180 protein-coding genes and 8 tRNA genes (1 of these 188 running past the window's edge) are annotated in these 230,686 nt (G+C 35.7%); 109 read left to right on the top strand and 79 right to left on the bottom strand.

Annotated elements, in window-relative coordinates; translation table 11 throughout:
• Positions 1-755 carry the 3' portion of an OmpA family protein gene (locus tag ACKPCA_RS17130; RefSeq protein ID WP_321280166.1) on the top strand. It extends 637 nt beyond the left edge of the window, so only the last 755 of its 1,392 coding nucleotides appear in the window; its start codon lies off the left edge, out of view; it ends in the stop codon at positions 753-755.
• 115 nt (positions 756-870) lie between these two features.
• Positions 871-2,781, top strand: a complete 1,911-nt coding sequence (locus ACKPCA_RS17125; protein WP_321280165.1) for a hypothetical protein — start codon at positions 871-873, stop codon at positions 2,779-2,781.
• Positions 2,782-2,901: 120 nt separating this feature from the next.
• Here the strand turns inward: ACKPCA_RS17125 and ACKPCA_RS17120 are convergent, their stop codons facing one another.
• The 7 genes from ACKPCA_RS17120 to ACKPCA_RS17090 are packed head-to-tail and all read right to left on the bottom strand — an operon-like array spanning position 2,902 to position 11,857.
• Positions 2,902-3,534: an HNH endonuclease gene (locus ACKPCA_RS17120; protein WP_321280164.1), complete on the bottom strand. Its 633-nt coding sequence runs from the start codon at positions 3,532-3,534 to the stop codon at positions 2,902-2,904.
• Positions 3,509-4,483 (bottom strand): HNH endonuclease family protein, encoded by a 975-nt coding sequence (locus tag ACKPCA_RS17115; protein ID WP_321280163.1) that lies wholly within the window; start codon positions 4,481-4,483, stop codon positions 3,509-3,511. The genes ACKPCA_RS17120 and ACKPCA_RS17115 overlap by 26 nt, the downstream gene beginning before the upstream one ends.
• Positions 4,476-6,602, bottom strand: coding sequence for an AAA family ATPase (locus ACKPCA_RS17110; protein WP_321280162.1), 2,127 nt, complete (start codon positions 6,600-6,602; stop codon positions 4,476-4,478). The genes ACKPCA_RS17115 and ACKPCA_RS17110 overlap by 8 nt, the downstream gene beginning before the upstream one ends.
• The gene (locus ACKPCA_RS17105) at positions 6,599-8,029 is read right to left on the bottom strand and encodes a PHD finger domain-containing protein (RefSeq protein WP_321280161.1); all 1,431 of its coding nucleotides are present in this window, start codon (positions 8,027-8,029) and stop codon (positions 6,599-6,601) included. Before ACKPCA_RS17105 ends, ACKPCA_RS17110 begins: the two co-directional genes overlap by 4 nt.
• Before the next feature lie 11 nt (positions 8,030-8,040).
• Complete coding sequence (locus tag ACKPCA_RS17100; RefSeq protein WP_321280160.1) at positions 8,041-10,077, bottom strand: ATP-binding protein; 2,037 nt, start codon at positions 10,075-10,077, stop codon at positions 8,041-8,043.
• A 6-nt stretch (positions 10,078-10,083) separates the two neighbouring features.
• Positions 10,084-11,064: a DNA-methyltransferase gene (locus ACKPCA_RS17095; RefSeq protein WP_321280159.1), complete on the bottom strand. Its 981-nt coding sequence runs from the start codon at positions 11,062-11,064 to the stop codon at positions 10,084-10,086.
• A 28-nt stretch (positions 11,065-11,092) separates the two neighbouring features.
• Complete coding sequence (locus ACKPCA_RS17090; protein ID WP_321280158.1) at positions 11,093-11,857, bottom strand: HNH endonuclease; 765 nt, start codon at positions 11,855-11,857, stop codon at positions 11,093-11,095.
• Positions 11,858-12,820: 963 nt separating this feature from the next.
• Here ACKPCA_RS17090 and ACKPCA_RS17085 point away from each other — a divergent pair.
• Positions 12,821-13,546: a hypothetical protein gene (locus ACKPCA_RS17085; RefSeq protein ID WP_321280157.1), complete on the top strand. Its 726-nt coding sequence runs from the start codon at positions 12,821-12,823 to the stop codon at positions 13,544-13,546.
• Between the two features lie 940 nt (positions 13,547-14,486).
• Positions 14,487-15,452: a zinc metalloprotease gene (locus ACKPCA_RS17080; RefSeq protein ID WP_321280156.1), complete on the top strand. Its 966-nt coding sequence runs from the start codon at positions 14,487-14,489 to the stop codon at positions 15,450-15,452.
• 113 nt (positions 15,453-15,565) lie between these two features.
• On the opposite strand, the gene ACKPCA_RS17075 is transcribed toward ACKPCA_RS17080, so the two are convergent.
• The 5 genes from ACKPCA_RS17075 to ACKPCA_RS17055 form a co-directional block, all read right to left on the bottom strand.
• Positions 15,566-16,480 (bottom strand): DUF6263 family protein, encoded by a 915-nt coding sequence (locus ACKPCA_RS17075; protein ID WP_321280155.1) that lies wholly within the window; start codon positions 16,478-16,480, stop codon positions 15,566-15,568.
• 78 nt (positions 16,481-16,558) lie between these two features.
• Positions 16,559-16,966 carry a nuclear transport factor 2 family protein gene (locus ACKPCA_RS17070; protein WP_321280154.1) on the bottom strand — a complete coding sequence of 136 codons (408 nt, stop codon included), beginning with the start codon at positions 16,964-16,966 and terminating at the stop codon, positions 16,559-16,561.
• Positions 16,967-17,096: 130 nt separating this feature from the next.
• Positions 17,097-17,369 carry a hypothetical protein gene (locus tag ACKPCA_RS17065; protein WP_321280153.1) on the bottom strand — a complete coding sequence of 91 codons (273 nt, stop codon included), beginning with the start codon at positions 17,367-17,369 and terminating at the stop codon, positions 17,097-17,099.
• Positions 17,370-17,597: 228 nt separating this feature from the next.
• Positions 17,598-18,941: a sensor histidine kinase gene (locus tag ACKPCA_RS17060; RefSeq protein ID WP_321280152.1), complete on the bottom strand. Its 1,344-nt coding sequence runs from the start codon at positions 18,939-18,941 to the stop codon at positions 17,598-17,600.
• Positions 18,931-20,292, bottom strand: a complete 1,362-nt coding sequence (locus tag ACKPCA_RS17055) for a sigma-54-dependent transcriptional regulator (protein WP_321280151.1) — start codon at positions 20,290-20,292, stop codon at positions 18,931-18,933. Before ACKPCA_RS17055 ends, ACKPCA_RS17060 begins: the two co-directional genes overlap by 11 nt.
• 267 nt (positions 20,293-20,559) lie before the next feature.
• Here ACKPCA_RS17055 and ACKPCA_RS17050 point away from each other — a divergent pair, with 267 nt between their 5' ends.
• From ACKPCA_RS17050 to ACKPCA_RS17010, 9 genes are all read left to right on the top strand, one after another.
• Positions 20,560-21,252, top strand: a complete 693-nt coding sequence (locus tag ACKPCA_RS17050) for an ABC transporter ATP-binding protein (RefSeq protein WP_054716649.1) — start codon at positions 20,560-20,562, stop codon at positions 21,250-21,252.
• An 89-nt stretch (positions 21,253-21,341) separates the two neighbouring features.
• Positions 21,342-23,708 carry an ABC transporter permease gene (locus ACKPCA_RS17045; protein ID WP_321280150.1) on the top strand — a complete coding sequence of 789 codons (2,367 nt, stop codon included), beginning with the start codon at positions 21,342-21,344 and terminating at the stop codon, positions 23,706-23,708.
• 17 nt (positions 23,709-23,725) lie between these two features.
• Positions 23,726-26,113 (top strand): ABC transporter permease, encoded by a 2,388-nt coding sequence (locus ACKPCA_RS17040; protein ID WP_321280149.1) that lies wholly within the window; start codon positions 23,726-23,728, stop codon positions 26,111-26,113.
• Between the two features lie 18 nt (positions 26,114-26,131).
• Positions 26,132-28,498 (top strand): ABC transporter permease, encoded by a 2,367-nt coding sequence (locus ACKPCA_RS17035; RefSeq protein ID WP_321280148.1) that lies wholly within the window; start codon positions 26,132-26,134, stop codon positions 28,496-28,498.
• Between the two features lie 43 nt (positions 28,499-28,541).
• Entirely contained in the window at positions 28,542-30,893 is a 2,352-nt protein-coding gene (locus tag ACKPCA_RS17030; protein WP_321280147.1) for an ABC transporter permease, read from the top strand.
• 82 nt (positions 30,894-30,975) lie between these two features.
• Entirely contained in the window at positions 30,976-32,451 is a 1,476-nt protein-coding gene (locus ACKPCA_RS17025) for a DUF4933 domain-containing protein (RefSeq protein WP_321280146.1), read from the top strand.
• Positions 32,452-32,472: 21 nt separating this feature from the next.
• Entirely contained in the window at positions 32,473-34,851 is a 2,379-nt protein-coding gene (locus ACKPCA_RS17020; RefSeq protein ID WP_321280145.1) for an ABC transporter permease, read from the top strand.
• A gap of 39 nt (positions 34,852-34,890) precedes the next feature.
• Positions 34,891-37,299, top strand: coding sequence for an ABC transporter permease (locus ACKPCA_RS17015; RefSeq protein ID WP_321280144.1), 2,409 nt, complete (start codon positions 34,891-34,893; stop codon positions 37,297-37,299).
• Between the two features lie 68 nt (positions 37,300-37,367).
• Positions 37,368-37,715, top strand: coding sequence for a four helix bundle protein (locus tag ACKPCA_RS17010; protein ID WP_321280143.1), 348 nt, complete (start codon positions 37,368-37,370; stop codon positions 37,713-37,715).
• A gap of 29 nt (positions 37,716-37,744) precedes the next feature.
• Here ACKPCA_RS17010 and ACKPCA_RS17005 read toward each other — a convergent pair whose 3' ends face one another.
• From ACKPCA_RS17005 to lpcA, 4 genes are all read right to left on the bottom strand, one after another.
• A complete protein-coding gene (locus tag ACKPCA_RS17005) occupies positions 37,745-38,263 on the bottom strand; it encodes a GNAT family N-acetyltransferase (RefSeq protein ID WP_321280142.1) in 519 nt (172 codons plus the stop codon).
• A gap of 341 nt (positions 38,264-38,604) precedes the next feature.
• A complete protein-coding gene (locus ACKPCA_RS17000) occupies positions 38,605-39,276 on the bottom strand; it encodes an inorganic pyrophosphatase (RefSeq protein ID WP_054716614.1) in 672 nt (223 codons plus the stop codon).
• 336 nt (positions 39,277-39,612) lie between these two features.
• A complete protein-coding gene (locus ACKPCA_RS16995; RefSeq protein ID WP_321280141.1) occupies positions 39,613-41,151 on the bottom strand; it encodes a YifB family Mg chelatase-like AAA ATPase in 1,539 nt (512 codons plus the stop codon).
• A gap of 249 nt (positions 41,152-41,400) precedes the next feature.
• Positions 41,401-41,976 carry a D-sedoheptulose 7-phosphate isomerase gene (gene lpcA / locus ACKPCA_RS16990; RefSeq protein ID WP_321280140.1) on the bottom strand — a complete coding sequence of 192 codons (576 nt, stop codon included), beginning with the start codon at positions 41,974-41,976 and terminating at the stop codon, positions 41,401-41,403.
• A 142-nt stretch (positions 41,977-42,118) separates the two neighbouring features.
• On the opposite strand from lpcA, the gene ACKPCA_RS16985 reads away from it, so the two are divergent.
• The 6 genes from ACKPCA_RS16985 to ACKPCA_RS16960 all read left to right on the top strand — a co-directional run bounded on the left by ACKPCA_RS16985 (position 42,119) and on the right by ACKPCA_RS16960 (position 48,475).
• Positions 42,119-42,922 carry an ion transporter gene (locus tag ACKPCA_RS16985; protein ID WP_321280139.1) on the top strand — a complete coding sequence of 268 codons (804 nt, stop codon included), beginning with the start codon at positions 42,119-42,121 and terminating at the stop codon, positions 42,920-42,922.
• Between the two features lie 184 nt (positions 42,923-43,106).
• Entirely contained in the window at positions 43,107-43,457 is a 351-nt protein-coding gene (locus tag ACKPCA_RS16980; RefSeq protein WP_054716604.1) for a hypothetical protein, read from the top strand.
• 21 nt (positions 43,458-43,478) lie between these two features.
• A complete protein-coding gene (gene mutL / locus ACKPCA_RS16975; protein WP_321280138.1) occupies positions 43,479-45,458 on the top strand; it encodes a DNA mismatch repair endonuclease MutL in 1,980 nt (659 codons plus the stop codon).
• 125 nt (positions 45,459-45,583) lie between these two features.
• Positions 45,584-46,405 carry a rhomboid family intramembrane serine protease gene (locus tag ACKPCA_RS16970; RefSeq protein WP_321280137.1) on the top strand — a complete coding sequence of 274 codons (822 nt, stop codon included), beginning with the start codon at positions 45,584-45,586 and terminating at the stop codon, positions 46,403-46,405.
• A gap of 55 nt (positions 46,406-46,460) precedes the next feature.
• Positions 46,461-47,393, top strand: a complete 933-nt coding sequence (locus ACKPCA_RS16965; RefSeq protein ID WP_321280136.1) for a rhomboid family intramembrane serine protease — start codon at positions 46,461-46,463, stop codon at positions 47,391-47,393.
• A gap of 8 nt (positions 47,394-47,401) precedes the next feature.
• On the top strand, positions 47,402-48,475 hold the full coding sequence (locus tag ACKPCA_RS16960; RefSeq protein WP_321280135.1) for an endonuclease/exonuclease/phosphatase family protein: 1,074 nt from the start codon (positions 47,402-47,404) through the stop codon (positions 48,473-48,475).
• Position 48,476: 1 nt separating this feature from the next.
• Here ACKPCA_RS16960 and ACKPCA_RS16955 read toward each other — a convergent pair whose 3' ends face one another.
• From ACKPCA_RS16955 to dnaE, 4 genes are all read right to left on the bottom strand, one after another.
• Complete coding sequence (locus ACKPCA_RS16955) at positions 48,477-49,196, bottom strand: toxin-antitoxin system YwqK family antitoxin (protein ID WP_321280134.1); 720 nt, start codon at positions 49,194-49,196, stop codon at positions 48,477-48,479.
• Positions 49,197-49,297: 101 nt separating this feature from the next.
• A complete protein-coding gene (locus tag ACKPCA_RS16950; RefSeq protein WP_321280133.1) occupies positions 49,298-50,221 on the bottom strand; it encodes a DUF58 domain-containing protein in 924 nt (307 codons plus the stop codon).
• A 66-nt stretch (positions 50,222-50,287) separates the two neighbouring features.
• Positions 50,288-50,605 carry a thioredoxin gene (trxA, locus tag ACKPCA_RS16945; protein WP_054716587.1) on the bottom strand — a complete coding sequence of 106 codons (318 nt, stop codon included), beginning with the start codon at positions 50,603-50,605 and terminating at the stop codon, positions 50,288-50,290.
• Between the two features lie 49 nt (positions 50,606-50,654).
• Positions 50,655-55,034 carry a DNA polymerase III subunit alpha gene (dnaE, locus tag ACKPCA_RS16940; RefSeq protein ID WP_321280132.1) on the bottom strand — a complete coding sequence of 1,460 codons (4,380 nt, stop codon included), beginning with the start codon at positions 55,032-55,034 and terminating at the stop codon, positions 50,655-50,657.
• A gap of 282 nt (positions 55,035-55,316) precedes the next feature.
• Here dnaE and ACKPCA_RS16935 point away from each other — a divergent pair, with 282 nt between their 5' ends.
• Together ACKPCA_RS16935 and rimM are read left to right on the top strand one after the other, a co-directional pair.
• Positions 55,317-55,859 (top strand): 30S ribosomal protein S16, encoded by a 543-nt coding sequence (locus tag ACKPCA_RS16935; protein WP_054716584.1) that lies wholly within the window; start codon positions 55,317-55,319, stop codon positions 55,857-55,859.
• A 10-nt stretch (positions 55,860-55,869) separates the two neighbouring features.
• Positions 55,870-56,409 (top strand): ribosome maturation factor RimM, encoded by a 540-nt coding sequence (gene rimM / locus ACKPCA_RS16930; protein ID WP_321280131.1) that lies wholly within the window; start codon positions 55,870-55,872, stop codon positions 56,407-56,409.
• 62 nt (positions 56,410-56,471) lie between these two features.
• Here rimM and ACKPCA_RS16925 read toward each other — a convergent pair whose 3' ends face one another.
• Positions 56,472-56,891 (bottom strand): acyl-CoA thioesterase, encoded by a 420-nt coding sequence (locus tag ACKPCA_RS16925; protein ID WP_321280130.1) that lies wholly within the window; start codon positions 56,889-56,891, stop codon positions 56,472-56,474.
• A gap of 168 nt (positions 56,892-57,059) precedes the next feature.
• Here ACKPCA_RS16925 and ACKPCA_RS16920 point away from each other — a divergent pair, with 168 nt between their 5' ends.
• Positions 57,060-57,782 carry a head GIN domain-containing protein gene (locus tag ACKPCA_RS16920; protein ID WP_321280129.1) on the top strand — a complete coding sequence of 241 codons (723 nt, stop codon included), beginning with the start codon at positions 57,060-57,062 and terminating at the stop codon, positions 57,780-57,782.
• Between the two features lie 269 nt (positions 57,783-58,051).
• Here ACKPCA_RS16920 and ACKPCA_RS16915 read toward each other — a convergent pair whose 3' ends face one another.
• Both ACKPCA_RS16915 and ACKPCA_RS16910 read right to left on the bottom strand, forming a co-directional pair.
• Positions 58,052-58,615 carry an L-threonylcarbamoyladenylate synthase gene (locus ACKPCA_RS16915; RefSeq protein ID WP_321280128.1) on the bottom strand — a complete coding sequence of 188 codons (564 nt, stop codon included), beginning with the start codon at positions 58,613-58,615 and terminating at the stop codon, positions 58,052-58,054.
• 60 nt (positions 58,616-58,675) lie between these two features.
• Entirely contained in the window at positions 58,676-59,494 is an 819-nt protein-coding gene (locus tag ACKPCA_RS16910; RefSeq protein ID WP_321280127.1) for a 2,3,4,5-tetrahydropyridine-2,6-dicarboxylate N-succinyltransferase, read from the bottom strand.
• Between the two features lie 220 nt (positions 59,495-59,714).
• Here ACKPCA_RS16910 and ACKPCA_RS16905 point away from each other — a divergent pair, with 220 nt between their 5' ends.
• From ACKPCA_RS16905 to ACKPCA_RS16890, 4 genes are all read left to right on the top strand, one after another.
• Positions 59,715-60,461, top strand: coding sequence for a uracil-DNA glycosylase (locus tag ACKPCA_RS16905; protein WP_321280126.1), 747 nt, complete (start codon positions 59,715-59,717; stop codon positions 60,459-60,461).
• Positions 60,462-60,567: 106 nt separating this feature from the next.
• A complete protein-coding gene (locus ACKPCA_RS16900; protein ID WP_321280125.1) occupies positions 60,568-61,389 on the top strand; it encodes a carboxypeptidase-like regulatory domain-containing protein in 822 nt (273 codons plus the stop codon).
• 19 nt (positions 61,390-61,408) lie between these two features.
• A complete protein-coding gene (locus tag ACKPCA_RS16895; RefSeq protein ID WP_321280124.1) occupies positions 61,409-62,260 on the top strand; it encodes a carboxypeptidase-like regulatory domain-containing protein in 852 nt (283 codons plus the stop codon).
• A gap of 97 nt (positions 62,261-62,357) precedes the next feature.
• Complete coding sequence (locus ACKPCA_RS16890; RefSeq protein ID WP_172677363.1) at positions 62,358-63,089, top strand: carboxypeptidase-like regulatory domain-containing protein; 732 nt, start codon at positions 62,358-62,360, stop codon at positions 63,087-63,089.
• Here the strand turns inward: ACKPCA_RS16890 and cls are convergent.
• Positions 63,073-64,545, bottom strand: a complete 1,473-nt coding sequence (cls, locus tag ACKPCA_RS16885; protein ID WP_321280123.1) for a cardiolipin synthase — start codon at positions 64,543-64,545, stop codon at positions 63,073-63,075. The genes ACKPCA_RS16890 and cls overlap by 17 nt on opposite strands.
• 176 nt (positions 64,546-64,721) lie before the next feature.
• Here cls and prmC point away from each other — a divergent pair, with 176 nt between their 5' ends.
• From prmC to ACKPCA_RS16865, 4 genes are all read left to right on the top strand, one after another.
• Entirely contained in the window at positions 64,722-65,579 is an 858-nt protein-coding gene (gene prmC, locus ACKPCA_RS16880) for a peptide chain release factor N(5)-glutamine methyltransferase (RefSeq protein ID WP_321280122.1), read from the top strand.
• A 55-nt stretch (positions 65,580-65,634) separates the two neighbouring features.
• On the top strand, positions 65,635-66,120 hold the full coding sequence (locus ACKPCA_RS16875) for a regulatory protein RecX (protein WP_321280121.1): 486 nt from the start codon (positions 65,635-65,637) through the stop codon (positions 66,118-66,120).
• Between the two features lie 86 nt (positions 66,121-66,206).
• Positions 66,207-67,616: an LPP20 family lipoprotein gene (locus ACKPCA_RS16870; protein ID WP_321280120.1), complete on the top strand. Its 1,410-nt coding sequence runs from the start codon at positions 66,207-66,209 to the stop codon at positions 67,614-67,616.
• A gap of 55 nt (positions 67,617-67,671) precedes the next feature.
• The gene (locus ACKPCA_RS16865) at positions 67,672-68,268 is read left to right on the top strand and encodes an LPP20 family lipoprotein (protein ID WP_054716548.1); all 597 of its coding nucleotides are present in this window, start codon (positions 67,672-67,674) and stop codon (positions 68,266-68,268) included.
• Between the two features lie 178 nt (positions 68,269-68,446).
• On the opposite strand, the gene ACKPCA_RS16860 is transcribed toward ACKPCA_RS16865, so the two are convergent.
• A complete protein-coding gene (locus ACKPCA_RS16860; protein WP_321280119.1) occupies positions 68,447-69,187 on the bottom strand; it encodes a LytR/AlgR family response regulator transcription factor in 741 nt (246 codons plus the stop codon).
• A 252-nt stretch (positions 69,188-69,439) separates the two neighbouring features.
• Between ACKPCA_RS16860 and ACKPCA_RS16855 the strand changes: the two genes are divergently transcribed.
• On the top strand, positions 69,440-70,102 hold the full coding sequence (locus tag ACKPCA_RS16855) for a DNA-binding response regulator (RefSeq protein WP_321280118.1): 663 nt from the start codon (positions 69,440-69,442) through the stop codon (positions 70,100-70,102).
• Here the strand turns inward: ACKPCA_RS16855 and ACKPCA_RS16850 are convergent.
• Both ACKPCA_RS16850 and ACKPCA_RS16845 read right to left on the bottom strand, forming a co-directional pair.
• On the bottom strand, positions 70,099-71,928 hold the full coding sequence (locus ACKPCA_RS16850; protein ID WP_321280117.1) for a tetratricopeptide repeat-containing sensor histidine kinase: 1,830 nt from the start codon (positions 71,926-71,928) through the stop codon (positions 70,099-70,101). The two genes, ACKPCA_RS16855 and ACKPCA_RS16850, sit on opposite strands and share 4 nt — an antisense overlap.
• Positions 71,929-72,006: 78 nt before the next feature.
• On the bottom strand, positions 72,007-72,507 hold the full coding sequence (locus ACKPCA_RS16845) for a hypothetical protein (RefSeq protein WP_321280116.1): 501 nt from the start codon (positions 72,505-72,507) through the stop codon (positions 72,007-72,009).
• 294 nt (positions 72,508-72,801) lie between these two features.
• Between ACKPCA_RS16845 and ACKPCA_RS16840 the strand changes: the two genes are divergently transcribed.
• Positions 72,802-76,515, top strand: coding sequence for an NACHT domain-containing protein (locus tag ACKPCA_RS16840; RefSeq protein ID WP_321280115.1), 3,714 nt, complete (start codon positions 72,802-72,804; stop codon positions 76,513-76,515).
• Positions 76,516-76,594: 79 nt separating this feature from the next.
• On the opposite strand, the gene ACKPCA_RS16835 is transcribed toward ACKPCA_RS16840, so the two are convergent.
• From ACKPCA_RS16835 to ACKPCA_RS16795, 9 genes are all read right to left on the bottom strand, one after another.
• On the bottom strand, positions 76,595-77,332 hold the full coding sequence (locus ACKPCA_RS16835) for a DUF6261 family protein (protein WP_321280114.1): 738 nt from the start codon (positions 77,330-77,332) through the stop codon (positions 76,595-76,597).
• Positions 77,333-77,828: 496 nt separating this feature from the next.
• The gene (locus ACKPCA_RS16830; RefSeq protein ID WP_321280113.1) at positions 77,829-78,284 is read right to left on the bottom strand and encodes a YccF domain-containing protein; all 456 of its coding nucleotides are present in this window, start codon (positions 78,282-78,284) and stop codon (positions 77,829-77,831) included.
• A gap of 127 nt (positions 78,285-78,411) precedes the next feature.
• On the bottom strand, positions 78,412-79,080 hold the full coding sequence (locus tag ACKPCA_RS16825) for a hypothetical protein (protein WP_321280112.1): 669 nt from the start codon (positions 79,078-79,080) through the stop codon (positions 78,412-78,414).
• Between the two features lie 89 nt (positions 79,081-79,169).
• The gene (locus ACKPCA_RS16820; RefSeq protein WP_321280111.1) at positions 79,170-80,237 is read right to left on the bottom strand and encodes a M23 family metallopeptidase; all 1,068 of its coding nucleotides are present in this window, start codon (positions 80,235-80,237) and stop codon (positions 79,170-79,172) included.
• Positions 80,238-80,251: 14 nt separating this feature from the next.
• Positions 80,252-81,106, bottom strand: coding sequence for a hypothetical protein (locus tag ACKPCA_RS16815; protein WP_321280110.1), 855 nt, complete (start codon positions 81,104-81,106; stop codon positions 80,252-80,254).
• A gap of 133 nt (positions 81,107-81,239) precedes the next feature.
• Positions 81,240-81,809, bottom strand: coding sequence for a hypothetical protein (locus tag ACKPCA_RS16810; protein ID WP_306742984.1), 570 nt, complete (start codon positions 81,807-81,809; stop codon positions 81,240-81,242).
• A 46-nt stretch (positions 81,810-81,855) separates the two neighbouring features.
• A complete protein-coding gene (locus ACKPCA_RS16805; protein ID WP_321280109.1) occupies positions 81,856-83,958 on the bottom strand; it encodes a LamG-like jellyroll fold domain-containing protein in 2,103 nt (700 codons plus the stop codon).
• A gap of 25 nt (positions 83,959-83,983) precedes the next feature.
• Positions 83,984-84,868 carry a DUF6175 family protein gene (locus ACKPCA_RS16800; protein WP_306742986.1) on the bottom strand — a complete coding sequence of 295 codons (885 nt, stop codon included), beginning with the start codon at positions 84,866-84,868 and terminating at the stop codon, positions 83,984-83,986.
• A 53-nt stretch (positions 84,869-84,921) separates the two neighbouring features.
• Positions 84,922-85,785: a hypothetical protein gene (locus tag ACKPCA_RS16795; RefSeq protein WP_321280108.1), complete on the bottom strand. Its 864-nt coding sequence runs from the start codon at positions 85,783-85,785 to the stop codon at positions 84,922-84,924.
• Between the two features lie 279 nt (positions 85,786-86,064).
• On the opposite strand from ACKPCA_RS16795, the gene prfB reads away from it, so the two are divergent.
• A protein-coding gene (gene prfB, locus ACKPCA_RS16790) for a peptide chain release factor 2 (RefSeq protein WP_157471338.1) occupies positions 86,065-87,163 on the top strand; the annotation gives its coding sequence in 2 pieces (ribosomal slippage) (positions 86,065-86,127 and positions 86,129-87,163; 1,098 coding nt in all).
• Positions 87,164-87,215: 52 nt separating this feature from the next.
• On the opposite strand, the gene ACKPCA_RS16785 is transcribed toward prfB, so the two are convergent.
• Entirely contained in the window at positions 87,216-87,689 is a 474-nt protein-coding gene (locus tag ACKPCA_RS16785) for an OsmC family protein (RefSeq protein WP_321280107.1), read from the bottom strand.
• Between the two features lie 98 nt (positions 87,690-87,787).
• On the opposite strand from ACKPCA_RS16785, the gene ACKPCA_RS16780 reads away from it, so the two are divergent.
• Positions 87,788-88,453 (top strand): Crp/Fnr family transcriptional regulator, encoded by a 666-nt coding sequence (locus ACKPCA_RS16780; RefSeq protein WP_321280106.1) that lies wholly within the window; start codon positions 87,788-87,790, stop codon positions 88,451-88,453.
• A gap of 7 nt (positions 88,454-88,460) precedes the next feature.
• On the opposite strand, the gene ACKPCA_RS16775 is transcribed toward ACKPCA_RS16780, so the two are convergent.
• Positions 88,461-88,673, bottom strand: a complete 213-nt coding sequence (locus tag ACKPCA_RS16775; protein ID WP_321280105.1) for a hypothetical protein — start codon at positions 88,671-88,673, stop codon at positions 88,461-88,463.
• Positions 88,674-88,835: 162 nt separating this feature from the next.
• Here ACKPCA_RS16775 and arsC point away from each other — a divergent pair, with 162 nt between their 5' ends.
• The 8 genes from arsC to ACKPCA_RS16735 all read left to right on the top strand — a co-directional run bounded on the left by arsC (position 88,836) and on the right by ACKPCA_RS16735 (position 96,504).
• Positions 88,836-89,177 carry an arsenate reductase (glutaredoxin) gene (gene arsC, locus ACKPCA_RS16770; RefSeq protein ID WP_306742992.1) on the top strand — a complete coding sequence of 114 codons (342 nt, stop codon included), beginning with the start codon at positions 88,836-88,838 and terminating at the stop codon, positions 89,175-89,177.
• A 106-nt stretch (positions 89,178-89,283) separates the two neighbouring features.
• Positions 89,284-90,357 carry an endonuclease/exonuclease/phosphatase family protein gene (locus ACKPCA_RS16765; RefSeq protein ID WP_321280104.1) on the top strand — a complete coding sequence of 358 codons (1,074 nt, stop codon included), beginning with the start codon at positions 89,284-89,286 and terminating at the stop codon, positions 90,355-90,357.
• Positions 90,358-90,536: 179 nt separating this feature from the next.
• On the top strand, positions 90,537-92,399 hold the full coding sequence (locus tag ACKPCA_RS16760; protein WP_321280103.1) for a methylmalonyl-CoA mutase family protein: 1,863 nt from the start codon (positions 90,537-90,539) through the stop codon (positions 92,397-92,399).
• A gap of 62 nt (positions 92,400-92,461) precedes the next feature.
• Positions 92,462-94,618: a methylmalonyl-CoA mutase gene (scpA, locus tag ACKPCA_RS16755; RefSeq protein ID WP_321280102.1), complete on the top strand. Its 2,157-nt coding sequence runs from the start codon at positions 92,462-92,464 to the stop codon at positions 94,616-94,618.
• Positions 94,619-94,690: 72 nt separating this feature from the next.
• Positions 94,691-95,200, top strand: a complete 510-nt coding sequence (locus tag ACKPCA_RS16750) for a thioredoxin family protein (protein ID WP_321280101.1) — start codon at positions 94,691-94,693, stop codon at positions 95,198-95,200.
• A 37-nt stretch (positions 95,201-95,237) separates the two neighbouring features.
• Entirely contained in the window at positions 95,238-95,714 is a 477-nt protein-coding gene (locus ACKPCA_RS16745) for a DUF4190 domain-containing protein (RefSeq protein WP_321280100.1), read from the top strand.
• A gap of 121 nt (positions 95,715-95,835) precedes the next feature.
• Positions 95,836-96,129, top strand: coding sequence for a hypothetical protein (locus ACKPCA_RS16740; RefSeq protein ID WP_407660182.1), 294 nt, complete (start codon positions 95,836-95,838; stop codon positions 96,127-96,129).
• A gap of 33 nt (positions 96,130-96,162) precedes the next feature.
• Positions 96,163-96,504: a hypothetical protein gene (locus tag ACKPCA_RS16735; protein ID WP_321280099.1), complete on the top strand. Its 342-nt coding sequence runs from the start codon at positions 96,163-96,165 to the stop codon at positions 96,502-96,504.
• A 27-nt stretch (positions 96,505-96,531) separates the two neighbouring features.
• On the opposite strand, the gene ACKPCA_RS16730 is transcribed toward ACKPCA_RS16735, so the two are convergent.
• Complete coding sequence (locus ACKPCA_RS16730) at positions 96,532-97,374, bottom strand: MBL fold metallo-hydrolase (RefSeq protein ID WP_321280098.1); 843 nt, start codon at positions 97,372-97,374, stop codon at positions 96,532-96,534.
• Positions 97,375-97,488: 114 nt separating this feature from the next.
• Here ACKPCA_RS16730 and ACKPCA_RS16725 point away from each other — a divergent pair, with 114 nt between their 5' ends.
• Positions 97,489-98,853 (top strand): UDP-N-acetylmuramate--L-alanine ligase, encoded by a 1,365-nt coding sequence (locus ACKPCA_RS16725; RefSeq protein WP_321280097.1) that lies wholly within the window; start codon positions 97,489-97,491, stop codon positions 98,851-98,853.
• Positions 98,854-98,934: 81 nt separating this feature from the next.
• On the top strand, positions 98,935-101,241 hold the full coding sequence (locus ACKPCA_RS16720) for a tetratricopeptide repeat-containing sensor histidine kinase (protein ID WP_321280096.1): 2,307 nt from the start codon (positions 98,935-98,937) through the stop codon (positions 101,239-101,241).
• 50 nt (positions 101,242-101,291) lie between these two features.
• Here ACKPCA_RS16720 and ACKPCA_RS16715 read toward each other — a convergent pair whose 3' ends face one another.
• Positions 101,292-102,611: an acetyl-CoA hydrolase/transferase family protein gene (locus tag ACKPCA_RS16715; RefSeq protein ID WP_054716457.1), complete on the bottom strand. Its 1,320-nt coding sequence runs from the start codon at positions 102,609-102,611 to the stop codon at positions 101,292-101,294.
• Between the two features lie 484 nt (positions 102,612-103,095).
• Here ACKPCA_RS16715 and ACKPCA_RS16710 point away from each other — a divergent pair, with 484 nt between their 5' ends.
• From ACKPCA_RS16710 to upp, 6 genes are all read left to right on the top strand, one after another.
• On the top strand, positions 103,096-104,037 hold the full coding sequence (locus ACKPCA_RS16710) for a hydrogen peroxide-inducible genes activator (RefSeq protein WP_054716453.1): 942 nt from the start codon (positions 103,096-103,098) through the stop codon (positions 104,035-104,037).
• A gap of 230 nt (positions 104,038-104,267) precedes the next feature.
• Positions 104,268-104,339: transfer RNA gene (locus tag ACKPCA_RS16705), tRNA-Glu, on the top strand.
• Between the two features lie 59 nt (positions 104,340-104,398).
• Positions 104,399-104,473 (top strand) — tRNA-Glu (locus ACKPCA_RS16700).
• 27 nt (positions 104,474-104,500) lie between these two features.
• The gene (gene rpsT / locus ACKPCA_RS16695; protein WP_054716451.1) at positions 104,501-104,752 is read left to right on the top strand and encodes a 30S ribosomal protein S20; all 252 of its coding nucleotides are present in this window, start codon (positions 104,501-104,503) and stop codon (positions 104,750-104,752) included.
• A gap of 120 nt (positions 104,753-104,872) precedes the next feature.
• Entirely contained in the window at positions 104,873-105,568 is a 696-nt protein-coding gene (gene radC, locus ACKPCA_RS16690; protein WP_054716447.1) for a RadC family protein, read from the top strand.
• Positions 105,569-105,663: 95 nt separating this feature from the next.
• Entirely contained in the window at positions 105,664-106,320 is a 657-nt protein-coding gene (gene upp, locus ACKPCA_RS16685; RefSeq protein ID WP_054716445.1) for a uracil phosphoribosyltransferase, read from the top strand.
• Positions 106,321-106,533: 213 nt separating this feature from the next.
• Here the strand turns inward: upp and folK are convergent, their stop codons facing one another.
• The gene (folK, locus tag ACKPCA_RS16680; RefSeq protein ID WP_321280095.1) at positions 106,534-107,022 is read right to left on the bottom strand and encodes a 2-amino-4-hydroxy-6-hydroxymethyldihydropteridine diphosphokinase; all 489 of its coding nucleotides are present in this window, start codon (positions 107,020-107,022) and stop codon (positions 106,534-106,536) included.
• A 171-nt stretch (positions 107,023-107,193) separates the two neighbouring features.
• On the opposite strand from folK, the gene sppA reads away from it, so the two are divergent.
• A complete protein-coding gene (gene sppA / locus ACKPCA_RS16675; RefSeq protein WP_321280094.1) occupies positions 107,194-108,990 on the top strand; it encodes a signal peptide peptidase SppA in 1,797 nt (598 codons plus the stop codon).
• A 222-nt stretch (positions 108,991-109,212) separates the two neighbouring features.
• Positions 109,213-110,340 carry a tetraacyldisaccharide 4'-kinase gene (gene lpxK / locus ACKPCA_RS16670; RefSeq protein WP_321280093.1) on the top strand — a complete coding sequence of 376 codons (1,128 nt, stop codon included), beginning with the start codon at positions 109,213-109,215 and terminating at the stop codon, positions 110,338-110,340.
• 202 nt (positions 110,341-110,542) lie between these two features.
• On the opposite strand, the gene ACKPCA_RS16665 is transcribed toward lpxK, so the two are convergent.
• Positions 110,543-117,640, bottom strand: coding sequence for a lamin tail domain-containing protein (locus ACKPCA_RS16665; RefSeq protein ID WP_321280092.1), 7,098 nt, complete (start codon positions 117,638-117,640; stop codon positions 110,543-110,545).
• 95 nt (positions 117,641-117,735) lie between these two features.
• Here ACKPCA_RS16665 and ACKPCA_RS16660 point away from each other — a divergent pair, with 95 nt between their 5' ends.
• The gene (locus tag ACKPCA_RS16660; RefSeq protein WP_321280091.1) at positions 117,736-118,725 is read left to right on the top strand and encodes an aspartate-semialdehyde dehydrogenase; all 990 of its coding nucleotides are present in this window, start codon (positions 117,736-117,738) and stop codon (positions 118,723-118,725) included.
• Positions 118,726-118,782: 57 nt separating this feature from the next.
• Here the strand turns inward: ACKPCA_RS16660 and hflX are convergent, their stop codons facing one another.
• Complete coding sequence (gene hflX / locus ACKPCA_RS16655) at positions 118,783-120,009, bottom strand: GTPase HflX (RefSeq protein WP_321280090.1); 1,227 nt, start codon at positions 120,007-120,009, stop codon at positions 118,783-118,785.
• A 189-nt stretch (positions 120,010-120,198) separates the two neighbouring features.
• Positions 120,199-120,882, bottom strand: coding sequence for an energy transducer TonB (locus ACKPCA_RS16650; RefSeq protein WP_054722992.1), 684 nt, complete (start codon positions 120,880-120,882; stop codon positions 120,199-120,201).
• Between the two features lie 556 nt (positions 120,883-121,438).
• Here ACKPCA_RS16650 and ACKPCA_RS16645 point away from each other — a divergent pair.
• A tRNA-Ala gene (locus ACKPCA_RS16645) sits at positions 121,439-121,512 on the top strand.
• A 315-nt stretch (positions 121,513-121,827) separates the two neighbouring features.
• Here ACKPCA_RS16645 and ACKPCA_RS16640 read toward each other — a convergent pair.
• Positions 121,828-124,050: an APC family permease gene (locus tag ACKPCA_RS16640; RefSeq protein WP_321280089.1), complete on the bottom strand. Its 2,223-nt coding sequence runs from the start codon at positions 124,048-124,050 to the stop codon at positions 121,828-121,830.
• A 150-nt stretch (positions 124,051-124,200) separates the two neighbouring features.
• Between ACKPCA_RS16640 and ACKPCA_RS16635 the strand changes: the two genes are divergently transcribed.
• Both ACKPCA_RS16635 and ACKPCA_RS16630 read left to right on the top strand, forming a co-directional pair.
• Positions 124,201-125,283, top strand: a complete 1,083-nt coding sequence (locus ACKPCA_RS16635) for a lysylphosphatidylglycerol synthase transmembrane domain-containing protein (protein ID WP_321280088.1) — start codon at positions 124,201-124,203, stop codon at positions 125,281-125,283.
• A gap of 156 nt (positions 125,284-125,439) precedes the next feature.
• Complete coding sequence (locus ACKPCA_RS16630; RefSeq protein WP_321280087.1) at positions 125,440-127,314, top strand: DUF4114 domain-containing protein; 1,875 nt, start codon at positions 125,440-125,442, stop codon at positions 127,312-127,314.
• Between the two features lie 49 nt (positions 127,315-127,363).
• On the opposite strand, the gene ACKPCA_RS16625 is transcribed toward ACKPCA_RS16630, so the two are convergent.
• The 5 genes from ACKPCA_RS16625 to ACKPCA_RS16605 form a co-directional block, all read right to left on the bottom strand.
• Positions 127,364-128,338 carry a hypothetical protein gene (locus ACKPCA_RS16625; RefSeq protein ID WP_321280086.1) on the bottom strand — a complete coding sequence of 325 codons (975 nt, stop codon included), beginning with the start codon at positions 128,336-128,338 and terminating at the stop codon, positions 127,364-127,366.
• Positions 128,339-128,394: 56 nt separating this feature from the next.
• A complete protein-coding gene (gene purD / locus ACKPCA_RS16620; RefSeq protein WP_321280085.1) occupies positions 128,395-129,663 on the bottom strand; it encodes a phosphoribosylamine--glycine ligase in 1,269 nt (422 codons plus the stop codon).
• A gap of 148 nt (positions 129,664-129,811) precedes the next feature.
• Positions 129,812-130,429, bottom strand: a complete 618-nt coding sequence (locus tag ACKPCA_RS16615; RefSeq protein ID WP_321280084.1) for a polysaccharide deacetylase family protein — start codon at positions 130,427-130,429, stop codon at positions 129,812-129,814.
• Positions 130,429-133,491: a DUF2723 domain-containing protein gene (locus tag ACKPCA_RS16610; protein WP_321280083.1), complete on the bottom strand. Its 3,063-nt coding sequence runs from the start codon at positions 133,489-133,491 to the stop codon at positions 130,429-130,431. Before ACKPCA_RS16610 ends, ACKPCA_RS16615 begins: the two co-directional genes overlap by 1 nt.
• Positions 133,492-133,728: 237 nt before the next feature.
• Complete coding sequence (locus ACKPCA_RS16605) at positions 133,729-136,782, bottom strand: glycosyltransferase family 117 protein (protein WP_321280082.1); 3,054 nt, start codon at positions 136,780-136,782, stop codon at positions 133,729-133,731.
• Between the two features lie 170 nt (positions 136,783-136,952).
• On the opposite strand from ACKPCA_RS16605, the gene ACKPCA_RS16600 reads away from it, so the two are divergent.
• Positions 136,953-137,023, top strand: a tRNA-Gln gene (locus tag ACKPCA_RS16600).
• A 295-nt stretch (positions 137,024-137,318) separates the two neighbouring features.
• On the opposite strand, the gene ACKPCA_RS16595 is transcribed toward ACKPCA_RS16600, so the two are convergent.
• Positions 137,319-137,684 carry a hypothetical protein gene (locus tag ACKPCA_RS16595; RefSeq protein WP_054722886.1) on the bottom strand — a complete coding sequence of 122 codons (366 nt, stop codon included), beginning with the start codon at positions 137,682-137,684 and terminating at the stop codon, positions 137,319-137,321.
• Positions 137,685-137,839: 155 nt separating this feature from the next.
• On the opposite strand from ACKPCA_RS16595, the gene ACKPCA_RS16590 reads away from it, so the two are divergent.
• A tRNA-Gln gene (locus ACKPCA_RS16590) sits at positions 137,840-137,910 on the top strand.
• A gap of 47 nt (positions 137,911-137,957) precedes the next feature.
• Here the strand turns inward: ACKPCA_RS16590 and ACKPCA_RS16585 are convergent.
• Positions 137,958-138,230, bottom strand: coding sequence for an acylphosphatase (locus tag ACKPCA_RS16585; RefSeq protein WP_321280081.1), 273 nt, complete (start codon positions 138,228-138,230; stop codon positions 137,958-137,960).
• 323 nt (positions 138,231-138,553) lie between these two features.
• Here ACKPCA_RS16585 and ACKPCA_RS16580 point away from each other — a divergent pair, with 323 nt between their 5' ends.
• Positions 138,554-139,432 carry a radical SAM protein gene (locus ACKPCA_RS16580; RefSeq protein ID WP_321280080.1) on the top strand — a complete coding sequence of 293 codons (879 nt, stop codon included), beginning with the start codon at positions 138,554-138,556 and terminating at the stop codon, positions 139,430-139,432.
• A 97-nt stretch (positions 139,433-139,529) separates the two neighbouring features.
• On the opposite strand, the gene ACKPCA_RS16575 is transcribed toward ACKPCA_RS16580, so the two are convergent.
• The 4 genes from ACKPCA_RS16575 to ACKPCA_RS16560 all read right to left on the bottom strand — a co-directional run bounded on the left by ACKPCA_RS16575 (position 139,530) and on the right by ACKPCA_RS16560 (position 144,246).
• Positions 139,530-139,727, bottom strand: a complete 198-nt coding sequence (locus ACKPCA_RS16575; protein ID WP_054722882.1) for a hypothetical protein — start codon at positions 139,725-139,727, stop codon at positions 139,530-139,532.
• 67 nt (positions 139,728-139,794) lie between these two features.
• Positions 139,795-141,312 carry a Do family serine endopeptidase gene (locus tag ACKPCA_RS16570; protein WP_321280079.1) on the bottom strand — a complete coding sequence of 506 codons (1,518 nt, stop codon included), beginning with the start codon at positions 141,310-141,312 and terminating at the stop codon, positions 139,795-139,797.
• Positions 141,313-141,739: 427 nt separating this feature from the next.
• Positions 141,740-142,183: an Hsp20/alpha crystallin family protein gene (locus tag ACKPCA_RS16565; protein ID WP_321280078.1), complete on the bottom strand. Its 444-nt coding sequence runs from the start codon at positions 142,181-142,183 to the stop codon at positions 141,740-141,742.
• 854 nt (positions 142,184-143,037) lie between these two features.
• Complete coding sequence (locus tag ACKPCA_RS16560) at positions 143,038-144,246, bottom strand: IS256 family transposase (RefSeq protein ID WP_321280077.1); 1,209 nt, start codon at positions 144,244-144,246, stop codon at positions 143,038-143,040.
• Positions 144,247-144,590: 344 nt separating this feature from the next.
• Here ACKPCA_RS16560 and ACKPCA_RS16555 point away from each other — a divergent pair, with 344 nt between their 5' ends.
• From ACKPCA_RS16555 to ACKPCA_RS16530, 6 genes are all read left to right on the top strand, one after another.
• On the top strand, positions 144,591-145,298 hold the full coding sequence (locus tag ACKPCA_RS16555; protein WP_321280076.1) for a hypothetical protein: 708 nt from the start codon (positions 144,591-144,593) through the stop codon (positions 145,296-145,298).
• Between the two features lie 121 nt (positions 145,299-145,419).
• On the top strand, positions 145,420-145,854 hold the full coding sequence (locus ACKPCA_RS16550) for a hypothetical protein (protein ID WP_321280075.1): 435 nt from the start codon (positions 145,420-145,422) through the stop codon (positions 145,852-145,854).
• 73 nt (positions 145,855-145,927) lie between these two features.
• On the top strand, positions 145,928-147,130 hold the full coding sequence (locus ACKPCA_RS16545) for a porin family protein (protein WP_321280074.1): 1,203 nt from the start codon (positions 145,928-145,930) through the stop codon (positions 147,128-147,130).
• Positions 147,131-147,142: 12 nt separating this feature from the next.
• A complete protein-coding gene (locus ACKPCA_RS16540) occupies positions 147,143-149,659 on the top strand; it encodes an IPT/TIG domain-containing protein (RefSeq protein WP_321280073.1) in 2,517 nt (838 codons plus the stop codon).
• Between the two features lie 249 nt (positions 149,660-149,908).
• On the top strand, positions 149,909-151,783 hold the full coding sequence (locus ACKPCA_RS16535; RefSeq protein ID WP_321280072.1) for a metallophosphoesterase: 1,875 nt from the start codon (positions 149,909-149,911) through the stop codon (positions 151,781-151,783).
• 26 nt (positions 151,784-151,809) lie between these two features.
• A complete protein-coding gene (locus tag ACKPCA_RS16530; RefSeq protein WP_321280071.1) occupies positions 151,810-152,913 on the top strand; it encodes a hypothetical protein in 1,104 nt (367 codons plus the stop codon).
• Positions 152,914-153,006: 93 nt separating this feature from the next.
• Here the strand turns inward: ACKPCA_RS16530 and ACKPCA_RS16525 are convergent, their stop codons facing one another.
• From ACKPCA_RS16525 to ACKPCA_RS16515, 3 genes are all read right to left on the bottom strand, one after another.
• The gene (locus ACKPCA_RS16525; protein ID WP_321280070.1) at positions 153,007-153,156 is read right to left on the bottom strand and encodes a hypothetical protein; all 150 of its coding nucleotides are present in this window, start codon (positions 153,154-153,156) and stop codon (positions 153,007-153,009) included.
• A 137-nt stretch (positions 153,157-153,293) separates the two neighbouring features.
• On the bottom strand, positions 153,294-153,815 hold the full coding sequence (locus ACKPCA_RS16520; RefSeq protein ID WP_321280069.1) for a hypothetical protein: 522 nt from the start codon (positions 153,813-153,815) through the stop codon (positions 153,294-153,296).
• Positions 153,816-153,819: 4 nt separating this feature from the next.
• Positions 153,820-155,163, bottom strand: a complete 1,344-nt coding sequence (locus tag ACKPCA_RS16515; RefSeq protein WP_321280068.1) for a deoxyguanosinetriphosphate triphosphohydrolase — start codon at positions 155,161-155,163, stop codon at positions 153,820-153,822.
• Between the two features lie 402 nt (positions 155,164-155,565).
• On the opposite strand from ACKPCA_RS16515, the gene ACKPCA_RS16510 reads away from it, so the two are divergent.
• The 9 genes from ACKPCA_RS16510 to ACKPCA_RS16470 all read left to right on the top strand — a co-directional run bounded on the left by ACKPCA_RS16510 (position 155,566) and on the right by ACKPCA_RS16470 (position 165,226).
• Entirely contained in the window at positions 155,566-156,285 is a 720-nt protein-coding gene (locus ACKPCA_RS16510; protein ID WP_054715643.1) for an ABC transporter ATP-binding protein, read from the top strand.
• Between the two features lie 21 nt (positions 156,286-156,306).
• Positions 156,307-157,560, top strand: coding sequence for an ABC transporter permease (locus ACKPCA_RS16505; protein ID WP_054715642.1), 1,254 nt, complete (start codon positions 156,307-156,309; stop codon positions 157,558-157,560).
• A 24-nt stretch (positions 157,561-157,584) separates the two neighbouring features.
• Positions 157,585-158,835 carry an ABC transporter permease gene (locus ACKPCA_RS16500; protein ID WP_054715637.1) on the top strand — a complete coding sequence of 417 codons (1,251 nt, stop codon included), beginning with the start codon at positions 157,585-157,587 and terminating at the stop codon, positions 158,833-158,835.
• A 29-nt stretch (positions 158,836-158,864) separates the two neighbouring features.
• The gene (locus tag ACKPCA_RS16495; protein WP_054715635.1) at positions 158,865-159,998 is read left to right on the top strand and encodes an efflux RND transporter periplasmic adaptor subunit; all 1,134 of its coding nucleotides are present in this window, start codon (positions 158,865-158,867) and stop codon (positions 159,996-159,998) included.
• A gap of 99 nt (positions 159,999-160,097) precedes the next feature.
• The gene (locus ACKPCA_RS16490) at positions 160,098-161,459 is read left to right on the top strand and encodes a TolC family protein (RefSeq protein ID WP_321280067.1); all 1,362 of its coding nucleotides are present in this window, start codon (positions 160,098-160,100) and stop codon (positions 161,457-161,459) included.
• A 206-nt stretch (positions 161,460-161,665) separates the two neighbouring features.
• Positions 161,666-162,379, top strand: a complete 714-nt coding sequence (gene tsaB / locus ACKPCA_RS16485; RefSeq protein WP_321280066.1) for a tRNA (adenosine(37)-N6)-threonylcarbamoyltransferase complex dimerization subunit type 1 TsaB — start codon at positions 161,666-161,668, stop codon at positions 162,377-162,379.
• Positions 162,380-162,396: 17 nt separating this feature from the next.
• The gene (locus ACKPCA_RS16480) at positions 162,397-163,161 is read left to right on the top strand and encodes a DUF3108 domain-containing protein (RefSeq protein WP_321280065.1); all 765 of its coding nucleotides are present in this window, start codon (positions 162,397-162,399) and stop codon (positions 163,159-163,161) included.
• 147 nt (positions 163,162-163,308) lie between these two features.
• Positions 163,309-163,878: an elongation factor P gene (gene efp, locus ACKPCA_RS16475; protein ID WP_054715621.1), complete on the top strand. Its 570-nt coding sequence runs from the start codon at positions 163,309-163,311 to the stop codon at positions 163,876-163,878.
• 127 nt (positions 163,879-164,005) lie between these two features.
• Positions 164,006-165,226 carry a GAF domain-containing SpoIIE family protein phosphatase gene (locus ACKPCA_RS16470; protein WP_321280064.1) on the top strand — a complete coding sequence of 407 codons (1,221 nt, stop codon included), beginning with the start codon at positions 164,006-164,008 and terminating at the stop codon, positions 165,224-165,226.
• A gap of 47 nt (positions 165,227-165,273) precedes the next feature.
• On the opposite strand, the gene ACKPCA_RS16465 is transcribed toward ACKPCA_RS16470, so the two are convergent.
• From ACKPCA_RS16465 to ACKPCA_RS16450, 4 genes are all read right to left on the bottom strand, one after another.
• Entirely contained in the window at positions 165,274-165,738 is a 465-nt protein-coding gene (locus ACKPCA_RS16465) for a DUF4625 domain-containing protein (RefSeq protein ID WP_054715615.1), read from the bottom strand.
• Positions 165,739-165,813: 75 nt separating this feature from the next.
• Positions 165,814-167,106: a tyrosine--tRNA ligase gene (gene tyrS / locus ACKPCA_RS16460; protein ID WP_321280063.1), complete on the bottom strand. Its 1,293-nt coding sequence runs from the start codon at positions 167,104-167,106 to the stop codon at positions 165,814-165,816.
• 101 nt (positions 167,107-167,207) lie between these two features.
• Positions 167,208-168,227: a DUF3667 domain-containing protein gene (locus ACKPCA_RS16455; RefSeq protein WP_321280062.1), complete on the bottom strand. Its 1,020-nt coding sequence runs from the start codon at positions 168,225-168,227 to the stop codon at positions 167,208-167,210.
• Positions 168,227-168,769: a CvpA family protein gene (locus ACKPCA_RS16450; protein WP_054715606.1), complete on the bottom strand. Its 543-nt coding sequence runs from the start codon at positions 168,767-168,769 to the stop codon at positions 168,227-168,229. Before ACKPCA_RS16450 ends, ACKPCA_RS16455 begins: the two co-directional genes overlap by 1 nt.
• A 132-nt stretch (positions 168,770-168,901) precedes the next feature.
• Here ACKPCA_RS16450 and ACKPCA_RS16445 point away from each other — a divergent pair, with 132 nt between their 5' ends.
• The 4 genes from ACKPCA_RS16445 to ACKPCA_RS16430 all read left to right on the top strand — a co-directional run bounded on the left by ACKPCA_RS16445 (position 168,902) and on the right by ACKPCA_RS16430 (position 172,540).
• The gene (locus ACKPCA_RS16445) at positions 168,902-170,413 is read left to right on the top strand and encodes a GH3 auxin-responsive promoter family protein (protein ID WP_321280061.1); all 1,512 of its coding nucleotides are present in this window, start codon (positions 168,902-168,904) and stop codon (positions 170,411-170,413) included.
• Between the two features lie 3 nt (positions 170,414-170,416).
• A complete protein-coding gene (locus tag ACKPCA_RS16440) occupies positions 170,417-171,187 on the top strand; it encodes a hypothetical protein (RefSeq protein WP_321280060.1) in 771 nt (256 codons plus the stop codon).
• Between the two features lie 100 nt (positions 171,188-171,287).
• Positions 171,288-171,902, top strand: a complete 615-nt coding sequence (locus ACKPCA_RS16435; RefSeq protein ID WP_054715597.1) for a deoxynucleoside kinase — start codon at positions 171,288-171,290, stop codon at positions 171,900-171,902.
• A gap of 23 nt (positions 171,903-171,925) precedes the next feature.
• Positions 171,926-172,540, top strand: a complete 615-nt coding sequence (locus ACKPCA_RS16430) for a deoxynucleoside kinase (RefSeq protein ID WP_054715594.1) — start codon at positions 171,926-171,928, stop codon at positions 172,538-172,540.
• On the opposite strand, the gene ACKPCA_RS16425 is transcribed toward ACKPCA_RS16430, so the two are convergent.
• Both ACKPCA_RS16425 and kbl read right to left on the bottom strand, forming a co-directional pair.
• Positions 172,537-173,193 (bottom strand): outer membrane beta-barrel protein, encoded by a 657-nt coding sequence (locus ACKPCA_RS16425; RefSeq protein ID WP_321280059.1) that lies wholly within the window; start codon positions 173,191-173,193, stop codon positions 172,537-172,539. The two genes, ACKPCA_RS16430 and ACKPCA_RS16425, sit on opposite strands and share 4 nt — an antisense overlap.
• A gap of 86 nt (positions 173,194-173,279) precedes the next feature.
• Positions 173,280-174,470 carry a glycine C-acetyltransferase gene (gene kbl, locus ACKPCA_RS16420; protein ID WP_054715589.1) on the bottom strand — a complete coding sequence of 397 codons (1,191 nt, stop codon included), beginning with the start codon at positions 174,468-174,470 and terminating at the stop codon, positions 173,280-173,282.
• Between the two features lie 380 nt (positions 174,471-174,850).
• On the opposite strand from kbl, the gene ACKPCA_RS16415 reads away from it, so the two are divergent.
• The 6 genes from ACKPCA_RS16415 (at position 174,851) to ACKPCA_RS16390 (ending at position 179,476) form a co-directional block, all read left to right on the top strand.
• Positions 174,851-174,924 (top strand) — tRNA-Asn (locus ACKPCA_RS16415).
• A 48-nt stretch (positions 174,925-174,972) separates the two neighbouring features.
• A tRNA-Asn gene (locus tag ACKPCA_RS16410) sits at positions 174,973-175,046 on the top strand.
• A gap of 48 nt (positions 175,047-175,094) precedes the next feature.
• A tRNA-Asn gene (locus tag ACKPCA_RS16405) sits at positions 175,095-175,168 on the top strand.
• Positions 175,169-175,264: 96 nt separating this feature from the next.
• Positions 175,265-176,008, top strand: a complete 744-nt coding sequence (locus ACKPCA_RS16400) for a phosphatase PAP2 family protein (RefSeq protein ID WP_321280058.1) — start codon at positions 175,265-175,267, stop codon at positions 176,006-176,008.
• A gap of 42 nt (positions 176,009-176,050) precedes the next feature.
• A complete protein-coding gene (locus tag ACKPCA_RS16395) occupies positions 176,051-177,490 on the top strand; it encodes an MFS transporter (protein WP_321280057.1) in 1,440 nt (479 codons plus the stop codon).
• A 234-nt stretch (positions 177,491-177,724) separates the two neighbouring features.
• Positions 177,725-179,476, top strand: coding sequence for an endonuclease (locus ACKPCA_RS16390; RefSeq protein WP_321280056.1), 1,752 nt, complete (start codon positions 177,725-177,727; stop codon positions 179,474-179,476).
• Positions 179,477-179,538: 62 nt separating this feature from the next.
• Here ACKPCA_RS16390 and ACKPCA_RS16385 read toward each other — a convergent pair whose 3' ends face one another.
• From ACKPCA_RS16385 to ACKPCA_RS16375, 3 genes are all read right to left on the bottom strand, one after another.
• The gene (locus tag ACKPCA_RS16385) at positions 179,539-180,483 is read right to left on the bottom strand and encodes an endonuclease I family protein (protein ID WP_321280055.1); all 945 of its coding nucleotides are present in this window, start codon (positions 180,481-180,483) and stop codon (positions 179,539-179,541) included.
• A gap of 71 nt (positions 180,484-180,554) precedes the next feature.
• A complete protein-coding gene (locus ACKPCA_RS16380) occupies positions 180,555-183,014 on the bottom strand; it encodes a DUF5689 domain-containing protein (RefSeq protein WP_321280054.1) in 2,460 nt (819 codons plus the stop codon).
• Positions 183,015-183,041: 27 nt separating this feature from the next.
• Positions 183,042-185,720, bottom strand: coding sequence for a carboxypeptidase-like regulatory domain-containing protein (locus ACKPCA_RS16375; protein WP_321280053.1), 2,679 nt, complete (start codon positions 185,718-185,720; stop codon positions 183,042-183,044).
• A 590-nt stretch (positions 185,721-186,310) separates the two neighbouring features.
• Between ACKPCA_RS16375 and ACKPCA_RS16370 the strand changes: the two genes are divergently transcribed.
• On the top strand, positions 186,311-187,351 hold the full coding sequence (locus ACKPCA_RS16370) for an endonuclease/exonuclease/phosphatase family protein (protein ID WP_321280052.1): 1,041 nt from the start codon (positions 186,311-186,313) through the stop codon (positions 187,349-187,351).
• A 323-nt stretch (positions 187,352-187,674) separates the two neighbouring features.
• On the opposite strand, the gene ACKPCA_RS16365 is transcribed toward ACKPCA_RS16370, so the two are convergent.
• Both ACKPCA_RS16365 and ACKPCA_RS16360 read right to left on the bottom strand, forming a co-directional pair.
• Positions 187,675-189,486, bottom strand: coding sequence for a choice-of-anchor J domain-containing protein (locus ACKPCA_RS16365; protein WP_321280051.1), 1,812 nt, complete (start codon positions 189,484-189,486; stop codon positions 187,675-187,677).
• 29 nt (positions 189,487-189,515) lie between these two features.
• Entirely contained in the window at positions 189,516-192,068 is a 2,553-nt protein-coding gene (locus ACKPCA_RS16360) for a TonB-dependent receptor (RefSeq protein WP_321280050.1), read from the bottom strand.
• A 747-nt stretch (positions 192,069-192,815) separates the two neighbouring features.
• Between ACKPCA_RS16360 and typA the strand changes: the two genes are divergently transcribed.
• Complete coding sequence (gene typA, locus ACKPCA_RS16355; RefSeq protein ID WP_321280049.1) at positions 192,816-194,615, top strand: translational GTPase TypA; 1,800 nt, start codon at positions 192,816-192,818, stop codon at positions 194,613-194,615.
• Between the two features lie 91 nt (positions 194,616-194,706).
• Here the strand turns inward: typA and ACKPCA_RS16350 are convergent, their stop codons facing one another.
• Positions 194,707-194,928 carry a ferredoxin gene (locus ACKPCA_RS16350; protein ID WP_407660181.1) on the bottom strand — a complete coding sequence of 74 codons (222 nt, stop codon included), beginning with the start codon at positions 194,926-194,928 and terminating at the stop codon, positions 194,707-194,709.
• Positions 194,929-195,136: 208 nt separating this feature from the next.
• Between ACKPCA_RS16350 and ACKPCA_RS16345 the strand changes: the two genes are divergently transcribed.
• The 5 genes from ACKPCA_RS16345 (at position 195,137) to ACKPCA_RS16325 (ending at position 198,295) form a co-directional block, all read left to right on the top strand.
• A complete protein-coding gene (locus ACKPCA_RS16345; RefSeq protein WP_321280048.1) occupies positions 195,137-195,553 on the top strand; it encodes a hypothetical protein in 417 nt (138 codons plus the stop codon).
• A 20-nt stretch (positions 195,554-195,573) separates the two neighbouring features.
• Positions 195,574-195,897, top strand: a complete 324-nt coding sequence (locus ACKPCA_RS16340) for a PadR family transcriptional regulator (protein ID WP_054715551.1) — start codon at positions 195,574-195,576, stop codon at positions 195,895-195,897.
• Positions 195,898-195,917: 20 nt separating this feature from the next.
• Complete coding sequence (locus ACKPCA_RS16335; RefSeq protein ID WP_321280047.1) at positions 195,918-197,495, top strand: PspC domain-containing protein; 1,578 nt, start codon at positions 195,918-195,920, stop codon at positions 197,493-197,495.
• 92 nt (positions 197,496-197,587) lie between these two features.
• Positions 197,588-198,082, top strand: a complete 495-nt coding sequence (locus ACKPCA_RS16330; RefSeq protein WP_054715545.1) for a DUF4252 domain-containing protein — start codon at positions 197,588-197,590, stop codon at positions 198,080-198,082.
• A gap of 15 nt (positions 198,083-198,097) precedes the next feature.
• A complete protein-coding gene (locus ACKPCA_RS16325) occupies positions 198,098-198,295 on the top strand; it encodes a PspC domain-containing protein (protein ID WP_054715542.1) in 198 nt (65 codons plus the stop codon).
• Between the two features lie 141 nt (positions 198,296-198,436).
• Here ACKPCA_RS16325 and ACKPCA_RS16320 read toward each other — a convergent pair whose 3' ends face one another.
• On the bottom strand, positions 198,437-201,373 hold the full coding sequence (locus ACKPCA_RS16320) for a M16 family metallopeptidase (protein ID WP_321280046.1): 2,937 nt from the start codon (positions 201,371-201,373) through the stop codon (positions 198,437-198,439).
• 308 nt (positions 201,374-201,681) lie between these two features.
• Between ACKPCA_RS16320 and ACKPCA_RS16315 the strand changes: the two genes are divergently transcribed.
• Positions 201,682-202,815, top strand: coding sequence for a hypothetical protein (locus ACKPCA_RS16315; RefSeq protein ID WP_321280045.1), 1,134 nt, complete (start codon positions 201,682-201,684; stop codon positions 202,813-202,815).
• Between the two features lie 6 nt (positions 202,816-202,821).
• Here ACKPCA_RS16315 and ACKPCA_RS16310 read toward each other — a convergent pair whose 3' ends face one another.
• A complete protein-coding gene (locus tag ACKPCA_RS16310) occupies positions 202,822-203,334 on the bottom strand; it encodes a DNA-3-methyladenine glycosylase (protein ID WP_321280044.1) in 513 nt (170 codons plus the stop codon).
• A 414-nt stretch (positions 203,335-203,748) separates the two neighbouring features.
• Between ACKPCA_RS16310 and rplM the strand changes: the two genes are divergently transcribed.
• The 6 genes from rplM (at position 203,749) to frr (ending at position 208,070) form a co-directional block, all read left to right on the top strand.
• Positions 203,749-204,204 carry a 50S ribosomal protein L13 gene (gene rplM / locus ACKPCA_RS16305; protein WP_321280043.1) on the top strand — a complete coding sequence of 152 codons (456 nt, stop codon included), beginning with the start codon at positions 203,749-203,751 and terminating at the stop codon, positions 204,202-204,204.
• A 5-nt stretch (positions 204,205-204,209) separates the two neighbouring features.
• A complete protein-coding gene (rpsI, locus tag ACKPCA_RS16300) occupies positions 204,210-204,596 on the top strand; it encodes a 30S ribosomal protein S9 (protein WP_054715526.1) in 387 nt (128 codons plus the stop codon).
• Between the two features lie 102 nt (positions 204,597-204,698).
• Positions 204,699-205,508, top strand: coding sequence for a 30S ribosomal protein S2 (rpsB, locus tag ACKPCA_RS16295; protein ID WP_321280042.1), 810 nt, complete (start codon positions 204,699-204,701; stop codon positions 205,506-205,508).
• Between the two features lie 29 nt (positions 205,509-205,537).
• Positions 205,538-206,362, top strand: a complete 825-nt coding sequence (gene tsf, locus ACKPCA_RS16290) for a translation elongation factor Ts (RefSeq protein ID WP_321280041.1) — start codon at positions 205,538-205,540, stop codon at positions 206,360-206,362.
• A 224-nt stretch (positions 206,363-206,586) separates the two neighbouring features.
• A complete protein-coding gene (gene pyrH, locus ACKPCA_RS16285; RefSeq protein WP_054715517.1) occupies positions 206,587-207,297 on the top strand; it encodes a UMP kinase in 711 nt (236 codons plus the stop codon).
• Between the two features lie 209 nt (positions 207,298-207,506).
• Positions 207,507-208,070 carry a ribosome recycling factor gene (gene frr, locus ACKPCA_RS16280; RefSeq protein ID WP_054715514.1) on the top strand — a complete coding sequence of 188 codons (564 nt, stop codon included), beginning with the start codon at positions 207,507-207,509 and terminating at the stop codon, positions 208,068-208,070.
• A 44-nt stretch (positions 208,071-208,114) separates the two neighbouring features.
• Here frr and ACKPCA_RS16275 read toward each other — a convergent pair whose 3' ends face one another.
• The 4 genes from ACKPCA_RS16275 to ACKPCA_RS16260 form a co-directional block, all read right to left on the bottom strand.
• Positions 208,115-209,389 carry a M56 family metallopeptidase gene (locus ACKPCA_RS16275; protein WP_321280040.1) on the bottom strand — a complete coding sequence of 425 codons (1,275 nt, stop codon included), beginning with the start codon at positions 209,387-209,389 and terminating at the stop codon, positions 208,115-208,117.
• A 12-nt stretch (positions 209,390-209,401) separates the two neighbouring features.
• Positions 209,402-209,776 carry a BlaI/MecI/CopY family transcriptional regulator gene (locus ACKPCA_RS16270; protein WP_321280039.1) on the bottom strand — a complete coding sequence of 125 codons (375 nt, stop codon included), beginning with the start codon at positions 209,774-209,776 and terminating at the stop codon, positions 209,402-209,404.
• 230 nt (positions 209,777-210,006) lie between these two features.
• Positions 210,007-210,795, bottom strand: coding sequence for a BtpA/SgcQ family protein (locus tag ACKPCA_RS16265; protein WP_321280038.1), 789 nt, complete (start codon positions 210,793-210,795; stop codon positions 210,007-210,009).
• A 72-nt stretch (positions 210,796-210,867) separates the two neighbouring features.
• Positions 210,868-211,878, bottom strand: a complete 1,011-nt coding sequence (locus ACKPCA_RS16260) for an OmpA/MotB family protein (RefSeq protein WP_321280037.1) — start codon at positions 211,876-211,878, stop codon at positions 210,868-210,870.
• A 152-nt stretch (positions 211,879-212,030) separates the two neighbouring features.
• On the opposite strand from ACKPCA_RS16260, the gene dxs reads away from it, so the two are divergent.
• The gene (gene dxs, locus ACKPCA_RS16255; protein ID WP_321280036.1) at positions 212,031-213,944 is read left to right on the top strand and encodes a 1-deoxy-D-xylulose-5-phosphate synthase; all 1,914 of its coding nucleotides are present in this window, start codon (positions 212,031-212,033) and stop codon (positions 213,942-213,944) included.
• Here dxs and ACKPCA_RS16250 read toward each other — a convergent pair.
• Positions 213,941-214,207 carry a hypothetical protein gene (locus ACKPCA_RS16250; protein ID WP_321280035.1) on the bottom strand — a complete coding sequence of 89 codons (267 nt, stop codon included), beginning with the start codon at positions 214,205-214,207 and terminating at the stop codon, positions 213,941-213,943. The genes dxs and ACKPCA_RS16250 overlap by 4 nt on opposite strands.
• Before the next feature lie 392 nt (positions 214,208-214,599).
• Between ACKPCA_RS16250 and ACKPCA_RS16245 the strand changes: the two genes are divergently transcribed.
• The 3 genes from ACKPCA_RS16245 to ACKPCA_RS16235 all read left to right on the top strand — a co-directional run bounded on the left by ACKPCA_RS16245 (position 214,600) and on the right by ACKPCA_RS16235 (position 218,235).
• Positions 214,600-216,210 carry a SulP family inorganic anion transporter gene (locus tag ACKPCA_RS16245; RefSeq protein WP_321280034.1) on the top strand — a complete coding sequence of 537 codons (1,611 nt, stop codon included), beginning with the start codon at positions 214,600-214,602 and terminating at the stop codon, positions 216,208-216,210.
• A gap of 402 nt (positions 216,211-216,612) precedes the next feature.
• Complete coding sequence (locus ACKPCA_RS16240) at positions 216,613-217,191, top strand: pentapeptide repeat-containing protein (protein WP_321280033.1); 579 nt, start codon at positions 216,613-216,615, stop codon at positions 217,189-217,191.
• Between the two features lie 117 nt (positions 217,192-217,308).
• Entirely contained in the window at positions 217,309-218,235 is a 927-nt protein-coding gene (locus tag ACKPCA_RS16235; RefSeq protein WP_321280032.1) for a DMT family transporter, read from the top strand.
• Positions 218,236-218,442: 207 nt separating this feature from the next.
• On the opposite strand, the gene ACKPCA_RS16230 is transcribed toward ACKPCA_RS16235, so the two are convergent.
• A complete protein-coding gene (locus ACKPCA_RS16230; RefSeq protein ID WP_321280031.1) occupies positions 218,443-219,636 on the bottom strand; it encodes a C1 family peptidase in 1,194 nt (397 codons plus the stop codon).
• 188 nt (positions 219,637-219,824) lie between these two features.
• On the opposite strand from ACKPCA_RS16230, the gene ACKPCA_RS16225 reads away from it, so the two are divergent.
• From ACKPCA_RS16225 to ACKPCA_RS16195, 7 genes are all read left to right on the top strand, one after another.
• Positions 219,825-221,459: a dipeptidyl-peptidase 3 family protein gene (locus ACKPCA_RS16225; protein ID WP_321280030.1), complete on the top strand. Its 1,635-nt coding sequence runs from the start codon at positions 219,825-219,827 to the stop codon at positions 221,457-221,459.
• A gap of 277 nt (positions 221,460-221,736) precedes the next feature.
• Entirely contained in the window at positions 221,737-224,403 is a 2,667-nt protein-coding gene (locus ACKPCA_RS16220; protein ID WP_321280029.1) for a sensor histidine kinase, read from the top strand.
• 7 nt (positions 224,404-224,410) lie between these two features.
• Complete coding sequence (locus ACKPCA_RS16215; RefSeq protein ID WP_054715478.1) at positions 224,411-225,055, top strand: response regulator transcription factor; 645 nt, start codon at positions 224,411-224,413, stop codon at positions 225,053-225,055.
• A gap of 499 nt (positions 225,056-225,554) precedes the next feature.
• The gene (locus ACKPCA_RS16210) at positions 225,555-228,008 is read left to right on the top strand and encodes a helix-turn-helix domain-containing protein (protein WP_321280028.1); all 2,454 of its coding nucleotides are present in this window, start codon (positions 225,555-225,557) and stop codon (positions 228,006-228,008) included.
• 56 nt (positions 228,009-228,064) lie between these two features.
• Positions 228,065-228,286 carry a hypothetical protein gene (locus ACKPCA_RS16205; protein ID WP_321280027.1) on the top strand — a complete coding sequence of 74 codons (222 nt, stop codon included), beginning with the start codon at positions 228,065-228,067 and terminating at the stop codon, positions 228,284-228,286.
• Positions 228,287-228,547: 261 nt separating this feature from the next.
• The gene (locus ACKPCA_RS16200) at positions 228,548-228,742 is read left to right on the top strand and encodes a DUF1289 domain-containing protein (protein ID WP_054715455.1); all 195 of its coding nucleotides are present in this window, start codon (positions 228,548-228,550) and stop codon (positions 228,740-228,742) included.
• A gap of 87 nt (positions 228,743-228,829) precedes the next feature.
• A complete protein-coding gene (locus ACKPCA_RS16195) occupies positions 228,830-230,563 on the top strand; it encodes a bifunctional metallophosphatase/5'-nucleotidase (RefSeq protein WP_321280026.1) in 1,734 nt (577 codons plus the stop codon).
• The last annotated feature ends 123 nt before the right edge of the window (positions 230,564-230,686 follow it).

The following is a 230,686-nucleotide window of genomic DNA, read 5'->3' as shown; positions in this document are numbered from 1 at the left end:
GTCGTGATACCAAAAATAAAAAAGGCAAATCCTACGCTTACTACTTTTTCGACGATTTTGAGATTCGTCCCCTGGTGGATTGCACCTCCTGCGCATGTGTTCCCAAAGGATTAGAAACGGTGGTGGTCGATTCCTCTTATACTGGAGGTAAAAATCCGGTTACAGGCCAAATCACCAAAATCATAAACGATGGTGTGATTAGTTTAGGAATATCTGGCGGACAGCCTCCTTACAACATCGATTGGAGCAATGGAATCAAAAACAGCACAAAATTGACCAATCTGGAAGCGGGCACCTATACTTACCAGGTAAGTGACCAAAACAATTGTCATTCGCAAGGAAGCATTACTTTCGTTGAGCCTGAATTGCCTGAAGATTTGTTTACCGAAGAGCTAAAACAAATTGAAGAAGGGGCTGCCCTGATTCTAGACAATATCTTCTTTGAATTCAACAAAAGTACACTTCTGCCCACTTCCTTTGAAGAGCTCGACAAGGTGGCCAATTTCTTAAACGAAGGAATGGTGAGCCAGATTCAGATCAGCGGACATACCGATAGCAAGGGATCTGATGAATTGAATAAGGGTTTAAGTCAGCGACGTGCCGAATCGGTGGTGAACTACCTTGTTGGCAAAGGAATAGCTGCCAGCAGAATGAAAGCGGTTGGCTACGGAGATTCAAGACCCATAGACACCAACCAAAGCGATGACGGACGCTCGAAGAATCGCCGTGTTGAATTTTTAGTATTAAAGAAATAAGCCCCTAGCTATGAACTCCAAAAAAATAAATATACTCATCCTATTCCTGCTCATCTCCTTGGTGAGCTTGGCGCAAAATCCCAAAAGGATCTACAACAATTCATTATTCAAAGGCATGGAAGCTCGGACAAAAGCCGATATCGATTCTGAGCTTGCCAAGGCCAAAGAAAGTTTTGAGAAAATATTGGCAAAAGAACCTGAATCGGCAATGGCAAATTTGGGTCTGGCTGCTCTTTATGCTGTCGATGAATATTCAGGCAAAGATTACTTTAATGCCTTGAAATATTTTCAGAAAGCCTATGATGCACAAGCTCAGTTTACGGGTGACGACAAGGAGATACTAAATGAATTGTTTACCAAACAAGACAAAAAGCGCAAGAACCGCCCCATCGATAAAAACATGGAATGGGAATATCTGCACCTCGAAGACAAGTTGATTAAATTCGTGAGGGAGGAGAACAATGCCGATCATGCCAAGAGGTTCCTGAAAGAATTTCCCGATTCGAAATACACCACCAATGTGGCTCACATTCTAAGCTACATTAAATTTCGTGAGGCCGAGAAGCAAAACACGGTAGATGCCTACAATCAATTCTTAAATGATTATCCTGAATCCGCTCAAGTGAATATCGCAACCAATTTGAGAAATGATTTGGCCTATAAAATTGCGATCCGTAAAGGGACCCTAAACGACTTGCGCGATTTTGTGACCAATTATCCAAAGGCACGACAAGTAATTGAGGTGAAGAGAAGCATGGCAGACATGGCCTTTAAAGAGGCAGCCGCTAAAAAGACATTGGAGGCCATCGACAATTATATCGCTGAGTTTCCCAATTCGTCCAAAATATCTGCGGCTAAGGTATTAAAGAAGCAATTGCTTTTCGAATGGGCCAAAAGTGTAAAAAGTCTGGAGGCTTACAACCAATTTGTGTCTTTATACCCCGAAGGAGAACAGTACATCGATATTTTTAATCTCAAAGCCAACATATTGGGCGATGAGATTTTGAAGGACTTTCCCGAGGAAAATTACCTCTTTGTAAAAGGATTCGACAATCAGGAGTTTAAGGATTTTGGAGGTGGAATTGCTACACGCCCCGATGGAGAACTTGTGGTGGTTTCGGCCACACCCAAAGCCGAAGGAGAAATGTATGATTCCTGGATTTTAGGTCTGGATGCCAATGGAGAAATGCTTTGGAATAAGATTTTGGGAAATCCTTTCGACGATCTTGTAAATAAGGTGAGCGTGAGTGCCCAGAATGAAATTTATGTGGCAGGCATTACCAATGCCATTGTGGATAGTGTGCCAGGTCAGGCATGGATTTACAAGCTAGCCGCCAACGGACAAAATGTATTCAACCAGAAAGTGAGCATGGCTGAGGCTCTCGATTTTGTAGTGTACCCCGACAATAAGATTCTAATCGCCGGCTATACCCAAAACCCCGAAGACTCCTTGTTCACGCCTGCCTTGGTGAAGCTAAATGCCAATGGTAAAAAACTATGGTCGCGCAAGTACACCAACAAGGGCAAAGTGTATGCTTTGGCTAGCGATGATGCTTCGAACACTGCTTTTGCTGCAGCCGGAAACTGGATTTTTGCCATAAATGAAGCAGGTTATTTGCAATGGGACATTCTATTGCCCGAGAATCAGCAGGCCACTGCCGTGGATATGAATACCAAGAAGCAAGTTCTCTTTGCAGGATCAACGCCTGATGGAGCCTTTGCAGCAGCTTACGACACCAATGGTAAAAAGCTTTGGGAATCGCCCCTAAACCTTACAGGCAATGGCATGCCCGAGCATCTTGTGGCTTTGCCCGATAAGAGTTTTGTAATTGCAGGTACTTACAACAACAAAATTAAGCTGGTACAGATTGATGATTCGGGTACTGTAAAAAGGGAAAAGGAATTTAGCCTTCCTCAAGGCGTGAAACTAAACGACATCACGCTATGCGATGATAATGCTATAGCCATTAGTGCTACCCGATTGGGGGATAAAGCGGATTTGATTGTGTTTAAATTGAGTTTTTAAAGGCATTAGGATATAGTTAAGGGCAAGCTTTTGGCTTGCCCTTTGTTTTTTTGTGGATATCACAATGAACTAATACATTTGCGTTTTAAATGAGCAATTGTATAAAAGGGGGAGAATATCTCACTGACATTTTGAAAAAATATTTTCATTGTGATATTCTATAAACTCCAAATCTATTTCGTGCTTAGAAAGTTTGAATCTGTCTATTTCTAAAGGTATCGCTCCTAAATCTAACATCACATGATGATTTGGACAAACACAAATTAGATTTCCCAATATATCAGGACCATTATGAGGTTTACCCAGCGGTTTTATATGATGTATCTCCGAATACTTAATATCACTTGTAATCTTTAACCCAACCCCACAAATCTGGCATGTGTTGTCGTATAACGATTTAATTTCTTGAACTATCTTTTTATCTCTTTGAATTGTATTTACCTGTCTAATTTTCCTGACTACCTCATCATTAATTTCTCCTGACTTTAAAGCAATAATTTTCCTATTGGCACGATCAAACTCAACATATTCTTCTAAAGATGATATTCCATTAATTACATGTAAATCTTTTCTTATTTGTAATTGAGAATTATTTAGATAATCTTCTTCTTTTCTGAAAATCACATATCCATTTTTATCAAAAAGAACACCTGGAAAATCTTTCAGATTATGATACCATAAACCATCCTCTCTGTACAAAGAATGTTTAGCGTTTAGCTTTAATATCTCATTCAGTTTCTTTCCATTTATCATCGACTGATTGCATAAATTTCTTTATAAAATACCTAGCTAACCCAGCAAATTCCTTTTCAGGAAGCATAAACTCTTTTAGTATTCTTAATTCTTTCCTTAATCGATTTTTGATCTTTTCAAACTTTACAAGATTCCTAGAATCTTCATCATTCAGATCTCCTATGATTTCAATTACTCTTTCTACTTGAACCTTTATATCAATAATTTTTTGTTCTCTTTTTTTTACTAATTCAGATCTTTGCAGAGCACATACCAAAATTGAAGTTTTTGCTCTCTTTAAGTCTATTCCTTCTAAACTTTTTTTAGACCGAATAAGTCCTTCCTCTGAATATTCAAAATAATCTTCAACATTATCTGTACATGGTTTTAAAAGTAGTCGAACTTCTTCTTCTTCTTTATGAAGATCTTCATAATCACCGTTAAAAAACAATCTTCCTGATTCACAAGTCAACCTTTTACTTTCATCATCCAAAGGAAATTGATTAAGTTTTCCAACAACTTTTTCTATCCATTTATCACCTTCAAAAATTAGATAAGTGTGAGTCTGATTACAATTAGGACAAGCCAATAACAAATTCTCCCAATCAGCAGCTAACCAATAATAACCTGGTTTAACAATGCTATCTTTAACATTGTATCCTCCTTTTGGCCTAAAATGCTCTATATCTCCTGGACATGCAGCTACAATTTCGGTTTCGCAGTACGCACATTTTCCCTTGAAAATTGCAACTAACTCCTTGCGGACGTCATCCTCTTTATAAGCGCTGTATGATTCTTGTGTATAACCTTCCCCTCTTTTCTTTTTTTTCTTAAACTTCTCTTTACGATTGGTTTTTATTTGATAAAAAGATATAGCTTCCTCTGTTTCTTTCTGCCCTTTACTTTTAGGAGTACCATTCTGACTTATTTGGATTGAAGAAGGACATTCTTTTCTATTGATTTTAATCATGCCCTTCTATTTTTAATTCATCCCAAATTTTCTTCACCTCAGAAACAACTTCACCTTTAAGTTCCATACGGTCTAGCGGATTTTCACTAAATAGTACTTTTTGAGCAAGAAGTTTATCTATTGTTTCATACATGAGTTCATCACGTAACGAATTCCCAAAATGCTTTTTCTCTTTTAGTTCTTCTTTTAACCGATTGTACTCCCCCTTATGCTCACCTTTCAAATCTGATTCAAAACTTAATAGTTGGTAATATCGATGAAACTTATTCTCCAAATCTGGATCAATCAAGCTACTTAAACCAAAAAACTCAGAAGTTAGCAGTTGATCTACCCTAAATTCTGAAGGGTCCGGTAACTCTGTAATTATATTGAGTTTTCCTTCTATCTCTTTTAAGAGTATCACTTCTCCTTTTTCCACACCTCTTAAACACAAAGGATGATGGCTAGATACAATAAATTGAATTCTCGGAAATATCTCTCTTAATTTTCTGACAATTTGCATTTGCCACCTAGGATGCAATTGATTTCCTATCTCATCAATTAAAACTACTCCTGATAACTTATCCATATCAGCGGTTATACCTTCTGACAAAGTCTTCATTATATCAAGAGCTAACGTAATCACTGACTTATAACCTTCACTAAAAGAGGAGATTGAAACCTCAGGAGAATTACTTAAAACAAGCTTACCACCTTTAATTGTCAACTCTTGTTCTTCTAAATTATCTGGTAGTAATTTTCTAACAGAATAAGCGATAGAATTAAATTTATTTAAGTCTTTTCTATGAACTGAAACTAACCATTTGGTGACATCATTTAAACAGATGGTCGGATCAAATAAATTCATGTATCTAACCCCATTCTTAGTTTTTTCTGGCACTAAGTTACCTTGCTTCATCAACCGACTAGAACTATATCCAATCAAATTTGATTTAAAATGTCCTGACTGTTTTATTGTTTTTTCTTTTCTATTAAGAACTGTTTTTATAATATTATCCGTACTTCTTTCTTTAATTGTAATTGTAGCAGTGTGTTTTCTCCTTTGTATTAATTCAGAAATAAGATCATCTCCATTGTTTAAATTAGAATATAGTCCAATTGCTATTGCCTGTAGAATTGAAGATTTACCAACCCCATTTTCACCTAGTAAGAATATCCATGGTTCATATTCTTTTTTTTCAGGAAAATCTATTTTTAGATTCGTAATACTTTTGAAATTTTTTATTTCTATATATTCTATGGGGAAATAGGTATTCTTATTTGTTATTTTTCTGGCAACCTCATACTTGATAAGCTTTTTCAACCTTAAGCTGCTCTTATATTTTTCAAATTCTGGTAATTTGGAATAACTATCTCTTTTTAGAAAGTTAAACAAATCTGGATGATGCTCTATTTGTGTATTTAAATAATAAGACTTAGCGAATAAAAATTCAATTTTGGGATTTTGATTAAATATATCTTGAAGGTACTTTAAAGTTTCCTCGTTCAGAACATATACCTCATCCTCGGTTATATCTGCAATTATACTTTTAATTCTTTCAATAGCACTTAACCGTTTTTCATTCAACCTACTTCTATTCAATCTTAATAGTTCAATGGTGTGATGAGCCTCTTCAGTGCCACCTGCAATAGTTCCTAAATTGCTTAAAAAAAAATGATCATTTGGATTATCAGTACATGGATTTAAAAGTAATTTTTCCTCTTGAGTTAAAAAATCACCTTTAAAAGAAGCTCTTACTCCTTTTACAGGAAAATAATTAGCCTTATACTGATGACATTCCTTGCAAGAGTATATTAAATTATCCCATTCATAAGTTAACCACCAATATAAATCCTTGTAATATTCCTTTTCATCTCGCACTCCATTGTGAGGTCTAAACCTATCCACAACTCCTGCCTGGGGTTCTGATATTTTTATTTCACAATATCCGCATTTACCATGAAACCTCTCATGTAGAATTTCTTTAAGTTTTCGATCAATTTCTTTTTTCAATGGAAAATCGTGCCTCTGTTGATCCCTATTCATCGATGAATAGAACTTTTCCATTTTCTCTATAGCTAAGGCTACTTCACGTGAATGTAAATAATCTGGCCCCCAACCTTTTTCTATTTTTATCATTTTACCAAGGATTTTGAAAAAGTCTCTAGAATATTTGAACTCGGATAGTTAGATAAAGAAATTAGTTTATTCACTAATGCAATTGGAATTATTGCATCCTGATAGATATCACATTTCAACAAATCAATATTCAATAATATCTCCTCAAGGTTTTTCAATTTATCTACTTCTGGTGTGATATAGTAATTATAATTATCCACAGGGACTGTTAATACATAAACTTTCTCCTCCTTTGATTTGTAAATAAATTTTGCACTGTAATACGAGGTTTTCGCATAAATATCTTTATCAATATTACCTGGCATTACATACGTATAGATATGCTCATTATCCAACAGAAACACCTGACCAGGTTTTAACTTGTTTTGAATTTCTTTTGCATGATCAACAAAAGCACCACTCTTTTCAATTCCTACCAAATTAATCTTGTTATCTTGAGATATGTAATTTAGTAATGCTCTCATTGGCTTATGCATATTAGCGGTCTGTCCAACAAAACTGAGAGGACCATCCTTTACCAGTAGGAACTTATTTATACACCCTTTCTTAATATTCAGTAGTATTTTTATAATATGGACAATCAACAAGTTTTCAACGGCAGAAATAATATATCCGATTATACCACCTGCTCCCAATTCATTATCAACTGCTTCAAATAACCTAAACACATCTGTGATGTAGATATCTTGCTTGCACTTTTCACATTGCCATTTATAGTTTTCTTTGTCCATTTTATCTTCTCTTAGCAAAACAGAAGGTTCTTCACAGTATGGACACTTTGATAACTTATATGCTTTAGTTTCACAATTATCACATTCCAACAAGAAATCATCGGATGCAACTGCTTTTTTAAAACTATTTCCTCCGCAATTACATTGCGGAACAGTATTACTACCTCGTTTATACTTCTGAAATAAAAGCCAATACAAGGTATGTAATAAAGAATCTTTACCCTTATCTTTTTTTAAAAAGAACTCATAAATAACTTTCCTCACTGCATCGGTAAGGTTATTTTGATCCTTTAGAATTAGATTCTTTGTTGGCAATACCAATTTTACAGGAGAAAGATTCTTTAATTCTGCCATATCTTTTGGAGAAATAAATGGCATAGCCTTTAAATTCTCCAAAAGGTGTCTTTCTAGTAAAAGCTCTCCAAACTGAAAATAGGTTAACAGGGATGATGGAAAATTCTTCTTTACTGCGACAGTTTGATACCCTCCATCAACTGCAATTATATTTTCAATTCTATTCTTAGAAGGATATTTAATATCATGAATTAATCTGGGATTCAAATTGACATCCTTACCATCAAATGGAATTACACAATTTTTTATATAATCTTGTACCTCTTCATCAACAACAAGATGTCTGTGAGAAATCTTACTTGCATACTCAAAGGGTTTACCACTAGATTTACTATATGCCATAATCTAATTAATTACTCGAATTTGTCTATTTGAACAGGAACAACAAAAGGATTAGAATAAGTTTTCATTCGAACGAATCCTTTATCATTTTTAGCACTAAATCGAATTAATGAATCTGTAAAATCACTGAAATCATAGAACTTTCGAAGTTCCCTTATTTCATCTTCATTGTTGAGGTGAGCAATAAACCAATTTTGTGTATTCTTTAGGATATTAGAACTTATCGAACTTACTTCTTGAGTCGCGTAAATCATACCAAGGTTCAACTTCGCTCCCTCTTTTGCTATTCGATTGTAGATTTGACTTAAATCTTTGTCATCTTTTTTAGGGAATAGATTATGTGCCTCTTCGAAGTAAAATTGAATAAAATTGTTTGGTCTTGCCTTCACAAACTCATCCATAGAATTTCTAAATATACTCTTACATATATCCGTTGAGAAAATTCTTTGAACCTTTGGGTTACCTTGAGATAAATCAATGATAACTATCCCTCCACCTCTTAAATGGCTAACAATATCTTGTTGAAATGAGGAATCTGTATCATTAGTATGCAATTCAAGTGCAACTTTAAATTTTGAATAACCACTAACCTGTTGACCTGTTTCTTTTTTTTGAAATAACATTACACACAATGATCTAATTTCTTCTGTCAACCAATCCTTTCCTTTGTTATTTTTCTTAATGGTTTGAAAAACTTTATGATCTTTATTTGTCCAAATCGTCTCCCAAAATAAGAATGCTTCTTGAATAGTTAACTTTTCGAGACTACCTGATTTTGAATTGTGTTTCTGTAATATCTCTGAACAGTCTACCTCATTCAGCAATTCAATAATTTGTTCATTAATTTTAATTTTCAAAGCAATTTTTTTGGATTCTTTGAATCCTGCTTTTTGAAGACAGCAAAAATAAATTGACTTTTTTAGGTTATATTTTCGCCAACCACTATAATCGTCTTGTTCAGGTCTTTTAAAATCAATTACCTTAAATCCGTTTAAATAATCACTCTTGTCATCATCCAAGTATTCTAAAAGGTACTCAAAGCCAGTGATGACATCAGCGTAAAAATTGACTTTCATTATTCGAAAATCCTCATCAACCTTTTTAAGTATGCTATATCTAATGGTTTTTGGTTTATATTTTTCAAAGATTGCAGTTCCATCTTGTAAATTCTTATTGGCATACTCACCATTAATATCAAAAATTATCTGTCCTGCTGGATAGTTAGGGATATCCTCCTCTGTAAAGGAATTTATGCTTTCATTGGTTGTTTTATCAAAACTCTTTAAATTCATTGGAGCTTGATCAGATAATTCTTCGGTTGCTTCAATAAGTTTTTTAACGGTATTAGACTTACCTGTTCGTGTCATCCCAAATAGTGCCGTTCTTTTGCCTAGAATATCTTTGGTATATAGTTTTACTTTTTCATACTCTTTATTTTCAGAACCTCCATTTCTCTTATCTCTTGAACTATATCTAACCTTTCCGATTTCAATATTTGTTTTAGGATCTAATGGTTTGTCATTATCCCTAATATTTACTACGTATTCAAGGTTTTCTCCAGTGAGTTTGTAAACTTTATAATAATGTGATGAATAAAAGTTATCTACATCTGCTCCAAACTCAATTTCAGAATTGTCATTTTTATAAAATGTTCCTAGTACCGTACATTCAATACCAGAAAAACTATACTCAAAACGAGTAAAATCGTCAAGTGCTTTCCCTTTCCCATTTGAAGTACTTATATCCACATCCTCTTTATAAAACTCTATCTTAGAGCTTATAATATCATCATCACTTGGTATAGAACATGGATTTAAAACCCTTAATAATATAGCCTCAGCACTATTAATTTCTTCAAAGGGATTTTTATAGAACGCTAATAAAAAACATCCTTTAGGTATACCTCCTACAACATGTTTCCAACTGTCACAAGTCAAAATCTTTGCTTTTTGGTAATCTAAATAAAAAGGGTATCCTACCAATAAGTTATCTTGCTGAGAAGTCTCTAATATATTATTTGCAAGTGCTTTTTCTAATATAGCTTTCATGATCTTTTAATAGACTTTTAATTTTACATTATCCACAGGATTTTGAAATCTTAATATTGACTGCTCGGCATAGCTCCCATCTAATTCAAAAGCAACCCATTTTCTATTATTTATTTCGGCACAATAACCTGTAGTATTACTCCCACCAAAAGGATCTAATACCAAATCATTTTCATCAGTTAAGAAATTGATAAAGAAATTAACCAATCCTTTATGCATTCTGGCAGGGTGAGGAGTATAGTTCATCTCCCTACATTTCTTCATAAAGAAATCATTGGAATTTGTATTCGAAAGACTCAGAACACTATGAGGTAGCCTCACCTCTCTGTCTCCATCAATAGGATCCATTTCAAAAAAGTTGTGAGCTATGCTTCCTCCATGGTCTGTTAAGAAACCTTTCTCACTAATTGTATGTGCAGATGGGCGCTTACCTGCATTAAAGGATTGTCTCTTTAACAAGGAACGCATACTCTTACTATAAGGTCTCAATACTTTAGAATTATCCGCTTTAGGAAAATCTGATTTCGCCATCCACCAAACATGGGTGTAACTATCAACAGTTCTGATTCTATTAACTGTCACCCATTGCGCAGGAGATGGTAAGCGCGAAGGATTATAGCATATAAATTCCTGAATTAATCTCAAATCAGAATTCTCAACAAATCCTAATAATGATTTTAAATGTAATAATGATTGTACTGGTCTTTCCGGTTCCCAAGCATTCCCTATTTCAATTACAATTGATCCTTCCTCAGAAAGCAAATCTGAGTATAAGGGAGCAAGGTTTATAAACCAATTATAATATTCATCTCCCTTCAGATTTCCATATTTCTTCTTTTGATTTAAAGGAAAAGGAGGAGAGGTTATTATAAGGTCAACCTTTCCTTTTAGCTTTTCATACAGCTTCCCTTTTAATAATTTTTCCGAATTCCCCACTAGGAACTCTCCGTTACTAGTACTGTATAGCGTTTCTTTTATTTTTCCCACTTTGGTATTTATATTTTTGTCAATATTTTCATTGTATTAAATCTCTATGCCACTCCAAAAACTCCTTCTTCGGCAACCATTTATCCGGCAAGATCATTTCTTGTCCTTCCAGTTTTCCGAAATGGGTTTGGTAATATGTTTTGGTGCAGTGTTCTTTCAGGTTGGTCGAGAGGATGAGTCGGTACTCCTCATCGAAACTAATTAGGTGTTGGTCGAAGGCCTTGTCGTAGAGTGCCGAAAGGCAAATGCCATTTTCGGGGTTCAGACGTTCGGCTTTGTTTTGTGCCCATGGCAAAATGTGGCTGGCTATTAATAGCTGTGGCAAGTCTATTCCTGTTACCGCACATTTGCTGTGGTAGTTGGTGAGAATCATTTGTCGGAAAAAGTTTTGATTTACCCGCGTTTTCACATATCGTTCCTTCGTTTCTCCCACCAAACTATTGGCTTCTGGCAATTCCGCTTCGTATTTATTTTCCAAACTTAGCCCTTCGCGTTCTGCCAGTATCTTTTCACTTTGGTATATTAGGCCTTCCCTGTCGTTCTGGAATTTCTCAAAAATCAATCGATCCTTCTTCCCTGCATTCTTCATTCCTTTAATTCCACGAGCTTGTAATTGAGGATCAAAACTCGCCAGGTTCGAAAGTTTCAAACCAACCGCACTTGGTGTTCTTCCAATCAATTCTGCCAATCGAATAATCTGAGAATTGTTCTTGTGTATCTTCCCAAAGGGAATCTTACAATAGAGGTTAAAAGCGAGAATGAGTTCTTCCTCACTCCAGTTCGGGTTACGCATAAGTAATAGTCATTGTGGTTCGGGTTATGTCAAAAGTAATAAAATTATACCAATGATTTAACATTCGTAATTACATTCTTGTTATCAGGCATTAATCTTTTTCCTGCCCTCACCCTTTGTTCGTAATCAGACAAATAAAAATATCCGATACTCTTTTTATGTTTGTCGCTATACCTTTACCCCTTTCCCCTTCCATTTTAAGCCCTGCACTCGCTAGTCTGTATCTTGTTGTTGCTCCTTTGTCTTATTCCGCTGCTTCCCAGTTGTTTGTCGGCGGTGGAATGCTTCAACCGAGCGACGACAAGCCTTTGGCTAAGGCCGACAAGACATTGGCTAAGGACGACAAGCCTTTGGCTAAGGGCGTCAAGAGATTGGCTAAGGCCGACAAGAGCTTGGCTAAGCACGACAATTGTTTGGCTTAGGGCGGAATGCTTCTGGCTAAGGCCAACAAATGATTGGCTAAGCTCGGAATGCCATTGGCTAAGGCCGACAAGAGTTTGGCTAAGCACAACAAGTCTTTGGCTTTTGACCTTTTGCATCTGGCTTGTGGCATTCATTCTTTAAGCTCAAATCTCCATTAACAGTATGGTACCACATAGTCTCAAAATTGCATGCTCTATGCTTTAATATGCTCTTTCCATCTCCAGGAATTTCAGTTTCGCCACAAAGGAGCTTCACCTCTGCTTTGGCTCAGCCTTTACAAAGCCATTCTCCTTCCTTTAAAAGCCTAAATAGCCCGTGTAATCAACACTTACAGCTCTTTCGTCCTGTTTTTCATAGTTTTTATTAATAAAATATTAATGTTTTATAAATAAAAACAATAACTCTCAAACAACTACTATTTACAAGTCTTCCAGAGAAATCGACGTTTGTTATCATATTTTTTATCCTCTAATTTATTGCATAATTCAAAGAAGACTTTTAATTTCCATATTGTAAACCCAAAATATAAAACTTATGAACATGGGACAAACCAGATCTTACAATGGCGGAGATGCCAATTTTATTATTTTCTCGAGCCAGAGTATTAACATCATCCGCGACAAGCATGATGAATTCATGGCTTTCACGCCTCATTTCACGGCAGAAACCCTAGCTGAATTGAACACTTTGTTTGAAACAGCCAGTAACATTCCTTCTGACAATACCTATATCGACATTCAGGCCAAAGCCACCGAGAATGTGAATACGGAATTGGCAGCATCGGGTAAATTTTTCCAAAGGTGCAAGTTCGATATCGAAATGGCATTCCCGAACGACAAGAAGGTATGGAATCAGTTTGGTTTTAACGACTACGACAATGCGCGAAGAAATGGCAAGTTGATGTATCTTTTCCTAACCGATTTCAACATGATTGCCAACAAGTACAAAGCCGAGCTAAGCGCAAAGGGCTGGACCGAGGAAACTTTTTCTGCGATTCTGGCACATCGCGATAAGCTAAAAGGCTTTATGGATGAGCAATCGGATTGCATCCTGAAACGTAATCGCGCCACCGAAGAGCGTACCATTGCTCTGAATGCTTTGTACGAAAAGCTGGCCATCTATTTTAAGGCCGCACGCATTATGTACGAAGAGGACGAGGATTTATTGAAGTGGTTTAAGTTTCCGGCAGCCAGTCCGAAAGCCACCAAGGAAGAGGAAGAAGGCACGGAAGTGAACGAAGAAGTTGTAAACGAAACGGAAGAATAGCTTCCGCTTATCCCTGATTAGCCAGGATGCATTTAATGGCAATTATTTAGCATCTGGTGTCCCCAAGACCTTTGGTTTTGGGGATTTTTATTATCCTCCCTGTTTTAAAAGGAAGCCAAGATTGCCCTGAAAGGGCGAAATCAATAGCGATGGGCAAAGCCCATCGGATGAGCCAATCCCAATACATGTAGCCCTGAAGGGGCGTGAGACTAATTCCGATATACCTATTTATGCTGACGCCCCTTCAGGGCTTGGTTATTATTGCATTTTATATTCATAGGGCGTTGCCCTATGCTAATGCTCTTAGCCTTTCAGGCTATTTTATTCTCCCCTGTTTTAAAAGGAAGCAACATTGCCCTGAAAGGGCCAGAGCAAATGCCATGCGCCAACCCAAAGGAGAAAGATGTAATGGGAGTTAACAAATTTTAAACGCATTTTTTCTTTATTTTTCTCGGTGAAATCAACCAATTTCCATTCTTTCTCCCCTATTAAATAGCCCATGCCCATCACATAATTTCAATGAAACAGGCTTTGGGGCAATCGCTCAGGTATACCCTGCCATTGACACTAGGCAAGCAGTTATTACCTCCGAATTTTATTTTAAGCAGTATCTTTTGAAAGAGGTATATACTGATAAACATCTTCCCCTTTTTTATACCTGTACATACACAAACATTGCTGCACCTCATCGCAACACCTCTCCATTAAGATAAACGACAGGTTCCTTATATCGACTTGCATATGAATGATTTGCACAGACAAAAAACTCCTGCTTATCTAAAACAAATCTTATTTGTAAATAGAAATCTTCCAAATTAAACTTTATTAAACAGTTATGGCCCACCTGGCGGTCGGTTCTAAATAATTGACTTCCTCCCCTGATATGAGTAACTTTTTGTGAATTCAAAAATGTCATTATTAACATAAACCGAAATCAGTTATGAAAAAATTAATTTTCGCCTTACTCTGTATGCTAGGAGTAATCGCATGTCAGCACGAAGAGGTATTAACACCCCAGGAATTGGAAGCTCCATCTCCAATGGAAGCTTATATGGGAGATACTGGAGTTAAATCAGCGGCTCAAGATTTAGCTTTAAGCTCTGATGTTCTGGATGAAATGAATGAAATTCTTTCAATGGAAGGCAAGGAATATAGAGTTTTGATGGCCGAATACATTACTGCGAATGGTAGCAATGAAGTGGGTAAAATTGTACTTGCCAAGCATGTAGGAAATAAACAGCTGGATGCTGATTTTGTTCCCAATGATGAAAGAAGAGAATGGAGCGGTCCTAATTTCAACGACATCACCTATGCCATTGATCAAACGATTGACGCAGTCCCTCCTTTTGGTAATGTTACTGCGGCAGAAACCGATGCTGCAATTGTACGCGCAAGCGATACATGGGATGCTTTAAAATGTTCCAATATTAACTTTACCCGAAATCCTGATTATGGCATTGACATAGGAGTTATAGCTGCATTATATGGCTTTGGTGGATCCTTAGCAATATTAGCAGATGTGCAACATGCAGGTTGGAGAGATATTGCTTTTACGCCTGGTGTGTTGGGTGTAACTTTCACCTTTATTTTTACTGATGCAAATGGCCCTACGGATATTGATGGCAATGAGAAGTATGATGTGGCCTTCCGCGAAATTTACTACGATCCATTCTGGTTGTGGAATGTTGATGGCACCAATATAGATGTTGAAACCATTGCTCTTCATGAGCTGGGACATGGACTAAGTCAGGCTCATTTTGGAAACTTATCGATTAAAAAGGATGGCACATTTAAGGCATCGCCACGAGCAGTTATGAATGCTTTGTATTTTGAGCCATTTACCGAACTGCAAGGAGCCGATATTGGAGGACATTGTAGCATTTGGGGAGAATGGCCTCATAATTAATACAACTCCACTTTCGGTGTGTTAGGTTTATAAGTGTTAGTTTTAATTGTTACCCCAAATCGCAATGATTTGGGGTATTTGATTTTACACCATCGGCATCAAGCCAAATTCCATTAGTTTGTGATTACTGATTTTGACTTTACGGTCATTGGGATGCTCATGCCTTCAGGCATTTGTTCGCCGGCTTTCAGCTCTGTGTTTCCACTCAGGTTCTGAACAATGGTAGCATCTATAATCCAACCGGTTTTTCGATCAATTTTAATGTCCGAAGTCAAATTACCGTCTAACAAAATCTTCATGTCCATACCATTTTGCTTCACAAATGGGGAATTAGGATTGCTAGACAAATCGCCTTCTCCATGAAGAAGGAAGTACTCGGTATTGGCTGCCTTTAGTTCGAAATTGGTAGTTACGTGAACCGACATTCCTGCCTCGATATTGGTTTCGGTGGTCCATTTCTTGCCCAATTTTACTTTTCCCTCAGGGTAAATGGCAGTGATCTGCTCAAAACTTCCTTTAAAAGCCTTTGCTCCATAGGATTGTTTTAGCTGAGCCAAAATCTGGTCTTTCTGTTGTTGGGTGATATCGAATCCTTCGAACATACCACCAAAAAGATTATCGATTCCTTTGATCTCGATTACTTTTCCGTTTTGACCCATGATCATTTTGAAGGGCTTATCAATCATGCGCGATAGCATGGTTGACATGATATCCTGCTCGCTAGCTTTGTTGGAGCTAAATGAGCTTTTTCCCTGTGCACTTTCCATTTCCATCTCTACGGTCCTGTACTTCACCTCCATATCGTACTGATCGTTTTCGGCACCAATCACCTTAAAGACATAATCCCCTTTAATATTCATACCAATTTCGATTGGCATGCCATTAAAGTTCTGGGTAATGGTCATTTTTGCATTCGACTTCTGAATGTATTCCTTCCCTACTTCCAGATTTAAAGCCAGTTTGTATTTTTTGGCTTGTACACAAAGTGTCGCACTTAGAATAAGAGCAAGTGTTAGTAGTTTCTTCATTGAATTGATTTTGGTATATAATTTAATTATTGTTTAAAAGTACATTCATTTCTCCACTTCTGGGTGATAATACCCGCTTTATTTTTGGGGAATGGACATATTGTGCATTCTTAGGAAGGAAAGCTTGTCCCAATAGCCGCGTTGAAACATGATTTTGCCATCGAGTATCTGAAAGAATCCACAACCTCGAAGTCCCAGCGGATCTTTCCATTCGAGTATGGCCCAATCGCCATCTTCGAAGATATTTTCTACAATGCAGGTCATTTCGGCCGCAGCCAGTTCTTCGGCAAACATTTTACGGATGGCCTCCTTGCCCTGTATGGGTTGATTGGCTACCTGATGGTTAATGGCATCCTGATGGTAAAATTCTGCAATCTGGTCGGCATCGCCTTGGTTAAAGGCCTCTACCCATTCTTGTATGATTTGTTTTGGTGTCATGATTTGTTTGTTTCTAAAATTTATTGATATGTTATTCTCGGGTTTCAACCCGAGAGAATTGATGAAGGTTGCAAGGAGATGTTTTGTATTCCGCAGGGACACGAGATCTCGTGTCCTATTCCATGATGATTGGATTGATATATGTTTTTAGGCCACGCCATGGCGTGGCCCTACGGTGTTATTTGAAAATTAAAATCAATGCCACAATCAAAATGATACTCACCACAATACTGGCAATGTAATACCTTCTTTTTTCGCGCCTTGCCTCGGTTCGAATATGCTCTTTCACCTCCTTCATTTCTTCTTTGGAGATCTTTTTGAAACGCACAAAGGTTCTTCGCTTTTCCTTGATTTCGATATGATCTCGGAATCCTTTTTTATGGGAATGGAGCATCTCCCGATTCGCTCTCATCCTTTTAATCATGTCTAAGACATGTCCTGCGTATGACATTTGGTAGGTTTTTGGGTTTGCATATAAAGATAAATTATATTAACAAACTATCCTACATAATTTTTGATTGAATTTTGTGTTTCTATTTGATCCTCGGATTGAAACCCGAGACAAATTGATGTAAAAACCGCACAAGGAGATCTCGTGTCCTATTCCATGATAAAATGAATTGTTGGATTGATATATGTTTTTAGGCCACGCCATGGCGTGGCCCTACGGATTATACAATTACCACCTCAATTTAAACACGGTTTGATTTGGTTTGGAGGTGCAATACAAAGAACCACCATGGGCGCGAATAATTTGTCGGGAATGGCTTAGGCCAACGCCGCTGCCATTGGTCTTGGTGGTGAAGAATGGAATAAAAATCTCGTCGGCAATTTCGGCAGGAATTCCCGGGCCATTGTCAATTACATTGATCTCGCAAATGGGTCCTTTCTTGTTGCAATTCACACTGATCTTTCCATGCTCGGCTTCTCCATTAAAGGCTTCCTTGGCATTCTTCACCAAATTGATAATCACCTGAACAATCATCTGTTCGTCGGCCACAAAATCGAAAGATCGTGTTGGAGTTTGAATCTGCAATTCACCGGCAAACTCTTCCTTAATCGGGGAAAGCAGAATGCTTAATCGATCGAAAAACTCAATGGAATTTACACTGCCCAGCATTGGCTTTGGTGGCTTGGACAACATGCGATAGGATTTCACGAAATGGATCAATGCCTCGCTCATTTCGGTAATCACACCCAAGCCATTCACGGTTTTCCCTACTTCTGTTGCCAGGTTTTCATCTACAATCATTTCTGATTTCTCTTCCCAAATTCGCTTGAGTGATTGTGCAATGGAAGTAACCGGAGCCAGGGAATTCATGATTTCGTGACTCAGTACTCGTATTAGTTTGATCCAGGCATCTACCTCTTTTCGTTCCAATTCTCCACGAATGTCCTGCAGGGTGATGAGCTTAATGTCTTCCTTATGGATTCGGATTACCGAACAGGCCGTATTGATCTGGACCCTTTCCTTAGGGGTAGACAGTTCCAAAACCCGCTTTTGCTTGTTCGAGATTTCGAGCAGTGAATTGGTGAATCGCGTATCAATTCTATTGAGCTGACTAATGTGTGTAAGAGCTGGCAAACCCAACAATTCGAGTGCGGCTGAATTTACATCTGTAATGTGCGTATTTTCAGATAACACGATCACTCCAGTGGATATGTTCTGTAAGATTTCGCCAAAGTACTTTTCCCTGATTCTCGATTTGGTTTGCACTTGCTGCAAAATGCCATTCAGCTCGTTTAAACTATGGTGCAATTCGTTAATAATGCTATTGCCTGATTTTTCAGGGAAACGAAGTGTTGTATCCTCGTTCTTTATGGCCTTGATAAAAAAGTCGATCTGTTTGTGGGTTTTGTTTAGGAATCGAATGAGTTCCCAAACTTCAATCAACATCATCAAACCAAAAAACGAAAGGGACATATAGGATTCTGTGGCAATTGCATAACCGCATGAAATGGCGGTAGCCAAAAGGATTAACATTCTAATCCATAGTGCCAGATTGTAATTCTTATAGCCCATATTTCTTGATTTTATTGTAGAGCGTTTGACGAGAAATGCCCAACTGTGTTGATACGGCTGAAAGGTTTCCTGCATGTTTTTCTATGGCCGAAGCAATCAGCTGCGCCTCCATATCCTCCAGGGTTCCGCCAAAGTTCGATACATTATTCATATCATCATTCTTGAATACAAAATCGGCTGCCGTTAATTGCTGAGAATCTGAAAGAATTACCGCTTTCTCGACCGAATGCTGCAACTCTCTAACATTTCCCGGCCAAGGGTAATCACTTAATTTGGCAATGGCCTGACTGCTTATTTTTAAATTTTTCCCATACTTATCGGCATACTTGTTCACAAAGAATTCTGCCAGTTCGGGGATATCATCTTTTCGGTCGCGCAAAGGTGGTACTTCGATGTGTATGGTATTGATTCTATACAGAAGATCCTCCCTAAAATTGCCATCGGATACCATTTGTTGCAGGTTTCCATTGGTGGCACATATCAGGCGTAAATCAAGCTTGGTTTGGGAATTGTCACCCACCCTGGTAAGCACCCTGTTCTGGAGCACCGACAACAATTTGGCCTGCATGGGCATGGTAAGGTTTCCGATTTCGTCGAGAAAGAGTGTTCCCTTATTGGCAGCTTCTATTTTCCCCATTCTATCGGAATGTGCATCGGTAAAGGCGCCTTTTTTATGCCCGAACAATTCACTTTCAAATAAGGATTCTGCCACAGCACCCATGTCTACACTCACCATTACTTTGTTCGATCGTTTCGAAAGTCGGTGAATTTCTCTTGCAATTAACTCCTTCCCTGTTCCATTTTCACCAGTGATCAGAACATTGGCATTGGTATCGGCCACTTTTCGAACCATTTTCATGGCACGTTCCCAGGTAGCCGATGAACCAATTAAATCTTTGTTCGATCCGTTGATTTCCTCGATGAACTGCTTTTCTTTCAACTGCATCTTTTTCAGCTCCCTCTTCGACTGACTTAGCTTACAGGCAGTATCAACGGTAGCAATCATTTTTTCGTTGTCCCACGGTTTCAGAACAAAATCGGTAGCTCCGGAACGAACTGCTTTTACCGCCAATTCCACATCTCCATAGGCAGTAATCATCACAACACTCACGCCTGGATATTGCTCCAGGATCTGGTTTAACCAATAGATGCCTTCGTTGCCATTATTGATACCAGTGGTAAAGTTCATGTCCAGCAAAACAACATCGTAGTCTTCAATTTGAAGCTCGGTAAATAAGGTTTTGGGCGAAGATAAACACTTCAGTTTGGCACAGTATGGCGATAACAGCAGATCCAATGCGCTTAAAACACTTCGGTTGTCATCAACAATAAGAATATTTGATTTTTTCATGTTTGGGTGAATGAGGGATGAGTTTATGTTTGTCCCGATAACTATCGGGAGAGTAATGCGTCTTTCTGTCTTGTTGTATAAAATAAGCTTTGCTCCTCTAAATTAATCAGCTTTTCAAAATATTAGACATACACTGTCTAAAAATTTTACACACCTAAAAACAAAACCCATCTTTTTGTATTTATATTTAGACACTTACAAATTACGGCACAAAGTTCGCAATGGTAAGCCATAATTTTACATGTGTATTATTTAAAAACAATGAATATGATTTCTATTAAAAATTTATCGAAAGTTTTCAGAACAGATGAAATTGAAACTTTAGCCTTAAACGATGTAAACCTAAACATTAGAGAAGGAGAATTTGTAGCCATTATGGGACCTTCGGGATGCGGTAAATCTACCCTTTTAAACATTCTGGGTTTATTGGATAATCCATCGGGAGGTGAATACAATTTTAACAAGACCGAAGTTGCTAATTTGAAAGAGGGACAGCGCACCGATTTGCGCAAAGGAAACATTGGTTTCGTATTTCAGTCGTTCAACTTGATTGATGAATTAAATGTTTTCGAAAATGTTGAAATGCCTTTGGTTTATCAGCGCATCAGCTCCAAAAAACGAAAAGAAATGGTAAGCAAGGTGCTTGACCGAATGAACATGAGCCATCGTGCAAAACATTACCCTCAACAATTATCAGGTGGTCAGCAACAACGTGTTGCCATTGCTCGTGCGGTAGTATCTAACCCAGGGTTAATTCTTGCCGATGAGCCTACGGGTAATCTCGATTCGAAAAACGGTCAGGAAGTTATGGAACTGCTTACCGAATTAAACCGCGAAGGAACTACCATTATCATGGTGACTCACTCCATGAAAGATGCAGGATATGCTCACCGAATTATCAACCTATTTGATGGTAAAGTTGTAACTGAAGAAAGTTTGGTGGCGGAGCAGGTATTTTAAGCATCGAAATACCGCTACTACCTTAACAATTTACACATCATATCTTTTAAAGCTTACTGTCTAAGCCATTAACATTTCTAAACTGATTTATGAATTTCTACAACATTAAAATATCATTCAAAAACTTATTAAAGAATAAGCTGGTATCATCGATTAACATTAGTGGTTTGGTTATAGGAATTACAATTAGTCTGCTTGTTTTCGCCTATGTAAACAAGGAGAAAAATATGGATCAGGAGATTGCGGATATCGAATATACCTACACGCTTTTAAACCAAAAAGATCCTGATATTTCTAGCGCTATGGTTAGACATGTTAGGTCTGAAGTTCCGGAAATAGAAGCTATAACATTTGCAAGGTATACCTGGTCGCCACAAGATTTTCTGAAAAAGGAGAATACAGATTATAAGTTACAAAATCTGCTAATTGCAGATTCATGTTTCTTTAAGGTTTTTCAGTTTAAAGCGGTTTATGGTAATCCTAAAAAAGCTTTAAATACAGCCGATAAAATTGTATTGACTCAATCGGTGGCTAAAAAGATATTTGGCGACGAAAATCCTATAGGGAAAGAGTTGCTATACAATGCCACCAACTTGCAAAATGTAATTGTTGAGGTAGGAGCAGTTATTCAAGATCTTTCTCATCATTGCTCATGGGAATTTGATGCAGTACTATCGCTTGACACCAATTATAAAATTCATTGGTTTAAAAGCAGCGAAGAATATTGGGGTACTCAAAACTACAGTGCTTTTGCAAAAATACCATCTAATATTGATGCTGGAGTTATCAATCGGAAACTTGCCAATATCTCAACCGACAACATCCCGGAAGGATACAAAGAAGATACCAAGTTTGAGATTAAACCGTTTACCGAAACTTATAATGATTTACCCGAAATTGAGATTTTAAAACATGGCAATCAACTTACCTTAAACATTATACAAATCATAGGATTTTTAATTCTTCTGCTTGCATGTATCAATTACATAAACCTGGTTACTGCACAAAAAATTAAGCGCCTTAAAAATATTGGCATCCTTAAAGTAATGGGAAGTAAAAAGGCCAAAGTAGTTGAGTTAATCGCTGCTGAATCCGCTTTGGTCCTATGCATTACATGTATACTGGTAATTGTATTGAGTAATTTCTTACTGATCGGATTAAATCAGATTACCAATTCGGAATTTACTTTGGCTGAGATTTTTTCAGGATCAAACCTGATAATATTTATTGCGCTGCTTGCTTTTACTTTTGTACTAACCGGAATTATTCCCGGAATAAGATTTAGCAGGACCCAAACTACGGCATTATTAAAAAACACTGTAAATAGCCGCTCACAAAACCATCTGAGAAATGCTTTGCTGATTTTCCAATTTAGCATTACAATCATTTTACTGTGCGGTATCCTCTTAATCAACAAACAAAACAATTACATGAGTGAGTTGGATCCTGGTTTTGATAAAGAACAAATTCTTTATGCTGCCACCAATCCGCAAATAGAGAAAAGTAGTAATGCCTTTAATTCTGAAATTAAAAGAATCCCTGAAATTTCCGATTATACTTATACATCTGGTCCGTTAGGTTACAATCAATCAAATTGGGGACTTAGCATGATCAACAAAGGAGAAAAACAGGAAATTGGTTTTGCCAATCTTTTCGTAAGCCCAAATTTCTTCGATTTTTTTGGAATCAAATTGATTCAGGGCAAACAGTTTAATCGTTATTCAGAGGAAAATGCAGACTGGATCTTTAATGCTACGGCCTTTAAACAATTCAATATCGAAAAACCAGAAGATGCAACAATTCGATACAATGGCAAAGTTGGAAAAGTAATTGCCGAAGTAGAAGATTTTAACCACGAATCCATGCATTCAGCTATTAGGCCAATTGCTTTTAGAAGTTGTGGAGAAACCGATGAGTACATTTATTTCAAAATCAACACCAGCAGTGTTGCCAGTACCAATAGGTGTATTCGTTCCATCAACAAGGTTTGGGAAAATATTTCTCCTAATTTCCCACTGGAAATAAAATACCTTGATGCAAGCTGGGAAGCTTTGTACAAGAAGGAAAAACAATTTCAGCGCATTCTAAATTATGCCACCATAATTTCCATACTCCTATCCTGCCTGGGATTAATCAGCTTGACCTATTTTATTGTTGAAACTCACACCAAAGAGATTGGAATACGAAAAACCAATGGTGCCAAAACTTTCGAGATTGTTAAAATGCTGAATACCGATTTGGTAAAGTGGGTGTTTATTGCATGTATAATTGCCTGCCCTATTGCTTGGTATGCTTTGCACACATGGCTTAGTGGTTTTGCTTATAAAACTGAACTCAGCTGGTGGATTTTTGCTTTGGCAGGAATTATTGCCATGGGCATTGCCTTGATAACTGTTTCGTGGCAATCGTGGAGGGCAGCAAAGAGAAATCCTGTGGAAAGTTTACGATATGAATAATTCTAAAAATTAGCAGTATGCTTTGGTATCATTTAAAATTATCGGTATTACGTCTTCTTCATAGCAAGGCCTTTTCTGTGACAAACATATTGGGACTAAGTGTAGGGCTTGCATCATTTTTTGTGCTGTTTGTTCATGTTCAAAATGAAAAAAGCTACGACAAGCACATCAATGATTATCAGGAGATTTACAGAGTGATCTCAACTCCATCACACATCGATGATTCTTGGGCCAGAAGTTTAGGATTTATTAAGGAAACCTCCTTAAACTTTCCTGAAGTTGAAAATGCATGCCAATTTTCACATGCTAAACTTGAAAACATTACAATACACGACCAAAATACCATTTCACAAAATGATGTTCTATCAGTAGATACCAATTTTATTCGCATGTTTGGTATTGAAAGTATAGTTGGAGATTTATCTGAAATATCAAATCCCGATGTCGCATTTGTATCAGAAAGATTTGCAAAAAAATATTATAAGAATGAGAACCCAATTGGTCAAACCATTGAAACCGAAAGTTTGCGAGCTAGAGATGGTTCAGGAAAATTTGAAATTGCAGGAATATTCAAAAACACACCAATAAAAACACACCTCAATTGCGAGATACTTCTCTCTCAAAAAGGAAACCTGGAAGAACGTTTTAAGGTTTTAAGCACAAGAAAAATACAATGGGTATACAATTATCTCAAGCTTAAAAAAGGAACCTCTCCAAACTTTATCGCCGATAAAATATTGAATGATTTTAACAAGAGTAGTTTCAGGCAAACCAGAGGGCCAAAGGATTACAAGTTCCAATTAGAGAAACTTACGGATATTCATTTAAAATCGAATCATAGGTTCGAACTTAAAGAAAGCAATACCAAAATAAACATCTACTTGTTCACAATTGTTGCTTTTGTGATTTTGTTTGTATCACTGGTTAATTTCATCAGCTTAATCACGGTCAATCTTTTCAAAAGAGCAAAAGAGTTTGGTTTGAAATCCTCCATTGGAGCTCATAAAAAGCATTTGTTGTACCAAATACTAATTGAAGTATTGCTACTTAGTTCAGTTGCTATTTTTATTTCCTTATTTGCAATAGAGTTGATAAAAACTATTATCAGCCAGTATTACGAAATTCAGTTTGATATTTTTTACAACGAACCAATCATTTATTGGGCCATATTCATCATTCTATTTTGCAGTGGAACACTATCGATATTGTTTGTACGATTCTTTATTCTGAAAAGAAATTCAATTAGTGAAATCATAAAAGGGCTACTTCCGTTAACAGGAAAGAAGCTTTTGCAACCATTAATGATCTTTCAGATCTTAATTGTAATGGTTCTAATATCCTCCACAATTTTTGTAAACAAACAGATTAACTTCATTTTGGATAAACCATTGGGCTTTACCCAAGAGAATGTTGTTGTTCTCCGGCAAAAGGATTTTAGAAAAGACCCAAATGTTTTTGCCAACGAATTGAGAAAGAACTCCCAAATAGAATTTGTTGGTTTTACAAGACAATATTTTGGATATCCAACACAGACATTTGCTCTTGAAGGATTTGGAATTGAAGGAACAGCTGAGGTGTCATTCTCAAATCTGGATTTCTTGCAAACCATGAATATTCCTCTCCTTCATGATTATATCAACAGATCTAAAGATACCATTGAAGGGTTTGTCATAAATAAGCATCTGTATGATAGACTAATGGAGAAACACAACAATATCGAAAATCTAAATTCTTTTCGATCGGGACAGCCATTGGAAGCAGATCAAAGAAGAGTAGATATCATCGGGGTAGTTGACGATTTCAACTACAATTCAGCACATCAACAAATTGGGGATTACATTTTTTATATAAATGAATCTCCAAGTAATGCCAGATTTACTCATATAAAAATTGCTTCTGGAGATATCAGGCCGGCTATGGATTACATCCAATCGGAGTGGGATAAGCATTATCCAGATCAGAAGATGGAGTATTTTTTTATGAATGATAAAATTACACAGCAATACAAATCGGAAAATATCCTTCGAAAAATCTTACTGAGCTTTTCAATTCTTGCTGTTGTAATTGGAATTATTGGCATTAGTGCCCTTTCCTATTTTACATCGGAACAGCGTACCAAAGAAATAGGGATTAGAAAAACCAATGGAGCTAAAACTTATGAAATCATCAGAATGCTAAACAAGGATTTCCTAAAGTGGGTAACTATTGCCTTTGTTTTGGCATTTCCTATTGCATGCTATGCCATGAATAAATGGCTTGAAAACTTTGCCTATAGAACCGAAATGAGTTGGTGGGTATTTGCCTTGTCGGGAGTCATGGTGATGGGTATTGCCTTGATAACTGTTTCTTGGCAATCCTGGAGGGCAGCGAGGAGAAATCCGGTAGAGAGCTTGAGATACGAATAAACAAAAATATATCCTTAAATGAAATTACCAATACTTCTTAAAATTTCGGTTCGTAGTATTCTAAAAAATAAAATACAATCCTTAATAAGCATTCTAGGCTTAGGTATAGGTCTGGGTTGTGTTTTTTTATTGCTTTTACTATTCATACACGAAAACTCTTTTGATCGATCTATTCCGCATAAAGAAAATATTTATAGAATTCTTCGTGGCAACGACTGCAGAACAACATATGAATTAGGAAATACCATTGAAGAGGAAATCCCTGCAATAAAGAGTTTCTTTAGAATTCATCAGCTCAATCAATTTCAATTGAAAGACAATCAAAATAAACTTTTTGAAGAGAAGAGTTTGGCTTGTGCAGATAGCAGCATTTATAAGTTTTTAGGAATTCAAATTCTAAAAGGGAAGGCATCCTTATCGAAGGATGAAATTTGTATTTCCTCATCGATTGCTACAAAGTACTTTGGCAAGGAAAATCCTATTAACCAGACATTAAAAATTAAATTTGACAAGGAGTTTTATGATTTAAATGTATGTGGGGTATATCGTAAAATGTCTACTTATTCAAGCCTGCAACCAAATTTTATTGGCCACATCGACTTGTTAAATAAATTACTGAACAAAAGCAGAAAACAACTTGGACATTACACTTCGGATGATAATAATTTTAAGGACTGGAATCATTTTGATTTACATACCTATATCAGCTTAAGTGACGGCATTAATCCAAAGGATATTGAACAAAAATTGCAGGTTTATAAGAACAGAACCAGCCACGACAAAAAGAAGGAACTAGATTATAAGTTACAGGCCATTTCTGATATATATCTATACTCAAACAATCTGGATGGAAATTTTTATACGCGCACAGGGAATCCTAGTGAACTAATCTATTTTTTGGTTATTTCAATATTGATTTTAACCATTGCAATTGTAAATTATATTTTCCTTACCAAGGCAAAAATTGAATTGCGATTAAAAGATCTCGGTGTGCAGAAAGCCATGGGGGCATCAAAAAATAATATTTTTAAACAAATATTGTTTGAATCGAACCTTCTGGCAATATTTAGTTTAATTCCTGCCTCTGTCGTTATGATGTTTGGTATACCGTTTATCAACCAAACTTTAAATCGAAATATTAACGTTGAGGTACTTTCAATATGGCAAAGCTACATTTCTCTTGTAGCAGTACTGGTTATTACAGGAAGTATTGCCGGAGTATTATTGGGGTATCGCATTTCTAAAATTTCGTCGGTTGAATTGATCAAAGGAAAACTAATTAAACGCATAGGCAAAAAGCAATGGAGCAACTCATTTCTCATTGTCCATTTCAGCATATTTATAATCCTAGTTGTTGGAATTTTAGCAATTAAAAAACAATTGAATTTTGCTCAATCAGGATCAAATAACATCAACACCGATAATGTAATCATTTGTGAACTCAACTCCGATGAATTGAGCAGTAAATTCCATATGATTGAAAATGAAGTGAAAAAAATCCCTGGAGTACTAAAAGTTGCCGGATCTTCTTTCATTCCTCCTTTCAAGGATTTTCTGCCTGTAAAACTACAGTACGAAAATGATATCATTCGATTCGATGGATTAATTATGGGGACTGGTATGTTGGATCTTCTGGATATCGAAATAAAAGAAGGGAAAGGCTTGGGTAATTTTCATGAAAGTCGAAGAGAAATGATTTTTAATGAAACCGCTGCAAAAGAATATAACATCAAAGTAGGATCCCTATTCAATGGATTTATGGTGAGAGGAATTGTTAAGGATTTTAATGCTCACTCCTTTCATGCTAAAATCCGACCGATGGTAATTCTGCAACAAGATCCCCAAAAGCTATATCTGTTAGCAGTTAAAACCAATAAAACCAGTCTGCAACAAGTACAAAAAAAGTTAAGTTCTTTTTTTAAAGAAATCGAACCATCTAAAATCATTAACATCTACACTTTACAGGATCAAATTGATAATTTTTATAAGAAAGAAGAACAACAAGTAACAATAATAAGTGCTTTCTCAATACTTGCCATTGCTTTATCCATTATGGGATTATTAGGAATGGTACTCAACTCTATTTCTTTTAAACGAAAAGAAATTGGAATTCGCAAAGCCAATGGAGCCAAAACCCATGAAATAATCAGGATGATAAACTTCAGTTTTATTAAATGGGTTCTATTCGCCTTTATAATAGCTTGTCCCATTTCGTGGTTTGCCATGAACCAATGGCTGCAAAACTTTGCCTATAAAACAGAGCTTAGCTGGTGGATTTTTGTTCTGGCAGGGATCATTGCCATGGGAATTGCCCTGCTTACCGTTTCATGGCAGTCGTGGAGAGCAGCCAGAAAAAATCCTGTGGAATCATTGAGGTACGAATAATTATACTTAGTTAAAAATGAACATCTAGTAATTATAAATTATCATGATCACATACTATATCAAATCAGCAGCAAAAAGTCTTTGGGCAAATAAAAAGTTTAGCTCTATAAACGTTTTGGGATTTTCTTTTGCGATCTCGGTTTGTTTGGCAATTGGCCTGTATATTATACATGAGTATTCGTATGATCGACATCACGAAAATGCAGATAGGATTTATAGACTGATTGATTCAAAATACAAATCAAGTAGTATTGATTATCGCACAAAGGATATTCTGTTGGAGAACTTTCCTGAGATAGAGAAAGCATGCATTATTCATTGTACATCTTTCCAACCTATGCTTAGCGTAGGAAAGGAATCTTACTATATGGATCAACTTTTATCCACAGATAAAGATATTTTTGAGGTATTCGATATTCCTTTGGTAATAGGGAACAATGAAAATCCCTTTACTGACCTTAACTCGGTTCTACTTTCTGAGACTACAGCCAAAATCCTTTTCGGAAACACCAATCCTATTGGAAAAGAAATTGTATACCAAAGAAATACAAATCTAACCGTGAGTGGTGTATTCAAAGATTTTCCTGAAGAATCAAGCATAAAAGCCAAGTTCATTGTAAATGCTCAAAAAGATGAGTTTCGGTTTTCATTTTCCTGTACTCAATACGATGACAAAAGTACTCACCGATATCCATTCAGAATTTACTTATTACTTAAAGAACAATGTGATATTCCTGCATTTAAAGACAAGCTTGCAAAAAAAACAGCTCTGCTAAAACCTTACGTTCAAGAGGCAGATCTATTGCCCCTAAAAGACATTTATCTTTTCGATAATACCAAAGGAAGTGTGAATAAAAGAGGAAATTATAAACTTTTGCAAATACTGAGTTCTATTGCTGTTATCATTCTCATATTGGCAGTAGTAAACTATATTAACCTTACACTGGCTCAGCAAAAAAAGAAAAACAGAATAAGTGGGATCAGAAAAAGTTATGGTGCAAGGGGTCAACATTTGTGGGGACAGTTTATCATGGAATCACTTCTTATTTCAATATTTGCCTTTTTAATAGCCCTGAGCCTGGTTTGGATACTTTCTCCTGTTTACTCCAAAGTGTTTAATATCCCATTCGACATGAATGCTTTCATCCAACCTTATCTGCTTATTGCCTTGTTTGGTAGCATCTTGTTTATTGGTATTTTAAGTGGTTTGGTTCCAGCATTAATTCTGGCAAAGGCTAGTCCTGTGAAGGCTATTCAAGATACACAAAGGTCGAGTAAATCCTACTCCAGGAATACACTTATCATTTTCCAATTTACCGTATCAATTGCACTGATAGCCTGTGTAATTGTTGTAGAAAAACAGATGTACTTTGTAAAGCACAAAAACCTTGGATTTGAACCTGAACATTTAATACGAATGCATTCGCCAATGCAAAGCCCAAAAGATATTCAACTATTAAGAAGCTTTGTTGATGAAATTAAAAGCAATCCCAATATAAAGAATGTAAGCTTAAGTAAAGGGAACCCAGGAGATGTAACTCTATGGATGGGAGTTGGCGAAAATTATTGGGATCAGGACACCTATATTCCAACTATTGAAATTGATACCTCTTTCATTTCAACTTTTAAAGTGAAGCTCGTAAAGGGAAGAAATGCATTACCAAGCGAATTGGGAAAAGCTTGTTTAGTAAATCAAACCTTTTACGATTATTTTAGGATGGATAATATCATAGACAAGAGATATGCGAACTATGATGATGTGCAAGGCTACAAAATAATTGGTGTTTTCGATGATTTTAACTATTCGTCATTACATAAAAAAATAGAGCCGATGGCAATGATTCTAAATGATGAAGCACCCAATGCGGTTTCTTTACGAATCTCATCAAATAACATTGGCGAAACCATTGACTATTTGAAAACAAGTTGGGATAAAATTCTGCCATACTATCCTGTTTCCTTAGATTTCTATAATGATAGATACAACAAAATGTACAAAAAAGAAGAGCGATTGGCCAATACAATTTCTCTATTTGCTTTGTTGGCAATAGCCATTTCTTGTTTTGGAATACTAGGTCTCTCGATTTTCTCAGCAGAGCAGCGCACAAAAGAGATTGGTATAAGAAAAACCAATGGAGCCAAGACCTATGAAATCATTCGAATGCTGAATCGAGATTTTTTAAAGTGGGTGGCCCTCTCATTTGCAATTGCAAGTCCGATAGCTTGGTATTGCATGGACAGTTGGCTTAAGAATTTCGCTTACAAAATAAACCTTAGCTGGTGGATTTTTGTCTTAGCAGGAATCATTGCCATGGGTATTGCCCTGCTTACCGTTTCATGGCAGTCGTGGAGAGCAGCAAAGAGAAATCCTGTGGAAAGTTTACGATATGAATAAAACCAAACGATTATATATTATGAAACTTAACCTCTTACTATCAATTTTGTTAGTTATTTGTTTTTCGTGTAAAAACAAAAGCATGAAGCTGAATGAAAAAGATTTGGCTCAAAAAATTTTAAGTGAAGAAGAAATCTTAGCTCAAAAAGAAGAACTGCGTCTAAAAAAAGAGCAAGAATTAGCCGACTCTTTGGCAAAGTTGCCGAAAGGTTTTCGCTTCGAATCCATTAGAAAAACAGATACATCTCAACCACCAATAGTAATTGATATTGAAAATCGATTGGATAGCATTAAAGAGTTCAAACTATCTGATGTAGCCCAAAGTATTGAATACATTAAAATGCAAAATCTGCCAGACTCTAGTATCGTAAATAAAATCAATTACAAATACTACATGACAGATAAAAATATCGTAGCCTCTAATCTTTATGGCATACATCTGTTTACAAAAAAAGGGGAGTTTAAAAATACCATCATAAAAAACCAACTAAGCGGAGTAAAGTACAAAGAGGATCAAAATCAGGTTCTAATTTATTATTCCGAATTTTCCAATATAGGTGGAAGTCCTAATGTTTGGTCAAGAGGAGATCAATTGTATTACAACTACAAAAATACAAATACTGGTCAAAACTATATTATGGAGGTAGATTGCTCCAAAGATTTAATCAATGCGCAGTATCAGTTCAACCCTGAAAATCCATTAGCTGTTTCAGGTGCTGGTAAAGTTTTGGTTGACTTAAACAGAGGACAAAACAAACCATTCAAGGCTCCTTATCCAAACGGTATGTCTTCATTCACTCCTCAATATAATTACGAGCAAATAGGTGTTTTCAGTCCTGACCGTAACACTTATTTTTCAAGAAGAAGCAGAAAGGGCAACATGTTGGAAATTTTCAATACCCAAGGAGACACTTTAGCTGAATTTACCAAATTTGAGCGTTTGGTAAATTTTAAACCACGTCTTATTCGAGGTTTTGATTATGGAACTCAATATGAAAAAGCTGGGAATTATTATTTCAGATCAGATTATAACGATACCATTTTTAAAGTAATTCCTCCCAACATTCTAAAACCTGTATATGTTATCAAGCTGGGGCAGCATAAAGTTAGCAAACAGGATGCCAGCCATCCTAAGTTTGATCTTAAAGGAAAAATTGTACCAAACCAATGGGCAGACGGTAACAATTATATTTTTATTGGCCTAATCATGGATGATAATTATTGTCCGAACGCAATTAAAAGAAAGAGCATTAAACTGCTTTATGCACTTTACTCCAAGAAAAATAAACAATTACACTTTGTAAAATCAGATCCTTACAATTACGACAACCCCATACTCGAAAATGACATTGATGGTGGATTTTCTGTTTGGCCTAGTTCCTACATGATAAATAGAGAGGGAAATATAATGGTTTCATTACTTGGAAAGGATATCAAGGAGAAAGTTGCTTCTGATGAATTTAAAAATTCAACAGCTCCTGCTGCCAACAAAGAAAAGCTGATACAGCTGGCAAAAAACTGCTCAGATACCGACCAAGTGCTAATGCTGGTTAAATAAGTTCGATTAACAACCATCTACATGAAATATAGCTTCAAAATCATACTCCGATTAATTCTAAAAAAACCTGTTTTAAGCATTATTAACTTCACAGGTTTTACCATAGGAATTTTAGCTTCATTGCTAATTTATTTATGGGTTTACGATCAAAGCACTTTTGAGAAATTTCATTCTGATTACAACAGAATTTATCGGGTTTTAACACTATCGAAACAAGGCGAGGATATTATTAAATCGGCCGCTTCATACCAACCAATTGCAGAGACCATTAAAAAGGATTATCCACAAATTGAGGCTGCCACATATTTATATGGATCATCAGAAGATTCCCCATTGCAGTTCGAGAATGGAAAAAAGATTGAAGCGAGAAAATTCTACACCAATACAGATTTCTTTAAAATCTTTAATGGCTTTAAATTTCTGGAAGGGAATGCCGAAAATGCATTCAAACATAAATCAAACATTGTACTTTCCGAAGAGGTTGCACGCAAACTTTTTGGCAACTCTTCGGCTTTGGGCAAAAAAATAGTAAGTGACAAATACAGTGAAAACATTTACACGGTTAGTGCAGTTTTAAAAATTCCAAGAAATACGCATATCGATTTTGGATACTTATTGTCTGAAGACAATCTAAGTATGTATCATACAACAAATTCATGGAAAGATTCCTATTGGATTAGAACCTATATCAAACTTTCAGCCAATGCTGAAATCGACAATTTGTTTTTGAATCGAATCAGCAATCATGTTAGCAGATACTCCAATAAAACAGACAAGCTATTGTTTCAGCCTATATCCGAAATTCATCTTCATTCTGATTACAGAACAAATATGCTTGATAATAATATCAGCAATTATAAATATGTCGTGATTTTTTCGGGCCTGGCTTTGCTAATCCTTATCATGGTGATTTTAAACTTTACCATTCTTTCTACGGTAAGTTATTCTGAACAAGCCAAAGAAATTGGGATTCAAAAAGTAAATGGTGCAAAACGACACAGCTTGCTGTTACAGTTCATGATGAATTCTTTCCTGCAGACCTTTGTGGCTGCATTTTTCGCCATTGGCTTGGCATTTGTAATGCTGCCAAAATTCAACCAACTAACAGGACAGCAATTGCAAATCAATCTGTCGATACAGCTGCTTACTTACTTGTGCATGCTAATTGTATTTACAGCCATAGCTGCAGGTTTGTATCCTTCCATTTACCTTTCGAAATTGAATCCTGTTCAGATTTTAAAAGCTAAAAACTACAACGGTGGAAATATTGGCTTGATGAACTTGCTTATTGTAATCCAATTTGCAATTGCTATTTTTTCCATTTCTGTTTCAGGAGTGTTTATGAAGCAATTTCACTTCATTACTACCAAAGATTTGGGAATCAACCATAGCAACATGCTGGTTGTTCCTACAGGCTTATGGTACGATAGCAATTCCTTCAAAAATGAACTCTTGCAAAATCCTAACATACTCTCAGCATCCGCAAGTACTTATGCTCCAATGTATGGAGGTTTTCGCTCCAGTTTTGTTATCGACAACAAAGGAGTAAAAGATAGTATTCAGGCAGTTATTCTTCATGTTGACGATGAATTTGCAAAAAATTACGAACTGAAACTCACAAAAGGTGAGTTCTTAAATATGAACTATTCTGCTTATTGGGAGGAGATAAAGAAAAAATCAGATGATCACACTTTTTCATTTCCTGTAGTCATAAATGAAAGTGCCGAAAAACTATTGGGCTTTGACAATCCAATTGGTCAACGAATTGGAAACAACGAAATTGTTGGTGTAGTTAAGGATTTTCATTTCAAATCATTGCACCACAAAATTGAACCTTTGGTGCTAATGAATTCTCCTGAAAACATCATGACAATGAACATCAGGGTTTCCAATCACAAGCGTAAAGAAAGTATTGCCTTTATTCGCGACACTTACAAAAAGCATCGTGAAGGAAGAGAATTTTCTTTTCAATTTTTCGATGATTTATTGGAAGCTGAATACCGCAATGAGAACCATTTGAAAAACACCACCAAAGCATTCACTATTCTTAGCATTATCATTAGCATACTTGGTATGCTTGGTATTGTTGGCTTTGTAGTGCGACAAAAAACCAAGGAAATTGGAATCAGAAAAGCCAATGGGGCCAAAACCTACGAAATCATTCAGATGCTTAATTTCAAATTCCTAAAGTGGGTAATCATTGCTTTTATTTTGGCATGTCCGATTGCCTGGTATGTGATGAACATCTGGCTTCAGAATTTCGCCTACAAAACAGAATTAAACTGGTGGATTTTTGCATTATCAGGAATCATTGCCATTGGCATTGCAATACTAACCGTTACGTGGCAATCTTGGAGAGCAGCGAAGAGAAATCCCGTGGAAAGTTTGAGATATGAGTAACGGAAACTCACTATTAATCATTTAAAAAATCCCTCAAATATGAAAAGTAACATACATTATGCATTTCGAAATATTCTAAAGAACAAATTAAATTCTATTATTTCGATAGTAGGTTTTACTGTTGCATCTACCTGTCTTCTCCTAATATACTTGTATTTAACGCAAGAATTTCATTACAATAATTTTCATGTAGAGGGAAATAAAATTTTCAAACTTAACTATACGCTTACCTTTGAAAATGGAATTAAAGAAGATGATGCACTACTCGATTACCAATTATCAAAAATTATAAAAGAGAAAATTCCTCAAGTAGATAAGTGCACCGCATTTAGAGGGTCACACGGACCTACTATCATATTTCAAAATCACAATTTAGAAGAAAATATTTACCTTACCGAACCAGATTTTTTTAAGATTTTTACATTCAAATTACTTCTGGGAAATCGTGATCGATTGTTCCAAAATCCGAATGAGATTGTGATCACCCAAAGCCTGGCAAATAAATTTCAAGCTATTCATTCGTGCCGTATTGATTCATTAATTGGATTACAGGTTCAATTTCCAAAAATTGAAAATCAGTCGTTTGTTATTTCAGGAATCATGGAGGATCCTCCAAAAAATTCGAGTATTCAGTTTAGTGGTTTGATACCTTATAAATATGCCAACGATAAACTTCCATGGTCAAATACTTTCTTCGGGAAATCATCAGTATTTTATAAAATAGACAGAACCGAAAATGCCAAAATAGCTGAAGAATTGGTAAGCAAAACAGTGGTAGATTTTTATCAAGAAGCGATCAAACTATATCAATCAAAAAAATACCTTGCTGAAACCAGTGATTGCTTTGTTCCTTTTTCATTACCTCTAAAAAAAATATACTTAAACGATAAGAAGAATGATTACGAAAAAACCAACAATAAAAATAGTTTGTACATTTTATCTGTTGTAGGCTTCTTTATACTATTTGTTGCCTGTAGTAATTTCATAATGCTCACTTTGGGGCAAACCTTAAGAAATGTGAGCAAAATTAGCATTAGAATGACTTTGGGAGCTAAGCCAAAGCATATATTTGCTCAATTCTTTTTCGAGAATATTATACTTACTCTTATCGCATTTGTACTGGGTTTACTTTTAACTTATGAGTTATTGCCTGTAATGAAAATATTAACTAAAAACGAGGTCTATCTTGAACTTATTAACATACCTGGTTTCCTTTTGTTTTTAGTAACAACAATTCTTCTAATTACTTTAATCACTAGTCTAATTCAAGTAGTTAAACTACAGAAAAAATATAAACAACAAATAATCTCCAAAGGGGATACTCAAAACAAAAAAATTGGCCCATTTCAATCTTTTGTCATGCTGCAATACACTTTATCCATTATTCTTATTGCATTAAGCATTGGAATAATAAAACAAACACAGTTCATGAAAAACAAAAAATTGGGATTTTCTTCTAATAATGTAATTAACCTTAGAGTATATCATTTGAGTGAAAAAGAAAAGCGAACCTTAAGTGATTACATATCTGCTTATCCTGGAATAACTTCTCATTCTTTTTCAGATCGAAATTATGTGAGTGGCAGATCAATGGGATATGTTCAAAATTCTAATGATGAAAATGTTGAAGCTCGATTGTTATATGTGGATCACAATTATATCTCAACATTAAATCTTAAAATTATACAAGGGGAAAACTTTAAACCTGAACTTCCGAATTTTGAATCGGTGATAGTTAATCAAAAACTAGCGTCTTTCATCAATCCGGAAGGTGAAATCGTAAATGAAACCATCTCTATAGATGGACAACAACGTAGAATTATAGGAGTCATTAACGATTTTCATTTCGATTCCACCAAAGAGACAATTAAACCTCTTGCGTTAATTTTAAGAGCCGATTTTGGCAAGAGAAGTAAATTTGCTTTCCTAAAATACAAAACAGATAAGAAGGCTGAGACCATTCAGTTTATAAAAAACACTTGGGATAAAGTTGCTCCTAACAAGGAACTGGATTACAAATTCTGGAATGAACAGTTAAACGCAAGATATCAAAACGAAGAAAGATGGAGTTTAATTATAACCTACTCGGCCATTATAGCCATTATCATATCATCTTTAGGACTATTTGGCTTAACCATTTTAATCATTAACAAGCGAATTAAAGAAATAGGGATACGCAAAGTTAACGGAGCTAAGACAAAAGAAATCTTAAGTATGTTGAATGGTGAGTTTATAAAATGGGTTGCATTTGCTTTTGTTATTGCCTGCCCCATTACCTATTATATCTTGAACAAATGGCTGAATAACTTTGCTTACAAAACAAATATTAGCTGGTGGATCTTTGTTTTAGCAGGAATCATTACGGTGGGAATTGCCTTACTAACAGTATCATGGCAATCGTGGAGAGCAGCAAAGAGAAATCCGGTGGAATCGCTTCGCTATGAATAGTGAAGCTCAATTATTAATTAATAATGTGTAATGGATAATAAAATTTAATTGCATCAATCCATTGATCTATGAAGGATAATATCATTCTTGAAAAATCATATGCATTTGCAATTAGAATTGTCAAATTGTATCAGTTTTTATCGCAAGAGAAAAAAGAATTTGTTTTATCAAAGCAAATTCTACGCAGTGGAACATCCATTGGAGCAAATGTAGAAGAAGCTGTTGGAGGTATTTCGAAAAAGGAGTTTCGAGCAAAAATGTCAATTGCCTATAAAGAATCTCGCGAAACAGATTACTGGTTGAGACTTTTAAAGGATACCGAAATCATTGAAGAAAAATTATTCAACTCACTGTATCAAGAAAACAAAGAGCTTTTAAAGATTCTTTACAAAATCATTGAAAGCTCTGAAAATTGAAGCAATTATTACTCATTATTAATTTCACATTACCTTGTTCTTTTGTACCAGGTAATCTCTTCGCCTTGATACATGAATTTATCTACCAATTTCAATCCTAGCTTATCAAGTACTTTTTGTGATTTTTTGTTGCTTACCAAAGTCATGCTGCAGATTTCTTTGATATCCAGCTTTTCGAAAGCATATTCAATGGCTGCCCTGCTTGCTTCGGAGATATAGCCTTTGCCCCAATATTTACGCAGCAAACGAAATCGCAAATCGTAATAATTGCTGTATCCGTTCAACTCTTCTTTTTCGAGTTTAAAACCTGTCCAACCCATAAAGTCGTGCGTTTTCTTATCGATAATTGCCCAGCGACCAATACCATTTTCTTTGTATTGGCAAATGATATTTTCAATCATCTTTCTACTTTGGTTGATGTCTCTAATAGGTTTTCTTCCCAAGAACTTATAAACCTCAGGATCGGAATCCATTTCAAACATTTTTTCATCATCTTCAGGAAGTATTTCGCGTAGGTAAAGTCGGTCGGTTTCAAGTATAATATTCATTTTTTTATTTTAAAATTTGATTGAATATTTAATCTCGTACAATTCTGCGAGTTGTGCAAGTTTTTCTCTATAATGATTCTAATTTAGAAACACCGACAGGTTTACCACCAAGAACTCCAAGGTTTTTCACAAAGGACTCAAAGTGATATTCCTAAAGAATATCTTATTATAATACAACACAAGGGAAACTGAACACAAAGATGCAGTGTATGATCTGCGAATTCACAAAGCTACCGGAAAATAAGCATCCTATAAAATAAGCGTTTAAAAATAAAAAAGCGACAGCTCTTACGAACCATCGCTTCAATATTATTAATTAATAATTACTCATTATTAATTGCTTAAACGTGTTTCAAAATATCCTCCAAATTCTCGAATCTGGTTTTGTAATCGTTCATCGATCTACTAATTACCTCATGTGCTTCTTCAACACCATAAGTATGTGTAATCTCAGCCTGACGATCCAATCCTGGCATATCCTTATAGGTTAAGAAGTAATGTTTCAAACGGTCAACAATTACATCAGGCATGCACTTGATATCAGTAAACTGGCCGTAAGTGGCATCGTTAATCAAAACTGCGATAATTTTATCATCCGCCTCGTTGCCATCAATCATTCTAAATCCACCAATCGGACGAACCTCTGCGATTATATCACCGTGAGAAATCGACTTTTCAGTAAGAATACAAATATCCAATGGATCAGCATCACCTTTTATATTTGGTTTGCCCGACTGTTCGCTACAATATTCTCCAACAGAATCACCACAATAGGTTTGTGGTAAAAATCCGTATAAGGCAGGAATTACATTTGAGTACTTCTGCGGACGATCAATTTTAAGATATCCGCTTACCTTATCTACCTCGTATTTAACTGTATCTGTTGGAACCATCTCGATAAATGCCATTACCGATTCTGGTGCATTATCTCCGATATCCAATCCATGCCATGGATGTGACTTGTATCGCAAGCCCATTAATCTTGCAATCGGATCATTTAATTTGTTTCCCATAGTAAGTGTTTCTTTGTAAGTTTCGTTTTGGCACAACGAACTTTATTCATTTGGTATAAACAAATGTAGTAAAACCATGTAAAAATCTACCCAGAAGTCTTTTTCTTTTCTGTTAAATCATGAAATTTGAGTGTTTTCCGTCAAAAGTTGGTTGCCATTTGTGTCAAAGTACTTCAGAATCTTTTAAATTTTCTGCAACCAAGTATTTAGAAATGTCCTCGCTTAGCATCGTGAGCTTGCTAAGCGAATTTTCTAATGCGAAACATTGAGAGCCTCACAACAAGTGAGACCCTCATTATTCATTACTAATTGATCATTGTTAATTGCCAATTGTCATCATCCTCCCCAACCATCTCGGTCCAAACTTCGGTACTGAATGGCTTCGGCCAAATGGTCGCTTTCTATATTTTCCGAGCCCGCCAAATCGGCTATGGTTCTCGAAACTTTCAGGATTCTGTCGTAGGCACGGGCGGATAGTCCTACTTTTTCCATGGCGGTTTTTAGCAGTTGGTTTCCTGCCTCATCGGGCTGGCAATATTTGCGCAACAGTTTGGAACTCATTTGAGCATTGCAGTGCATACCTTCCTCTTCTTTAAATCGTTCTTCCTGAATTTGTCGGGCTTGCTCTACCCTTGCTCTTATTACTTCACTTTTTTCTGACAATTGAGTATCCGATATCTTGTCGAAAGTAACCGGAACCACTTCGATATGAATGTCTATTCTGTCCAAAAGCGGACCACTAATTTTACTCAGGTATTTTTGTACCATTCCAGGTGCACACAAACAATCTTTCTCCGGATGATTGTAATATCCACAAGGACATGGATTCATGGAAGATATCAACATGGTACTTGCTGGATAATCTACCGTGAACTTGGCCCGGGATATGGTAATGGTTCTGTCTTCCAAAGGTTGTCGCATTACCTCCAAAACGGTTCGCTTAAATTCGGGCAACTCATCTAAAAACAACACGCCATTGTGCGATAAACTTATTTCTCCGGGTTGCGGATAAGTTCCACCTCCGACAAGCGCAACATCCGAGATTGTGTGGTGCGGAGCCCGAAACGGACGCTGTGTCATTAAGGAGCTGTCCTTCTCTAAAGTTCCTGCTACGGAATGTATCTTGGTTGTTTCCAAAGCTTCCTGCAAACTAAGCGGTGGCAGAATGCCTGGAATTCGTTTTGCCAGCATGGTTTTTCCTGCGCCCGGTGGGCCAATCATGATGATGTTGTGACCTCCGGCTGCAGCAATCTCCAAAGCTCTTTTCACATTCTCCTGCCCTTTTACATCTGCAAAATCGTGAGGAAACTTATTTAGGTGGGCGTAAAACTCTGCTCTTGTATCTACCTGGGTAGGTTGAATTTCTAGATCTCCTTTTAAGAATCCAATCACTTCGCTGATGTTATCAGCTCCATAAATTTTCAACTTGTTCACAACGGCTGCTTCCCGAGCATTTGCTTTGGGGAGAATCAAGCCTTCGAATCCTTCCTCTCTTGCCTGAATGGCCATGGGAAGCACACCTTTTATGGGCACCAAGCTACCATCGAGCGACAGTTCACCCATAATCACAAACTTTTCCAACTTGTCGCAAGCAATCTGCTCGGTTGCCGTTAAAATTCCAATGGCAAGGGGTAAATCGTAAGCCGATCCTTCTTTTCGAATATCGGCAGGAGCCATATTGATGATGATTTTTTTCCCTGGAATTTTGTAACCAACTTCGCGCAAAGCAGAATCAATTCGCTGCTGACTTTCCTTCACTGCATTATCGGGCAATCCTACAAGGGAAAAGCGTACGCCAGGAAAAACATTTACTTCAATGGTAATTGTGGTGGCATGAATACCGTATACGGCACTTCCATAAGTCTTAACAAGCATAGTTTGATAATATTATATAAAAAGAATGACTTTATGAATATAACAATAATCTACAACTCATCAAAACATAATTCAAATTACAATACTACAAATAGGCTTGAAAATGAATATTTTCACAATTGAGAAGTCAAATAGGTGTCTCCGCTACTAAGTTATCCAACTAAAATTACTCGTTCGACGATGAACTGTATAAATAAAAAAGCTGCAACAGAAATCTGCTACAGCTTTAAATATTTTTTGATTTTACTCTTACTTCATTTTGGCTTCAATGTACTGAATCATGCAATGGATTACTTTGATGTGAATTTCCTGCACTCTATCAGAGTATGCTTTCCAGGGAACTCTAATTTCTACATCACACATTTCTGCCATTTGGCCTCCTGTTTTTCCTGTTAATCCAACTACAGTCATCCCTTTTTCTTTGGCAGATTTAATCGCATTAATCACGTTAGCGGAATTTCCTGATGTGCTAATTCCAAGAAAAACATCCCCTTTTTGTCCCATACCTTCAACATATCTGGAAAAAATGTAATCGAAACCATAATCGTTACCAACACAGGTAATATGGCTAGGATCGGAGATTGCAACAGCCGCCATTCCCGGACGATCATTTCGAAATCGACCAGTTAATTCTTCAGCAAAATGCATGGCATCGCACATTGATCCACCATTTCCACAAGAAATTACTTTTCCTCCATTTTTAATTGATTCAGCCATGGCTTCACCTGCTTTTTCAATGGCTTTAAAGTTCTCTTCGTTTGCCAAAAACTCATTTAAAACGGCTTGAGCGTCAAGAAAACTTTGCTTTATATCGTTTATGATCATGTTTTTAAATTTTTACCAAAAATACGAAACGCAACGAATAATTAAGAATAATGGATTATAAATTAATCTCGGTTCGATCAATTCTAAATGGACTTTTCAAGTTTTATTTCTAAGTTTACTATTAAATCCAATAGTTCAATACATGATAACAATAAAACAGAAACTTTACGAAATAATTTTTGAGGCCGATACCAAAGCAGGAAAGTTTTTTGATCTTGCATTACTCATCATTATTCTGCTAAGTATTCTGCTTGTAATGCTGGAGAGCGTTCCTTCCATAGAAAACAAGTATCATGATTTTTTAAAAATTACAGAATGGGTTATTACGGCTATTTTTAGTTTGGAGTACATTCTCAGAGTCTGGATTGTAAGACATCCGCGAAAATATATTTTTAGCTTTTATGGAGTTATTGATCTATTAGCGGTACTACCAAGTTACTTGGCCCTCTTCTTTGCCGGCACACAAGGTTTAATGGTAATTAGAGCTCTTCGACTACTTCGGATTTTCAGAATTTTAAAGCTAAATCGATATTTGAAAGAAAGTGCTGTTATCATTCGTGCTTTAAGAGAAAGTCGCTATAAAATATCAGTGTTCCTATTTGGTGTATTAACACTAGTCATTATCATTGGTACTGTAATGTATTTGGTAGAGGGAGCCGAACATGGTTTTACCAGTATTCCCCGAGGCATCTACTGGGCAGTGGTAACATTAACCACAGTTGGCTATGGTGATATCTCGCCAAGTACTTCCCTGGGACAGTTATTGGCCAGTATGGTAATGATTATTGGTTACGCAATTATTGCTGTTCCTACAGGAATCGTAACTGCAGAATTAACCAAGCACAATACACAGAAAACCTCGACCCAGGTTTGCCCTGAATGTTTGTCGGAAGGGCATAACCATGATGCAAAATATTGCAGTGAATGTGGCTCAAAACTGAATTAGTTTAGAGACGCCTTTTTGCATTTTTTAACGTATGTATCCATGTGAATTATCGAAGCAAATTCAGATTTTATAGGTATATTTGTAGGTCTCATTTAACGACAAGAATAAGGATGCTTATTTTGTTGGGAGAAGAATAACAATCACCTATACCACTTATTAGCAACAAGGTATAAAACAACTTATTATGGGATTTACTAGCGGTTTCTTTAAAAGACCTCAACATAAGAGATTTAATTTACAGCCTCGTTATTGGGATCCTGCCAAGGAGGAAAGAGAAGAGCGTGAAAGAAGAATTAAGTCGGAACTTGGAATTAAGGATGAAAATGGACAGTATATTCCCAATATAAAAGGGAGAATGAAAAGTGAGTTGCGCCATAAATATTCCGATGCAAGAGGTACCAGACAAAAATCAAATTTTCGATTAATCATCATCTTTGTGATTCTTGCAGTTGCAGCCTATGTATATGTTTTTGGTTGGGATGAATTGATTGAAAAGATTATTGGTGCTATGAAGAGTTTAAAATCTAATCGCTAACATCAAATTTCAAACTTATATATGTCAGATTTGATACAGATACTACCTGACAGCGTTGCCAACCAAATTGCAGCGGGTGAGGTAGTACAAAGACCGGCTTCGGTGGTAAAAGAACTTGTTGAGAATGCGATAGATGCCGGTGCTGGTTCCATAAAAATAAATCTAAAAGACGCAGGTAAAACTCTGATTCAGGTTATTGATAATGGGTGCGGTATGTCGGTTACGGATGCTCGATTGGCATTTGAACGACATGCAACCTCGAAAATACGCAAAGCTGATGATTTGTTTGGTATTCGTACCATGGGATTTCGTGGAGAAGCTCTGGCTTCCATTGCGGCTATTGCCAATGTTGAATTAAAAACAAAACGAACCGAAGACGAACTAGGTACTCATATTGTAATTGATGGTTCTGAATTGGTTTCGCAAGAAGCATCAGCTTGTAGCGATGGCAGTAACTTTATCGTAAAAAACCTGTTTTTTAATGTTCCTGCTCGTCGTAAATTCCTGAAAGCAAATTCTACCGAGCTTCGAAATATTATTACAGAATTTCACAGGATCGTTTTATCTCATCCTGATATTGCATTTACATTAATTCACAACGAAAGTGAGATCTACAATCTTCCTGCATCGCATATTCGTCAACGAATTATTAATGTTTTTGGGAAAAGTATGAATTCCCGATTAATAAGCATCAATACCGATACAAGTATTGTGAACCTTACCGGATTTATCGGTAAACCTAAAAATGCTAAGAAAAATACTGGAGAACAGTTCTTTTTCGTGAACAATCGTTTCATGCGACACCCTTATTTTTACAAGGCTGTTATACAGGCATACGACAAAATTTTGCCTCCGGAAACCATTCCTCCGTATTTTATCTTTTTCGAGGTTGATCCTAAAATTATCGACATCAATATTCATCCTACCAAAACGGAAATTAAGTTTGAGGATGAAAGAGCGATATATCAAATCATTCAAGCTTCAATTCGTGAAGCATTGGGAAAATTCAATATTGTTCCTTCTATCGATTTTGATGAAGATACAAGTCTAGAAATTCCTGTTGCTGATGAAAGCACCGAGGTAGAAGCTCCAATGATTAAGGTTAATCCTGAGTTTAACCCATTTGAAGCAGAATCGAACTACAACCCTTTTGATTCCGAAAAGAGTTACAATCCTTTCGAACAATCGGCAAGTTCAATCGAGTCAAATCCATTTTTCCAGGAATTCAAAGCCAAAAGTCCCGAACCTTCTGCGAGCAGAGCTCCTAAAAAGCAAGTTCCAGGCGATTGGGAAAAATTGTACGAAAATCAAACTCCTAAAAAAGAAGTTGTTGAAAAGCAGCCGGTAATCGACAGGGAACATATTCCTGATTATTTCCAGGCTCCAGAAAAACCAATGCCTCAACAACCTAAGCTTCAGGCTGTAGATCAACCTCAAAAGTCTAAGAACTTTTTCCAGCTGAAAAACAAATATATTCTAACACCTATCAGATCTGGTTTAATGATTATCGATCAGAGAAAGGCACATGAGAGAATTTTGTTTGAGAAATTCATGAGTTCTTTGGAAAATCAGCAGGGAATTGCACAACAAACTTTGTTTCCACAAACCATTGAGTTAAACGCCTCTGATTATACTCTTTTACAAGTGATTTTAGAAGATGTAAAAGCTTTGGGTTTTGACATTAGAGAATTTGGGAAGAAAACTTTCGTGATCAATGGAACTCCTGCTGATATTCAGAATTGTGACCCAAAAGAATTATTGGAAAATCTGTTGGCAAACTATAAAACCAATCAGCTCGATGTAAAACTAAAAGTGCGAGAGAATTTGGCAAAATCATTAGCAAAAGCTTCAGCAGTAAACTATGGAAAATCGCTTACCAACGAAGAGATGAGTTCGATTATTGATCAGCTTTTTGCTTGCAATCTTCCCAACTATACACCTGATGGAAAGCCTGTAATTTCGGTTTTGGAAACTCAAGAATTGGAAAATCGCTTTAAATAATAGAATAAATTCTACAAACAAAGCTTTTAGCCTGACAAACTGTCTTGCAATTATGGGCCGAAGCCTGTAATTTTAAAATGGTCTGACTATTGTTAGACTTCAAATGAATTTTAAAAGCATATCGAATGACACAATACAGACCTCCACTGTTGAATTTACCTCCGGTGGTTAAAAATCTTTTGATAATAAATGTTATCATGCTTCTGGGAACTATGGTTATTGGAAGCAAATTTGGTTTTGATATTGATCGCCTATTGGCATTGCATTTCTTCAAGTCAGAATTCTTCAGACCTCACCAATTCATTACTCACATGTTTATGCATGGTGGAATTGGTCACTTATTTTTTAACATGTTCGCTCTTTTCATGTTCGGCCGTGTTTTAGAAAGTGTGTGGGGACCAAAAAGATTTTTATTGTATTACATGGTTACTGGAATTGGTGCGGCATTAATCCATACTTTGGTAAATTGGTTCGATTACATGTCGATGAAAAATGCCTTGGATGCTTTTATTAATACGCCAACTCCGGATTTGCTTTCTCAATTTGTTCGCGAACATGTTGGTCCAGTTAAACCTTGGGTTTATGACTTCATCAATCAATGGGCAGAATATCCAAACGATGCAAATACTACAAATCAAGCAATTGCTCTTGCAAATAGAATGTTGGAAGGCAGTATAAATACTCCTACAGTTGGAGCTTCAGGTGCGGTTTTTGGAATTCTTTTGGCCTTTGGAATGCTCTTTCCAAACACTGAATTGATGTTACTTTTTCCCCCAATTCCTATTAAAGCTAAGTATTTTGTAATTGGTTACGGAGTTTTAGAATTGTTCCTCGGCGTTCAAAATCAAGTAGGCGACAATGTCGCTCATTTTGCCCATTTGGGAGGTATGATATTCGGCTTTATTCTAATAAAGTATTGGCAAAAGAATTCGAACCGTTTTTATTAAATTACATACAATAAAAATTTAGTAAGGAAGTTTATATCGATAATAATGCTTGATTATGAACATGAACTTTAACAATCCATATCAGAGCTATTCCAATCAAAACATTTGGGAAGGAATTAAAAGTTCCTTCAAACAAGGAAGTAATCTTACCAAGTTGATTTACATCAATCTGGGCTTATTTCTTGTTATAAAACTTTTACAGATTGTTAGTATGCTAACGGGCTCTAATATTGATGATATTGTCGTTCGTCAATTGATGGTTCCTGCTTATCCTGAAACATTAATCAGACAACCATGGTCGGTATTCACCTATATGTTTTTGCATACCGAATTCATGCACATCCTAATGAATATGCTATGGTTTTTCTGGTTTGGTAAAATTTTCTTAACCTATCTCGATCAGAAAAAGCTTTTAAGCGTTTATTTAATTGGTGGATTGACAGGAGCAGCCATTTATCTTTTCTCCTATAATATTTTCCCTGCACTACATGATGCTAAGTTTATTGCCTATGCTTTAGGTGCATCAGCATCGGTTATGGCTGTTGTTTTTGCCGTTGTTGTTTATGCGCCAAATCATATTGTTCACTTGATATTTATTGGACCTGTAAAAATAAAATTCATCGCAATGTTCTTTATTGTCATGGATTTGCTTTACCTATCGGAAAGTGTGAATATAGGCGGTCATATTGCCCATTTGGGTGGAGCTTTTTATGGTTGGCTTTTTATTTCACAATTGCGAAAAGGCAAAGATATTTCAAGTGGTTTTAACTCCATAATGGACTCATTTTTTGGTTTATTCAAGCGCAAAAAGAAAATGAAGGTGAGTTATAAAAACACTCGCAACATGACTGATGAAGAATACAATAAGTCAAAGAAAGTAAATCAGGAAGAATTGAATCAAATCTTGGACAAGATTGCCAAATCGGGATACGACAGCTTGAGTAAAGAGGAGAAAGAAATTCTATTTAAATCAAGCAATCAAAAGTAAAGTCTACATTGAAAAATTTCCTCCATAAAGTTCTGGTTGCCTTTAGTCTGATTTTTTCAGGCTCATTACTCATTTCTTACATTGCACCTCATATTAGTCCTGAGGAATTTTGGTTACCAGCCTTTTGGGGCTTAGCATATCCTTATTTGCTTTTGGCAAATGTGATTTTTTCGGTGTACTGGATGTTAAGAAGACGATGGAGTTTCTTAATTCCATTAATCGTAATATTAATAGGATATGGTCACCTACAAGATTTTGTTCAAATCAACAGACCAAATAAGAACAAAAGTGAGGCTCCATCCATTAAACTTATGACCTATAATGTAAGAGCTTTCGATAAATATGAGTGGAGTAAAGACAAGAAAACACCAAACAAAATGGTGGAACTTTTAAAGCAAAATAAAGCAGATGTCTATTGCTTTCAGGAATTTCACAATACACGAAATGGATTGCTAAGCCTTTATAATCTGAAAAAAGCCACAGCTTGTAAATATTTGTTTTTGAGCAAAAAGACCAATGGAGTTGCCATATTTTCCAAGTATCCAATTGTACAAAAAGGAGAAATTAAATTCGAAAAAGACAATTGGTGCAATGCCATTTATGCTGATATCAAAAAGAATGGAAAAATAGTAAGAGTATACAATCTTCATCTGGAATCGAACCGATTGGGAGGAAGAAACTATGCTTTCATCAACAAGAAAGAATTTAAGGCTGACGAAGAGGAATTAAACGAAATTAAAGACATTTCATTCCGATTGCGACATGCATTTATTCGCAGAGCCAAACAAGCCGAAATCATCAGAGGACATGTAGTTAAATCTCCTCATCCAACAATTGTTTGTGGTGATTTTAATGATACGGCCCAATCTTATACCTACCACAAGATCAAAGATGGATTAATCGATTGTTTTAGGGAAAAAGGATTAGGAATTGGAACAACCTATTCTGGAGATTTTCCTTCCTTTAGAATTGATTTTGTCCTGCATGATAACAAAACAGTATGTCACAACTACAAGAGGATCAAAAAAAAGTATTCTGATCACTTTCCAATACTTACAGAGCTTAATATTGTAGAAAAATAAATTAGTTCTTTAGAACCAACTCGCGTGTAGAAACGTGAATATTATAATCTTTGGTTTGATATTTAGCAACAATATTCAGAGTTGTATCCAAATTTGATTGCGAATCCAACATGAATTCATAACGAGCCACTCCTCCTTCTGCGTAAATAGGTTTGGCAGCAGGTGGAATGTATTGGTTCTTCATTAATTCCGTAATGTAGAATACCACATTTTTCGAATAATTACTTAAAAATAACTTTAGTATTATACGATCTGATTTCTCCAGCATTTGAACTTCTATTTCAGGATATCTCTCACGCAAGCTACCATCACGCTTATACTCCTTTAATCCAATTCCTGGCTGACCTCTCATATAAGGTGTTTCTGCCCAAATTTTACCATTGGCATAATACTTTTTCTGGATCCCATCTTTTTCATCGTTGATGTATGGTGTTAAGCTGTAGATGTTTCCATTTTTGTGATATTTTTTTGCAACACCACTCTTTTCATCATCAACATACATAATTTCATCGCTTAACACGCCCGAAGAATAGTAATACCTGGTAACTCCATTACGCACTCCATTTTGGTAGGTAATCTCAGCCGACAATTTATTTTGCTCATCGTACTTCTTCACCACACCATTTTCTACAAAATCCTGATCTTTAACTGAACTACGATCAGTTTTTTGCTTACAGGCAAACAAAACAAAAGCAAAAAGGAATACAAATTTATATTTCATCAGGAGACTCTTAATTAGTGCTATCCAAAAAGGATATGAGTTATTCCCAATAAAAATATATTAAACATTGAAAACTTAAAAATTATTCCGTAAGAAATAAGCTACATAAACTTTTTTCTCTTCAAAAGATACGATTGCAGTACATTACCAAACTTCTTTCGAATATCAGCCTCAATTAAATCAATAGAAAACTGACTACACAGTAGTTCCAATTCGGTAAAAAACCTTTGCTGTTCCTTTTGATACATTTCTTTAATATCAGTTGGGTTTAGTTTTAAACTTTCACCGGTTTCCAAATCAACAAACTGACTAGGATGATTCTCAAAGTTGAAATTCAATTCCAATTCATGATCACGCACTGCGAATAGGATCACTTCGTGCTTGTTGAATCGCAAATGTTGCAAGGACTCCATAATTTCTTTTGGTGATTCTACTCCTGTAAAATCAGAAAAAACAATCACCAGCGATCGCTTGTGTAAACCTTCAGCCAAACGATGCAAAGTGTCGGCAATTTTGGTTTCTCTATCCTTGCCTATTTCTTCGGCATTATAAACCTTGTGCAAGTGAGAATACAATAATTGAGCATGGGTAAGAGATAGTTTAGATGGAGTTAAAAGATCAATCTTATCCGAAAATGTACAAAGACCTACAGCATCGCGTTGCTTGCGTAACAAGTGAATTAAGGCTGCAGCACACAAAACAGAATATCCCAATTTAGTTTGATGCTTGGTTTTGTAAGGAAACAGCATTGATGATGATGTATCGATAACAATATAGGCCCTAAGATTGGTTTCTTCTTCGAACTGTTTAACAAACATTTTGTCACTACGGGCATACAACTTCCAATCAATATGCTTGGTCGATTCTCCTTTGTTGTACAAACGATGCTCAGCAAATTCAACCGAAAAACCATGGTATGGGCTACGATGCAAACCAATAAGAAATCCCTCCACAATTTGATGTGCAAGTAATTCCAAATTATCGAATTGTTCGAACTGTATCAGGTCGGATAATTGCTTTACCATTTTAATTTTTCAAATAAAAAAAGGGCATAGATCAACCTCTATGCCCTACATATTTTTATACTCCTATTACAATAGAGCATCAATTTTTTCTGCCAAGCTTGATTTTGGAACTGCTCCAACTTGCTTATCAACAACTTCTCCTCCTTTAAAGAAAAGAACAGTAGGAATATTACGGATTCCAAATTTAGCTGAAGTTGCAGGGCTGCTGTCAACATCCAATTTGGTTACTACGATTTTTCCATCGTAATCAGTTGCCAATTCGTCTACAATTGGACCAACCATTCTACATGGACCACACCATTCTGCCCAAAAGTCCACCAATACTGGCTTATCTGATTTCAAAACAACTTCTTCAAAATTAGAATCGTTTACTTCAATTGTCATGGTAATCTATTTTTTAGCGTTTATGTATTTTATTTAAAACTAGTGCAATTTAGTTAATTTTGAATTTAATTTCCGAATTATTTTCAAAATATTCTATTAATTCATTGGTTAACTCAACTCTGTAACTCCTCGAAAACATCTTTAATGCTTTCTTTCCTTTATCAAAAATCTCAAAGTTAAGTTTCATACCTCCCTTGTTCTCATCAATACAGTTCACAATCTCAGTAACCAACTCATCGGTCAATGCCGATATAGGAATTTCCAATGTAAACTCTTTTGCCTTCTTTTCAAGAACTTCGGAAAGCATCATTATATTTTTCACTTTAAATTCTAACTCTGTAGAATCTTTTGGCCAAGATCGTGTTTGAACCCTTCCACTAATATAAATGGAAAGACCTTCAACAAAATAATTACCAAACTCAATAAAATCTTTACCAAAGAATGCCAACTCATAAGAATCTGAAAAATCTTCTATTCCAACAATGGCAAAAGGGTTTCCATTTTTGGTTGTTCCCCTTCTAATTGCCGTAATCATTCCCGCAATATTAACATCCTTGTTGGCAAAGCTTTCGAATTCAGATGACAACTCCGATAAGCTAGCATTACAGAAGTTATTAATGGTTGTCTTGAAATCATCCAAAGGATGCGCAGACAAATAAATCCCAATTAATTCTTTCTCTTTATTTAAGCGTTCCAATTTTCCCCACTCTGCACATTCCGGTGCTTTGGGAGGAGTAACTACATAATCCTCTACTCCGCCAAACAGAGTTTGCTGATTATTTATCTTTTCGGCCTGAAGTTTATTACCATACTTCACCAAATGTTCCATAAAGGTAACATCAGTTTCATCTATTTGGAAATATTGACTTCGTTTTAATCCAAAACTGTCAAATCCTCCCGACATGGCAAGATTTTCAAGTGTTCGTTTATTTACTGATCTTAAATTTACACGCTCTACAAAATCGAAAATATCCTTGAACGGCCCATTCTTACGTTCTTCAATAATATCATGTACAGCCTGCTCTCCAACTCCCTTAATACCAGCCATACCAAAACGAATCTCACCATTCTTATTTACGGTAAATGTTGAATAAGATTCATTCACATCTGGTCCAAGAACCGGCAATCCCATACGCTTACACTCATCCATAAAAATGGTCACTTTCGTGATATCGGATAAGTTACGACTCAGAACAGCTGCCATAAATTCAGCCGGATAATGAGCTTTTAGGAAACCTGTTTGATAAGCAATATAAGCATAACAAACCGAGTGAGATTTGTTAAACGCATACTTGGCAAATGCTTCCCAGTCCGACCAGATTTTTTCAATTAGCTTGTCGGCTTTGGTATTATCGCCACCAACACCTTCCATGAATTTTGGATTATCATGACATCCATTGATGAATTCAACTTTCAGTTTATCCATCATGGCAATGATCTTTTTCCCCATCGCTTTACGCAAGGAATCGGACATGCCACGAGTAAATTGCCCCAATGCTCTCGACTGGAGCATCACCTGCTCCTGGTAGACTGTAATCCCATAGGTATCTTTCAGGTAATCCTCCATGATTGGATGATCATATTCAATCTCCTCTTCTCCATTTTTTCTTCGGATAAAAGAAGGGATGTATTCCATTGGTCCCGGACGATACAAGGCATTCATGGCAACCAAATCTTCAAAACGGTTTGGCTTAAGCGCTCGCAAATGCTTCTTCATTCCAGGGGATTCAAACTGGAATATGGCAGTTGTTTCTCCGCGGCTGAATAACTGAAAGGTCTTTTCGTTTTCGAGATCAACATTGTTGATATCAACATCAATTCCTTTGGAAAGTTTTACATTGGAAAGAACCTCCTTAATAATGGATAGGGTTTTCAAACCCAAAAAGTCCATTTTAAGCAAACCGATATCCTCCACAAAACGTCCATCGTATTGGGTGGTTAACAGTTCCTCGCCTTTGGTTGGCATTACCGGCAAATGCTCGTCAAGCGGATTTTTTCCAATTAAAACCCCACAGGCATGCACACCAGTCTGTCTTACCGAACCTTCCAATGCCTCTGCAAACTTAATGGTTCTTGCAATCAATGGATTTGGCGAATCTTTTTCTTCCAAAAGCGCAGGCTCTTCCTCATAAGCCTTCTTAAAACTCATTTTTGGTGCTTCAGGAACTAATTTGGCAAGGCGATTGGCTTCAGCCAAATCCAAACGAAGAACACGCGCCACATCCTTAATGGAACTCTTGGTAGCCATTGTCCCAAAAGTACAAATGTGCGCTACTTTATCATGTCCGTATTTATCGGTAACATAGTCTAATACTTGCTGACGTCCATCGTCATCAAAGTCGATATCTACATCGGGCATGGAGATACGATCAGGATTCAGAAAACGCTCAAACAGCAAGTCATATTTAATTGGATCCACATCGGTAATGGAGATACAATACGCAACAGCAGAACCTGCAGCCGAACCACGACCTGGACCTACAATTACGCCATTGTCTTTTGCCCAGTTGATGAAATCCTGTGTAATCAAGAAATATCCAGGGAAACCCATGGTTTTAATGGTGTTCAGCTCAAACTCCAATCGCTCAACAATACCCTCTTCCAACTCTTCTCCATAGCGTTTTTTAGCTCCTTCGAATGCAAGATATTGCAAATAATCAGCTTCAAGTTTTATCTGTAGCACTTTATCGTAGCCTCCTAATTTCTCGAATCGCTCTTCTTCAAACTCCTCGATTAAAGCAGCCTCATCGTATTTTTCCTTATATTCCTCAAAAGTCCCAAACTCCTCGGGAATATTAAAAGGAGGCATAATTGGATTTGCATTCAATTCATAAGCTTCTACTTTTTCTGCTATTTCCAAGGTATTGGCAAGTGCATCCGGCACATCGGCAAAAAGCTCATTCATCTCTTCGGTGGTTTTAAACCACTCTTGTTTGGTATAACGCATACGTGTTGGATCATCGTAATCACGTCCTGTACTCAAACAAACCAAAACATCATGAGCTGCTGCATCTTCTGCATTCACAAAATGAGAATCATTGGTTGCAATGACTTTAACGCCCAATTCTGCTGCTAACTCACGAATTACTTTATTTACTCTTACCTGATTTTCCCAGACATCTCCTTTCAATCGAGGATCGTCATTTGGATGGCGTTGGATTTCCAGGTAATAATCTTCTCCAAATACATCTTTGTACCAAAGTATTGCTTCTTTTGCCTTAACGATACTCCCTGCCATGATATGCTGGGAAACTTCTCCTCCAAGACAAGCACTACTTACAATCAAGCCCTCGCTATACTCCTCAAGCAAATCTTTATCGATACGCGGTTTGTAGTACATTCCATCGGTATGTGCAATAGAGGTTAACTTTAGTAGACTTTGGTAACCTTTATAGTTTTTGGCCAGCAAAATAAGATGATTTCCAGATGCATCGATTTTATTTTCCTTCATCAAATGCCCACGTTTTGCAACATAAGCCTCCACTCCAATGATTGGTTTTACTCCAGCTTTGCTACATGCTACATGAAATTCCTTAATTCCAAACATGCTACCATGATCGGTTAAAGCAACAGCAGGCATTCCATCTTCTTTTGCTTTGGCTGCAATTGCTGCTGTTTTTGCGGCTCCATCGAGTATGGAATATTGCGAGTGAACATGCAAATGAACGAAAGGTTGTTGCGTTGTAATATTTTTTGCTGCTTCTCTTCTCTTGCGATCTTCCTTCTCAATTGATATTTCATCGAAAGCAGTATTTACCTTGAAAGATTCATACTCGATTCCAACCAATTCAATGGTATTCGGATTATTGATTTTAAAGGCCTGAATCTGCCCAGGAGACATTCTATGAATTTCCTGACTTAATCCATCAACTCTTAACAGTTCAAGAAAACAACGGGAAGTTGCCTCAACGTCGGCTGCCGCATTGTGTGCTTCAGCAAATGGAACTCCAAATAATTTGGTATGCAGTTCGGTAAGCGTAGGATTTTTAAGTTGTCCTCGTCTCTTTAAATCACAAAACTCCTTACTACCGGTCATGGTATCAATCATTGGAGCTTTTACAAGATCCTGCTCTTCCATTTCGCAGCGAAGCAGCTCGCAACCCACAATGTTGATATCAAAAGAAACATTGTGCCCAATGATAAATGTAGAATTTCTAACATCCTTCATAAAATCAAGAAGGGCATCTTGAAGAGGAATTCCTTTTTCGTGAGCGAGTTCTGTAGAGATACCATGTACTGCAACCACATCATCAGGAATAGTATATCCATCAGGAGTAATTACATGATTTTTGGCAAAAAGGAAATTCCCTTCCATATCATGACATTGCCAGGCAAGCTGAACCATTCTTGGCCAGTTGTCAAAATCATCTAAGGGTGCTTTCCATTTTTTTGGTAAGCCTGTGGTTTCGGTATCAAATATTAAAAACATCTCAGTATCAGGAATTTTATTTTTTTAAGCTCACAGATGGAGCCGAAATGCGAAGATAAGGAATAATAAAGTGATTCAATAAAGTAAAATTAGTAAATGTAAGTCAACAATCTAGACTAAATAAATGATCGTTCTACCAGCATGATTTTCAGCCATTAAATTATTTAAAGAGAAGTTATTTCTATTCAGAAAATAAGTTGTATCTTTGTCGCGCTTATAAATCGTGGTATGTATACCACAACTATAATGTAGGCAAATTATTAATCTTATTTTAAAAGAGTTATGCCAGTAAAAATTAGACTAGCAAGACACGGTCGTAAAAGACGTGCATTCTACCACATCGTGGTAGCAGATAGCAGAGCACCACGTGATGGTAAGTACATTGAGCGTATTGGATCATACAATCCAAACACCAATCCTGCTACAATTGACCTAAATTTTGACAAAGCCTTAACTTGGCTTGGTAATGGTGCTCAGCCTACCGACACTGCAAGAGCAATTTTATCTTACGAAGGTGTAATGATGAAAAAACACTTGTTAGAAGGTGTTAAGAAAGGTGCTTTTGATGAAGCAACTGCTGAAGAAAAATTCCAAGCTTGGAAGCAAGAAAAAGACGCTAAAATCAACGCTAAGAAAGATGGTCTTTCTAAAGCTGCTGAGGAAGCTAAAGCTGCACGTTTGGAAGCAGAAGCTAAAATTAGCGCTGACAGAGCAGAAGCTATCGCTAAGAAAGCTGCTGAAGCTGAAGCTGCTGCTAAAGCTGAAGAAGCTGGTGACGATGCTGAAGCTGCAAATGAAGAAGGAGCTGAAGAAACTGAAGCTTAATTTGAATTGCATGCTTAGAAAAGAAGATTGTTATTTAGCTGGAACCTTTACTAAAACTCATGGAGTTAAAGGTGAATTGGTTGCCAAAACAAACGGTGATCTTCTTGAAAGAAATAAATTGGAGTCAATCCTCGTCGATATCGATGGGGGATTGGTTCCTTTTTTTATTCCAAATAATGGAATTAGCTCGAGAAATCATTCGAGCGTAAGAATTTTATTGGAGGATATGTCAACCGAAGAAAAAGCCAAAAGGTTTATTGCTTGCGATATCTATGTTCCAATGAAAGATGTACCAGACTATATTGTCGAACAAGACGAATTGGATCCTAATGTTTTAATTGGTTTCACCTATGAGGATGAAGAAAGAGGTGAACTTGGTGAGATTGTAGACATTCAGGATTTTGCAGGCAATATTGTAATGGTAGTAGAGATTAATGACGAGGAAGTGATGATTCCTTTTGCCGACGAAAACTTTATCGACCTTGATGAAGAAAACAAAACCATTTGCATGGAAACGCCTGATGGTTTGCTTGACCTTTACCTTGATTAATACAGATTAAAATATTTCGAGTGCCTTAGTACTGATAACTGTTGACTGATCATTGTCCACTGTTATCCTACTATTTCGTTTTCGTACTCGCGAATTCTGATTTTTAAAGTTTCCGGTACAGAAATACTTTCTCCCAATTTTTGGCTGTACCCAACCATAACCTGTGAAGTTTTGGTTTTGATTTCGCCAGTTACAGAATCAACAATATTCTGATAAAGACCAACACTTTTATTGCCAAGTTTGTGAATTCTGGTATGCACTTCAATTTTATCGTGCAAAGTAATTGATGATAAGTAATCAATTTCGAGATGTGCAACAATAAGAGCTGAATCATTCCAATCGATCACCTGCCCATAAATTTGCTGAAAATAATCCATTCTGGCCAAATCTAAATAACTCAACTGTACTCCATTATTAACATGTCCCATTAAATCGATATCCCCAAAACGAATTTGTATTTTCTTGATGTGCTTGAATTCCATTGTAAAAATTTTTTGGCGAATTTAAGAAATATTGAATTAATATCTATGAAATGAGTAAAGAGGCAGCAATGCAACGTCTCTACAAAAATTATGCATGGGTGCAACTTTTCATGGACTTGTTCGTCCTTTATAAAGTACGAAATGATTATTTACCTAAAACCATAACATATGAAATCAAAACGTATTACTTCCCTTATTGCTATTTTCGCTTTGGTATTAAGCAGTACAATTGCTTTTGCTCAAAAAACCGAAGATCGAAAAGTAAGCTCTTTCGAATCAATCAGCCTTTCGATTGCTGCCAAAGTTTATGTGAGCCAAAATGAAAAAACATCTGTAAAAATTAATGGTTACGCCGATGATTTGGATGAAATTATTACTGAAGTTGAAGGATCAACTTTAAAGATAAAGCGTAAAAAGAACAAAGGCTGGAATTGGAACAATCGTTCTTTCAAAAAAGTTGAAATTTATATTTCAACTCCTAATGTTGAAGACCTTAAAATTTCAGGATCAGGAAATATTATTGCTAAAACTCCTATTCAATCAGGTAGCGTTAACTACGCAATCAGCGGAAGTGGAAACATTATTATCGATAAGTTGAAGGCTGATAATGTAGAGTGTCACATTTCAGGTTCAGGCGATATCCGTTTAAAAGGAGAATGTCAAGACGAATTGGAAATTCATATTAGCGGATCGGGTGATGTTGAAGCTGGATATTTTCAAGCTAAATCAGTTGACGTAAGAATTTCGGGTTCTGGCGACTGCAAAGTTTACGCATCAGAAAAGATAAATGCTCGTGTAGCTGGTAGTGGAGATATTTATTACCGAGGCAATCCTGAATATGTTGATAGTAAATCAGCAGGATCGGGTTCTATTAAATCTGTTAGGGAATAATTGTTGTGTTGCCACGCATAATGGAAGCGTTCCGATAGGCAAAGACAGCATTCTCACCCATAAAGGAAACGTTACCAAGCGTAGCGGCAGCGTTCTCTTCTGCAAAGGCAAGTTGATTATCCGTTGCAGCATGGTGCTCTGGGACAAAGGAAGCGTTCTTTAACCGAGAGGTATTGTTCTCGTTTCTAAAGACAATGTTATTTTGTAAAAAGATATAAAAGAAAACCTCTCAGAAACTGTAATATCTGAGAGGTTTTATATTATATTTCCTATTTTCTTAGGATTTGAATCTCCCCTCCTACTCCAATTTTGATAATGCTTGAAGCACTCGCTTTTTCAAAATCATCTTGTCGGTACTCCACCACATAATCAACCAATTCTTTCAATTCTTCATTGATTTCAGAAAAATTCGCAGGTGATGGATCTCCACTAATATTGGCCGAAGTTGATACAATTGGTTTCTTAAATCTTTGAATCAGATTTTGAGTAAACTCCTCATTTGTAATACGAATACCAATGGTTCCGTCAGAGTTGATTAAGTTTGGCGCCAAATTCTTTGCTCCTGGATAAATCAGGGTCATTGGTTTGTCGTTCGCCTCAATCAAATCCCAGGCAATTTCAGGCACCTCATCAACGTAAGAATTCAGTCTGTTAGGATTTTCCATTAACACCAACATTGCCTTACAATCTTCACGTTGTTTAATTTCATAAACCCTTTTTACTGCATCTGCATTTGTAGCATCACAGCCAATTCCCCAAATGGTATCGGTAGGATAAAGAATTACTCCACCTGATTTTAAAACCTCTAGTGCTTTGTTAATGTCGTTATTCATATTATTCGTATATGGTAGAGACGTAGCAATGCTACGTCTTTACATATGGCCAGTAATTTTTTATACTGCAACGTTATATTCACGCAGTGCATCATTCAAAGATGTTTTCAAGTCGGTTGATGGTTTGCGCTTACCAATAATAAGTGCACAAGGGACTTGATATTCTCCTGCAGGGAATTTTTTAGTTCTGGTTCCTGGAATCACAACTGAACGTGCTGGAACAAAACCTGTATATTCAACTGGTTCTTCTCCGGTTACATCAATAATTTTAGTCGATTTTGTAAGTACCACGTTAGCTCCAAGAACAACTTCTTTTTCAAGATGTACACCTTCTACTACGATACAACGAGATCCGATAAAACAATTGTCCTCCACAATTACCGGAGAAGCCTGAATTGGTTCCAATACACCTCCAATACCAACACCTCCGCTCAAATGAACATGTTTTCCAATTTGAGCACACGATCCAACAGTTGCCCAAGTATCAACCATAGTTCCCTCATCAACATATGCTCCAATATTTACATATGATGGCATCATTACCACATCTTTTGCCAGGAATGCACCGTAACGAGAAACCGCATGAGGTACAACACGAACTCCCAAATCAGCATAGTTGGTTTTCAATGCCATTTTATCGTGGAACTCAAATGGACCCACTTCTATGGTTTCCATTTTACGAATTGGGAAATAAAGAATTACTGCCTTTTTAACCCACTCGTTTACCTGCCAGCCACTTTCAATTGGTTCTGCTGTGCGCAATTTTCCTTTATCAAGAAGTTCAATTACTTCTTCTATATTTTTCTGCACTTCAGGTGAACTCAATAAAGATCTATCCTCCCAGGCAGACTCAATGCTTTCTTTAAGATTTTCGTACATATTCTTATTTACTTCTAAAATTTTGGTTAATGCTCACAAAACTAATTAAAAGTAGAATAGTGAAAAAGTGAAAATGCAAAAAAATGAAAGTACAAATGAGTGAATGAGTTAATAAGGTATTTTGGAGCTGATATTGGTAATTCTTCCTACGTAATTCGCAATTGCTAATTCGTAATTTACCAATCCATTTTTTACTTTTGGGCAAACAAATTATCAGAACATGCAAAATTCAATCTTCCTATCCAGTTTAAACATTCACGAATCTTGGAATTCTTTTCTTACTAATGAAATTATTGATTTGATTAAAAGCATCGAATCATCCATTCAAATAGAAAGTGCTACGCCAAAAAAAGAATTGGTTTTAAGATTTTTGGAAATGGATTTACACGCTATTCCTGTGGTGATTTTAGGACAAGATCCTTATCCGCAAGAAGGTGTTGCAACCGGTCGATCGTTTGAAGTAAATGGATTGAATTCGTGGTTCGATAAATTTAGAAATGTATCCTTAAAAAATATTCTTAGAAGCATTTACAAGGCTTATACTGCCGAGGAGTTGAAGTATTCTGAAATCTTAAAAAAATTAAATGAGGGAGATCGTTTGCCAATGGAAGGTGATTTTAAGGTACTGCCTCCAAACCAATTGTTCCGTTACTGGTGGGAAAAAGAAAATGTACTTCTATTAAATACAGCATTTACCTGTGAAATTGGCAATCCAAATTCTCACACCAAAATTTGGTCAAAATTCACTCAAAAATTATTGAGTCATATTGCCGACCAGAACAAAGATGCAGTTTGGTTCCTTTGGGGAAACAATGCTCAAAAAATTGTTGCTGACATTCAAATTGAGAATAAAATAGAAACCTCGCACCCAATGATGTGTTATCAAAGAGATAATGACATTTTATTTGGCAAAGTGAATCCATTTAACGAAACAAAAAACAAAGTAAATTGGTTAGGAGTTAACTAAAGTCGAAGCGCTTAAATTCGGTTAAAGTGTGTTAAAAAATGTAACAATCGGGTTTTAAGATAAATGAGTGAGCTATATTTATCATTCATTATTTAATCTAAAAATCTTGAAAACTACAATTAGCACCATATTTTTATTGCTTTTAACCATTAGCAATTCGTTTTCGCAGGACCATAAAGACCAAACCTTTGTTGTTTCAGGTAAGGTGATTAACTCTGAAACAAAGGAAGGAATTTCATTCGCTCACGTAAATTTGGACGACACCTATTGGGGAGTTATTTGTGATAGCTTAGGCTTTTTTAGAATACGAGTGAATCCCGATCAGAAATTGAAAGTTACTGCAATGGGATTTAAAGCTCAATTGGTAGATGTTCAAACTCCTGGTGTTGAAAAAGAGCTATTCCAGGAAATTATTATGGACCAAGAAAGCTACATGTTACAAGAAGTGCAGGTGCACTCTTTTGGCAGCTGGAATGACTTCAAAGAGCAATTTGTAAAAGCAAAAGTACCAGCAGATCCTGATGCTTCTTTGGCCATAAATTTTGGAGATTTCACCATGGACGAATACACCGGAAGAGCCATGAGGAGACAAGGTGCTGGTATCAGTTTGGGTTTCGGTAACAGGAAAAAGAAATTCAAAGGCATGAAAATTCCTACCAGGCTGGAGGAAATTCACGCTACTCTCTTGTCTGAAAAATTCAACCGCAATTTAGTAGCCGAAATCACAAAAGAAAATGGCAATCGTCTGGATATTCTGATGAAATACATCAACTCCAGAACCAGCTTTTCTTATCAAAGTAGCGATATGTACATTGTAAGAAGAATAAAAGAATTGCATAAGAAATTTCTTCAGGAAGATACTGATTTTCAAAACAACCTAAGCTTTACAGATACTCTTGGTACAATCGAGAACCATCTAAGACCTTGAGTATCCCAACCCACTAATGATGAAACCAATCCCTAAATCTCTTATTTTTATTTGCTTTATTCTAATATCACTAAATGCGTTGGCGCAAGAATATGCTCAAGATTCCACAATTAGTATCTCGGGCTTGATTCTGACAGATAAAGGCAAAGAACCCATTGAGGATGCAATTATTACCATAAAGCGAACAAGAAGAGGTGTTATTAGCGACAGTTCTGGAGTTTTTCATTTGCAAATTCTGCCGAAAGATACTTTGGTAATTAGTTCTATGGGTTTTGAAATGATACAATGGCCTGTTCCCGCCATTACAGATCCTAATTTTCCACCTTTTTTCAAAATTTATTTAAAAGATCAGGCAGTTCCCTTAAAAGAAGTAAATGTATATGCACTCGGAACTTATGATGATTTTAAGGAAGAATTCGTGAAGAAAAAACTTCCACCCCAAAAAAAGAAAGGAGAAGGCTTTAAGCTCAGCGAAGCACAAATGTTTGAGATTAAGCTAAAGGAACAGGCAAGAACTCCACCCAATGTAGTTGCTGGTTTAATTGGTCTTGGCAGTAAATTATTTAAAAAGAAAAAGAAACCTCAACCTGTATTCTCGAATGAGATAAACTACCTACACCAGCAAATGCTTGAAGAAAAGTTTAACAGGGAAATTGTTTCTAATTTAACTGGCGAATCCGGAAAAACATTGGAACAACTTTATGCTTTCATATGCAAGAATTCGGATTTTACTTACCAAGACAGTGAATTGGATATACAAACAAAAATTTTAGAACTTTACAAAGAATATAAACTAGATCCTGAAAAGGCAAATTCTAGCTTATTAGAACTTAAAAAGACAAACAAAATACCAAATCACCTGCGACCATAATCTCAACATGAAGATCTTTTTAAAATTCATAATCATCCTTTTTCTCTCTGCACATGCTTTTCAAAGCAATGCTCAATCTTTTTTACAAGATTCAATTGTGAGTATATCAGGTTTAATATATTCTTCGAAAACCAATGAAGCAATTTCTAATGCCACAGTAACCATTAAACGATCGAGAAAAGGAGTCATATGTGACAGTACGGGAGTTTTTCATTTGCAGATACAAGACCAAGATACATTAGTGATTAGTGCTTTAGGTTATGAAATGAAGGAATGGCCTGTTCCCGTTATTTTAAACCCTGATTTTCCACCATTCTTTCGAATAAAATTGCAAGATATATCCTATATGCTTAAAGAAGTTGATATTTATGCTTTGGGAACCTGGGACGAGTTTAAAGATGAGTTTGTAAAAGCCAAAGTAAAAGAGAAAAATCCAATTAATAAGGACATTGGAAAACAATTGGCTCCATACAATACCAAAAAACCTGATCCTGTTCCTGCTCAATATCGACCTAAAGTAGATAAAAAAATGGGAGTGGTCGATGCCATTTTCAGGCCAACGGATTTTCTGCACAACAAGTTGAGTAAAAAAGAAAAAACAAAGAAAAAAATCAGCAAAATCATTAAATCGGAAAGCAAAAACAAAAAGATTAGCGCAAAATATAATGCTGAAATTGTATCGAATGCAACTGGATTAGAAGGTGATGAACTGGTGGCATTTATGGAGTTTTGTGGAAAGAAAATTCACGTAACCGAAAATTCGAGCGATTACGATGTCATGAAACAAATTCTGGATCTGTATAAAGAGTACACTAAAGCAAAGGAGTAAACAAACGAGTAATGGATTCCTTCATTTTTTGCATTTTCGATCGCTGAATCCATTTCTCAAGTACGACCTCTTCACTTTGCTGCAAATCTTCTAAAAATCGTTCTCGCAATTTCAAAGTTACTTTTTCATCGTAAACCAAAGCATTTACTTCAAAATTCTGTTCAAAACTTCTCACGTCCATGTTGGCAGTTCCCACCGTTGACAGAATTCCATCAACGGTCATGATTTTGCTATGATTGAAACCTGCTTTGTAAAAATAAATTCTCACTCCAGCTTCAAGCAATTCTTCGATGTAGGATAAAGTTCCCCAATAAGTCATGAAAGAATCTGATTTATTTGGAATCAAAACCCGAACATCAACACCACTCATGGCTGATGTTTTTAAAGCCATCAAAATGCTACTGTTGGGCATAAAATAAGGCGATGAAATGTAAACATTTCGTTTTGCCGAAGTAATTGCCGAAAAATAAGCCTGCATAATACTCGCCCAATCGGAATCGGCACCTGAAGCTGTAATTTGTAGCAAACACTTCTCCTTGGCCTTTTTATTGGGCAGGTACTTTTCGTTAATCAACACCTCCTGACGCACAAAATACCAATCGATTAAAAACACAACTTGTAAACTTGAAGCCCCTTCACCTTTTACCTTGAGGTGAGTATCGCGCCAAATGCCAATTTCAGGAATGCCATGCAGATAACGGTCCGCAAAATTCAAACCTCCAACAAAAGCAGTAGTTCCATCAATCACAATAATTTTTCGGTGATTGCGGTAGTTTACCCTACTGGTTAATATTGGAAAACGAACGGGTAAAAATGCCTGAACTTTAACTCCCGCTTCCTTTAAAGTTTCAACATAGTGTTTGCTTAATTTCCAACTGCCAACATCATCGTAAATCACTCGCACCTCTACTCCATCTCTTGCTTTTTCGACCAATATTTCCAGCAATTCCGAAGCCAACTCACCATCTTCAATAATGTAATATTCCAGATGAATGTGATCTTTTGCCTTACGCAAGGATTTAAAAATCTCTGTAAAAGTTTCCTTGCCATCATTCAAAACATTCACCTTGTTGTAACCACTCAACAAAGCTTTGGAGTTATTCAGCAGCAAGGTCATGATATTTTTCTTCTCATGGATGCGCTCATCCTTCAAGAAACGACTTTTATTCAAACGAAGTTTCTGATCCTGGCTCATTACCTGAAGCCATTTTAAATCCCCCAACCCTTTCATGCTAAACATTTTTCGCTTGCGGAAACTTTGTCCAAACACCAGGTAAACCACAAAACCAAAAATCGGAAGGAAAATCAAAACCAAAATCCAGGATATGGTTTTTAAAGGACTTCTATTTTCAAGAAGAACAATTATAATGGTAGCAATAATGGTTAGAGCATAAAGAATACTCAGTGCACCAAACAACTGTATCCAAAAATCCGACCAATTAATTGATAGTAACATAAATCTATGAAAATAGAAGATTTGTATCTTTGTTTTTAAATTCGCTTTGCAAAGCCTAAATATAAAACCATTTAAATTTCAATGTGAGCATCAAGCGAAACAATGAAATATTAAATTGAAATGCCGATATATAATCTTTATAACTCAGCAATTCAAAGTAAAATCATTCAGAACCAATGAGCCAATTAAACAACATACAATCTACAATAAATTACATAAAAAAAGAACTTGAAAGTATTTATAGTTCGCGAGAAAGTGAAAGCATTGCATACATTCTGCTTGAAGAACTTCTGAATTATTCACGCACCCAAATACAACTAAATAAAAATGAGCCTATTCATGATGAGCAATTCTTTCAAATTAAAAAATACATTGCTGATTTAAAAGAGAACAAACCGATTCAATATGTTTTAGGAGAAGCCGATTTTTATGAACTGAAATTCAAAGTAAATCAGCATACATTAATTCCAAGACCAGAAACGGAAGAGTTGGTTCATGCCATCATAAATGAAAATAAAGACGAAAACTTGCATGTATTGGATATTGGAACCGGCAGTGGATGTATTCCCATTTGCCTGGCCAAGCATCTTTTAAATGCAGATGTAACAAGTGTTGACATATCGTCTGGCGCAATTAAAACTGCCAGAGAAAACGCAAAACTTAATTCAGTTCAAGTTAGATTTGAAGAAAGAGACATCCTAAATTGGGAAGCTTATGAATGGGAGCAATTGGATATCATCGTAAGTAATCCGCCATATGTAACCAATGCTGAAAAGGAAAAGATGGAGAAAAATGTATTGGATTTTGAACCGCATACAGCTCTTTTTGTGAGCGATCATGATCCTTTAATTTTTTACCAAAGAATTGCAGAATTGGCTCAGGAATATCTGAAAGAGGGAGGGAAACTGTACTTTGAAATCAACGAAAGTTTGGGAAAAGAAATGTCAGAATTGATGGAGCAGAAAGGATTTTACAACATACAAGTTCGAAAAGACATTAATGGCAAAGACCGAATGATGTCCGCGATAAAATAATTTTATAATGTAGAGACGTAGCAATGCTACGTCTCTACAAATCATTCAAAAATCAATGTATAAAAAAAACTCCAACATAAGCCCACAGGCAGCTCTTTCGAAAGTGCAATTTATTTGTAGCAAACAAGAGAAATGCTGCAGCGATATTCGAAAAAAACTACAAGATTGGAACATTTCTGCGGATGATCAGGATGAAATCATAACATCATTAATCGAAGACAAGTTTATTGATGAAAGTCGATTTACGAACTTTTATGTGCGCGATAAGTATCGCTTCAACAAATGGGGAAGAATAAAGATATCCTACCATTTAAAGCACAAACAAATTCCGGAAAGAATAATAAAAGAGGCTCTGGAACAAATTAATGATTCAGAATATAAAGAAAACCTCCAGGGTCTTTTACAATCGAAACTGCGAAGCTTAAAAGATGATGATCCGTATCAGTTGAAGACAAAATTATATCGCTTTGCTCAAAGCCGGGGATTTGAGTCGCAATTGTCATTAAATCTTATTGATGACCTCCTGTCAGAAATAAAATAAAACTTTAAATTTAGCTTTGGCAAGCTTATTGTTAAGGAATGTTTATCTTTAATTTTGCTATCGAATCATACACTAAACCTTTACAAATGATAAAAACTTTACGCACGACTCTCAGTTTTACATTGATAATATTCTTGCTTATTGGTTGTTCGGCACAACAAGGTATGGCAAAAAGAAGAGCTCCAAGGTGGGTTAAAGAGAGGCCTATTACTCCTGATTATTATGTAGGAATTTCGGTTGTGAAAAAAGATGATTCAAAAACCAATTACATCCAACTAGCCAAAAATCAGGCTTTACATGATTTGTGTTCCGAAATATCAGTGAACATTTCAGCAAACTCGGTTCTTCAACAATTCGAAGATGAAACCGCTTTTCGCGAGAATTTTCAATCGGAAATTCAAACTTCCTTAATGGAAGAGTTGGAAGGCTATGAAATTGTTGGATCATGGGATAACAAAAAAGGAAACGAATATTGGGTGTACTATCGTTTATCGAAATCGCAATACGAATTACAAAAGCGATTAAAATTGAACAAAGCCAAAAAATTGGCTCAAAACTTCTTCGAGCAAGGGAAAATCAGTGAAGAAAAACTAGATATTTTCCAAGCTTTAAATTACTATGCAAAAGTTCTTGATGCCATAAAGAAACACTTGGACGAAGACTTGTCGGTAATGACTTTTAAAGGAAGAATTAACCTAGGGACTGACATCTACAATTCCATTCAGAATATTTTTAAGAGAACGCAACTAACTCCCGATAGAAAGGCAATTAAAATTGAAATTTCAACATCGCAAAAAGAACCGATTTTGGTGAAGGCAGAATGGTTGGGAGAAAGTGGAAACAGTTTAATTCCAAACCTTCCTCTGGCTATCGATTTCTCGAAAGGAGAAGGTGTTTTAAACAACAAGGTTAGCACCGACGAGTTTGGTTATGCAGCTTCGAAACTTTCAAAAGTAACTTCAAAAATGAAATTACAGGAAATAGAAGTTGGATTGGATCTAAGCACTATTCTGAACGAAGAATCGGAAAATTATCAGCTAAACAAATTGTTCTTTACGCCAGAATCGGCGCCAAAAAGCAAAATCATTATCAATGTTGAGCGCTTAAAGGCTTATTTAAATTTTAGCGAAAAGATTTTTGGTAAGGATTCAAATCGTGAGATTTTAAAAAATAACGTAAAGAAAGAGCTATCGGAGAATTTCTTCTCTTTTACCAATGATAAAGAAAAGGCCAAAGTCTTTCTCGATATCAATACCAATGTAACCAAAGGAGAAATAAAGGAAGGTAGAAACTACAAAGTATATATCGTATATCTGGATTGTTTCTTCTCACTTACTGATGTCAACAGTGGCATGGAGATATTCAATGAAGCGATATATGAAGTGAAAGGAATGAAACCGATCAGCTACGATTATGCAGTGAAGGAAGCGTATGAACAAGCTGTTGAAGAAATTCACAACACCATTATTCCAAAATTAAATCAACTGGACTTATAAAAATTAGTAATGAATAATTGGTAATTAGTAATTAATTACCTCAAAACAAGAAAAGATGAAAACAAGAAAATTACAATCATTATTCCTTGGTTTAGGAGTTTTATTAGCTGCCGGATTAAGTTCATGTGGATCTGCTGAAAAAGCAGTTTCTACCAAATCTCAGGGCGAAGAGCTTATCGAAGTTTATTGTACCGGTCCTGATTACCAAAGCGACAAAAACCACTTTAGAGCTTCTGCAATTGGCGAGAGTTTAGATCAGATGGTTGCAAAGAAAAAAGCAGGAACCAATGCTCGTGCCGAATTGGCAACTTTAATTCAATCTACCGTTCAAGGAACAATCGACAACTATGTAAACTCAACTGAATTGAACAATGTTGAGCAAGTTGAAGAACGTTTTGAAGGCTTAACTCGCGAAGTGATCAACCAACAATTGAACAACATTAAGGTGATCTGCGAAAAGCAAACCAGAACTGCTCAAAACAAATACAAAACTTATATCGCTCTTGAAATGAGTGCTAAAGATTTGGAAGAAGCAATCAACCAAAAATTATCGCAAGACGACAAATTGAAAGTTGACTACGATTACGAAAAGTTCAAGAAAACTTTCGAAGAAGAAATGCAAAAATTACAAGCTCAACAAAGAGGTTTTTAAAACCTTTCAATCTTATAATTAAAAACAGCGCATAGAATCACTTATGCGCTGTTTTTTTTTGTAGTAGTAGAATGGTGATATTCACCTGTGATACCATTTTATACCTAAACTATTCGAGAGCTTAAAATAGCTCTCTGTTTTTTATATATGGTATTAAATACCTATCGATATGAATTAGTCAATTCAACACTCTTGATAATTCCTGAACCCGATTGGGAGACATAGGAAGTTTATAAACTTCATTATTACAGGACAGTAAACATTGTTTATCTTTTCTATTCACAGACTTTAAGTAGTCCAGGTTAATTACTGCCGAACGACCAATTCTGAAAAATACCTTACTGGTGAGTTGTTGCACTACACTTCCTAAGGTTGTGGAAGTAGTTAAGCTTGTACCATCAACCAACTTGATATCCGTGTAATTTCTATCGGCCTTACAAAACAGAATTTCCTCTGGTTTTATCACCTCGAAACCCACACGATTTTTAATGGTAACCCTTTTCTGAATTTTCAATTTTAAAAACAATTCGGTCATGCGCTGTTTCTCCATTTCTTCGTATTCCATGGTTTGAACACGGTTCAAACAAAACTGCAAATCTTCAATGGCAATTGGCTTTAGCAAATAATCAACTGCCGAAGATCGGATTGCTTTGATGGCAAAATTTTCGTTTTTAGTTGTAATGGCAAAGTTTGGGCGCTCTCCCAATTCCAACAATCCATGAATTAACTCAAAGCCATTTTCGTTTTTCAGATTTATCTCTAAAAACACCAATTGTGGCTTGTGCAATACGTAAAGCAATAAAGCATCTTCAACTGTAGTAGAATGATAAACCTTGCACTCCGGTTCAATTTTACTTAGTTTCGATTTTAAATCTGCAATTTCCTTTTTGCAGTGATCTACGATTAAATAAACATTCATGGTCAGGATATTTTAGTTTGATTTTCTTGTGAAACAAAACTCATCATTTGCTCAGCAAAAAAAAATAACCCGAAGTAGTAGGTTTTGCTCTCATGAAATGATCCAAGCCCAATTTTTAGATATCCAACATCCAATTTAAATGATTAAAGTACAAGTTCTGTCTTTTCATAAAAAGATCAATGTAAAAGAGTAAAGCGTAGCAAATTATTTATACTTTCAAGAATTATAATCCCTAAGCCATTACCTTCTGATATGAATATTGTCGTTATCGAAGATCATCATTTACTAAAAAAAGCAAGTGCCGAACTTTTAACCGAAATGTATCCCGATGCAAATATCGAAAGCTTTACTTATCCATCAAAAGCCAAAGCCTATATTCAAAATCGTGAAATCCATTTAATGTTGGTTGATTTTGATTACAATAGTATTAATGAGGATATTGTTTCGTTTGTAGCGGAACTTAAGCAAAGCAGAAAAGACCTGAAATGTATTGCTTATACCAATCACAAATTAAAAGTGATTTTAAAAGACCTTCTTAAAGCCAAGTTCAATTCTTATCTAAACAAGGATGCAAAAATAGAGGATATTGTTTCGACCATTGAAGCCGTGATGAATCAAGATTCGGATGATTTTTATGAGTCTCCATCCTACTTGAAACACAAACAGACCGTTGAAGAAGAAAAACAGAAATTCTTCATTTCTGATTTCGAAAAACAAAAATCGCTTACCAAAACCGAATTAAAAGTAACAAAAGCTACATCGGAAAACAGTAGCGATAGTAACGAACAATTGGCAAGTAAATTGGGAATTACACTCAATACCTTAAAAAAACACCTTAGCAATATCTATCGCAAATTGGATATAAAAAGTAAAGATGGTTTAAAGCACTTTCATGATAGAGTTAATAAGACTTAAATCACCAACTTAAAATAAAGTCCATTACCAGGCGAACTTTGTAAATTAACTTTACCAGAAAGAAGTTCCGCTCGTTCTTTTACGTTAAACCAGCCATTCCCTTTCTGGATTTTGTCTAAATCTATGCCTATTCCATCATCAGCATATTCGAATTGAATTCTTTTGCTCTCCTTTTTATATTTAATTACAATACTTGATGCCTGTGCATGTTTTAAGCTATTGTGTACCAATTCCTGGACGATTCTAATCAGGTTGATTTTCTTTTCGTAATCGTCTATTTCGAAGCCATCGGGAACATATATTTTCAGATCGATATTATCCGGAAAATTAGACAATTGCAAAGAATCGGACAATGCATCTCGAAATTCCTGGTTAGCAATGGCTGTCATGTTGAGTTGATGGGAAATGCCTCTCACCTCATCGCTTACCTGTCGCAATTGATCTACAAAACTTTCCTCCACACTTTCCCTTTCCATGCTTCTGCATAAATAGCTTAAGCTGCCAGAAATAGAATCGTGCAATTCCATGCCCAATTTTGTGCATTCTCTATTCGAAGCCGCTACCCTCTCCTTTAAAATTCTGGTTTTTTGGTGACTTCTTAGGAATAAACCCAAAGGTAAAAGAGAAAACAGAAACACCCCAAGTACAATTTTCATGTAGAAACTTTCCTTTGCTTTGGCTTCCTTTTCAATATTCAAGACCTCTATTTGCTGCTCTTTCTCACGAGTTTTATACTGAATATCCATCCGTTGCATTCTTTCAGTGTTTTCAGAATTAAAAATACTGTCCTTTATGCTGATGTATTTGTCGTAGTATGCTAAAGCTTCTTTTCCTTTGTTTTGAGCGGCGTAAAGATTTTTCAAACGCAACAGGGCCTCTTTTTGCAAATCCAAGGCTCCTATCAATTCAGCTTTTTCATGTGCTCGTTGCAAAAACAATTTCGATTGCAAAAAATTCTTTTTGTAAATGAACATCTCTCCCAATAAAAAACAACTCGTAATTTCCTGTTCTTTATTCTTAGAATCCTGACTGTAGTTCAATGCTTTCTTTAAGCTGTTTTCTGCATTTATGAAATCATCCAATTTCATTTGAACCTCACCCACATTAATGTAAGCAGATGCCAAATACTTTTTATCTCCCAATTCTAGTTTAAGATCTATGGTCTCATTAAAATACAATAGTGCTTTCGAAAAATTCTTTTGCTCCTTATATACGTTGCCAATATTGTTTAGTGCACCAACAATTCCTTTCTTATAATCTAAGGCTCTAGCAATCTGTAGTGATTTATGATAACAAGAAAGAGCTTCTTCATAATTCTTTTGTAACTTTTTTATAATCCCAAATTCAGTGTAACAAATTGCAAGCTCTTTATTTTTTCCTAAACTTTCTGCTGTATCCTTTGTTTTGTGCAAAAAACTTAATGCCGATTCATAATCCCCCATCTTGCGATAAGTCATACCAATATTTAAAAATGTATTTAATTTAGAGCTATTGATATTTGAATTATATTTCAATGATTTCTGGAAACATTCAATACTATTTTTATAATTTGCTCTTGATATTTCAAGCATTCCTATGTTATTCAAACTCACAACAATTAACTGAGTATCCTGAATTTGAATAGACCTTTTTTCAGCTGTCTGCAAATAAATATGAGCACTATCATACGAATGTTCCTTCCAATTTTCAATTCCTAAAGTAATCAGCTTGATTATTTCCTCTCGATCTGATTTATTTTCTGCTACAAGTAATTTGGATATGAATAAGATAAATACACAAAGAATCAACTTGCAGAATAAAAATTTAGGCAGTAAAACTTGTTTCATTGGGTTTAGCTGAAATTAACAAAAGAGAGCCATTTTCATGGCTCTCGTAATTTATTAAAATTAATTGAATATATTAATTTATTTCAGAGTTATAGCAAGCTCTTCGGTAAAACCATCCTGATAATTAGCAGTAATCAGATACTCCCCTGGTTTCTCCACCTCCAGATAAAAAATACCATCCGTATTTGATGTAGTTTCATCCAAAGTTTCAAAGCCTGGTACAGATTCCAATGTGACATCCGAACTACTCTTTGTTTTCCCTTCAATGGTTATTGGCCAATCTGGCAATGGCTCATTATCGTCACCATATTTTAAGTTAGTTCTAAGGATCTTGATTGAAATGGAACTTTGAGCTTCTTCCTGTCCAAAATCCTCAGATGAGTCATCGCAGCTATAAAGGCAAATTGTAAATAGGGCGATTAATAGCGTATAAAGAATTGTATTAGTTTTCATAGTTTTATATTTTTTGTTGTAAGAATTATTTTTAATTAACTGATGTACTGATAGTTTTACCGTAGAATCCTTGTTCGATAAAGGGTGTACCTTTCCCATTTCGAAACTTGGGCTTCGATTTTTCATACCTAGAAATTTTAAAGGTTAATAACTACCTCCTCGTTTGGAGGTCAATTCCTAATGGCTGGCCAGCACATTTTTTTTTGTTAGGAGTAAGAGGTCTTATGCCTTCTTAAAAACATTGATTTTTTTTCTCTTTCATAACTTATATTTTAGATCTTTAACAACGTTTTGTCTTATATTTATTACGAATGTATAGTATAATAAACTGAACAGGGAGGGAAATGAGGGAAACGGAAATTCATTTCCCTTTCCCTCATAGTAAATCAATATCAAAATGTACTTGAACTCTAAAAAACTATGAACAGATCTGAATTCAAACAGCATGTAATGGAATGTGAATGCTATAAAAGCATAAGAAAAGAATTAGGTAGTCATAATAGTACATTTAGCTATACCCAAAGTATTTTTAAAAATTATAATCGGTCAGACAGGGAAAAAAGACGCTTGAATATTGCCTGTAAAATATCTTCATTCGTTAACAGTTATGGATACTGTAAAAGAGATATTGAGAAGCAATTAAAAAATGTTTCTTTAATTGAAAAAACAATAAGAAGTAATAATCAAGATCTAATACTGGCAAGAAAACTACTTACAACTATAAAGCGATGGAGCTCTATAAAAAACATCAAGATCGATATTAGGAGTAAGCTACATCAACAAATCGAATTCTTTGAAGAAGAACTTTATTTAAAAGAAATTCTTGACCTGCTAGATGCATTACACAACTATAAATTAAAGAATGAAGAGGATATAAAATTTAATAATTTAAATGCTGGTAATTTTAAGTCAATATCTAATGTATTTAAATCAAATATAGGTACACCTTCCTGTGACTATGCCAATTTAGTAATAGCCTATTTAAAAATTGACATTCCCTATTTCAAAAAAGAAACAGTTACTTTTCAACCCTATGAGAAGACACTAATTTCAAAACTTAAGCATACCTACTCTTCCAATGAAGATTTCATCCAGATAAGAACCATTGGTAATTTTAACAATACTATCCCAGCTTTAAGTATGGATGAATACTATATGGATTTGGAATCAGTTGAAGAGCAAAGCAAGAGTCAACGCTACTCAAATAAAGAAGCATACGATTACATCTTTTCTAATAATAACCGTATTGTTATTACAGGAAATCCAGGATGTGGAAAGTCTACATTTGCAAAATGGCTTTGTTATTACTGGGCTAAACACGATAATGATAAATTAACTATTCCATTATACATTGATCTAAGTGAAATAAAAACTTACAATTTTTGCTTTGATGAATATTTTACTGCTACCTACAAAATAAAAAAAGAGAATCTGGAATCCATTCTACAAAGTGAGATAAATGTTAGATTCATTTTAGATGGATTAGATGAAATAAGTGAACTTGATAAAACAGAATTAAACATCAGACTTAGGAAAATAGATAATACAATCCATACTAACTATGTTCTTCTTTCACGATCTTATTCATTGGTATATTCCAAATTCCCCACTACTCCCAACTTGAATCTAATTGGATTTAATAACACATCCAGAGAAATATATCTGGAAAAAATCAGTAGATTATTCTCAAATAATGATATCTATTTTAAGAATTTCAATGAACAAATTAAAAAACAAGATACGCTTCAAGACCTTTTCAACAATCCGTTAATTCTTTCATTTGTTATTCAAATATTCCTTAATGATCCAAATTTTTATTCCAATTTTTCCACCAAATATCAAATTTATAATTGGATTCTAAATCGAAACGTAAAACATGAAATTGAAAATCATAGATTAGATAAAAAAGAATGGTACAATTTACATAGTAAAATTTGTAGGCTCTCATTTGAATTACTTCTTGACAATCAATCTTCATATACTAGCGATATGTTAAATGAATATCACGAATCGGTAATACTATTATCAAAAATTGGATTTGGCAACTTAATTGAACTGGAAGATAAAAAATGGAGATTTAAATTTCATTCTGTTACAACTCAAGAATTTTTAGCAGCAAAGCATTTAAGTGAGCATTTACAAATAAGAACTATCAAATATTTACTCAAGTTTAAGAAGTTTGAAGAACTTTTAAGCATGACAATTGAATGTGATGCAAGTTATCCTGAGGTAAAAAAATTTCTATCAAAAACTATTCAATTAATTGACGTCAATCCAAAAAAACAAAAAGCTTTCTTTTTAATAGTATCCTATTTGTCGGAACAAAACCTGAACCTATACTGGAATCATAAAAATTTACACAAATTATTTGTTAAGAGTTATTCTAATGAAGTTTCTAGATTTATATTTAGAATCTACCGAAAACTAAATAATTCAAATCGTGAATACATAACAAACCTAATACTAAATACATTAAAGTCCTATCTACAAGTAAGTCAAAACAATGAAAATAATACACAGCAAAAGAAAATAAGTTCACTAATGCATGGTATTGCTCGAAGTAAATTTTATAAAGACTCTATGTTTTTCTCTCAAGGATTACCTTTTGTGTTAGAAATATTAAACACCTACTTTAATAAACTGATCAATAATGAAATATTAAAAGAATTAATTTATGACTTCTCTCAGTATCATATTGAGAAAGACACTATGAAATTACCTACTGAAAAAATCAAACAAATTATTGGGAAAGATAGGTATGCATCAATGTATTATTCTGCAAAAATCAACACTGATTCAAACTGGGTTTATAATGAAATTGAGAGAATTAAAGCAGATGATTTTAGTCAACCACATATTTCAAGTGATTCAATAAGAAAGATACAGTCATTAGTATGGTCCTTGGCCAAAAGAAACATTGAATCTACTTATGAAGATAAAAAACACATTTACAACTATATATTTTCTATTTTTAAGCTTTTGAAATCTCTCAAAACTTCTAGAAAAACAATTGAAATAAATTTCGATTTAAGTGCATTTAGATTTGCTGCAAGAAAAGACCTAGAGTATATCGACACACAGATTGAATTAGAGTATATCTCATATAGTAACAAATTCAATATCCTTACTAAAGAGGAAGATATTGATGAAATATTAAACCTCTGTTACAATAAGAACAAAGTCAAATACATTCATATTATTCAATACTTCATCAATAATTATAAAGTTCGAAATATCCCACCCAAACATGCAGATCTATACATAGATAATATTGAACACGAAACTATAATTACCACAATAATGCACCGAGCCCCTCTTGATAAGAAGCTACACAAGAAAATGTTAGAGAAAGTTTCTATTAGTGAGTGTATCAGAGCAAAAAATATGCTACCAGATAGATACGATCACATTATAGAGTTTGAACCTAAATATTTCGATGAAATTATTGATGTATTATTCCATAAGGTATCAAACGAAGATGGCATATGGCAACTATTTAGATTTCTGGCCTGCATAAAACTTTCTTTTTTTTTAAGGAATAAAAATAAAGTCATGGACAGCTGGGAAAAATCTCTATCTCTTTTAACGAATCCAACAGGTGATATTTTAGATGCATTATTTAATTTCTTAACATTAATAATCGAGACAAAATCAAAACTACCTTATCCTTTTGTTGATAAAATTAACCAAACACTAGAAAAATATAAAAGAACCAATTATTTAACAAAGTATTTCTTTAAGGCAGAATTGAATATTACACATTTTCCATGCAATAATTGTAGAATTCAACCATGTGAATACTATAATAAAGATGGATTTGGTTGTGAATTATTCGAATATGAAGAAGCTTTTGAATACGAAGAATGTTATGGAGAGGTCAACCTCTATTTAGCTTGTGTGTTTTTAATGGATATTATACAAGAAAAAACTATTCAATCCTTGAAGATTGAAAACTTAACTTCGAATATTAGATATATAGACAGCCTGTTCAATATCCTGAGTTACACATATACAACTGCATCTACTAAAGATCTAGAGCAACTTCTAGGAGAAAGTTTCAAGTACTATGATAATTATAACAACCTCGAACATTTAGACTTTAACAAAGCCAAACTACTAAAAACCTTGAAGTAATATTATTCAATCAAAGCGCCACTCCCTAACAGAAGTGGCGCTTTTCATTAGCAACTATAAATATGTAAAACCTATATTTCTAAGCCTCTACATTTTCTTCTTCCTCTTTTTCGTTGCGGGTTTTACGAGCTTTAATGGCGCTCATAAACTCGGCAATTACCTCGTTTATTTTGCGCATAATTTGCTTGTATTCTTCGCTTGGAGTCATCTGATAGTTCAGCTCCAAGAACTGGAAAAGGAATTCCAACGTTTTGCGAAGTTCCAAACAAGCCTCATCGGTTTTAATTTCGCTGGTACTGGCTTTGGCATCAATTCTGGCCTTCTCAGCTGTTTCAAACTCAGCCTGTGCCTGCTTCAGCTCAGCTACCCATTCGGTCAATAGCAATAGGGTAATGGCTGCTTTTAGCTCTGGCTTGTTTTCAAAATCAGAAAGCAAATTGTTCAACCTTGCTGATTCAGCCGAATAAGATTCTTTGTGTAAATTCACACCATAAACTCTTATTTCATTCAATACCAAACGTGCCGCATTTTGCCATTCTGGTTTCAAACGCTTTACACATGCTCGCAAGTAGTTACGAAGGGCTATAAAACCATCATCACGTCGAATGTCTTTATTTACTACTTCGGTAGTTAAAGCAGCTGTACTGTTTTTTATCATCGCCTCATCAAGATTGGTGAGCGCTGCTACAACCCTATCGTAAGGTTGTTTTAAGTTAAGGGTTTCAAGCTCATAACCAGTAAAAATTTCTTTTACTCTTTTTCCAAAAGTAAAATACTCATCTCTGTGCAGAGCATGAAAAGACATGTTTTCTATCATCTCTTACTTTTTTTGGTTAGTATTATGGGTGAGTCCTGTCTAAACCAAGTGGTTCATATCAGGTAAAGTCACTCTTCCCTATTAATTGTATTTGTGCTATGCTATTTGTAATTTTAATGTACACTTTCTCATCTCGTTTGAAGACATTTTAAGCTTTCCTCTTATCCAATCAACTTGAGGGAAGCCAATTCACACTTTAATTTGTTTCGCTCATTTTGGGTGGAGCCAACTTAAGCTTCAATTGGGGCCAAACAAATTGCAGGGCTCTGCTTCACGCTTTAATTTTTATCAATCAAGTTGATTGAGTGCATCTCAAGCTTCAATTTTCATTTTTCCAATCCGTTTGAGCCTGTTAGAAGCTTTAATTTGTTTCAAACGAATTGATTTGAATATTATGAATGTTGAAGCTTGTAAAGCTAGAACCAACCAAAATGGCACCAGTAAATTGTTCCTACTAACAATTTTTTCCATGATGGTTGATTCTATTATAAAACGATTAACCTAACATAGCATCTACCTGTGCTTTTGCCTTTCTGTTTTCCAATTCTTTTGCAACAGCAACTGGCACACATTTCTTATTTACAGGGTTTAAATAAGTACTTAATGATTTAGCGAGAACCAATGCTACAGGAATACCTACAACTGAGACAAACAAGCCAACAATTTGGAATAAAGTGATTACGGTAAGGAGTAAGCCAAATGGGAAATAAATAATTCTAACGATTAAGCCGAAAGCTTCCCAAGCCTTGTTTGGTTCTGTGTTCAATTCCTTATTATCAACCATTGAACTCGAAAATGGTGACAGCAAGAATTTAGATAGTTGTATTAGTCCCAATCCTATTGGTGCTCCAACAACTGTGATTAACAACAAACTTCCAATTAAAAAGGTAAAGAATGCCGATACAAATCCAAAAAATGGGAAATGCCAAATAATGTTACCAAGAAATCTCATAATTAATAAGTTTTAGGTTTTCCTACTCGTATAGCTTTTCGGATCCGCTTCGTTTTTTTACATGGTTTCTGAACTCCATTTTGTTCCTAGATCATATTTAGATTTTAATTGATTTCTAATTCTATTATTATCCCTTTATCATATCCAATCCAATCATCACCAAGGCCTTTGCTATTTCATAAAGCTCAATGATATGATCGGTACTCATTTTCACAAAGCTGACCAGCATTGGTATTCTTCCAATTACGAAGGAAATGAGCAATCCCCAAATCAAGATTTGAAAAAACAGGATGATCAGGTAGGACCAGGTAATGCCGAATACATGTAAATCGGGCTGGTGAGGTTTGCCCTGACGAATGGCAATGGAAAATGAGAATCCAAGAGTTGCTCCCAATAATCCGAAATAGACTTCGGCTCCCGAACTGGCCAAAATAAAATAGATGGGGAAAATAAAAACGGTTAGCAGTGGGAAGAAATAAGGAGACAATACCGATAGAACATTCTGCTTTCCCTGGTAGGCGAAATATCCTCCGCTATTGGCTTCAACATTTAAAGCAATGGGCTTATTAAAGGTTAAAACGCCCAGCACATTGTGGGTTAATTCGTGGGCCAAAATGGCCAGATAGCCATGGGTTTTTATAAAAATTGTTGTGAATAGAAATCCTCCTCCCAGGGCGATAAAAAATATTTTCTGAAATACATCTGCAAATGATACCATTTGAAGGGTGGCAATGAATTCACGGCCAAAAGCGTAAATCAGCAGAGGAGTTAGTATTTTAAATAGTTTGGTTATCATGAGTAATTAAATTATGAGTTAGGAATTATGAATGATGAATTAGGGAGCAACATTCATAACTCATCATTTATAATGCATAATTGCTTTTTCTATCCGAAGAATCGCTCAGGATTCACACGTTTTTTGTTTTTGATGATTTCGTAATGCAAATGCGGTCCGGTTGAACGACCAGTACTACCTACCTTGCCAATTACATCTCCTTTATTCACCTTCTGGCCTTTCTTCACACTCACTTTCGACAAGTGTCCATAAATGGTCTCGTAGCCATTGCCATGCTTCACCTTGATGTAGTTGCCATATCCGCCGTTCCATCCCGATTTTACGATTACCCCATCGGCAGGAACATGAATATCGGTGCCTTTTGGACAAGCCATATCAACTCCTCCATGGAATCGCCAACGATACAAGGTTGGATGAAAGCGATTGCCAAATTTTGAGCTTAATCGGTATTTTGCAACAATAGGTTTAGTAGAGGGTATGCTTCGTTTTTCAACTTCTATTAAGCTTGCCTTGTGGCTGTCAATTGCTACTGCTTTTTCAGCTGTTGCATTTGGTTTACTGTTTACCATCTCATTTCCCTTGACCTTCACACCTGGATCAGCCATTTTCTGACTTGGTGTATGATTGACTTTGGAATTTGAAGCTGCTGGATTTGTCATCTGATTCGAACTCGAACTTTGCTTGGCTGCCAACGTAGGATTGGTCATTGCTTGTGGCTGCTCCTCTTCTGCTTGCACCTTTGCTTCCTGCTTAGGCTCTGCTTGTACTTCGGCAGACTTCATTGCTTCTGCAGGCACTTCCTCAATTGCGTTTTTTTCTACCTTACGCTTAATTTGCTTGATCTCGTCATCTAAACTTGCCGTTAGATTTACATAGCTTGGAACTGGCGGCTTGGCAATCAAATCCTTGTCTTTTGCCTCTACCTTTTCCGACACTGGGGTTTCAACCTCAATTCCTAATATCTCCTTGTTCCAATCGAGCTCATTCTTTTTAAAAGCCTCAAATTGTCGTTTGTATTCTTCCTTGTATTTTTGAAATCGAGCTTTCTCAGCCTTCTTGTAAGCTTCGAACGAATCGTACTCCTGTGCTCTAACTTGTCCGATATTTACTAGCAAAATAGTGGACAAAAACCCCAATATTAGTGCATAATTCTTCATAATCGTATTCTTGGTTAAAAATCGGTTTTCATATATAATCGGTTGCCTTCCACCTTTATATCAGTAATACTAAACTTCATTTTCTGATAATCGACAACCCGAAATAAATTCTTAAACATGGTGTTGTACTGATCTCCCACCGACTTTACTTTTCCACCCTCCTTGGTCATTAAAAGCAGGTTATTCAGAATCACATCGAGGTAGGCATTCCAAAATGAATAGTGCAGCGATGCATCTATCATTCCATTTTGGTAAGCTGTTGTATCAGACTTTTGAAATGGCTGATACCTAAATATCCCGGAAGGAAATTTGATTTCGAACTGGTTAATTTTTGAAACAATATCCTTTCCCGATTGGGTATTGTAGGAGTAGTATTTCAACTCCTTAATGGGATATTGCTTGGGTGTATTGATGTAAAGCTTGATAAAACTATAGCTCTCCTCTCTGGAGCCTTTGATTTCACTTTGCAGTAAATCTGCCGAAATTCGAATGGTATTTGTACTGTCGCATTCATTTGATAATTGCCTGATATTGGCTGAATTCACCAAAACAAATACCTCATCGAAACTTGAAGTGAAACTTTTTTCAATTGGCAAAGATTTTAAATCGACTTGAGCAGCCGACAAAACATTGGTTAAACTCACAAATTTTGAGCTGGCATACCTTTCCTTTTTATCGGAGGTATAATTGTCCACAATCGATCGATAGGCAAGATTCTTCTTTAAACAAGCCATGGCAACCGCTCTCAATTTGGCTTGTTCCAATGCCATATCCGAATCCATATAGGGATCCGAAACACCAATGCTAAATTCATCGGATGTTGCCAGCTGAATCCAAGCTGGAAACTTTCCGTTTTCAGAATCTTGCAAAAATTCAGTTTGTAGAGAATCCACAACCAAAGAGCAGGAATCCCGGACCTGCCCTTTTAGTTGTAGATTACCTAAGAAAACTACGAATAATATCAAAAGTGATTTGATATTCATTGTTATGAAAAACGATTGATTATGATCCTATTTTTGCCATTTCCTCTTTAAAATCTTTCTTGAATTTTTCGTATTCAAAATCGATTTTTAACTTATCATCCTGGCTAATTCTGTCTGCCATATTTTTAATGATTTCCTCTCCTGCAAGCTCCATCGCAACATAACAATGAAATTTACCATCTTTGGTTTTCTTCATTTTCTCACAAATCACACGGGTTCCATTAAGCACCTGGCTTACAATACTTCTTGAAAGATCCTGGAAACGCTGTTTTGCTTCCTGATTTCCGTTAAAATCGTGCTGTGAAGAATAGTTGTCAGTCACAACATTTACTTTTGCTTGAATTTCCGATGCCAAACCAGCACGAGCATCTGCATAAGCTATTTTCTTAGCAATACTCATATTTGGACTTAAACCATCAGCCGATGCTCTAAAATATTCTCCATTGGTAAAATATTCTGGTCCTGAACAAGGAACGTCAAAATCTACTTCATCAGCTTGTTGTACCTGTGCTACCTGTTTTGGTGCCGAACATGCAAACATTGCACCCATCATTGCAAATGCAAATAATTTTCCTAAACGTGTTTTCATTACTTGATAATTTTATAGTTTTTAATGTATTGTGTAATTTTTATTCTCACTGATGCTTGAAATAGAGTTGCTGAATTTCATTCTCACGCAACTGGCGATTGTAAATTCTCAGGTTATCAATCTCCCCTGTGAAATACCTTTTCGCACCGGGATCATAACCAATAAATCCTCCTTCACCACTCTTAATATTTCCTTGCATCCTGGTATTCTCAACCAAAACCATTTGGCCATCTACAAACAATTTTGAACGTGATTCATTCTTCAGAACCTCAACGGTTAAAGTGATCATGTGCCACTGGTTATCCAACAAAATTCGGTTGGCATCAAAATCAAATGTTAGGTATCCTCCGTCAGAATATCTTTTCTGATAGAACAACTGATTTTGAAGCGTAGTTCCTAAAATGGTACATCCTGCAGCTTTTCTGCCAAGAATGGCTCCTCCCGAACTTGTTTTTACCCATGCACTAATGGTATATGCACTCCAGTTTTCAATCGGATGCTGCGGAATTGCCAAATAAGAATCTCCATTAAATTGTGCCGATTTACCTGCCCCACTCAAAGTACTATTGATCACCATTGGAGCATGATCTCCTTGTACCAAAGCATTGTAATTGCTCAAGCCCATAATATTTTTTCCCGTTCCATCGTCGAATGTATAGTAGGCCAGTAATCCTGAAGGAACCAGCAGCTCCTGAGTTGGCTTGGTATTGTTTTGCTGAGCCCTCTCAGGCTGAACCGTTGGAGCAACAGCAGAATGATCGATGGTCATTTGCAATTTTTTCAACTCCTGAATGAGCTTTCGCTGCATTTTCTTTAAAACATTTCGACTCGCCGACATGCGTGCCGTTGATTCAGAAGTACTTTCCGGAGCTAAAGATCGCTGGTCGTTTACCGAATACTGAAAAACAGTTTCCTGTGTATTTCTTTTCACAATTTGTAAACTTACCGATGTGAAATACTCCTTCATGTTGTACATCTCACCAGGAACAGTTCCTCCTTTTCGAAAGTCTTCACTTAAATCCACAATAACATCTGCGGATGATTCATTGGGAACAAAATTGAAGTAGTTGTTACTCAAAATCCTTTTTACAGATTTGATTAAAGCTGAATTGCCATATTGCCCTTGTCTTAAAAAGGCTTTTAATGTTTGTGCCTCCAGATTAATGGTCACCTGTGCCTCTGGTATCGATTTAATGGTGCGAATTAAGCTTCGAACCATTTTATCATTGGCAGCACAAAGTTTTTCCATATCAGGTTTTATACGGACCACCTGCCTGCTTTGCTTACTGGTCACATTTAAAATCTGCAATTTTGCACTACCATGCTCATTGGTTAAAAGATTCGCATTCAACTCGCCCGAGCCCGATATGAACTCTGCTTTTAAAGGCAAGTTTGCAAGGGAATAGGCTCCTTGTTTTACTATTAAACTAATAGGTTCTTTAACTGCCTGAAAATTTTGTGCATTTACTGAACTCGGTATTGCCGATAACTGAACATCGTCGAACGCACCAAGTAAAGATTGATACAACTCATTCCCAAGATAAATGGTTTCACCATTTACCTGGTATGCCAGATTTTTATTCAGATCATTCTGAATCAGCTTTAAACCTTCAACGTAATTGAAAATAGCTCCTGATAGATTTCCAGAAATCTTTTGTCTCTTTGCTTTCTGCAAATTATCGTAAGCCTTTTGTTGAATTCTTTCAATTCGAATACGTTCCTTTTCTTTGTAATCGTATTTATTCAATTGATAGTACACCCAATATTCGGTCTCATTCTCCCAGGCTTCTACCAATTGATAATCTTCAATGGTACGTTGAGCCTCCACTTTAATATCTTCCTTGAAAGAAGTGGATACCTGTGCATTGTCTTCCAAAGTATTTAGCAAAGAGTTGCTGGCAACCTTTACCTCTATCTCGGAAACCAAATCACTAAGTGCTTTTTGCTTGGCAACTTTCATGTAGTCTTCCTGCGATTTTTCAGCATATCCAATACCCGTATAATACATGGTATTAATTGGTCGACTGCTCACCCACGAAGGCTTATTCTGTCCAATCAATTGAATTGGAATTAATAGTAAAAGGCACAGGGCCAGAGTCCACAAAGAACTCTGGCTGGCACCTTTCATATTTAAAACAAGAAAATTCATTGTTATTCTATTTGTTTGAAATCAACTATTCCTGAATGGTGATATAAACAGTATTGCCATCAACACGTTTTTTACAAGCAATGCCAATATCACTGCGTAAATAATCCCACAGATTGAAAGCAAAGTCGCTCACGCTAAAAGGATTTCCATTTCCATCTTTTGGTGGAACCTGAATCTGATCGAATATGATAGCTTCAGCTACAGATCCCTGCACATGGTAACTTCCGTTAAAGGCATTCTTTTTCACCCAAATACGTAATAGATCAGATAAAGGAATCATATCGTTTCCAAGTTCGGTATCCATATCTGTTGCTGAATCGCTGGCAATTGAAACATTCAACACAATGGTGTTTCCATTACTTGCCTTTTTCTGGAAATTTGCATTTACCTGATTCAAAAAGTCATCCAACATGATTTTGATGGCAAGGGATGTTAATTTATCCAGAGCATTGCTTCTAAATCGAGGCGACCATGTTTGTTTGCTGGCAATGATATTTCCTGATGCCGTTTCATAAGCTTTCAGAATTAAGGAAACCCTGTTTCCATTGGCTGCAAAATCTTTTTTGATATCAACCGAAACATAAATATCTGATCCTGAATTGCGGATCAACTGTTTATCTACAGTCTGGGCATCATTCATTTCAAAATTGGCAGCACGCATGGCCGCATTCATTTTTGCCTCAAAATCAATAGTAGTAACACCTCTCTGATTAAAACCTTCCTGAACTGCTGCAACGGCAATTCTTTTATCGAAATCATTCTGAAGAATATCCTTGTAGGATTCCCCTGTCTTTTTGTAAGGAATTACCATAATGGTTGGGAGTTGCATTTCATCTACAACTTCCATAGTGTGAGAATTTCCTACAGAGTAGGAATCAGCCTTTGAAACAAAGGCTGATAACAAAAACATACAAAAGATGATTATTGAAACTATTCTAACTTTCATTTTAAAGAATTAATCCATTACATTTTAATTGGAGGCCATGGTCCAGTTCTTGGAATCATCTCTGCAAAAATCTTTAACTCTCCATTAAAATTTGCCAAAATCTTATCTCCTCCTTTTACTACTTTACACTCTGCAAAATCTTCACCTTGTACATCTGTAACCTTAATTCTACCAATTTCGATAATACGCTTTTTGCCTCTAAACTCTTTCTCTTCACAGATTTTGAATTGATCGCCAGCCTGTACGCCAAGAGCTGAACCTGCCTCAATTAGTAAGCTTTTTGCAGCACCTTTTTTCTCTGCTGTAATTTCAACAATCTCAGCAGTAATTGGGAAAATCGCCTTAATCTCCTTGATTACCTTATCTTTTGCATTTTTCACAGCCTTCATTATAGCTGCATCTTTAGTCTTTTCACTTAATAGCGTAGAGCAAGCAATATCTGCCATTCCTTTTTGAGTTCCATCTTTCAGGTTGGTTACCTTGAAAACAAAATTCAATTTTCCACCAAATCCAGTTACCTGTCCTTTATCATTTTTCACTGGAACGGCATCATAATTCGATAAAGTTCCTGTAACTATATAGTCAGCACCCTTTTCTCCTGCTTCACTCAAGCGTTTCATATTATCTTCATTCAAGGCTGACTCTCCTGATTGACGATAGATTTCCTTTCCTCTAGCAGATAAAGTATTGATATCAATTACTTCGTGTAAGCCTTTTTCAACAAATGCTTGTACAATTACATCATGAACATTCTTAGCGTATTGCTCAGAATTTTCAAAGCTACATTTGATATCCCCAATCAAGACCACTTCTTTTTTTTCCTGAGCAAATAAGATGCTCACCATCATCATTAGAGTTAAGAGTACAGATAGTTTTTTCATGTTTTTTCTTTTTAAATTTATAATCAGCAATAATTATGGTGCTTTAATTCAAAACACCAACGAATCATAAAATAACAGAAAGAAAAGTGATTCTCTGTAATACAAAAACACCTATCTATCAAAGCGTTTTGTTTAATTATTAAACAATTGACCTAAAGAATCCAAGGCGAATAATCATTCTATCTAATTTAAATTCCAACTGTACCACGGCAAAAATCAGCTCATTGTTAATTGCTCTCGGTTCACTATCTTTACAGCTTAATAATTAATGTACCATACATGATCACAACAGACCAGCTAAAGAGTTTAGCGGAACGCACGGAAGCGTTGAGGAGGTATCTTTGACATTGATGCCAAACTAATTCAGATACAAGAGGAAGAAATGAGGACTCAGGCTCCTGGATTTTGGGATAATCCAAAGGAAGCAGAGGTTCAAATGAAAAAGGTTCGTAGTCTTAAGTCATGGGTAGAGTCCTACGATGAAGTAAAAGAATCATATGATGATTTGGCCGTTCTTTTTGATTTTGCCAAAGAAGGAGAAGCTTCACCAGAAGAGGTAGATGAGCAATTTTCATCAACGCAAAACCTTATCGAAGCTCTGGAATTGAAAAATATGCTTCGAAAGGAAGAAGATAAACTGGGCGCAATTCTTAAAATTAATGCCGGAGCAGGTGGAACCGAAAGTTGCGACTGGGCAAACATGCTGCACAGAATGTATCTTCGTTATGGAGAATCGCATGGGTACAAAGTCAAACAACTGGAATACCAGGAAGGTGACGAGGCCGGAATTAAATCGGCAACTTTAGAATTCGAGGGCGATTTTGCCTACGGATACCTGAAATCAGAAAATGGTGTACACCGTTTGGTTCGATTATCTCCTTTTAATGCAGCCAACAAACGCATGACTTCTTTTGCTTCGGTATATGTATATCCGGCAATTGATGACAGTATAGAGATTGAAATTAACCCTGCGGATATTTCCTGGGATACTTTCCGATCTGGTGGTGCTGGAGGACAGAATGTTAACAAAGTTGAAACCGGTGTTCGACTGCGACATGCTCCTACTGGAATTATCATTGAAAATACCGAAAGTAGATCTCAACTTGGAAACCGTGAGAATGCACTTCGTTTGTTAAAATCTCAATTGTACGAATTGGAATTGAGGAAACGACAGGAAGAAATCGATAAGATTGAAGGTGCTAAGATGAAAATTGAATGGGGATCCCAAATTCGTTCTTACGTAATGCAACCCTACAAATTGGTTAAAGATGTAAGAACCGGACATGAATCATCAAACGTTCAAGCTGTAATGGATGGTGATTTAGATGGATTCATTAAAGCATTCCTGATGGAATTTGCGGGAGAAGAAAAAAACTAAATACAGAAAGGACGTAATAGAATTACGTCCTTTTTATTTGATAATTACAAACTTATGCTAGTGTAACCGAAACTGGTGTAGGATTCAAAAGGTTATCCAACACCGGACTTCTCTCTTGCATTATTTCCAACCATTTTTCTTTTTGCTCTTCATTAGCTTCAAATATGGGTTTCAGCACAATTTCTATATTTTGATAGCCAGCCCTATCCTTGGTTGGCATACCAAATAACTTCTCTGGATTTAATTCTCCTTTTATCTCAATATCCAAATCTTTAAGCTCAATATCCATTTCATTGGCAACTTTAAAGGCCAATATATGAATACACCCACTTAATCCACAAAGAATATATTCCACCGGATTAGGAGCCAGATCGGTGCCTCCTAAAGGTGAAGGTTCATCAACCATCACTTTAAAATTTCTAACGCTAATTTCTGATCTTGAATTAGATTTTGTCTTTGATTCAATAAGAAAATCAATTTTCTGAATTTCCATCTGCTCCATACTTTTCTGATTTAAATTGTACATTTACAAAAGTAATTAGGTAGATGCAGGACAGTGACTTCAGCCCTGTGTACTTAAATATATCAGAGGGTGTAATTTTACACCTGTGTAAACAAATTAATATGGAGCAAATTCACGATTCGGGAAAAAGATGCCTTTCCATTCTATCAAGCGAGGAAAGTGAAGAACTGTATTCAAAAAGCAACAGTCTTAATTTCGAAGCCGGAGAACTGATTATTAAGAAGGGAACTCCTGTTAATAACATCTATTTCTTAAAATCAGGCATTGTGGAATTGTCATTGAATGAAGCTCCTCATCACCAAATTTTAAACTTACTTTTTGATGGTGAATTTATTGGAATCAATTGTGTTTTTTCCACTGCTCAATATCGGTTTTCAGCACGTGCATTAACCAACTGTTCCATAGAACTATTAGACAAAGAAACTTTTACCAAACTTTTGAAAGCAAACAGTACGCTTTCAATGGCATTTATTCAATACATCTCATGGGTAAATGAAGGTTTTCTCAACTGGCAAATGAAACTAAAAGAAAAAAATTCGGCTGGTGCACTCGCTTTCCTGCTCAGCGAATTCCAGCATAATTTAGATAGCAATACCTTTGAAATTCCTGTAACACGAAAAGAGATGGCCAGAATCATAGGCTTCTCCAAAGAGAGTGTTTTGAAAAACCTTGCCGATTTTAGGAAAGAAGGTTTAATCGATAGTAATGGTAAATCCATTACAATTATCGACGCCTTGCGTTTGGAGGAAATTGCCAAATATGGTTGACAGCTCTTTATTGCTCCGATTTTCTTTTCTCTTTTGGCTTTACAATTCCACCCAGCATGATACCAAATAATCCGCCATAAGGAACCATGGTGTACCAATTGGCCTTTATCGGGCAAGTTCCTGATACACAACCAACGTATCTCCAGTACAGATAGCCTCCAAGCAAACCAATCAATCCGCCAATAATTTCAAATTTTCTTTTATTCAAAAAGTTCTTCATTTTGTTTAAATTATTATTAGCTCAAACCTAATAAAGATTTTCCAAAAGTTTCGTCAATTACATGACAATTAACACTTCCGAATTTTATCATTAAGTATATCCACTAATATTCTCGAAAGCCGTATATTTGTATTCACAAAACCAAAGATACACAACAACACAATGTTAAAGATCTATCACAATCCAAGATGTGCCAAAAGCCGTGCTGGATTAAAATACCTTCAGGAGAAAGGTTTGGAACCTGAAATCAGATTGTATTTAAAAGAAGAATTTACCGAAGCAGAACTTGCTGATTTGCTGATGAGAATGAACAAAGAGCCCCAAGAAATCATTCGAACTCAGGAAAAAATATATAAAAGCGATTTTAAAGGGAAAAACTTTAATCGTGAAGAGTGGATCAAAATATTGATTGAATACCCTAAGCTAATCCAACGCCCGATAATCGTAAAGGATTGTAAAGCTGTATTTGCTGATCCTGTCGAAAACGCTGACGAGATTTTATAATCTCTATATAAATTTAAATCTTTCTTAATTACCTAATTGAGTTGCGCAACAAAATTCAACAGTAACATTTATTGCCTGTTTTCAGTTATTAAATCAATTGAGGAAAATGAAGATGTTTAGAAAATATTACCTGATCATGCTTTCGGTAATTTCAGCAGCCTGCGATCCTTTTAACACAAAGATCGGACCTGAAGTTTCTCTGTATCAAAGTACCGAAATCAAAGATTTTTCCTTTCCGGATACGCTTAAAGTAATGACCTGGAACATTAAATTTGGTGGAGGTCGTATCGATTTCTTTTTCGATTGTCATGGCGATCGCGTCATTATGGAAAAATCCGAGGTTTTAAATCATCTAAATGCTTTGTCTCAAAAAATCCAAGAGATCAACCCGGATATATTATTAATACAAGAAGCTGATATTAATGCCAAAAGAAGTGCCTTTGTTGATCAAGTTCAATATCTGCTTGATAATACTGATTTAAATTATGCAGCTTATGCATCACAATGGAAAGCTTCTAAAATTCCGAGTGATGGTATTGGCAAGATGGATTCCGGCAATGCAATTTTATCGAAATGGAAATTTACTGATGCGAAGAGAATTGCCCTGCCTTTAATTCAATCGCAGAATTTCATTGTTCGATATTTTTATTTAAAAAGAAACATTCTGGATGTTCAATTGGAACATGAAGGAAAAAAACTTCATATACTGAACACGCATGCATCGGCCTATGCAAAGGACGATACCAAGAAAAAACAATTGGATATTATTAAAGCTTACACTGATACAATCTCATTAAAGGGAGATCAATTAATACTGGGAGGTGATTTTAATTCTCTTCCCCCTTATACAAAACAAACCAGCAAGTTTGATGATTCGGTTTGTACCGATGAAGAATTTGAAGCAGACAATTATTCAGCCGAAACGGAATGGATGATGCCTTTCTATGAAAACTACCAGGCAGCCATCCCTTTGGATGAATATCAAAATAATAACAAGGATCATTTTACGCATACCACTGACAAGAATGGATTCTGGAATCGAAAATTGGACTATCTGTTTACAAACGGTAAGTTCATCGATAAAAGCGGAAAAACTTTACAAGAGTGGATGCAAATCTCTGATCATGCACCAGTGATAGTCAATTACGAATTTAGAATTACAAATTACGAGAAAAACTAAACCTATACATCTGTTTATCAACACAGAAAACATGTACTTAAAGATAAAATCGTAATTCGTAATTGGTAATTCCTAATTAATTTCCTGTTGTAAAAGTATGATGCAAAACATTTTTTAAACTTTTTCAAAGTGATAAAAAGGGCTTATTTTTAGACCCTAATTTTTAAACAGTTACAGTTATGGCAGATAATAAACTATTTAGTGAGTTTGCTCCACAATCTACACAAGAGTGGATCGACAAAATCACTAAAGACCTTAAAGGCGCTGACTTCGATAAAAAGTTAGTTTGGAGAACAAATGAAGGATTCAATGTTCAGCCTTTCTACAGACTGGAAAACATGGAAGATAAGATGTACATGAACACTTATCCTGGTGATTTTCCATATGTGCGCGGAAACAAGAAAGACAACAACAATTGGTTTATCCGTCAGGATATCATCGTTGAAGATGTGAAGGCTGCAAACGCAAAAGCTCTTGACGTTCTTAATAAAGGTATCGACTCATTAGGTTTCGTTTTAAATTGGAAAAGCCTTAGCAAAGATGAATTAGCTACTTTGTTAGAAGGTGTTTACATGGATTGTGTTGAAGTAAACTTCGAAAAAACTCACGGTTCTGTAGAATTAATTAAAAACTTACAGGCAATTGCAACTGAAAAAGGAATTGCTCTTGACAAAGTTCAAGGTGGTGTTGCTATCGACATTTTAGGTGGTTACAGTACTTGTGGTAAATTCTGTACTTCAGAAGAAAACTCATACAACTACTTGAAAGAAGCGGTTGAAGCTGCAAAAGAACTTCCAAACTTTAAAGTTGTTGCTGTTGGCGGTAGATTATTCAACAACTCGGGATCATCTATCGTTGAAGAATTAGGTTTCAGTTTAGCTGCCGGTGCTGAATATATAAGCAAGTTAATGGAAGCTGGTTTGTCAATTGAAGAAATTGCTCCAAAAATCCGTTTCAACTTCGCAACTAGCTCTAAATATTTCATGGAGATTGCTAAGCTAAGAGCAGGTCGTATGCTTTGGGCTTACATCTTGAAAGAATTTGGTGCTTCTGAAGAAATGTGTAAAATGTTCATCCACGGAGAAACTTCTGATTGGAACAAGACAATTTACGATCCATACGTAAATATGCTTCGTACTCAAACTGAGGCTATGTCTTCTGTTCTTGGTGGTTTGGATTCATACACAGTTAAGCCTTTCAACTCTGTTTACGAAAATACAACTGAATTCTCAGAGCGTATTGCACGTAACCAGCAGTTATTGTTGAAAGAAGAATCACACTTCGGAAAAATTGCTGACCCTGCTGCAGGATCATACTATATTGAATCTCTTACTGAATCTATCAGCGAAGAAGCTTGGAAACTATTCCTTGAAGTTCAAGAAAAAGGTGGTTACTTGGCAGCTTTCAAAGCTGGTTTCATTCAGGAAACAATCAAAGCTACTGCTCAGAAAAGAGATATGGCTGTTGCAACTCGTAAAGAAAACTTCCTAGGAACTAACCAGTTCCCTAACTTCGGTGAAGTTGCAGAAAAAGAATTGTCAGCAGAACTTTTCGCACCAGAAAACAAAGCTGACGAAAATGCTGAATGCGAAACATTGAAGCCATACCGTGGTGCTCAGGCTTTTGAAGCTATGCGTTACAAAACTGATGTTTACGCAAAAGAAAATGGTCGTCCTAAAGTAATGATGTTCCCAATTGGTAACCTGAACATGCGTAAAGCTCGTGCTCAGTTCGCTTGTAACTTCTTTGCTTGTGCAGGATTCGACGTTGAAGATCACAACGGATTCACTAATGTTGAAGAAGGAGTAAAATTCGTAACTGAAAAGAACGCAAAAATCGTTGTTGTTTGTTCATCTGACGAAGAGTACGAAACTATTGCTCCTGAAGTGTTTGAAGCATTAAAAGGAAAAGCTATTGTTGTTGTAGCTGGTGCTCCTGCTTGTGCTGAAGAATTAAAAGCAAAAGGTGTTGAAAACTTCATCAACGTGAAGTCGAATGTACTTGAAACCTTGAAAGCATATCAAGCTGAGCTTGGAATTTAATTAAAGTAGTTGCACGGTAAAGGCGTAGCATACTGCGTCTCTACAGGAAAAAAACAGAACAAATGAAACCAAATTTTAAAAATATAGATATCAAGTCATCTCAAAGAGCTGCCAAGAATTCTCAGGAATGGGAAAAAGAAAATGGCATTGAAAAATCTTGGATGACACCTGAGCAAATTCCTGTTAAAACAGCTTTTAACAAGGAAGATTTAGAAGGCATGGAACACCTAAACTACGTTTCTGGTTTACCTCCATTCCTTCGCGGACCTTATTCAGCTATGTATCCTTTGCGTCCATGGACAGTTCGTCAGTACGCAGGTTTCTCTACTGCTGAAGAATCAAATGCATTCTATCGTCGTAACCTTGCTGCTGGTCAGAAAGGTCTTTCTGTAGCATTCGACTTGGCTACTCACCGTGGATACGATTCAGATCACCCACGTGTAATTGGTGACGTGGGTAAAGCTGGTGTTGCTATCGACTCTATCTTGGATATGGAGATCCTTTTCGATCAGATTCCATTGAACAAGATGTCTGTATCGATGACAATGAACGGTGCTGTACTTCCTGTTTTGGCTTTCTACATTGTTGCAGGTTTGGAGCAAGGAGCTAAATTGGAAGAGCTTTCAGGTACTATTCAGAATGATATCTTGAAAGAATTCATGGTGCGTAACACTTACATCTACCCACCAGAGTTCTCAATGAAGATTATTGCTGATATTTTCGAATATACTTCGCAGAACATGCCTAAGTTTAACTCTATTTCTATCTCAGGTTACCACATGCAAGAAGCTGGTGCAACTGCAGATATCGAGTTGGCTTACACTCTTGCTGATGGTTTAGAATATTTGAAAAAAGGTGTTGCTGCTGGTATGGACGTTGACGCATTTGCTCCTCGTTTGTCATTCTTCTGGGCTATTGGTATGAACCAATTCATGGAGATTGCTAAGATGAGAGCTGGTCGTTTACTTTGGGCTAAGATTGTAAAACAATTTAATCCTAAGAACCCTAAGTCTATGGCTTTGCGTACTCACTCACAGACTTCAGGTTGGTCGTTAACTGAGCAGGATCCATTCAACAATGTTGGTCGTACTTGTATCGAAGCTATGGCTGCTGCATTGGGTCACACTCAGTCTCTTCACACCAATGCATTGGATGAAGCGATTGCGTTACCAACTGACTTCTCTGCACGTATTGCACGTAATACTCAGATCTATATTCAGGATGAATCAACTATCTGTAAAGCAGTTGATCCATGGGCAGGTTCTTACTATGTAGAATCATTAACTCAGGAATTGGTTGACAAAGCTTGGGCTCACATCGAAGAAGTTGAAAAATTAGGTGGTATGGCTAAAGCTATCGAGTCTGGTATTCCAAAACTTCGTATCGAGGAAGCTGCTGCTCGTACTCAAGCTAAAATTGATGCTGGTACTCAAACTATCGTTGGTACTAACAAATATCGTTTGGAGAAAGAAGATCCATTGGATATCCTTGAAGTTGATAACACTGCTGTACGTACTGCTCAGATTGAACGTTTGGCTAAGCTTCGTGCAAACCGTAATGAAGAAGAGGTACAGGCTGCTCTTGAAGCCATTACTGCTTGTGCTAACGGTGGTGAAGGTAACTTGTTGGATCTTGCTGTTAAAGCTGCACAAGTTCGTGCTTCTTTGGGTGAGATTTCAGATGCATGTGAAAAAATTTGTGGAAGATATAAAGCCGTTATTAGAACCGTGTCAGGAGTATATTCATCAGAATCAAAAGAAGATGCTGACTTCGCAAAAGCGAAAGAGTTGGCAGATCAATTTGCAGAACAAACTGGACGTCGTCCACGTATCATGATTGCAAAAATGGGTCAGGATGGTCACGACCGTGGTGGTAAAGTAGTTGCTACTGGTTTCGCTGATATGGGATTCGACGTGGATATGGGACCATTATTCCAAACTCCGGAAGAATCTGCTAAGCAAGCTGTAGAAAATGATGTACACATGGTTGGTGTATCTTCATTGGCTGCTGGTCACAAAACTTTGGTTCCTGCAATTATCGAGGAATTGAAGAAATTAGGACGTGAAGACATCATGGTTACTGCAGGTGGTGTAATCCCAGCTCAGGACTACGATTTCCTTTATGAAGCAGGTGTTGCAGGTGTATTTGGTCCTGGAACAAAAGTTTCTAAGTGTGCGATCCAAATGTTGGAAATCTTGATCGAGCAATACAAAGACTAATTAAGATTATCACTATATTTATAGACAGGGAGTTTATACTTCCTGTCTTTTTTTTATCCAGATATCAAAATCATGAATAAATCCCTTTTGTTTTTACTTTTTGTCTTAGTCAATTTGACTGTATCTGCTCAAAATAAAACCATAGAAGATACTCGCTTGAAAAAACATGTTTTGTATGGAAAAGTTACTCTTGAAGCTTTTGAGTTAGATATCTGTAAAGATTGGTATGGGCCAGAATACAAAAACTACAAAGCTAAAAACGGAATCATTAAAAAGCTTAGAAAACTATCATTCAAAAATGTAAGAATAGATTTGATTCTGGGATCATGGTGCCATGATTCACATCGCGAAGTACCTCGATTTATAAAAATTCTTGATGAAATTAGGTTCCCATTTGAAAATCTAAACATGAATGCCTTAGATACAAAGAAAGAATCGTCCGACTACAATGCACAGGCAAATAATGTTAGCAGAGTTCCAACGGCAATAGTCTATCGAAACAATGAAGAAATTGGAAGAATAATTGAAACACCCAATCAAAGTCTTGAAAAAGACCTTTTAAAAATCCTTTCTAAAAATTAGTATATTAGCAATATATTAATAACATCATCAATCTAAAATGGAACAAGTACGCTCTAACTCTGGACAAACATTGGGAATCATTGCTTTGGTTCTAGGTATTTTAACTCTTTTTATCGGATTTATTCCTTGCATTGGCTTCATAGCCTTTATACCAGGGGTTATTGCCATAATTCTAAGTATAATAGGATTGAGTCAGGCCAATAGAGATAATGGTGCAAGAGGCATAAACATTGGAGCTCTAGTTATTTCTGTTCTTGGTGTTTTGGTAGCATCAATTTGGCTATTCTTTATTGTTGGAGTTGCCAGTATGAACGAAGATGAGATTGAGGGATTTGTTGAAGAGGTGATTGAAGAAGTAATTGAGGAATCTGTTAATAATCCAGACTTACAAGAAGCTTTAGATGAATTGGAACAACAGCTTGAGGAAATTAATATCGACTCAATCACCAATGAGGTGGATAGCCTTGAAATGAAAATTAAGGTAGAAATTGAAACCAATAAAAAACAAGAATAGCCTAAGTAGCTATCAAATAATTAACCTCATTTTTGCATCAATAATAGCCGGAATATTTATTTATTCCGCCATTTACTCACATCCCAAAATAAATCATCCAATCCCATCTGTTTTTTCCCAGGTGACAGGTAAAGATAGTCCTTCATCTGGCCTATCTCGTAGCTTTTCGGCTCTTACTCAAGGTGATGTTAAATCAGCAAGAGATCTTAACCCTTACAGTATCCAAATCTTTTTATTTTTTACTTTTCAGTTGATTTTTAGATTATTAACGTTTTTATTGATGAAAAAATCATTTTCATGGATTAACATCTATATTTTAGCTGATATCACTTTGTCCATATTATTCTTTTTGTTGGTTTTCAAGCCTTTGATTATATTCACACTTGAACTATTTAAAAAATTTATCGTAAATTGAATGTAGATTAATATTTATTAAACTTTTTGCGATATGTCATTTTTACTAGTTAGTTTATGCTTGACTCTACTAACAGGTGTTATGGTCTTACATGTTCAGAACGAAAATAACCTATCAAAAAGAATAGTTAAGGCTGGTACAATTGTAGAGCAATTGTTAGATCAAAATGGAATAAAGCACATTGATCTAAAAAAGAAATTTGCGAGCTCAAGTCTCTCTACTCAACTTAGATTGGTTGAGTACTATATTAATTATCTAGATTCTAATTATACTGATTTCGGATCAAAGAAAACAGTATTTCAAAGAATTAATAATATTGAAAGTGCATTAAGTCTTTATAAAGACTACAATACAGAATTAAAGCTTGCATCATGATGCAAGCTTTAATTTTATAGCATAAATTTATTTTATATCTGCAAGAGAGAAACATTTATCAACCTTAACACCTCTCTCTGTTTTTATTAAACTACAACACTCCGTAGTAATATCATGTTGCAAAAATAATATTGCATTATTCTCAACTGCTTCAGCAAGAAACTCTTGTTTTTCAGCTAATGATGCTGTTGGATTTAGATCATAACTCGCCAGCCACTTTACAGGAACATTCGCTGCTGTAGGAATAAAGTCTCCAGCAAAAACAACTTCCTGACCATTAAAATTGATAACTGGAATCATTAATCCCGGTGTGTGTCCTTCAAAAATTTTCACTTTAAAATTTGGAAACAACTCACCCTCCTGTTCTACCAAATTCAACTTACCTGCTTCTTTTATTGGCATTATATTTTCATCAAAAAATGCATCGCTCTCACGAATATTAGGGTTCAAATAATTCTCCCAATGCTGCTTGCTAACCCAGTGCTGAGCATTTTTAAAAACCAATTCATAATCGCTTTTATCTGTATTCCATTTTACGGCTCCACCACAATGATCGAAATGCAAATGGGTAAATACAACATCTGTAATATCATCCGGTAAAAATCCTTCACTTTTTAAAGAATCCAGCATATTGGCATCTCCATTTAGATGTTGATGCTTGAAGAACTCTTCACTTTGCTTATCTCCTGTCCCGTTATCAATCAATATCTTTCTTTCACCATCAACAACAAGCATGCTTCTCATGGCACAATTACAATAATTATCTTCGTTCGAAGGATATTTTCTACTCCACATTACTTTAGGAACAACACTAAACATTGCTCCTCCATCGCACATAAAATTTCCTGTTTCTATATTGTATATTTCCATGATAATATTGTTTTATTCTAGTATCTTTAATTTTCGCAAAAGAAAAGCTTAAACCACAGTTAAAGTACTCGTACTTATTGCGGTTCAAAAATACAATTTTATAAAAGATTATCAATGAAAGTTCACTTTATAGCAATTGGCGGAAGCGCCATGCACAATTTAGCAATCGCACTACATAAGAAAGGATTTGAAATCACAGGTTCAGATGATGAAATTTTTGACCCCTCAAAATCAAGATTGGAGAAATATGGAATTCTGCCAAAAGAATGGGGTTGGTTTCCTGAAAAACTTACTACTGATATTGATGCGATAATTCTAGGTATGCATGCAAGAATTGACAATCCGGAATTGTTAAAAGCTCAGGAACTTGGTTTAAAAATTTATTCTTATCCTGAATACATTTACGAACAAACCAAAGATAAAACCAGAATTGTAATTGGTGGAAGCCATGGAAAAACGACCACCACCTCAATGGTAATGCATGTATTAAAAGATAACAATATCGACTTTGATTACATGGTAGGTGCACAAATTGAAGGATTTGGAACCATGGTTAAATTAAGCAAAGATGCTAAAATTGCTATTTTTGAAGGTGATGAATACCTTTCCTCTCCTATCGATCGTAGACCAAAATTTCATTTGTATCATCCTGACATCGCACTACTAACAGGAATCGCCTGGGACCATATTAATGTATTTCCAACTTTCGAAAATTATGTGGAGCAATTCGAAACTTTCACACAAATGATTCAAGAAAATGGTTCTTTAATCTACTTTGATGGTGATGAGCACATTGCTAAAATTGTCGAAAAGAAAAGAGAAGGTATCGAATACATTCCATACAATTCACATCCTTTTAAAGTGGTTGATAACCGCAGTATTCTTCAAACGAAAAACGGGGATGTTCCTTTGGAAATTTTTGGAGAACACAACCTTCAAAACCTTATGGGAGCCTATCTCATTTGTAAAAAAGCTGGACTAAGTAACGAACAGTTTTACAATTCAATTCAAAACTTTTCGGGAGCTGCCAAGCGATTACAAAAACTTGCCGAAAATAATTCATGCACAGTTTTTCAAGATTTTGCGCACTCTCCATCAAAATTAAAGGCTACTACCGAGGCTGTAAAAAAACAATTTACCAATCGTAAATTGATTGCTTGTATGGAATTACACACGTTTAGTAGTTTGAAAAAAGAATTTTTACCACACTATAAAAACACCATGAGTTTGGCTGATAAAGCAATTGTGTATTTCAATCCCAAAACTGTTGAGCACAAAAAGCTTGAGCCTATTTCAAAGGACCAGGTAGCGGAAGCTTTTGGAGGTAATAATGTAACTGTTTACACCGATTCAGATTTGGTTATTAGTGATTTATTAGAACAAGATTTCAAGAACACAAATGTTCTTTTAATGAGCTCTGGAAATTTTTCAGGAGTTAACTTATCTACACTTGCGGAAAAAATTGTCAACAAAAGCTGAATCAATACATCTATATTGTTTTGCCTGTCAGTAAAATAATACTACTTTTAGTATAAATCAGATTATAACAGCTTTAATACCATGTCTGCTTTACACAGGTTAACCATTCTATTTTTAGTTTTACTTTCATTTGTTTTTGTGAATTTGCATGCTCAAAATCAAATCCAGAAAGCTGAAGAATTATTGCCTAAAGCGGAAGGTGAGCAACGCATTGTGTTGCTGAGAGAGTTATCAAAGCTCTATTTGGATGTAAATATTGATAAAAGCATTGATTATCTAAAAGAAGTTGTTGTTTTATCCTCGGATGTTCCTGCAAATCACGCAACGGCTTTGTACGATTTGGGAAATCTGTATCGAAGAGTTAATAATTTCAGAAGGGCTTTAGATTGTCATTTGCAGGCATTGGAAATTCGAAAAAACACATCCGATGAGTTGGCTGTATCAGCTTCATACAATAATATTGGTGAGATTCATAAAATTTTAAACAAACACAAGGAAGCTCTTGAATATTTCAATCAATCACTAAAAATTCGGCAGAAGGAAGGATCAGAAAAGGAAGTTGCGTATACCTTAAACAATATTGGTAGTGTGTATTGGCTCGATAAAGACTATGCCAACGCTTTGGAGTATTATTTAAAATCTTTGGAAATCAGATCCAAACTTGGCGATAAATCGGATATTTCCTCATCACTGAATAATCTTGGTAATGTCTATAAAAACTTAAACAAGTACAACAAGGCATTAGATTATTACAAAAAGGCTCTAACCCTTCGTGAGGAACTTGGCGACAAATCTCTCATTGCCTATACCTTAAATGACATTGGTGGCATTTACTGGAGACTGAACAATTTTAATGAATCGCTTAACTTTTACAACCGCGCTCTAAAAATCAGAAGAGACCTTGGCAATAAGCGTTATACTGCAGCCACATTAAAAAACATAGGAACAGTTTACAAAGATTTAAATGAACTTGATTTTTCGTTAAAACACTATAATGAATCGCTTAAAATTTACAATGAAATAGGTGATCTGAAAGAACAAGCTAATGTATATTCATTAATTGGAAATTTATACAGCAGCTATAACAATTTCGATAAAAGTCAGGAATACCATAAAATTGCGCTCAACCTACATGAGAAATTAGGAAATGCTAAAGGAATTGCATATTCATCGAATAGCATAGGCGAAATTTTAATGGATTACTACAAAAGCGATGATGCTTTGCAGTATTTAGAATCTGCCTACGAAAATGCCAATTATTCTAAGGACAGAAACTTGCAAAAGACAACTTCCGAAAATCTGTTTGAATATTATTCGAATAAAGGCAACTACAAAAAAGCACTAGAGTATTATCGTAATTATTCAAACACCCAGTATGACAGCATTGTAGATCAATACGACAAGAATAGGATCAGTGAGTTTGAGGCGAAATACGAAATCTCTAAAAACAAAGAAGAAATTAAGGGTCTGAAGGAATATAACAGAATGCAAGCCATTCTGATTTACCTTTTTATTGTCCTGATTATTTTTGCAGGAATTATTGGCTACATTACCAATAAAAATATCAAATTAAGAAAAGAGACTACTGCTACCCTTACCGAGAAAAACCAAGAGTTAGAAGAAATTAATTCACGTTTGAAAGAATCGGATATTATTTTGCGTGATTTGAATCTAACCAAGGATAAGATTTTTAATATTATATCGACTGATTTGCGTGATCCATTTATTGATCTGAAAAATATCAGTACAAAACTCATCGAAAGCTTTAATGAGAATGATATAGAATACCAAAAGTCCTTAGCCATTGGAATTCGTGATTTATCTGATCACACCAATGATTTGGTAGAAAATATTTTACTGTGGTCTGCATCGCAGGCTGGTAAAGCCACATTTTCTCCAAAATATTTCAACATTCGAGAATCAATTAATGGAGTTCTTCAAAAACTATCGGGTCCAATTATTGAGAAGAATTTGAAATTCATTTTTAATATGGACAATACCTCAATGGTTTATGCCGACTCTGCTGCCATGTCAGAAGTTTTTAAAAATCTAATTTCAAATGCCATTAAATTTTCCTATTCCGAAGGAAAAATCACTCTCTCAGCACGAGAAAAAAAATATCTTGTGGAGCTGGAAATATCCGACGAAGGAGTTGGAATGAGCAAATCGAACCTTAATAAAATATTCAGACTGGATAATAATTACCTTGCTCTTGGCACTGCACAAGAAAAAGGAGCTGGTATTGGCCTATTGCTCTGTAAAGAGTACGTAGAAAAAAATGGAGGTAAAATCTGGGCCGAAAGTGAGGAAGGAAAAGGAAGTAGTTTTTATATCACAATTCCTAAGTCTGAAAAAATTATGGAGTCAATTCCAAAAACAAAGGCATAAAACAAAAGGCACCCAAATGGATGCCTTTTTTTATTACTTTCTGCTTCTAATTATTTAGCAGTAATTTTATTTACAAAGTGATAGTGACTTCCGAATCTTTCGAATGCTGCCTTATCAAGTTCTTCTCTAAAGTTTGGGTGAGCAACAGAGATAATTGCTTTAGCTCTTTGTTGAAGTGACTTACCAAACAAGTTCACAGCTCCATGCTCAGTTACAAACCATCTCATGTTGTTACGAGTAGTTACAACACCTGATCCTGTTAATAAGGTTGGAGTAATTTTAGAGATACCTTTACCAGTAACAGAAGGCATTGCGATAATAGGCACACCACCTTCAGAAGCTGCAGCACCACGAGTAAAGTCAATCTGACCACCTACACCTGAATAGTGTTTGGTTCCAATTGAGTCAGCACAAACCTGACCAGTAATATCAATAGATAATGCTGAGTTGATAGCACATACTTTTGGGTTTTGCTTGATAATACCAACACCATTGGTATAAGCAACATCCATCATCAAAACTCCTGGGTTATCATCCACAAAATCGTAAAGTTCTTTTGTTCCCATCAAGAAACCAGCAACAATCTTACCTGGATCTAACTTCTTATTTCTACCGTTAACAACACCGCTTTCTACCAATGGAAGAAGACCATCAGCAAACATTTCAGTGTGAACTCCAAGGTCCTTGTGATTTCCTAACTGTGCCAAAACAGCATTAGGAATACCACCAATACCCATTTGCAAACAAGCTCCATCAGGAATCAATTCTGCCACATTTTTACCAATTGCAATATCCATTTCTGATAACGGTGCATTGTGGTGCTCGATAAGTGGAGAGTTGTCTTCACAGAAAATATCAAAGTTCGATAGCGGCATCATTGCATCACCAAAAGCACGAGGTACATTAGGGTTGATGATTGCAACTACAGTATCAGCTTCTTCAACAGCTGCTTTACTAGCCTCAACAGAAGTTCCTAAAGAAACAAAACCATGCTTATCAGGAGTACTTACCTGTACAACTGCAACATTTACATTTAAAATACCCTCACGAATCAATTGCTGAGTTTCTCCTAAAAACACAGGAATATAATCTGCATAACCTGCTTGAGTTTGCTTTCTAACATTAGCCCCAACAAACAATGATTCAAGATTAAAAATTCCTTCAAATTCAGGATCAGCATAAGGAGCTGGTCCTTCTGTGTGAATATGCTGAATGGTTACATCGTAAATTTCACCATTACGACCGCGATCACACATTGCGTTAATGAATTTATGAGGTGTCAACGCTACGGAGTGCAAGTGTACTCTATCTCCAGACTTAATTACCTTTGCTGCTTCTTCAAAAGAAACTATTTTAATCTCTTTATGCATCTCTAATCGGTTTTATATTGATGTTTATAAATTTCTAATTCGCCGACTAAAGTAGTATATTTTTTAAGTCCAATTTCTGCTATTTAGCATGAGTGCTACAAAACATATCTTCACTATCAATTCATAATTAAGACTTTGTGTTTTAGATTGAAAGAAAATTGATTTTAACAAATCACTTATACAATCTGTCAATTGCAGGCAATTAAAAACAGAGCTATATAAAATAAAGAAGCCGGGAGACCCAAACTCCCGGCTGCAAAACCCAAACATCTAATAAAACTTAAATAACAAAAACTATCAAACTATTATTTTTACTAACCCTTTTAATAAGGTATACTATTTTTGTTGTAAGTACTTGTGAAAAATAGTTTTCCTTGTTTTCTATATCAAATATACGAAGCAATTACACATCAAGCAAATCAATATTGTTTATAGTGTTATAGATAATGTTTATATTTGAAAGAATTTAAAAAACAACAAACTAATGATCACGATCACTCAACTCGAATATATCGTGGCTGTTGATACTTATCGTCACTTTGCAACAGCTGCCGAAAAATGTTTTATTACTCAGCCAACCTTAAGTATGCAGATCAAAAAACTGGAGGAGTATTTGGATGTTACCATATTTGACAGAAGCAAACAACCAATTATTCCAACCGACGTTGGCCTTGATATTATTGAACAAGCAAGAATCATTCTTAGCGAAACCAAAAAAGTTGATGAGATCATTAAAGATCATAAGAACACCATAGAGGGAAATTTGAAAATTGGGATTATCCCAACATTAGCTCCTTTTCTTCTTCCGATGTTTATTGGTGATTATATCAGAAAATATCCTGCTATTAAAGTTGAGGTGGAAGAAATGGTTTCTGAAGAAATTGTAAAAAGCCTTAAAAAAGATAAAATTGATGTGGGTATTTTTGTTACGCCTGCAAAGGATGATAAAATTCGAGAAAGACATCTTTTCTATGAAGAAATGATGATTTACGCACACAAGGATCATCCACTACTAAAACAACCTATTGTTGAGGTAAAAGATATTGCTACTCCAGAAATTTGGATGCTTAGTGATGGACACTGTTTCAGAAACCAGGTAATCAATCTTTGTGAGATGCACGATTTGCAACATCAGGAATTGCCATTCGAATTTGAAAGTAATTCTCTTGAAACTTTAATGAAAATTGTGGATCGTGAAGGAGGTTTTACACTGATACCTGAATTAGCAACTCAATATTTGCCTGAAGAAAAGATGGCACAGGTAAAAAAATTCACAAACATTCATCCTTTAAGGGAGGTTAGTTTGGTATATTCTCGTCATTACACAAAAAATAAATTGTTGGATTTATTGGCTGATCAAATCAAAAATATAATCCCAAATAACTTTTTAAGTAGTGATAGAGGAACAATTGTTGAATGGCGCTAAATTTATTTTAAGCTTATAACGAAGTAGTTAGTTTCTTTACCGAAAAAAAGTGTAAGTTTTTTCAAAAAAAGTTTTGCAGGAATAAAGAATTATCTCTTTCTTTGCAGCGCAAAAGAAAAAAATAAGAGGCTAACTCTTCAACATTTCTGAAGCAATAAAAAAGAGTTTTTTCGCAAAGTGTTTGCAGTTTTAAAAAAATAAATTACCTTTGCAGCTCTGAAAAATTAGATGGTCCGTTCGTCTAGGGGTTAGGACGCCAGATTTTCATTCTGGTAACACGGGTTCGATTCCCGTACGGACTACTAAAAATTTTGCAGTAATTCGATTTTAATTTATCTTTGCTGCGCATTAATAAACCAATGGTCCGTTCGTCTAGGGGTTAGGACGCCAGATTTTCATTCTGGTAACACGGGTTCGATTCCCGTACGGACTACCAAGATAATAATTTAGATAACTTTAAGAGATGGCAAATCATCAATCTGCAATTAAAAGAATCAGACAGTCTGAAAAGAAAAGAGTACACAATAAGTATTATGCGAAGACTGCCAGAAATGCTGTAAGAAAGTTACGTGCTACTTCAGATAAGGAAGCTGCTAATGAATTACTTCCTAAAGTAACTGCAATGTTGGATAAACTTGCTAAGATTAATGTAATTCATAAGAACAAAGCTGCTAACTTGAAATCTAAATTAGCTTCACACGTTAACAAGCTGTAAGACACTATAACTCTGTTATAAAGGGTTCTCAATGAGAACCCTTTTTGTGTATGCACATATTCCATATTGGTTTTGTTTATGTAAATTTATAACTTTAGTTAAATATTTACACAACAAACTATGGATGAATATAATAAACTAAGCATTAAAGACTGGGCTCTTGAAGATCGCCCCAGAGAAAAATTAATGTACAAGGGAGTTAAAAGTTTATCTACCGCAGAACTTTTAGCAATTATTATTGGCAGTGGCAATCGCAATCAGTCCGCTGTCGAACTTTCCAAAACGATACTCTCCCATTGCAATAATGACCTCAACGTCCTTGCTAAAAAATCAATTCATGATTTGATGAAAATTAAAGGAATTGGAGAAGCAAAAGCCATTGGTATTATTTCAGCATTGGAAATTGGTCGCAGACAAAAAGCTTTTCAGAGTAAACAGAAAGAAAAAGTTACTTGCAGTCGCGATGCTTTCGAAATTCTATTCCCTTTTGTAGAGAATTTAGGACATGAAGAATTTTGGGTTTTGTTCATGAATAGAGCCAACAAAGTTATCGAAATCAAAAACGTTTCTTCAGGAGGAATTACAGGCACTGTTTTCGACATCAGGTTGGTGTTAAAAGAGGCTCTACAACTTGAGGCGGTTAATCTTATTCTTTGTCACAATCATCCATCGGGAAATTTGGCTCCATCAGCAGCAGACAAAGACATTACAAAAAAATCGAAAGATGCTGCTAAACTGATGAATATAGAAATATTAGATCATATAATAATTGGCGAAAACGATTATTATAGTTTTGCCGATGACGCACTAATTTAGAATGAATTAGATTACGAATTTTTCCTTCATTTCCTTCCTTAATATTATTGAAATATGGCTATATTTGCGCTCAGCTAATTTTTAAATAATAAAACATGGTGATCCACACTTTAGGAGAAAACAACTCCCTTTTTAACCGATTTATAGCTGAAATCCGAGACGTTAACATTCAAAACGATCCTCTTCGCTTTAGAAGAAACCTTGAAAGAGTTGGTGAGATATTCGCATACGAAATCAGTAAAACTTTAGATTTTGCAGATCAATCAGTGGAAACTCCACTTGGTACTGCAATTGCTTCTCTTCCAAAGGATGAAGTTGTTGTAGCTTCGATATTAAGAGCAGGTCTTCCTTTGCACAATGGTTTATTAAACTATTTTGATAGATCAGAAAATGCTTTTATTTCTGCATATCGCAAGCATACCGAAGATGGAAAATTCAAAATTAATTTCGAGTACATTTCATCTCCTTCTATCGATGGCAAGGTGGTTATTCTTGCCGATCCAATGTTGGCAACAGGATCATCAATGGAGTTGGCATACAAAGCAATGCTAACAAAAGGTACTCCTAAACACGTACACATTGTATCTGTAATTGCAAGCCAAGAAGGTGTTAATCTTATTAAGAACAATTTACCTTCAGAAAACACTACCATTTGGAATGGTGTTGTTGATGCTGAACTAAATACCAAGTCGTATATCGTTCCTGGTTGTGGCGATGCTGGTGATTTGGCTTTTGGTGCTAAATTAGGATAATCAATATTTTTGATAATATCTCAAGGACTGTTTTAATGACAGTCCTTTTTTTTGCGAAACTCTTAAATGTTAGTGCTTATTCTATCCAAGGATTGATTTGCCGATGACTTAGACGACAAATAATTTCTGATTAAATACTAATCCGCTTAAAAATTCTTGCTACAGTTTGGCAAACTGACAGCAAAGCAACCTTGCATGCATACCACAATATCCTTATACCTTAAATCGCGTAACCTCCGATGTATCGGGACAAGAATTTTTCATATCCAAGATGCTCTTACCTGTTACCGGATGAATAAAATCAGGTGCAATTTCTGATAAAGGAGCCAAAGCAAACATTCTCTCTCCCATTCTAGGATGTGGCACTTCTAACCTTTCGGTATCGATAATTAAATCATCGTAGAACAAAATATCAACATCAATAGTTCTCTCGCTGTAGCGATTTTTCTTTCGAATGCGACCAAGCTTTTTCTCAATTTCCTGAGTTTGATCAAGAACTGCCTCAGGCATCAAGTTGCTTTCGACTATCACCACTTGGTTCAGAAAACTTTGCTCATGTTCGAATCCCCATGGTTCTGTTTCATATATGGCTGAAACATTCAGAACTTTTCCAACATCATTCCCCAAAGCTTCAACTGTGCTTTTAAGAATTAACTCTCTATCACCTAAATTTCCTCCTATTAAGAAATATACCTTTGCCATCTGTTATAATTTGATCGGTAAAAGAAACAAAGAAATCTTTCGAAACAAAATATACATCGAAAATAATCCGCATTTCAAACTTCTGTCAGTTTAATTAGATATATTTGTTACAATGCCGATTTACATAAATCTGCATCTTTCAATTAGATAATCAATTAAAAGAAAATCAATATGAAAAGCTTCTTTAAATTTACATTTGCCTCCATATTAGGTGTTATTGTAGGTGGATTTCTTCTTTTGTTTTTGGGCATCATGATTATTGCTGGTATCGCTTCAAGTGCTGATAAAGCAGTAACCGTTAAAAACAAAAGTGTTCTGGAAATTAAACTAAATAAATCCCTTGCTGATCGAGGCGCGGATAATCCTTTTGATGAATTGGGTTTACCAGGAACTGGTAGCTCAAGCATTGGTTTAACCACCATTTTAGAAAGTATTGAGAAGGCTAAAACCGATGAAAAAATAAAAGGTATTTATTTAAATGTTAGCGATGTTTCTGCAAACTTTGGTGGTATTGCCTCTATCGAAGAAATCAGAAATAAGCTTAAAGAGTTTAAAGAAACCGGTAAATTTATTGTGAGCTACAACAATTTTGGTTATTCACAAAAAGCCTACTACCTAACCTCTGTCTCGGATAGCATTTATTTAAATCCTGAAGCCATGATAATGCTTCTTGGTATGGGTGGTGAAAGAACCTTTTACAAAAAATTCTTAAAGAACATTGGTGTAGAAGCTCAGGTCATCAGAGTTGGTAAATACAAATCGGCTACAGAACAGTTTTTCAGAGATGACATGAGTGACGAAAGTCGTGAACAAACCATGGCTTATGTTGGTGATATTTGGAATCAAATTTTAACAGGAATTTCAGAAGAAAGAGGCATTTCGGTTGACAAATTAAATGAACTAATTGATACATTTGCCATTAAAAAGGCAGCTGATGCTAAAAAATACAATTTAATTGATGGAGTGATTTACCAGGATGAAATGAATGCTATCCTTAGAAAGCTTACTGATATTAAAGAAGACAAAAAACTTCGTATGGTTAGTGTGTCTGATTACGCAAAATCTCCAGATGCTGATGCCAAATTCTCAAAAAATAAAATTGCCGTAGTTTATGCTACAGGTGCCATTGGAAATGAGCAAAGCGAAACAGCAATAGGTCCTGAATTGGCTAACACCATTCGCAAAGCCAGAAGAGATTCAACCGTTAAAGCCATCGTATTGCGCGTAAATTCACCGGGAGGTAGTGCTTTGGTTTCTGATATTATTTGGAGAGAAGTTGAATTGGCTTCGCAAGAAAAACCGGTTATTGCTTCAATGGGTAATGTGGCTGCATCAGGAGGTTACTATATTGCCTGTCCTGCAGATACTATCGTTGCCGATAAAAATACCATTACCGGATCAATTGGTATTTATGGCTTGTTCTTCTCTGGTGAAGAATTGATTAAAAATAAAATTGGGTTCACAACTGATTCTTACGGAACCAACAAACATTCTGCCTTTGGTGGAGGTTATCCATTAATGGTTGTTCCGGTTTCCTCAAGAAAGTTCACAAACACTGAAAAAGAAATCCTTCAGGATATCATTAACGAAGGATATGACACATTCCTAACTAGAGTTGCAAATGGAAGAAACCGATCGAAAGAAGAGATTCATGAAGTGGCACAAGGAAGAGTTTGGAGTGCTGTGGATGCCAAAGAAAATGGTTTGGTTGATGTTTTAGGAGGTTTAGAAACCGCTATTGAGATTGCAAAAGAAAAAGCAGGCTTAAAAGATGATTATAGAATTGTTTCTCTTCCGAAGCAAAAAGATCCAATTCAAGAATTAATAAATGATATTACTGGCGAAGCCAAAACCAGATTCTTAAAATTTGAATTAGGTGACACCTACAGATACTACAATCAGGCTCAAAGCATTATGAATTTAGGTGGTGTTCAGGCTCGATTGCCATACGAAATAGAATTGAACTAAACTTCATAAGCTCATTCTCATTAAAAATCCTCAAAATTTGAGGATTTTTTTTATTTCAGGAATCACCATATTTTTATCAACTAAATTAAAAATTATTGTCATATTTAATTCGTTTTAAATACTAACAAATATTTCTGTAAATTTAATATGGAATTAATTGTTACTATTACAAGTCTATCTCTAACGATATCTATTCTATACACCTGATTAAAACTATAATCAATGAAAGCACTAACCCGTTTTTTAAAAGTTTTACTACTCCCTTTTAGTTTACTTTACGGATTGATTGTGGCCATGCGCAATATGCTTTTCGATATAAATATTCTTACCAGTACCGAATTCAAAATCCCAATCATTTCGGTTGGTAACATCACCGTTGGAGGAACTGGAAAAACTCCTCATATAGAATACCTTATCACGCTATTAAAAGATGATTACAAGCTTGCAACCCTAAGTCGTGGTTACAAAAGAAAAAGTAAAGGCTTTATCCTTTCTGATGAAAATTCCACTGCAAACTTGATTGGTGACGAGCCTATGCAAATCAAACGCAAATTTCCTGACATACTAGTTTCGGTTGACAGCAAAAGGGTAAATGGGGTTAAAAATCTGCTTAAAAGTGAACACGGCAATGATTTAAGCGCAATTCTACTGGATGATGCCTACCAGCACAGGTATATAAAACCAGGCTTATCCATTCTTTTAATTGATTACAACAGACCAATTACTCGCGATTTTATAATGCCATATGGGCGTTTGAGAGAAAGTGCAGAAGAAAGATCCAGAGCAAATATCATTATTGTGAGTAAGACTCCTACCAACATGACTCCAATTGAGAGAAGAATCATAGTGAAAGAACTGAAAATATTGCCTTACCAAACATTATATTTCACATGCTTAGATTATGGTAATCTTCAACCGGTATTTAGCAAAGATGCAGTAAAAATTGGGGATGAAGATTGGAACAAGGAAAGCTTTTCAATCCTTTTGGTAACTGGAATTGCAAACCCAAAACCTTTGCGAGAATATTTAGATGGTTTCTCGAATACAATTGAAGAATTGCATTTTCCAGATCATCATGCGTTTAATCAGAAGGATATTCAAACTATCGAGAAGAAGTTTAATGAGCTACCTGGCGATAATAAAATCATTATTACCACAGAAAAGGATGCTACTCGTATTTGTGATATGGAAATCAAGCAAGAAAACATTAAAAAACACCTGTTCTTTGTTCCTTTATGCATTAAGTTTTTAAATGAAGACAAGTCGAAATTTGACAATCAGATTTTAAACTACGTTAAGAAAAATAAGCGAACAAGCAATCTGCACAATATCGAAACTGATTCAATATAAAAAAGGGGAATTAATGCGTTCCCCTTTACTCTACCATTTATTAACCACTACATTAATTAACAGCTATTGCAAAAGCACTTTGACGTGAGCCAAAATAAATTTATTCTTTATAAATGCTCTATGCTTCATCAAGTTACAAAATCAAACATAAATAATCAAGTGTTGAGTTTCTTTTTTTATTAATTAATATAATTAAGATATTTCACTTCAATTTCCCTCCAATTACACAAGTCTTTTTATAGGTTTTCATTCGCCCATCAGGATTAAACATTTCAATATAAACAAGGTATATTCCTATAGGTAACCTTTCTCTTTTCGAATTCAACCCATCCCAATACACGCTATCGTCAGTTCCCAAATACAAATTACTGGCCAGTCTCCTGATTTCCTTTCCTAGGGAATTGTATATTCTAATATTAGCTAAGAATCCATCATCTTTTAAATTAAAATTGATGTATAAGCGATCATCAACTCCATCATTATCAGGAGAAAATATTTTTGAAGACAAACTAACTTCCTCTGCAGATTCCTCTATATCGCTATAAACAGAGTTTTTCATTCCAGGAGTCCCAAAACCAATGTTTTGTGCTGCCGACTGCCAATTAGAATTCAAATTGGTTTCTTCCTCAGGGTTTACACGTTCTAATGCAACACCTTCTTTACTTGCCAATAGTTCAAAATGCATATCATCACAGTACTCCAGATCATCAATAAGCTCACCTTTTGTGTACAAAACAACCCTTCCACTTTTATCAGGATAATTTGGTAAATCCACTTGATGGAAAACAGAAGTATTTGATGTGTAATAATTTTCTGCAATATTGCATGAATCAGCCGTAAATAAACAATACGATTCAGGATGCAAGAGAATCTGTTTCTTAGCTAACTTTACACTATCTGTTAGAAAATAATTCTCATCTTTTTTACCGATATACAGTTGAGATAAATCATAAACATTTCGAGTCTGATTGTACAACTCTACATAGTCTGAACCTCCTGATAATGGATCAAATAAGATCTCATTGATTACAATATCTCCCTGATGAACTTGAGTAGGTATCCAAAATTCCACTAGATTATTTTTGAGTGGATTACCTGCCAAATCTGTTACATTTTGAGAAATCTCTAATTTAAATTTTGCATTCTCGAGCAAATGTTCCTTAAATACAATTTCAATGATCGTTTCAGCTTCTTCAAGTTTACGTATCTCTTGTATAAGATTATCCCCTCGTACCAATTTATAATTTGATTTTTGAAGCACTGATGATACTTGCATAGGCTCTGAATAAATTACTCGCACTGTATTTGTATTCACAACTTCTACGTCCTCAATCTGGGGAAGAACCTGATCTTTATTCTCTTCAAATACAGAATTTAGTTTTCCTGGGGTTCCTCCATTTGTAGCATTTGATGCCTTCCAATTGGGTTCTTGCCAAGTAAAATTCATTGGGTCAATTCGCTCTAAACTCCATCCCCCATTACTTTTCTCTTCCGATTGATACCAAGTATCGGAATAGGCAATCTCATCGATTGTTTCTCCATTAGCTGACAACAGTTTTAAACTGTTTCCTGAATTAGTTAAACCAGTAAAGTTTGATAAACCAATAGCATTTCCATATTCAGAAAATAATTCAACTGCTGTGTTGGAACAAAGAATCAAATAAGAATTTGCATAAATTGTATCTGAAGAAAATAACAATTCTTTACTTCCAATTTGCAACTTCCATCCTCCAACTGAAATTTTATAACCTTTGGTATTGTACAATTCGATATACTCATACTCTGGTAATCCTTGTGTTGGGCTTTCATCTGCCATGATTTCATTGATAACAACATCATGTTCATGTATTTCGTGATAGACAAAATCCAATATGGTATCAAGCACATTATCACATTCGTCAATTATACCTGAAACATGCAACTGCATTTGTTCAGAGTCTGTAAATGAATTTTCAAACTGCAACTGCACTCCTTGAGTAGAAATGGGAGTAACCTCTTTTAGAACATTGGCTTGAATATTGTAATTCTCAGGATTCAGCAAGGTTGCTTCATCAATTACTTCACCAAATTCCAAAACCAACTGATTTTCCGATACCAATTTGAAAGAAACTACCTTAGGTGATTCTTCATCTACATAATCTGCACGAATTGAATTGACTTGGCCAGGGGTTCCCCCTTTTTCATTTATTGATGAAGACCAATTGCTTTGACTGCTGCAAATATTCGCCGGATCAATTCGCTCTATACTCCAACCACCATTACTTTTCTCTTCCGATTGATACCAAGTATCAGAATAGGCTATCTCATCGATTATTTCTCCATTAGCTGACAACAACCTTAAACTGTTTCCTGAATTGCTTAAGCCTGTAAAATTTGATAAGCCTAAAGCATTCCCATGTTCAGAAAATAATGCGACTGCAGAGTTTGAGCAAAGAATCAAATAAGAATTTGCATAAATTGTATCTGAAGAAAATAACAATTCCTTACTTCCAATTTGCAACTTCCATCCTTCAACTGAAATTGGATAGCCTTTGGTATTGTACAACTCGATATACTCATACTCTGGCAACCCTTGTGTTGGGCTTTCATCTGCCATGATTTCATTGATAACAACATCATGTTCATGTATTTCGTGATAGACAAAATCCAATATGGTATCAAGCACATTATCACATTCGTCAGCTATACCTGATATATACAACTGCATTTGCTCTGCATCTGTAAAAGAATTTTCAAACTGCAACTCCACTCCTTGAGTAGAAATGGGAGTAACCTCCTTTAGTGCATTGGCTTGAATATTGTAATTCTCAGGATTCAGCAAGGTTGCTTCGTCAATCATTTCACAAAATTCCAAAGCCAACTGATTTTTCGATACCAGTTTGAAAGAAACTACCTTAGGTGATTCTTCATCTACATAATCTGCACGAATAGAATTGACTTGGCTAGGAGTTCCCCCTTTTTCATTTACTGAAGCTGACCAATTACTTCGACTGCTGCAAATATTTGAAGGATCAATTCGCTCTAAACTCCAACCACCATTACTTTTCTCTTCTGATTGATACCAAGTATCAGAATAGACAATCTCATCGATTGTTTCTCCATTAGCAGACAACAGCTTTAAACTGTTTCCTGAATTGGATAAGCCTGAGAAATTTGATAAGCCTAAAGTATTTCCATATTCAGAAAATGCTTCAATCGCTGTATTGGAACAAAGAATCAAATAAGAATTTGCTTGGATGGTATCGGAGGAAAACCACAATTCCTTACTTCCAATTTGCAACTTCCATCCTTCAACTGAAATTGAATAGCTTTTGGTATTGTATAGTTCAATGTATTCATATTCTGGCAATCCTTGCATTGGACTTTCATCTGCCATGATTTCATTAATGACAACATCAAATTCATTTGCTGGAGCCAAGTATTCAAAGGCGATAGAATCTGAAACCAATGTCGCACCATCTATATCAGTAATGTTTAAAACTTCTACTTGATATTTACCTGTCTTTAATTCTGAATTCATAATAATCAGAATTTTACTACCTGAATCGGTGATGGAAAACATAAAGTCTTTCAGTTCTTCATCATTACAGCTAATTTTGAAATTCTCATGGGTCATTTGTTGATCCGCTTTAAGCTGTTCAGAAAAAGCAATTATAATGGAATCTTGTCCACTTATTTGATATGACTTAATGAAAGGAGCTATGTTTACGGATTGTACTCGAAAATCATCAAACCACAATTCTCCTGCTCGTGTTGCTGATTCAAAATTAAACTCCAACCCACAATAAAACTCTTCACTTTTATCTGTAATTTCAGAATAAAATCCTTCGCATTTGTACCAAGAATTACTCTCTCCCATTCTATTATAGGCTAAACTCCATGTGCCACTGGCATTATATTCTATCTGAATGGCAACCGCCTCATTTTCATTCCAATCAAACTTCGTCTGTGCTAATACTTCTGGAGTTTCCCCATTATTCGTTTTCCAAAGACTTAAAATATCTGAAGAGCCTTTTAAGTTTACTCCTACAGAATATTTGACTTTAGCTTTGGCAGGATTTTCATCATCCATACAAAGGTGAAACACAAAATTATTTCCTGAACTCGGGTCCCAATCACCATTTCGCAAAACAAAACTCCACCTTGTTATTCCATTCTCACATCGCCAATTCTCCAACTTACGAGAGATATAGCTATTCCCAATCTGGTTGCTTAAGTTGTGCTTTAGGGATTTATTTCCATGAATAGGTTGATACGTGGAAATTGACCAATCTGTAGAGTTTATAAACTCACCCAATGAATGTTCTTCAAAATCATAATTAAGGTCCAATAAACTCTGACCAAATACAATAGTACAAGAATCTGAACCTAAACTCAAATGAACTCTAAGTTTGAAATCTTTTTTACCAGAATAACTAATAGAATTCACATTCAAAATGCCATTGTTAAGATCCAACTCAGTATCGTGAATCAATTCACCATCCCCCTGAATCAATTCCAAACTTATTTTATCTGAATGATCTACATCAATGTTCTGATATTGATCACAAGCAACCACTTTCAAATTAAATTGTTCTGCATTATCCTCAACAAACAAAGGCGATGAAACAATACTAAGCCTGTCAGCCTCTATTTTTAGGATTAAAATCTCGGAATTAATATCCTTTAGCAAACTTCCCTTTAATTCCGAACTATTTATTCCAGTCTTCCAACCTGAATCAGACTTTGGAATAAACGCCTGAAATTCCTTATTGTCAGGCAAGCTGGATTCTTTGAAATATATGGCCAATTCAAACTTCTGAACTGTTCCATTACTTACCTGAAATAAGCCCTTACTTGAATTAAATTTGATACGTTCATTATCAATATCATTGCTGATTGCAAGTATCTCTCCATCACTTTTTATTATGGCTCCGGCAATATGCTTTTCCCAATCAAAAGAATTTGGAAGTTCTTTTTTATAGAATATTGCAGTATTGATAAGGGTTGGCAAATCATCGAATGAAGCCGAATCTGCAATCGAAAAATTTAGAACCGTACTCGCAGTTTCCTCTGTTACAGATAAGGATGTTAACTGATGATTTACAATTGTCTCCCCTTCTATAAGCATCGAATTTTGGTCAACACTTGAAATATCTTCAGAAAGAATTGTTTCAAAGCCTTCGGCTTCTGCCTGAATGGTAAAATGCTCTGCTTTATCATACACCAAATCTGTCCAGATCATTTTGCCATTATCCATAGTTTTCCTCAATCCTGACTGCGATTTCAGTTCACCTGTTCCTGCAGCCAAACTAATTTCCACCTGTTTATCAAAATCAGTATCCAAATTTCCCAATTCATCAACCAATTCTACTTCAACGGTAAACAATTCATTAGGTTTTACAGTTTTTGGAATCGTACCAAACTGCATTTGTTCAGCCTTCACTTCACATTCTAACTTCGGTCCCAATATCTCATTATCAAACTGTGGCTTTAGTCCACTATCCTCTTCTGATATTTCCCAGTTTTCACTGGATTTTTCAATTCGTAGTTGAATTATTTCTTTGTCTACACAAGCTCCTTCCTTAAAATATGCGAACAGAGAATAGCTAGCCTCACTTTCACTATTAACAATTGCAGCTGGTTCCGATTCTTGATAAAAAATATCAATTTTGTCCTTTGAAATCTCGAAATCAACATCCAATTCACGATTATCCCTCATAAGATAAAAACCAGTTAAGCTCCTCTTAAAATCTGCTTGATTACTTTCACCACTTGCAATCGGAATTTTCTTAAGAACAGTTGGAGCTTCATCATCACCAGAATCCTTTATAGCAAATTCGAATAGTTTAAATGCGTCGCTTTTTTGAATATGTAGAGCTGATAGAAAGGTATTTTCTGGGATCCATGAAGTTGAATCCGCTTGAGATTCATATGTGTTTTCAATGACAATTTTGGAAGAGATCAACTCAGGCAAACTTTCTCCGACTACCATTAACCGAATCGTATCTACAGCTTGGTATCTTAAAGAATCAAACACCAAGCTACCTATCACTAAGTTTTTGCTTAAACCATTAGCGGCTATCAATTCTCCTTTTCCTGATTTTAGCGACAAACTAATTTGTTCTTCCTTATCACTATCCATATTCCCAAATTGATCTTTGGCTTCCACTGAAAATTGAAACAGTTGATTTCTTACAACTGATTCAGGGATACCTTTCAAGACCAATTGGGTAGCTTCTACATTTATTAAATGAATCGCAGATCTTATAGAATCATTGTTTTCAGCAAAACCAGAGCCACTGGCGAATGTTGAAAATCCGATTGCATCTTTCCTTATTGCCAATTGCAGTTTTAATCCATCAACCAATTCATTTGCTGAATTCAAGTATGCCCTAAGTTCAAATTCTTGCTTTGCACCTTCAGGAATGGTTAATTGATCTTCAGAAAAATCAATGTAAATCGAATCAGTACCTATGGTCATAGTTTTATAATTCAGCCAATTGCCTTCAGAATATATTCCAATACCTCCTAATTGATTCTCCCAATCCAAACCATTTTCCGGATTGGAATTATAAAATGTCATTCTGGAAATTTTCGTAGGAACACCATCACTTGCAGAATCTGTTTCGTCAATTATGAATCGAAAGCAAGGCAAAGCTTCAGCTTCAGTATCAACATTCGAGTTAATTATTACCTCTCCCACTTGATTCTCCGATTCCTTCAAAACAGTAAGATTATCATTTTCAACAGTAATTGGATCTCCACTAACTACTATGTTATCGAAATAAACTTTATCACCAGCATTTGGATTATTCATCCTCACGATTATTCTAAGTTCACCTCCTTCCAAACCAGAAGTAGAAGCATCAGAACTTCCCCAATTTCCAACATTTTCGCCATTTACGGTAAAAAGTTGTTCTGCCCCGTCATCAATTTTATAAAAACATTTAAGGTACTTGTTTGCACTTGTTGAAGAACCAGTCTCGACTGCTAACACAGTAATAGAACAATTGGTATAAGAGGAAATATCAATTGCTTTACTCATCCAAACAGCTTCACCATCACAATCAACGGCTTCCAATCTTCCACCACTGGTTTCTACCACTTTAACGTAATCCGAATCATCGGCAAGAGTACAGTTCGTGACATTCAAACTCCATTCGGCAACCCCCTCCATATCAACATTTGCACCCCAATAACCTTTATTTAAATCTGCAGCATCTGAGAAGTTCCTTGTCCATATATCTTCTGCATGTAGGTTTGTATTTATCAGTAAAACCAAGAGAATGAACAATTTCTGGGAAAGTGTTTTTTTCATAGGAAATTAACTTTAACTTTGATTTGCTTTTCTGAGTAAAAGCTAATTTAACTATAATCATTTTTATTAACAAGGAATTAAAGCTTTATTATGTTATGAGAATAGCAGTTGTAGGAGCTACAGGCCTGGTAGGCCAGAAAATACTGGATGTTCTGGAAGAAAGAAATTTTCCGGTTAGCGAATTATACCCAGTCGCAAGTGAAAGATCTGTGGGTAAAGAGGTTGCATTTAAAGGCAACAAGTACAAAGTTATCAGTATAGAAGATGCAATTAATTTAAAACCACAAATTGCAATTTTCTCTGCAGGTGGCGGTACATCATTAAAATGGGCTCCTGAATTTGCCAAAGTTGGCACTACTGTAGTTGACAATTCATCAGCTTGGAGAATGGATGAGAGCAAAAAATTGGTTGTTCCTGAAATTAATGCTACTGAATTAACCAAAGAGGACAAGATTATAGCAAACCCGAATTGCTCAACAATCCAAATGGTAGTTGCACTAGCTCCTCTTCATAAGAAATACAAAATTGAACGCCTTGTGATTTCAACCTACCAGTCGATTACTGGTACTGGTGTAAAGGCAGTGCAGCAATTTGAGAATGAACGTTCAGGAGTTGACGGAGAGAAAGCTTATCCATATGAGATAGATAAAAACTGCCTTCCACATTGCGATGTATTTACAGAAAATGGTTACACAAAAGAAGAGATGAAACTGGTCAACGAAACCAGAAAAATTTTGAAGGACGACAGTATCAGAGTTACTGCTACCGCAGTTAGAGTACCTGTTGTTGGAGGTCATAGTGAATCATTAAATATTGAATTTGCCAATGATTTTGATGTTGAAGAGGTAAAACAACTACTAAAGGAAACAGAAGGTGTAATTGTTCAGGATAATCTGGATAATAATGAATACCCAATGCCAAAATACTCTCATGAACGAGACGAAGTATTTGTTGGACGTATTCGACGTGATTATTCAAACCCTAACAGTTTAAACATGTGGGTTGTAGCTGATAATCTTAGAAAAGGAGCCGCAACCAATGCCGTTCAGATTGCAGAATATTTAGCCAAACAAGAGTTGGTGTAACACAATAAAAAACCCGATGCAAAACATCGGGTTTTCTTTTTTATATCATTGATCTTCTTAGTCCATCAAGTTTGAATAATCCTGATAAAGGAAATCATTGTATGGGAATCGTGCCGAATGAATTTCACGAATAACATCATACACTTTCTCTCTAAATTCTTCAATATTCTGCTTTTCGATTGCTGAAATAAACAAACAAGGCGTATCTCCTTTAGCAATCCACATTTGCTTTAACTCATCCAAACTATAGTTTTCACGTGTTTTGGGTAGCAAATCGTCCTCATCTTTCTTCACGTAAGTGAAAGCATCAATCTTATTAAACACAAGGAAAGTAGGCTTTTCTCTTTTGTCAATTTCAGCCATGGTTTCGTTTACCACTTTGATATGATCTTCGAAGTTAGGATGTGAAATGTCAACAACATGCAAAATAACATCTGCCTCTCTCACCTCATCCAAAGTTGATTTAAAAGATTCAACCAAATGGTGAGGCAATTTTCGAATGAAACCAACAGTATCTGCCAATAAAAAAGGAACATTCTGAATTACTACCTTTCGAACTGTAGTATCTAGAGTCGCAAACAATTTATTTTCAGCAAAAACATCAGATTTACTAAGCATATTCATGAGGGTAGATTTACCGACATTGGTATATCCAACCAAAGCAACACGCACCAATTTTCCACGGTTCTTACGTTGTGTTGCCTTTTGCTTGTCAATCTTCTTCAGATCTTCCTTCAGCTTGGCAATCTTATCCAAAATAATTCGACGGTCAGTCTCAATCTGGGTTTCCCCAGGACCACGCATCCCAATACCTCCTCGTTGACGTTCAAGGTGAGTCCACATTCTTGTCAATCGTGGCAATAGGTACTGATACTGAGCCAACTCAACCTGAGTTTTCGCATGCGCCGTTTGTGCTCTGCTGGCGAAGATATCAAGAATCAAATTGGTTCTATCCAAAATTTTTCTTTTCAAAATTCTCTCAACATTTCGAAGTTGAGTTGGAGATAATTCATCATCGAAAATCACCATACCAACATCTTCATTAGCTTCCAGATAATCTTGAATTTCATCAAGCTTTCCTGCTCCTACAAAAGTTTTTGGGTTAGGATAATCTAACTTCTGCGTGAATCTTTTAACAGTTCTTGCTCCCGCAGTTAATGCCAAAAAATCCAACTCAGCCAAATATTCCTCAACCTCCTGAATAGTCATACTTTTGGACTGATCAATCACTCCGATTAAAACCGCTTTTTCTTGCTCCTTTTTTGTTTTTAGATAGTCTCCCATTTATTTATTTTAGGAATAACAACAGACTTACGCCTCTATTCTATTTGTTACAATATCAAACTTTTCCTCAGTAATCAGAAAAAGTGAATTGTAAGGCAAAAATACACAATATTCTGCAATGGTTTCGGCATGACACAAAAAAGAGGTTTCGAAAATTCGAAACCTCTTATATAATTGTATAGTATTGATCTACTGTAATTGGAAGTTGATTGGTACAGTATAAGAAACCTTTACTGGTTTTCCACGCTGCTTTCCTGGCTTCCATTTTGGCATCTGATTGATTACACGAACCGCTTCTTTATCCAAAGATGGGTCAACTCCACGAACAACGCGAACATTCTCAACACCACCTACCTTGTTTACTACGAAAGTAACAAATACACGGCCTGTGATACCATTTTCTTGAGCAATTACAGGATACTTAATAGATCTTGCGATCCATTTCTGTAATTCAAGCTGTCCACCTGGGAATTCAGGCATATCCTCTACAATAACGAATACCTGAGCTTCATCTTCTTCTTCCTCCTCCTCTACTACTTGGATTTCAACTTCTTCATCCATGTCCGCATCAGAGTCTTCAATTTCAAGCTCATCTTCGATCTCTTCATCGTTATCCACAATATCCAATACCTCAGCTACTTTAGGTGCTGGTGGTGGTGGTGGTGGTGGTTTCATCTGTTCCTGTCTGGTAATCGGAATAATCTCCTCCTCAGCTTCCATTTCTTGCTGATCTTGTAAACCTGTAGCTTCAGAAGAATCTACACGCCATTCAAATGCAGCAAAGACAAAAAGCAGAGTCAGCGCCAGACCAATCTCAAGAAAGAGACCTCTCTTATTTTCAAGATCTGCTTTAGGTGACTTCTTAACTTCCATAATCTTCTTTTAATTTTCTTTTAAATTCAGCGTTTAAAAGTAAGTAATTCAATTTTATAATCAAAATTCTATTCTCTGCGAAAATATTTGAGGCATAAAGATATAAAAATAACGAGCAATCAATTTTTTCTAATGGTATTTTTTGATTTTCAATACGTAAGATCAATTGAAAATTTGATGATAATAATAGGAAATGCTCTAATTTGAATATAGATAAACCCTCTGTAAATAAATCAACTATAAATTTAGTGCATTTTTTTCTTTAAAGCCATTCTAAATTATATTTTTTAACGAAGAAGAGTGAAAAATCCATATTGTCCGAACTCATCCTACCTATACACACACTATACATTGCTACCAATCAATTGTCTATTGACAAACAATTTTCGAACTAAAATAGATTCTCCACTCTAAATTCCCTTACGTATAAGAATAAAAAATGTTTGCTTTAGATAAAAATTCATTATCAACTAGTTTCATGTGTTTAATTTTAATTTATCTTTACGGGCGAATTCTTAGACATTTTAAATGATTTAGGAACGACCAATCATTAAACGGGGGGTTAGCTCAGTTGGCTAGAGCGTTTGACTGGCAGTCAAAAGGTCACCGGTTCGATTCCGGTACTCTCCACCCTCAAATCAAGGCGGTTATGGCATTTATGTCGTGGCCGCTTTTTCATTTTCAAACATGTCCACAAGAAACACTTAAGCTCCAATTTTGCTCAATACTATTTAAAGTCTTGCCTACTCAAAAACAATATCCAATTGTAAAGAGAAAATCAGTAAAACATTAATTAACTTAGCTTTTAACCTTCTTTAACACTTTTTATAATGTCGGTAAAACGGGAATCCATACATTTGTAATGTCCTTTCCGAGAGGATTAGGTTTTCATAGATTAAAATGGGTTAGAGTAAAGTCAGGGGTGGTTCCCTGACTTTTTTATTTTTAATCGATATCCTTTCTGCTATTAGAGTTTATAAATAGAATATTACCTAAGGCATCATATCCTTTAAATAGTTCAGATTTCTCATGCTTTAAACTCTCTCCTCTGAATCCAAGGATTGTTAAACCTGCATCGGCCGATTTCTCATTAATTATATCGCGAGAAGCAATATTTTCCTGTTCATGTATGATTTCGATATTAGAGTTTGTAATTGGCAATCTACCACTGACAACCAATTCATCCAATTGCTTTCTGGTTTCATCTGCCTGAGATTCCTTGCAGATATTAAAAATTTGAATGTCCGCTTTGTTCCAGTCTGGATGTCCACCAATAATAAAACTCAATAATATCATAAGGTTTGCATTATCAGTATCTGAAGATTTGATCCAAACATGTATGTTCTTCTTATAATTGAATTTTCTTCTTGAACTCCCTAAAATACAGAAGTCGAAATTTCCAGCACGTGCCAAAGAGTAATTTTCAATGATCAAATCCAAGCGCTCAGGATCTTCTTTATCAAATTCGAAAATCACCATATTATTCTCCATTCCAGCAATTCCTGGTAATTGTATAGCTTGGGCAATGGCTGAAGTATATGATGGAGATATTATTGTATCTACGTAAACGTGATTTTCAATTTTATCGAAACTGTTTATTAACTTATCTAATTCCTCTTGCGATTGCTGATAAGTTGCTTTGGAGTAATATCCTTCAATTCGGTGCAGATAAGTTCCAAATCCATATTTGTAGGATATCCAGTTTAATAACTTAAATGCGGTATCGCGTTCAAACGAATCTTTTGAAATACAAATTGCACTTGGTCGCCATTCTCTTGCTTTTCTTTTACCTGCTTTTTGCAAGAATACCTGCATATTCCTATTCAATTGATAAAGAGAATTCAAAAAAATTGATTCCAATCCATTCCTGTGTTTATGATATCGGTTAATAAACAAATAAATCAAACTCATTAAAACTACAGCACTTAATGCATAAAGAGTATTGATTTTGAACATTACCCAAATGGAAATGAAAAATCCAATAAGCGATAATAACCATTTCGACTTAAAGGAAGGGCGATAACTTGGCGAGGATCCAAAATGGTTCAAAAAAGAGATTAAACACAAAGCCCCATAGGTAAGCATGAAAAACATGGAAATGATTTCTGCTACTGCGTTAACATCTCCTAATGCCACAAAAATTATAGCTATCAAACAAGTTATTAAAGATGCATTTATGGGTTCATTATCCTTGGTTCGACCTTTTGCCAACCAATTGTTAAGTGCTTTCGAAGGAAAAGATTTATCAATAGACAATGCCTGCAAAGTTCTCGGAGCAACCATAACAGATCCAATTGCCGAGGATATTGTTGATGCTGCCAATCCTAATGGAACTACTATGGCACCTCCCAATGCAATTCTTGACATGATTAACTGATCTGCAACCAAATCTTCACTACTTGCTGATCCTGCCAATTTATATACCACAAAGAAATAAATTATCATTCCTATTAAGGTAGCTGCAGTAGTACCCAAGGGAATAGATTTTGAAGGGTTCTTTAAATCTCCAGATAAACCAACTCCGGCTGTCATCCCTGTAAATGCAGGGAATATTATTGCAAATACAATGAAAAAATTGTCTGCATTTCTAAAATCTGCATTCCATAAATTAAAATCACTAGTCATGGAATATTCTGTAGAACCTATAAAAAACAATACCAATGAAATAAAAAGAATTGCTACTACAAAATAAAGGGCTTTAACTCCCAGATTTGCACCTTTTTTTAATATCAAAGCTGAAAGCAATAACATGGCAGGAATGCTTACAACTTGTCTTGGTAAATGATATCCATATGTTTCCCGTACCCAATTAAAAACAGGCTCAAAAGCTTCGGTAAATGCAATAATATAAAATGCAACACTTATGGCCTGTGACATAAACAAAGCCAATCCAATCGTAGCACCAATGTTTAGCCCAAATGATCTGGATATTATAAAATACTCTCCACCCCCTTCAACACGTTTATTAGTTGCAATTTCAGATATGGCAAAAGCAGTAGGTATGGTAACAGCATGTCCTAATAAGATAATAAATATTACTCCCCAGAAACCAACACTTCCCACAGCATAACCAAATCGTAAAAACAAGATGGCACCTAATATGGTAGAAATTGCGGTAAAAAAGACTGGAGCAGTTCCAAATTTTTGAGCTGATTGATTTTTCGGCATAGTAAACTTTGTATAGTTAGTTAATAAAAATAGAAAAAAGGATGGAATATTTTACACTTATTATATTTAGATATTTTTAACAAATAGTTCATCAATACATTGTGATTTAAGTTTTTTATTTGTGTAAATTTATTTTCCACAAAAAGTAGCATGACAACAACTGGTAAACAAAATTCATCAAAGAAATTATTGCATAGCGTCCGACCTAGCAGAATAATCTACCCAATTTTAATTGGATTGGCAGTAGTTGTTTACATGCTCGTAAAAGAAGTAGATGCCAATACATTCTCGTTAATAGATTTTACCTGGTATACTGTTTGGTGGCTTTGCATTGCACTTTTAATGATGGTAATTCGAGATTTAGGCTACATGGCCCGTTTGAGAATTCTTACCGACAGAAAATTCTCTTGGGGACAAGCATTTCGAATCATAATGCTTTGGGAATTTACATCCGCAATTACACCATCAGCAATTGGAGGAACTTCTGTTGCCATTTTATACCTCAACAAAGAGGGGCTTAAAGTAGGAAGAAGTTCTGCGGTTGTAATGTCTACATCATTTTTAGATGAGCTGTATTTTATCATCATGTTTCCTTTACTGATTTTACTACTAAATGTAAAACAGTTATTCATGATTGAATCTCCAGAACACTCCATATGGCTCGATTCTTTATTGTACTTTGCTCTTGGTGGATATTTAATAAAACTAGTTTACCTTATCGTCCTTACTTACGGACTCTTTTGGAATCCCAGAGGCCTAAAATGGTTACTTTTATGGATATTTAAGCTTCCTATTCTACGCAAATGGAAGCATGGTGCCAATAAAGCAGGTACCGATATCATCGAAAGTTCTAAGGAACTCCGAAGAAAACCTTTCCTATTTTGGTTTAAAGCTTTTATGGCTACATTTTGGTCATGGACAGCAAGATATTGGGTGGTAAATGCAATGCTGGTTGCATTTATGTTGGAAGGTTATGGCTTTGCTGATCATATCATGATATTTGCAAGACAACTGGTCATGTGGATCATGATGCTGGTAAGTCCAACTCCAGGAGGAAGTGGATTTTCTGAGTGGGTTTTTACGCAATATCTTGGTGATTTTTTGCCTACAACAGGATTAGCTGCCAGCATGGCCCTAATTTGGCGTTTAATATCATATTATCCTTACTTGTTTGTTGGAGTTTACCTTCTTCCTAGATGGATAAAAAAGCATTTTAAAAACAATCAATCATAAATACATCACAAACAAGCTATTGCAAATTTTGACAAAAGAAAAATGCGATTTCATCAAAGCTTTTTCATGTTCTACCACAATCAATAATTAGGTTTCAATTAAAGAATGTAACTTGCTTATAATTAAATCAAGTCACACATTAAAACCTCAATAATTATGAAAAAGTATTTACTCTTTTTTATCTTATTGGCTACTATTGTTTCATCTTGCTCAGAAGATAATTTTAAAGAGACTGAAAAGCCACAAAAAGAAGATGATGTAATTCAATCGGTTAACATTACCAATAATGCAGCTGATTTAAGTTCTCGTGTTACTTACAGCGATAAGTTGGTTATTGTAAATGATATTCCAGCCGGAACAACAAAATCGGTAAAATCAGATTTCGAAATTGATCCAACAAAAAACTATGCCTTTAAATTAAGAGCCGAAGTTGATGCTCCAAAGGTTAAAGGTGAATATGTTCAGGCAACACACGTTAAAATAGTTGATGACATGGCCTTTGTAACATACAACACCAAAGGTCCTGAATACAATGGTGGCGTTGAATTATTCAATATAGTCGACAAAACAAAGCCAATTCTTCAGGCGCAAGCTATGTTCCATGATGTAGACATAAGTGCTGTAGATTATTACAATGGGAAGCTCTATTTGGTGGGTGCTCATGATCCGGATACACCGGGATTTGTATATGATTCGCCAGCAATTCTTATTGAATTGGAACTTAGTTCATCAGGTGAAATCTTGTATGTATCTAACACATACGACATTGCCTCATATGTTGCAACTGACATTAAGGTAGATGATAACTACATCTATGTAACCAGTGGGTCCAATGGCAAACTTACCGTTTTAAATCACAATTTTACTTTAGCTGGATACAAGGATATTAATGATGCCAGATCTGTTGCAATCAATACTGACCATATCTATGTGTTAGAAGGAACAACTCCTCAGTTGCATAAATTCTCTATTACAGATTTATCAGGACCTGAATTTATTGGTCTGAATGGACCTGTTACGGCAGAATCGAAAACAGAAATCGACGTTACAAATAACTTATTGTTAGCTGCTTTGAATGAAGGTGGACTTGACATTAGAAATTTAGAAGGTGAGCTTCTTGAACATTTTGATAGACCACCTACACCAGAAGGAAGATTAGAAGAAAACTACGTAACCAATTCCGTTGCTTTAAACGATGAACTACTTTTGATTGGTAATGGTGGTGCAGGCTTATATGTAGGCGCTATCATTCCTGAAATGGATGATGAAGTATTGCTAATGGGTAGTATGGATTTTGATGCTTCTGTAAATTTTGTTGAATCAAAAGATGAATGCATTTTTGTTGCTGCAGGAACCGGTGGTCTTAAAATTTTAAGCATCGAACTGGATGAAGGTATTCCTGATGACATTATCCCTACTAAACCTTGTCCAACCTTAATTGACAACATTATTGCAATGTTCCCTAACAATAAGGACAATAGAGATGATCATGCTGACTTATTCACGGATGAAAACAAATTGATTCTGAAGTTGAAGAAAGAATCGCCTGTATATCTGACATTTATTGATGAAGGTGCTGGATGGAGAAATTCTTTGGCTTACTACACTTACGATGCTGGAAACCCACCAACTGGTGAAGATGAGATTGAACTTCATATGTTATTCCCTAATGTCTCGAAAGAAGGAGAAGGTGGAGGATTAAAATCTGGAGACAGAGTTCAATTGGGTGATGCAGCTTTCCCTGAAAATACAGTTATTGGTTTCTGCCTAGTTGCTAAAGGATGGAAAAATGGTACAACAACCGATGGTATATACAAGCACTATACCAACACAGAATTTAATGAGTTTGGAAACCAACAGCATGTTTTGTTCATAGAAAAGAATTGTAAGGATATCGTACTTTGTTTTGAAGATGTTAAACTTCCAGACGGAGATAAAGACTACAACGACATTATATTCGCAGTAACCGATAATGAAGAGGATAATCTAGTTGCAACCGCATTTGATACCGAAAACATTATCGAGAAATAATCACAACCACTTTGTTATGAAGATGCCAGCTCTATTGAGTTGGCATTTTTTATCCCAGAAAGTGAACCAAAATACTGGCCACAACAAAAGCAATAAACAAAATTTCCCTTAACCAGGAATATCTGCTTAAAACAAAATAATGGCTAATAATAAAGGTAGTAGGTATCAAAAGAAGAAAATACAATTCAGTCCCAGCCGAAGAAAAAATAAAATAGTTCCCAATCGCAGTTAAAAAGAATACAAACAAAATCATGAAGTATTTTCTCGAACTGATTTTCTTCTCTTCTACCACATTCGCCATAAATGCAGAAGCAATCAAAACAAAAGCAGCTAAAATACCCCAGTATACTTTCTGGAATATGGAATATTCGGCACTAAACTCAATTTTATACAAGGAGGCTACTGTTTGCAGTAATCCAGTCAAATCATCATTAAGAAAATACCAGCTTGATACAACAAATATAGGCAATAAAAATCCCACTAAACCGGCAAGAATCTCACGAGGTCGAAAGTATCCCAGAAATGCCAAAGCTACCCAAAACCATAAGAGATAAACACCCGAAAAAAGGTAGGTAACTGTAGCCAATCCAATAAACATTCCAGCTTCGAATGATTTAGCTAAGGTGTTTGATCCATGATATATAGCAAACACGCAATCAATAGCAAAAAACAGTAAGAAACTTGCCAATAGTGCTGGATGCATTCCATACAACGAAACAGTACCCGTTGCTATTAAAGCAAAAACAAAAGCTGGCAAATCGGTTCTTTGCCTGATAAAAACATATCGCTCGTTTAATCGCACTGAAAGCAACGACAAGAGAATTAAAATAATTGCTCCTACAATATTTAATGCGATAATGCTGTCCCCGGTAATTTGTTGGAGTAACTCGTAAAGTGGCATTTGACCTTGCCCGATAGTTAAGGATACTGGAGAAAGAAATGCTTTAATCCATAACAACAAGAGTAAAACTGGCACCAAAAACAATAACAAATAGTGCCTCCCTTTAAGCGTTTTTAGCAGCATGTAGAAACATTTAATTGCGGCTTCCATGATCTTGTTGGAAACCGCAATAGATTATTTTATAAGTCGAAACCGATATCTCTTCGGTAATATTTACCTTCAAAATCGATTAATTCAGCATTTTTAAAAGATGATGTCAAGGCTTCTTTCATGTTATCACCATAAGAACTAACCGAAATTACTCTACCACCATTGGTAACAACATCTCCATTAGAGTTTGTTGTTCCTGCATGGAAAACGATACTTCCTTCCACTTTTTCAAGATTCTTGATCGCTTTTCCTTTTTCGTAAGCTTCCGGATACCCTCCAGATACCAACATAACAGTTGAAACAGTTCTTGAATCCATTTCAAAATCCGCCTGATCCAATTCTTGCTTAGATACAGCTTCCATCAATTCCAATAGGTCTGATTTGATTCTAGGCATAATCACTTCAGTTTCCGGATCACCCATTCGCACATTGTATTCAATTACATAAGGATCTCCCTCCACATTCATCAGCCCAATAAATACAAATCCTTTATATGGGATATTGTCTTTTTGCAGACCTTCGATTGTTGGAGCAATTACACGCTCTTCAACTTTCTGCATAAAATCACCCTTTGCAAATGGAACCGGAGAAATAGCTCCCATACCACCAGTATTCAAACCTGTATCTCCTTCGCCTATTCTTTTGTAATCCTTGGCTTCGGCAAGAGTGCGGTATGATTTACCATCGGTTAAAACAAAAACAGACAATTCAATTCCTGATAAGAATTCTTCAATTACCACACGGTTTCCAGCATCGCCAAACATTCCGCCCAACATTTCTTTCAGTGAATTCTTAGCCTCATCAAGATCCTCAATAATCAAAACCCCTTTACCTGCTGCCAAACCATCAGCTTTTAAAACATACGGAGCTTTCATTGTCTCGAGAAAAGCCAATCCTTCATCTAGATTTTCCGTCGTTATACTTTTGTAGGCTGCAGTTGGGATATTGTGTCTGAACATGAATTCCTTTGCAAAATCCTTACTTCCTTCCAATTGAGCCCCCAATTTTTCTGGTCCAATCACAGGAATTTCTTTGATCTCCTCATCATTTAAAAAGAAATCGTGAATTCCATTCACCAATGGATCTTCAGGGCCAACAACCACCATGTTGATATTATTGCCCAAAACAAACTTCTTAATGCCATCAAAATCATTTGGATTAAGATTTACATTTTCTGCAATTTCTGCCGTCCCTGCATTTCCAGGTGCAACAAAAAGTTTTTCCAGTTTTTTGCTTTGATTGAATTTCCATGCGAATGCATGCTCTCGGCCTCCTGACCCCAAAAGAAGTACTTTCATCTGTCAAATAAATTGAATATCATCATTAATACTAGCATTTAAGCATGATCGGTAAAGATGATTTTGTTATAAAATGGTATTGATCGACAGCAAATTTAAGGATTCAATTGCAGTTATCCTGACTGATATGCAATGAATTTGCATTTTTCTAATGGCAAACGCCAAATTCATATCCTTGCGCATGTAATTCATCGATTAAACGAGGAATGGTATAGCGCATATTCTTTTCTGATTTTAGATGATTGTGGAAAAGAAGTATTGAACCGGGACGCACTTTTTCCAATACATCTCGATAACATCTCTCAGGAGAAATATCTTGTCTGTAATCGCCGCTTAATACATCCCACATTATGATTTTATAATCAGTTTGCAGATACTTTGCTTGCGAGCGTTTAATTAATCCATATGGTGGACGAAATAACTTAGAATCGATAAATTCAGAAGCCAAAATAACATTCTCAACATACTTTTGCGTATTGTTGTACCATCCCCTAAGGTGATTGTGAGTATGATTCCCCACTGCATGCCCATCATCTACAATTTTTTGATACAGATTCGGATACTTACGAACATTGTCTCCTACGCAAAAGAAAGTTGCCCTTATTCCTTTCTCTTTTAACAAATCCAAAGTCCACATCGTAGATTCTGGAATTGGACCATCATCAAAAGTCAGATAAACCTTTTTCTCACCTGAATTGTACCTCCACACAAAGTCGGGAAATAACCTTCTGATTATTCCCGGCGCTCTCAACCACCTTAACATCATTATCCCTTCCTATAATTCCCTAACAACCTCTTAAATTCCAATTCAATTTTCTTGTTCAGATCTACCTGTTCGTATCGTGCCGTAATTTGATACAACTCCTGCATCAAGTACAAATTTCTGTTTTGCCAACGAGGATATTCTGATGTCGAAACTGGAGTCAGGCTGGCATAATAATCCAACTCTTGCACCAAACGTTCCGAAACCTCTTGAACCAACTGATTTGCCTTTTCATATTCCGCAGCTCGATAGTAAGCTTTTGCGATTAAAACTCCCCAATAATCCAAAGGAACTCTATCATTTGGGATCAACTCCACACACTTATCAAGTGCCATAACAGCTGAATCTCTTTTTCCCTCATCCATTAAAGTCTCTGCCAATCGCAAATAATTATTGCGCATACTCAAAGTCATTCTAGAACAAGTTTCATCCAAATATACATCAGGATCTTCTATATTTCCCCACCTAAATTTTTCAAGCATGTTGGTATACATCTTCGATCCATTAACTCTACCAACTTGCCCATCTTCGTTTTCTGTTTTTATTGGAACCAATCGATAAGCAAATCCTTCTAACTGGAAATATTTTTCCAATCCATAATAACCATTCGATGGAACCGTAATTGCAAAATACATTGGTCTTTTCCAATTGTTTTCCAACAGCATATTATACAAGCATAATCCAGCTTTCTCAATATAATTTCCTTTTATCTCCCACTCCAACTGATCCACAATCAAAGCAGAATCTTTCTCATTTGCTGTACCAGTTTTTAGAATTTGTTCCCTGTCAACTGCCATTCTAAATTTACTGGCAGGAAAGTGATCAATCCTTTCATCATAACCATAAATGTTTTTGGTACTTTCCTTATCGCTTAAAACATACTCCAAGGCATCTTTAATATCCAATCCATTATACTTCTCTACATAAGCTTTCAGTCTTGGATCATCTATCAAATAAACAATATCTCGCTTTCCTTCCAGGTATTTATCTTTTGTCATTGATATTGGAAGTGGTGCCGAATCGTAGTTCTGCTGCTTCATTTGATCGATATACCAATCCGTAGACAGGTAGCTCAAATTGCAAACACGAACATCGGTGCGAATTCCCTCTACTTCCTGCAAATACCAAAGTGGGAAAGTATCATTATCACCCATGGTGAATAGAATAGCATTGGGTTCACAAGAATTTAGATAATTGTAAGCCATATCGCGAGCCAAATATCTTCCCGATCTATCGTGATCATCCCAATTTTGTTGAGCCATTAATCCCGGAACAGCGACAAAACAAAGTGCGAATACAGCAGGAACTGCAATTTTCTCTGATTTTAGAACCTTCTTGCTAACTTCCAACACAGCTAAAAAGCCCAAGCCAATCCAAATGGCAAAAGCATAAAACGATCCTGCATAGGCATAATCTCTTTCTCGAGGTTGTAAAGGAGGTTGATTCAAATACAATACAATAGCAATTCCGGTAAACACAAACAAAAGCATGATTACCCAAAAGTCTTTCTGACCTGCACTGCTCTTACGATATTGATAAAGCAATCCTGCAATTCCCAATAATAATGGCAGGAAATAATACTTGTTACTTCCTCTATTATTTTTCATATGATCAGGACGAAGAGATTGATCACCCAATCGCATATTGTCGATAAATGGAATTCCCGATATCCAGTTTCCTTCTACCACTCCTCCATACGATTGTTTATCCGATTGTCTGCCTACAAAGTTCCACAAGAAATAGCGAACATACATGTAATTCACCTGGTAAGAGAAGAAGAATTTTAAATTCTGACCAAAGCTTGGTTTTTCTTTCTGATCAGGATTAATACCAGTCCATTTGGCATACTCTTCAGGATTCTTTCCTGTCATCCCTTTGGTGTGCATTCTAGGAAAAATTGATTTGTGCGAATCTTTAAAATTTGCCTTTGTTTTCTCGAACGAAACCACATATTTTCCATCCTTCTTAATGTACACATTCTTATCTTTTACAAATCGTTTATTTTCAACCAAAGGCGAATTAAAATACTGCCCATAGATTAATGGTGTATCACCATATTGCTCACGATTTAAATAGGATAGTAAGGTATGTAAATCTTCAGGATTGTTCTGATCCAAACTAGGATTTGCATTGGATCGAATCATAATTACTGCATAGGATGAATATCCAATTAAAACAACCGTAAATGCCATCAGAATTGTATTGGCAAGAACTTTTTGCTTTTGAATGGTATATCGAACTCCCCAAACAATTGCTCCAATTACAGCGAGTATGAATATGATTAAGCCAGAATTAAATGGCAGTCCAATTACATTTACAAAGAACAGATCGAACAAGAATGCAAGTTTCACAACTCCAGGAATAATAACATACATGGCTCCACCAAGTAAGAGTATCGCCAACCCAAGAGCTTTGATAATTCCATTTCGTGTAGGAGTGTAGTTCTTAAAGTAGTACACCATTACAATGGCTGGTATCGCCAATAGATTCAACAGGTGAACTCCAATTGACAAACCCATTAAGTAAGCAATCAAAATAATCCATCGGTTGGCATAAGCCTTATCCGATTCGTTCTCCCATTTTAAAATACACCAAAATACAACTGCCGTAAATAGAGATGATGTTGCATACACCTCTCCTTCTACTGCCGAAAACCAAAAAGTATCGGAAAAAGTATAAGCCATTGCGCCAATAAAACCGGCACCAATAATTTTCCAAACTTGCATTCCAACAGGATCTTCCTTACTGGAAACAAGTTTTTTTGCCAAATGTGTTATGGTCCAAAACAAGAACAAAATTGTAAAGGCACTTACAATGCCCGAAAGTGCATTAATCATTAATGCTACATTCTCGGTTCCCCCTGCAAACAATGCAAAAAATCGTGCTAATATCATAAAAAATGGTGCTCCCGGAGGATGACCAATTTGTAATTTGTATGATGCAGTTATAAACTCTCCACAATCCCAGAAACTAACAGTAGGTTCAAGAGTTAAGAGATAAACGATGGCCGCGATTGCAAATGACAACCAACCAAAAAGCACATTGATTTTTTGATATTTGTTCATATCAGGCGAAATAAGGGTTTTATTAAATGGTGATTAAGCATCGAAGATACTACTTTCCGAAAAAAGTATTGTTTTTAATTATGTGAAAAAAACTTAAAATAAAACTGTGACTTATTGTAAATCTGATACCGACAAGTACTTTTCCCTTATCAATCCTAATAATTTAATGATTAAACCAAATTCAAAAAAAATGGCCGTCACAACAATGACGGCCATTCTCTATATAAGTTTTAGATATTATTCTGCGTAGGACTTAAACAAAAGTTCAAATTTCTGTTGTGTTTTGTCCTTCAATTCCTTTTGCTCACCCATTTCAGCTAGGCCCAACAGCATCTGCACAACTCTAATCTCTCTCTCCTGTTCGTTTCGGAAACTCTTAGCCAATTCTGGTTGCAATGAGAAGTAATAATTCAATTTATCGTAGGATTGCTGTGCCATCTCATCAAATAAAGCATTTGCCTTATCTACAGCACCAGCTCTGTAATACTCTTGAATAAATCCAATCAAGCTATTGTCATATGGAATCTTACTGGTTGGCAACTCTTCCATACATCTATCCAATACTTTAACTGCTTTTTCCATTTTTCCCTCATCGTTTAACTGGCTTGCCAAACGACTGTAGTTGGAACGGAAACTCATGATATTAATGGTTAAGATATGGAATTGATCCATGTATACATCTGGTTCTTTGATACGACCAAATTCAAACTTGTTCATGAAATTATCATACAGAATATCCGTATCAATTCGTCCAATTTCCAATCCATTAGATTTTGTTTCGATTGGAACCAAACGATAAGCTGCTCCTTCTAACTGGAAATATTTTTCCAAACCTAAGAAACTGCTTGTTCCCATACCAACCGAGAAATAAATTGGTCGTTCCCAATTGTTATTGGCAATAATATCATAAACCATGATATCATTCTTATACAGATAATTTCTCTTGATTTTCCAATCTAATTTCTTCTTAATCAAATGTGCATCATCAGGTCGAACTGTACCGTTGTTCACTACCTTAGCCGAATCCACCGGGATGTATACATTTCTTCCTGGGAAGTAATCCAACTTTCTGCCAGTTTGCATTTCAACTTTGGAAGCTTTGTTGTCGCTTGCAACAAAATTCAACATTTCCTGCAACGATTCTTCACCTTCTAAGCGTTCAAGAATAGGTATTTGCTCGCGTTTTCCTGGCTCTACCTTTTCTGGTCCAAAACTCATCGGAATAGGATCTGAATCATAAGCCTTGTTACGCATTTGATTGATGTACCAATCTCCAGCTAAAAGACTCAAATTCACGATTCGGATATCTCGGCGAATCCCTTCCACTTCCTGCGCATACCACAATGGGAAAGTATCATTATCACCATAGGTAAACAAGATGGCATTTGGCGCACAAGAGTTCAAATAATTCTTTGCATAAGCCAAAGTTGCATAACGGCCCGAACGATCATGATCATCCCAGTTTTGTTGTGCCATTAATCCCGGAACGGCTACTAAACACAATCCAGTAATTAAACCTGCACTTAAAACTTCAGGCATTTTCTTTTTCAAGCTTTGATACAAGCCCATTACACCAAGACCAATCCATATCGCGAAAGCATAGAACGAACCTGCATAAGCATAATCACGCTCACGGGGTTGTTGCGGATACTGATTCAGGTAAACCACAATGGCCAATCCAGTAAAAAAGAACAACAACATCACAATAGAGAAATCCTGCTTTCCTTTCTTGCCTGATCTAAACTGGTAAATCAAACCAATTAATCCCAGTATAAATGGCAGGAAGAAATAGTTATTGCGCGATTTCTTATTCTTTAACTCAGGATACAATTTATCTTCGTTTCCAACTTTTGCTCTATCAACAAATGGGATACCCGATACCCAATTCCCATGCAAAATTCCACCATGGCCTTGAATGTCGTTCTGACGACCAACAAAATTCCACATAAAATATCGCCAATACATCCATCCAACCTGGTACTTAAAGAAAAACTGAAGGTTTGATCCAAAACTTGGTTTGTAAGCCACTTCGCCATTGCTCAATGCAATTGGGTTATCTTTTTTCACATTGCCCCAAAACTCATACTCTCTAACATGATTATCGCGAGAAGAGTACATACGAGGGAAAAGAGTTTCGAAACGAGGGTCGAACTCATATTTTTGCTTGCGCGATGCAATTACATATTTGTTATTTTTCTGAATGTAATTCGGTTTGGTTTCCACCAAATCAACAGCAGGAGCATTGTAATACTCACCATACATCAATGGTCTGTCGCCATATTGCTCGCGATTCAAATAAGAAAGCAATGCAAATACATTATCCGGATTATTCTCATCCATTGGTGGATTTGCCGACGAACGAATTACAATCATTGCAAATGATGAGTAACCAATTACAATCACCATAAAAGCAGTTACAATAGTATTTAAAACCACATAGTTCTTTTTAATGGTATAGTTAATTGCCCAAATCACAAAAGAAATCAGCAATACTGCATACACCATTACACCTGTATTGTAAGGCAATCCAAATCCGTTTACAAACATCAACTCGAACCACGATGCTACTTTTACAACACCAGGAATAACGCCATACATCACTACTCCTAAAATGGCTACCGCAATAGCTCCTGCAGCGATAATTCCATTGCGAGTAGGTTCATACTTTTTAAAGTAATACACAAAAACAATGGCAGGAATGGCAAGCAAGTTCAATAAGTGAACCCCAATCGACAATCCCATTAGGTAAGCAATCAAAATAATCCAACGGTTGGCGTACTTCTCATCAGCCACATCCTCCCATTTTAACATTGCCCAGAAAACAATTGCTGTAAACAATGAAGACAATGCATAAACCTCACCTTCTACTGCCGAAAACCAAAAGGTATCAGAAAAAGTATAAGCCAAAGCTCCAACCATTCCGGTTCCCATAATTGCAAATAGATTTCCTTTAGAAAGTTCTTCGCCCTTGTCAACTAATTTTTTCGCAAGATGAGTAATCGTCCAGAACAAAAACAGAATTGTAAATGCTGAAGCCAAAGCAGACATTACATTTACCATTAAAGCAGCTTCGGAAGGACTTGGTGCAAAAAGTGCAAAAAATCGAGCCATAATCATAAAAAGAGGGGCTCCTGGAGGGTGACCAACCTCTAAACCATAAGCTGTGGTAATAAATTCTCCACAATCCCATAAACTGGCAGTTGGCTCAATAGTTAACAAGTAAGTAATGGCAGCTATAAAAAAAGCTACCCATCCTAACACATTATTAACCAATTTGTAATTCGACTTCATCTTGTGTGTATTTTTGTTTTTTTAATTGATTCGTAGTGAAATAATCTGAACGAAAATAGTCAAATTTCAGGGTTTCCCTTGAATTCCTACAGAATATTTTTCCGATTTTGTTTGCACACAAAAAAAAATTACTACATTTGCAGAGTCTTTACGAAAAGACGCATTATGATTGACCCATGGTGTAATGGTAACACATCTGGTTTTGGTCCAGACGTTTAAGGTTCGAGTCCTTATGGGTCAACTTAAAAAAGCTTCGAAATTTACTTTCGAAGCTTTTTTTGTATTCATACTTATGTATCATATTTGGACTCCCAATTGAAATTCGGAGCAATTGAAATTCGGAGCAATTGAATTTCCATATTAGGCATCGAAAAAATCCATTCGCAAAACACCCCTCTGGCTATCGCCTCCCGAAATCTTTCGGGATCCCCCAAAAGGGAGGAATTTAATTCGATCTTAGAACTTCAAAATATTTAAAGCATTATTTTCTCTGTACTTTTCCACATTTCCAGACTCTTCAGGACTTTTCAAGACTTTTATACTACTTTGGTAAACCTAAAACTGCCGGCGATTCCCTGATCATCCAAACTTTCTCCCTCAATAATGGTTTCATTAATCATCATTCCTTCCCAGGAGTCCAATTCATATCTTATATCGTAATCGGCATGGATGATATCATATTCAGTGGCTCTTATTTTTATTCTATTCTGGTAGATTTCTCCTTCGATTTTTTCCTGAATCATGAAAGTTTCATCGGAATCGGCATTCTCCGAAAAAATAATTTTGCCAGACAATTTCTTTCCTTCCTGCACCAAAATTAATTCTCCCTGTGCCGTACCATAGCCATAATCCTCTTCGTAAATCCACTTTCCAGTTAAAGATTCAATTTTTTTTTCTTCCATTTCCAAACCTCTTTCAAATTGACAATGAGAAGCATTCAAGTGCTCCTATTTCCTAATGCAAAAATCTTCGCAATATTTTTGTAATTTTTCGTTTTGACGTAAAAATATTTCCACTATATTTGCAGCGTCTTAGTCAGAAAATGACTGTATGGTATTGACCCATGGTGTAATGGTAACACATCTGGTTTTGGTCCAGACGTTTAAGGTTCGAGTCCTTATGGGTCAACTTAAAAGCTTCGAAATTACTTCGGAGCTTTTTTTTATTTTATCCCATTACCTGATTTCAAATCCCAAATATCTCTTCACTCCTGCATCACAAATATTAATGCGATCAACCCTGGCCCAGTCTGGTCCTTTCTTACACCACTCGCAAAACAATTCAACAGCCAATTCATCCCCTTCTGCCTCTACATAAACTGTTCCGTTTACCTGGTTCTTAACAAAACCATTCACACCAAAACGCTGCGCCGCTTTTCTGGTATGATAACGAAATCCAACTCCTTGTACTTTTCCAAAAACGGTGATATTTACTGATTTTTCTGCCACAAACAAATCAATTACAATTTTGAATTACGAAGTTAAGAAAATTAGATTAGTTTACAGACTTGAATGAAATTCCACCTCTCAGCCTGCCTTCAATTGAATTCTTTGCACTTCGAGTTTAATGTTTCCCTTAATAAAGGAAAACTGTCGACAGACTAAGGAGTGAAATGATATGAATAGCCTTGAAAACACCCCTCTCCCTATCGAAATCTCCCCTAAAAGGGAGAACTCTATACCCAGCTTACCAGATATTCAGATTTCCCATTTCCATTATTTCTAGTGCAAAGACGTTGCATGCAACCTCACTACGTATTATTTTTGCCATCATGATCCAATACGACGAACCATTATTCCGCCCGCCAAGCGAGGCCTATTCCTTTATACTTCAGGTAACACTAGGATGTGCCTGGAACAAGTGTGCATTTTGCGAAATGTACAGCAGCAAGCAATTTCGCACTCGCAAAGAAGAAGATATTTTTGCCGATATTGACTCTATGCAGCCCTATGCCAATCATTATCGCAAGGTATTTTTGGCTGATGGCAATGCAATGGTATTATCCTTTGACAAGCTTTCTCGCATATTGAACAAATTAAATGAGAAGTTTCCAAGATTGACTCGTGTATCAGCCTATGCTTTGCCTAAAGATATTGAAGCCAAAACTGATGAAGAGCTACAACAATTGGCGGCAAAAGGATTAAAACTGCTTTACGTAGGAATCGAATCGGGTGATGATGAATTGTTGGGAAGAATCAACAAATCGGAAAATTACGAGAGTACTTCCAAAGCTTTAAAAAGAGCTCGTGCAGCAGGAATTAAACTTTCGGTAATGATTTTAAACGGACTGGGTGGTAAAAACTACTCAAACCAGCATGCCTTAAATTCTGCCAAGGTAATCAACGAAATTCAACCAGAGTTTCTTTCAACCTTGGTTTTGAGCTATCCTTATGGCGAAGATCATTTTGCCAAAAAGTTCGATGGTAAATTTATTCCTTTGAATACCGTTGAGCTGATTGCCGAAATGAAAATCTTTATTGAAAATCTGGAACTGGAATCAACTGTTTTCCGCAGCGACCATGCTTCCAACTATTTGGTTTTGCGTGGCAATTTCCCACGCGACAAACAGGAAATGCTCGATAGAATTAATGCAGTTCTCGACGATCCTGCCAATGCAAGATTGCGCGAGGAATGGATGAGAGGATTGTAAAAATTAACTCCTGTGAATTATATCTATCGAAAAATATTAAAGAAGAGTCTATCCAGTTTACACCGAATAGACTCTTTTTAGAAAATAAGCAAAGAGACTAAGATAATGGAACCAAGCTAGTATTTACGATCTCATCGATGATATCCTTTCGATTGTTAAAACGCTCCTTAAGCCAGTTTAATAACTTTTCCTGATCATATTCATCCAGCCAATTCATCGATTTAATTAACTCTTTTCGAAATAAATTTTCCTGATCGGCAACAGCCTGCAAAACAAACTTCTGATGTTCTAACATATCTGATAATTATTTAATTATTAGAAAATCTACTTAATATCTATAATTACATCTAAATCAATTGTACCTATTCACCAATACCAAAGGCGTAATAATATTGTCCAGGATAATCAGGGTAAACTCCTTTAAGCATCACACCTCCCGACTTCCCTTTCAGAACGGCCTTTAAGTCTTTCAGGCTTTCTACACGTTTATCATTCACATGTGTAATTACAAAACCCTCCTTCATATTGGTCTGATTTCGCAGCAAGCCGGAATTTAGCTTTTCAATCATTAAACCTGTTGGCACATCCAGTTTTGAAGCTTTTTCTTCATTTACTTCAATGATTTCAGCTCCTAGTTTGGAAAGGATATCCTGTTGATTATTGCTGCTAATTTCACTTTCGCCCTGCGCATTCTTTAAAGTAACCTCAAACTCTTTGGTTTTTCCAAAACGATTTACTCCTACCAACAATTGATCTCCCGGACGGTGCTGACCAATAATTTCGAGCAAATCAGAAGATGTCTTTACCTTATTCTTGTTCACTTTAACAATCACATCTCCCTTTTGAAGGCCTGCCTCTTTTGCAGAGCTTTCATTCATAAGGCTATCAACATACACCCCCTCGGTAATATCCAATTCTTTTTCTTTGGCAAAGTTTCCATCTACACTTCGGATGGTGATTCCCATATAACCTCGCTGAACAAATCCGTATTCTAGAATATCTTCAACAACCTTACTCACAATATTCGATGGAATCGCAAATCCATAACCTGAATAAGAACCTGTTGGACTCGCAATAGCAGTATTAATACCTATTAATCCTCCTTTTAGATTTACCAATGCTCCACCACTATTTCCAGGGTTGATTGCCGCATCGGTCTGGATAAAGGATTCTATAGCCGATTGCGACTGCAGGATATTAATATTTCTGCCTTTTGCACTAACGATACCCGCTGTTACTGTCGAATTTAAATTAAAAGGATTTCCAACTGCCAAAACCCACTCTCCAATTTCCACATCATCAGAGTTTACAAATGGTACGTAAGACAATTTCCTTTCTTTAATTTGAATCACAGCCAAATCGGTTGTTGGATCGGTTCCAATCACCTTCGCTTTGTACACCCTATTATCGTGTAAACTCACTTCAATATCTTCAGCACCATCAATTACATGATTGTTGGTAACAATGTATCCATCGGAGCTAATAATGACTCCCGAGCCAGTTCCCACTCTGGTATATGGTCCTCTTTGCTGCGGTGTTCTTTGTTCGAACTTAAAGTGTGGACCAAAAAAATCTTTCAGCATATTGTCGTTGAAAAAGTCTCTAAAAGGCGACGAAACTTCCTGTCTACTTTGAGTTCCTTGAATATGGGTTGATTTAATATGCACCACAGCATCCATCACTTTCTTGGATACATCAGTAAATTGCAAGGGAACCACTTCCCCATTATGGTTTACCGTGTATGCTGCACCAACAACGGGTGCAGAATCTATATGCTTAATGGTATAGGTTTTATCTTCCTTATTAAAGAAAATAAATCCAACAGATGTAATTGCACTGGCAATGAATGCAACTATAAATAATTGAGCAATTTTCTTCATAACAAATCACTTTAATGTTTAAAATCTTACTACTAGCTTGATAACTGCCGAATACACAACTAAATTAAACGCCACTCAATGACGCAAAACATGTATTGGCTCAATGGGCATTGGAAGGTCAAGTTGCTTATGCGCAGAAAACTTTTAGAAAGAAGGGGAAGTTGAGAACTTTGTTCGAAAATCACCCCGCCGCACTTAAAGTTTTCAAGTATCAGTAGTTTGACCTTACACGCCCTAGATTTTTTGCTACTTTTTCATCAATGGAAAAAGTAGGAGCCCACCGGCTTGAGGATAAGAGAAATCTATTTCTCTTGATTCCAATTTAAATAAACCTTTTATTTTAAAGCTCATTCTAATCCATAAGCTTACCACCTACCTTTTGCAGAGTAAGTGGCAAGCATATTTTTTATAAACAGTCCAATGAATTTTAGGAAATTTTAATAATTCTTGCTGGTTTAGGCTTCGCTTCTTCTTTTTTAGGCAAGTGAATCACCAAAATTCCATCAGAATAATTGGCCTTTATTTTATCACCATCCACTACCTCCGAAGGCAATTGGAACGAACGCTGGAACGAACAATAAGAGAATTCTTTCCTGGTATATTTGTCTCCCTTATTTTCAACCTCACTCTTCTTTTCAGAAGAAATGGTTAACTGATTATTGTCTAAATTAATATTGAAGTCTTTCTTATCCATTCCTGGTGCCGCAACCTCAATTGTAAATTCGTTTTTATCCTCCTTTACATTCACCGCAGGCAAAGTGGTGTTTGTAGTTGAGAAATTTGTGGTATTCCAATCCATCCAATCTCTGGAGAAAAAGTTATCAAAGAAGGATGGGAAAAAATTATCGGTATTTTTCTTAACTAAAGTCATAATTATATCCTCCCTAATTTAAATTAATACATACTTCTATTCTCAATAAAATTAGAATCGCGATTCTCTTTATTTCTTTCAAACTGAATGCCAAAACCACCAATATTTTGTATTACTCTGAAAATCAAAACCTATTCAAAATCTCCATAATATTGTTAACTGACAATTTTTCATTGTCCAAAATATTCTTTCTGAATTTTTGACACAAAATACTACTAACTAAGACATTGTGACATATTATTCGATTTTAATCTTTACCTGATTTGTTTCAATATCACTCTAATTGATCAATTGAATGAAAGATTGTGCGAGCATTAAATGTAAGCTTTATGGAAAACTCCCCATTCCTCACAAAATCCCCCCTCATCCGTAAAGACGTAGCAGTGCTACGTCTCTACCATAACACCCACAACTGCACTCTCATTCTTGTTTTTGTTTTCCTCATTCCTGTTATTGGTGCGCTAATTCCCCTCATCGGTATGTTTCTACCTGCCCTTGAGCTTGTGTGAGTGAGCAAATGCAAGCTCCCACCTGCCAATGTTTGAGCCATTACTGCCAAATGCATTGCACTTATTAACAATGAGCGTGCAGTTATCAACATTAAGCGTACAGATGGTAGGTCTCACGATGCAGATGACAGGTCTCACGGTGCATTTATTAACATTGACGGCACAGATATCAACATTGAGCATGCGGTTCGCAGGTCTCACGACGCAGATGGCAGGTATGAGCGTGCACTTATTAACATTGAGGAAAACATTGGCGGGTCTATTCAATAAACTGTGTCACCACTAAATTTTTCTTTTTTCAAGGCCCTTCATCCATTAACAGGGTTTTGGGAAAAGAAAAATTGTTCATTTGATCTCCATTCTCTCTTCATAAAGAATAGCCAACTGAGAATATGCAGCCTTCCAATTTCTGATTGGCATGCTCCATTTTTGTGTCACTTTCTTATTGATTAAATAGAGCAGTTTCAATAAGGCCTGATCATTTGAAAACACTCTTTTACTTTTTGTGATTTTTCTTAGCTGACTGTGATAACTCTCGATAATATTTGTTGTGTACATGATCTTTCTTAAATCCATCGGGTATTGGAAAAATGTACTTAATCCTATCCAGTTTGATTTCCATGAACGAATGATTGCAGGATATTTCTTTCCCCATTTTAAAGCCAGTTTATCCAAATTCTTTTCGGCCTCACCTATATTTAATGCTTGATAAACGGTTCTTAAATCTCCTAAAAATTCAGTCTTGTCATAGCGAACAAGATATTTAAATGCATTTCGTATTTGATGGATTACACAAAGTTGTACATCGGTTTTTGGAAAAATAGATTCAATAGCATCTTTGAATCCACTTAAATTATCTATACAGGCAATAAGAATATCCTTAACGCCCCGATTTTGCAGATCACTAAGTACTTGCAACCAAAATTTTGCTCCTTCTTTTTCTCCAATATACATGCCTAAAACCTCCTTCACTCCACTATGATTGACACCCAAAACATGATAGACTGCTTTGTTAACAATCCTTCCTTCCTGGCGTACTTTGTAGTGTATAGCATCCAACCAAACAATTGGGTAAATGGCATCTAAAGGGCGATTTTGCCATTGATAAACTTCAGGAATGATACGATCAGTTATGGCCGTCAAACTTGATGGAGATAAAGTGATCCCATACAATTCTTCAAGATGATCACATATGGCTTCATAACTCATTCCTTTGGCATATAAGGAAATGATTTTGTGATCTATTCCGTCTCCCAGAGTTAACTGTCGCTTCTTTACCAGTTCAGGTTCAAAACTACCGTTACGATCTCTGGGAGGTGTTAGCTCAACTGTTCCAAAACCTGTTTTTACCTTTTTCTTACCTCTGCCATTGCGACGATTGGGTTTTTTGGATTCATTTAAGTGAGCATCCAATTCACCATTTAAACTTGCATTTAACAAACGCTGAAGTAAAGGGACCAAAACTCCATCTTTACCTTCTAGTTTTTTTCCTGATTTGAGACCTTCTAAAGCTTCCTTCTCAAATTCTTTGTAATTGAAATCTTTGCCATCCATACTGTCAAGTTATTAATTGTTTCTTAAACTTTTACTTGACACACTTTAATGAACAGACTCACATTGGCAGGTCTCATACAAAAAATGACATATCAACTATTATTTTTGCCTTTTTAAACTCAAACAAAAAGTCATTTTAGCACCTGATTATAAGCCGAAAGCTAAAATCTCATCTAACAAAATAGTCGCAAAGCTACTGTTAATCGGCATTACAGCTACCTCCAATTACTTTTAACATATTTTAATACAAGTAAAAGCATAATATTATTAACTTAAATCTGTATTTCTTACAACATATTAATTACAACGGTAAAATATATCAATCACCCTAAAATTATTAAACAATGAAACAGACTAAAAAATTTACAATGGCCTATTCTGAGTTAGGACAGCGCGGCGATAGAGTCCAAGCTGTTGTTGCTCGTGATGTGGCGGAATTCGTGAAGTTTGGTTACGAAGAAACCATTCCTACCCAAGTGGCAGATAAAACCAAACAGTTTAAAGATATCCTGCCCGACATGTATTGGGAAGGACAAAAAACCTTAAAAACCAATGCCAAGGACGAATGCAGAAGCACTTTGGTGGGACTTTTAGGAGAAGTTTCCTTTAAAGCCAAACTGGCATTGGGCAGCGGAAGCAAAGAGTATGCTACTTTCCGTTTTAGCGGAGTAGATCGCAAAACGGACAATGAATTGGTAGCCTATGCCAAGCATGTTTGTCAAACTGCCGAATTCTTTAAAGAACCATTGAGTAAACGCAATGTAACTCCCGAGTTAATCACCCAAACTACCGATGCTACCATTGCTTTAGACGATGCCATTGATGCACAAGCCGAGGCCATATCAATTCGCGAACAAAAAAGCGTGGAGCGTCTTGCAATGGGTAATGAGCTTTACGAATTAATTGTTGAATTGTGTGAGGTTGGCAAAAGAATCTGGGAGCACAAAAACGAAGCTTTTTACAACGACTATGTGCTTTATGCTTCGAGCAAATCGACCACACAGGCCGAAGAGAATGAAGAAGTAGTTGAAGAAACAACAAACGAAGAATAGAAAATAGTGTTAAGTTGATATATTTACCGGGGCGAATCTCAAGAATGTTTGGGGTTCGCTTTTTTTAACAATACACCAGAATAACAATCTTAGCGTACCCAACAAATGTCCAAACCCTAAAATGAAAACTCGTTTTATCGATCAAAACCTAAGACCCAATGAATTCTCTAATGAGACCTTGGTAGTTTGCCCAAAGTGTGGCGGCAAGGCCATGGTAAAAAGTACACCAGTACCGCAATTGGCAGAATTGAGATGCTCATCCTGCCATTATGCAACCGACAAACCTCTTGATTCAGATGAGAAATCTTACAGTGCCACTACCGATTACTGGTTCGATTGCGAATTCTGGCTGCAGGACAGCTTTAAAAATGAATTCTTTTTTGCTCACAACTACAAGCACTTGGAGTACATCAAGCAATACATACAGGCTGGACTACGCGAACGAAACGATAGAGCATTTTTTACATTGGTTGAGAAATTGCCTCAGTTTATTAAATCGGCAAAAAACAGAGATCGTTTGCTCAAAATGATTGAAAGGCTTGAAAGAAGTAATTGATTTAGTCATACAATAGCCTAACATTCCCCAATAAAAATGAATAACAGCAAAATTTATTTTTACATATTATAAATTGGAGTTAGATATTTTATCACATCAATTATTTATTGATATTTACGATAATAAAAGTAAATCCAACATGATAAGAACTTTACCCCTAGTCCTATTATTATTTATAGGAACAACTCTTTTTGCCCAAGAATACCGAGGCAAACTAATTCATAATGATGGAACAAGCAAAGAAGTTTCTTTCTTAAATCCCTATAGTAAAAACAATTATAAGGAAATCCTTTACCTGCATTATGGTATGGAGCATGAGCTTTATGCCCAAAATTTTAAGAGAGCTGAATTTTCCAAAGACCTTGTTTATCAATCTATAGAGATTAAAACAAATCAAAAAGTCTGGGCCAGGGTACATTTCGAAAGTGAAACCATTAAGCTTTTCCTAAGGTACAACTCGTTTTATGTAGAGGTGGACAATACCATTTATGACATCTCCAAAATTCAATCTCCTTCTACTCTTGATATTCCTAAAGACCTAAGTGATTTGTGGCAATCTGAAATGAACGGTAATAAAATGCTACCATTCAAGACCCTTAAAAAACTTTTGGTACAGTATCACAAGAAAAATAAAATAGATTACCACACCTATTTTAATAAAGCCAAAACTATTCCCTATTTAGAAGTTGGCTTAGGAGCTAATTATAGCAATATAAACTTATTAATATCACCGAGTCAGAAGACTAATTTCTCAACAGTATCACCTGCTATTTTTATAAATGGTCGCCTCTATTTTTCTCGATTATTAAAACAGTCATTCGTTTCTCTAGGTATCGGCTTTCAAAAATTTAAAATTGAAAAAGACATCAGTACAGGAAGTGAGGATAATGAAAACTTCCATGAGTTGAACATCAAATTTCAACAAATATCCATTCCAATGTCTTTCAACTTGACCTTACTATCTAAAAATGAAATGAAATTTTACATGAGAGGAGGAGCAAAAATCTATTTTAACATTGGAGAAAATGGAAATCTTGTTTCAGAATACCAAATCGATAAAATTGTACGTACCGAAAATAGCCAATTAAAATTAGCTAAGAAATCAGGCTTTACACCATTATTAGGCTTGGTTGCGAACAAAAAAATTGGGAAAAGCGATCTTAGTTTCTTATTGCAATATGAGAAAAATATGGAAAGTGGTAATCCATCCAATGATCATGCTCAAATTGAATTTAGCAAATCTGCTATCACCGTCGGTGCAGCAATTAAATTTTAATTCGCCTTTACTATGAAAAAATATACTATCCTAAGTTTATTACTTATTACTTGCCTATTATCATGTGATAAAGATGAGTCTAGCAGAAGCTTTGCCAGAGTGAACACAATTGGTGTTGGAAATATAGATACAGATGGAGTTAACATTAAAGGTGAACTATATGATACTGATAGTAAAGTCATAGAAGATCATGGTTTTATTTACAATTTAAAATCCAATTCTGTTGCCGTACCCAATAATTCTCACATTGAAGGTTCATTTGAGAAAGAATCTTTAGGAAGTACATCTGGAGATGCAATATTTGAATCGAAACTAACCAGAAATTTAATAGCTGATTCAACCTACTTGGCCAAAGCTTATGCAGTAACCAATGGGACAATTGTTTATGGTGAACCCCTTGAATTTGTTAGTAAGGGAGGAAACGGACCTGCAATTAGCTCTTTTACACCTGACACTATTGGATATGGCGATTTACTAACCATTAAAGGAAATAATTTTAGTATTCAACCTTCTAATAATACTGTAGTTTTCGATAATGTTGAAGCTAAAATTGTTTCTGCCACAGACACATCATTACAGGTAATTTTTCCTAAAGGGCCTCGTTTCAAAAGTTGTCCGTTTAGTGTAAGGGTTGCACAAAAAAGTATTAATAGCCATAACAATCCGATCATAGCTGCTCCTAGAATTGATTCAATTTCCAAGCAAGTCGTTTTTGCTAGGGAAAACATTACCATATATGGGGAAAATTTTACGCGCACAACAGCTCTTAAAGTTGATGATAAAACCGCAGAAGAGTTCTATTATTCCGAATATCAATCTGACTCAATTTTACAATTCAGAGTACCTGAACGCATGCCTATTGACGATCATAACATTACTATTAAATATTTAGATGATAGTATTACTTTTCCAAATATGTTTAAAACAATATTACCAACTATCGATTCCTTTTCTCCAAAAGAAATATGGCTTGATAGCGTAATTACAATTAAGGGGACCAATCTTAGAAAATTAAGTTATTTTGGACTTCCTGGTAACAATGCATATAACGTAACGGATACATTAGCTTATTGTAGAATTACTAATGTTCCTGAATCCAACAAAATAAGAGGATACTTTGATTCACACAAAATAGTAACAAAAGATAGTATTAAATGGCATCAACCTACAGCCGATTCTTTCAATGTAAGCATTGCCAAAGCAAGTGAAACAGTATATTTATATGGTGATAATTTTTTCTACGGTCTTGATATTTATTTCGACGGGATCAAAGCTTCTACAAACTATATAGATAAAAACACCGTTGAAGTATATATTCCTGATGTTAAAGCCGGAACTTATCATCCAACATTTAAATATAACTATTCAGGAAACGTTATAGACACCTTACCTAAAGCCAAAGCAAGCATTACAATTCCTCAGATAAAGATTACCAACGTTACCCCTCTTCAAGTAAAAAGGGGGTCAATCATCACCCTTAATCTAGAGAATGCTAATATAAGTGCACACACTAATCTAGAAGTAGATGGCAAATATTGTAGTATAATTGAACATACTGAAAATACGATAAAAGGGCGTATTCCTATTGATTATTGTATCTCAAAAACTCCAAAAGTTACACTTTCAATTGGCGGACAAGAAATAGAGTATCATACCCCTCTTCAATTGTCTGACCCTTGGGAATGCATGTCACATTCGGAATACCAACATGAGTATAATTATATTACACATATAAATGATAAACAGGTTGCAATTATTAGAAATGGTCCTTATGACAATGATAGAAGTCTTTATATGCACAATGGAGATAATCAGTGGTCTTACCTATCTGATGTTGATTTCGATGGATGGATATACAATATGCACGCTTATAAGGATGAAATCTACTTTCCAGCACATTTATCCTACGATGATTATCTTCTATATTCTTATTCCAACATTAATAAACAATGGAAAACAATAGATACCATCCCTATTGGAATACCAGAATATTCATTCCTGATTGGTGACAGATTGTATTTGGGAAATACAAAAAAAATGTGCTATCGAGATTTGAACAAGAATGAATGGGTTACAAAATCTGCGGTTCCAACATCTCGTTATTCCATCAATAAGAAATTAATATTTAAGGCAGGCAAGAAAGCATATCTTGGTATTTATAAATACATGACCAGTGGTTATGGTAACAACAATGAATACAATGAATTCTGGTCTTACGATTCTGAAAATGATTCCTGGGAAAATTTAGGAGAAATGCCAGTAAAAATTTGGGAAGAAGCAACTGCCTCAGTTTATACAGATAAGGCCTACATAGTAGGACGTGGATATCAAGATGAGAAAACATTCTGGGAATATGATACGAGTGCAAATACGTGGCAAGAGTTAGTTCCCCCTCCTGGTCTTTATAGAAAATACACATCCTTCATTATTAATAATGAATATTTCTTTGGATGCAACTACTATATTCAAGCTAATGAGTATCCCTTTGTTATGAGTAAAATCCCTATCGCAAACATGCAAAAAAAATAGTAAGCCCGAAGAACCCTAAGAATATTTGGGGTTCGCTTTTTTATACCGATTACTATTCAAAATGCACCTTTAGAACGTTTCACTTCTAAAGACACTTTGAATATGTATCGGCATTTCAATTTAATATTTCATAGTTTCACTTAAGCTCACTCTGAAATTTAAATGGTATCACATCATCTAAAAAATAATTTTCACATTGAATTGATCATGTTGTATCTTTAATAGAATCATTTTAAATAAGCATACAACATGAAGATTCTGAATACCATTGCCTTACTTCTGGCAACATTCTCCTTTGGCCTTGCTCAGGAGATTCCAGCTGTTTATAGTAATATCGGCTCCGATGAAAATGGCGTATTTCTTCAAATGGAAAACCGAAGAATTTATGCCTTAAAAGAAAATGATCAATTCAAATTTGAAGATTTATATGCGGCTGCCATCGGAACAAAGGAAGGCTTACGCTTAGATTTTAAATTTCCGGAACTGAATGGTACTCTTTATTATGGGTTTATCAATTATAGTGATGGAAAACATCCACAACCGGTTTATTTTCGTGAGAATTCGCCCATAAATATTGGCATTTGTCATATCCCAATTAAAAGATTTTTATCGGGCAAGTATGATATGATCGATTGGGAGAAGACAGGAAAGGGTGTGATTGGCTATCGTATCGTAAACGAGAAAGGCGATATGCTTTACGATGGCAGAATGGCTTTTACCTACTCCGACGGAATGTTTAAAGTAGAACCTACCATTGTTGAAGGTCCTTTTATCAATCAGCTTTCGCACAAAGGTGCGGTAATATCTTTTACTACTTCGGAAGAGGTTGAGGCAGGCATTCAAATCGATGGAAAGACATATAAAAACAAGAGGCCAGCTAAATATCATGAATTAAAGGTTAATGATTTACAAGCCTCTCGAAAGTATACCTATACCGTTTCGGTGGGTGATTTTAAATATGACTTTAACTTTGAAACGGCTCCTAATCCTGGAAGCAGAAAGGCTTTTACATTTGCTTATGGCAGTGATTCTCGCGCTGGAAACGGTGGTGGCGAGCGAAACATTTTTGGCACCAATGCTTACATCATGAAAAAGATTGCGGCTTTGGCCATGTCCGAAAATGCCAAGTTTGTTCAGTTTACAGGCGATTTAATTAATGGCTACGACACCAGCCGAGAACGCATGAACCTGCAATATGCAAACTGGAAACATGCAGTAGAACCCTGGTGGCATTACATTCCTTTTGTTCCGGGTTTTGGAAACCATGAAGCCTATAATTTTGTTTTTAACGATACCGAAAGAGGCACCTATCATGCCATCGATCATTTTCCATTTAAGGATGATTCAAGTGAATCTTTGTTTCAGGATAATTTTGCATTGCCTGAGAATGGCCCACGAAGCGAAGACAACTCAAAATATGATCCCAACTCCAATACAATAGATTTTCCTTCTTACAAGGAAAGTGTATTCTGGTATGCCTATGACAATGTGGCTGTAGTTGTTTTAAACTCGGATTATTTTTACACTCCAAGTGGCATACCCACCACCGGTGGTAATCTCCATGCTTTTATTATGGATAATCAAATGATATGGCTTCAAAGAACGCTAAAGCAGTTGGAAAAAAATAAAGATATCGACCATGTTTTTATCTCCATTCACACTCCTTTCTTTCCCAATGGCGGGCATGTAAAAGATGATATGTGGTATGATGGCAATAACAACTTTAGAGCAGTTGTTAGCGGACAGTTTTATAAGAAAGGAATCATCGAAAGGCGCGATGAATTGCTTGACCTCATCGTTAACCAGAGTAAAAAAACGGTGGCTATCCTAAGTGGCGATGAACACAATTACAACCTGCTTACCATTACCAACAAAATGCTAAAATATCCCCAGGAGTATCCACACGAAAAGCTGGAATTAACCAGAACTTTCTACCAGATAAACAATGGTGCAGCAGGAGCTCCCTATTATGCACAGGAAAAAACGCCATGGTCGGAAAATGTTCGAAACTTTTCTACGCAGAATGCTCTTGTGCTGATTGATGTTGATGGAAATAAAATTAAAGTTCGTGTTAAGAACCCCGACACATTGGAATTGATTGATGAATATATCCTTCGGGAATAATCTTCATGCACAACAAATTAATCAATATGAGATTCTTTTTCGTCCTGATATTATCCTTGTGTTTTACTTGGGAAATTTGTGCTCAAAATGAAACAAACAGCTCTTATGAGCCATCTCCTCTATTCGAGAGTGATGAAATTTTTGAAATCAAACTCAAAGGAGATATCAGAAAATTGTTCAACGACAGAAAAGAAAATGCAAAATATCACCCTATTGTTTTCTCATATGAAATCAATAACCAACACCACTCTATAGATATTCGTGTAAAAACAAGAGGGCATTTTCGCAAGATGAGAGTAAATTGTGCAATTCCTCCCCTTCTTTTAAATTTTGACACTTTGCCGGATTTGGCTCAAACCATTTTTAAGGGACAGAATAAATTAAAACTGGTAACAACTTGTGTTGATGAAAAATTTGTTGTACAAGAATACCTGGTTTATAAAATCTACCAGTTAATTACAGAGAAAAGCTTTCGAGTAAGATTGGTAAAAGTGATTTTTGAAGACATAAATCGAAATAAAATCAGAAATACCAGCTATGGAATTCTTTTGGAAGATCAGGATAATATGGCCGTACGAAATTCTTCAGCTATTCGAAAGCAACTACAAGTTAATCCGGAAACAATCGATAAGGTGTATTTTCTTAAAATGTCTGTATTTCAATTTCTGATTGGCAACACTGATTGGTCGATCCAATACCTTCACAATATTAAAATATTAAACAGCGAAAACAATTCATCATTATATGCTGTTCCTTACGATTTTGACATGTCGGGAATTGTAAATACACCATATGCGGCACCTGCAGAAGCCCTTCAATTAAGCTCTGTTCGCGATAGAAGGTATAGAGGATATTGTCTGGATGATATGAGCGAATTTGAATCCACTTTCCAGTTATTTAATGAATTGAAAAAAGAAATTTATGCCATTTACGAGAATAATACCATACTTGATAAGGCTTACAAGAAAAACACACTTAAATACCTCGACAGATTCTATGAAATTATCAATGATAAAAAATTGAGCAAAAGGGAATTTCGATATCCATGCAACCCAAACGGGACAGGCAATATTGTTATTCAGGGATTAAAGAAATACAAACAAGAAGACAAAAAAAATTCCGACAAATAGTCGAAATCATTTTTTCATAAGGTCGCCAAACCCTCAAGCTAAAACAATTTGCCAATATCATTCCAGCCCATCTCTTTTACTTTTACAAGAAAACTACTTTATAACCATGAAGTTTTTCTTGTTTTTTAATCGATTCCAATCTCTGGCGTTCATCGATTGAATCATCTTCGTAGTAAGATCAACAACCACGAAATCGTCGTCTACCGTGTAGAACAAATCCTTTAGCTTTTTTAATAGTTTCATATCCCCTAAATTTTACTGTTTTACTACCTTAAATTTAATAGGAATATGATTAATATTCAAGCTGTTTTTGTATGGTTTAACGATTACGTAATATGAATTCACAATTACGTAATATCAATTAATATTTACGTAAAATCTTATAAAAACTCTACCGAGTTAAAGTACAAATTCTTTTTGTCAAGAAGTATTCTTTTCATACGCGATGGCCCACCTATCGCAATTTGATAAATGTACTTTCCACGGAAAAAGAAACGTTTAAAATAAGTATACTCATGCTTGCCCACCATTTGGGTATACTCAATTTCCTTTCCTAACATTTTCTGATAAGCCACGGATCTTTCCTCTAACAGAATTGTTCCACTACTTACCAAACTGCCTTCTTTCATTTCTTCATAATATTCGGATGGATCTGAATAGGAAAAATCGATTCCTACTTTTGAAAAATCAGAAGCCACAATCCCAAATACTGTTACTGCATCTTTATAACTGAAAACCTCTATCGAAATACCATTGAGATCTTTATTGTGGACAATGGGTTGATCAGGAATTGAAAATCTAATTTTTGATTTTTCTGACTCTATTTTTTTCCATTCTTCTTGTGCAACAACACCAGATATCCAAGCAAAACTAAGGATACAGATCAATATAAATTTTCTCATACTTTTATTTTATTTCAGGCAACTCAATTCCTTTTATTTTTCGATACAAATCAAGAGCAAACACATCGGTCATGCCAGATACAAAATCCAATACCGACATGATTTTCTTGTAATCACTTTCACCCGACACATCGTATTGCTGAGGAATTAAGGATAGTAAGTTTTTCGAATAGAAATTATCTGGTTCCATCACCGCTGAAACGAATTCCTCCAATAAAGTTCCCAAAATTTTATAACCTGCCAGCTCAATTTCTATAACCGATCGGTGTCGATAAATTCTCTGAACAGCAACTCCCGTGCAGGTTTTATACGCTTGCTTGCAAGTTGGCTCTACGTCCTTGATTAAAGTTCCGTTAAATGTTCCATTTAAAATATCATCGTAATGATCAAGAAAAACGTGAACACACTCTCCCACCAGTTTGCCAATTACACTGGCTCTAATAAATGCAATCTGCTCATTGGTATCAGTTACCTCCTGGCAAGTTTCATTAATTCTGTCAAGACTTGATTTTTCTTTTTCAGGATCATAAAAGTTCAGAAGGAGTTCCTTGGTTTCTGCAGTACTCAAAATGTTTAATTTGTGAGCATCCTCAATATCCATAATTTGATAACAAATATCATCGGCTGCCTCAACCAGGTAAACCAAAGGGAAACGTGCATATATTCCTTCACTTACTTCAGGAATTTCCAACTCCCTGGCAATTTTAAAGTAAGACTCCTTTTCGGTCTGAAAATATCCATACTTTTTCTTTCCAACTTCAGGAATTTTATTTGACTCCCAAGGATACTTTACAATGGATGCTATGGTAGAATAGGTAAGTGCAAATCCTCCTATTCTTCTTCCATTAAATGCATGTGTCAACAGTCGTAAGGCATTTGCATTGCCCTCAAAATTGGTTAAATCGAACCACTCCTCATCGCTAAATTTATCCTTAAGCTCTGCCCCTTCTCCTTTTTCAAAATAATGCGACAAGGCTTTCTCCCCAGAGTGACCAAAAGGAGGATTACCCAAATCATGAGCCAAACATGCTGCTGCAACAATACTGCCTATTTCTCTAATCCCTGAATCAGGATCAACTTTTTTCTTCTCTATTAATTTCTCAGCGAGCAAATTACCAAGTGATCTTCCGACACTAGAAACTTCCAAACTATGAGTTAATCGATTGTGTACAAAAATACTTCCGGGTAGCGGAAAAACTTGTGTTTTATTTTGTAAACGACGAAATGGTGATGAGAATATCAACCTATCGTAATCTCTTTGAAATTGAGTTCTCACATCAACACTTGCAGGTGAGTATTTATCTTCTTGTCCGAATCTTTTCGTTGAAAGTAATTTTATCCAATCCATAATTTAGATTTAAAGCTCCTAAATTACATTAAAAAATTCTCGTTGTCCGATTTGTTTAGCAATTATTAACAATTCACCACTTTAACTGTTATACTGATACATTGAAATGTACGTATTCGTACATCCTATGTAATAACATCGTACACATAAACCATCAAAAAAGAATGTACAAATCATTCATTTTGCTGATTTAATGATAGTTCCATTATGTGGCACGAGTATTGAAAAATAAAGTATCATTGGGGTGAAGATTTTCTAATTTATTATTATGCTTATTTAATTCGACATTATCAGTTGATAATACAGGTTTGTCGATAATTGTGTACGTTGGTCTAAATAAATTTGAAATCCAATCACATAAAATTACTATTGTATATAGATTTTTTTAAATACATCAATATTATGATCCGATTACAAAACATTCACAAATCGTACATCACCGGAACCAACAAGTTGCATGTCCTTAAAGGTATCGATTTGCATATTAAAGAAGGTGAATTGGTATCAATCATGGGATCTTCCGGCTCCGGAAAGTCAACATTATTGAATATTCTCGGACTTTTAGACAATCATGACGAAGGAGTTTACGTGCTAAACAACGAGGAAATTAAATCGATGAGCGAAACAAAAGCAGCCAAGCTTCGCAATAATTTGTTGGGTTTTGTATTTCAATCATTTAATCTGATTTCTTTTAAAAATGCCATGGAAAATGTAGCCCTTCCACTCTACTATCAAAAAGTATCAAGAAAAAAGAGAAATAGCCTTGCCATAGAGTATCTTGATAAAATGGGATTAAAAGAATGGGCACACCATATGCCAAACGAACTTTCGGGTGGACAAAAGCAAAGAGTTGCCATCGCCCGTGCTATGATTACACAACCCAAAATTATTTTAGCCGATGAACCCACCGGAGCTCTTGACTCGGCAACTTCAATTGAAGTAATGGATCTTTTAAGAGAAATCAACCAATCAGGAATTACTGTAATTATTGTTACTCACGAAAATGATATTGCCCATATGACAGATAGAATCATCAATTTAAAGGATGGTGTTATCGAATCAATCGTAGAGAATAACAAAATTAACCATACTGAATCGGTTAAAATTCCTCTTCAGGAATAAACCAAACCCTAATATCAAGCTATGTTTGACAGAGATAAGTGGCAAGAAATATTTAGTACCATCAGGAAAAACAAAACCCGTACGATCTTAACTGGTTTTTCGGTTGCAACCGGAATATTTATGTTAATTTTCCTTTTGGGGGCAGGAAGAGGCCTACGTAATGGTATGACTTCTGTATTTGCTCAAGATGCAACAAACAGTATGCAAATATTTGGTGGTAGAACTACCAAAGCATACAAAGGAACTCCAGAAGGCAAAAGGATTCAAATGGTAAATGATGATTTCCTGAATCTGAAAAAGTCAATTCAAAAGATCGATGCGATTTCGGCGATGTCATACATTCCAGGAGCTGAAACAATTTCCTATAAAAATAATTTCGGAAACTTTAATGTTTCGCCTGTTCATGATACTTACAAGGAAATTAAAAACTTTGACATCATTAAGGGAAGGTTTCTTAATCAAAAAGACCTGGATGAACACAGAAAAGTTGTAGCCATTCAGGATGAGGTAAAAAAAGTACTCTTCCCCAAAGAAACAGCTCTTAACAAATACATCAACATTAATAATATCAAGTTTAAAGTAATTGGTGTTTTTCATCAGTCAAGTTTCGATGACAACTCAAGAGAAATATACATTCCTATTACTGTAGCCCAAAAAATATTTAACAACAACGATCATATCCGTAGAATCTCTTTCACCTTAAATGATGTTTCGGTTGAGGAAAGCCAAAAGATCGAAAGGCAGATTACCTATAAAATGGCTGACAGACACAACTTCAGCAAGGAAGATAAAAATGCACTATGGATTCAGAATAATATTGAAAACTCTCAAACTTTCGCAGGTTTATTTAGTGCAATTGAAATGTTTGTTTGGATCATAGGAATATTCACCATTGTACTAGGCGTAATTGGTGTTTTCAATATCATGATGATTGTTGTTAGAGAGCGTACAAAAGAAATTGGTATTCGAAAAGCCATTGGCGCATCTCCAGGTTCAGTTGTTGGTTTAATCTTAATGGAGGCAATATTTATTACTGCTGCTTCGGGTTATATAGGACTAATTGCAGGGGTAGGATTATTGGAAGCTATCAATCAATTTGACATTATCGAAAAAGTGTATGCTCCAGCAGCAATATATTTCCTTGACCCACAAGTTGACCTTGGAATAGCAATAGGTGCAACAATTGTTTTGGTAATTACCGGTGCTTTGGCAGGATTTTTCCCAGCACGAAAAGCTGCAGCCATTAGACCGATTGAAGCTTTAAGAGACGAATAATACGAATTTATAAACGACATTAGAATGTTCGATCTAGATAAATGGCAGGAGATTACTGCCGCACTAAAAAAGAATAAACTTCGTACCATCCTAACTGGCTTAGGTGTGATGTTTGGTATTCTTATTTTGGTAACTCTTCTAGGAATAGGAAGAGGATTTCAAAATAACATTCAATCTTCTTTGGGAAACTTTGCAACCAATTCAACAGTGTTTTGGGTAGAAAGAACAACCAAAGCCTATAAGGGCTTACCCAGAAACAGATTTTACCAATTTACCAATGACGATTTGCTAGCTCTCAAGAAAAATATTCCTGAATTGGAACATATCGCTCCTGACATTAATGGCTGGAGTGGTGGTGCAACTCACAATACATTTCGAAAAGAGAAAAAAGGAAACTTTAGAATTAAAGGGACATCTCCTGAAATGAACATGGTAAATCCTGTTGAAGTAGTTTCTGGAAGATTTATCAACGAAAATGATTTGAAGGAATTCCGAAAAGTAATTACCATTGGTCCTCGTGTTAAAGAACTCATGTTCGAAGAAGATGAGGATCCAATTGGACAATACCTAAAAGTGAACGGTATTTTTTTCAAAATCATCGGTGAAATTAAACCTTTAAGTAATAACATGGGGAATCGTGATGATATCATTCAATTGCCATACACTACCCTACAACAACTTTACAATTACGGTGATAAATTCTATGTTTTTCTTGCAACAGCAAAGGTTGGGGAATCTGTAGCAGAATTGGAGGATAAAATATTTGAAATTTTAGCTCGCCGTCATTCAATACATCCTGAAGACAGACAAGCCATTGGAAATTTCAATATTGCCAAGATTTTCAATAAGATTTTTGGCTTATTCAATAGTATTGGATTCCTGTTTTGGGTCATTGGATTTGGTGTTCTCATCACCGGAGTGATTGGGGTGAGTAATATTATGCACGTGGTTGTGAAAGAAAGAACCAAGGAGCTAGGAATTAAACGCGCAATTGGTGCAAAACCGGCATTGGTCGTTGGTCAAATCATTAACGAATCGGTATTCTTAACCACTTTTGCAGGATTTTGGGGACTGGTACTTGGAGTTGTTATTGTTGAATTAATTGGCAAAGCAACAGAAGGAAGTCCTAACCCACAAATTTTAAATCCCTACGTTGATATTAATGTAGCATTTATAGCACTCGGAGTTTTGGTGTTTTTTGGAGTTCTTGCTGGACTTTTACCAGCACAAAGAGCCATTAGAATTAAGCCCGTTGATGCTTTGAGATACGAATAAAAGTCATAAATCTGAAAATAATACAAGTCATGAAAAAAGTTCTAAGAATCTTAATGGTTGTAGGGTTAATCGTCCTTTTTGTAGGAACCATTTTTTTCCTTTATAAAAAGTCGCAAGACAAACCTGTAGTTTATAACACAAAATCTCCTGAGATTACTGACATTGTTAAAAAGACAATTGCAACAGGCTCCGTTGTGCCTAGAAAAGAAATTGAAATTAAGCCTCAAGGAGTTTCAGGTATTATCGAAACTCTATATGTTGAAGCTGGTGAAATGCTGAAAAAAGGTGATCCTATTGCTAAAATTAAGATCATTCCGGATATGATTAACTTGAATAGTGCCGAATCAAGAGTTAATGTTGCAAAGATTAACTTTGAAGATTCTGAGATCAATTACAATCGCGATAAAGCATTATACGACAAAAAAGTTATTTCAGAATCTGATTTCCAAAAAACACAGTTGGCTTTTCGTAATTCCAGAGAAGAATTGCAGGCTGCTAAAGATAACTTGCAATTGATTAAAGAAGGGGTTACCAAAAAATCGGCAACTGCAACTAACACAATTATACGCTCAACAATTGAAGGTATGATTTTGGATATTCCAATTAAAGAAGGTAATTCTGTAATTCAATCTAATACTTTCAATGATGGTACTACCGTAGCAATCGTAGCTGATATGGGTGAAATGATTTTCCAAGGTAAAGTTGATGAAACTGAAGTTGGAAAAATTAATCAAGGAATGAATCTTAAACTTACCATTGGTGCAATTGAGGATGTTAAATTCGATGCTAATCTTGAGTATATTTCTCCAAAAGGAGTTGAAGAAAATGGTGCGATTCAGTTTGAAATTAAAGCTTCGGTTAAACTAAACGACAAATATTTTATTCGATCAGGATATAGCGCAAATGCTGAAATCGTTTTGGATAAAAGAGAAAAAGTACTTGCTATAAACGAAAGTTTGTTGGAGTTTGAAAATGACTCAACTTTTGTTGAAGTAGAAACTTCTCCTCAAGAATTTGAAAGACGATTCATTAAAACCGGATTATCTGATGGAATCAATATTGAGGTTTTAGATGGTATTACCAAAGACGACAAACTTAAGGGTGAGAAGAAGAAAAAATCAGATATGATTAAAGAGAAGAAAAAAGAAGAAAAGAAAGATTAAGCAAGCTTTGTAAAGAGCTCAATATTGCTCATATTTATCATATCAAAATCGTTTTTATAATTGCCTAAACCGTAGTACGGATTATAAAACATTAAGCAAATGAAAAAATTATTATTACCGCTAATTGCGATTGCATTTATATTCTCTTCAGTAAATGCTCAAGAAAAATGGAGCTTGGAGAAATGCATCAACTATGCGAAAGAACACAATATTGATTTACAGCTTCGAAAACTTGATGCTGAAATTCAAGCCAACAATACTAAACAATCAAAGTTTGCTCTTCTGCCAAACTTGAATGGTAGCACCAGTTACAACTTTAGTTACGGACGTACTTTAAGGGCCGACAACACCTATGGCGATATCAACACACAACGTGGTTCGCTTGGACTATCCGCCGATGTAACTTTATTCAATGGATTTCAAAAGTTTAATTCCATAAAGCAGAATGAACTTGATTTAAAAGCCAGTCTCCAGGATGTAGAAAAAGCAAAAGAAGATTTGGCTTTAAATATTACCTCATCCTACTTAAATATTCTTTTCAATAAGGAATTACTACAAGTAGCTCAGGAAAAATTGAAAGTTACCAAGCTACAAATTAAAAGAACAGAAGCTTTGGTTGAAGCAGGAACACTTCCTAAAGGAACTCTAATGGAACAAAATGCACAAGCAGCTCGAGAAGAACTTGAAGTGGTTAACGCTTCAAATAATCTTGATTTGGCATTACTTGATCTAGCTCAATTACTTGATCTTGAAAAACCAGCTGAATTCGACATTAGCATTCCTGAATTGCCTGTATTGAATGCAACTCGCTCCATGGTTGATCCAGAGTCAGTATTTATTAATGCTTTGGAATTCAGACCTGAAATGAAAGCTGCAAGATACAGATTAGAGAGTTCAGAAAAAGGACTCGTATTGGCAAAAGGTCAGCGATCTCCTAGGTTAACCATGTCTGGTTATTGGGGATCTAGTTATTCAAAAGACTTCCCGGAATATGGATTAGATATAAATGGTGCTCCAGCTATTATTCGCGAAGAGATGAAGCTAAGCGATCAGTTATCAAATCGTGAAAACAAAATGTTTGGTTTCAATTTAAGCATTCCAATTTTTAATGGTGGACAGGTAAATAGAAATATTGCCAATGCAAAAGTTAACATCAACCGTTACAAGCTAAACATGGAAAACTCAGAGAATATCCTGAGAAAAGAAATTCAGCAGGCTCATGCAAATGCTAAAGCAGCCATGAACAAATATTTCTCTAGCGAAACTGCAGTTTCCTCAACCGAAGAAGCATTTCGTTACACCGAAGAAAAATTCAATCTAGGATTGGTAAATTCAGTTGATTACAACCAGGAAAAAAACAACCTGTTTCAAGCAAAATCAAACTTGCTTCAAGCAAAATACGAATACATTTTCAGAACAAAGATTCTTGACTTTTACAATGGCATTGAGATAAAATTATAATCAAGTTTACACATAACAACTCGAAACTCCCAGCTGAATTATTAGTCGGGAGTTTTCTTTTTAAAACGGTACAATTTAAAATTAAATTAATGCTATCCTAATATCAATAAGTTTGTTAGCAATAAATATTAGGTAATTTTATTTAAGCAATTGTAATTAGTTTCCCTTTTTATCCTTTATTTTGCAGTGATTTAAAAAAATAGAACATGGCATTACTTTTAAATATCGAAACATCAACAGCAATTTGCTCTGTTGCATTAGGAAAAGACGGGAACTTATTGGCTTTAAAAGAAAACAAAGAAGGCATGAAACATGCAAGCCATCTTACTGTTTTCATCGAAAATATATTAAAAGAAAACAATTTAAGCACAGCTGATTTAGATGGCGTAGCAATTAGCATGGGACCTGGCTCATATACTGGTTTGCGAATTGGTGTATCAACAGCCAAAGGCATTTGCTACGGAGCAGGAATCCCTTTAATAGCAGTTAGCACATTACAATCAATGACAAAAGCCTTGCAAAACAGTTCTGATTTATCATCTGTGGCTAAGAATCCGGAAAAAGCTTTGTTTTGCCCTATGATTGACGCCAGAAGAATGGAGGTTTATACAGCATTCTACAACGCAAAAGCTGAATTGGTAAAAGATATTTCTGCTGATATTATTGATGAAAACTCATTTGCAAATGAACTTTCGGAGCAAGAGATTATTTTCTTTGGTGATGGTTCAGGAAAATGTAAAAATGTTATTGCAAATGAAAATGGCATCTTTCTTGATGATGTAAATGCAACCGCTGTTGGAATGATTGAATTGGCAGAGGATAAATTCAACAAAAATGAATTGGAAGATGTTGCTTATTTTGAACCTTTTTATTTGAAAGATTTTGTAGCAACAACGCCTAAAAAGAATATCTTTAAGTAAGAACAAAGACAATGCGTATGCTGAGATTTATACCATTTTTAATTTCCTTATTAGTACTATCAACAAGTACATATTCTAATACTCCTGTAACATTAGCTGACAAAGGGGAACATTTAAAATATGTAATCCACTATGGCATTGTAAGAGGTGGAAAAGCCAGCTTAAAACTTAAATTCGATAAAATTGATGGCAAAGAAGTATATCATGCCGCTTTAACGGGACGAACTGTTGGTTTATTCAATACCCTTTACCGGGTTAAGGATACCTACGAGAGCTATTTCGATAAAGAAACATTGCTTCCGATAAAAGCTATTCGGGATATCAAAGAAGGAAGTTATAAACGATATAACGAGGTTACTTTTGACCGAGAAAAAAATCAAATTAATAGTCAACGATCGGGAGTTAAAGATGTTCCCGTAGGGATTCATGATATCCTTTCCGCATTTTATTTTGCCAGAGCCTATCATTTTAATTCAGATTTAAAAATTGGTCAAGTAATTAAAATCCAGACTTATTTCGCAGATGAAGAGTTTCTGCTGCAATTTAGATTTATGGGATACGAAAATATAAATAGCAAAATTGGAAATGTAAAGTGTTACAAGTTTATTCCCATTGTTCAAACCGGACGTGCTTTTAAGGATGAAGACGATATGAAAATCTGGATTTCCGCAGATGCCAACAAAATTCCTGTGCGAGTCCAGTTCGATTTATTTTTAGGATCTCTTCGTTGCGATCTGATAAATTTTTCAAATTTTTCAACAAGTTCGCTTCGTGAAAATTAAAATTCTTTATTTCTCACAGCTATCTACATCAAACAAAAACACTTAATATTTTAGATTATTAATTGTTTCAATTACTTTTGCAAAAATTAATGAGGTGGAAAGCTCATTATAAATTGAAAACGATTATAAAATTAAATTCATTATATCATGGCAAGTACTGCAGATTTTAAGAATGGAATGTGTATCCATTATAAGGATGATTTATATACAATTATTCAATTTCAACACGTTAAACCAGGAAAAGGTCCAGCTTTCGTAAGAACTAAGCTTAAAAACGTTAAAACTGGCAAAATTATCGATAACACATTTAACTCTGGAGTTAAAGTTGATGTTGCAAGAATTGAAAGACGTCCACATACGTTTCTTTACAAAGATGACATGGGTTACAACCTGATGCACACAGAAACTTATGAACAAATTGCACTTGAAGAATCTTTATTTAATGCTCCTGATTTATTAAAAGACGGAGATCCTGTTGAGGTGGTAGTACACGCTGATACTGAAACTCCACTTTATGCAGAACTACCTGCGCACGTAACTATGGAAGTTACTTATACAGAACCAGGACTTAGAGGCGATACATCATCAACCAACTCATTAAAACCATCTACCATTGAAACTGGAGCAACCATTATGGTTCCTTTGTTCATCAATACTGGTGATATTATTAAAGTTGACACTCGTGATCACAGCTATGTTGAGCGCGTAAAAGCTTAATATCTGTAATCTTATCATATAAAAAGGATTCTTAATGGAATCCTTTTTTTATTCCATTCCATCGAATTGTCTGTAGCACCATTATTTACTACATTAGTGGTAACCTTATCTTTAAAACCCCACTATAGTGATTAAGCAACGAAGCGTAAACAGTAAGTTTAAGTTAGATCTGATACTGAAAATCACACAAGCAATTAACGAAAACTTGTCGGTTGATGATTTGCTAAAACAATACAAAGACATTCTTTTTAATGAGCTTAAAATAGGTAAAATTGTTGTTTTTAAATTTAATTCTGCCTGGGAGAAATTGCTGATTTTGGGCGTTACCAACGATACTATTGATACAATCAAAATCGAAACAGACTTGGCAAGACATGATGAAATTACCTATATTTCAACTGACTTTCCTGAACATCTTAGAATATTTGATTTCTTAATTCCAGTATTTCATAAAAAATCAGTTCTTGCCTATATTCTTATTGGTGATATAGATGAAGAAATGGAAGGAATGAGTCCGGCCATTAAGCACCTGACTTTTATACAAACCATTTCGAATATTATAATTGTAGCCATGGAGAACAAGCGAATGCACAAGCAATTGATCGCACAAGAGGCTATTAAAAAAGAAATGGAAGTGGCATCCAAAATTCAGAACCTACTAATTCCGAATCAAAACTCACTTCCGCAAAACAAGTATGTTGCATCTCAAGGTTATTACCAACCTCATTTCGAAATTGGTGGCGATTATTACGATTTTATCAATTTTAATGATCAGGAATTGGGCTTTTGTATTGGCGATGTTTCCGGAAAAGGAATTCCTGCAGCCTTAATCATGTCAAATTTCCAGGCTACCCTTAGAGCTCTTTTTAACCCGGATACTCCGTTGGACGATTTGATGAATAAATTAAATCAAAAGGTTTGTGAAAGCTCTAGCGATGAAAAATTCTTAACCCTTTTCATAGGTATATACAACTATACTAGCCGAAAACTTCGATATGTAAATGCAAGTCATCATCCTCCAATTTTGTATAATTACAAAACCGAAGAGACTACACAATTAAGAAAAGGTTGTATTGGTTTGGGAATGCTTGATGAAATTCCAAAGGTATCGGTAGGAGAAGTTACCATTAAAGATCATTCAAAATTACTTTGCTTTACAGATGGATTAGTTGAATTAGAGGTAGGTGATAAAATGGAGATAGGTATGAAATTGATAAGCAACTTATTCTCAAACAATAAAAACCTGAGAGATACATTTCTTGATTTGACCAGACACATAGATCTTGGCAAAAAAAATAAAGCTGTAGTAGATGATATTTCCTTGTTTGGAATAGAGTTTAAAGCATAAAAAAAGGATCGGCTGGCCGATCCTTTTTTGTATATTTTCAATTCAAATCATTGAATCTGGAAATCCTTAGTCACGGGATCAGATGTTTTTCCTGAAGCATCGGTTAATGTAACTGTTAATTTGTACATTCCTTTTTTTGCAACAGTATTCTCTCCAAAACGAGTCGAAACTGGAAAGCTTACACTTGCTGTTTTCTTCCCATCAATACTTGGCAATTTATTTCCATCAGCATCTGTTAAGTCCGAATTTGAATCAAAAGAGAAATCTTGATAAGTTTTTACAGTCATACCAATTGCATTTTCAAATGCTATTTGTACTCTGTATGATTTAAGTTCCATATCATCGCTTGCTGAAAATGATACAGTATAATTATCGCCTGCGTTTACAGTTGCTGCACTTGAAATGCTTCCTGTTGGTTTTTTCTCATCCACAGGATCATCACTTCCACCGCCGCCACAACTCATCATTCCTGCAGAGAACAATACCATTAAGGCATACTTTAATAGTTTCATAAATTTCAATTTTTTGGTTATGATTTGGTTTTTGATTTTTACTTTATCCTCTAAAAATAAAGCAATACCATCAAATTAACAAGCCACAACTAAGAAATAATTCTTTTTCCCCTTCTGAACAAGAAAATATTTATCCGCAATAAGGTGTTCTTTTGTTACTATTAACTCTGCATTCTGAACCTTTTCCTTGTTAATACTAATTGCATTTCCTTTGAACAATCTTCTTAATTCTCCTTTTGATGGAAATACTTCAGCCTTAACTGCCAAAAGTTCCAAAACATCAACTCCTGCTTCGAATTCTGATTTATCAACATTAAATTGAGGAACTCCTTCAAAAACTGACAAGAAAGTATCCTCATCCAGTTTTTTTAATACATCAGCTGTTGCTTTACCAAACAAAATTTGAGAAGCTTCAACTGCCGTATTGTAATCCTCTTCAGAGTGAATCATAATGGTTACCTCTTTAGCTAAACGTTGCTGAAGTTTACGCAAGTGTGGTGCTTCATTATGCTCTTCAACCAAAGCAGCAATCTCCTCTCTTGGAATCAAAGTAAAAATCTTGATATACTTCTCTGCATCTTCATCCGAAGTATTTAACCAAAATTGGTAAAATTTATATGGAGAAGTACGTTTAGGATCTAACCAAATATTTCCTGATTCAGTTTTACCAAATTTACCTCCATCAGCTTTAGTAATCAACGGACAGGTAATGGCCCATGCCGTTCCTCCTTCTTTTCTTCTAATTAATTCGGTACCAGTAGTGATGTTTCCCCACTGATCCGATCCACCCATTTGTAATTTACAATTCTTGGAACGGTACAACTCCAAAAAGTCTGTTCCTTGAACCAACTGGTAAGTAAACTCAGTAAAAGACATTCCTACTTTTGATTCAGAACTTAATCTCTTTTTTACTGAATCTTTACTCATCATGTAATTTACAGTGATGTGCTTTCCAATATCACGAATAAAATCAAGGAATGAAAAATCTTTCATCCAATCGTAATTGTTCACCATTTCAGCCGCGTTCTCAGCATCTGAATCGAAATCCATAAACTTAGACAACTGCGCTCTTAAACACTCCTGATTGTGACGAAGAGTTTCTTCATCCAACAAGTTTCTTTCCTGAGATTTTCCCGAAGGATCACCAATCATACCTGTGGCACCACCAACCAACACTATTGGTTTATGTCCTGCCACCTGAAAGTGCTTCAACATCATTACACCAACCAAGTGACCAATGTGAAGAGAATCTGCAGTTGGGTCAATTCCCACATATGCTGATGTCAATTCTTTTTGAAGTTGTTCTTCTATTCCTGGCATCATATCGTGAATCATGCCACGCCACTGTAGTTCCTCAATAAAATTCATGTTTTCTATTTTTTTCCTTACTTGGATATATTTATCCTATTTTTTAATCGAACGACAAAGATAAGAATTTTACCGTTTCTTTTTCCCTATTAAATTGGTTCTTAAGCTAACATTGAAATCAAGCTTATAATAATTCCTGTAAAAAATAAAATATTATAGATAAAAGAAACAAACACAAACTTAAAAAAGGTCTTTACCCAAGATTGTTTGTAATAGAATTTCATGGTCAAAAACAATTGAATTGGAATTAATAAGTAAAGATATATGGCCAATGAATTCAGAAACTCCACATTCAACATCAGTAATAATTCACTAATAATAACAAGTACAAAGATGTAAGCATGAAAGTTGAGAGAAATCAACAAATGTTCCAGCATGTAGTGTTTCCTTCTGATATACAGGAGAGCCAAAGACAACGCAAAAAGAGGCAGAATCACCAATAGCGTTTGTGATAATTTTTTGAATGCATTATCCATCATCAGAGAAGGATTTAACTTCCACATTTCAATTAATTTCTTCACCTTACTGTCTTCAATCAGGCTGTTCACATTTTTCTCAGCTCCTTTCAAAGAATCTTTGGCAACATTCTTCTTGCCAACATTAATTGTTACGATCCCACTCTTTTCATCGACCTTTGCCAAGGAGTCTACTTTCAGACTATCTACATCATACTCCTCCTCCTTTACCATTTCTTCCAAGAAAGACACCATATCCAATTTCTTACCATCATCAGTTTCAATGGCTAATTCTTTGGCTGCTGCACTTTCTGGTTTGTGATTATAGGCGAGCAACAAAAAAGCAAAAAAGGTTAAAAACAGGTACAACCGAAAAGGTGGTGTATACCTGGCTCTTCTCCCTCGCATAAACTCTCGGGTCAAATAACCCGGCTTTAAAAACAGAGGCACCAAAGTATGTATTAGCCTATTATCTACAGATAGTGCATCGCCAACAGATTCGGACACAACAGTCCAAAACGGACGTTGAAAACTCTTAGTTGACTGACCGCAGTTCGAGCAAAATTTCCCATTTACAGGGAACTCACAATTGGGACAAAATCCTTCGAAATGCTGAACTCTTCTTTTAGGTAATTTCCTTATATACTTCTTAATTCTTTGCTTCATTACACTTTAACAGGTAGTTGTTTTTGGACCTCTTCTTTTATTTTTTCAGTGGTATCACCTATATCGGAGCCAAATATATCAAATAAGGTTTCGGATATTTGGACCATTGGCTGATAGAACAAACTATCTTCCTTTTTCTCCTTCGAAATGAAATCGAATTTCTGATCTAAAAAATTCACAAAATATACCAATATACTTATTATGAGAATCCCTTTTATCAATCCAAACACAACTCCCAACAATCGATTTACCATACCTAGAGCCACGGCCTCAATTAAGGAATTCAACATCTTACCCAAAACATTTAATACAATCACTATTATTAAAAATGTAGCAATAAAAGCAATAATTCCCATGTAATTTGAATGGTAATCAAATCGATTTTCAATAAATTCTGCAGTAAAATCTGAAAAATGAATGGCGCCGTAAATTCCTAAAATTAAAGCTAGTAAAGTTGCAACTTCAATAATTAGCCCTTTAGTAAATCCTTTATATATGGCATAAATTAAAGGCAAACCAATAAGGATATCAAGTATGTTCATAATGGGTTAGTTATAATTATCAATAGACGATCAAAGATAAGAAAAACCAACATAATGGCCTTAATTTAGAATGAACTAAGACAATATACCTGTTAAAATTATTTATATTTAAGACAGCAAAAACACTAAAAAATGGCATTTATCAACTCTCTTGTCAGCTGGTTAAATACCAAAAGACTTTCGCAGATAGATTTTTTTAAGGAGCATCCTATTGAAATCCAGAAAGAAACTCTTATCCATTTACTGAACCAGGCATCTGGTACAGAATGGGGACGAAAGTATGACTTTAAGTCGATGCAATCACTGCAAGACTTTAAGAATAGACTTCCTATATTAACCTACGAAGACATTGAAAAACAAATTGAACGCCTTAGAAATGGTGAACAAAACATTTTTTGGCCTTCAGAAATCAAATGGTTTGCAAAATCATCGGGTACTACCAATTCAAAAAGCAAATTTATACCTGTTAGTAAAGAAGCACTTGAAGATTGCCATTTTAGAGGAGGTAAAGATATTTTAGCCATTTATACATCGCTTTATCCTGATACTGGAATTCTTTATGGAAAAGGATTAACTCTGGGAGGCAGCCATCAAATCAATAACATGAACAATGATTCTTATTATGGAGATTTGTCTGCCATCTTGATTCAAAATTTACCTTTCTGGGCTGATTTCATTCGTACTCCTGATACGTCAATCGTATTGCTGGATGAATGGGAGGAAAAATTGCATAAAATGACTGAGGCAACACTTAACGAAAATGTCACCAGTCTTTCTGGCGTTCCGTCATGGTTCTTGGTTCTACTGAAACATATTCTAAAGGTATCAGGTAAAAATCACATCCATGAAATTTGGCCAAATTTGGAGCTTTTCGTGCATGGTGGTGTAAGTTTTACACCTTACCGTGAGCAGTTTCAAGAGATATTACCTTCATCTCAGATGAATTACCTGGAGACATACAATGCTTCGGAAGGTTTTTTTGGGATTCAGGATAATCTGGATGATGAAGCCATGTTACTAATGCTTGATTATGGAATTTATTATGAATTTATTCCACTGGAAAATGTGAATGATGAACATCCTATAGCCATAAGCCTTGAGGATGTTGAATTGCATAAAAATTATGCAATGCTTATTACAACCAATGGAGGACTTTGGAGGTATCAAATTGGCGATACCATTCATTTTACTTCAAAAACGCCATTTAAGTTTAAAATTTCAGGAAGGACAAAACTATATATCAATGCTTTTGGTGAGGAGTTAATTATTGATAATGCCGAAAAAGCAATGCAAATAGCTTGTACTAAAACCAATTCGGTGATTAAGGAATATACTGCAGCTCCGGTTTTCATGGATAAAAACCAGAAAGGAACACACCAGTGGTTGATCGAATTCGAGCAAGCGCCACAAAACATTGATGAATTTAATTACATACTGGACAATGCATTAATGAGTCTAAATTCGGATTACGAAGCTAAACGATACAAAAACATTACACTCGAAAAGCCAATTGTAAGCATTGCCAAGAAAGGATTATTTTACAACTGGTTAAAATCGAAAGGAAAACTTGGTGGTCAAAATAAAGTTCCTCGTTTATCCAATAATCGAACATTAATTGAAGAATTGCTTAAAGACAACCAATAGCATATGCAGGTTTTACTCATCTGGTTTTTATCTGTTCTTAACTTGTATCAACCTACAAAAATTAACTCTACATGTGATTTCTTCGAAATTGATCACATGGGAAATGTATATGTGGTAAATGGGTCACAATTATCAAAGTACAATTCCGAGGGAAAACTAGTTTGTAATTTTTCTGATTCTTCATCCGGAAGCATCAGTTCTATTGATGTCTCAGATCCTTTGAGAATTTTATTGTTTTATCGAGATTTCAACCAGATTATTTATCTGAACAATAAATTATCAAACATTGGCAATGAAATCAATTTATATGATTTTTCGGATAACGAAACTGAATTTGTATGCAATTCTCAAAAAGGTGGTTTTTGGATGTACAATTCAATAGAAAAGCAAGCCTTTCACATAACCAACAATGGCGAAATAGCTGCTCAATCGATTTTGTTGGGATCCTTTTTTGATGAAGCTGAAATCACTAAAATGTTTGAACACAATAGTTATTTGTATCTACTCTACGAAAACAAAGGCATTTTGCAGTTGGATCAAAATGGTCAATTTGTTCGAAAACTATTTTTTCAAGATATTCAAGACTTCCAGCTAATAGGAAACCACATTTATTATCAGAACAAAACTGGTATCCATATATATCATACTTTAAATCAATCCGATCAATTAATTCATACAAAAGAAGATTCTTCTAAGGCAATAATCAGATGCAATAAGGATAGAATTTTCATTTCTAATGAAAATTCTATATCAATTAAAATCATAAGTTTCTGATTAAAAACCAAGTACATTTATTCTAATTAATAAGGAATTGATATCCAAAAAAATATTACTAATTTTAGTTGCATTTTTCCACTAATAATTAAACATAAACATGCACATTGCTGTAGCGGGAAACATTGGTGCCGGAAAAACAACTCTGGCTGGATTATTAGCAAAACATTACGGCTGGGAAGCTCATTTCGAAGATGTGGACGACAATCCATATTTAAATGACTTTTACGATAATATGAATCGTTGGTCGTTCGCCTTGCAAATCCATTTTTTAAATAGCAGATTCAATCAGGTTTTAGCTTTACGCGAATCTGGGAAAGATATCATACAGGATAGAACAATATATGAGGATGCATACATATTTGCTCCAAACCTTGAATCAATGAATTTGATGCCTAAAAGAGATTTTGACAATTACTTGTCTCTCTTCAATATTATGAGTTCTTTAATTCAACCACCTGATTTATTGATCTATCTAAGAGCTTCTATTTCTACACTAGTAGAACACATTCAGGCCAGAGGTCGTGATTATGAAGAAACCATTCGATTGGATTACTTAAAGAGATTGAATGAAAGATATGAAGCCTGGATCAATGGTTATAAAAACGGGAAACTTTTAATCATTGATGTTGATGATATTGACTTTCTAAATAACCCCAAAGATTTGAGCTCTGTAATCACTAAAATAGATGCTCAACTTCATGGACTTTTTTAATTGTAACAGATAATTATAATACAATGCATATAGCCGTAGCTGGTAACATCGGATCAGGAAAAACTACTTTAACAGAATTATTAGCTAAACATTACAAATGGGAAGCTCATTATGAAGATGTGGATGAAAATCCTTACCTGAATGATTTTTACGATGACATGCAACGTTGGTCATTCAATTTGCAGATCTATTTCCTAAAAAGCCGCTTTAACCAGATTATGGAAATCCGTAATTCGGGAAAAAATGTGGTACAGGATCGTACCATTTTCGAAGACGCCAAGATATTTGCTCCGAACCTATTCGATATGGGTTTAATGTCAGAACGCGATTTTAAAAACTATTGTAACCTGTTTCAACTAATGAGTTCAATGGTACAGGCTCCCGATTTATTAATATACTTGCGTTCTTCGGTGCCTACACTGGTTAATCAAATTCAAAAAAGAGGTCGCGATTACGAAGAAACTATCCGCTTGGATTATTTGAAGAACTTAAATAACAGATATGAAAACTGGATTTCAAACTACAAAAATGGAAATTTATTGATTGTTGATGCTGACAACATCGATTTCCTTGAAAATCCAGCTGATTTAAATAGTATTGTGGATAAAGTTGAAGCGAAGATCCACGGATTGTTTTAAAACCTGTAAAAGAAACCTATTGATAATTCGGGGAGCGAGATTTTATCAAATCCCAAATAATATTGATAATCCTCCCCATATTCATCTTTTGATGTAACTGAATCAGGAAAGTTAGGAATAAAAGCATACCTCAGGTTCATATCAAAGCTCCATGTATCAGATATGTGATATAAAAAGCCAATGTTTGGAGCCAAACCAACTTTATTTTCAGTAATAGTTCGCTTATCGTTACTTGACCCTAAGGAAGAAGCTGTATAATCTATTTCATTTCGATAATAGAAGTATCCAAAAGCAAGTGAAGCATAAGGCCTAAAATCTCTGTCCCAAGCATCAAAATAATATGATGCTCGTAGCAATGCTGAACCAATATTATAGCTTACATCATAGCTCCCCAAATGGCTTCCATCCCAGAATTTATCTTGTCCTAGCAGACTTAAAGACAATTCTGCACCAACACTTAATTTCTTGTTCAGCATTTTTCTCCCAGCCAAACGAAAGTTTGGACCTCCATTTGCCTGATCTCCAAAATCACCTAGGGGCAATTGATAACCCATTGATCCACCAATAAAATAGTTTTGATCTTTGTAGTACTGAGAATAAGATTCAAAAGAAAAAATCAGAACTAAAAACAAGAATAAATATCGCTTGATCATCTTCACTTTATTAATTTGATGGAACTAAATTATAAAAAAACCGGAAACTCAAATTAGCCTCCGGTTTCAATATTTTATTGTGTGTTCTATTCGATCACTTTTAGTTCTTTACCAATCTTGATAAATGCTTCCAAAGCTTTATCCAAGTGCTCTTTTTCGTGTGCAGCCGAAAGCTGAATACGAATACGAGCTTGTCCTTTTGGTACAACTGGATAATAGAATCCGATTACATAAATTCCTTCATCCAACAATTTAGCAGCAAATTGCTGAGAAAGTACTGCATCGTATAACATCAAAGCGTTAATTGCAGAATCGGATGGCTTCACATCGAAACCAGCCTTTAATAATCCTTCGCGGAAATATTGAGCATTCCAGATTACTTTATCTCTCAACTCAGTTGATTCGCTCAACATATCGAATACTGCGATAGAAGCACCAACAATTACCGGAGACAATGAGTTTGAGAACAAATAAGGACGTGAACGTTGACGCAACATATCGATAATTTCAGCCTTACCAGTAGTAAATCCACCTAATGCTCCACCTAATGCTTTTCCTAATGTAGAAGTAATGATATCTACACGATCCATACATTTGTGGTATTCATGAGTTCCACGACCAGTATCACCAATAAAACCTGAAGCATGGCTATCGTCAACCATTACCAATGCATTGTATTTATCTGCTAAATCGCAGATTTCGTTCAATTTCGCAATATCACCGTCCATTGAGAACACTCCATCTGTTACGATGATACGATAACGCTGAGCTTGAGAAACTTTTAATTGTTCTTCCAAGTCGGCCATATCAGCATGCTTGTAACGGTAACGAGCCGCTTTACACAAACGAACTCCATCAATAATAGAAGCGTGATTTAACTCATCTGAAATAATTGCATCATCCTTTGAAAACAATGGCTCAAAAACACCACCATTAGCATCAAAAGCAGCTGCATATAAAATGGTATCTTCCATACCGAAGAATTTAGCAATCTTTTGCTCTAATTCTTTGTGAATATCTGTAGTTCCACAGATAAAACGAACCGAAGACATTCCATAACCATGAGAATCTAAAGCTTTTTTAGCTCCTTCCATTACACGTGGATGTGATGATAATCCAAGGTAATTATTCGCACAGAAATTTAATACTGTCTCTCCAGTGTTCACCTTAATTTCTGCTCCTTGAGGAGTTGTAATGATTCTCTCGTTTTTGTACAAACCTGCATCTTTAATGCCTTGTATCTCTTCTGCAAGATAGTCTTTGAATTTTCCGTACATGTATGTGTTGTTTTAGATATTTGAATTATCGTTTGAAAATTACTATTCAAAATTACAATAAAATTCGTCTCTGAAAGCAGGGAAATTCTGTTTTTTATATGCCTTTTTCAACATACGGAAGTAATCTTTACTGTATTTCTTAAATTTTTACTACAATCTTACTTTTCCACCATACACTCCCCATCAATATTGATAAACAATTAGATAGGAACAAATCCTGTTTATTCCATAGAATGCAGGGAGAAAAAAAATGAATCTTTTTTGAAAAAATATTGAAATAGCTGTTGCATTATTGAGGAAAACCTGTTAGTTTTGCATCGCAATTTTCCTCAAGAAACACAGTTCAAACGTGAGGTGTAGAGGAAAATTAGGAGTTATACTCCTCCTTAGCTCAGCTGGTTAGAGCACCTGACTGTTAATCAGGGGGTCCTAGGTTCAAGTCCTAGAGGGGGAGCAAAAAACTTTTCTTAATGGGTTTAAAAATAAATTAGGAGTTATACACTCCTCCTTAGCTCAGCTGGTTAGAGCACCTGACTGTTAATCAGGGGGTCCTAGGTTCAAGTCCTAGAGGGGGAGCAAAAAACCTTTCTTAATGGGTTTAAAAATAAATTAGGAGTTATACACTCCTCCTTAGCTCAGCTGGTTAGAGCACCTGACTGTTAATCAGGGGGTCCTAGGTTCAAGTCCTAGAGGGGGAGCAAAAAGAAAGCCGTCCAATTTGGGTGGCTTTTTTCGTATCCCTCCTTTCCAATTCAAAAAATCTTCTATTTTTGTTGGGTTCAAAAATTTGACCCGTGAAAAATAAGCTACTAATACTTCTAACTCTTTTGGTCATCACAATCCAATCAAAAGGTTTTAATCCTGTTCCACAAGATTCTATTCCCTATTTTAAAAATTCAAGAAACATCCTTAACCCAGGCTTAGGCAAAGAAGTTTTTAGTAGCAAGAACCTAATTATTTTTGGAAGTTTACTTGGTGGTGCTTTCTTGATGGACGAATGGGCCAACGACAGAATTAAAGACAATCAATCTTCTTTTGGAGGCAAATACACAGATTTCTTTAATGAATTTGGTGAAAAAAAGATCATTGCACCTTCGATAGTGGCTACATGGGCAATTGGTACAATTATAAAAGACGAAAGACTTTCCAATACAGCACTAAACTCTGCGAAAGCTTTGGTTACCGGAGCAATATTAACTGAAGGAATTAAAATTATTGCGGGTCGTTCTCGTCCTGATCAGATGTATGGCAGTATGCATTTTGATGCTTTTGGGGGAAACGATAACAATAACAAATCTTTTCCGTCCGGGCATTCATTTGTTGCATGGTCTGTGTTTACTCCTTTTGCCGAAGAATACAGCAAATGGATCTATGTAATTCCAGCATCGGTAAGCTTATCCAGAATGTACAGAAACAGACACTGGTTCTCAGATGTTGTTTTAGGCGGAGGAATTGGCTATTTTGCAGGCCTTTATTTTCACAAACGTAAAAATCAGAGAGTATTGTTTAGTGGAAATGGAATTGTAATCAAATTTTAAACAACAACCGAAACAACCTACACAACCAAAAACTTCTTAGTTATGAGTATCACTAAAGTATTTAAAAAATTTCCCAGAACCTTTTGGGTAGCCAACACCATTGAACTTTTCGAACGATGGGCATGGTATGGCTTTTTCATGTTATTTGCCAACTACCTGACAGGATCAACAGATATTGGAGCTCTGGGATTATCGCAAGCACAAAAAGGAATAATTATGGGAGTTGGTACAGGTATTTTATATTTCCTTCCTGTAATTACCGGTGCAATTGCTGACAAATATGGCTACAAGCGTGTTTTAGGGATTTCATTTGTTGTATATAGTACAGCCTTTATTGCCTTGCCTCTATTTAATACTTTTGCCGGAGTTTTTGCCATGTATCTATATTTGGCATTAGGTGCAGCTTTATTTAAGCCTATTATATCAGCTACGGTAGCAAAAACAACTGATGAAGAAACCTCATCAATTGGCTTTGGAATCTTTTACATGATGGTTAACATTGGTGCCTTTATTGGACCATTGGTAACACTTGCTTATAAAGACAGTGGATACACTACAGTATTTTATATTTCAGCTGGTGTAATCTTAATCAACTTCATCCTGATTCTGTTCTACAAGGAACCTGAAAGAGAAGTGAAACAAGAATCATTAGGAGAAGCAATTGGCAATGTATTTAAGAATATTGCAACAGCAATTAGCGATATTAAATTCGTGATTTTCCTTCTTCTTGTCGCAGCATTCTGGAGCATGTACTATCAATTGTTCTTTACCTTACCGGTATTTATTACACAATGGGTTGATACCTCATCAATTTACAACTTCTTTGAAGGTTTTATGCCAGCAGTAACTGAAACTTATGGTCAAGGTGGACAAATGGACTCAGAGTTTATCGTAAACTTCGATGCCATGTTCATCATCATCTTCCAAATTATCATTTCATCCATTGTTATGAAGCTAAAACCATTGAAGGCTATGATGGGTGGAATTTTAGTTTGTACCATTGGTATGGCATTAACTCTTTACACTCAAAATGTATTGTTTGTAATTACAGCGATCTTTATTTTCTCGATTGGTGAAATGGCCAGTTCTCCAAAAATTACGGAATACATTGGTAGAATTGCGCCAAAAGATAAAGTTGGATTATACATGGGATGTTCATTCTTACCTGTATTTGCAGGTAGTACTCTTGGTGGTGTAATCTCAGGTAATGTATATGGTAGCATGTCAGATAAGGTAAATCTATTGGTTAAAGAAGTTGAAAAAAGAGGTTTGGATATCCCAGCTATTTCTAAAGATTTTTCGGCTACAGAATATTTTAATAGAGCTGGCGAATTAATGGGCATGAACCAAAGTGAATTGACTCAATTTCTTTGGAATACCTACAATCCAGGTAACATCTGGTATGTGATTTTAGCAATTGGTTTATTTGCAGTAGTTGCACTTTATTTCTACGATAAATTACTATTAAATAAAAAGTCTTAAGAATTACCATCGCAAAATGGTTAACAATTCTTGATCCCGCCTCGGCGGGATTTTTTTATGTCTTTTTCATCAAAATATTATTGAAAAATAAGGTCATCTAGCAGATATTTCATAATTTGGCCTCAATATTCCGTGCAACTGTAGTCACTTTTCTGTGATTTGTTCGTAGTATATACAACCACAACCATTTTATGCTATCAACCAAGGTATTAATAACGTACTAAGGATTTGTATATGATTAGAATTCTACGCACAAAACTCTATATACTAATTTTTCTTTTAGCTAATGTATTTTCTACATTGGCACAAACTTCTGTTGAGCAATATTACCAAAATGCTGAAGGTAAATCAGGAGAAGAATTAAAAACCACTCTTCACAATATTATTAAATCACAAAAAGTACTTGGATACAGCAGTGGCAATCCAAACGTTTGGGATGCATTAAAACAAACAGATGAAGACCCAAACAATCCGGACAATCTAATTCTAATATATACAGGTAGAAGTGAAAAAAAATCGCGACAAGATGATGGGCAAAGTAACGATCCAGATTCTTGGAACCGAGAACACATTTGGGCAAAATCCTATGGCTTAGGCAATCCATATAATGATACTGGAGCTGCCACCGATATACATGCTTTACGCCCTGCAGACAGAAGTGTAAATACCGATCGATTGAACAAGTTTTTTGACAATGGAGGAACGCAGAACTCAGAAGCAACAGGCTGTTATTCCGATGGAGATTCATGGGAACCAAGGGATGAAGTGAAAGGTGATGTTGCCCGAATGATTTTCTACATGACAGTACGTTATGAAGGAACCAATGGAGAACCTGATTGTGAGATGACCAATGACATGAGCCTTTTCAATTCAGGTCAAACTGTTCATGGTCGAAAGTCAACCTTATTGGAATGGCACAAACAAGATCCCGTAAGTGAATGGGAACGTAATCGCAATGAAAAAATCTACGAAATTCAGGGGAATAGAAATCCGTTTATAGACCATCCGGAATATGTCAATTATATTTGGTTAAATGAAAGCCCCGACCAATTCAATATTACTTCAAGTATTCCTGTAAACAACACATCTAATGTGGAGGTGAATGCTGAATTAATAATCAATTTCACTCAGGAGGTATTGCCAGGGGAAGGAAATTTAATCATTCACAACAAGGATGATAATAGCATTTTCGAAACCATTAAAATGAGTAATACTTCATTGGTTACTTTCGATGGCAAAACTGTTAAAATACTTCCTTACAATAATTTTAAGTCTGGAAATAGTTACTATATCAAAATAGAAAGCAATGCCATTAAAAGTAACTATGGAGAATATTTTAAAGGAATAGACAACAATTACAGCTGGGCCTTTTCAACTGGTAATATGGTACTGGACCCTCTTGAAATTACAGCCAGAGTTCCTCTAAATGAAGCTGAAAATGTGAACACTGATATTAAAATCAGCATGGACTTTAATCGTTCTGTAAGTGCCGGAAATAATAGCGATGGATTCAAAATTTACAATTCTGAGAACGAACTGATACAATATTTGGGAGCTGCCAATTCAAGCATTGAATATGATGACAATGTAATTACAATTAGTTTAAGCAACGAATTGGAAGAAGGTGAAAGCTATTACATTTTAATTGATGAAAAGGCTGTGAAGGATGACAATGGCAATTATTTTATTGGAATTTCGGATAAAACGGAATGGGCTTTTACAACAGATAGATCCACAAGTATAGATGATCATTTTGCCAATGATGCCAACCCAGCTTTCTATCCCAACCCTAGCAGCGGAACCATTTACCTGACAAATCAACAAAATGTAGAAAAAGTTAGGATTATAAACCTAACGGGGAAACCAATTCTGGAAGAAAGCGGACAAACCTCCTTAAGTTTATCCAGCTTGCCAAAAGGCATATACATCCTAACATTTGCCATGAAGGATGGAACAAGAATCTCGAAAAAACTAATCAAGAAATAAGAAAAGCGGTTGAATCATCAACCGCTTTTTCTATGTGGTAACTCACAATTATTAATTGTTTTTTACTCTTTCCAGGCAGCATCCTTTTTGTCGCCAAATACATACTTCACCAATTCAGGATGGTCGATGAATGGGTTACGATTCTTCTGGAAATCGTAGATTATATTGTTTCTTCTGATTTCATAAGGGTCAACTGGATCCAACTCATTCCACTTCAACAAATCATCCAATTTACCCATACGAGCTTGTTCATCAATAACTCCTGAGTTATCCACTTTAAAGTCATAACGAACTGCCATGTAGAAAATCATACGGGCAACATCACCTTTAGCACTTAATGGTGGCTCATAGAAATCCGTATTATATGTTCTTGCTCCACTAACATCAGCAAAGTTTTTATTGCCTCTGGTACTGTTTTCTTTACTGTAGGATGCTCTTAAATGGTGACCATCGGTACCTGCACCTGGAGACGTTCCAAAATCACCATGCGATTTGGCCCAAACATGTTCTCTGTTCCATTCGTCGCTTACGCCAGCGCTATGATCATTTTTAGCTCTTCCTGTTTCGGTATAAATCTGCCATACTTGTCTTTCATCAGCGGGATTCTGGTCACCCGCTTCACACATGTCCCAAACATCGTATGATGAACTACTGGTATATTCCAATTTAATGGCGCCGGTAGAGATAATTTCTTGCAATTCCTCTCTTAAAGCATTGCCCTTAAGAGTAGATGCAGAGGTATAATAGTTCTTTGGAATTCGCACAGACATCATATGTTGTCCTTTTTCCACTGTTTTCACATACTCCTTTGGAGTATAATTCACAATAATCTTACCTTCCGAATCTACATTAGGAGTCAGATAGTTCTCTCTATCCGGATTCTTATCATTATCAGGCTGATCTGGTTGTTCAATATCTGTATCTGGAGCTGAATCATCACTACTCCCTGAGTCACAAGAGAACAGGAAGAAGTTGAACATTAACAGTAGCAATAAAATCTTTTTCATCGTTCTAACACTTTATTAAAAAATAGGGCATTGCTAAAGAACAATGCCCTAATATTATTTTAGAAACCTATTTATTCAATTGTAATATCATCAACTAATAAATCATAAGCTACTTCTTTACCTACTTTTAAAGCAAATAGGCTTTTACCAGCTTCTGAAGCAATATCAATTCCTGTAATATTTAAGGTTACTTTAACCCATTCTCCACTTGTATCGATTGTTCCTGTATACTGGTTCGATGTTGAAGGCTCAATAGTTGCTTCCGCTGAATAATCTCCCAAGTTAAATTTATCGTAAGTAGTTGCATCTCCTTTATATAAGTTCAATGATAATGACTTACCTGAAGTACCTTTAATGTAGAATACAATTTTAGTTTTTCCTGTAGCATCAAATCCTTCTGGCACAGTTGCAGTAAATACATAATCATTACCAGTAGGGGTAGTCTTAATCTGCATGGCTTTACCACCATTTCTTCCTTCAGTACTTTGTACTGCATATGATTTTAGCCCATAGCTATTTAAAGCTCCAGTAAAAGTATCCCAATTTTCAAAGTCAGAACCTGGAAAAAGGCTTACTGCATTGGTATCTCCACCAGTGTCACCACCGCCAGTATCACCACCATCAGCAGTATAATTGAATTTCACATTATCAATCTGCCAGGTTCCTGTATTAGTAGTGCTTCCTGTATATTTAAAGGCAATATGAACTGTTCCTGAATATGATGAAAGATCAATATCTCCCGAGTGAGTATATCCACTGTTGTAACCAGAAGCATTTTTAGGAGCCAAGGTTACAGTTAATGGCTGCCAGTTTGCAGTAGCTAAATCCTTATTGAAATCAGTTGCAATGAATACTTCTAAGGTCTCATCCTTAGAATAACCTGCATTTGATTCAAAACTGAAATTCTTGTTGCTAGCCGCACTAAGATCAAGACCTGGAGTCACAACCCAAGCCTCCATTGATGCTAGTTCAGACTTATAAGCAGATGCTTGAATGTACTTGTTATTGTTGTACTCTTTTCCAATCCAGTTTCTATCACCAGCAGTTGTTCCTACAAACCAACCTTCCATTGCTACATCGCTATCTGCAGTAACATTATCAAAAGTCTCGTTTAATTCTGTTACAGTAACATCAGCAGGAGGAGTTGCTGCAACATTAAATGTTACGTTATCAATCTGGAAAGTACCACCTGTTGTACCAACTTCTGCTTCGTACTTGAATGCAATGTATACTACACCATTATATCCCGAAAGATCAATATCTCCTGATTTTATCCAATCAGAGTACTTGTCAGCCGTTCCGCTTGCAATATTTGCTGATAATTCTGTCCAGCTAGCAGAATTGACATCTGTTGCCAAATCTGTTGAAATCAATACTTTTAAAGTTGCACCAGTATTGTATCCATTCTTGGTTTCGAAATTGAAAATCTTATTCTCAGCATTGGTAACATCCAAACCTGGAGTAATCAACCAACAAACATTTTTCGCATCTTCTGAATTGTATTCCGAAGCCTGTGCATATTTGGTACCGTTATACTCTTTTCCTTGCCATTTGCGAGTTCCTTCAGTATATACATTATTCCATCCTTCAAATGCAATATCTTCGTAATTTACAATCGCGTCAAAAGTTTCATTTAAGCTGTTAACTGCAGTTCCTAAAGTAACTTCTCCAGCAGATCCACCACCAGTAGATCCGTCGAAACGCTCACCAGTCATGTCAACATCTTCCAAAGAACGAATCATCATCTGCTTGTCATTACCAAACTTGCTTAAAATACCAACAATTGTACCTGAACCTTGAGGTAATGCTACATCCCAGAATTTACTATATCCACTATTACGAACAATTAATTTGTTTCCTTTTGGGCCTTCGATTGTACGATTCATACTTTTGCTATCTTCAGCATAAGTCAAAATTCCATCAGCATCTTTAAACTGAGCAGAAGTAATCTTTACCAAGGTGCTTACCAATGAATTGTACATGTCATTATCTTTAAGCTCCTCAAGAGAAACCTCTTTTGGCTGAAGTTCAATTGGATTCCCATTTAGGAAAATATGCTCATTTATTAAAGCTGATTCAATACCTGCAAGGTTAGTATAGTCACCATCCTGGTAAGTACTACCTCCTAATTGAATTAGACCGTTGTAATCACCCAAAACTAAACCTTTCACTTTAATGAATACCTGTTGACCAGGCTTCATCATAGCCGAAAGACCTTTTTCGTTAATCTTAACTTCAATACCACCAGTAGCACCTTCACGGCTATCCTGAACGATAATTTGCTTGTAGAAATTTCCATCAGTATCGTCGGACACAACGTATCCTTCAATTACTAAATCCTCCTCGATAGTTTCAAACTGACCTGCTGTATGTTTTGCTTTTAAATCAGCAATTGACGTATTTGAATCACCTTCATATTTAGGCACGATAATTTCTGGTTGGTCAAAATCATTGTCAACACAAGCTACAAAGCTGGTTGCCAGACCTGCTGTAATTAATGCAGCGTAGAAAAACTTTTTAATGCTCTTCATTATATCTTAGTTTTTATAGATTTTAGATTAAAAACGAACACTTAGGTTCACAAAATAGGTACGGCCATAGTAGTAGTACAATTTATCGCCGAATTCACGATCCCCTGTATTATCAGATCTACTTTGCTCATATCCTCCAGTAATAATATCAGTATCATCCAATACATTGTTCACGTTGGCATTCAAAGAGATGTAATAATCTTTGATTTTCCATGATTTACCAAAGTTCAAATCCAATGTAAACGCATCTGGTAACTGACGTTGATTTATTCTGGAATTCCAAACTTCACTTCCAGGTGTTAAACCTTGCACTGCTGCTGAAGTTCTTTCTCCAGGGAAGAAATCCAAATAAATATCATCGTAGTAGTTGGCATTCACACCAGCCCACCAGTACTTAGGAGAAGAATATTTTAATCCTAAAGTAGCTGCTGTTTGCGGTGTACCTGCTACATAGAAGTTTTTGGCATAAACAGTTTGCTCATCGTACGGCTTACCATTATTCTCTTCAACCCATTTTAAGTTAGGTCTTGAATCCCAGATGTACTGCCCCTTAGAACCTGCAAAAATAGCAGTCAATGTAGGTGTCAATCTGGCTTCCACACCAATTTCAATACCCATGTGCTCTTTATCAATACCAGTCATAATGGCATTAACAAAAGCACTTTTACTATTGGTTCCTAGTCCATCCATAAAGTAATTTCTTACCTCTGTCTGATCTTCGAAACGAGTATAGAATCCGTTAATACTCGCTTTTACAAAAGGAGTACGCAATTGGTAACCAGCATCGAATGACATGATCTTTTCATTTTTTAAATCATCAACCCAAACATTTCTTGTTCTTGCTGATTCAAAAGAGTTTCTTAAGAATGGTGCACGAGTTGTATAAGCAGCATTTGCTTTAAAGTAGTTACGACCATTCAATTTATAGGTTAATCCACCTTTCACACCAAAGTTGGTAAAATCTTTCTTGCTACTTTCACCAAATGAATTATCAGGGAACAATGCTTTTTTCATGTTACCTTCTCTCCACATATTTGTGTAGTTAACCTCTCCACCAATATAACCTTCCCACTGGTTGTAAGTAAAATCGGTTTGAGCAAAGAATCCTCCTTTTCTCAAGTGAACATCGTAATCGAAACCAAATGTATCACCTTCTTTTACTTTTCTATCAGGACGATTCATGTCATTATCTCTTTTAGAAGCTGGAGCATACTTATCGTAATCAATAAAATATTCTGCTCCCAAAAGATCATCCATCACATTAAATCGACTTCCAACATAATGAGTGTATTCCAATCCTGCGGTTAAATTCCAGTTGTTGTTAATCTCTTTGGTAAAGATTGTATTGGCCATCAACTGCTCAGCATCGTAACGATTCTCTTCAAGAAAGTATTGTGCATTTGGATCATTGCTGTTTACCTGATACATTCTGTTCCAGTCAATATGACGAACATTTGGATCGGTTTTCCAAAGGTTTTCAATTGCTTCAGGAGATTTAGAATTCCATGGCAACTTACTATAGTAATCTGGACGTGGATCTGGAGCATTGAACCAACTTAAGCGAGTGCTACCATTTCTTCCGAATGTATAAGATATAGCTGTTTCTAAATTGGTTTTCTCATTGATCTTCCAATCGTGATTCAACATGAAAACTGGCTGATGAGATTTGCTCACTCGTGAGTTTCTCTTTTCACCATTCTGATATCCCCAATATGGATTATAGTAGTTACTTCCTACCAAATCATACACTTTTTGAGTTGATGCACCACCTTTACCTCTTTCGCTAGGAGCAGCAAATACTGTTAGGTTTAAGCTGTGATTGTCATTCAACTGCTTGTAAGCAGAAAGGAAATAGCTGTAAGCATCGTAGAAAGTTGCATCAACATATCCTTCATCGCCCCAACGACGAGATCCTGAAACTGTAAACGCCCAACCATTCTCCATTAATCCTGTTGAATGCGTAGCCATTACACGATTCGTATAGCTTTTGTTTGAGTAAGAGTACACCAACTTGGTTCCTACTCTTTGGTCTTTTGCACTGGTGTTAATGTTTGTTGTACCACCAAAACCACCAAAACCAAATCCGTTTGCACCCAAACCATATTGAATTTCCTGGTTACGAGTAGCATCGTTCAAACCACCCCACTTGTACCAGTATCCTCTACCATTTTCCATGTCGTTCATCAACATTCCGTTCATACGGATGCTGGTATTGTCAGAGCTGTATCCACGAGTTTTAAATCGCAACTGACTGAAGACATAACCTGCATTCGAAACAAATACATCTTTAGAACTTGCCAACAAACCTGAGATGTTCTCTTTCGAACCTTCATCATCTAATTCTTCATCGGTTAAGGAAGAAAAGTCAAAATCCTTTAAGGATTGACTCAAAGCGCTTGGCACCAGTTCAACCACTTTAAGGTCAATTGTGCTTCCTGCGACAACGTTTACAGCCATCGACACGCTTTTAAAATCTTGTAAAATAAACTCCAACAAGTGTTTGCCTTGTGGAACTTCAGAGATCAGAAAATTACCCTCAGCATCGGTATAAGTACTTAAGTTGGTACCCAATACTTCAACCTTTACCTGAGATAGATAATTTCTGTCTACAGAGTTTCTCACCTTACCACTAACATTCCCGGTTTGGGCATGCAATGCAAAAGATGAAAGTACTCCCATTAGTAGAAACAGAAGAATCTTTTTCATGAAAATAAAAAGTTTGATTAGTACAGTTAGGCATTCGGAAACTACCTACCTCTCCCCTGGTAAAAGCAAATTCCAAAAAACCACAAATTTGCTTTCAACGTAGTATTTGTTGAGGGACTATAAAATGGTGTGTCTTACGATTGCAAAACTAATAATATTAATTACAATCTCATATTAAGAATTGGTTAATTTGATTAAGTAATGCAATCTCAGATGCTAATGATCTATTTCAGGACATAACTTTTGACTAACAGCTACATATCAAAGATTAATATATCCTGGAATAACTGTTACGTCGAATAATTAATACTTTGTTCTCATGCTGTTTTGTACTAAAATCTGGATTCTATATGAATAAAATATTCTTTTCTTAATTTTAATATCCTCCCCTATTCTATTGCTCTTTTATAATCGCTAAAAAAGCTTTAATATTGCAACGCAATCCGTTGCCAACCATTTTGACTGTAAAAATCAATCTATTCTCCCCCGATTGATTGGGATAGTTTCCACTCCCTTGTTATAACTAGAAATTTAGAATCAAACTATTGCAGAGTATTTTCTGCCATAATTACAGAATTCACATGATACGAATGAGAACAATAGCAGCCTTATTATTGGCCTTTTTAATGGTTTCATCTGGTGATTCGTTCGCACAAAAGAAGAATTACCAAGTGGCCTGTGTAGGTTTTTACAATCTGGAGAACCTTTTCGATACAATTGACGATCCAAACAAGCGTGATGAAGAATACCTACCGGAAGGAAAAAGAAAATGGAGCAAATCCAGATACGAAGACAAGCTTTTCAATATGGCTCATATCATTTCTCTAATGGGAAAAGATGGTGTACAAGAGGGAGTATCAATTCTTGGTGTTTCGGAGATTGAAAACCGCGGAGTATTAGAAGATTTGGTAAAACAGTCTCCAATTAAAAACAGAAACTACCAAATTGCACATTTCGAATCGCCTGACAAGCGAGGTATTGATGTAGGTTTGTTGTACAACCCTGAGCACTTTAAACTTTTGGATCAGAAAAAATACAAGTATCAGCCACTTAAAGAAAATGGAGATACTCTTTATACTCGCGATCAGTTATTGGTGAGCGGATTGTTATTTGGTGATAAAGTTCATGTAATTGTAAATCACTGGCCATCGCGATTTGGTGGTGAAAAGAAAAGCCGTCCTAATAGAAATGGCGCTGCTGCAGTTACTCGTTCCATTGCTGATTCACTTTTAAAAGATGATGCCAATGCTAAAATCTTTATCATGGGCGATTTAAACGACGATCCAATTAACGAAAGTGTGAAGAAAGTAATTGGTACCAAAGCAAACAAAAAGAAGGTAAAAGGAGGTTTATTCTATAATCCTTGGGAAAATTTATACAAAAATGGTATTGGAACCCTTGCCTACCGCGATAGCTGGAATTTGTTCGACCAAATTCTTCTTTCAAATCCATTGGTACACACAAAGGGCGGATTTACTTATCTGAAATCGGAAATACTAAGAGAAAAATTCATGTTTACCGAGAGTGGACCTTACAAAGGATATCCTAAAAGAACTTTTTCATTTGACAACTACGTAGGTGGTTATAGCGATCACCTGCCAGTGTTTGTTTATCTTGTAAAAGAGAAATAGAAACACTGATAATATTTTTAGGAAGGCTGAATCTGTAGTGGGTTCAGCCTTTTTTGTAAAGCTAACAGAAAGCGTGCACCAAAACATTAATACACGACTCCGTTCGAACGAAGTTCCGAGTACTGAAAATTCTTTTTGCGCTAAATCTTAATAATTACCTAACAACAAGAGATTCTCAATAAATCAAACACAACATTTAGAATCTTCATTGTATAATCAAACAGACTTTTACACAATAATCACATCATTATTACATTGTATTTTCTATATAAAAAAACCCCGAATCGCAATGATTCGGGGTTTAAAAAATATTGTAATTATAATTACTTCAATGTAGGACCTTCTACGTATTCAAACTCAGGATTTGGACCTGATTTGGTACACTTAAACTTAATAGAATAAGATGTATAAGAACCATCATACGTCTGGAATTCAAGAATATAATACACATCAACTCCTTGAACTTGTGCAACGGCTTCTGGATATTTGTTTGGAAGGTATGCTGTTTTGATAGCTTCTTTTACCGCATCTTGCCAAGTAGCAAAACTACTATCAAATTTTCCACTTCTAATATCAAAGTTAACATACTTAGAACTTGCACCATAATAGTACTCAGAATCGCTATAATCAGAAGTTTTTCCATGTGTATCTACTGAATAGTTCACAATGATTTGGAAGTCATTAGAAGCCATAGTATATTTTACTGTTGGATCAAATTTCCAGCCTTCTGATCCATAGTAAACAAACTGATCCATTTTAACTGGCATCGAGCTCCATGCACCTTCTGAATAGGTATATTCCGCAGCAATAGTCTTTGTTCCTCCTGAGTAATACTTATAAATCATTACCATTACATCACCTTCTTGCGCATATGGATATTTTATACTTAAGAAAGTTGGAAGGTAATCTTCGGCAGGAACAGAGCTAGAGAAGTTACCATATTTACCTGGACCACTTCCCATTTCGTTATAATCATTTCTTTGTAAATAGTATACATCAGATTTTGCCCATTCGCTTCCGTCAAATTCATAGTATTCCTCTACTTTTTCACCTTCAGCTCCTTGAGTTACACCTTTTACATCAAGTTGTGAGATTTCCCATGTTGCAGCATCAGTAGCATTAGATTTGTATACAAAAGCAACATGTATTTTCTTTCCTTCGTAAGCAGACAAATCAATATTTCCTGACTCTACAAAAGTCCAGCTATCACCCGCTGGAGCATTCTCAATGGTTAACTCTGTCCAATCTGCAACATCTGGTGCTTGAGTAGCATCATACTTGTCAGAAATGTAAACAAAAGTTTGTTGCCAATCTCCTGACAGATAATTTAAAGCCTGCGAAATATTCATGAATGGATCAACAACATCCGCCAAATCAATTTCAGGAGAAATTAACCAGTCTTCATTTTCAAAACGCGTTCCACCAGAATATCCCGAAATTTTAGCGTAATCAACTCCTCCGTAACCTGAATCATACCATTCCTGGTCGTCTCCAGTTACCGATACAGTAGTAAACTGAGATAAATCTGAATAGTTAGCCGAGAAAAGAGTAACTTCCGAATATTCGTTTGGATCAGGATCTACATTTCTATAGTCGTAACTAACCAATCTCACATCACCATTTGCAGCATCAGGATATTTTGCTGCGAGAATCTCTGGTAAGAAGTCATTTGCTGGATAGCTTGGAGAGAAATACTGAGCAGCAGCAATCAATTCATTTACCATTGCATACTGATCTTCTCCTAATTTAAAATAAGGAGCGCCAGTATAAGCTGTTAGGTATGCCAAATCTCTCGTATCATAATTATAGTTCACCTTAATTGAAGATGTTTCATCCAATGTTTGGTATATAGCATTTAAAACTGCAGGCATATAAGCAGAAGCAGGTCTGTTATCGCTAAAGCTTAATAAAGAAGCAATTTCTTCTGCTCTTGCTGTATCTTCCGCATTTTTAGCTGTTTCTAAAGCCAACTTGCTAATAGCTGCATAGTGATCAGCATTTAATGTAATTTCAAGCTGAGTTGGATTGAAAGTCACCTTATCCAAAGCATCAAGCTCATCATAAGTATCTTCCATCGGATCACAACTTGCAAATACAATTGCAAGCAATGAAAGCATATATATAAATTTTTTCATCTTATTTAATTTAATGGTTTTAATAATGATTAAAATTTAACTTTTAAACCTGTTGACCAAGTTGTTCCGTAGCCATACCAAACTAAAGCAGAAGATGCATTGTGTTGATTTCCATCATCAGCTTTTGATACATACTCTACATCGAACAAGTTATTTACCTTACCATTAATAGATGCATCAAGGTTACCAATCTTGAACTTGTAAGTGAAGTTTAAATCTACAAGATTTACATCTGGCATTTCCCAAGAATCTACTCTGTCTTCAGCACCATTGGTTCTGTTTGTAGGATCGAAATCAGCAAAGTGTTTTCCATTGTATAAGTAATCAATACCGATTCTAAAATCAGGAAGTACTTCGTAGTTAATTTCAAGCGCTCCTGTTAACTGAGCAGAGTTACCAACATGCACATCTTTAATGTAAGCATTAAACTCATCAATCAATACATTATTATCATCATACAAGTTAAAGTTTACATCATCTTCGTAAACCCAGTCACCAATTGATAACATACCTTTAACAGTTAACTTCTTGCTAGGTTTGTAGCTTGCTTCAACTTCAACCCCTTTGTGCAATTGATTCAAACCAGTAATGTTAGCTGTTTGTCCTTGAAGACTCATTACCAAACCTTTGTCAATCCAATTGGTCCAGTAAGCTGTTACTTTAGCATCAAAATTTGCTGAAGTGTAACCATAACCTAATTCAGCAGTAATGATCTTCTCATACTTTACATCATCATTCACCTCATTAGTATAGTTTAAGAATACATTACTGAAATAAGGAGTTCTTTTTACAAAACCACCATTTACAAATACATTGTGAATTGAATTGATTTTGTAGTTAAAACCTGCTTTCACATTCCATGGAAAGAAATCTTCCCAATCAGACTCTTGGTTACCTGGAGCATAGTTAAAATAATCTACACGCTTGTATGCTTTTCTTGAAATTGCAGCTGACACAAAGGCAGAATAATTATCTGCTACATATTCACCTTGTCCGAACACTCCTGTGTACAATACTTTACCATCATTGTAATAAGAGTACTTGTCATCTTTCTTTAACTTGGTATTAGCATCTCTATTCTTGTTTGTACCATCAAGGAAGAATGCACCACCCAATAAGTCATCCACTTCTTTATAGTGTTCTCCTTTATAATAACGTCCATCAAAACCTGCAGTCAGCTTTAAATTATCGATATCCTTAGTGTATGTTGATAACAAACCAACCCAAGTGTGATTATTTACTGAATTACCAATAATAGCTTGTGAACCTCCTGTAACGTAAGTTGCATTTCTTTCTGCAACACCATCAAAATCAAGCAATCCATCACCAGTTCTCATGGTCTCATCATAGTCCGCACCACTATATCTGTTAACACCTAACCAGTTCTTCTGAGCACCATCTACACGACGTCCTCCTCCAGTACCAATTGAAGCATACAAAGAAGTAGTCAAATTAGTTTTATCATCAATATCCCAAAAGTGATTCAATTGAGCTTGAGGTTTGTGGTAGTAGTTGTAACCGTAACCTCCACCATATTCTTTTCCATCACGAATACCATAATCTGAATTGTATTTGAATTCATCTTTATGGTTTCTGTATTGTTGAATAGTATGTTTGTTACCACGCTGATTATGCCATTGAGGTGCACCTGTAATCATAAAAGCAAGAGAGTGCTTCTCATTAATTTTCTTTGAGATATTTGCGTAATATGCCCAAGCATCGAACTCAGTACCTTTAGCCCACATACTTCCGTAAGTATGAGATCCTAATAAAGTAACAGCCCAGCCATTATCCAATAACCCTGTTGAAACAGAAAACAATTGCTTTTTATGACCATCGTTTGCTACGCTTGTTTTAACAACACCACCTTTTTTAGCATCTGACGATTTTAAAAGTACGTTAATTGTACCTCCTACTGAAGAAAGTCCAAGTTTAGAAGCTCCAAGACCTCTTTGTACCTGCATTGTACGAGTTACATCAGAAAGACCAGCCCAGTTTGACCAATAAACTTTACCTGATTCCATATCGTTTACAGGGATACCGTTAATCAATACTCCAACATTGTTTGAGTCAAAACCACGAACATAAACTGAAGCATCTCCAAATCCACCACCCTCTTTCGAAGTATAAATAGATGGAGTTGACTTTAAGATTTCAGGAAATTCCTGAGTTCCCAATTTGTTCTCGATTAACTCTGTTGAGATAGTAGAAACAGATACTGGTGTTTGGCGATCTGTAACAATCGAAGCCATTACACTTACCTCATTCAAACCAACAGCGTCTGATTCAAGTTTAATAGTACCTAAATCCTGAGCTCCTGATAATGCGATTTCCTTATCTAAGAAACCTACGAAGCTAACAACAATTTTTGATGCCCCTTGAGGAACTTGTAAAGCAAAAGAACCATCAAAACCTGAAACTGTACCTGAAGTAGTTCCTGGTACAACAATTGAAGCCCCTGGCAGACTTTCACCAGAATCTCCATCTACGACTACACCTTTTACGGTGGTTTGAGCAATAGCTGCAACGGACAACATCAATACAGCTGCCATTGTCAAAATACTTCTCATTACATTTTTCATAAAATGAATTGTTAGGTTAGTAATAGTGTAGCAAAATTGCTACAAAATCATCTCTCTTTCCTTGGAGAAAAGGATTATAAAAATGGTTCGTTTAAAACTTATTAACAAATAATCAACAATCATTTGTTTAAGGTTCATCCAATAAAATTAGTAGTTCATCGAAAAAACATTTTGACACTTAAAAATCGAGGCAATTTTTTCTTGAAACCTAATGTTAATATCGAATTATAAGCTTTTCACTTTTAAAATTTAGGATTCGGAAGATAATGCTTTTTATTCAATTTACACAATCTCAAAACACCCAAACATTTAGTTTAAAAGCAATTCCACTCTACCTTTAAAACAAAGTAATTTTTTGAACTCGTCAATAATTCTGCGAAGGTACAGTTTTTTCCTTTTATCACAGCTTTAATTGATTTGATTCTAAATTACATTCTCTCATTTTAAAGAGTAGCAAATCTATCTGTAAAAATCCAAACATCATGTTAAGTTAATTTTAATAAAGCAATAAGTTAAAGGGTTAATTTTTTTAAACTTTAAATTATTCCATCTAAATAGATTGATTCACAAAAATAAACCGTACTTTTGCAGCCGCATTTTTAGCAGCGCAATCGATTCTGCCACAATTAATTCACAAATTTTGTGTGCAGATCTTGACATTTACAAGGAGAAGCTTTACAATGAAAGCAGCCTTTTTCAATAATATTGATTGATTTTTAAGACACAGAGTCATAAAGAAGATACGAGATGAAGAAACTAAGAAACATTGCGATTATCGCTCACGTTGACCATGGAAAAACCACTTTGGTTGATAAAATGATAATGCACAGTAACATTTTCAGAAAGAATGAAAATCCGGGAGACCTTATTCTTGACAATAACGACCTGGAAAGAGAGAGAGGTATTACCATTTTGTCGAAAAACGTATCTCTTGAATACAATGATGTAAAAATTAACATTATTGACACCCCTGGTCACTCTGACTTTGGTGGAGAGGTTGAGCGTGTTTTGAATATGGCCGATGGAGTACTTTTGTTGGTGGATGCCTTTGAAGGAACTATGCCTCAAACTCGTTTCGTATTATCTAAAGCACTTGCATTAGGTTTGAAACCAGTAGTAGTCGTAAACAAAGTTGACAAACCAAACTGTCGTCCTGAAGAAGTACAAGAACAAGTTTTTGAACTAATGTTCAACCTTGAAGCTACGGAAGAACAGCTTGATTTCCCAACCATTTATGGTTCTGCTAAAGAAGGTTGGATGTCAAAAGATTGGAAAACTCCAACCAACGACATTACTGCAATTCTTGATGCAATTATCGAATACATACCAGAGCCAAAAGTTTTGGAAGGAACACCTCAAATGCTTATTACATCTCTTGACTTCTCGAACTATGTTGGCCGTATCGCCGTAGGTAGAGTTCATCGTGGAGAATTAAAAGAAGGTATGAATGTTAGCCTTGCCAAACGTGATGGTAGCATTAAAAAATCTCGCATAAAGGAATTACACGTATTTACCGGTTTAGGTAAAGAAAGAGTATCAAGTGTAAAATCGGGTGAACTTTGTGCTTTAGTAGGTATTGATGGCTTTGATATTGGAGATTCAATTTGTGATATTGAAAATCCTGAACCATTAGATCCAATTGCAATCGATGAGCCAACAATGAGTATGTTGTTTACTATTAACAACTCCCCATTTTACGGTCAGGATGGTAAATATGTAACTTCCCGTCACTTGATCGATCGTTTAGAATTAGAATTAGAAAAGAATTTGGCTTTACGCGTTGTTCCAACCGATTCGGCTGATTCATACAATGTGTTTGGTCGTGGCGTACTTCACTTATCTGTATTGATAGAGACTATGAGACGTGAAGGTTACGAACTACAAGTAGGTCAGCCACAGGTAATCATAAAAGATATAGCTGGTGAAAAATGTGAACCAGTGGAGATCCTATACATCGATCTTCCGGAAGATGTATCAGGCAAAGCCATTGAGTTAATTACTCAGCGTAAAGGCGAAATGTTAACCATGGAACGTAAAGCTGATCGTATTCACCTTGAATTCCATATTCCATCGCGAGGAATTATTGGCTTAAGAAATCAGATTTTGACTGCAACGGCAGGTGAAGCTGTAATGTCGCATCGTTTCCACGAATACCAACCATTCAAAGGTGAAATTCCAGGACGTATTAATGGTTCATTAATTGCTATGGAAACAGGTACTACTTTTGCTTATGCATTGGGTAAACTACAAGATAGAGGACGTTTCTTTGTTGCTCCGCAAACTGAAATTTACAAAGGGCAGGTTGTGGGAGAAAATACTCGCGCAGGTGATTTGGATATCAACGTTACCAAAACAAAGAAGCTAACCAACATGCGTACTTCAGGTACTGATGATAAAATTAGATTGGCTCCTCCGGTGATTTTCTCACTTGAAGAAGCTTTAGAGTATATTCAAGGTGACGAATATGTTGAAGTAACGCCAAATAATATCAGACTTCGTAAGATCTTACTTTCTGAACACGACAGAAAAAGAGCTTCGAAAGAATAAATAAATAAACGACGTAATTTATTTACGCCGATATAATATTAAAAGAGCAATTGTTTTTTAAAACGGTTGCTCTTTATTTTTTATAATAACTTTATTCTATTCTGATACAATTTGCGGGACATATTTCTGCAGCCTTCTGATTTTGCTCCAGGTCATCATCGAAAATATCAAGTACAAATTCGTTATTTATAAGGTTTGCTCCCAATAAATCACACTTCCCGTCTCTCTCATTCATAAGCCAAAAACCAGGCGCCACCCCTACACAATATGCACATCCAATGCACTTACTTCTTCTTTGATACACCTGTTTCATCCTCACAAAATTACTGGTTTAATAAAAAAACTAAGAGAATTTCAAATATAGTATAAAATATTTTTAAAATTTTTCATATTGATTTACAGCCATTTATATATCCTCCTTAAAAATATCCAGTACTATGTATTGCATATTACCTTTTTTTATCCGTATATTTGTAATACAAACTTATATGTTAGAGATAGTATTATAAAAACCTACAACAATGAAACCCTTATTAAAAGACAAAATATTGAGAATCTCAATTCTGATATTAACAGTAACAGCATTCTCCTTAGAGTCAAAGGCTCAATTGTTAACAATCGATAAATTTCTAGTGCCATTTTTTAAAATCGAATGCAATAATGGTGGTGAATCTCCAGCAGATGAAATAACCAATGAGAAAGGATATTTAGATAATGGAATCTTGATCTTTAAAGAAAATCTTAAAGTTTGTAAGGACATCGTATCTGGAAATACGGAAGATTGCAACAATCCAAAACTAAATATGGATACATCAATAAGGTGTAAAGTTTATAAGGATACAATCACTGTAAAACAAAACTCAACTATAGTAACAGCAAAAAAGAAAAGGTCTAAAAACTTCAGAAATTTCCCTGGTAACATTAGATCTGCAATTTAATCAATATAAATATTCCAAGTATGAAAATAGAAAACACAAAAGCCCAAATGCGAAAAGGAGTGCTGGAATATTGTATTCTTTCCATTCTCTCAAAAAGTGATGCCTATGCATCAGACATCATTAAGGAACTTAAAGAAGCCAAAATGATTGTAGTGGAAGGGACACTTTATCCCTTACTAACCAGGCTAAAAAATGCCGGCTTATTAAGCTACAGATGGGAAGAGTCGACACAAGGACCTCCAAGAAAGTATTACACAAGTACAGAAGTAGGCAATGAATTTTTAAAGGAACTTGATGGTTCATGGCAAGAATTGGTTGATGCCGTAAATACGATTAAAAAGTAAGTCCAAAAACTGTTAACACTATGAAAAAGACATTAACAATTAATATAAGCGGAAGTATATTTCACATCGATGAAGATGCTTTTGAAAAATTACAAGATTACCTGAGAAAGATCAACAGTCACTATGGTGCTGGCGAAGAAGGAAGAGAAATCATTTCTGACATCGAATCCAGAATTGCAGAGATTTTCCAGGAAAAACTAAGTAGCAAAGACCAAGTCGTAAATGTTGATATGGTTGAAGAGGTAATAACCATTATGGGTAAACCGGAAGAAATTTTCGAAACCGATGATGAAACTACTGAAGAATCACAAAATCAGTCACAAACTACAACTACCAGTAAAAAGAAACGTAGATTGTATCGCGATCCGGACAAAAGAGTATTTGGAGGTGTTTCAAGTGGTTTGTCTGCGTATTTTGGTATCGATGTAGTCGTATTCAGATTACTATTCGTACTCTTCTTCTTCCTTGGATATGGTTTTGCTTTCCTACTGTATATCATTTTATGGATTGTTGTTCCTAAAGCAACCACTACAAGTCAAAAGCTTGAGATGAAAGGCAAAAAGGTCAACATTTCCAACATCGAAGAGTCGATTAAAGATGAATACAAAGAAGTGAAGGAAAACTTCGATAAAATGAGAGAAAAAAACGGACCTCAGGTAAAGGATGGATTTGACAGAGCAGTTGACTTCCTTGGTTCAGCACTCCGCCTGGTACTTAAAGTCATTATCATTTTACTGGGAATTGGATTTATCTTTGCAGGATTTGTTTCTCTTATAAGCTTTATTGGATCTATGATTTTTGCTCATAGCTTCTTTGGACCTTTTGCTGATTTCCATTTTCCAGGTGCTATGTTTCCTAAATTATTTCTTGACGGAACAAGTATTACTCTATTTACCATAGGAATTATTGTGGTAATTGCCATTCCTTTAATGCTGTTGATTTTTGCAGGAATTAAATTGCTTTTCAACTTTAAAACCAACAATAAGGTTATTGGATTTACAGCTTTAGCAGTTTGGCTAACAGGCATTATACTCTTGATTAGTCTGAGTTTTTCACAAATCAAAGGCTACATGCACAGCAGTACCAGATACTCTGAAAGTCAACCTATCGAGAAAATCACAAGTGATACATTGTACCTTCGAAGTACAAATAACATTGGAGACCATTGGTACGAAGGCCATCTTGATCTAGACAATGTTAAGGTGTACATGAACGATGATGAAGAAATTATTGTAGGGGAACCTACTTTGGATATAGAAAGAGGCTATTCGGATAATTTTGAGATAAAACTTAAGAAGAAAGCTCGCGGAAGAACTTTAGATAGAGCGGTAGAAAATGCAGAAGGAATTAAATACAAATGGGTTCAAAATGATTCTCTAATAATATTCAATCAATTCTTCACCTTAGAAGATGATTCCAAATGGAGAAATCAAAGATTACATATTACTATTAAAGTTCCGGAAGGAAAAGTTGTTTATCTCGATGAATCGATGGGAAAAATTATTCACGACATCGACAATGTAAGTAACACCTGGGATTTCGACATGCTTGGCGAAAAATGGATCATGAAAAAAGAAGGCTTAAGCCTAGTTAAATAATAAATTAGTTGTTCTATCCATGTTTTGCACCGATACCTTTTTCATCACACACAACAATCGGTGCAAACATGGCTAATTTTAAAACAAACATTATGAGAAAATTATTAGTAATTCTGATTGCAATAGCCTTACCTATTCTTTCTCAGGCTCAAACCAAAGGAGAAAAATTACATGCCAAATATTCCAATCTTGATGGCTTCAACAGCTTTAGTTTCGCAGGATCTTTCCTAAAAAACCTGGACTTTGATATTGACGAAGATGAATTGGAAAAAAACGTAACAGGCGATTGTAAAACCATTAAATTCTTAAGCTTCAAACACGAAATCGGCAACGAATCTAAATTTAAAAAGATTGTTGTATCGCAGCTTTCGAAAGGAGACTCTTACAAAGAAGTATTGATTGAGGAAAGAGATAAAGATGATGACGATGTTCATTTCTTCGCCAAAGGAAGAGGAAAAAAGTTTAGCGAATTCCATATCCTTCACTACAATGAAAACAGAACATCATTGATTTCCTTTTTTGGAGACTTTCATGTAGATGAATTGAAAACTTTGTCACATTACAGTATCGACAAAGATGAAGAGTAATTAAAAACAGATGGTATGAAACGATTATTCAGATCAAGAGATAAAAAGATAGCAGGTGTTTGCGGTGGTATTTCTCAATACATAAATCCGGAACTCGATCCGGTAATTATTAGAGCAGGATATCTAATCCTAACATTATTCAATCCTTTAATGTTGTTGGTTTATTTTATTCTTGCAATGGTTCTACCAGATACAAACTGCGAAACGGTATAAATTTGAATGCGATCTTTACCCCAATTTGGTGAAGAAGGGTTTGTCTTTTTCACCTGCTTTACCAAAAGTATTCAAAAAGTTAGGCCTCTCCCATTTTACGGAAGAGGCCTTTTCATTTAGTCATAAATACTAAACCCCTAATTAATAATTAAATACTTCTTCTAAGCACAACTCATGAACATTGCCTAATTTTTTAAGTACGTTCATATTGATATCTTTCTTGTTACCAACTACCAAATAACAATGGTTTTTATTGGCAATATGTTTCTTGAAGAACTTGTTTAAATCATCAATATTCTGGTTCTTCACCTTCTCGTAAACATCTTTTCTGTAATCATGTTTCACACCTTTTCTAAGATTACTCAAATAAGTCCAGTAAACTCTTTCTTTAGTGATTCGTTCTGATTGAATCTTTTTAAGCATGTTTGTCTTGGCTTCGTTAAATTGCTTCTCCTCATAAGGCATTTCATTCAACAACTCAACCAATGCTTCAGTAGCATCTTTCACTTTATCAGCGCTTGTTGCAACAAATGAGAATGAGTATCCATAATCATCCAATTTTGAAGGAGTGCTGTAAGATGAAAAGGCAGAATATGCAAGAGCTCTTGATTCGCGAATTTCCTGGAAAATAATTGATGCCATACTTCCACCATAATATTCATTGAATAATCTGATTTCTGGCATAAGGTTCATATCCAATTTTTCATCTTTTGCTAACATGATAATGTTTGCCTGAACCATATCATAATTAACAAAGAAGATTTCATTCTTGGTATAATCTAATTCTGGATATTTTGTTGGTTCCGGAATCTCTTTTAACTGCTCTGAAACTTTATGATTTGCTTTTAAATTCTCAGCTATTTGTTGCTTTCCTTCAGCTCCGTAATAAAATACTCTATGCTTATAGTCTTTTAACTGAGACAACATTTCAGTTAACTGATTTGGATCCACATTTCTTAATTCATCTTCTAACAAGATATCTGTATAAGGCGATTTTTTTCCATATTTCGCGTAACTATACATTGCTCCCCACAAAATCTCTCCCTTGTTTAACTTACTATCTGCACGCTCCTTAATAATTCCATCAACATACTTTGAGTAAGAATCACTATCAGCCTTAGCATTCGACAACACATGTTCCATCAACTCTACTCCTTTGTCGAATGATTTTTTTAATCCAGAGATATATACGTAACACCTGTCATCTCCAGCTTCAACACCAAAGGATAAACCATACTTAAACAATTCTTTTTGCAATTCAGCAGCCGAATATATATCTGTTCCAATATACGGTAAGTAATTTACAGCAATAGGCAACATTTTATCATGATTCTTACCCATTTCGTAAATGTAAATCAACTTGAACAACTCGTTCGATTTGTTTTCCAAGTAATCGTAAGTTACACCAGGTTTTAACTCTTCTGACTGGATTTCTTTTTCAAAATCAACCCATAAAGGTTTTAATGCAGGAGTTTCTTTAGCTGTTAGGTCCTTATAAAATTCCGATTGTTTTTTGCGGTCGATTTTAACTGGAGTAATAGCCGGTTTTTCAACCTTTACAACCTTTTTATCCTCACCTTTTCTCTTGTAAACTACAACATAGTTATTATTGTAGTGCTTGTTTGCAAACTCAACCAATTGTTCTTTTGTAACCAATTCAAGTTCATCAAGCATTTTTAGGTTGTCAGCCCAAGCTACATTGTTTGCAAAAGTAACTGCAAACTCATGAGCTCTTCCATTTGATTCTTGCCCTCTAATTTTTCCTAAACGATAATCATTGATTACAGCCTCAAGCATCCAGTCCTCAAACTCTCCTTTCTTGATTTTTTCGATTTCACCAAGAATCAATTCTGTTACTTCTTCCATTTTTTGACCTTGACGAGGAACTCCATAAAATGAATGCATTCCATAATCAATATTAAAACTTGCGTAACAACCAGCTTTTAACACTTTTTGCTTCTGATTCAGGTTCAAATCCATTAAACCTGCTTTTGAGTTATTCAAAATACCATCAATAAGAGTTACAAATTTCTGATCTTCTGAACCAATACCATCAAATCTAAATGCCATTGATAATCTTTCTGCATCAGGACCAAAAACTTCTTTAACAATGGGCTTTGTAATTGGGTCTTCTATCGGAGCAACAAACTTTGGAACTTCTCTTGATTCTAGTTTTCCAAAAGTCTGATCAATTAATTTAATAGTCTCTTCAAAATCCAAATCTCCAGACATGGCAATTGCCATATTGTTAGGAACGTAGTAAGTATCAAAATACTTGTGAATATTTTCCATTGATGGATTTTTAAGATGCTCAGCTCTTCCCAAAGTAGTTTGTGTTCCGTAAGGGTGTTTTTTGTACAAACCAGACATTAGGGCATAATTCAACTTTCTAAAGTCATTATCCTGAGACATATTAAACTCTTCATAAACCGTTTCCAATTCGGTATGGAATAGACGAAGAACCAGTTTGCTAAATCTTTCCTTTTCGATATTCAACCATTTTTCAAGTTCATTCGAAGGAATATCATTCATATAAACTGTTCGTTCGTAAGTAGTATAAGCATTAGTACCCTTAGCTCCAATCGACGACACCAGCTTATCATACTCGTTTGCTACAGCAAAATTTGAAGCCAAAGCAGAAACACTATCGATTTTTGCATAAACCTTTGCTTTTGCCTCTTTTGTAGATGCAAACTTATGCTCTTCATACAAATCAGAAATCTCATGAATTAAGGCTTCCTCTTTTTGCCAATCTACAGTACCAAAATCATCAGTACCTTTAAACATCATATGCTCTAAATAGTGAGCAAGTCCGGTAGTTTCGGAAGGATCATAGGTAGAACCAGCTTTTACCGGAATAAAGGTTTGAATTCTTGGTGCATCTCGATTAACAGATAAGTACACTTTTAATCCATTGTCAAGAGTATAAATTCTTACTCCCATAGGATCATTGGTAACCGTTTCGTACCGATAGCCATTCTCGTCTGTGTTTTGAACAGTTTGATACTTTTCCTTTGGCGTGCAAGCAAACAAAATTACTCCCAACACAAAGGCAAAAAGAACATTAATTTTCTTCATTGTTTGTTTGGTTTTAAATGATCATGTCAACCACACAACATCCTCAACCCCTTCTATTCGCATAAGTTTACAAACCTTGTGCGATTCACATAACCTGTTTTGGTTTAGTTTCTTAATTCTCGAATTATATTATAATATAATCAGTAAATTGTTAAATTTACAAATTACCTTATATTTACATATCTTTTTTTACATTTTTTTAACTAAAGCCTTCATTATTTAAATTCGATTTAAACTTTTTATATATTATTAACAATCAATCAAGATAGATAATTGTATTTTTGCAGCGTAAAAAGTAAACTACACAGATGAAAAAACTAAATGCCCTAATATTGATATTGTCCCTTACCACAATTATCAATCACACTTTTGCCCAGGTCAATACTCCTTTTACACACCATAAAGAGTTTCACGCAGCAGACAGCAACAAGCTATTTCTTCGTTTCGAAAACCTGAATTTTGTAAAAAACAATGAATATAGTAGTGAGTTTTCTAATGGTGCTACCTGGATTGGATATGTTGCATCACCCAAACTAATTTATTATCCAAGTTCCAATTTTAGAATTGAAGCTGGTGTTCGTCTTCAAAAATATTCGGGGAGAGAAGATTTCACTGAAACAGAACCATTATTTTCAGCCATCTATAAACCATCGGATAGAATTGAGTTTATTATGGGTAGTTTAAATCAAAACGACAACCATAAGCTTTCAGAACCAATGTTCGAACCAGAAAGATACTTTATGGAAACTGCCGAAAATGGTTTTCAATTCTTATACAATGCTCCCAAACTACAATTTCAAACCTGGATTAACTGGGAGAAGTTTATTTTAGAAAATGATCCTTTTCAGGAAAGATTTACGTTTGGTTTATCAGGAAACTGGCAAGTAAATCAATCCTCAAAAACCAAATTATCCTTGCCTTTAGAAGTAATTTTTGCTCATCGAGGTGGAGAAATAGACAGTTCTGAAGGATCTGTTCAAACAATAGGAAATTATGGTTCCGGACTTGTGTTGGAAAAAAATATATCAAATTCAAAGATCACATCTTGGTATGTAAGGGCAATGTGTTATTTCTTTTCAGATAACTCTTCAGAAAAAGAATACCTATTCGATAAAGGACATGCTTTTTATCCACAAGTAGGTATCACTACAAAAAAGTCTAAGCTAAACCTAGGTTACTGGAATGCTTATCATTTTGCTTCTTCACGTGGATCGAAACTATTCCAATCCATTGCAATGGATACTCCAGGATATTTTGAAGATAGAAGAGAATTGGCTACACTAAACTATTACTACGAGCATAAAATTGCCAACGGCATTCACTTTGGCAGTAAGTTAGATGTATACTACGATCTTAAAAACTCCGCAGAAAGTTGGGCTGCTGCCATCTATTTAAGAATTAACGGTGATTTCTTTTTAAAGAAAGTAAAATGGAATAAGTAATATATACTACTTCATAATATATCTGAAAGATTTATTTTTCCAGATTTCACCTGCATAATCGATATTAATACGAGGGTGACGTGTAAAACTGAACTTGTACCCGTCATCCTCAATCCATAACCTTTCGGATAAAGTTAAATCCTCACCATAAAAGCTTTTATCCAGATTTAGAGTTCGTCCTACTCTGCCAGGTCCATTTATATTCTCTACTCCCCGAATCAAAATAGCTTGAGGCTTATTTATGGCTCCTGTTACAATATTTAGTAACCAATACATTCCGTAAATCAAGTAAACATACACCAAACCACCCTCAGCATACATCACTTCGGTACGGGCCGTTCTCCCCTTAGCTGCATGACATGCTAAATCTTCTTCTCCGATATACATTTCGATCTCAGTAATTCTGTATTTTTCAAGTTTACCGTTGATATTTTTGCGCACAATCAACTTCCCTATTAATTCTTCCGCAACCAATTTTATATCACGAGTAAAAAAATCTTTCCCTAATTTTTCTATCATCAGAATCTATTTCGAAATTAAACGTCCACAAAATAACAATTTCACATCTTATCAACTGCATATCAAAGAATCAGAAATCATTTTGAAATAAAAAAAGCAAGAAATTTACAGGTGAAGCAAAAATTATTCATACTTTTGCAGTGAAATTGTGACGATGGGCTTTCTTGAGAACGGATCCCTCCCCAACATGTTGATTTGACTACCCTTAGCAAGTACCAAATTCAATACTGGGTAATATATCAATTTTGATTTTTTGATACACTTAATCACTCCACATCATCCCGATTATCCACAACTGATTAAGTATCCATCAATTAATCAAGAAAAAAATTGGTGTATTTGGGAGATTCTTGTACTTTTGCAAGCCAAATTGGAATAATTGTATTAAAGTATTAATTATTAAAAGTTTTAGAAGTGGATACATTAAGTTACAAAACCGTTTCTGCTAATGAAGCAACCGCTAATAAAGAGTGGGTTGTTATCGATGCAGAAAATGAAGTGTTAGGTAGACTTGGAGCTAAAGTAGCTAAGCTACTTAGAGGTAAATATAAGCCTAACTACACTCCTCATGTTGATTGTGGAGACAACGTGATTATTATTAATGCTGAAAAGGTTCGTATGACTGGAAACAAGATGACTGACCGTCAGTATTTCTCTTACACTGGACACCCTGGTGGACAAAAAATTAAATCTCCAGCTGACCTTTTGGCTAAGCACCCAGAGAGATTGATTGAAAAAGCTGTTAAAGGTATGCTTCCAAAGAACCGTCTAGGAAGAAAATTGTACTCTAACCTTTACGTTTACGTAGGTGGTGAGCACAAGCATGAAGCACAACAGCCAAAGAAATTAGATTTAAACACTATTAAATAAGAGGTATGGAAGTAATTAATGCTATCGGACGTAGAAAAGCAGCAGTTGCTCGTGTATACGTTAGCGAAGGTAAGGGTCAGATTACCATCAACAAAAAAGAGCTTAAAGAGTACTTTACTACCGGAACTCTACAATACATCGTTACTCAGCCATTAAACCTTCTTGAGGTTGCTGATAAGTATGACATCAAAGTAAACCTTGATGGTGGTGGTGTAAAAGGTCAAGCAGAAGCACTTCGTTTGGCTATCGCTAGAGCTCTAGTAAAAATTGATGCTGAATCAAAATCTGCTCTTAGAACTGCAGGTTTCATGACTCGTGATCCTCGTGAGGTTGAGCGTAAAAAACCAGGTCAACCTAAAGCACGTAAAAGATTTCAATTTAGTAAACGTTAATGTTTTTGTGGCAGGTTTAGTATCTAAATTGTTGAGACTTCGATTTTCGAACTACTTGACAATTGCCATAAAATGAATGTAAACGATTAAAAAAACAAAAAAATGTCAAATACTACATTTGAAGAATTGTTAGAAGCCGGATGTCACTTCGGTCACTTAACAAGAAAATGGAATCCTAAAATGGCTCCTTACATTTTCATGGAGCGTAACGGAATCCACATTATTGACCTACACAAAACAGCGGTTAAAGTTGACGATGCAGCAGCAGCGTTAAGACAAATTGCTAAATCAGGAAGAAAAATTCTTTTTGTTGCAACTAAAAAACAAGCTAAAGCTATTGTTGCAGAAAAAGTAAGTGCTGTAAACATGCCATTTGTAACTGAGCGTTGGCCAGGTGGTATGTTAACTAACTTCCCTACTATCAGAAAGGCAGTTAAGAAGATGACTTCTATTGATAAAATGGAAGCTGATGGAACTTTAAACCACCTTTCAAAAAGAGAAAGACTACAAGTATCTCGTCAGAGAGCTAAGTTAGAGAAAAACTTAGGTTCTATTGCTGATCTGACCAGATTACCAGCAGCATTATTTGTAGTTGATGTAATGAAAGAATACATCGCAGTTAAAGAAGCTAACCGTTTGGGAATTCCTGTATTTGCTATGGTAGATACTAACTCAAGCCCAGAAGGTGTTGATTTCGTAATTCCAGCGAATGACGATGCTTCTAACTCAATTTCTATTATCCTTGATAAAGTTACCGGAGCTATTAAAGACGGTTTAGCTGAAAGAAAAGTAGAGAAAGAAAAAGAATCTGCAGATAAAAAATCAGCTAAAGTTAAAAAAGCGACTAAAGCAGAAGCTCCAGCTGCACCAGAAGCTCCAGCTACTGAAGCAGAAAAGAATGATAAGGAGTAATTTATTCACACAAAAAAATTCGATATATCATGTCTATTAAAGCAGCAGACGTAGCCAAATTGCGTAAAGCAACTGGCGCAGGAATGATGGATTGTAAAAAAGCTCTTATTGAAGCAGAAGGAGATTTTGACACAGCAGTAGAAATCATTCGTAAAAAAGGTATGGCAATTGCTAATAAACGTGCCGACAGAGAAGCAACTGAAGGTGTTGTATTAGCAAAAGTTTCAGAAGACAAGAAAAGAGGTGCATTGATTACTTTGAACTGCGAAACTGACTTCGTAGCAAAGAATGAAAACTTTGTAGCTTTTGCTACTCAAATCCTTGATCTTGCTTTGGCAAACAAGCCAGCTGATTTGGAAGCTTTGAAAGCTTTGGAAATGGATGGTAGAACAGTTGAAGCGCATGTTACTGAGCAAACTGGTGTTATCGGCGAAAAAATCGATTTAAGTACATACGAAACAATCGAAGCTGAATCAGCAGTTGCATATATCCACGCAGGTAACAAATTGGCGACTTTGATTGGATTCAACAAAGAAGTTGAAGAACAAATGGGTAAAGACGTTGCTATGCAAGCAGCAGCAATGGCACCTATCGCAATCGATCAGAAAGACGTTGCAGAAGATGTTGTTGCTAAAGAATTGGAAATCGCTAAAGATAAAGCTCGTCTTGAAGGTAAGCCAGAACAAATGCTTGACAAAATTGCTCAAGGTCGTTTAGGTAAATTCTTCAAAGAGGTTACTTTATTGAACCAAGACTTCGTAAAAGATGGTAAGAAATCAGTTAAGCAATATCTTGCTGAAGCTGACAAAGACCTTACTGTTACTGCAATGAAGCGTTTTACTTTGAATGCTTAATACAATTATTATTACATATAAAAAGAGTTCCTTTTCGGAACTCTTTTTTTGTATACTATTAAAAGTTATTGGCAAAAAGCTAGAAGCTGGTAACTTTTAAATATCTAATTTATTTATCTTTAGAATCACAACAAACCGCTTGAAGCAAATTGCTTGAAGCCGGTAGCTAAATAATAAAACTCAAGCTTTTAGCATTATGCTTTTAGCTTACAGCTGATAAAATTATGGCAAAATACAAACGAGTACTTTTAAAGCTAAGTGGCGAATCATTAATGGGTGAACAACAATATGGTATCGATTCGCAGCGTTTGAACGATTATGCAGAACAAATTAAAGAAATCACCGAACTTGGCGTTCAAGTAGGAATTGTTATTGGCGGTGGAAATATTTTCCGTGGATTAAGTGGCGCTGCCAAAGGATTTGACCGTGTAAAAGGAGACCAAATGGGTATGATGGCTACTGTTATTAATAGTTTAGCACTTAACTCTGCCCTTGATGCAATCGGATGCAAATCAAGAGTACTTACAGCCATTAGAATGGAACCAATTGGTGAGTTTTATTCGAAGCAAAAAGCCGTTGATTACCTAAACGATGGTTATGTTACCATTTTCTCTGCAGGAACAGGAAATCCATACTTTACCACCGACACCGGATCTTCTTTAAGAGGTATCGAAATTGAAGCAGATGCTATGCTAAAAGGCACACGCGTTGATGGTATTTACACCGCAGATCCTGAAAAAGATCCATCGGCAACCAAGTTTGAAAATATTACTTTCGACGAAATTTACAATCGCAACCTTCGTATTATGGACCTAACCGCTACAACCATGTGCAAAGAAAACGATTTGAACATTGTTGTGTTCGACATGGACACCAAAGGAAACTTAAAGAAAGTTATTGAAGGAGAGAATATTGGAACTGTAGTACATAACTAAAGCCTTTAGCCTTTAAGATTGGTATTTGGAAAAAAGTATTATCTTTAGTAAGGTCTAATTTCTTGATTTGTAATTAAGTTGTTAAAAAATTTAATCATTCGAAAATTAGAATGTCAGCTAATAGCTAAATACTCAAAACCAATAGCTAAAAATTTATATTTTTGTAAACACATACATTGATCAATAATTACAATTAAAATCTTTCTCCTATGACCGAAGAAGTTCAAATGTATCTGGATGATGCAAAGGAAAAGATGGAAGCTGCAGTAGACCATCTTGAAAAAGAATTACTTAAAATTCGTGCCGGAAAAGCTAGTCCTAGCATGTTAAATGGTGTTATGGTTGACTACTATGGAAGCATGACTCCTTTAGCTCAGGTTGCTAATGTGAGTGTTCCTGATCCTAGAACAATTGCTGTTCAACCTTGGGAAAAAACCATGATTTCTCCTATTGAAAAAGCAATTATGAATGCAAATTTAGGTTTCAACCCTGATAACAATGGTGAAGTTATCCGTATTAATATTCCTGCTTTAACCGAAGAGCGTCGTGGTGACCTGGTAAAACAATCGAAAGCAGAGTGTGAAAATGCCAAAGTGAGTATTCGTAACGCTCGTAGAGATACCAACGTAGAGTTGAAAAAATTGATTAAAGAAGGATTATCAGAAGATCTTGAAAAAGATGCTGAAGCAGTAGTGCAAAATATGACCGATAGTTACGGTAAAAAGATTGACGCTATGCTTGCAGAAAAAGAGAAAGATATAATGACCATATAATAAAAAGAAAGCTGCCAAATGGCAGCTTTTTTTACTTTATTCTTTTATTGCAATTTAAACTTGAGCTCAAATTCAAGCTTCTTCCCCATCCAAGCCTGATTAGTCAATTGTGGTAAGGATTTTAAAATACGTATAGTCTCTTTTTCCAAACTTTTTAGTCCTGCCTGAGCATTAATTTGAGCAGCTCCAGAAGTTTTATAGGCTGTAATTACAACCTCACCGATTTGCACCAAGTTATCCTGGCTATTCTGAGCTATTTTTACCCCTTTTACTTGTCCATTTTTATCAATAGTAACATGGGCAATTACATCGGCTTGTGTATAATTCTCTTGAGCTTTTACAGGATACTTTACGTTTCTGGCAATATACTTCTGCAAATCCAACATATTTGCGATTGTTTGTTCCGCTTTCTTTTCAACCTTTACTTCTTCATCCTGCTTAGGATTGGTAAATGCCAACAGGCTAAAAGTCAATATAGGCAATAAGAGTAATCCTTTTAATCTATGTATCGTTCTATTTTTATCTGATTTGTTCATCATGATTATCCTTTTTTTAGTAAGACTTTGATTGTAATTGTGAACCAAATGATTTTGTCCTTGCCCATGTACAATATTGAGTAAGGAGTATTGATAATCTTTCGGATCTGGCAGATTCTTTAACATGATGTTGTCAACACAAAATTCATGATTATTGGCAATTAAATTTCGTAACCACCATGCAAAAGGATTCCACCATTGAAAGATCAGCATACATTCAACTAAAGTAAGATCGATAGAGTGCCATCCGGCGCAATGCGTTCTTTCATGCTCTAAAATAAGTTGACTCTCTCTGCTTTTTTCCAATTCTTTAGGAATAAAAATGGTTCTGAAAAAAGAAAAAGGTCCAAGCTTTGAGTCTGGCAGAACTGCTAGTGAAAATCCTTTATAGGATTTAAACTCTGCACTCTTTTTTAAACTTAAAATAGAGGCATAACCGTAAAAAAGCCTGACTAAGAATACAACACTAATCAGCCCATACAGCAGAATGCCCAAAAACTCTATCGAAAAAGAAAAATGATTTGTTGCCTGAACTGTATCCGTATTCATTTGACCGACCGATACAAAAGTATGTAAAGGTACAGTGGCACCCATATCAGTAAACAATATCTTTTTCAACCAAACAGGCATGGTAATTAATGGCACTATCCATGGTAATAAAAGGCTACCAACCAGCCATAACCTGTTGCGCTTAAAAAAGCTGTCATTCGACAATACGAGTACATACAAAAGAACTGATACTGCCAGTACAATTCCTCCTTTAATTTGATATTCCCAAAACATTTCGACCATAGCTTACTCCTTTTCTTCTTTTTTTTCAATCAGATCAATGAGTTCCTTAAGATCATCAACATTTAGTTTTTCTTCCTTCACAAAAAATGAAACCACATTTTTATAGGAGGATTCAAAATAATCCGATACTACATTTTTAATGAATAGTTTCCGATACTCCTCTCTTGTTATTACCGGATAATATTCATGCGTATTACCATAGGAATTGTGAGATACAAAGCCTTTTTCCTCCAATCCGCGAATGATTGTACTAAATGTATTGTAGTGTGGTTTAGGTTCTGAATGCTGTTTTAGCAAGTCTTTCACAAAACCTTTACCTGCATTCCACAATATCTTCATTACATCTTCTTCCCGTTTCGTTAATCGTTTTGTATGCATTTAAATTGCCTTTTTTATATACCATGAATAATGTTGACAATTCAAATGTAACTATTTTTTTCGTTTTATCAACTATTTTTCTCGTTCCTTAACTATTTTTCTCGTTAAAGAACGGATTTTCTAGTTTAGATTGTATAAGATCGCTTTAAATATTAGCTTGTAAATACAAAAAAAGTCCAAGAGATCTTATCTCTTAGACTTTTACAATTCTATTTTTAATTTATGAAAGTCTACTTTCTAAGTTGATTGACCTTCTCCATAAATATTTCTAAACGATCTTTCGATATTGAATTCTTCCAAAAACCATTTTCTTTAAAATGTGAACCAACAATAAAGCCCGAAGCAAAATTCCAATATTCTTCAAGGTTTTCCGCAGTAATACCCGATCCTATCAATACCGGAATTTGAACCTTATCCTTCAAACTCTTTAATTCGTGAAGATAAACTGCTTTCCCTGTTGACGATCCTGTTACAATTAGTCCATCACTCAAGAAAAATTCAGCGGCTTTTGCCGTTTCATCAATATCAACATCGGCAGTAATGGCATGGGAACTGTGTTTCTTTTTTATATCGGTATAGATCTTCACATCTTCGGCACCTATTGCTTTACGGTATCTCAATAGCTCACCAGCACAAGAATCTATATAACCCTCATCCGCCACATGTCCAAACACAAAGCCTTCTGCTCGAACAAGTTGAAGATTTGCAGCCTTAGCAACAGCAAGGGCTTCTTTATTAGCTCCAGCCAATATTTGTATGCCCAATGGCAAATCAACCGCTTCCCGAACTGCTTTTGCTACCACCGCCATGCTTGCAATAATTTCTGGTCCAACCGCACCCTTTAGGTAGGGAACATCATGCATGTTCTCAATCATGACTGCATCCAAGCCAGCTTCTTCGTAAGTTTTAGCTTCCTGAACTGCAATTTCACAAATTTCTTCGATACTGTGCTTATTATTTGGTGTTCCTGGCAAAGCTTGCACATGTACCATTCCGATTATAGATTTTTCCAACTTCATAACTTTAATTTTTCACTCAAGCGTAAAAATAATTTTATCACACAGACGCACAGCCGAGCGTCTCTTCAAAACCTAGTTACTTTCTAAAATCTTAAACAACTCATCCAACTTAGGAGTCAAAATGATTTCCGTTCTACGATTTTTGCTTCGACCTGCCGAAGTTGCGTTGGTTTCAACTGGAACATACTTGCTACGACCTGCAACGGTTAATCGTTTTGGAGCTACTCCCTTGTTCTGAATAATGATTCTCACAATTGAAGTTGCTCTTTTTACACTTAAATCCCAGTTATCCTTTAAAACTCCACTTCCATTATAAGGAACATTGTCGGTATGTCCTTCAATCATTACATTGATATCCTTATTTTGAGCCAATACCTTTGATAATTGTCCTAATGCTTGAACTCCACGTTGATCAACAGTATAAGAACCAGATTTAAACAAAAGCTTCTCATCCATAGAAACATAAACCTTTCCATTCTTGGTACTGATTGACAAACCATTCCCTTCAAAACCTGTTAATGCACTCATCACTTTATCCTTCAGAGCTTTTACAGCCTCATCTTTCCTTCTTAGCGCTGATTCGAGTTCACTAAGTCTTTGATCTCTTTTTCCCAGTTCTGCCTGCAAAGCATCTAACTTTCTCTTTCGTGCATCCATTTGCTTTTCAAGAGCCAAAACCTCATCTTCTCGCAATTGCAAATCGTCTTGAGCTTTACGAATTTGTTCGAGTAAAGCTTTTGTTTCTCGAGCATTTCCAGCCTGCATACCTGCCAATTGATCCATCAAATCTCGATTGCTTCGTTCTGCTCTGCTTAACCTTTCTCGCGCTGATTGTAATCTTCTGGATAAGGCAATGGTATCGGAAAGAATATTATCATACTTCCCTTTCAAAACATCAAGCTTTCCTTTCAGTTCGTTATTACTTTCACTCAATTCCAGATTTTTCTCTTTCTGCATTTCAAGTTCTTCCAAACAATTGGCCTGTTTGTTCTGAAGTTCTTGATACTGTCTGGTTGGAACACATGAGAATAGACTTATCGCTAATAACAAAGCGATTATTGATGGGCTTAATTTTTTAATCATTTTAAATAATACTTTTATTAGTAATAGAACTCTCTTAGATAAACAAATATATGAATACGGCGTTTTATATACGAATAACACAGCAACATTACTTGTTAATTATTTATTATCTTCGTGCAATATTTTTAACGGTATAAGGAGGAATTTCGTACATGTCGCAAGCAGATAAAAAATTATTGGATCAGATTAATTATCCAGAAGATCTTAAAAAGATTTCTGAAGATGATTTGATTCAGGTATGTTCTGAATTGCGACAAGAAATTATTGAACAGGTATCAAATAATCCAGGCCACTTTGGTGCAAGTCTGGGAGTTGTTGAACTTACTGTTGCCCTTCATTATGTCTTGAATACTCCATATGACAACTTGGTTTGGGATGTTGGCCATCAGGCTTACGGACACAAAATCCTTACGGGAAGAAAAGATGTTTTCCATACCAATCGTCAGTACAAAGGAATTAGTGGTTTCCCAAATCGTAAGGAAAGTGAGTATGATTCTTTCACTGTGGGTCACTCTTCTACTTCTATCTCTGCAGCATTAGGAATGGCTGTAGCCGCCCAATTAAAAGGTGAAACTGATAGAAAAACAGTTGCTGTAATTGGTGATGGTTCGATGACTGCTGGTTTGGCTTTCGAAGGCTTGAACAATGCGGCTGGTAACAAGGCCGATTTATTGGTTATCCTGAACGATAACAATATGGCCATTGATCCAAATACGGGTGGATTGAATGATTACCTTCTGGACATCACTACATCGCAAACTTACAACAAGGTTAAAAACGATGTATGGAGACTTCTTGGGAAATTCAACAGAATAAATCCAAATACTCAAAAATTGTTTCAAAAAGTTGAAAATGGTGTAAAAACTATTTTATTGAAACAAAGTAACCTTTTTGAAGCGCTTAACTTTAGATATTTCGGTCCGGTTGATGGTCACGATGTGAATCATTTGGTAAAAGTACTGAGTGATTTGCAAAAGATTCCTGGACCAAAAATCCTGCACTGCATTACCAAAAAAGGAAAGGGATTTAAGCAAGCTGAAATCGATCAAACCTATTGGCATGCTCCTGGTAAATTCGATAAGGAAACCGGTGAAATCATTCAAGCTAAAAGCAATGGGCCTCAAGCTCCAAAGTTTCAGGATGTTTTTGGAGAAACATTGGTTGATCTTGCCAAAATGAATGACAAAATTGTTGGGATTACTCCTGCAATGCCAACTGGTAGTTCAATGAACAAACTGATGGAAGCAATGCCCGAAAGAGCCTTTGACGTTGGTATTGCAGAACAACATGCCGTTACTTTCTCAGGTGGATTGGCTGCTCAGGGAAAAATTCCATTTTGTGCCATCTACTCATCATTTATGCAGCGTGCCTACGATCAGGTAATTCATGATGTTGCCTTGCAAGGTGTAAATGTTGTTTTCTGTTTGGATAGAGGTGGATTGGTTGGTGCCGATGGTGCTACTCACCATGGTGTTTACGATCTTGCTTTTATGCGTTGTGTTCCAAATCTAACCATCGCAGCTCCATTAAACGAAATTGAATTGCGCAATCTCATGTTTACCGCTCAACAGGAAAATATGGGTGCATTTTCTATTCGCTACCCTCGCGGAAGAGGTAGAATTATTGATTGGAAACAAGAATTTGAAATTCTTCCTGTTGGGAAAGGCCAAAAGCTAAACGATGGCGAAGATTTAGCCATTTTATCGATTGGAGCAATCGGAACAGAAGCAATGGACGCGATTGAAGAGTTGGAAAAAGAGGGAATGTCTATCGCTCATTACGACATGAGATATTTGAAACCAATTGATGAAGACTTGCTACATGAAGTATTCTCGAAACACACCAATATCATTACACTTGAAGATGGTTGTATTGTTGGAGGTTTAGGATCAGCAATTCTAGAATTTATGAGTGATAATGGATATCAAAGCAGAATAACCCGTCTTGGAGTTCCTGACAGATGGGTTGAACAAGGAACTCAGCAAGAACTCTACAAAGAATGTGGTTACGATAAGGAAGGAATTATAGCTTCTGTAAACAAAGTGCTTGCGAAACACACAAGCTAAACTCCATCTCTGTATCCATCCGAATAAGGATCTAGTCCTTCAAAATCTCCGGTAAAAGAATCCATTTGCGATTGCATTTCGCGATCCATTTTAATTAGGTATACTGTATCTTCCGTACGTAATTCTACTACATTTATTTTCTTGCCATTCGGCGTGGTGATTTTAATTAAATCATCTTCATAGATTCCATCTGGAAAGGAATTGATCAACAACTGTAACAAATCCATTCCAATACTTTTGTAGTCCTTTATAACTCTTTTCATCTCATACTGATAAATCAATTTATCAAACCAAATCATATAATCCCTTTCGGGCAAGAGTGTGAATAACAGGATTGTTTTGCTGATATCAATTTAAGGAAATTAGTCATAGCAGAAAAAAATATTTTCTGCTAAAACACTGACATTTATTCATTCGAATATATTACTTGGATTTATGAGTTGATCAATTTAAGTTCAAAATTCCACATCAAGTAAAACACATTTTGTACTTATCTCATTACCAAAAATTCATTATTAATTACTCATTGTTAATTATAAATTGTCATTCCATCGTTTTCGCTCAAAATATTTACAATTTCTTGATATAAAGTGCATGCCAGTTCAAACCAAAAACCTATTTTTGCGCCCTTAATCAAAATTTTAGGTTTTAAAACATGGTAGATTTTTTCAAAAAGAAAGCTAAGAATTCTAAAGATGATATTTTATCCGGTTTAACCGTTGCCCTAGCCTTGGTTCCAGAAGCTGTTGCATTTGCATTTGTAGCTGGTGTTGATCCATTGGTAGGTTTATATGCAGCTTTTATGATTGGATTAATTACCTCAGTATTTGGTGGTCGTCCGGGGATGATTTCCGGAGCAACCGGGGCAATGGCCGTTGTGTTGGTAAACCTTGTGAAGGAAGGAAACGAAATGGGAATGGCTATGGCTACTCCTATAGAAAATATGGGACTGAATTACTTATTCGCAACAATTGTTCTTACAGGTATCATTCAGTTTTTAGCTGGTGTGTTCAAATTTGGTAAGTTTGTTCGTTTGATTCCTCATCCTGTAATGATGGGATTTGTAAACGGTTTGGCAATTGTAATTTTCCTTTCTCAATTGGGAATGTTTACTGAAAAAATAGCAGGAGAAACTGCATGGTTACACGGTGTAGAACTATATACCATGATTGGATTGGTTATTTTAACCATGGCAATCATGTTCTTCTTGCCAAAACTAACTTCTAAAATTCCAGCAGCCTTAACAGGTATTGTAGTGGTATCAGCCATTGTAATTTTTGGTGGATTAGATGTTAGCACCGTTGGATCATTCATTAGAGATGGTGGTGGTTCTGGGTTGAAAGGTAGTTTGCCAACATTCCAGTCACAACTATTCACCGTGGTTCCTTTCACATGGAAGACCATTAAATTTGTATTGCCTTATGCCTCTATTTTGGCAGCAATTGGTTTGATCGAATCGCTAATGACTCTGAACCTATTGGATGAGATTACAAATAGCCGTGGTAATGGTAACCGTGAGTGTATGGCACAGGGTGCTGCCAATATCGTTACCGGATTTTTCGGTGGAATGGGAGGTTGTGCAATGATCGGACAGTCATTAATCAACGTGAAATCTGGCGGCCGTGGAAGGTTATCTGGAATTATTGCTGCACTTACTTTATTGGCATTTATCCTATTTGCTGCTTCATATATTGAAATGGTACCAATTGCAGCATTGGTTGGTGTAATGTTTATGGTGGTTATCGGAACATTTGCTTGGTCGAGTTTCCGCATTCTAAATAAAATTCCTAAATCAGACGCTTTTGTTTTGATTTTGGTATCCGGTTTAACCGTTATTTTCGATTTGGCTATTGCTGTTCTTGTGGGTGTTATTGTTAGTGCACTGGTTTTCTCTTGGGAGAATGCAAGAAGAATTCGTGCCCGTAAATCGATGAAAGAAGATGGAACCAAAGTTTATGAGATTTGGGGACCCCTGTTTTTCGGATCAATTACTACCTTTATGAGCAAGTTTGATGTGGCAAACGATCCGGAATCCGTAGAAATTGATTTTATTGAATCAAGAGTCTCTGACCACTCGGGAATTGAGGCCATTAGAAATCTGGTTCAGAAATACGAAAGTGTAGGAAAAACCATTAAATTGAAGCACCTAAGTGAGGACTGTATCAAACTGCTTCAAACTGCAGATGATCATTTTAGAACTGTTATTATTCGAGATATCGATGATCCTCGTTATTATGTAGTAACTGATAAAGTGAAAATTGAGTAAGGCTTTAAAATATTAGAAAACACCTGTTTGAGGAAGCTTTTTCCTCAGACTTTTTTTCACCTCCTTCCCACGCTGGGAGGAGGTGTTTTTTTGTTTACTCCCCCTGCCCTTTATACGACATTTTCCCATTCCAAATTATTATTCAGTGAAAGTCAAGATAGTGTTTTGTCGCGTTATCTTTTGAAGAAGATCTACTTTGATATGGGGTTTAGAGCACAAACCTAACTACTTGGAAAAAACAGTCCTTATACCTTATGTAACGAAAGTCTACAAAACATTTGAAGTGTCGAAATAAATTTATTACGTTTATAATTCTTTAAAAATGGAAAAATAGTAGGAATTGATATGAAGGTTTCCACCAAGAGTCTGAATTACAAAGCAATTAGCAAAGAATAAGATTTAATGACAATAAGAATAAAAGTGCACGAAAGAAGATTATTTGAACATATAGACTATACCGAAAAAACTTTAAGAGACAGGGAGTTTTTTAAATGTAAATTTGTGGCATGTAGCTTTTCAAAAAGCGACCTTATTGGGAATAGTTTCGAAGATTGCACCTTTGAAAATTGCGATTTTTCGATGGCTAAAATTCGAGGAGCAGGTTTTCGAAATGCAAAGTTCAATGGGTGTAAAATTCTTGGAGTTGATTTTTCGGAATGCAACAAATTTATGTTCTCCTTTTCATTTCACAATTGTTTCTTAGATTATTCCACATTTTTTGGAACAAGATTGATGAAAACAAAATTCGATAAATGCTCGTTAAAAGAAACTGACTTTTCAGAAGTGAACTTATCATCTTCTATATTTTCCGATTGTGACTTAACAGGGGCAAGATTTTTAAATAGCAATCTCGAAAAAGTAAATTTTAGAACGGCAAATAACTTTTCCATTGACCCTGAATCTAATAAATTAAAAAAAGCGAAATTTTCAGCATTTAACCTTGAAGGCTTACTGTACAAATACCAATTGGATATTGATTAAGCTCGCACCAGCAAGAGCTTTTCTTTTTGTTCCTAAATGAGATTTTGCCAGGCCAGAAGATAATTTTACTCAACATATTTTCATAGCTTTGCCGACCGTAATATAAGCAATAAAACGATGGTAAACCCACAAACCAAGGGAACGCTCATGATATTGCTCTCCGCAATATTTTTTGGCCTCATGCCCTTTTTTGCATTGAAAACCTATGCCGAAGGCTTTAGTGTGGACAATCTACTATTGTATCGATACAGCTTCGCCTTTATACTAATCGGCCTATTTTGCCTCATCCGGAAAATCACGCTTACAATCAACCAGAAACAATTTCTACTGATCCTGTTTCTGGCATTTGTAGGAACCATGCTCACCACCTACACATTGTTCCTCTCCTACCGGTACATATCCTCAGGTCTGGCCAGCACCTTGCATTTCGTTTACCCCATTGTCACCATATCGTTTGCAGCCATTATCTACAAAGAAAGATTTACTGTCCGGAAAACCACTGCCCTACTCCTGTCTGTAACAGGAATTGCTCTGCTGTCGGTGGGTACAGAGAGCAACATAAACCTAACCGGATTTGTTTGGGCAATTGTATCCGGTTTTCTGTATGCCATCTACATTCTGGGCATGGCGAGTGAGGAGTTAAAAAAACTTCCCCCTCTAACGATTGCCTTCTGGATATTCGGAATTACCGCCCTCCTCTTTTTTGCGAAATCCCTGTTGACCAACCAGCTGAACACCCACTTTACGCCCACTTCGTTGTTTTACACCCTAAATCTGGCGGTTTGGTCCACATTCTTCGCTGTTGTGCTCTTCTACAAAGGCATGAAATACACGGGCCCGGGAACCGCTTCTCTCCTGTCCACCCTGGAACCGCTAACCGGTGTATTCGTGGGGATATTTGTTTTCAACGAAAAAATGGATGTGAAGAGTTCTTTGGCAATTTTGCTGATACTCACCTCGGTTCTTATTGTAGTACAAACCAAAAAAAAGAGACAGCATCACCTGATTCAGAAGCTAAGGCACAAAGTGCTGAAACGCGCCTGACCCGGCCATCAACAGGAACAGAAATGTCACAGAGGGATTTTTTGCAGCTCCTAACCTCCGGGCGGGGATTATTCCGTCCTTTGAGAAAACCCCTAGCTGTCTCACGAAACGAAGTTCCCCGATAGCGCGAACTTGCACCAGCAAGAGATAATAAAAAATGCGCTCCTTTCGAAGCGCATTCATATCGTAATTGGTAATTCCTAATTCTTACAATCCCAGTTTTGTTCTGATGGCAGCAGGAATTGCATCCTTGTGCATCATTAATCCTACAGTTTTGTACTGTACGAATGCTTTCGACGCATAAAAATATCCTTTGTGATTATTCAAATCTGTTCCCCAAGAATTCTTAATCAAATAATACTTGGTACCGTTTTGATCTTTTGCAATCCCTGTCATGTGCATCAAATGATCTTCAGTTGACTGATAGTTATCGAAAGCCATTTGGCGCATTTCCTGAGTAATTGCCTTTTCTTTTACTGGATATTCGGTTCCATAAGCAGCTTTCTGATCGCGATTCATATTTTGCCATTTTGAAATTTCTGAATCAGCCATGTTTTTCACTTCCGTATCTGGAACAACAGCTACTCCCTTTCTGAAAGCAAAACCATCTTCGCTTACATCACTACCCCAGGCAATGCTGTATCCATTTTCAATGGCTGTATCCACACATTGCATCATTTCATCCATTGGCAAGTTGTACACCTCTCCTAACGACCAGTTATCAGGACCTTCGAAAATGAATGATTCATAAAAAGGATGATGATTGTAGGATGTAATGGTGATGTAATCATCAGGGTTAATTCCCAATTCTTCACCAAACGATTTTGGATTGTATTCCTTTCCTTTATAGCTGAAGGTTTCCGGAATCTCTCCCAGGTAAGCATCTAAAATTCCATCAAATCCCTTCATCCAAACAGGAGTAAGCTTTTTGTTTTTGTTTTTCACCACTGCATCTACATAGGCCTTTAAAACTGCATCCATTTCTCCATGAACAGGCAAAGTTTCATCAAATGTATTTCCTGAATAAGCTTCCTGCGGAATCATTCCAAACTTTTTCACCACATTCATGGCATCCCAACCTTCGGCTCCTGCAGAAAAGCTTTTCTTTCCATGGAAACGAACGTAATCTTTTGCCCTAAGGTGATAGTTTCTGTTCACAATGAACATTTCTGATAAGTCAAACTCCCCTTTGTCCATTCTCAGCAATTCCGATTCGATGAATGAAATGGTTGCAAATGACCAACAAGTTCCCGATCTGTGCTGATCTTTAACCGAAGTTGCATCCAGCTGTTTTTCAATGGTAAATTGGTAGGATTTTTTTTCTTCCTTCTTCTTTTTTGCGCTTACAGGCAATATTAAGGCTACTGCCAGTAAAGCCGATAAAACGAATCTTAAATTCATGGTTATTTTGTTTGTTGTTTATAAAAAATCAAAACTGGTAGCTTTCCATGCATAAATCTTGATAATGCAATTCTTTGCTTGTACTTTTGAGTGTTTTGAAAGATCATGCAAGGTAAAAATAATCAAACAACTTTTGCCCTGATTTCAAATATCATAAACAACATTTTCTAACTAATATCATTGCAAAAATGAAAAAACTCGCATCTGTTACTTTGTTGTTAGGCCTAATTATTGGTTTTGCAGCTTGTAACCAACAAAAAAAGAATGATACCATAGTTCCTCAAGAGCTAGTTGATCAGTATGCTGAATTTGAGCTTACTACTGACTTAAGTATTCTGACAGAAAAGGAAAAGCAAATGCTTCCTATCTTAATCGAAGTTGCTGACATCATGGAAGAATTGTTCTGGAAAGATGCTATCGGTGATAAAGAAGAATTCCTTTCGATGTTAACCAACCCTGCTGCTGTTGCTTACTCAAAAATTAACTATGGTGCTTGGGACAGATTAGATGACAACAATGCTTTCCTTGAAGGATTTGGAGCAAAGCCAAAGGGTGCTAATTTCTATCCAAAAGATATGACCAAAGAAGAATTTGATGCTATCGAGGATGAAATGAAAACTGACTGGTACACCAAAATCGTTCGTGATGAAGATGGCAAATTAAGAGTTGCTCCATACCACGAAGTATATCCTGAAGAAATTAAAAGAGCTGCTGAATTATTAAAGAAAGCTGCTGAATTGGCTGAAGATGCTGGTTTAAAGAAATACCTGGAACTTCGTGCTGAAGCTCTTTTAACTGATGATTACCTGGCTTCTGATTTGGCTTGGATGGATATGAAAACCAACACTCTTGATTTCGTAGTTGGTCCTATCGAAACTTACGAAGATGCTCTTTACGGATACAAAGCTTCTCACTCTGGTCAGATTTTGGTGAAAGACAAAGTTTGGAGTGAAAAACTATCGAAATTTGCTTCATTATTGCCTCGTTTACAAGAAGGTCTTCCTGTACCTCCTGAGTACAAAGCAGAAAAAGCAAATGCCAATGCAGACATGAATGCTTACGATGTAATTTACTACGCTGGGGATTGTAATGCAGGTAGCAAAAACATCGCGATTAACCTACCAAACGATCCTCGTGTACACGCTGCAAAAGGAAGTAGAAAGCTTCAGTTGAAAAATGCAATGCAAGCTAAATTCGATAAGATTTTGGTTCCTATTTCAGATTTGTTGATTGACGAAAGCCAACGCAAAAATGTTACTTTCGATGCATTCTTCGAAAATGTAATGTTCCACGAAGTTGCTCATGGATTAGGCATCAAGTACACTTTAAAAGATAAGGTAAGCGTTCGTAAGGCTCTTAAAGATACTTACACTTCTATCGAAGAAGGTAAAGCTGATATTTTAGGCTTATACATGATCACTCAAATGGCTGAGTGGGGCGAAATGGACAAGAGCAAGCTAATGGATAACTATGTTACTTTCATGGCTGGTATCTTCCGTTCTGTTCGCTTTGGTGCTGCAAGTGCTCATGGTAAAGCAAACATGATGCGTTTCTATTTCTTCGAAGAGCAAGGTGCTTTCACCAGAAATCCTGAAACTGGAACTTACAAAGTAGATTTCGAAAAAATGAAAGCTGCTATGAACGAATTAGGAAAACAAATTCTAATTGTTCAGGGTGATGGTAACTACGAAATGGCAAAACAAATGATTGCTGAAAGAGGTTATATCCGTGAAGATTTACAAAAAGATCTTGATCGTGTAAACTCTGCGGGAATTCCTAAAGATGTAGTATTTAAACAAGGCGTTAAGGTTCTTGGACTATAATTCATTTAATAATGAGTAATTGGTAATGAATAATTAATTCTTACTATTCTATCATATAAAAAAGGCTGATTCTTTAATAAGGGTCAGCCTTTTATTATTTTAGGACTAATAATACCCGAACTGGATCAAAAAATGGGTATTTTATAACATTGTATAACATCATTAAGCTTAGTATCTTTCCAAACATTCAAATAAATGGATACCACATTATCAGAAGGACATGGAGCTGCTAAAAAAAATATCATTAGGAATTCTGCTTATTTGCATAGTAATTTTTTTGTGCAGTTTTAAAACTGCTGCTCGAAAAAAACAGGCTCTTGTACTTCACTCCTACCATCAGGGATTAAATTGGACCGATAATATCAGTGAAGGAATTTTATCCGTTCTTGATCAAAATGATGACATTGAAATCATCTTTGAATACATGGATACCAAAAGGCATTCCGAAGCTGAATATTTGGTTGAGTTTGCAAAACTTTACGATTTAAAACATCAAAAAAATCTGTTCGACGTTATTATAGTTTGCGATAACAATGCCCTCGATTTTGTAAGAACCTATTATCGGAGTTACTTCGATAAAATCCCAATTGTATTTTGCGGAGTCGATCAGTTTTCGTCTAATTTGATTAGTGGTTTTGAACAGGTTACAGGTGTTACCGAAGAAATTGATTCGAAAAAAACCATCGAAATTGCACTTCAACTACATCCAAAAACCAAACAATTGGTGGTGATTAACGATAATCAAACCAAATCAGCAATTTTAAATAGAAATACTGTAAGAGATGTCTGGCCAGAAATTGACACCGATGCCGAATTGGTTTTTCTTGAAAATTTATCAATTGACGAACTTGTACACCAGGTAAAAAACCTTGATCCACAAAGTATCATATACCTTATCAATTTTAGTCGTGACAAAGATGGAAACTATATTTCCTATCAGGAGAGTATCGAAATCATACGCAAAGTCACAAACCTACCAATATACAGCAGTTGGGAATTTTATTTTAACGAAGGTATTGTTGGTGGGATGATAACCAGTGGGTTTAAACAAGGAGAACTGGCTGCAAAATCAGCCTTAAGGATATTAAATGGTGAAAAAGCTTCGGATATTCCAATTATAAAGGATGGCTACAATCAATTCAAGTTTGATTTCGAACAGATGAAGCGATTTAAAATCCTACCCCGACAACTGCCCAAAGGTAGCTTTATCAGCCATCAACCGCCTTCAATCATAAAGCAATATCAAACCTCATTGGTTGTAATGATCATTTTTATGGTGGTAATTATTTTCATTCTTAGATACACTACCATTAAGCGAGAAAGAAACGAAAGAAGATTAAAAAAAATTAATGAAGAACTGGATAGAAGAGTTGCCGAACGTACCAAAGAAATCATTTTTGCCAATGAAAAACTGGAATTGCAAACTGAGCAAATTATAAAACAAAACAAAGAACTCGAACATCACCGCCATAACCTCTTGGAATTGGTCAAGGAACGAACCGAAAACCTTGAACATGCCAATGAGGAATTAAAAAGTAGTAGAAACAGGTTGCTTCACATGCTCGATTCGAATTCGGATGGTGTATGGGAGCACAATTTTAAGACTAATGAGATTTTCATTAGTAAAACCATTTGGGACAAACTTGGGTACCATTCAGTAACCAAAAAAGATACCCGGAAATTGCTATGTAAGGTTATTCATCCTGAGGATCTGATTATTATTAAACAAAAAGACAAGCAGAACAGATCGGGTAAAAGCGAAATGTTTGTAATCGAATTTAGAATTTGTTCCAAGGATAAAACATGGATGTGGTTCAAGGCAAAAGGGAAAATTCTGGACTATTCCGAAGATGGAAAACCCTTAAACATGGTGGGAACGCTGATTGATATCAACCAACGTAAGGTTGCCGAAGAACAAATTCGTGAGGAAGAAAAAAAACTTAGAGTATCGGAACAACGCTGGCGCTCACTAATTGAACAAGCTTCTGATGAAATTCTGATTTACAATATCGATGGTCAGATTTTGGATGCCAATTCTGCTGCTTGCAAATGGTTGGGATACAAGCAAAGCGAATTGCTGGAATTAAATTATAGTGAAATTGATACAGTTCACAGCAGTTCCAAACTTCATTCTTATCGCAAGAAACTAAGCACTTCAAATCCTTCAGTTTCATTTGAATCGGTGCAACGTCGTAAAGATGGTAGCACTTTTCCTGTTGAAATTCACCTGAGTTTAATTGAACTTCAGGATAGCAAACTAATTCTTTCTGTTGGTACCGATATCAGTATCAGACAAGAAACTGAACGTAAAATATTAAATGCTGTTATCAACACTGAAGAAAGCGAAAGAAAGCGATTTGCAACCGATTTGCATGATTCCATTGGTCCATTGCTTTCAAGTATAAATCTATACCTCTCATCACTGGGAAAAGTAAAAACCAAAGATGACAAGGATAATATCATAAGTGCCTCTTTAGACGCCGTAAACGAAGCATTGGTAAGTATTAAAGAAATATCGAACAACTTGAGTCCTCATATTTTAAATGATTTTGGTTTAGAAAAAGCAATTCAATCATTCACCAATAAGATTAATGTTTCCCAAGCCATAAACATCAGTTTTTATGCCGAAAATATGAAGGAACGGTTGAATCACCAGGTAGAAGTTGTTATTTTTAGGGTAGTAACAGAGCTTATCAATAACACCATCAAGCATGCCAAGGCCACAAATATCGAAATCAACCTTTCACTTGAAGACAAACTTTTATCCTTAATTTATATTGATGATGGAATAGGTTTTGATTCTAAAAAGATAAATGCTGGCACTTCAAGCGGAATGGGATTGTATAATGTGCTAAGTCGTATCCGATCTTTAAATGGAACACACAAAATAAAAAGTAATCCGGAACGCGGCGGAATGATGGCTGTTATTGAAATAAAATTATAATTGCAAAATGGAAGAAAATAAGGTAATAATTGTTGACGATCACAAGATGTTTAGAAGCGGATTGCGCTTCTTATTAAGTAATATTCCAAACATTACTGTTATTGGAGAAGCCTCGAACGGAAAGGAGTTTCTTAAAATGGCTGAAAATGAAACAATCGATATTGCCTTAATGGATATTAATATGCCAGAAATGAATGGCATTGAAGCCACTCGAATTGCGATGGAGAAATATCCTGATCTTAAAGTGATTGTTCTTTCGATGCATGGTGAAGAAGAATACTACGACCAAATGCTGGACGCAGGAGTAAAAGGCTTCCTGCTTAAAAACTCAGATGCCGATGAACTAATCGCCGCCATCGAAGCTGTTATCGCAGGAAAATCATACTTCTCTCAAGAGTTACTTGTGGATATATTGGACCAAAAAAGATTGCAAAAACTCAGAACCGATACGGTTAAACTCTCAACCAGAGAACTCGAAGTTTTAAAGCTAATTTGTGATGGTTTTAGCAATGCAGAAATTGCCGAACACCTTTTCATCAGTCACAGAACTGTTGATCGTCATCGTGCCAACTTACTTAGTAAAACAGGTTGCAAAAACTCTACATCCTTAGTAATGTATGCTGTTAAGAATAAAATTATTGAAATAGAATAATTATATATTAATTATTCTATTTCAACTCGGCTTTTTGGTCAGTATATTTTGGCACTTATTTGCTTTCTTTTCCCTTATTTTTTAAAACCATTGAGATATAGACCGCAACACAAACAAATAAACTTATAAATGTTGCTTCCAGATAACTAGATGTCTGCGCGTAAAACAAAATTACACTCACGCAAAAAGACATGGCCAATTGCTTTTTTTGATTATCACTAATTCTAAACATTCTCGTTTTTAAATTAATATTAGGTTATATTATTGAGATGCATAATGATTGAATTTGGGTGACAAAAATTCATCTATTTCATAAAAGTTTTTTATGATATTGATATTCTTGTAGGAAAAATGTTTGATCTCAACGATGTGAAACCTATTTTAAATTTGTTTGGAACATATACAAATAAAATTATTGAATTTTGATTAAATTCATATTGATATTTTGTTTAGTCTGATAAGCATTTTGTAATTTTAAATTCTTACAAAATTGCACGAAATGGAATCCAATTCACAACTCGAACTTGCGCATAAATTCGTTAGAAATACGAATACCACAATTTTTCTGACAGGAAAAGCCGGTACTGGTAAAACCACATTTCTGAAACAACTTAAGGCTGAATTGCCTAAGCGAATGGTCGTGGTTGCACCAACGGGTGTGGCAGCCATTAATGCGGGAGGTGTTACCATACATTCCTTTTTTCAGTTGCCATTTGGCCCCATTCTTCCCGGTCAAATCCTGAATGAGAAACCCAATGCAAATGAAGCTTCGGTGCGCAAATACCGTAAAGAAAAAATCAACCTGATTAAATCGTTGGATCTTCTCATTATTGATGAGATAAGTATGGTTCGTGCCGATTTGCTGGATGGAATTGATGAAGTTCTGAGAAAATTCAAGAATCGAAATCTACCTTTTGGTGGCGTGCAGGTACTCATGATTGGAGATTTGCAACAGCTGCCTCCTGTCGTGAAAAATGAGGAGTGGAGTTTGCTCAGCCAGCATTACGATACTGCATTTTTCTTTAGCAGTCGTGCTTTTCGTTCCTCGCAACACATTAGCATCGAGTTAAAACATGTTTATCGTCAAAAGGATCAGGATTTCATTCAAATCCTAAACGAAATCAGGAACAACCACCTTTCCCAGGCCTCATTCAAAGAATTGGAAAAAAGATATTTGCCTGATTTTAATCCAGAAAATAAGGATGGCTACATTACATTGACTACGCACAATGCGCGAGCTCAAAAAATAAACGAAGAACAACTGGAAAAGCTTAAAAGCAGAACCGAATCTTTCGGTGCCAGAATTGATGGACAGTTTCCCGAATACTCCTATCCTACCGATGAAGATTTGAAATTAAAGAAAGGTGCTCAGGTAATGTTCGTGAAGAACGATAGCTCGCCCGAAAAACTATATTTCAATGGTAAAATTGGTACCGTTACCGGATTCGAAGAAGATGCCATACTGGTAAAATGTGAGGACGATCATTCCGAAATTGAAGTACATCCTGAAGAATGGCAAAGTATTAAATACAGCATCAACCAGGAATCGAAAGAGATTCAGGAAGATGTGGTTGGTCAGTTTACCCAATATCCACTGAAATTGGCTTGGGCCATCACCATTCACAAAAGCCAGGGCTTGACTTTCGACAAGGCCATTATCGATGCCAATGCAGCCTTTGCTCATGGTCAGGTTTATGTGGCTTTGAGCCGATGCAAAACTCTCGAAGGTTTGGTATTAAAATCCAAATTAAGCGAAAGCGGTATCATTTGCGATCGTTCTGTTTCTCAGTTCACCCAATACATCGAGAAAAATCCGCCAAGGGAAGAACAATTGGAAATTGCCAGAAGAAGTTTCCAGTTTCAGCTGTTGGAAGAGCTGTTTACCTACTCCGATCTTTACAGAGTGTATCGAAACATCAACAAGCAACTACAAGATAACCTGAAAGCATTCCAGGGCAATCTGCCTGAAAAAATCAAAGCTGGTTTCGATGCCTTCCAAACCGAAATTTTAACTGTTGCCGATAAGTTTATTCCAAGTTTAAAAAGGTATTGCTTTGGAGATGAAAAATTGGATGACAACAAGGAAGCACAGGAAAGAATAAAAAATGGCTGCAAGTATTTTACAGATAAGCTCGATCAGCATTTAATTTCCATCTTAAACGATCATTCGTTTGAAACCGATAATCAGGCCATTGAAAAGCTGATTGAAGAATACCTGAAGCAATTGCACGAGCTTTCGCACGTGAAACTTAGCTGTGTAAAGGCATGCCTCAATGGGTTTAAGCTTGATTCTTATTTGGATATCAGGGCCAAGGCACATTTGGAAAAAGTTCGTTTTAGAGCCAAACGAAAACGCGATGTGGTGGATGAAAATGTGGAACATCCTACCTTGCTTCGAAAATTAAAAAGCTGGCGTAAAGAGCTATCAGAGAATATAAATGCTCCTGCTTATATGATCGCCTCGCAACGCAGCTTGGTTGATATTGCCAACCTATTGCCATGCTCGGCCGACCAGCTAAAAGCGGTAAAAGGATTTGGGAAAAAGAAAATTGAACGATATGGTGGCGAGGTAATAAAGCTGGTAATGGAATACAGGCAAGAAAAAGGTTTGGGCATGCTTAATTTTACACCAGAGCCTGAGGTAAAACCAAAAAAAACCAACACCAAAGAGGTGAGCTACGACATGTATTCCGAAGGCAAAAATGTTCGTGAAATTGCAGCTCTGCGCAACTTGTCGCAAACCACCATCGAATCGCACCTGGCACATTACGTTGGCCTGGGCATGCTCGATTTAAAAGAGTTTGTGGAAAGAAAAAAAATCAAAAAAATTAAAGAGCAGTTCAAAAAGCATGGTACCGATAGTTTAAACCCCGTAAAAGAAGCATTGGGAAATGATTACAGCTATTCAGAACTGAGATATGTACAATCTTTTTTGAGGAATTCGAAGGAGTAGATACTGGTTCAGTAAGGGTATGATATTTTAAACAATTAAATGATGATTTTTTTAAAATGAATTACAAAACAAAATCAACCCTATTGGTAGTAATGATATTTATTGTAATGCTGTTATTTGCTGATGCTTTTATATGGGGCGACGCTGGCGGGAGGATAAATCCAAGTAAGTCTGCAACAGGAGAAATAGATAATATTTATACTAAACTTATTGAATACACAATTTTAGCATTGGTTTTATTACTTGGACTGAATTATATCAAATCCAAAAGACAGTAATAATTCTAATTGCAAGTTTTCTCACTTTTAAGCTTCATTAACTTTTATTCAATGCATTTAGCACATTTACAACCTACATTTGTAATGTACAAAACAGAGAAGTTTTTTCATAGAATTAGATTTAGGTTAGTAAATAGTGGTTAGAGAAAATCCCGAACTTGCGAGTTCGGGATTTTTCTTTGGGATAAATTCAAGTTCAAATTTTGAAAAAAAGACTTTTTAATCTTTATTTGTAATGAATTTAAATAAACAAACTAAACTATGGAAGAAGTAAAATCACCATGTATTAAAATCTGTCGCCAAGACAGTAACGGCGTATGTTTTGGATGTCAGCGAACTACAGAAGAAATTGGAAACTGGTCGCTTTACAACGATGATGAAAAGAAAGAGGTACTGGAAAAAGCCAGAAAAAGAACCAATGCTCCAGATACATCTTCAGGCGTATTCTTTAGATAGATCCTTATCATACATAAAACATTTTGTTCTTTTTTATAACTTTACGGTCCTTTTCAAATCACATTATCAGAAAATAAGCCAAAACGGATGAAACTAAAATCAATCTTTTATGCTATGATTATCATGCTGATATTTTCGGCATGTGGACCTCAAAAAGCAGAACAGTTACAATTAAAAATATACGGAACCAGTGATGTTCACGGAGCATTGTTTCCATACGATTTGGTAAACGAACAGGAAACTTCCAGCTCGCTGGCTCAGGTATACGAATATGTTAGCAAGCAGAGAAAAAAAGCCGATTCGGAAGTAATCTTGCTGGACAATGGCGACATCCTACAGGGCGATCCTTTGGTTTACTATTCGAACTTCGAAAAAACGGAAACCAAACACATTTGTGCTGATGTAATGAATTACATGGGATACGATGCAGCTACGGTTGGGAATCATGACATTGAGCCAGGACATGCGGTATACGATAAAGTGGTAAATGAGTTGAATTTCCCATGGATGGCTGCTAATGCGGTAAAGAACTCCGATGGCAAACCATATTTCCAACCCTATACCATAATCGAGAAACAAGGTGTAAAAATTGCAGTTTTGGGTTTGATTACTCCTGCAATTCCGAAATGGTTGCCAGAGAAAATTTGGTCGGGAATGCATTTCGAACCTATGGTTGAATCAGCTCAAAAGTGGATAAAAACCATTCAGGAAAAAGAACAGCCTGATTTTGTGATTGGATTATTCCACTCTGGTGCTGGCGAAGAACATGAAAATGAAATGAGCCATGAAAATGCTTCTATACTGGTTGCCAAGCAAGTGCCAGGTATCGATATGGTGATCTGTGGGCACGATCATCATGAACAAATTGCGTGGTTCGAAAATACAGATAAAGAAAAAGTTTTGGTGATCAATCCTAAAAGTAGAGCTCAATTTTTGGCTGAAGTTGTGGTTGATTTAAAATGGAACAACGAGAAGAAGTCCTACGACAAAACTTTAAAACCAAATTTGGTACAAATTTCCGATGTTCAAAAATCGAAAGCATACGTAGAGCATTTTACACCTTTGTTTAAAGAAGTAGAGGCTTATGTATCGCGAAAAGTAGGAAGCTTCAAAAAAAGCATATCCACAAAGGATGCCATGTTTGGCGATTCTCCTTTTATTGATTTGATTCAGAACATTCAAATGGATTTGGCTGATGCAGATATTTCTTTTGCTGCTCCCCTATCCTACAACGCCACTATCGATTCGGGTGAGCTGCAGGTTCGTGATCTGTTTAAGCTATATCGATTTGAGAATTTGTTGTACACCATGAACCTTAGCGGGAAAGAAATTAAGGATTTTCTGGAGTTCAGCTACAACAACTGGTTTCAGCAAATGAAATCGGCAAATGATCCAATGCTATACATTTCAACAACTGAAAAAGGCAGCCGATTAACCACCATGTTTTTCAATTACGATTCGGCCGAAGGAATTGATTATACTGTTGATGTTTCGAAGCCTTACGGCGATAGAATCAACATTTCCGCAATGAGTTCGGGTGAAAAGTTTGATGAAAATAAAACCTATAGAGTTGCTCTAAACTCTTATCGAGGAAATGGTGGTGGTAACCATCTAACCGAAGGTTCTGGCTTAACCAAGGATGAATTAACCAGTCGATTGATTAACTCAACCACCAAAGATCTTCGCTACTACCTAATGAAGTGGATAGAAGAAAAAGGAACGGTTGACATTGAATGTGACAACAACTGGAAAGTAGTTCCTGAAAAATGGCATGCTACAGCAAGTAAAAGGGAATATGAATTGCTTTATGGGAAAAGATAGATTTTAACCACACCCTACTTCGTTAAAACTTCGGAGGGCAAAGAGAAGTACAATAAGGATATCACAAAGTCTCACAAAGGAAGAATTAAATCTTTTGTGAGACTTTTTTATTTTGTGTTTGCA

It is taken from the genome of Marinifilum fragile, assembly GCF_963677365.1.
GTDB lineage: Bacteria > Bacteroidota > Bacteroidia > Bacteroidales > Marinifilaceae > Marinifilum > Marinifilum fragile.
The sequence above is the reverse complement of the archived record's forward strand: the minus strand, read 5'-3'. Positions and strand labels throughout refer to the sequence as shown.

Coding starts and splice junctions, on each gene's coding strand:
- ACKPCA_RS17125 (WP_321280165.1), top strand. CDS start 871: ATGGAAGCTCGGACAAAAGCCGATATCGATTCTGAGCTTGCCAAGGCC.
- ACKPCA_RS17120 (WP_321280164.1), bottom strand. CDS start 3,534: ATGATAAATGGAAAGAAACTGAATGAGATATTAAAGCTAAACGCTAAA.
- ACKPCA_RS17115 (WP_321280163.1), bottom strand. CDS start 4,483: ATGATTAAAATCAATAGAAAAGAATGTCCTTCTTCAATCCAAATAAGT.
- ACKPCA_RS17110 (WP_321280162.1), bottom strand. CDS start 6,602: ATGATAAAAATAGAAAAAGGTTGGGGGCCAGATTATTTACATTCACGT.
- ACKPCA_RS17105 (WP_321280161.1), bottom strand. CDS start 8,029: ATGGCATATAGTAAATCTAGTGGTAAACCCTTTGAGTATGCAAGTAAG.
- ACKPCA_RS17100 (WP_321280160.1), bottom strand. CDS start 10,077: ATGAAAGCTATATTAGAAAAAGCACTTGCAAATAATATATTAGAGACT.
- ACKPCA_RS17090 (WP_321280158.1), bottom strand. CDS start 11,857: ATGCGTAACCCGAACTGGAGTGAGGAAGAACTCATTCTCGCTTTTAAC.
- ACKPCA_RS17085 (WP_321280157.1), top strand. CDS start 12,821: ATGGGACAAACCAGATCTTACAATGGCGGAGATGCCAATTTTATTATT.
- ACKPCA_RS17080 (WP_321280156.1), top strand. CDS start 14,487: ATGAAAAAATTAATTTTCGCCTTACTCTGTATGCTAGGAGTAATCGCA.
- ACKPCA_RS17075 (WP_321280155.1), bottom strand. CDS start 16,480: ATGAAGAAACTACTAACACTTGCTCTTATTCTAAGTGCGACACTTTGT.
- ACKPCA_RS17065 (WP_321280153.1), bottom strand. CDS start 17,369: ATGTCATACGCAGGACATGTCTTAGACATGATTAAAAGGATGAGAGCG.
- ACKPCA_RS17060 (WP_321280152.1), bottom strand. CDS start 18,941: ATGGGCTATAAGAATTACAATCTGGCACTATGGATTAGAATGTTAATC.
- ACKPCA_RS17055 (WP_321280151.1), bottom strand. CDS start 20,292: ATGAAAAAATCAAATATTCTTATTGTTGATGACAACCGAAGTGTTTTA.
- ACKPCA_RS17050 (WP_054716649.1), top strand. CDS start 20,560: ATGATTTCTATTAAAAATTTATCGAAAGTTTTCAGAACAGATGAAATT.
- ACKPCA_RS17045 (WP_321280150.1), top strand. CDS start 21,342: ATGAATTTCTACAACATTAAAATATCATTCAAAAACTTATTAAAGAAT.
- ACKPCA_RS17040 (WP_321280149.1), top strand. CDS start 23,726: ATGCTTTGGTATCATTTAAAATTATCGGTATTACGTCTTCTTCATAGC.
- ACKPCA_RS17035 (WP_321280148.1), top strand. CDS start 26,132: ATGAAATTACCAATACTTCTTAAAATTTCGGTTCGTAGTATTCTAAAA.
- ACKPCA_RS17030 (WP_321280147.1), top strand. CDS start 28,542: ATGATCACATACTATATCAAATCAGCAGCAAAAAGTCTTTGGGCAAAT.
- ACKPCA_RS17025 (WP_321280146.1), top strand. CDS start 30,976: ATGAAGCTGAATGAAAAAGATTTGGCTCAAAAAATTTTAAGTGAAGAA.
- ACKPCA_RS17020 (WP_321280145.1), top strand. CDS start 32,473: ATGAAATATAGCTTCAAAATCATACTCCGATTAATTCTAAAAAAACCT.
- ACKPCA_RS17015 (WP_321280144.1), top strand. CDS start 34,891: ATGAAAAGTAACATACATTATGCATTTCGAAATATTCTAAAGAACAAA.
- ACKPCA_RS17010 (WP_321280143.1), top strand. CDS start 37,368: ATGAAGGATAATATCATTCTTGAAAAATCATATGCATTTGCAATTAGA.
- ACKPCA_RS17005 (WP_321280142.1), bottom strand. CDS start 38,263: ATGAATATTATACTTGAAACCGACCGACTTTACCTACGCGAAATACTT.
- ACKPCA_RS17000 (WP_054716614.1), bottom strand. CDS start 39,276: ATGGGAAACAAATTAAATGATCCGATTGCAAGATTAATGGGCTTGCGA.
- ACKPCA_RS16995 (WP_321280141.1), bottom strand. CDS start 41,151: ATGCTTGTTAAGACTTATGGAAGTGCCGTATACGGTATTCATGCCACC.
- lpcA (WP_321280140.1), bottom strand. CDS start 41,976: ATGATCATAAACGATATAAAGCAAAGTTTTCTTGACGCTCAAGCCGTT.
- ACKPCA_RS16985 (WP_321280139.1), top strand. CDS start 42,119: ATGATAACAATAAAACAGAAACTTTACGAAATAATTTTTGAGGCCGAT.
- ACKPCA_RS16980 (WP_054716604.1), top strand. CDS start 43,107: ATGGGATTTACTAGCGGTTTCTTTAAAAGACCTCAACATAAGAGATTT.
- mutL (WP_321280138.1), top strand. CDS start 43,479: ATGTCAGATTTGATACAGATACTACCTGACAGCGTTGCCAACCAAATT.
- ACKPCA_RS16970 (WP_321280137.1), top strand. CDS start 45,584: ATGACACAATACAGACCTCCACTGTTGAATTTACCTCCGGTGGTTAAA.
- ACKPCA_RS16965 (WP_321280136.1), top strand. CDS start 46,461: ATGAACATGAACTTTAACAATCCATATCAGAGCTATTCCAATCAAAAC.
- ACKPCA_RS16955 (WP_321280134.1), bottom strand. CDS start 49,196: ATGAAATATAAATTTGTATTCCTTTTTGCTTTTGTTTTGTTTGCCTGT.
- ACKPCA_RS16950 (WP_321280133.1), bottom strand. CDS start 50,221: ATGGTAAAGCAATTATCCGACCTGATACAGTTCGAACAATTCGATAAT.
- trxA (WP_054716587.1), bottom strand. CDS start 50,605: ATGACAATTGAAGTAAACGATTCTAATTTTGAAGAAGTTGTTTTGAAA.
- dnaE (WP_321280132.1), bottom strand. CDS start 55,034: ATGTTTTTAATATTTGATACCGAAACCACAGGCTTACCAAAAAAATGG.
- ACKPCA_RS16935 (WP_054716584.1), top strand. CDS start 55,317: ATGCCAGTAAAAATTAGACTAGCAAGACACGGTCGTAAAAGACGTGCA.
- rimM (WP_321280131.1), top strand. CDS start 55,870: ATGCTTAGAAAAGAAGATTGTTATTTAGCTGGAACCTTTACTAAAACT.
- ACKPCA_RS16925 (WP_321280130.1), bottom strand. CDS start 56,891: ATGGAATTCAAGCACATCAAGAAAATACAAATTCGTTTTGGGGATATC.
- ACKPCA_RS16920 (WP_321280129.1), top strand. CDS start 57,060: ATGAAATCAAAACGTATTACTTCCCTTATTGCTATTTTCGCTTTGGTA.
- ACKPCA_RS16915 (WP_321280128.1), bottom strand. CDS start 58,615: ATGAATAACGACATTAACAAAGCACTAGAGGTTTTAAAATCAGGTGGA.
- ACKPCA_RS16910 (WP_321280127.1), bottom strand. CDS start 59,494: ATGTACGAAAATCTTAAAGAAAGCATTGAGTCTGCCTGGGAGGATAGA.
- ACKPCA_RS16905 (WP_321280126.1), top strand. CDS start 59,715: ATGCAAAATTCAATCTTCCTATCCAGTTTAAACATTCACGAATCTTGG.
- ACKPCA_RS16895 (WP_321280124.1), top strand. CDS start 61,409: ATGAAACCAATCCCTAAATCTCTTATTTTTATTTGCTTTATTCTAATA.
- cls (WP_321280123.1), bottom strand. CDS start 64,545: ATGTTACTATCAATTAATTGGTCGGATTTTTGGATACAGTTGTTTGGT.
- prmC (WP_321280122.1), top strand. CDS start 64,722: ATGAGCCAATTAAACAACATACAATCTACAATAAATTACATAAAAAAA.
- ACKPCA_RS16875 (WP_321280121.1), top strand. CDS start 65,635: ATGTATAAAAAAAACTCCAACATAAGCCCACAGGCAGCTCTTTCGAAA.
- ACKPCA_RS16870 (WP_321280120.1), top strand. CDS start 66,207: ATGATAAAAACTTTACGCACGACTCTCAGTTTTACATTGATAATATTC.
- ACKPCA_RS16865 (WP_054716548.1), top strand. CDS start 67,672: ATGAAAACAAGAAAATTACAATCATTATTCCTTGGTTTAGGAGTTTTA.
- ACKPCA_RS16860 (WP_321280119.1), bottom strand. CDS start 69,187: ATGAATGTTTATTTAATCGTAGATCACTGCAAAAAGGAAATTGCAGAT.
- ACKPCA_RS16855 (WP_321280118.1), top strand. CDS start 69,440: ATGAATATTGTCGTTATCGAAGATCATCATTTACTAAAAAAAGCAAGT.
- ACKPCA_RS16850 (WP_321280117.1), bottom strand. CDS start 71,928: ATGAAACAAGTTTTACTGCCTAAATTTTTATTCTGCAAGTTGATTCTT.
- ACKPCA_RS16845 (WP_321280116.1), bottom strand. CDS start 72,507: ATGAAAAATCGAAGCCCAAGTTTCGAAATGGGAAAGGTACACCCTTTA.
- ACKPCA_RS16840 (WP_321280115.1), top strand. CDS start 72,802: ATGAACAGATCTGAATTCAAACAGCATGTAATGGAATGTGAATGCTAT.
- ACKPCA_RS16835 (WP_321280114.1), bottom strand. CDS start 77,332: ATGATAGAAAACATGTCTTTTCATGCTCTGCACAGAGATGAGTATTTT.
- ACKPCA_RS16830 (WP_321280113.1), bottom strand. CDS start 78,284: ATGAGATTTCTTGGTAACATTATTTGGCATTTCCCATTTTTTGGATTT.
- ACKPCA_RS16825 (WP_321280112.1), bottom strand. CDS start 79,080: ATGATAACCAAACTATTTAAAATACTAACTCCTCTGCTGATTTACGCT.
- ACKPCA_RS16820 (WP_321280111.1), bottom strand. CDS start 80,237: ATGAAGAATTATGCACTAATATTGGGGTTTTTGTCCACTATTTTGCTA.
- ACKPCA_RS16810 (WP_306742984.1), bottom strand. CDS start 81,809: ATGAAAACACGTTTAGGAAAATTATTTGCATTTGCAATGATGGGTGCA.
- ACKPCA_RS16805 (WP_321280109.1), bottom strand. CDS start 83,958: ATGAATTTTCTTGTTTTAAATATGAAAGGTGCCAGCCAGAGTTCTTTG.
- ACKPCA_RS16800 (WP_306742986.1), bottom strand. CDS start 84,868: ATGTTTTTGTTATCAGCCTTTGTTTCAAAGGCTGATTCCTACTCTGTA.
- ACKPCA_RS16795 (WP_321280108.1), bottom strand. CDS start 85,785: ATGAAAAAACTATCTGTACTCTTAACTCTAATGATGATGGTGAGCATC.
- ACKPCA_RS16785 (WP_321280107.1), bottom strand. CDS start 87,689: ATGTACAATTTAAATCAGAAAAGTATGGAGCAGATGGAAATTCAGAAA.
- ACKPCA_RS16780 (WP_321280106.1), top strand. CDS start 87,788: ATGGAGCAAATTCACGATTCGGGAAAAAGATGCCTTTCCATTCTATCA.
- ACKPCA_RS16775 (WP_321280105.1), bottom strand. CDS start 88,673: ATGAAGAACTTTTTGAATAAAAGAAAATTTGAAATTATTGGCGGATTG.
- arsC (WP_306742992.1), top strand. CDS start 88,836: ATGTTAAAGATCTATCACAATCCAAGATGTGCCAAAAGCCGTGCTGGA.
- ACKPCA_RS16765 (WP_321280104.1), top strand. CDS start 89,284: ATGAAGATGTTTAGAAAATATTACCTGATCATGCTTTCGGTAATTTCA.
- ACKPCA_RS16760 (WP_321280103.1), top strand. CDS start 90,537: ATGGCAGATAATAAACTATTTAGTGAGTTTGCTCCACAATCTACACAA.
- scpA (WP_321280102.1), top strand. CDS start 92,462: ATGAAACCAAATTTTAAAAATATAGATATCAAGTCATCTCAAAGAGCT.
- ACKPCA_RS16750 (WP_321280101.1), top strand. CDS start 94,691: ATGAATAAATCCCTTTTGTTTTTACTTTTTGTCTTAGTCAATTTGACT.
- ACKPCA_RS16745 (WP_321280100.1), top strand. CDS start 95,238: ATGGAACAAGTACGCTCTAACTCTGGACAAACATTGGGAATCATTGCT.
- ACKPCA_RS16735 (WP_321280099.1), top strand. CDS start 96,163: ATGTCATTTTTACTAGTTAGTTTATGCTTGACTCTACTAACAGGTGTT.
- ACKPCA_RS16730 (WP_321280098.1), bottom strand. CDS start 97,374: ATGGAAATATACAATATAGAAACAGGAAATTTTATGTGCGATGGAGGA.
- ACKPCA_RS16725 (WP_321280097.1), top strand. CDS start 97,489: ATGAAAGTTCACTTTATAGCAATTGGCGGAAGCGCCATGCACAATTTA.
- ACKPCA_RS16720 (WP_321280096.1), top strand. CDS start 98,935: ATGTCTGCTTTACACAGGTTAACCATTCTATTTTTAGTTTTACTTTCA.
- ACKPCA_RS16715 (WP_054716457.1), bottom strand. CDS start 102,611: ATGCATAAAGAGATTAAAATAGTTTCTTTTGAAGAAGCAGCAAAGGTA.
- ACKPCA_RS16710 (WP_054716453.1), top strand. CDS start 103,096: ATGATCACGATCACTCAACTCGAATATATCGTGGCTGTTGATACTTAT.
- rpsT (WP_054716451.1), top strand. CDS start 104,501: ATGGCAAATCATCAATCTGCAATTAAAAGAATCAGACAGTCTGAAAAG.
- radC (WP_054716447.1), top strand. CDS start 104,873: ATGGATGAATATAATAAACTAAGCATTAAAGACTGGGCTCTTGAAGAT.
- upp (WP_054716445.1), top strand. CDS start 105,664: ATGGTGATCCACACTTTAGGAGAAAACAACTCCCTTTTTAACCGATTT.
- folK (WP_321280095.1), bottom strand. CDS start 107,022: ATGGCAAAGGTATATTTCTTAATAGGAGGAAATTTAGGTGATAGAGAG.
- sppA (WP_321280094.1), top strand. CDS start 107,194: ATGAAAAGCTTCTTTAAATTTACATTTGCCTCCATATTAGGTGTTATT.
- lpxK (WP_321280093.1), top strand. CDS start 109,213: ATGAAAGCACTAACCCGTTTTTTAAAAGTTTTACTACTCCCTTTTAGT.
- ACKPCA_RS16665 (WP_321280092.1), bottom strand. CDS start 117,640: ATGAAAAAAACACTTTCCCAGAAATTGTTCATTCTCTTGGTTTTACTG.
- ACKPCA_RS16660 (WP_321280091.1), top strand. CDS start 117,736: ATGAGAATAGCAGTTGTAGGAGCTACAGGCCTGGTAGGCCAGAAAATA.
- hflX (WP_321280090.1), bottom strand. CDS start 120,009: ATGGGAGACTATCTAAAAACAAAAAAGGAGCAAGAAAAAGCGGTTTTA.
- ACKPCA_RS16650 (WP_054722992.1), bottom strand. CDS start 120,882: ATGGAAGTTAAGAAGTCACCTAAAGCAGATCTTGAAAATAAGAGAGGT.
- ACKPCA_RS16640 (WP_321280089.1), bottom strand. CDS start 124,050: ATGCCGAAAAATCAATCAGCTCAAAAATTTGGAACTGCTCCAGTCTTT.
- ACKPCA_RS16635 (WP_321280088.1), top strand. CDS start 124,201: ATGACAACAACTGGTAAACAAAATTCATCAAAGAAATTATTGCATAGC.
- ACKPCA_RS16630 (WP_321280087.1), top strand. CDS start 125,440: ATGAAAAAGTATTTACTCTTTTTTATCTTATTGGCTACTATTGTTTCA.
- ACKPCA_RS16625 (WP_321280086.1), bottom strand. CDS start 128,338: ATGCTGCTAAAAACGCTTAAAGGGAGGCACTATTTGTTATTGTTTTTG.
- purD (WP_321280085.1), bottom strand. CDS start 129,663: ATGAAAGTACTTCTTTTGGGGTCAGGAGGCCGAGAGCATGCATTCGCA.
- ACKPCA_RS16615 (WP_321280084.1), bottom strand. CDS start 130,429: ATGATGTTAAGGTGGTTGAGAGCGCCGGGAATAATCAGAAGGTTATTT.
- ACKPCA_RS16610 (WP_321280083.1), bottom strand. CDS start 133,491: ATGAACAAATATCAAAAAATCAATGTGCTTTTTGGTTGGTTGTCATTT.
- ACKPCA_RS16605 (WP_321280082.1), bottom strand. CDS start 136,782: ATGAAGTCGAATTACAAATTGGTTAATAATGTGTTAGGATGGGTAGCT.
- ACKPCA_RS16595 (WP_054722886.1), bottom strand. CDS start 137,684: ATGGAAGAAAAAAAAATTGAATCTTTAACTGGAAAGTGGATTTACGAA.
- ACKPCA_RS16580 (WP_321280080.1), top strand. CDS start 138,554: ATGATCCAATACGACGAACCATTATTCCGCCCGCCAAGCGAGGCCTAT.
- ACKPCA_RS16575 (WP_054722882.1), bottom strand. CDS start 139,727: ATGTTAGAACATCAGAAGTTTGTTTTGCAGGCTGTTGCCGATCAGGAA.
- ACKPCA_RS16570 (WP_321280079.1), bottom strand. CDS start 141,312: ATGAAGAAAATTGCTCAATTATTTATAGTTGCATTCATTGCCAGTGCA.
- ACKPCA_RS16565 (WP_321280078.1), bottom strand. CDS start 142,183: ATGACTTTAGTTAAGAAAAATACCGATAATTTTTTCCCATCCTTCTTT.
- ACKPCA_RS16560 (WP_321280077.1), bottom strand. CDS start 144,246: ATGGATGGCAAAGATTTCAATTACAAAGAATTTGAGAAGGAAGCTTTA.
- ACKPCA_RS16555 (WP_321280076.1), top strand. CDS start 144,591: ATGAAACAGACTAAAAAATTTACAATGGCCTATTCTGAGTTAGGACAG.
- ACKPCA_RS16550 (WP_321280075.1), top strand. CDS start 145,420: ATGAAAACTCGTTTTATCGATCAAAACCTAAGACCCAATGAATTCTCT.
- ACKPCA_RS16540 (WP_321280073.1), top strand. CDS start 147,143: ATGAAAAAATATACTATCCTAAGTTTATTACTTATTACTTGCCTATTA.
- ACKPCA_RS16535 (WP_321280072.1), top strand. CDS start 149,909: ATGAAGATTCTGAATACCATTGCCTTACTTCTGGCAACATTCTCCTTT.
- ACKPCA_RS16530 (WP_321280071.1), top strand. CDS start 151,810: ATGAGATTCTTTTTCGTCCTGATATTATCCTTGTGTTTTACTTGGGAA.
- ACKPCA_RS16525 (WP_321280070.1), bottom strand. CDS start 153,156: ATGAAACTATTAAAAAAGCTAAAGGATTTGTTCTACACGGTAGACGAC.
- ACKPCA_RS16520 (WP_321280069.1), bottom strand. CDS start 153,815: ATGAGAAAATTTATATTGATCTGTATCCTTAGTTTTGCTTGGATATCT.
- ACKPCA_RS16515 (WP_321280068.1), bottom strand. CDS start 155,163: ATGGATTGGATAAAATTACTTTCAACGAAAAGATTCGGACAAGAAGAT.
- ACKPCA_RS16510 (WP_054715643.1), top strand. CDS start 155,566: ATGATCCGATTACAAAACATTCACAAATCGTACATCACCGGAACCAAC.
- ACKPCA_RS16505 (WP_054715642.1), top strand. CDS start 156,307: ATGTTTGACAGAGATAAGTGGCAAGAAATATTTAGTACCATCAGGAAA.
- ACKPCA_RS16500 (WP_054715637.1), top strand. CDS start 157,585: ATGTTCGATCTAGATAAATGGCAGGAGATTACTGCCGCACTAAAAAAG.
- ACKPCA_RS16495 (WP_054715635.1), top strand. CDS start 158,865: ATGAAAAAAGTTCTAAGAATCTTAATGGTTGTAGGGTTAATCGTCCTT.
- ACKPCA_RS16490 (WP_321280067.1), top strand. CDS start 160,098: ATGAAAAAATTATTATTACCGCTAATTGCGATTGCATTTATATTCTCT.
- tsaB (WP_321280066.1), top strand. CDS start 161,666: ATGGCATTACTTTTAAATATCGAAACATCAACAGCAATTTGCTCTGTT.
- ACKPCA_RS16480 (WP_321280065.1), top strand. CDS start 162,397: ATGCTGAGATTTATACCATTTTTAATTTCCTTATTAGTACTATCAACA.
- efp (WP_054715621.1), top strand. CDS start 163,309: ATGGCAAGTACTGCAGATTTTAAGAATGGAATGTGTATCCATTATAAG.
- ACKPCA_RS16465 (WP_054715615.1), bottom strand. CDS start 165,738: ATGAAACTATTAAAGTATGCCTTAATGGTATTGTTCTCTGCAGGAATG.
- tyrS (WP_321280063.1), bottom strand. CDS start 167,106: ATGAATTTTATTGAGGAACTACAGTGGCGTGGCATGATTCACGATATG.
- ACKPCA_RS16455 (WP_321280062.1), bottom strand. CDS start 168,227: ATGAAGCAAAGAATTAAGAAGTATATAAGGAAATTACCTAAAAGAAGA.
- ACKPCA_RS16450 (WP_054715606.1), bottom strand. CDS start 168,769: ATGAACATACTTGATATCCTTATTGGTTTGCCTTTAATTTATGCCATA.
- ACKPCA_RS16445 (WP_321280061.1), top strand. CDS start 168,902: ATGGCATTTATCAACTCTCTTGTCAGCTGGTTAAATACCAAAAGACTT.
- ACKPCA_RS16440 (WP_321280060.1), top strand. CDS start 170,417: ATGCAGGTTTTACTCATCTGGTTTTTATCTGTTCTTAACTTGTATCAA.
- ACKPCA_RS16435 (WP_054715597.1), top strand. CDS start 171,288: ATGCACATTGCTGTAGCGGGAAACATTGGTGCCGGAAAAACAACTCTG.
- ACKPCA_RS16430 (WP_054715594.1), top strand. CDS start 171,926: ATGCATATAGCCGTAGCTGGTAACATCGGATCAGGAAAAACTACTTTA.
- ACKPCA_RS16425 (WP_321280059.1), bottom strand. CDS start 173,193: ATGATCAAGCGATATTTATTCTTGTTTTTAGTTCTGATTTTTTCTTTT.
- kbl (WP_054715589.1), bottom strand. CDS start 174,470: ATGTACGGAAAATTCAAAGACTATCTTGCAGAAGAGATACAAGGCATT.
- ACKPCA_RS16395 (WP_321280057.1), top strand. CDS start 176,051: ATGAGTATCACTAAAGTATTTAAAAAATTTCCCAGAACCTTTTGGGTA.
- ACKPCA_RS16390 (WP_321280056.1), top strand. CDS start 177,725: ATGATTAGAATTCTACGCACAAAACTCTATATACTAATTTTTCTTTTA.
- ACKPCA_RS16385 (WP_321280055.1), bottom strand. CDS start 180,483: ATGAAAAAGATTTTATTGCTACTGTTAATGTTCAACTTCTTCCTGTTC.
- ACKPCA_RS16380 (WP_321280054.1), bottom strand. CDS start 183,014: ATGAAGAGCATTAAAAAGTTTTTCTACGCTGCATTAATTACAGCAGGT.
- ACKPCA_RS16375 (WP_321280053.1), bottom strand. CDS start 185,720: ATGAAAAAGATTCTTCTGTTTCTACTAATGGGAGTACTTTCATCTTTT.
- ACKPCA_RS16370 (WP_321280052.1), top strand. CDS start 186,311: ATGAGAACAATAGCAGCCTTATTATTGGCCTTTTTAATGGTTTCATCT.
- ACKPCA_RS16365 (WP_321280051.1), bottom strand. CDS start 189,486: ATGAAAAAATTTATATATATGCTTTCATTGCTTGCAATTGTATTTGCA.
- ACKPCA_RS16360 (WP_321280050.1), bottom strand. CDS start 192,068: ATGAAAAATGTAATGAGAAGTATTTTGACAATGGCAGCTGTATTGATG.
- typA (WP_321280049.1), top strand. CDS start 192,816: ATGAAGAAACTAAGAAACATTGCGATTATCGCTCACGTTGACCATGGA.
- ACKPCA_RS16350 (WP_407660181.1), bottom strand. CDS start 194,928: ATGAAACAGGTGTATCAAAGAAGAAGTAAGTGCATTGGATGTGCATAT.
- ACKPCA_RS16345 (WP_321280048.1), top strand. CDS start 195,137: ATGAAACCCTTATTAAAAGACAAAATATTGAGAATCTCAATTCTGATA.
- ACKPCA_RS16340 (WP_054715551.1), top strand. CDS start 195,574: ATGAAAATAGAAAACACAAAAGCCCAAATGCGAAAAGGAGTGCTGGAA.
- ACKPCA_RS16335 (WP_321280047.1), top strand. CDS start 195,918: ATGAAAAAGACATTAACAATTAATATAAGCGGAAGTATATTTCACATC.
- ACKPCA_RS16330 (WP_054715545.1), top strand. CDS start 197,588: ATGAGAAAATTATTAGTAATTCTGATTGCAATAGCCTTACCTATTCTT.
- ACKPCA_RS16325 (WP_054715542.1), top strand. CDS start 198,098: ATGAAACGATTATTCAGATCAAGAGATAAAAAGATAGCAGGTGTTTGC.
- ACKPCA_RS16320 (WP_321280046.1), bottom strand. CDS start 201,373: ATGAAGAAAATTAATGTTCTTTTTGCCTTTGTGTTGGGAGTAATTTTG.
- ACKPCA_RS16315 (WP_321280045.1), top strand. CDS start 201,682: ATGAAAAAACTAAATGCCCTAATATTGATATTGTCCCTTACCACAATT.
- ACKPCA_RS16310 (WP_321280044.1), bottom strand. CDS start 203,334: ATGATAGAAAAATTAGGGAAAGATTTTTTTACTCGTGATATAAAATTG.
- rpsI (WP_054715526.1), top strand. CDS start 204,210: ATGGAAGTAATTAATGCTATCGGACGTAGAAAAGCAGCAGTTGCTCGT.
- rpsB (WP_321280042.1), top strand. CDS start 204,699: ATGTCAAATACTACATTTGAAGAATTGTTAGAAGCCGGATGTCACTTC.
- tsf (WP_321280041.1), top strand. CDS start 205,538: ATGTCTATTAAAGCAGCAGACGTAGCCAAATTGCGTAAAGCAACTGGC.
- pyrH (WP_054715517.1), top strand. CDS start 206,587: ATGGCAAAATACAAACGAGTACTTTTAAAGCTAAGTGGCGAATCATTA.
- frr (WP_054715514.1), top strand. CDS start 207,507: ATGACCGAAGAAGTTCAAATGTATCTGGATGATGCAAAGGAAAAGATG.
- ACKPCA_RS16275 (WP_321280040.1), bottom strand. CDS start 209,389: ATGTTTTGGGAATATCAAATTAAAGGAGGAATTGTACTGGCAGTATCA.
- ACKPCA_RS16270 (WP_321280039.1), bottom strand. CDS start 209,776: ATGCATACAAAACGATTAACGAAACGGGAAGAAGATGTAATGAAGATA.
- ACKPCA_RS16265 (WP_321280038.1), bottom strand. CDS start 210,795: ATGAAGTTGGAAAAATCTATAATCGGAATGGTACATGTGCAAGCTTTG.
- ACKPCA_RS16260 (WP_321280037.1), bottom strand. CDS start 211,878: ATGATTAAAAAATTAAGCCCATCAATAATCGCTTTGTTATTAGCGATA.
- dxs (WP_321280036.1), top strand. CDS start 212,031: ATGTCGCAAGCAGATAAAAAATTATTGGATCAGATTAATTATCCAGAA.
- ACKPCA_RS16250 (WP_321280035.1), bottom strand. CDS start 214,207: ATGAAAAGAGTTATAAAGGACTACAAAAGTATTGGAATGGATTTGTTA.
- ACKPCA_RS16245 (WP_321280034.1), top strand. CDS start 214,600: ATGGTAGATTTTTTCAAAAAGAAAGCTAAGAATTCTAAAGATGATATT.
- ACKPCA_RS16240 (WP_321280033.1), top strand. CDS start 216,613: ATGACAATAAGAATAAAAGTGCACGAAAGAAGATTATTTGAACATATA.
- ACKPCA_RS16235 (WP_321280032.1), top strand. CDS start 217,309: ATGGTAAACCCACAAACCAAGGGAACGCTCATGATATTGCTCTCCGCA.
- ACKPCA_RS16230 (WP_321280031.1), bottom strand. CDS start 219,636: ATGAATTTAAGATTCGTTTTATCGGCTTTACTGGCAGTAGCCTTAATA.
- ACKPCA_RS16225 (WP_321280030.1), top strand. CDS start 219,825: ATGAAAAAACTCGCATCTGTTACTTTGTTGTTAGGCCTAATTATTGGT.
- ACKPCA_RS16215 (WP_054715478.1), top strand. CDS start 224,411: ATGGAAGAAAATAAGGTAATAATTGTTGACGATCACAAGATGTTTAGA.
- ACKPCA_RS16210 (WP_321280028.1), top strand. CDS start 225,555: ATGGAATCCAATTCACAACTCGAACTTGCGCATAAATTCGTTAGAAAT.
- ACKPCA_RS16205 (WP_321280027.1), top strand. CDS start 228,065: ATGAATTACAAAACAAAATCAACCCTATTGGTAGTAATGATATTTATT.
- ACKPCA_RS16200 (WP_054715455.1), top strand. CDS start 228,548: ATGGAAGAAGTAAAATCACCATGTATTAAAATCTGTCGCCAAGACAGT.
- ACKPCA_RS16195 (WP_321280026.1), top strand. CDS start 228,830: ATGAAACTAAAATCAATCTTTTATGCTATGATTATCATGCTGATATTT.